The organism is Acidovorax sp. sic0104, assembly GCF_019219095.1.
Taxonomy (GTDB): domain Bacteria; phylum Pseudomonadota; class Gammaproteobacteria; order Burkholderiales; family Burkholderiaceae_C; genus Acidovorax.
Window position 1 is genome coordinate 624168 of record NZ_JAHUWH010000001.1, and the last position, 230686, is coordinate 854853.

The 230686-nt window shown below is 66.1% G+C and carries 192 protein-coding genes, 1 other RNA gene, 1 pseudogene and 1 riboswitch (2 of these 195 only partly in view); of the genes and pseudogenes, 79 read left to right on the forward strand and 115 right to left on the reverse strand.

The genetic code is table 11. The features are described from left to right. Positions 1-436, reverse strand: partial view of a LysR family transcriptional regulator gene (locus KW835_RS02925; protein ID WP_218380765.1) — the 5' portion only. The gene continues 452 nt to the left of window position 1, outside the view; 436 of the gene's 888 nt are visible here — the first part of the coding sequence; the start codon lies at positions 434-436; its stop codon lies beyond the left edge, outside the window. A 121-nt stretch (positions 437-557) separates the two neighbouring features. On the opposite strand from KW835_RS02925, the gene argC reads away from it, so the two are divergent. The 3 genes from argC (at position 558) to KW835_RS02940 (ending at position 2834) form a co-directional block, all read left to right on the forward strand. Next, positions 558-1490, forward strand: coding sequence for an N-acetyl-gamma-glutamyl-phosphate reductase (gene argC / locus KW835_RS02930; protein WP_218380766.1), 933 nt, complete (start codon positions 558-560; stop codon positions 1488-1490). A gap of 221 nt (positions 1491-1711) precedes the next feature. After that, positions 1712-2065: an SMR family transporter gene (locus KW835_RS02935; protein WP_218380767.1), complete on the forward strand. Its 354-nt coding sequence runs from the start codon at positions 1712-1714 to the stop codon at positions 2063-2065. 55 nt (positions 2066-2120) lie between these two features. Then, a complete protein-coding gene (locus tag KW835_RS02940) occupies positions 2121-2834 on the forward strand; it encodes a pentapeptide repeat-containing protein (protein WP_218380768.1) in 714 nt (237 codons plus the stop codon). A 38-nt stretch (positions 2835-2872) separates the two neighbouring features. Here KW835_RS02940 and KW835_RS02945 read toward each other — a convergent pair whose 3' ends face one another. Then, complete coding sequence (locus KW835_RS02945) at positions 2873-3262, reverse strand: RidA family protein (RefSeq protein WP_056173325.1); 390 nt, start codon at positions 3260-3262, stop codon at positions 2873-2875. 117 nt (positions 3263-3379) lie between these two features. On the opposite strand from KW835_RS02945, the gene KW835_RS02950 reads away from it, so the two are divergent. From KW835_RS02950 to ligD, 9 genes are all read left to right on the forward strand, one after another. Further along, on the forward strand, positions 3380-4987 hold the full coding sequence (locus KW835_RS02950; RefSeq protein WP_218380769.1) for an ABC transporter substrate-binding protein: 1608 nt from the start codon (positions 3380-3382) through the stop codon (positions 4985-4987). 299 nt (positions 4988-5286) lie between these two features. Beyond that, on the forward strand, positions 5287-6234 hold the full coding sequence (locus tag KW835_RS02955; protein WP_218380770.1) for an ABC transporter permease: 948 nt from the start codon (positions 5287-5289) through the stop codon (positions 6232-6234). Next, positions 6231-7103 carry an ABC transporter permease gene (locus KW835_RS02960; protein ID WP_218380771.1) on the forward strand — a complete coding sequence of 291 codons (873 nt, stop codon included), beginning with the start codon at positions 6231-6233 and terminating at the stop codon, positions 7101-7103. Before KW835_RS02955 ends, KW835_RS02960 begins: the two co-directional genes overlap by 4 nt. Beyond that, on the forward strand, positions 7100-8143 hold the full coding sequence (locus KW835_RS02965) for an ABC transporter ATP-binding protein (protein ID WP_218380772.1): 1044 nt from the start codon (positions 7100-7102) through the stop codon (positions 8141-8143). Before KW835_RS02960 ends, KW835_RS02965 begins: the two co-directional genes overlap by 4 nt. Then, the gene (locus tag KW835_RS02970; RefSeq protein ID WP_218380773.1) at positions 8140-9165 is read left to right on the forward strand and encodes an ABC transporter ATP-binding protein; all 1026 of its coding nucleotides are present in this window, start codon (positions 8140-8142) and stop codon (positions 9163-9165) included. The genes KW835_RS02965 and KW835_RS02970 overlap by 4 nt, the downstream gene beginning before the upstream one ends. After that, complete coding sequence (locus KW835_RS02975) at positions 9162-10445, forward strand: amino acid deaminase (protein WP_218380774.1); 1284 nt, start codon at positions 9162-9164, stop codon at positions 10443-10445. Before KW835_RS02970 ends, KW835_RS02975 begins: the two co-directional genes overlap by 4 nt. Positions 10446-10447: 2 nt before the next feature. Then, entirely contained in the window at positions 10448-11371 is a 924-nt protein-coding gene (locus tag KW835_RS02980) for a MurR/RpiR family transcriptional regulator (protein ID WP_255593204.1), read from the forward strand. A 1-nt stretch (position 11372) separates the two neighbouring features. After that, the gene (locus KW835_RS02985; RefSeq protein WP_218380775.1) at positions 11373-12830 is read left to right on the forward strand and encodes an amidohydrolase family protein; all 1458 of its coding nucleotides are present in this window, start codon (positions 11373-11375) and stop codon (positions 12828-12830) included. 314 nt (positions 12831-13144) lie between these two features. Next, positions 13145-15652: a DNA ligase D gene (gene ligD, locus KW835_RS02990; protein WP_255593205.1), complete on the forward strand. Its 2508-nt coding sequence runs from the start codon at positions 13145-13147 to the stop codon at positions 15650-15652. A 155-nt stretch (positions 15653-15807) separates the two neighbouring features. On the opposite strand, the gene KW835_RS02995 is transcribed toward ligD, so the two are convergent. From KW835_RS02995 to KW835_RS03015, 5 genes are all read right to left on the reverse strand, one after another. Further along, positions 15808-16101, reverse strand: coding sequence for a DUF4148 domain-containing protein (locus KW835_RS02995; protein WP_218380777.1), 294 nt, complete (start codon positions 16099-16101; stop codon positions 15808-15810). A gap of 225 nt (positions 16102-16326) precedes the next feature. Continuing rightward, the gene (locus KW835_RS03000; RefSeq protein ID WP_218380778.1) at positions 16327-16671 is read right to left on the reverse strand and encodes a non-heme iron oxygenase ferredoxin subunit; all 345 of its coding nucleotides are present in this window, start codon (positions 16669-16671) and stop codon (positions 16327-16329) included. Positions 16672-16682: 11 nt separating this feature from the next. After that, positions 16683-17174: an aromatic-ring-hydroxylating dioxygenase subunit beta gene (locus KW835_RS03005; RefSeq protein WP_218380779.1), complete on the reverse strand. Its 492-nt coding sequence runs from the start codon at positions 17172-17174 to the stop codon at positions 16683-16685. Positions 17175-17178: 4 nt separating this feature from the next. Beyond that, positions 17179-18444, reverse strand: coding sequence for an aromatic ring-hydroxylating dioxygenase subunit alpha (locus KW835_RS03010; RefSeq protein WP_218380780.1), 1266 nt, complete (start codon positions 18442-18444; stop codon positions 17179-17181). A gap of 70 nt (positions 18445-18514) precedes the next feature. Next, positions 18515-19501, reverse strand: a complete 987-nt coding sequence (locus KW835_RS03015; protein WP_218380781.1) for a 2Fe-2S iron-sulfur cluster-binding protein — start codon at positions 19499-19501, stop codon at positions 18515-18517. A 113-nt stretch (positions 19502-19614) separates the two neighbouring features. Between KW835_RS03015 and KW835_RS03020 the strand changes: the two genes are divergently transcribed. Next, positions 19615-20523, forward strand: a complete 909-nt coding sequence (locus tag KW835_RS03020; protein ID WP_218380782.1) for a LysR family transcriptional regulator — start codon at positions 19615-19617, stop codon at positions 20521-20523. A gap of 82 nt (positions 20524-20605) precedes the next feature. On the opposite strand, the gene KW835_RS03025 is transcribed toward KW835_RS03020, so the two are convergent. The 4 genes from KW835_RS03025 to gtdA form a co-directional block, all read right to left on the reverse strand. Beyond that, a complete protein-coding gene (locus KW835_RS03025; protein WP_218380783.1) occupies positions 20606-21931 on the reverse strand; it encodes an MFS transporter in 1326 nt (441 codons plus the stop codon). A gap of 43 nt (positions 21932-21974) precedes the next feature. Next, positions 21975-22625: a maleylacetoacetate isomerase gene (maiA, locus tag KW835_RS03030; protein ID WP_218380784.1), complete on the reverse strand. Its 651-nt coding sequence runs from the start codon at positions 22623-22625 to the stop codon at positions 21975-21977. A gap of 16 nt (positions 22626-22641) precedes the next feature. Then, complete coding sequence (locus tag KW835_RS03035) at positions 22642-23340, reverse strand: fumarylacetoacetate hydrolase family protein (RefSeq protein ID WP_218380785.1); 699 nt, start codon at positions 23338-23340, stop codon at positions 22642-22644. 158 nt (positions 23341-23498) lie between these two features. Further along, a complete protein-coding gene (gene gtdA / locus KW835_RS03040; RefSeq protein ID WP_218380786.1) occupies positions 23499-24557 on the reverse strand; it encodes a gentisate 1,2-dioxygenase in 1059 nt (352 codons plus the stop codon). A gap of 162 nt (positions 24558-24719) precedes the next feature. Between gtdA and KW835_RS03045 the strand changes: the two genes are divergently transcribed. Next, positions 24720-25649 (forward strand): LysR family transcriptional regulator, encoded by a 930-nt coding sequence (locus tag KW835_RS03045; protein ID WP_218380787.1) that lies wholly within the window; start codon positions 24720-24722, stop codon positions 25647-25649. A gap of 145 nt (positions 25650-25794) precedes the next feature. Here KW835_RS03045 and KW835_RS03050 read toward each other — a convergent pair whose 3' ends face one another. The 3 genes from KW835_RS03050 to KW835_RS03060 form a co-directional block, all read right to left on the reverse strand. Next, the gene (locus KW835_RS03050; RefSeq protein WP_218380777.1) at positions 25795-26088 is read right to left on the reverse strand and encodes a DUF4148 domain-containing protein; all 294 of its coding nucleotides are present in this window, start codon (positions 26086-26088) and stop codon (positions 25795-25797) included. 88 nt (positions 26089-26176) lie between these two features. Continuing rightward, the gene (locus KW835_RS03055; protein ID WP_218380788.1) at positions 26177-26464 is read right to left on the reverse strand and encodes a DUF4148 domain-containing protein; all 288 of its coding nucleotides are present in this window, start codon (positions 26462-26464) and stop codon (positions 26177-26179) included. A 479-nt stretch (positions 26465-26943) separates the two neighbouring features. After that, positions 26944-28194: a hypothetical protein gene (locus tag KW835_RS03060; protein ID WP_218380789.1), complete on the reverse strand. Its 1251-nt coding sequence runs from the start codon at positions 28192-28194 to the stop codon at positions 26944-26946. 114 nt (positions 28195-28308) lie between these two features. Here KW835_RS03060 and istB point away from each other — a divergent pair, with 114 nt between their 5' ends. From istB to KW835_RS03090, 5 genes are all read left to right on the forward strand, one after another. After that, positions 28309-29061, forward strand: a complete 753-nt coding sequence (gene istB, locus KW835_RS03065) for an IS21-like element helper ATPase IstB (RefSeq protein ID WP_218380790.1) — start codon at positions 28309-28311, stop codon at positions 29059-29061. Positions 29062-29637: 576 nt separating this feature from the next. Next, a complete protein-coding gene (locus KW835_RS03075) occupies positions 29638-30165 on the forward strand; it encodes an HAD domain-containing protein (protein WP_339385485.1) in 528 nt (175 codons plus the stop codon). A gap of 700 nt (positions 30166-30865) precedes the next feature. Next, entirely contained in the window at positions 30866-32095 is a 1230-nt protein-coding gene (locus KW835_RS03080; RefSeq protein ID WP_218380793.1) for an N-6 DNA methylase, read from the forward strand. Beyond that, positions 32092-33822 (forward strand): hypothetical protein, encoded by a 1731-nt coding sequence (locus KW835_RS03085; protein ID WP_218380794.1) that lies wholly within the window; start codon positions 32092-32094, stop codon positions 33820-33822. The genes KW835_RS03080 and KW835_RS03085 overlap by 4 nt, the downstream gene beginning before the upstream one ends. Before the next feature lie 9 nt (positions 33823-33831). After that, positions 33832-34719 carry a hypothetical protein gene (locus KW835_RS03090; RefSeq protein ID WP_218380795.1) on the forward strand — a complete coding sequence of 296 codons (888 nt, stop codon included), beginning with the start codon at positions 33832-33834 and terminating at the stop codon, positions 34717-34719. A 461-nt stretch (positions 34720-35180) separates the two neighbouring features. Here the strand turns inward: KW835_RS03090 and KW835_RS03095 are convergent, their stop codons facing one another. After that, positions 35181-36563, reverse strand: a complete 1383-nt coding sequence (locus KW835_RS03095; RefSeq protein ID WP_218380796.1) for a hypothetical protein — start codon at positions 36561-36563, stop codon at positions 35181-35183. A 1192-nt stretch (positions 36564-37755) separates the two neighbouring features. Here KW835_RS03095 and KW835_RS03100 point away from each other — a divergent pair. Further along, positions 37756-38046 (forward strand): co-chaperone GroES, encoded by a 291-nt coding sequence (locus KW835_RS03100; RefSeq protein WP_056173280.1) that lies wholly within the window; start codon positions 37756-37758, stop codon positions 38044-38046. Between the two features lie 92 nt (positions 38047-38138). After that, positions 38139-39791: a chaperonin GroEL gene (gene groL / locus KW835_RS03105; protein ID WP_218380797.1), complete on the forward strand. Its 1653-nt coding sequence runs from the start codon at positions 38139-38141 to the stop codon at positions 39789-39791. 736 nt (positions 39792-40527) lie between these two features. Here groL and KW835_RS03110 read toward each other — a convergent pair. The 3 genes from KW835_RS03110 to edd all read right to left on the reverse strand — a co-directional run bounded on the left by KW835_RS03110 (position 40528) and on the right by edd (position 45233). Beyond that, complete coding sequence (locus KW835_RS03110) at positions 40528-42630, reverse strand: TonB-dependent siderophore receptor (RefSeq protein WP_218380798.1); 2103 nt, start codon at positions 42628-42630, stop codon at positions 40528-40530. Positions 42631-42810: 180 nt separating this feature from the next. Beyond that, the gene (eda, locus tag KW835_RS03115; protein ID WP_255593207.1) at positions 42811-43473 is read right to left on the reverse strand and encodes a bifunctional 4-hydroxy-2-oxoglutarate aldolase/2-dehydro-3-deoxy-phosphogluconate aldolase; all 663 of its coding nucleotides are present in this window, start codon (positions 43471-43473) and stop codon (positions 42811-42813) included. Continuing rightward, positions 43464-45233 carry a phosphogluconate dehydratase gene (edd, locus tag KW835_RS03120; RefSeq protein WP_218380799.1) on the reverse strand — a complete coding sequence of 590 codons (1770 nt, stop codon included), beginning with the start codon at positions 45231-45233 and terminating at the stop codon, positions 43464-43466. Before edd ends, eda begins: the two co-directional genes overlap by 10 nt. A gap of 98 nt (positions 45234-45331) precedes the next feature. On the opposite strand from edd, the gene KW835_RS03125 reads away from it, so the two are divergent. Next, positions 45332-46249, forward strand: a complete 918-nt coding sequence (locus tag KW835_RS03125; protein WP_218380800.1) for an SMP-30/gluconolactonase/LRE family protein — start codon at positions 45332-45334, stop codon at positions 46247-46249. Between the two features lie 12 nt (positions 46250-46261). On the opposite strand, the gene KW835_RS03130 is transcribed toward KW835_RS03125, so the two are convergent. Further along, positions 46262-47503: an AGE family epimerase/isomerase gene (locus KW835_RS03130; RefSeq protein WP_218380801.1), complete on the reverse strand. Its 1242-nt coding sequence runs from the start codon at positions 47501-47503 to the stop codon at positions 46262-46264. A gap of 209 nt (positions 47504-47712) precedes the next feature. Beyond that, complete coding sequence (gene pgi / locus KW835_RS03135) at positions 47713-49275, reverse strand: glucose-6-phosphate isomerase (protein ID WP_218380802.1); 1563 nt, start codon at positions 49273-49275, stop codon at positions 47713-47715. 211 nt (positions 49276-49486) lie between these two features. On the opposite strand from pgi, the gene zwf reads away from it, so the two are divergent. From zwf to KW835_RS03150, 3 genes are all read left to right on the forward strand, one after another. Beyond that, positions 49487-50941: a glucose-6-phosphate dehydrogenase gene (zwf, locus tag KW835_RS03140; protein WP_218380803.1), complete on the forward strand. Its 1455-nt coding sequence runs from the start codon at positions 49487-49489 to the stop codon at positions 50939-50941. 75 nt (positions 50942-51016) lie between these two features. Next, complete coding sequence (locus KW835_RS03145) at positions 51017-51481, forward strand: type II toxin-antitoxin system Phd/YefM family antitoxin (RefSeq protein ID WP_218380804.1); 465 nt, start codon at positions 51017-51019, stop codon at positions 51479-51481. Next, positions 51478-52065, forward strand: coding sequence for a DUF6036 family nucleotidyltransferase (locus tag KW835_RS03150; protein ID WP_218380805.1), 588 nt, complete (start codon positions 51478-51480; stop codon positions 52063-52065). The genes KW835_RS03145 and KW835_RS03150 overlap by 4 nt, the downstream gene beginning before the upstream one ends. Positions 52066-52109: 44 nt before the next feature. Here the strand turns inward: KW835_RS03150 and KW835_RS03155 are convergent, their stop codons facing one another. The 7 genes from KW835_RS03155 to KW835_RS03185 all read right to left on the reverse strand — a co-directional run bounded on the left by KW835_RS03155 (position 52110) and on the right by KW835_RS03185 (position 59462). Further along, positions 52110-52511, reverse strand: a complete 402-nt coding sequence (locus KW835_RS03155) for a VOC family protein (RefSeq protein WP_255593263.1) — start codon at positions 52509-52511, stop codon at positions 52110-52112. Between the two features lie 35 nt (positions 52512-52546). After that, complete coding sequence (glk, locus tag KW835_RS03160; RefSeq protein WP_218380807.1) at positions 52547-53524, reverse strand: glucokinase; 978 nt, start codon at positions 53522-53524, stop codon at positions 52547-52549. A gap of 369 nt (positions 53525-53893) precedes the next feature. Continuing rightward, the gene (locus KW835_RS03165) at positions 53894-54961 is read right to left on the reverse strand and encodes an ABC transporter ATP-binding protein (protein WP_218380808.1); all 1068 of its coding nucleotides are present in this window, start codon (positions 54959-54961) and stop codon (positions 53894-53896) included. 17 nt (positions 54962-54978) lie between these two features. Beyond that, positions 54979-55848, reverse strand: a complete 870-nt coding sequence (locus KW835_RS03170) for a carbohydrate ABC transporter permease (protein ID WP_218380809.1) — start codon at positions 55846-55848, stop codon at positions 54979-54981. Then, complete coding sequence (locus KW835_RS03175; protein ID WP_218380810.1) at positions 55838-56719, reverse strand: carbohydrate ABC transporter permease; 882 nt, start codon at positions 56717-56719, stop codon at positions 55838-55840. Before KW835_RS03175 ends, KW835_RS03170 begins: the two co-directional genes overlap by 11 nt. Before the next feature lie 272 nt (positions 56720-56991). After that, entirely contained in the window at positions 56992-58110 is a 1119-nt protein-coding gene (locus KW835_RS03180) for a carbohydrate porin (protein WP_218381048.1), read from the reverse strand. Positions 58111-58211: 101 nt separating this feature from the next. Next, a complete protein-coding gene (locus tag KW835_RS03185) occupies positions 58212-59462 on the reverse strand; it encodes an ABC transporter substrate-binding protein (protein WP_218380811.1) in 1251 nt (416 codons plus the stop codon). Positions 59463-59698: 236 nt separating this feature from the next. Between KW835_RS03185 and KW835_RS03190 the strand changes: the two genes are divergently transcribed. Both KW835_RS03190 and KW835_RS03195 read left to right on the forward strand, forming a co-directional pair. Then, a complete protein-coding gene (locus tag KW835_RS03190; protein WP_218380812.1) occupies positions 59699-60415 on the forward strand; it encodes a response regulator transcription factor in 717 nt (238 codons plus the stop codon). A gap of 117 nt (positions 60416-60532) precedes the next feature. Beyond that, complete coding sequence (locus KW835_RS03195) at positions 60533-61924, forward strand: sensor histidine kinase (protein WP_218380813.1); 1392 nt, start codon at positions 60533-60535, stop codon at positions 61922-61924. A gap of 104 nt (positions 61925-62028) precedes the next feature. Here the strand turns inward: KW835_RS03195 and tal are convergent, their stop codons facing one another. The 4 genes from tal to KW835_RS03215 are packed head-to-tail and all read right to left on the reverse strand — an operon-like array spanning position 62029 to position 67388. Continuing rightward, positions 62029-62976 (reverse strand): transaldolase, encoded by a 948-nt coding sequence (gene tal, locus KW835_RS03200; RefSeq protein WP_218380814.1) that lies wholly within the window; start codon positions 62974-62976, stop codon positions 62029-62031. A gap of 28 nt (positions 62977-63004) precedes the next feature. Next, a complete protein-coding gene (locus KW835_RS03205; RefSeq protein WP_218380815.1) occupies positions 63005-64066 on the reverse strand; it encodes an ABC transporter ATP-binding protein in 1062 nt (353 codons plus the stop codon). Positions 64067-64106: 40 nt separating this feature from the next. Continuing rightward, positions 64107-66347 carry an ABC transporter permease gene (locus KW835_RS03210; RefSeq protein WP_370633575.1) on the reverse strand — a complete coding sequence of 747 codons (2241 nt, stop codon included), beginning with the start codon at positions 66345-66347 and terminating at the stop codon, positions 64107-64109. A gap of 15 nt (positions 66348-66362) precedes the next feature. After that, on the reverse strand, positions 66363-67388 hold the full coding sequence (locus KW835_RS03215; protein WP_218380817.1) for an ABC transporter substrate-binding protein: 1026 nt from the start codon (positions 67386-67388) through the stop codon (positions 66363-66365). A 289-nt stretch (positions 67389-67677) separates the two neighbouring features. Here KW835_RS03215 and KW835_RS03220 point away from each other — a divergent pair, with 289 nt between their 5' ends. After that, entirely contained in the window at positions 67678-68523 is an 846-nt protein-coding gene (locus KW835_RS03220) for a MurR/RpiR family transcriptional regulator (RefSeq protein ID WP_218380818.1), read from the forward strand. A 134-nt stretch (positions 68524-68657) separates the two neighbouring features. Here KW835_RS03220 and KW835_RS03225 read toward each other — a convergent pair whose 3' ends face one another. The 8 genes from KW835_RS03225 to KW835_RS03260 form a co-directional block, all read right to left on the reverse strand. Continuing rightward, positions 68658-69686: an ABC transporter ATP-binding protein gene (locus KW835_RS03225; RefSeq protein WP_218380819.1), complete on the reverse strand. Its 1029-nt coding sequence runs from the start codon at positions 69684-69686 to the stop codon at positions 68658-68660. After that, entirely contained in the window at positions 69683-70678 is a 996-nt protein-coding gene (locus KW835_RS03230; RefSeq protein WP_218380820.1) for an ABC transporter ATP-binding protein, read from the reverse strand. The genes KW835_RS03225 and KW835_RS03230 overlap by 4 nt, the downstream gene beginning before the upstream one ends. Before the next feature lie 29 nt (positions 70679-70707). Beyond that, a complete protein-coding gene (locus KW835_RS03235; protein WP_218380821.1) occupies positions 70708-71619 on the reverse strand; it encodes an ABC transporter permease in 912 nt (303 codons plus the stop codon). 139 nt (positions 71620-71758) lie between these two features. Next, positions 71759-73342: an ABC transporter substrate-binding protein gene (locus tag KW835_RS03240; protein WP_218380822.1), complete on the reverse strand. Its 1584-nt coding sequence runs from the start codon at positions 73340-73342 to the stop codon at positions 71759-71761. Between the two features lie 86 nt (positions 73343-73428). Continuing rightward, the gene (locus KW835_RS03245) at positions 73429-74646 is read right to left on the reverse strand and encodes a M20 aminoacylase family protein (protein ID WP_218380823.1); all 1218 of its coding nucleotides are present in this window, start codon (positions 74644-74646) and stop codon (positions 73429-73431) included. A 195-nt stretch (positions 74647-74841) separates the two neighbouring features. After that, on the reverse strand, positions 74842-75822 hold the full coding sequence (locus KW835_RS03250) for an ABC transporter permease (protein WP_218380824.1): 981 nt from the start codon (positions 75820-75822) through the stop codon (positions 74842-74844). 138 nt (positions 75823-75960) lie between these two features. Next, the gene (locus tag KW835_RS03255; RefSeq protein ID WP_218380825.1) at positions 75961-77541 is read right to left on the reverse strand and encodes an ABC transporter substrate-binding protein; all 1581 of its coding nucleotides are present in this window, start codon (positions 77539-77541) and stop codon (positions 75961-75963) included. A 767-nt stretch (positions 77542-78308) separates the two neighbouring features. After that, complete coding sequence (locus tag KW835_RS03260; protein ID WP_218380826.1) at positions 78309-79355, reverse strand: porin; 1047 nt, start codon at positions 79353-79355, stop codon at positions 78309-78311. Between the two features lie 315 nt (positions 79356-79670). Here KW835_RS03260 and coq7 point away from each other — a divergent pair, with 315 nt between their 5' ends. Continuing rightward, the gene (coq7, locus tag KW835_RS03265; protein WP_218381049.1) at positions 79671-80288 is read left to right on the forward strand and encodes a 2-polyprenyl-3-methyl-6-methoxy-1,4-benzoquinone monooxygenase; all 618 of its coding nucleotides are present in this window, start codon (positions 79671-79673) and stop codon (positions 80286-80288) included. Positions 80289-80374: 86 nt separating this feature from the next. Here the strand turns inward: coq7 and KW835_RS03270 are convergent, their stop codons facing one another. Next, positions 80375-80824: an OsmC family protein gene (locus tag KW835_RS03270; RefSeq protein ID WP_218380827.1), complete on the reverse strand. Its 450-nt coding sequence runs from the start codon at positions 80822-80824 to the stop codon at positions 80375-80377. Between the two features lie 358 nt (positions 80825-81182). Between KW835_RS03270 and ilvA the strand changes: the two genes are divergently transcribed. The 3 genes from ilvA (at position 81183) to KW835_RS03285 (ending at position 84265) form a co-directional block, all read left to right on the forward strand. Continuing rightward, positions 81183-82745, forward strand: coding sequence for a threonine ammonia-lyase, biosynthetic (ilvA, locus tag KW835_RS03275; protein WP_218380828.1), 1563 nt, complete (start codon positions 81183-81185; stop codon positions 82743-82745). A gap of 87 nt (positions 82746-82832) precedes the next feature. Continuing rightward, on the forward strand, positions 82833-83639 hold the full coding sequence (cobS, locus tag KW835_RS03280; RefSeq protein ID WP_218380829.1) for an adenosylcobinamide-GDP ribazoletransferase: 807 nt from the start codon (positions 82833-82835) through the stop codon (positions 83637-83639). Beyond that, a complete protein-coding gene (locus KW835_RS03285; protein WP_218380830.1) occupies positions 83636-84265 on the forward strand; it encodes a histidine phosphatase family protein in 630 nt (209 codons plus the stop codon). The genes cobS and KW835_RS03285 overlap by 4 nt, the downstream gene beginning before the upstream one ends. Before the next feature lie 77 nt (positions 84266-84342). Here KW835_RS03285 and KW835_RS03290 read toward each other — a convergent pair whose 3' ends face one another. Beyond that, the gene (locus KW835_RS03290) at positions 84343-84798 is read right to left on the reverse strand and encodes a general secretion pathway protein C (RefSeq protein WP_218380831.1); all 456 of its coding nucleotides are present in this window, start codon (positions 84796-84798) and stop codon (positions 84343-84345) included. A 71-nt stretch (positions 84799-84869) separates the two neighbouring features. Here KW835_RS03290 and gspG point away from each other — a divergent pair, with 71 nt between their 5' ends. From gspG to KW835_RS03345, 11 genes are all read left to right on the forward strand, one after another. Beyond that, on the forward strand, positions 84870-85298 hold the full coding sequence (gene gspG, locus KW835_RS03295) for a type II secretion system major pseudopilin GspG (protein ID WP_218380832.1): 429 nt from the start codon (positions 84870-84872) through the stop codon (positions 85296-85298). 137 nt (positions 85299-85435) lie between these two features. Next, positions 85436-85870 carry a prepilin-type N-terminal cleavage/methylation domain-containing protein gene (locus KW835_RS03300; RefSeq protein ID WP_218380833.1) on the forward strand — a complete coding sequence of 145 codons (435 nt, stop codon included), beginning with the start codon at positions 85436-85438 and terminating at the stop codon, positions 85868-85870. Continuing rightward, a complete protein-coding gene (gene gspI, locus KW835_RS03305; RefSeq protein ID WP_218380834.1) occupies positions 85867-86259 on the forward strand; it encodes a type II secretion system minor pseudopilin GspI in 393 nt (130 codons plus the stop codon). Before KW835_RS03300 ends, gspI begins: the two co-directional genes overlap by 4 nt. Positions 86260-86510: 251 nt before the next feature. After that, positions 86511-87164, forward strand: coding sequence for a type II secretion system protein J (locus KW835_RS03310; protein ID WP_218380835.1), 654 nt, complete (start codon positions 86511-86513; stop codon positions 87162-87164). Continuing rightward, on the forward strand, positions 87161-88174 hold the full coding sequence (gene gspK, locus KW835_RS03315; protein WP_218380836.1) for a type II secretion system minor pseudopilin GspK: 1014 nt from the start codon (positions 87161-87163) through the stop codon (positions 88172-88174). Before KW835_RS03310 ends, gspK begins: the two co-directional genes overlap by 4 nt. Positions 88175-88236: 62 nt before the next feature. Then, entirely contained in the window at positions 88237-89535 is a 1299-nt protein-coding gene (gene gspL, locus KW835_RS03320; protein ID WP_218380837.1) for a type II secretion system protein GspL, read from the forward strand. Then, entirely contained in the window at positions 89532-90092 is a 561-nt protein-coding gene (gspM, locus tag KW835_RS03325; RefSeq protein WP_218380838.1) for a type II secretion system protein GspM, read from the forward strand. Before gspL ends, gspM begins: the two co-directional genes overlap by 4 nt. Before the next feature lie 45 nt (positions 90093-90137). Continuing rightward, entirely contained in the window at positions 90138-90944 is an 807-nt protein-coding gene (gene gspN, locus KW835_RS03330) for a type II secretion system protein N (protein ID WP_339385487.1), read from the forward strand. 4 nt (positions 90945-90948) lie between these two features. Further along, positions 90949-93549 (forward strand): type II secretion system secretin GspD, encoded by a 2601-nt coding sequence (gene gspD, locus KW835_RS03335; protein WP_218380839.1) that lies wholly within the window; start codon positions 90949-90951, stop codon positions 93547-93549. A 15-nt stretch (positions 93550-93564) separates the two neighbouring features. Further along, entirely contained in the window at positions 93565-94953 is a 1389-nt protein-coding gene (locus tag KW835_RS03340; RefSeq protein WP_218380840.1) for a GspE/PulE family protein, read from the forward strand. A gap of 314 nt (positions 94954-95267) precedes the next feature. Further along, positions 95268-97589: a hypothetical protein gene (locus KW835_RS03345; RefSeq protein WP_255593210.1), complete on the forward strand. Its 2322-nt coding sequence runs from the start codon at positions 95268-95270 to the stop codon at positions 97587-97589. 74 nt (positions 97590-97663) lie between these two features. On the opposite strand, the gene KW835_RS03350 is transcribed toward KW835_RS03345, so the two are convergent. From KW835_RS03350 to KW835_RS03510, 33 genes are all read right to left on the reverse strand, one after another. Beyond that, on the reverse strand, positions 97664-99319 hold the full coding sequence (locus KW835_RS03350; RefSeq protein WP_218380841.1) for a methyl-accepting chemotaxis protein: 1656 nt from the start codon (positions 99317-99319) through the stop codon (positions 97664-97666). 275 nt (positions 99320-99594) lie between these two features. After that, entirely contained in the window at positions 99595-101496 is a 1902-nt protein-coding gene (gene thiC / locus KW835_RS03355; RefSeq protein ID WP_218380842.1) for a phosphomethylpyrimidine synthase ThiC, read from the reverse strand. Between the two features lie 175 nt (positions 101497-101671). After that, a riboswitch (TPP riboswitch) is annotated at positions 101672-101810 on the reverse strand. Between the two features lie 56 nt (positions 101811-101866). After that, positions 101867-102043 carry a hypothetical protein gene (locus KW835_RS03360; RefSeq protein ID WP_218380843.1) on the reverse strand — a complete coding sequence of 59 codons (177 nt, stop codon included), beginning with the start codon at positions 102041-102043 and terminating at the stop codon, positions 101867-101869. 62 nt (positions 102044-102105) lie between these two features. Then, the gene (lpxC, locus tag KW835_RS03365) at positions 102106-103029 is read right to left on the reverse strand and encodes a UDP-3-O-acyl-N-acetylglucosamine deacetylase (protein ID WP_218380844.1); all 924 of its coding nucleotides are present in this window, start codon (positions 103027-103029) and stop codon (positions 102106-102108) included. A gap of 290 nt (positions 103030-103319) precedes the next feature. Then, positions 103320-104561, reverse strand: a complete 1242-nt coding sequence (gene ftsZ / locus KW835_RS03370) for a cell division protein FtsZ (RefSeq protein ID WP_218380845.1) — start codon at positions 104559-104561, stop codon at positions 103320-103322. Between the two features lie 175 nt (positions 104562-104736). Beyond that, positions 104737-105966 carry a cell division protein FtsA gene (ftsA, locus tag KW835_RS03375; RefSeq protein WP_008903721.1) on the reverse strand — a complete coding sequence of 410 codons (1230 nt, stop codon included), beginning with the start codon at positions 105964-105966 and terminating at the stop codon, positions 104737-104739. 95 nt (positions 105967-106061) lie between these two features. Beyond that, the gene (locus tag KW835_RS03380) at positions 106062-106868 is read right to left on the reverse strand and encodes a cell division protein FtsQ/DivIB (protein WP_218380846.1); all 807 of its coding nucleotides are present in this window, start codon (positions 106866-106868) and stop codon (positions 106062-106064) included. After that, positions 106865-107866 (reverse strand): D-alanine--D-alanine ligase, encoded by a 1002-nt coding sequence (locus tag KW835_RS03385; RefSeq protein WP_218380847.1) that lies wholly within the window; start codon positions 107864-107866, stop codon positions 106865-106867. The genes KW835_RS03380 and KW835_RS03385 overlap by 4 nt, the downstream gene beginning before the upstream one ends. Continuing rightward, positions 107863-109296: a UDP-N-acetylmuramate--L-alanine ligase gene (gene murC / locus KW835_RS03390; protein WP_218380848.1), complete on the reverse strand. Its 1434-nt coding sequence runs from the start codon at positions 109294-109296 to the stop codon at positions 107863-107865. Before murC ends, KW835_RS03385 begins: the two co-directional genes overlap by 4 nt. Further along, positions 109293-110360: an undecaprenyldiphospho-muramoylpentapeptide beta-N-acetylglucosaminyltransferase gene (murG, locus tag KW835_RS03395; RefSeq protein ID WP_218380849.1), complete on the reverse strand. Its 1068-nt coding sequence runs from the start codon at positions 110358-110360 to the stop codon at positions 109293-109295. Before murG ends, murC begins: the two co-directional genes overlap by 4 nt. Before the next feature lie 79 nt (positions 110361-110439). After that, complete coding sequence (ftsW, locus tag KW835_RS03400; RefSeq protein WP_218380850.1) at positions 110440-111711, reverse strand: putative lipid II flippase FtsW; 1272 nt, start codon at positions 111709-111711, stop codon at positions 110440-110442. Further along, positions 111708-113642, reverse strand: coding sequence for a UDP-N-acetylmuramoyl-L-alanine--D-glutamate ligase (murD, locus tag KW835_RS03405; protein ID WP_370633568.1), 1935 nt, complete (start codon positions 113640-113642; stop codon positions 111708-111710). The genes ftsW and murD overlap by 4 nt, the downstream gene beginning before the upstream one ends. After that, complete coding sequence (mraY, locus tag KW835_RS03410) at positions 113639-114817, reverse strand: phospho-N-acetylmuramoyl-pentapeptide-transferase (protein WP_218380851.1); 1179 nt, start codon at positions 114815-114817, stop codon at positions 113639-113641. The genes murD and mraY overlap by 4 nt, the downstream gene beginning before the upstream one ends. Before the next feature lie 69 nt (positions 114818-114886). Further along, entirely contained in the window at positions 114887-116359 is a 1473-nt protein-coding gene (gene murF, locus KW835_RS03415) for a UDP-N-acetylmuramoyl-tripeptide--D-alanyl-D-alanine ligase (protein WP_218380852.1), read from the reverse strand. Beyond that, positions 116356-117873, reverse strand: coding sequence for a UDP-N-acetylmuramoyl-L-alanyl-D-glutamate--2,6-diaminopimelate ligase (locus tag KW835_RS03420; RefSeq protein ID WP_218380853.1), 1518 nt, complete (start codon positions 117871-117873; stop codon positions 116356-116358). The genes murF and KW835_RS03420 overlap by 4 nt, the downstream gene beginning before the upstream one ends. Next, on the reverse strand, positions 117870-119615 hold the full coding sequence (locus tag KW835_RS03425; protein WP_218380854.1) for a penicillin-binding protein 2: 1746 nt from the start codon (positions 119613-119615) through the stop codon (positions 117870-117872). Before KW835_RS03425 ends, KW835_RS03420 begins: the two co-directional genes overlap by 4 nt. Further along, the gene (gene ftsL, locus KW835_RS03430) at positions 119612-119935 is read right to left on the reverse strand and encodes a cell division protein FtsL (protein WP_218380855.1); all 324 of its coding nucleotides are present in this window, start codon (positions 119933-119935) and stop codon (positions 119612-119614) included. The genes KW835_RS03425 and ftsL overlap by 4 nt, the downstream gene beginning before the upstream one ends. After that, positions 119932-120861 carry a 16S rRNA (cytosine(1402)-N(4))-methyltransferase RsmH gene (gene rsmH, locus KW835_RS03435; protein ID WP_218380856.1) on the reverse strand — a complete coding sequence of 310 codons (930 nt, stop codon included), beginning with the start codon at positions 120859-120861 and terminating at the stop codon, positions 119932-119934. The genes ftsL and rsmH overlap by 4 nt, the downstream gene beginning before the upstream one ends. 9 nt (positions 120862-120870) lie before the next feature. Continuing rightward, the gene (gene mraZ / locus KW835_RS03440) at positions 120871-121299 is read right to left on the reverse strand and encodes a division/cell wall cluster transcriptional repressor MraZ (protein ID WP_218380857.1); all 429 of its coding nucleotides are present in this window, start codon (positions 121297-121299) and stop codon (positions 120871-120873) included. 264 nt (positions 121300-121563) lie between these two features. Further along, entirely contained in the window at positions 121564-122889 is a 1326-nt protein-coding gene (gene hslU / locus KW835_RS03445; protein ID WP_218380858.1) for an ATP-dependent protease ATPase subunit HslU, read from the reverse strand. 99 nt (positions 122890-122988) lie between these two features. Next, positions 122989-123552 carry an ATP-dependent protease subunit HslV gene (gene hslV / locus KW835_RS03450; protein WP_218380859.1) on the reverse strand — a complete coding sequence of 188 codons (564 nt, stop codon included), beginning with the start codon at positions 123550-123552 and terminating at the stop codon, positions 122989-122991. A 160-nt stretch (positions 123553-123712) separates the two neighbouring features. Beyond that, positions 123713-125461, reverse strand: a complete 1749-nt coding sequence (locus tag KW835_RS03455) for an STAS domain-containing protein (protein ID WP_218380860.1) — start codon at positions 125459-125461, stop codon at positions 123713-123715. 55 nt (positions 125462-125516) lie between these two features. Next, complete coding sequence (gene dksA, locus KW835_RS03460) at positions 125517-126338, reverse strand: RNA polymerase-binding protein DksA (protein WP_218380861.1); 822 nt, start codon at positions 126336-126338, stop codon at positions 125517-125519. A 177-nt stretch (positions 126339-126515) separates the two neighbouring features. After that, positions 126516-127583 (reverse strand): GTP-binding protein, encoded by a 1068-nt coding sequence (locus tag KW835_RS03465; RefSeq protein WP_218380862.1) that lies wholly within the window; start codon positions 127581-127583, stop codon positions 126516-126518. Between the two features lie 134 nt (positions 127584-127717). Then, the gene (locus KW835_RS03470; protein WP_218380863.1) at positions 127718-128953 is read right to left on the reverse strand and encodes a class I SAM-dependent rRNA methyltransferase; all 1236 of its coding nucleotides are present in this window, start codon (positions 128951-128953) and stop codon (positions 127718-127720) included. Between the two features lie 180 nt (positions 128954-129133). Continuing rightward, a complete protein-coding gene (locus KW835_RS03475; RefSeq protein ID WP_218380864.1) occupies positions 129134-130648 on the reverse strand; it encodes a CoA-acylating methylmalonate-semialdehyde dehydrogenase in 1515 nt (504 codons plus the stop codon). A gap of 23 nt (positions 130649-130671) precedes the next feature. Then, positions 130672-131490, reverse strand: coding sequence for a 5-deoxy-glucuronate isomerase (iolB, locus tag KW835_RS03480; protein WP_218380865.1), 819 nt, complete (start codon positions 131488-131490; stop codon positions 130672-130674). An 18-nt stretch (positions 131491-131508) separates the two neighbouring features. Further along, entirely contained in the window at positions 131509-132435 is a 927-nt protein-coding gene (gene iolE, locus KW835_RS03485) for a myo-inosose-2 dehydratase (RefSeq protein ID WP_218380866.1), read from the reverse strand. A gap of 29 nt (positions 132436-132464) precedes the next feature. Beyond that, positions 132465-134336 (reverse strand): 3D-(3,5/4)-trihydroxycyclohexane-1,2-dione acylhydrolase (decyclizing), encoded by a 1872-nt coding sequence (gene iolD / locus KW835_RS03490; RefSeq protein ID WP_218380867.1) that lies wholly within the window; start codon positions 134334-134336, stop codon positions 132465-132467. Between the two features lie 20 nt (positions 134337-134356). Further along, a complete protein-coding gene (gene iolC, locus KW835_RS03495) occupies positions 134357-136309 on the reverse strand; it encodes a 5-dehydro-2-deoxygluconokinase (protein WP_218380868.1) in 1953 nt (650 codons plus the stop codon). Positions 136310-136316: 7 nt separating this feature from the next. Continuing rightward, positions 136317-137102, reverse strand: a complete 786-nt coding sequence (locus KW835_RS03500; RefSeq protein WP_218380869.1) for an ATP-binding cassette domain-containing protein — start codon at positions 137100-137102, stop codon at positions 136317-136319. An 18-nt stretch (positions 137103-137120) separates the two neighbouring features. Beyond that, positions 137121-138263 (reverse strand): ABC transporter permease, encoded by a 1143-nt coding sequence (locus tag KW835_RS03505; RefSeq protein ID WP_218380870.1) that lies wholly within the window; start codon positions 138261-138263, stop codon positions 137121-137123. 87 nt (positions 138264-138350) lie between these two features. Next, positions 138351-139397: a sugar ABC transporter substrate-binding protein gene (locus KW835_RS03510; RefSeq protein ID WP_218380871.1), complete on the reverse strand. Its 1047-nt coding sequence runs from the start codon at positions 139395-139397 to the stop codon at positions 138351-138353. Positions 139398-139606: 209 nt separating this feature from the next. Between KW835_RS03510 and KW835_RS03515 the strand changes: the two genes are divergently transcribed. Genes KW835_RS03515 through KW835_RS03525 form a run of 3 tightly spaced genes read left to right on the forward strand, consistent with a single transcriptional unit; the run spans position 139607 to position 142592 of the window. Further along, a complete protein-coding gene (locus KW835_RS03515; RefSeq protein ID WP_218380872.1) occupies positions 139607-140488 on the forward strand; it encodes a MurR/RpiR family transcriptional regulator in 882 nt (293 codons plus the stop codon). Positions 140489-140500: 12 nt separating this feature from the next. Beyond that, the gene (iolG, locus tag KW835_RS03520; RefSeq protein WP_218380873.1) at positions 140501-141496 is read left to right on the forward strand and encodes an inositol 2-dehydrogenase; all 996 of its coding nucleotides are present in this window, start codon (positions 140501-140503) and stop codon (positions 141494-141496) included. Between the two features lie 7 nt (positions 141497-141503). After that, the gene (locus tag KW835_RS03525; RefSeq protein WP_218380874.1) at positions 141504-142592 is read left to right on the forward strand and encodes a Gfo/Idh/MocA family oxidoreductase; all 1089 of its coding nucleotides are present in this window, start codon (positions 141504-141506) and stop codon (positions 142590-142592) included. A gap of 78 nt (positions 142593-142670) precedes the next feature. Here the strand turns inward: KW835_RS03525 and lepB are convergent, their stop codons facing one another. From lepB to dapF, 4 genes are all read right to left on the reverse strand, one after another. Then, on the reverse strand, positions 142671-143342 hold the full coding sequence (lepB, locus tag KW835_RS03530) for a signal peptidase I (RefSeq protein WP_218380875.1): 672 nt from the start codon (positions 143340-143342) through the stop codon (positions 142671-142673). A gap of 248 nt (positions 143343-143590) precedes the next feature. Beyond that, on the reverse strand, positions 143591-144565 hold the full coding sequence (locus KW835_RS03535; RefSeq protein ID WP_218380876.1) for a tyrosine recombinase XerC: 975 nt from the start codon (positions 144563-144565) through the stop codon (positions 143591-143593). Positions 144566-144732: 167 nt separating this feature from the next. Continuing rightward, positions 144733-145425, reverse strand: coding sequence for a DUF484 family protein (locus KW835_RS03540; RefSeq protein ID WP_218380877.1), 693 nt, complete (start codon positions 145423-145425; stop codon positions 144733-144735). Beyond that, a complete protein-coding gene (dapF, locus tag KW835_RS03545) occupies positions 145422-146303 on the reverse strand; it encodes a diaminopimelate epimerase (RefSeq protein ID WP_218380878.1) in 882 nt (293 codons plus the stop codon). Before dapF ends, KW835_RS03540 begins: the two co-directional genes overlap by 4 nt. Before the next feature lie 162 nt (positions 146304-146465). On the opposite strand from dapF, the gene KW835_RS03550 reads away from it, so the two are divergent. Beyond that, positions 146466-147176, forward strand: coding sequence for a glutathione S-transferase N-terminal domain-containing protein (locus KW835_RS03550; protein WP_218380879.1), 711 nt, complete (start codon positions 146466-146468; stop codon positions 147174-147176). Between the two features lie 31 nt (positions 147177-147207). On the opposite strand, the gene KW835_RS03555 is transcribed toward KW835_RS03550, so the two are convergent. Then, positions 147208-148092: a LysR family transcriptional regulator gene (locus KW835_RS03555; RefSeq protein WP_218380880.1), complete on the reverse strand. Its 885-nt coding sequence runs from the start codon at positions 148090-148092 to the stop codon at positions 147208-147210. A gap of 137 nt (positions 148093-148229) precedes the next feature. Here KW835_RS03555 and KW835_RS03560 point away from each other — a divergent pair, with 137 nt between their 5' ends. The 5 genes from KW835_RS03560 to KW835_RS03580 all read left to right on the forward strand — a co-directional run bounded on the left by KW835_RS03560 (position 148230) and on the right by KW835_RS03580 (position 156711). Then, entirely contained in the window at positions 148230-149432 is a 1203-nt protein-coding gene (locus tag KW835_RS03560) for an MFS transporter (RefSeq protein WP_218380881.1), read from the forward strand. A 1587-nt stretch (positions 149433-151019) separates the two neighbouring features. Continuing rightward, entirely contained in the window at positions 151020-152705 is a 1686-nt protein-coding gene (locus tag KW835_RS03565; RefSeq protein ID WP_218380882.1) for an MBL fold metallo-hydrolase, read from the forward strand. A gap of 209 nt (positions 152706-152914) precedes the next feature. Continuing rightward, positions 152915-153706 (forward strand): rRNA pseudouridine synthase, encoded by a 792-nt coding sequence (locus tag KW835_RS03570; protein WP_218380883.1) that lies wholly within the window; start codon positions 152915-152917, stop codon positions 153704-153706. A gap of 327 nt (positions 153707-154033) precedes the next feature. Continuing rightward, positions 154034-155302, forward strand: a complete 1269-nt coding sequence (locus KW835_RS03575; protein WP_218380884.1) for a YjgN family protein — start codon at positions 154034-154036, stop codon at positions 155300-155302. A gap of 155 nt (positions 155303-155457) precedes the next feature. Beyond that, positions 155458-156711, forward strand: coding sequence for a M48 family metallopeptidase (locus KW835_RS03580; RefSeq protein WP_218380885.1), 1254 nt, complete (start codon positions 155458-155460; stop codon positions 156709-156711). A 152-nt stretch (positions 156712-156863) separates the two neighbouring features. Here KW835_RS03580 and rnpB read toward each other — a convergent pair. Both rnpB and rtcR read right to left on the reverse strand, forming a co-directional pair. After that, positions 156864-157303, reverse strand: an RNA gene (rnpB, locus tag KW835_RS03585) — RNase P RNA component class A. 54 nt (positions 157304-157357) lie between these two features. Then, positions 157358-158989: an RNA repair transcriptional activator RtcR gene (gene rtcR / locus KW835_RS03590; RefSeq protein ID WP_218380886.1), complete on the reverse strand. Its 1632-nt coding sequence runs from the start codon at positions 158987-158989 to the stop codon at positions 157358-157360. 746 nt (positions 158990-159735) lie between these two features. On the opposite strand from rtcR, the gene KW835_RS03595 reads away from it, so the two are divergent. From KW835_RS03595 to KW835_RS03645, 11 genes are all read left to right on the forward strand, one after another. After that, a complete protein-coding gene (locus KW835_RS03595) occupies positions 159736-160881 on the forward strand; it encodes a slipin family protein (protein ID WP_218380887.1) in 1146 nt (381 codons plus the stop codon). Positions 160882-161235: 354 nt separating this feature from the next. Continuing rightward, the gene (locus KW835_RS03600) at positions 161236-161976 is read left to right on the forward strand and encodes a hypothetical protein (RefSeq protein WP_218380888.1); all 741 of its coding nucleotides are present in this window, start codon (positions 161236-161238) and stop codon (positions 161974-161976) included. 22 nt (positions 161977-161998) lie between these two features. Further along, entirely contained in the window at positions 161999-163219 is a 1221-nt protein-coding gene (locus KW835_RS03605) for an RtcB family protein (RefSeq protein ID WP_218380889.1), read from the forward strand. A gap of 224 nt (positions 163220-163443) precedes the next feature. Next, a complete protein-coding gene (locus KW835_RS03610) occupies positions 163444-164283 on the forward strand; it encodes a nucleotidyltransferase domain-containing protein (protein WP_370633569.1) in 840 nt (279 codons plus the stop codon). Then, positions 164271-165338 carry an RNA 3'-terminal phosphate cyclase gene (gene rtcA, locus KW835_RS03615; protein WP_218380891.1) on the forward strand — a complete coding sequence of 356 codons (1068 nt, stop codon included), beginning with the start codon at positions 164271-164273 and terminating at the stop codon, positions 165336-165338. Before KW835_RS03610 ends, rtcA begins: the two co-directional genes overlap by 13 nt. A 252-nt stretch (positions 165339-165590) precedes the next feature. After that, positions 165591-166508, forward strand: a complete 918-nt coding sequence (gene cysK, locus KW835_RS03620) for a cysteine synthase A (RefSeq protein WP_218380892.1) — start codon at positions 165591-165593, stop codon at positions 166506-166508. Between the two features lie 365 nt (positions 166509-166873). After that, a complete protein-coding gene (locus KW835_RS03625) occupies positions 166874-167638 on the forward strand; it encodes an endonuclease/exonuclease/phosphatase family protein (RefSeq protein WP_218380893.1) in 765 nt (254 codons plus the stop codon). Continuing rightward, complete coding sequence (gene clsB / locus KW835_RS03630; protein ID WP_218380894.1) at positions 167635-168921, forward strand: cardiolipin synthase ClsB; 1287 nt, start codon at positions 167635-167637, stop codon at positions 168919-168921. Before KW835_RS03625 ends, clsB begins: the two co-directional genes overlap by 4 nt. Before the next feature lie 37 nt (positions 168922-168958). Then, positions 168959-170008 (forward strand): lysylphosphatidylglycerol synthase domain-containing protein, encoded by a 1050-nt coding sequence (locus KW835_RS03635; protein ID WP_255593214.1) that lies wholly within the window; start codon positions 168959-168961, stop codon positions 170006-170008. A 175-nt stretch (positions 170009-170183) separates the two neighbouring features. Beyond that, positions 170184-171899 carry an NAD(P)/FAD-dependent oxidoreductase gene (locus KW835_RS03640; protein ID WP_218380896.1) on the forward strand — a complete coding sequence of 572 codons (1716 nt, stop codon included), beginning with the start codon at positions 170184-170186 and terminating at the stop codon, positions 171897-171899. Positions 171900-171911: 12 nt separating this feature from the next. Continuing rightward, a complete protein-coding gene (locus tag KW835_RS03645; protein WP_218380897.1) occupies positions 171912-172460 on the forward strand; it encodes a VUT family protein in 549 nt (182 codons plus the stop codon). Between the two features lie 1052 nt (positions 172461-173512). Here KW835_RS03645 and KW835_RS03650 read toward each other — a convergent pair. Continuing rightward, entirely contained in the window at positions 173513-174856 is a 1344-nt protein-coding gene (locus tag KW835_RS03650) for an amidohydrolase (protein ID WP_218380898.1), read from the reverse strand. Positions 174857-174982: 126 nt separating this feature from the next. Between KW835_RS03650 and KW835_RS03655 the strand changes: the two genes are divergently transcribed. Then, positions 174983-176062 (forward strand): GlxA family transcriptional regulator, encoded by a 1080-nt coding sequence (locus tag KW835_RS03655; RefSeq protein ID WP_255593215.1) that lies wholly within the window; start codon positions 174983-174985, stop codon positions 176060-176062. Positions 176063-176087: 25 nt separating this feature from the next. Here KW835_RS03655 and KW835_RS03660 read toward each other — a convergent pair whose 3' ends face one another. The 6 genes from KW835_RS03660 to KW835_RS03685 all read right to left on the reverse strand — a co-directional run bounded on the left by KW835_RS03660 (position 176088) and on the right by KW835_RS03685 (position 183213). Continuing rightward, positions 176088-177656 (reverse strand): methyl-accepting chemotaxis protein, encoded by a 1569-nt coding sequence (locus tag KW835_RS03660; protein WP_218380900.1) that lies wholly within the window; start codon positions 177654-177656, stop codon positions 176088-176090. Between the two features lie 239 nt (positions 177657-177895). Next, positions 177896-178774 carry a protease HtpX gene (gene htpX, locus KW835_RS03665; RefSeq protein WP_218380901.1) on the reverse strand — a complete coding sequence of 293 codons (879 nt, stop codon included), beginning with the start codon at positions 178772-178774 and terminating at the stop codon, positions 177896-177898. Positions 178775-178975: 201 nt separating this feature from the next. Next, entirely contained in the window at positions 178976-179773 is a 798-nt protein-coding gene (locus KW835_RS03670; RefSeq protein WP_339385489.1) for a DUF3025 domain-containing protein, read from the reverse strand. Next, complete coding sequence (gene pyrC / locus KW835_RS03675) at positions 179758-180810, reverse strand: dihydroorotase (RefSeq protein ID WP_218380902.1); 1053 nt, start codon at positions 180808-180810, stop codon at positions 179758-179760. Before pyrC ends, KW835_RS03670 begins: the two co-directional genes overlap by 16 nt. 138 nt (positions 180811-180948) lie before the next feature. Next, complete coding sequence (locus KW835_RS03680; protein ID WP_218380903.1) at positions 180949-181959, reverse strand: tripartite tricarboxylate transporter substrate binding protein; 1011 nt, start codon at positions 181957-181959, stop codon at positions 180949-180951. Positions 181960-182043: 84 nt separating this feature from the next. Next, on the reverse strand, positions 182044-183213 hold the full coding sequence (locus KW835_RS03685; protein ID WP_218380904.1) for a M20 family metallopeptidase: 1170 nt from the start codon (positions 183211-183213) through the stop codon (positions 182044-182046). A gap of 102 nt (positions 183214-183315) precedes the next feature. Here KW835_RS03685 and KW835_RS03690 point away from each other — a divergent pair, with 102 nt between their 5' ends. Beyond that, the gene (locus tag KW835_RS03690; RefSeq protein ID WP_218380905.1) at positions 183316-184239 is read left to right on the forward strand and encodes a MurR/RpiR family transcriptional regulator; all 924 of its coding nucleotides are present in this window, start codon (positions 183316-183318) and stop codon (positions 184237-184239) included. Between the two features lie 150 nt (positions 184240-184389). On the opposite strand, the gene KW835_RS03695 is transcribed toward KW835_RS03690, so the two are convergent. From KW835_RS03695 to KW835_RS03720, 6 genes are all read right to left on the reverse strand, one after another. Then, the gene (locus tag KW835_RS03695; protein WP_218380906.1) at positions 184390-185127 is read right to left on the reverse strand and encodes an amino acid ABC transporter ATP-binding protein; all 738 of its coding nucleotides are present in this window, start codon (positions 185125-185127) and stop codon (positions 184390-184392) included. Positions 185128-185279: 152 nt separating this feature from the next. Further along, the gene (locus KW835_RS03700; protein ID WP_218380907.1) at positions 185280-185948 is read right to left on the reverse strand and encodes an amino acid ABC transporter permease; all 669 of its coding nucleotides are present in this window, start codon (positions 185946-185948) and stop codon (positions 185280-185282) included. 1 nt (position 185949) lies between these two features. Beyond that, entirely contained in the window at positions 185950-186705 is a 756-nt protein-coding gene (locus KW835_RS03705) for an amino acid ABC transporter permease (protein WP_218380908.1), read from the reverse strand. Positions 186706-186812: 107 nt separating this feature from the next. Continuing rightward, positions 186813-187712 carry an amino acid ABC transporter substrate-binding protein gene (locus KW835_RS03710; protein WP_218380909.1) on the reverse strand — a complete coding sequence of 300 codons (900 nt, stop codon included), beginning with the start codon at positions 187710-187712 and terminating at the stop codon, positions 186813-186815. Positions 187713-187830: 118 nt separating this feature from the next. Beyond that, positions 187831-188670: an amino acid ABC transporter substrate-binding protein gene (locus KW835_RS03715; protein WP_370633576.1), complete on the reverse strand. Its 840-nt coding sequence runs from the start codon at positions 188668-188670 to the stop codon at positions 187831-187833. Between the two features lie 235 nt (positions 188671-188905). Then, on the reverse strand, positions 188906-189838 hold the full coding sequence (locus KW835_RS03720; protein ID WP_218380911.1) for a LysR family transcriptional regulator: 933 nt from the start codon (positions 189836-189838) through the stop codon (positions 188906-188908). A 236-nt stretch (positions 189839-190074) separates the two neighbouring features. Here KW835_RS03720 and KW835_RS03725 point away from each other — a divergent pair, with 236 nt between their 5' ends. The 3 genes from KW835_RS03725 to KW835_RS03735 all read left to right on the forward strand — a co-directional run bounded on the left by KW835_RS03725 (position 190075) and on the right by KW835_RS03735 (position 193042). Then, positions 190075-190638, forward strand: a complete 564-nt coding sequence (locus KW835_RS03725; protein WP_218380912.1) for a TRAP transporter small permease — start codon at positions 190075-190077, stop codon at positions 190636-190638. Beyond that, on the forward strand, positions 190635-191933 hold the full coding sequence (locus KW835_RS03730) for a TRAP transporter large permease (RefSeq protein ID WP_218380913.1): 1299 nt from the start codon (positions 190635-190637) through the stop codon (positions 191931-191933). The genes KW835_RS03725 and KW835_RS03730 overlap by 4 nt, the downstream gene beginning before the upstream one ends. A gap of 74 nt (positions 191934-192007) precedes the next feature. After that, complete coding sequence (locus KW835_RS03735; RefSeq protein ID WP_218380914.1) at positions 192008-193042, forward strand: DctP family TRAP transporter solute-binding subunit; 1035 nt, start codon at positions 192008-192010, stop codon at positions 193040-193042. 38 nt (positions 193043-193080) lie between these two features. Here the strand turns inward: KW835_RS03735 and KW835_RS03740 are convergent, their stop codons facing one another. From KW835_RS03740 to KW835_RS03750, 4 genes and pseudogenes are all read right to left on the reverse strand, one after another. Next, a complete protein-coding gene (locus KW835_RS03740) occupies positions 193081-194505 on the reverse strand; it encodes a PIN domain-containing protein (RefSeq protein WP_255593270.1) in 1425 nt (474 codons plus the stop codon). After that, a pseudogene (locus KW835_RS26760) lies at positions 194479-194784 on the reverse strand (nucleotide pyrophosphohydrolase); the annotation flags it as partial. The gene KW835_RS03740 and the pseudogene KW835_RS26760, both read right to left, overlap by 27 nt. Positions 194785-194863: 79 nt before the next feature. Next, positions 194864-195796: a 2-hydroxyacid dehydrogenase gene (locus KW835_RS03745; protein WP_218380916.1), complete on the reverse strand. Its 933-nt coding sequence runs from the start codon at positions 195794-195796 to the stop codon at positions 194864-194866. Positions 195797-195986: 190 nt separating this feature from the next. Beyond that, positions 195987-197819, reverse strand: coding sequence for an ABC transporter ATP-binding protein/permease (locus KW835_RS03750; protein ID WP_218380917.1), 1833 nt, complete (start codon positions 197817-197819; stop codon positions 195987-195989). A 44-nt stretch (positions 197820-197863) separates the two neighbouring features. Here KW835_RS03750 and KW835_RS03755 point away from each other — a divergent pair, with 44 nt between their 5' ends. Then, positions 197864-198298 (forward strand): acyl-CoA thioesterase, encoded by a 435-nt coding sequence (locus KW835_RS03755; protein ID WP_218380918.1) that lies wholly within the window; start codon positions 197864-197866, stop codon positions 198296-198298. Positions 198299-198356: 58 nt separating this feature from the next. Here the strand turns inward: KW835_RS03755 and KW835_RS03760 are convergent, their stop codons facing one another. From KW835_RS03760 to KW835_RS03775, 4 genes are all read right to left on the reverse strand, one after another. Then, on the reverse strand, positions 198357-199325 hold the full coding sequence (locus KW835_RS03760; RefSeq protein WP_218380919.1) for an amidohydrolase family protein: 969 nt from the start codon (positions 199323-199325) through the stop codon (positions 198357-198359). A 205-nt stretch (positions 199326-199530) separates the two neighbouring features. Continuing rightward, complete coding sequence (locus KW835_RS03765) at positions 199531-200100, reverse strand: polymer-forming cytoskeletal protein (protein ID WP_218380920.1); 570 nt, start codon at positions 200098-200100, stop codon at positions 199531-199533. A gap of 194 nt (positions 200101-200294) precedes the next feature. Continuing rightward, entirely contained in the window at positions 200295-200801 is a 507-nt protein-coding gene (locus KW835_RS03770) for a thioesterase family protein (RefSeq protein ID WP_218380921.1), read from the reverse strand. 119 nt (positions 200802-200920) lie between these two features. Then, complete coding sequence (locus KW835_RS03775; RefSeq protein WP_218380922.1) at positions 200921-201718, reverse strand: crotonase/enoyl-CoA hydratase family protein; 798 nt, start codon at positions 201716-201718, stop codon at positions 200921-200923. 219 nt (positions 201719-201937) lie between these two features. Between KW835_RS03775 and KW835_RS03780 the strand changes: the two genes are divergently transcribed. The 7 genes from KW835_RS03780 (at position 201938) to KW835_RS03810 (ending at position 210589) form a co-directional block, all read left to right on the forward strand. Further along, complete coding sequence (locus tag KW835_RS03780) at positions 201938-202813, forward strand: branched-chain amino acid ABC transporter permease (RefSeq protein ID WP_218380923.1); 876 nt, start codon at positions 201938-201940, stop codon at positions 202811-202813. A 4-nt stretch (positions 202814-202817) separates the two neighbouring features. Next, positions 202818-203894, forward strand: coding sequence for a branched-chain amino acid ABC transporter permease (locus tag KW835_RS03785; RefSeq protein ID WP_218380924.1), 1077 nt, complete (start codon positions 202818-202820; stop codon positions 203892-203894). A gap of 157 nt (positions 203895-204051) precedes the next feature. Next, positions 204052-204915: an ABC transporter ATP-binding protein gene (locus KW835_RS03790; protein ID WP_255593218.1), complete on the forward strand. Its 864-nt coding sequence runs from the start codon at positions 204052-204054 to the stop codon at positions 204913-204915. Next, positions 204912-205727, forward strand: a complete 816-nt coding sequence (locus tag KW835_RS03795; protein WP_218380925.1) for an ABC transporter ATP-binding protein — start codon at positions 204912-204914, stop codon at positions 205725-205727. Before KW835_RS03790 ends, KW835_RS03795 begins: the two co-directional genes overlap by 4 nt. Before the next feature lie 6 nt (positions 205728-205733). Beyond that, the gene (locus tag KW835_RS03800) at positions 205734-207590 is read left to right on the forward strand and encodes a long-chain fatty acid--CoA ligase (RefSeq protein ID WP_218380926.1); all 1857 of its coding nucleotides are present in this window, start codon (positions 205734-205736) and stop codon (positions 207588-207590) included. A gap of 358 nt (positions 207591-207948) precedes the next feature. Then, positions 207949-209115: an ABC transporter substrate-binding protein gene (locus KW835_RS03805; RefSeq protein WP_218380927.1), complete on the forward strand. Its 1167-nt coding sequence runs from the start codon at positions 207949-207951 to the stop codon at positions 209113-209115. Positions 209116-209425: 310 nt separating this feature from the next. Then, complete coding sequence (locus KW835_RS03810) at positions 209426-210589, forward strand: acyl-CoA dehydrogenase family protein (RefSeq protein ID WP_218380928.1); 1164 nt, start codon at positions 209426-209428, stop codon at positions 210587-210589. A 183-nt stretch (positions 210590-210772) separates the two neighbouring features. On the opposite strand, the gene KW835_RS03815 is transcribed toward KW835_RS03810, so the two are convergent. Beyond that, positions 210773-211075 carry a hypothetical protein gene (locus KW835_RS03815; RefSeq protein WP_255593219.1) on the reverse strand — a complete coding sequence of 101 codons (303 nt, stop codon included), beginning with the start codon at positions 211073-211075 and terminating at the stop codon, positions 210773-210775. 155 nt (positions 211076-211230) lie between these two features. On the opposite strand from KW835_RS03815, the gene KW835_RS03820 reads away from it, so the two are divergent. From KW835_RS03820 to KW835_RS03830, 3 genes are all read left to right on the forward strand, one after another. Then, positions 211231-212436: an acetyl-CoA C-acetyltransferase gene (locus KW835_RS03820; RefSeq protein WP_218380929.1), complete on the forward strand. Its 1206-nt coding sequence runs from the start codon at positions 211231-211233 to the stop codon at positions 212434-212436. 23 nt (positions 212437-212459) lie between these two features. Further along, positions 212460-214631, forward strand: coding sequence for a 3-hydroxyacyl-CoA dehydrogenase NAD-binding domain-containing protein (locus tag KW835_RS03825; protein WP_218380930.1), 2172 nt, complete (start codon positions 212460-212462; stop codon positions 214629-214631). 97 nt (positions 214632-214728) lie between these two features. Then, positions 214729-215481: a hypothetical protein gene (locus tag KW835_RS03830; protein WP_218380931.1), complete on the forward strand. Its 753-nt coding sequence runs from the start codon at positions 214729-214731 to the stop codon at positions 215479-215481. 153 nt (positions 215482-215634) lie between these two features. On the opposite strand, the gene KW835_RS03835 is transcribed toward KW835_RS03830, so the two are convergent. From KW835_RS03835 to KW835_RS03890, 12 genes are all read right to left on the reverse strand, one after another. After that, a complete protein-coding gene (locus KW835_RS03835) occupies positions 215635-216531 on the reverse strand; it encodes a 3-keto-5-aminohexanoate cleavage protein (protein ID WP_255593220.1) in 897 nt (298 codons plus the stop codon). A gap of 18 nt (positions 216532-216549) precedes the next feature. Next, positions 216550-217722: an acyl-CoA dehydrogenase family protein gene (locus KW835_RS03840; protein ID WP_218380933.1), complete on the reverse strand. Its 1173-nt coding sequence runs from the start codon at positions 217720-217722 to the stop codon at positions 216550-216552. After that, positions 217719-219743, reverse strand: coding sequence for a biotin carboxylase N-terminal domain-containing protein (locus KW835_RS03845; protein WP_218380934.1), 2025 nt, complete (start codon positions 219741-219743; stop codon positions 217719-217721). The genes KW835_RS03840 and KW835_RS03845 overlap by 4 nt, the downstream gene beginning before the upstream one ends. Continuing rightward, a complete protein-coding gene (locus KW835_RS03850) occupies positions 219740-220549 on the reverse strand; it encodes an enoyl-CoA hydratase/isomerase family protein (protein ID WP_218380935.1) in 810 nt (269 codons plus the stop codon). Before KW835_RS03850 ends, KW835_RS03845 begins: the two co-directional genes overlap by 4 nt. Position 220550: 1 nt before the next feature. Continuing rightward, complete coding sequence (locus tag KW835_RS03855) at positions 220551-221729, reverse strand: acyl-CoA dehydrogenase family protein (RefSeq protein ID WP_218380936.1); 1179 nt, start codon at positions 221727-221729, stop codon at positions 220551-220553. 46 nt (positions 221730-221775) lie between these two features. Next, positions 221776-222906: a DNA alkylation repair protein gene (locus KW835_RS03860; RefSeq protein WP_218380937.1), complete on the reverse strand. Its 1131-nt coding sequence runs from the start codon at positions 222904-222906 to the stop codon at positions 221776-221778. A 32-nt stretch (positions 222907-222938) separates the two neighbouring features. Continuing rightward, entirely contained in the window at positions 222939-224552 is a 1614-nt protein-coding gene (locus tag KW835_RS03865) for an acyl-CoA carboxylase subunit beta (RefSeq protein ID WP_218380938.1), read from the reverse strand. Continuing rightward, positions 224549-225478: an SDR family oxidoreductase gene (locus KW835_RS03870; RefSeq protein WP_218380939.1), complete on the reverse strand. Its 930-nt coding sequence runs from the start codon at positions 225476-225478 to the stop codon at positions 224549-224551. Before KW835_RS03870 ends, KW835_RS03865 begins: the two co-directional genes overlap by 4 nt. Before the next feature lie 7 nt (positions 225479-225485). Beyond that, a complete protein-coding gene (locus KW835_RS03875; protein WP_218380940.1) occupies positions 225486-226226 on the reverse strand; it encodes a TetR/AcrR family transcriptional regulator in 741 nt (246 codons plus the stop codon). Between the two features lie 1919 nt (positions 226227-228145). Next, positions 228146-228922 carry an enoyl-CoA hydratase gene (locus KW835_RS03880; RefSeq protein ID WP_218380941.1) on the reverse strand — a complete coding sequence of 259 codons (777 nt, stop codon included), beginning with the start codon at positions 228920-228922 and terminating at the stop codon, positions 228146-228148. Positions 228923-228929: 7 nt separating this feature from the next. Then, positions 228930-229799, reverse strand: coding sequence for an acyl-CoA thioesterase II (locus KW835_RS03885; RefSeq protein ID WP_218380942.1), 870 nt, complete (start codon positions 229797-229799; stop codon positions 228930-228932). Between the two features lie 24 nt (positions 229800-229823). Beyond that, on the reverse strand, positions 229824-230686 hold the 3' portion of the coding sequence (locus KW835_RS03890; protein WP_218380943.1) for an alpha/beta fold hydrolase. 37 nt of this gene lie beyond the right edge of the window; only the last 863 of its 900 coding nucleotides appear in the window; its start codon lies beyond the right edge, outside the window — the gene reads right to left on this strand; the stop codon is at positions 229824-229826.

Genomic DNA, 230686 nt, shown 5'->3' on the forward strand with positions numbered 1-230686 from the left:
CATCCAGCGACCCGCCGGCCAGGCGCGCCATGGTGTCCTGGGTGGTGAGCACGGCCACCTGCACGTCGATGCCGGGGTGGTGCTGCCCCAGCACCTCCAGCGCCTGGGGCAGCAGATGTGCAATGGCACCGGTGGAGGCCCCCAGCCGCACGCGGCCCGCGAGCCCCTGCACCTGGCGCTGCACCACATCGAGCGCCTCGTCCGCATCGGCCAGCAGCCGCCGTGCGCGCTCGATCAGCGCGTCGCCCACGCCCGAGGGGGTGACCTCGCCGCGCTTGCGCACCAGCAGCGGCGCGCCGAACAGCGCCTCCAGGTCGGCGATGTGCAGGCTCACCGTGGGCGCCGCCAGGTGCAGCACCCGCGCGGCTTCGGCAAACGAGCCCAGGTCTGCGATGGTGACCAGCGTGCGCAGCCGGTCGAGGTTGAGTTCGCGCATGACGTTCAGTAAATCTGATGTTGATGTTTGTGAAATTCAACTTTTCAAATTGTAGGGTGCGGCCGAAGATTCGTCATCCGTTCATTTTTTCTTCGGCCATTTAATTCATCAGGAGCACCGCATGAGCGCACCTTTGGTTTTCATCGACGGCGATCAAGGCACCACCGGCCTGCAGATCCACGAACGCCTGCACGGCCGCAGCGACCTGCGCCTGCTCACGCTGCCCGAGGCGGACCGCAAGAACGCTGCGCGCCGCGCAGAAGCGATCAATGCCTGCGACATCGCCGTGCTGTGCCTGCCCGACGGTCCCGCGCGCGAAGCGGCGGCGTCCGTGGTGAACCCCGCCGTGCGCGTGATCGACGCCAGCTCGGCCCACCGCACCGATGCGGACTGGGTCTACGGCTTGCCTGAAATGAGCGCCGCGCAGTCCGCCCGCATCGCCACGGCACACCGCGTGACCAACCCCGGCTGCTACCCCACGGGCGCCATCGCGCTGCTGCTGCCGCTGGTGCAGGCCGGCCTGGTGCCTGCGGACCATCCGCTGGCCATCCATGCCGTGTCGGGCTACTCCGGCGGCGGCCGCGCGCGGGTGGACGAGCACGAAGGTGCGGGTGCATCACAAGCCCCCGCGTTCCAGGTGTACGGCCTGGGGCTGGCCCACAAGCACACGCCCGAGATCGAGAAACACGCGGGCCTCACGCAGCGGCCTTTCTTTCTGCCCGCCTACGGCTCGTTCCGCCAGGGCATCGTGCTGACCATTCCGTTGCTGCTGCGGCAACTGCCCGCGGGCGTGACTGCCGACCGGCTGCACGCCTGCCTGCAGCAGCACTACGACGGCGCGGCGCATGTCGAGGTGGTGTCGCTGCAGGATGCGCAGGCAGCGCAGCACCTGGACCCCCAGGTGCTCAACGGCACCAACCAGTTGCGGCTCTCCGTGTTTGCCAATCCGCTGCACGGCCAGGTGCTGCTGAGCGCGGTGTTCGACAACCTGGGCAAGGGCGCGTCGGGCGCTGCCGTGCAGAACCTGGACCTGATGCTGCAGCACGCCGCCTAGCGGCCATCTGCGCCGGGTGCGCCGGGTGCGCCGGGCGCGCCAGACCACGGGCCACGCTGCGGCGGTGGCAGGGCGCCCCGCACAGCGCCGCGTGCACACAGATCCCAGCCGCTGGCAAGCCGCGCAGCAGAGGCCCCGCACAGATGCAAGGGCTTGGCCCCGCAGTGCGGCTGGCATTCCTAGAATCGGCCGCTTCTTCAGCTTTGCAACGGACCCGCACCATGATCCAGTGGACCGCCACCACCACCAGCTACGCTCTGCTGGGCCTGGCCATCCTGGCCGAGGTGCTGGGCACCAGCGCGCTCAAGGCCTCGGACGGCTTCACGCGGCTGGTGCCCAGCGCGATCACGGCGGTTTGCTACGGCGTGTCGTTCTACCTGCTGTCGCTCACGCTCAAAACGATCCCCATCGGCGTTGCGTACGCCATCTGGTCGGCGGTGGGCATCGTGCTGATATCCACCGTGGGCTGGCTCTACTATGGGCAGCGGCTGGATGCGCCCGCCATTGCCGGCCTGGGCCTCATCGTGGCGGGCGTGGTGGTGGTCAACCTGTTCTCCAAGACGGCCGGGCATTGAGCCGTCACCCAACAGCCAACGCACGCAGCCCTTCGCCTCCACTTGCGTCCCGCACATGATCACCGCATCCATTTGCCCCACCCCCACGGTCCTCGTGCAGGAACAGCAACTCTCCCGATTCAGCCTGCAGGCGATGCTGGAAGACACCCCGGCGCACCGACTGCACTTCGAGCAATGCGATTTCGACGGCGCTGACCTCTCGGGCCTTGCGCTGCAGGGTGCGCAGTTCACGGATTGCAGCCTGGCCGAGGCATCGCTGGTGCGCGCCCAGCTCGGCGACACGCGGTGGCTCGGCTGCAGGGCGCGGCAGGCCAGCTTTCACCTGGCGCAGCTGACGGATGCGCGCTTTCACCGGTGCGACCTGAACAACACGCTCTGGACCAAGGCCGCGCTGGCGTCGGCCTTGTTCGCCGAGGTCAAACTGACCGGCGCGCAGTTCCACGAAGCCCAGACACTGGGCCTGGCGTTCCACGATTCACTGCTGGTGGGCGCGGACCTGCGGGGCATGTCGTTGCGCAAGCAGACCATCGGACAGCTCGACATGTCCGACGCCGATCTGTCGGGCTGCGACTTCCGCGACGCGGTGTTCGAAGGCGGCAGCCTGCGCGATGCCCACCTGAAGAACGCACGGTTCGATGGCGCCGACCTGCGGTCGGTGGACCTGGGCGGCCTGCGGCTGGCCCAGTTGGGGCAGTCCTTCAAGGGCGCGGTCCTCTCCGCCGACCAGGCTGCCATGCTGGTCAGCGAGCTGGGCATCCGCGTGATGTAGCCGGCGCCGCAGGCCGCGCCGGCACGCGCGCGCGGCGCTCAGCCGCGCGGCTTGTAGGCCGTGACGTCGATTTCCACCTTGGCATCGATCATGAGCCGCGACTCCACCGTGGAGCGAGCGGGCCGGTGTTCGCCAAAACACTCCATGTAGACACGGTTGAAGCTGCCGAAGTCGCGCGCATCGGCCAGCCACACGCTCACCTTGGCCACATCGGCCAGCGTGCAGTCGGCCAGTGCCAGTGCCTGCGTGAGGCGCAGGAACACCTGGCGCGTCTGCGCCTCGATACCGCCTGTGATGACCTGGCCCTGGTCATCGGTCGGCACCTGTCCCGACACAAAAACGAAGTCGCCCGCGCGGGTGGCGGGCGAGAGGGGGCGGGCCTGCCGGTCGGAGGCAAGCGGGGACTGACCAAGGGTTTCTACTGGCATTGAAAGTGCTCCTTTGAGTAAAGATATTACATACAAAACGCCCAACAAGCACGAATCGAGCGAATTTCTGGCATCGAAAGTGCTTATCAATGTAATCCTATTACTTAGAGGTGCACGATGCAAACTTCTGGAACCAATGTGGTGCGACTGAAGGATCCCCGGCCGGCAAGCGCGGCTCGGCGGGGGCTGGTGGGCCTGGCCGCGCTGCTGGCACTGTGGGGAGCGGGCCCCGGCGCTGCGTGGGCGCAGCAGGCCGGCGCGCCGGCCAAGGGCGGCGCCGCCAACCTGGCCATGGTCGGTGAACCCCAGGGCCTGGACCCGATGGTGAGCACGGCCGACCTGGTCGGCACCATCATGCAGCACGTGTACGAGCCGCTGTACACCTTCGACGGCAGCTGGAACATCGCGCCCATGCTGGCCGAGGGCATGCCCGCCGTCTCCAAGGACGGCCTCACCTACACCATCGCGCTGCGCAAGGGCGTGAAGTTCCACAACGGCCGCGAGATGACGGCCGAGGATGTGGTGGCCTCGCTGCAGCGCTGGATGGAACTCTCGCCGCGCGGCAAGGCCGTGGGCAAGGAAGTGGCTTCACTGGCCGCCAAGGGCACGCACGGCGTGGAGCTCAAGCTCAAGAACCCCTATGCGCCGCTGCTGGCCCAGCTGGCCCTGCCCAGCGGCATGGCGGCCATCCTGGCCAAGGAAAGCATCGCGCCGCAGCTCAAGGAATTCATTGGCACCGGGCCCTACAAGTTCAAGGAGCGCCGGCCGGACCAGTTCACCGTGCTGGTGCGCTTTGACGACTACGCCGCCCGCAAGGAAGCGCCCAGCGGCTACGCGGGCCGCCGCGAGGCGCTGCTCGATGAGCTGCGCTTCGTGCCCGTGCCCAGCGCCAACACGCGGGTCGAAGGCGCTTTGTCCGGCCAGTTCCACTATGCCGACCTGCTGCCGGTTGAAGCCATCGGCCGCGTGGAAAAGGGCGCGCCGGCCGTGGTGCCCATCGTCACCAAGAACTTCGGCTTTCCGTACATCGTGTTCAACACCAAGGAGGGCATGCTGGCATCGCAGCCCCTGCGCCGCGCGGTGCAGACCGCCGTGGGCACGGGTGAGCTGATGGCCGCAGGCTTTGGCGACAACCGCTTCTTCGTGGTGGAACCCAACTTCTTTCCCAAAGGCACGCCCTACTACTCGGACGCGGGCGCCAAGCTGTACAACGAGCGCAACCCCCAGGCCGCCAAGGACCTGGCGGCCAAGGCGGGCTACAGCAACAGCCAGCCCGTGCGCATCATGGCCAGCCGGCAGTACGAGTTCCACTACAACATGGCGCTGGTGATGTCCGAGCAGCTCAAGAAGGCGGGCTTCAAGACCGACCTGCAGGTGGTGGACTGGGCCACCCTGGTGCAGCGCCGCAACGACGCCAAGCTGTGGGACGTGTACTTCACGCATTCGGGCCTGTTTCCCGAGCCCATGCTGTCGCCACCACAGCTGGGCGACGGCGCGCCGGGCTGGTGGGATTCCGACGCCAAGAAGTCGACCCTGGCCGCGTTCAACCAGGAAACCGACCCTGCCAAGCGCGGCGCGCTGTGGGGCAAGGTGCAGCAGGTGGTGTACGACGAGGTGCCGTTCATCGAGGTGGGCAAGTTCAACGGCCTGTCCGCGCGCTCGGCCAAGCTGTCGGGCTACACACCCGCGATCTGGCCGTTCTTCTGGAACACCTGGATGAAATGACTCCCCCCGAAGCGCCTGCGGCGCCTCCCCCTCTAGGGACCCTCTGCACGAATCGAGCGGAAAGTGGGCGCTGCGGATCGGGAAGGGCTGCAAGGCGCAAAACGCAGCAATAGCCGAAGCTATTGCGAGTATTTGCAACGCGGCAGACCGCCCGAGACCGCAGATGCCCACGGCGCGGTGATTCGTGCAGAGGGTCCCTAGGGGGCGCCACCGGTGGACCGGCAAAGCCGGATCCACTGTGGCACTGGCCTGGGCAGGGGTTGTGGTGCGAACGGGGACCTTTTGAGAGACAAGCAAGCATGCGATTTCTATTGAAGCGGCTGGGGGGTGCAGCCGTGGTGCTGGCGCTGGTGGCGGTGCTGGTGTTCTGCCTCACGCGGCTGGCCTCGGGCGACCCGGTGGCGCTGCTACTGGGCGACCAGGCGACCGCTGCCGACATTGCCCAGGCGCGCGCCCAATACGGGCTGGACAAGCCCCTGCCCACGCAGTTCGTGCTGTGGGTGGGTGAGCTGCTGCAGGGCAACCTGGGGCACTCGCTCTTCCTGCAGCGGCCCGTGGCCCAGGCGCTGCTGGAGCGGGCCGAGCCCACGCTGTTCCTCGCGCTGTTCGCGGTGGGCATCGCGGCGCTGGTGGGCATTCCGTGCGGCATGGCGGCCGCCATCTGGCGCGGCAGCGCGGCCGACCAGGCCGTGAGCGGTGTGGCCATGCTGGGCGCGAGCGTGCCCAGCTTCTGGCTGGGCCTGATCCTCATCCAGCTGTTCGCCGTCAAGCTGGGCTGGTTCCCGGCATCGGGCTACGGCGACCCCAGCGCCACGCTGGGCGAACGGCTATCTCACCTGCTGCTGCCCGCGCTCGTGCTGGGCCTGCTCAACTCGGCGCTGATCATCCGCTTCACCCGCGCGTCCATGCTCGACATCCTGGGCGAAGACTATGTGCGCACCGCACGCGCCAAGGGGCTGGACGAGGGCACCATCATGGTCAAGCACGTGCTGCGCAATGCGCTCGTGCCCATCGTCACCGTGCTGGGCCTGACCATGGCGCTGATGATCGGCGGCACCGTGGTCACCGAGACCGTGTTCAACCTGCCCGGTGTGGGCAACCTGGTGGTGCGGGCGGTGCTGCGGCGCGACTACCCGGTCATCCAGGGCACGCTGCTGGTCATCGCGGCCATCTACGTGTTCATCAACCTCGCCATCGACTTCATCTACACGCTGGTGGACCCGCGCATCCGGCTGGTGGCACCATGAACGGCCACAATCCATCCCCTTCTTCCTGGCAGCGCTTCGCGGCCGTGCTGCGCCGGCTGTTCGCACGCAAGGTGGTGCTGGCCTCGGCCATCGCGCTGGCGCTCGTCGTGGCGGTCGCCACCGTCTACCCCGCAGTGTCGGACGCCGACCCCAATGCGCTGTCCATCAGCGAGAGGCTGCGCGCGCCCTCGGCCACCCACTGGGCGGGCACCGACGAGCTGGGGCGCGACGTGCTGCTGCGCATCGTGCACGGCGCGCGGTACTCGCTGCTCATCGGCTTCGTGACGGCGGCAGGCGCGGTGCTGCTGGGCACGCTGCTGGGCATGTTCGCGGGGTTCTTCCGGCGACTGGATGCACCGCTGATGCGGGTGGTGGACGCCATGATGTCCTTCCCCGACATCCTGCTGGGGATCGCGCTGGTGTCCATCCTGGGGGTATCGCTGTGGAACGTGATGCTTGCCCTGGTCATCGTCTACACGCCGCGCGTGGCCCGCGTGGTGCGCGCCACCACGCTGGTGCTGCGCGAGCTGCTGTTCGTGGACGCGGCGCGCGCCCTGGGCGTGCGCACCCCGAAGATCCTGCTCAAGCACATCCTGCCCAACCTGATGTCGCCCATCCTCGTGCAGGTGACCTTCATCTTCGCCTACGCCATCCTGGCCGAGGCCGGGCTGTCCTTCCTGGGCGTGGGCGTGCCACCCGACATCCCCACCTGGGGCACCATGATCGCCGGCAGCCTCGACTATGCGGACAAGGCGTTCTGGACCATCTTCGCGCCCGGCATCGCCATCGTGCTTACCGCGCTGTCGCTGCAGATGCTGGGCGACGGCGTGCGCGACCTGCTCGACCCCAAACTGAAGAAGACCGTATGAGTGCCGCACCTTTGACCGACCCCGCCGCGGCCCGCCTGGAAGTGCAGGGCCTCTCGACCTCGTTCGCCACCGACGGAGGCCGCATCCAGAGCGTGGCCGACGTGTCCTTCACCATCCACCCCGGCGAGACGCTGGCACTGGTGGGCGAGTCCGGCTCGGGCAAGTCCGTCACCAGCCTGTCGCTGATGGGCCTGCACGCGCGCACTTCGCAGGCCGAGGTCAGCGGCCAAGCCTGGTTCGTGCAACGCGACGGCCGCCGCGTGGACCTGCTGGCCCTGAAAGAGGCCGACAAGCGCGCCCTGCGCGGCAACGAGCTGGCCATGATCTTCCAGGAGCCCATGACCAGCCTGAACCCGGTGCTCACGGTGGGCGAGCAGATCGCCGAGTCCGCCCGCCTGCACCTGAAGATGGACCGCCGCACCGCGCATGCCCACGCCCGGCGCATGCTGGAGCTGGTGGAGATACCGGCCGCCGCCCAGCGCGTGAACGAGTACCCGCACCAGCTCTCGGGCGGCATGCGCCAGCGGGTGATGATCGCACTGGCCATGGCCTGCAACCCCACGCTGCTGATCGCCGATGAACCCACCACCGCGCTCGACGTAACCATCCAGGCTCAGATCCTCGCTCTGATGGGCCGGCTGCAGAAAGAGACCGGCATGAGCATGCTGTTCGTCACCCACAACCTGGGCGTGGTGGCGCAGTACGCCGACGCCGTGGCGGTGATGTATGCCGGCCGCATCGTCGAATCGGCCCGCGTGCACGACCTGTTCGCGCGCCCGGAGCATCCCTACACGCGCGGCCTGCTGGCCTGCCTGCCGGGCGTCGCCCGGCAGCGGGACGGGACTGTGGGCGCCCACGGGCGCCGCAAGCTGGTGGCCATACCGGGCCAGGTGTCGAGCCCGCTGGCCCCGCCCCCGGGCTGTGCCTTTGCACCACGCTGCGCCCGCAAGCTGGCCGCCTGCGACGCGCAGATGCCGCCGCTGGAAGCCACCGGCGCACGCCGCATGGTGCGCTGCATCCACCGCGAGGTGACCGCATGAGCGCCGTGCTGCAACAACCCATGGCATTGCCCACAGGCAGCCTTGCGGAGGCCCCGCTGCTGGAGGTCCAGCACCTGCGCAAGTACTTTGGCAGCGGCGCCCACCCCGTGCGAGCGGTGGACGATGTGAGCTTCACCATCCGCCAGGGCGAAACCCTGGGCCTGGTGGGCGAATCGGGCTCGGGCAAGAGCACCATCGGCCGGCTGCTGACGCGCCTGGTGGACCCGACCGGCGGGCAGATTCTGTACCACGGTGCGGGCGCCGCACAGGACCTGGCAGCGCTGTCACAGGGGCAATACCGCCCGCTGCGCTCCAAGATCCAGATCATTTTTCAAGACCCCTACGCCAGCCTCAACCCGCGCATGCGCATCCGCGAGGTGTTGGCCGAAGCGCTGGACACCCATGGCCTGGCCAAGGGCCGCGCACGCCTGCCGCGCATCCACGAGCTGCTGCAGCAGGTGGGCCTGCGGACCGAGCATGCGGACCGCTTTCCGCACGAATTCTCGGGCGGCCAGCGCCAGCGCATCGGCATCGCCCGCGCCCTGGCTGTGGAGCCGAAGTTCATCGTGGCGGACGAGCCCCTGTCGGCGCTGGACGTGTCCATCCAGGCCCAGGTGGTGAACCTGCTGGGCGAGCTCAAGGAGCAGTTGGGCCTGACCCTGCTGTTCATCTCGCACGACCTCGACGTGGTGGAATACCTGTGCGACCGCGTGGTGGTGCTGTACCTGGGCCGCGTGATGGAGATCGCCCCCACCGAGGCGCTGTACGCCAATCCGCAACACCCCTACACGCGCGCGCTGCTGGCGGCCGCGCCCATCCCCGACCCGGCGCAGCGGCGTAGCATCCCGCTGCTGCAGGGCGACCTGCCCAGCCCCGCCCACCCGCCCTCGGGCTGCGTGTTCCGCACCCGCTGCCCCCTGGCCGAAGAGCGCTGCGCCAGCACCGATATGCTGCTGCGCGAGGTTCAGCCGGGCCATCTGCATGCCTGCTGGAAAACAGCGCACCACCCCACTTCCCCATGACCGACGACTTCATCCTCGACCACCGCAGCAAGAGCTTTCCGCAAACCGCTGCGCCCTGCCGCGCGTCCGACCTGGCCACCAGGGGCTGGAACCTGCTCGCGGACGACCTGTCCTACCCGCTGGCCGTCATCCGGCGCTCTGCGCTGGCCCACAACCTGGCCTGGATGCAGGACTTCGCGGCGCGCAAGGGCGTGGCGCTGGCGCCGCATGGCAAGACCACCATGTCGCCCGAGCTGTTTCGCCAGCAGCTCGCGGCCGGCGCCTGGGGCCTGACGTTCGCCACCATCTACCAGCTCTCGGTGGGTGTGGAGGCCGGCACACGCCGCGCCATCATTGCCAACCAGGTGGTGTGCGATGCCGACCTGGACGGCCTGCAGGCGCTGCTGCAGCGGCATGCGGACCTGCGTGTGTGGTTCCTGGTGGACTCGCTGGCGCAGCTGCGGCTGATCGAGGACTGGGCCGTGCGCCGCCAGGCCGCGGGGCAGGTGGCCCGCCGCTTCGACACGCTGCTGGAGATCGGCATCCCCGGCCAGCGCACCGGCTGCCGGACGCTGGAAGAAGCCCTGGCGCTGGCCCAGGCCATCGCCCATTCACCCGCCGCGCAACTGGGCGGCATCGAGTGCTACGAAGGCGGCGTGGCCCGGTGCGACAGCGAACATGATGCGCGCGAAGTCACTGCACTGGTACGCCGCGTGACCGAGGTGGTGCGCCAATGCGATGCCCACGGCCTGTTTGCCGACCCCGCCGTGCTGCTGACGGCCGGCGGCTCCGCCGTGTTCGACCTGGTGGTGCCGCTGCTGCGAACGCAGGGCCTGTCGCGCCCCGTGGAGGGCGTGCTGCGCTCGGGCTGCTACATCACGCACGACCACGGCAACTACATGCGCTTTCTGCGCCACGTGGAGCAACGCGAAGGCCTGGACGCATCGCTGCGCCCCGCGCTGGAGGTATGGGCCATGGTGCAGTCCGTGCCCGAGCCGGGCCTGGCGCTGCTGACCTGCGGCCGGCGCGACGTGTCCTACGACCTGGAGATGCCCGTGCCCGTGCGCTGGGCACCACGGGGCCAACGCGCTGCGGGCGATGCGCCGCAGGGCTGGGCCATCAGCGCGCTCAACGACCAGCACGCCTACCTGCGCTTCGACCCTGCGGGCAGCGCACCGGCCGTGGGCGACCGCGTGGCGCTGGGCATCTCCCACCCCTGCACCACTTTTGACAAATGGCGCTGGCTGCCCCTGGTCGAGGACGACTGGGCAGTGAGCGGCGCCATCAGCACCCGTTTCTGAGCATGGCCATCACACACACATCCCAAAGCTTGCTGCAGCAGTTGCGCGAGCGCCAGCCCGACCTGCCCGAGGCGCAGCGCAGCGTGGTGCGCGTGGTGCTGGAAGACCCCCGCGCCGCCGTGGTGGCCACGGTGGAGCAACTGGCCCAGCAGGCGGGCGTTTCCATGCCCACCATCGTGCGCACCTGCCGCAGCTTCGGGCATGACTCGGTGCGCGAGTTCATGGTGGCGCTGGCGCAGGACCTGGCCGTGTCCGGCTCGCACCTGCACCGCAGCGTGCTGGCCGACGACAGCGCGCACGACGTGGCCAGCAAGATCGTGCACGCCGCCGTGTCCTCGCTGACCGAGCTGGGCCGCAACCTCGATGCGCAGGTGCTCGACCAAGTGGCCGAACGGCTGGCCGCAGCGCGCCGCATCGACTGCTATTCGGTGGGTGCAGCCTCGACCTTCATGGCCAGCGAGCTGCAAAGCCGCCTGTTCCGCCTGGGCTGCACGGCCAACGCGATCTTCGATGCGCACCAGCAGCTGGTCTCGGCCAGCACGCTCGGGCCCGACGGCGTGGCCTTCGTGATCTCGCATGTGGGCCGCATGCCCTACACGCTGGAGGCCGCGCGCTTTGCCCGCTCGCAAGGCGCCACCGTGGTGGCCCTGACCCAGCCAGGCACCCCGCTGGCCGATGCGGCCGACCTGGTGCTGGCGGTGTCCGTGCCGCAGGATGCGGTGATGCGCGTGGGCACCGAGGCCTACCTTGCCCACTTGGTGGTCATCGAGATCCTGATGGTGCGCCTGGCCCAGAAGCTTGGGCCCGTGGCCGCGCGGGGGTTGCAGCAGTTCAAGCAACTGCTGCACAAGCATGGATTCGACAGCGCGGAGTACGCGGGCGCCCTGGAGGGCGGCGCGCACAAATTGCCCGCGTCGGAGGAGTGAGATGGCGCCTGCAACGCTGCTCCAGAACGGGCTGATCGTGGACGGCACCGGACGTGCCGGCTGGCAGGGCGACCTGCTGATGCGCGGGGACCGCATCGCGGCCGTCACGCCCCCCGGCAAGATCGATCCCGGCACCCTGGTCTCTGAAGGCACGCCACAAGCCATCGACTGCACAGGCCTGGTGATAGCGCCCGGCTTCATCGATGTGCATACCCACGACGACGCGGCCGTGCTGGACGGCCCGGCCATGCTGCCCAAGCTGTCGCAGGGCATCACGACGGTGATCGTGGGTAACTGCGGCATTTCGCTCGCACCCGTGGTGACCGAGGCGCCGTCCGCGCCCCTGTCGTTGCTCGGCCGCCTGCAGTTCCGGCATGCGAGCATGGCCAGCTACGCAGACGCCGTGAACGCGGCCCAGCCCGCAGTGAACGTGGCGGCGCTGATGGGCCACACCGCCCTGCGCATGCGGCACCTTGCGGACCTGCGCCAGGCAGCTTCGCCGGCCGAGCGCGCGGCCATGGCGGCCGACATGCAGGAGGCCATGGACGCCGGTGCGCTGGGACTGTCGTCCGGCATCTTCTACAGCGAGGCCTACGCCGCCGATCAGGACGAACTCGTGGCGGTGGCCAGCGTGGCCGCACGCAACGGCGGGGTTTACGCCACCCACGTGCGCGACGAGCTGGCGGGCATCTTGCCGGCCCTGCAGGAGGCCGCATGGACCGCCCGGCAGTCCGGCCTGCCCCTGGTGATATCGCACCACAAGTGCGCGGGCCCGGCCAATTGGGGCCGCACCCGCGAGACGCTGCCGCTGCTGGAGCAATTGGCCGAGGGCCAGGAGATCGGCATGGACGTGTACCCCTACACCGCGGGCTCCACCGTGCTGCGCGAAGACCTGGTGGACGGCATCATCGACATCCTCATCACCGGCAGCCAGCCGCATCCGGAGATGGCGGGCCGCTACCTGGCCGACATCGCGCGCGAATGGGGCGTGCCACAGCCGCAGGCGGCCGTGCGCCTGAAGCCCGGCGGAGCCTGCTACTTCCAGATGCGCGAGGACGACGTGGAGCGGGTCATCACCCACCCCCTGTCCATGATCGGCTCGGACGGCCTGCCGCACGACGAGCGGCCCCACCCGCGCCTGTGGGGGGCGTTCCCGCGTGTACTGGCATGCTACTGGCGCGAGAAGGGGCTGCTGCAACTCGAGGAAGCCGTGCACAAGATGACCGGCCTGTCGGCCCGGCGCTTTCGGCTGGGGGCGCGCGGAGTGCTGCAGTCGGGCCACCTGGCCGATGTGGTGGTGTTTGACCCTGCGCGGGTGAAGGACGTGGCCACGTTCGAAGACCCCCAGCAGTTCAGCGATGGAATCGAAAGGGTGTGGGTCAACGGCGTGCAAAGCTACACCGCGGCGCAGAGAGCCACCGGCGCACGTGCGGGGCGCTTTGTGCGGCGGGGCGAATAGCCCGGCGCGCTGGCACCGCAGATGCCGTTGCGGCCTGTCTGTGCGTGCACGCCTGTGCGCCCGCAGACCGCAGGCCGACTGGTCCTAGTCCTACCGACACCTCCTGGACGGCATGGCAATGTGAACCTGCCGGTGATCAGGCACCGGTAGATGAAGCGTCTTTGGGCCCGCTCCGTGCGGGCCCCTTTTTGCCTGGGCGCGCGCCGTTCCTGCCGCACCGACGCCGTCTTGTCCTACAGATGGGGCCTGACTCGGGTGTTAATTTTTCTTCATCGACGATCCAGGAGCAGCGGGCACCTTGCCCCGCACTGAGCATGAAGGACTCACTCGCCCAATACAAGAAGAAGCGCAACTTCACGCTGACGCCCGAACCGGCCGACGGCGGGATGCCTGGTGCGCAGGCGCTGCAGTACGTGATCCAGAAGCATTGGGCCAGCCGGCTGCACTACGACCTGCGTTTGGAGATCGACGGCACCATGAAGAGCTGGGCCGTGCCCAAGGGCCCCAGCTACGACCCTGCGGACAAGCGCATGGCGGTGCAGGTGGAAGACCACCCCATCTCCTACAACACTTTTGAAGGGCAGATTCCGCCCAGACAGTACGGCGCAGGCCGCGTGATCATCTGGGACCGCGGCTACTGGGTGCCGGTTGGCGATCCGGCCGATGGTTACCGCAAGGGCAAGCTCAAATTCTCCCTTCACGGTCACAAGCTGCAGGGCCACTGGACGTTGGTGCGCATGCATGGCCGCAGCGATGACAGGCAGCCGCCCTGGCTGCTAATCAAGGAGCGCGACGGGCTGGAGCGGCCAGCCAGCGAATTCAGCGTGGTGGACGAACTGCCCGACAGCGTGGCGGCGGCACCGCCAGTGGCGCCACCCAGCAAACCGGCGCCAGTGCGGGCAGGAGGGGGCCGCACCAAGACACCCACACCTCCGCCCACAAAGGCGCCGAGGGCACCGCTGCCCGCCCAGTTGTCGCCGCAGCTCGCCACGCTCGTGGACAGACCTCCAGCAGACACCGAAGACTGGATCTGGGAGCTGAAATTCGACGGCTACCGTCTGCTGGCCCGCGTGGAACGCGGAAAGGCGCGGCTGTACACCCGCAATGGCCACGACTGGACCGACAGGATGCCGGTCCTGGCCTCGGCCATCGCCGGGCTGCCGATCAGATCCGGCTGGCTCGATGGCGAAGTGATGGTGCAGGATGCGCATGGCATCCCGGACTTCCAGGCGCTGCAGAACGCCTTTGACGGCCAGTCCACCGAATCGCTGGTCTTCTATGTGTTCGATTTGCCGTTTGCCGACGGCCACGACCTGCGCGGCCTGCCACTGCTGGAGCGCCGAGAGCGGCTGCGGCAGATCCTGCAGGGGGGCGGCGACACCTCTCGCGTGCGCTTCAGCGAAGCGTTCGAGGCGGCGCCGGGCGACCTCGTCTCGTCCGCCTGCAAACTCGGTTTCGAAGGCGTGATCGGCAAGCTCAAGCGCGGTACCTATTCCCCGAGACGCAGCGCCGAGTGGATCAAGCTCAAGTGCTCGCACCGGCAGGAATTCGTGATCGGTGGGTACACCGACCCGCAGGGCTCTCGCACAGGCATCGGGTCGCTGCTGCTGGGCGTACACGATGATGCAGGTGCGCTGCGCTACGCGGGCAACGTGGGCACGGGTTTCAGCGAGCGGGTGCTGGGCGAGCTGCACGCCAAGCTCCGGGCGCTTGCCATCCACCAAAACCCTTTCGCCGATCCGCGAAGCCTGGGTAAAAATGTCCACTGGGTAGGGCCCATCCTGCTGGCCGAGGTGTCGTTTGCAGGATGGACGAAGGAAGGCAAGGTGCGCCATGCGGTGTTCCACGGTTTGCGCACCGACAAGCCGCCACAGGCCATCGTGCAGGAAAAGCCCGAATCGCTGGAGGCAACGCGCGCGGACAAGAAGAAGCGGACCGCCACCCCTGTAGCAGGCGCGCTGCGGGTGTCGCACCCGGACCGCGTCATCGACCCGTCCACGGGCCTCACCAAGATCGGGCTCATCCGCTACTACGCCACGGTGGCTCCCTTGCTGATGGAGCATTTGAAGGGGCGGCCCGTGTCCCTCGTGCGCGCGCCCGATGGCGTGGACGGCCCGCATTTCTTCCAGAAGCACCTCGACACGGGCACGATGCCCGGGGTGCGGGCGCTGCCCCAGGCGCTGGATCCAGGCCACCCGCCCTTGCTGGAAGTCGCGAGTGCCGATGGCCTGCTGTCAGCCGCGCAAATGAATGCCGTCGAGTTCCACACCTGGAATGCGCGCAAGGACATGATCGCCCGCCCCGACCGCATCACGTTCGACCTGGACCCGGGCGAGGGCGTGCCGTGGGAGCACATGCAGGAAGCCGCCACGCTGGTGCGGGCGATGCTGACCGAACTGGGGCTGCCCGCGTTTCTCAAGACCAGCGGCGGCAAGGGCCTGCACGTGGTGGTGCCCATCAAGCGCCTGCACGACTGGGGCACGGTGAAGGCTTTCAGCCAGGCGGTGGTGCAGCATCTGGCCGACACCATCGGGCAGCGGTTCGTGGCCAAGAGTGGCCCGAAGAACCGCGTGGGCAAAATCTTCGTGGACTATCTGCGCAACGGCTTTGGCGCCACCACGGCGAGTGCCTGGACGGCGCGTGCCCGTTCGGGCATGGGCGTGTCGGTGCCCGTGGCATGGGACGAGCTGGATGAACTGGCCAGCGGTGCGCACTGGAGCGTGCAGAACATCGGACCACGCCTTCCCGTGGGCAATGGCCCGTGGCAGGGCTATGGCGGTGCTGCGGTGTCCATCTCGGCCGCGATGAAGACGCTGGACTGAGTACCCGCTGGCGCCACCACCAACAAAAAGGGCTCCCAGATGGGAGCCCCGTTTGCTTCGGCGTGTGCGGTATTCAAAAACACTCCCCATGGCAGCAGCGCCCGCGAAAGACCCGCGAATCGCCACCACCATGGGAAGGCCCGCAACCGCGTCAATTACATGGCGCTGATTTCGCCCGAAGGAATCTGGCCGGTGCGCACGGCTTCCGCAGCCTGGGCACGCACGGCAGCGCGGTCGGCGGTGGACTTGTAGGTCACGACGCGCGAACCTGCGGGCTCGATGCTGCGGGTCTGGGCAACGCTCGATGCCTCGGCAGCCACTTCGGCGCGGGTGCGGTTGGTTTCGAACTTCGTGGCGAATTGCGAAGCGTCGGCTTCGTCGGCGTGGGCGCCAAAAGCTGCGAAAGCGGACACGGCGGCGATGGAGAGGAAGCGTGCGGTCTTGTTCATGATGATTTCCTTTGAAGTTAAAAAGCGTCTCAAAAAAGCCGGAGAGAAGACGAACAGGTGAAACCGCTTCTGACCGGGTTCGGTGAGTCGCCTTGCGGGTTCGGCTCATCGATGGGTTGAACTGTACGCCGCGGGTGTTCAAAGAAAAACCACTCAGTCGCGAACTGACTGTTCTGCAAATGGGAACAATGATCCACGCTTTGTGCCGTCCCCCAGTGCCTCAGCTCAGGCGGCGGTACCGTGGATGACCGAAAGCTGCAGGAAAACCTTGCCCTCCTCTATGCGCACGGGGTAGCTGCGCAACGCTTGCGTGAGCGGTGCGCACAGCGCACTGCCATCACGCACATCGAAGCGTCCCTGGTGCAGCGGGCATTCGATCTCATGCCCTTCCAGGAATCCGTCGCACAGCCGCGCATTGCCGTGCGTACAGAGGTTGTCGGTGGCGAACACGTCGCCGCCCACCGTGTACAGCGCCACGTCGCGGCCTCCCACGGTCACGCCGATCACGTCGTCCTCGGGCAGGTCGTCCAGCGCGGCAGCTTCGGTCCAGGGGGAATCGATGGAGGTCATGGACTCTCTCCTCAGATGGGATAGATGATGGAGTTGGGGATCATTTCGCTGTCGTAGATGCATTCCTTGCGGGCAAACCGCAGGCCCTCGGGCGTGCGCACCACCACGTCCAGGTAGCGGCCGACATTGAACACAGTGGACGGCTCCGACAGCTTGGTGCGCAACACCGCGTAGTTCGCCTCGCAGGTCCATCGCCCCTCGCCGTCCGCACGCACGATGGGCGTGCCGATCACATGGCGCTGGTAGTACGGGTCGTGGAACAGCGTCTCACGGATGCCGTAGACGCGATCCTTGAGCATGCCCTGGCTGTCGAACGACAGCGTGGCCAGCGGCAGGCCACGCTCGTGGTTCTCGCGCGGCTGCAGGCGGTAGACGCAGTCCTCGGTAAAGAAGCCCGGCCAGCGGTCCCACTGTGCGGCATCGAGCGCAGCGGCGTACTCGGCATACAGCTGCTGCAGCGCAAAGTAGTCGGTGAATGCGATGGGAGTGTCGTGGGTGTCCATGGCGTCAGTCCTCCTTCTCCATCACACCGCGCCAGTACTCATACATGCCACGGATCAGCGTCTCGGTGACCATGTGGTCGGTATCGCCCACGCCATGTCCCCCCAGCTCCACCAGCGCACGGTGGAAGGGCTTTTGCTCGAAGCCCTGCTGCGAGAACTCGATCACTTCCCCATCGTCGGCCGAGACGAAACCAGCCGGGCCGAACAGGTTGGCCTGGCGCAGTCGGCGCTCGGTCATCTCGGGGCTGTCGTCCTCGAAACCGAAATGCGTCCACACGAAGTCGAAGGCGTCATGGCCCACGGGCTGGATGTGGCGCGTGGAGACGCTGTTGACCTGCTGCTGCAGGATCACGCTTGGGAACAGCGTGGTCATCACCGCCGTGGGGCCACCCCACCAGGGCTCGGGCACGATGTCGAGGAAGCGCGGGTCTTCGAGCTGCATGCCCGCCTTGAAACTGGATACGTTGGACACGTCGGACTGCTTCTTGGCCTCGCCCCGCGTGGAGACCATGGCCGCGTGCCGGTGACGCGCATCCATCTTCAGCTGCGACTTATTGTCGGCCCGCCAGAGGCCGAAGGTCACGAACCAGGTGTGCAGCAGGCCCGGGTGGTAGGGGTCCTTGATGTTCTCCTGCATGAGCTTCCAGTTGCCCGGGATGCGCTGGCGGTTGTAGCCCAGGATCTTGAGCTGGCGGCCGTTGAACAGGCGGTCGAAGTAGCCCAGGATCTCCGGGCCCATGAAGTCTTCCAGCGACTCCACGCCGTGGTCGAACGACGCGAACACGACGCCACCGCGCGCTGCCACCTTCAGGCGGGTCAGGCCGTGATCCTCAAGCTGGAAATCCGCCGGCATGCCGCCGTGAACCTTGCCGTCCTGCTTGACGCCGCGCCGAAAGGGCACGCCCTGCAGCGCGCCGTCCAGCCGGTAATTCCACTGGTGGTAGGGGCAGACGAACTCCTTGCGGTTGCCATGGCGCTCGCGGCAAAAACGCATGCCGCGGTGCGCGCACACGTTCTCCACCACATGCAGTTGCATGTCCTCGCCGCGCACCAGGATCACCGAGCGCTCGCCGATCGCCGTGCGCTTGAAGTCGCCGGGATTCGGCACCTCGGCCTCCAGCCCCACGTAGCACCAGTGGTTGCGGTAGAAGAACCGCTCCAGCTCACGGCGGTACAGCTCTTCGTTGGTGTAGGCCGCGAAAGGCACACGGTGAGTGCCGGGGCTCTCCCAGACAGGGCGCAAGGGAAAGATGGGATGTTGCGTACTCATGGGGTCGTCTCCTTGTGATGGTTGTTCCGTGCGTGGGCGTGGCTCTGCAGCAGGCAGCGGGCGCAGTCGCTCAGGGGGTGCTTGCATAGAACGCGTCCGCGTACAGGTGCTCCGGCGCGATGCCGCGCTGGCGTGCCAGCAGCGAGGCCGCTTCCACCATGGGCGGCGATCCGCACAGATAGGCGCGCCAGCCGTCAAGACGCGGCCAGTCGTGGGCGATGGCATCGGTGACCAGGCCCGTGCGCTGGCCGGGTGCCGCATCGGCAGCAGCCACCACGGCATGCACCTGCATCTGGGGATGCCGCTGCTGCAACTGTGCCAGCCACTGCAGGCCGTACACGTCACGCACGGAGCGCGCGCCGGCATAGACGTGGATGGGGTTGGCCATGCCCGACTCCAGCGCGCCGCGCACGATGGAAAGGATGGGTGCCAGCCCTGTGCCGCCCGCCACGCAAAGCATGGGCCCCTCGTACTTGCGGCGCAGGTACGCCGAGCCCAGCGGGCCGCTCACGCGCACGGTGTCGCCCACGGCCAGCACATGGGCCACATGGCCGGAGACCTGCCCACCCTCGACCACGCGCACATGGAATTCCAGATCGTCGTCATGTGGCAAGCCAGCCATCGAATAGGGTCGCGCAAGGCCCGGGCCGAACTGCAGTTGTGCGTACTGCCCGGGTGAAAAGTCCAGCGCCTTGGCGGGCCGCAGGCACACGCGGCGGATATCGTGCGTGAGTGCTTCGACCGCCGTGACCGTGGCCTTCACGGTGCGCGCGGTGTGCACCACCACCTCGTCGGGCTCGGGGATCTCGATGGTGCAGGACTCGCTCAGCACTGTCTGGCAGGCCATCACGTAGGGCTCCTCACCGCCCGTGGGCCTGCGCAGAGCGGGCCCGGAATCCAGGACATCGCCCGACAGCAGCTTGCAGCGGCAAGTGCCGCAGCGCCCGGCCATGCAGCTGTAGGACACGGGAATCTGGTGCGCGCGCAGCACTTCCAGCAGGTTGGCTCCCGGCGCCACCGGCAGCACGCGGCCCAGCGGCTCGATACGCAGTTCCATCAGGGTTGTCTCGCTCTTGTCGTTGTGATGGCAGCGATCATTCCCGCGATTGCAAAATCAGCCAATAGAATGGCGTGAATACAGTCCATCACCCAGATCAATAAAGGTATTGCGTGGAACTCGAGGACATCGACCTCAACCTTCTGGTGGTGTTCCAGCAGCTGCTGGTCACGCGCAAGGTGTCGCAGGCCGCGGAGAACCTGGGCCTCACGCAGCCGGCGGTGAGCAACGCCCTGGCACGTCTGCGGCGCCTGCTGGGCGACGAGCTCTTCTTGCGCACCGCCCAGGGCATGCAGCCCACGCCCTATGCCGACCAGCTTGCGGAGTCGGTGTCGTACGCGCTGGCCATGATCCATGGCGCGCTCAACCACAAGCTGGGGTTCGACCCCGGCACCAGCCGGCGCGTGTTCAAGGTGGCGATGACGGACATCGGCGAGATCTACTTCCTGCCGCGCCTGCTGGAGCGGCTGGCGCAGGTGGCGCCGGGCGTGCGCCTGACCACGGTGCGCAATACCTCCACCGACCTGAAGGACGCCATGGAAGCCGGCAAGGTGGACCTCGCCGTGGGCCTGCTGCCGCAGCTCAAGGCGGGCTTCTTTCAGCGCAGGTTGTTCCGCCAGCCCTATGTGTGCCTGTTCCGGCAGGGACACCCGCTGCACAAGCGCCGCATCAGCCTGGCCGAATTCTCACGCGCAGAGCACGTGGTGGTGGTCTCGGAAGGCACGGGCCACGGGAAGGTGGATGAGCTGCTGGAGCGCATGGGCGTGGCCCGCGATGTGCGGCTGACGGTGCCGCATTTCGTGGCCATCGGTCACATCCTGCAGGCCACGCAGATGGTGGCCACAGTGCCCGAGAAGATGGCACAGAGCATGTCCGAGCCCTTCGGGCTGGCCTCGGTGCCCCACCCGGCGAAGTTGCCGCAGGTGGCGATCAACCTGTTCTGGCACACGAAGTACCACCGCGACCCGGGCAACCAGTGGCTGCGCGGCCTGCTGGTGGAGATGTTTGCGGAAAGCGATTGACGCGGGGCGGTCAAGAAGAAGACGGTGAACCGGGCCGCCCTCCCCTGCGGCCAGCCGTTGCACCGGCTCGACCCGTTGCGTTTCAGGCGCTGCGGCGCACGCGGCCGAGCAGCACCACGGCCACGGCCGCCAGCACCGCCGGCACGGCAGCGATGAGAATGATGGACGAGGGCGTCCACGCAGCGGCCAGGAGCGCACCGCCCGCGAGCGGGCCGACGATGGCGCCGATGCGACCAACGCCCAGCGCCCAGCCCACGCCCGTGGCGCGGATGTGCGTGGGGTAGATGGAGGCGGCCAGCGCATTGCACCCGATCTGCGCACCCACCACGCCGAAGCCCGCCAGCGCCGCGCCCGCCAGCAGCCCCGTGAGGTTCTGCCCGCTGAAGGCGATGAGACCGATGAACCCGGCCGAGGCGGCATAGGCGGCGCCCAGCACGGCGTAGGCGCTGAACCGGTCGATGAGCCGGCCGAGCGCGAGTGCGCCCACCACGCCGCCCAGGTTGAGCACGGCGGTGGAAAGAATGGCCTTCTCCAGCGGCAGCCCCGCGCTCTTGAGCAGCGTGGGCAGCCAGTTGACGAGGAAGTACATCACCAGCAGGTTCATGAAGAACGCCAGCCACAGCAGCAGCGTGGTGGGCAGGCGGCCGTGCCGGAACAGCTCGAACACCGAGAAGCCGGCCTGTACGCCCGCAGCCTCGCCGCGCAGCCCGGCCATGACCGTGGCGGGGTCTTCGCCCGGGTAGGCACTCTTCACGATGGGCTCGTAGCGCGCGGGCGCTGCGCCGCTGGCGGCGAGGTAGCGCAGCGATTCGGGCAGCAGGGCCGCGAGCACCGGCAGCAGCAAGAGCGGCAGCACGCCGCCGAGCACGAACACCGAATGCCAGTCGAAGTGCGCGATGAGCCAGCTGGAGATCAGCCCGCCCAGCGTGGAGCCCAGCGGAAAGCCGCAGAACATCACCGTGACCAGCGTGGCGCGCAGGCGCTGCGGAGCGTATTCACTGGTCAACGCAATGATGTTGGGCATGGCCGCGCCCAGCCCCACGCCGGTGATGAAGCGATAGGCCAGCAGCTCGTTCATGTTGGTGGCCCAGGCGGTGAGCAGAGCGAACAGGCCGAAGATGAAGGTGGACAGCAGGATGACCTTCTTGCGCCCCCAGCGGTCGGCGGCCGGGCTCAGCAGGAAGGCTCCGGCCATGAGGCCGAACAGGCCCGCCGCGAAGATGGGCCCGAACTCCGAGGCCTTGAGCCCCCAGTCCTCCGCGATGCGGGGCGCCACGTAGGCGATGGACTGGGTGTCGAAGCCGTCGAGCATGGCAACGATGGCGCACAGCAGCGTCACGCGCAGTTGCAGTGGTCCGAAGGCCGCACGTTCTGCCGCCGGGATGCCGGCGGCCAGGGATGGATTCATGTTGTCTCTCTCCGTTGTTGTGGTGAATGGATGGGGGGCAGGCTCAGGGCTGGTAGTCGGGCTGAACCTCCGGGCGTGCTGCGATGAAGGCCGGGTGCTGCTGGGCATGCGCATACACGGCCCTGGTGCGCACATAGGGCGCCAGGTCGCAGCCCGCGCGCTGCGCGTTGCCCACCTGGGGCACGAGGCACACGTCGGCCAGTGTGGGCTGGTCGCCAAAGCACCATGGGCCGCTGCCGGCTTCGCCGCCACGGCCCGCGAGCAGGCGCTCCACGGCGTCGAAGCCCTCGGCAGCCCAGTGCGCGTACCACGCGTCCTTCTGCTCTGCGCTCAAGGCCAGCGGACCTTGCAGGTACTTGAGGATGCGCAGGTTGTTCACCGGGTGCATGTCGCAGGCGATGCCGTGGGCCAGCTCCAGCACGCGCGCTCGCAGGCGCGGCTCCAGCGGTACGAGCCGCGGCTCGGGGTGGCGCTGATCCAGGTAGTCGATGATGGCGAGCGACTGGCTGAGGGTGAAGTCGCCGTCCACCAGCGTGGGCACGGCGCGCGCGGGGTTGAGCTGCGCGTAAGCCGGCGCGCGGTGCTCGCCCACGCGGATGTTCACGCCGTGGTAGTCCACCGGCAGGCCCTTCAGGGCCAGGGCGATGCGCACCCGGTAGGAGGTGGAGCTATTGAAGAAGCTGTAGAGCTGCATGCGGGACTCCGCGGGGTCAGGCCACGTCGACCGCGAGCTCACCCAGGCGCTCCACGCCGACCACCATGCGGTCGCCGCGCACCACGGGGCCCACGCCTTCGGGCGTGCCGGTGTAGATCAGGTCGCCGGGCTCCAGGCGGAAGTAGGTGGACAGGTCGGCGATGGTTTCGGCCACGGACCAGATCAGGTGCGAAACATCGCTGCGCTGGCGGTCGCTGCCGTTCACCGTAAGCCAGAGGCCCGCCTGTGTGAAGTGGCCCACGTCGCTCGCGCGGTGCAGGGGGCCGATGGGCGCGGAAGCGTCGAAGGCCTTGCCGATTTCCCAGGGCCGGCCCATCTGGCGCATTTCCATCTGGCGGTCGCGGCGCGTCATGTCCAGGCCCACGGCATAGCCCCAGGCGTGGTCCAGGGCGTTCTCGCGGGCGATGTCGCTGCCGGCCTTGCCGATGGCGACGACCAGCTCGGCCTCGTAGTGGAAGTTGTCGGTGCGCGAGGGGTACGGCAGCTGCAGCGTCTCTCCGTAGGCCACGGGGATGACGGCGTCGGCCGGCTTGCAGAAGAAGAAAGGTGGCTCGCGGTCGGGGTCAAACCCCATCTCGCGGGCGTGGGCGGCGTAGTTGCGGCCTACGCAGTAGACGCGGCGCACGGCAAAGGCATCCGCAGTGCCCACGACGGGCACGGCAACGGTGGCAGGAGCAGGGAAGACGAAGGCCATGGGTTTGCTTCTTTCTTGAAAACTGTCGGTCTGACAAAGGGGGGATGTGAAGAGCGCGGGCGCCGGCAAGCACGCCCCAGCGGACGAGCACAGGCCGGCGAGCCGGTCTCAGCGCCACCGGAAAAACAATGGAAAGCGGCAGGCGGCTGCCGCAGCACCTAGATCCGCTCTTCGCGCAGCAGGTTGAGCGCGGCCTGTACGGGGCGGTCGGAGTAGCTGAACAGCACGGCGTCCTGCGTGGCGGCCAGTTGAACCGGTGCCCACGAGGGTGCGACGAAGGTGTCGCGTGGGCCGTACTGGAAGGTGCTGTCGCCGATGCGCGCCGTGCCCTGCCCTTCGACCACGCTGAACACCGTGGCATCTGTGTTGCGGTAGGTGCGGCCCGCAAAGCCCGCTGGCAGGAACTGCAGGAAGGTCGCCATGGTGGGCATGGGCCAGCCACCGGTGGCGGGGTTGACGTAGCGCAGCTTGACGCCGTCCCAGGCATCCAGTTCGCCCTGGCGGAATAGGCGATCGAGCGCCTCGCGGCTGCGGTCGTAGGGGTAGCTGAAGATGGGCGAGGTCGGATCCGTACTGCGGTGGCGCACCGGCACCATGTTGTGGCCAAAGGCGGCAAAGCTGTGGCCTTCGTTGCGGCTCACGGGCTGCGTGGCCTCGGGGTAGTTCTCGGCGAAGCCGGCATCCAGGTGGCCGATGAGGGGAATGTCCAGGCCATCGAGCCACACCACGGGCTCGCCCCCCTCGTCTACCGTGGGGTTGCCGTGGTCGTGCCAGGTCCACGACGGCGTGATGATGAAATCGCCCGGGCGCATGGTGGTGCGCTCTCCGTTGACGGCGGTGTACGCGCCTTGGCCTTCGACGATGAAGCGCAGCGCGGACTGCGTGTGGCGGTGGCTGGGCGCGATCTCGCCGGGCAGGATGAGCTGCAGCCCCGCATACAGCGTGGAGGTGATGCTGGCGCGGCCTGGCAGGCCCGGATTCTCCAGGATGAGCACGCGGCGCACGGCCTCTTCGGCGCTGATGACGTCGCCGGCCTGCATCACCAGCGGGCGCACCTCGTCGTACTTCCACAGCGCTGGCACCGCCCGGGGCTGCGGCTCGCGCGGCACGAGGCTGTGCAAGGATTCCCACAGGGGCGCCATGCCATGGCGCGCGATGCGGTCGTAGTAGGCCTGGCGGTCGGGGGCGTTGCGCCCTGTCTGCGATGGGGTGTTCATGTCTTGTCTCCTGTCAGTCAGGCGGCTGTGCAGCAGCGCTGTCAGATGCCGCTCCATCTCGATGTGTGCCGTGATTATTTGGAGGGAGCGATAGTTCGTAAAATCATTTATTCGTCTTATCCATAATCTTTTGGATATACCTGCACCCCGAGGACCGTCACCATGGACTGGACCCACCGCCTGCGGCTGCGCCAGCTGCAGATGCTTTTGAGCCTTGCGCAGACCGGGAACATGAGCCAGTCGGCACAGTCGCTGCACACCGCGCAGCCTGCGCTCTCCAAATGGCTCAAGGAGCTGGAGGAAGACCTGGGGTTCACGCTGTTCGAGCGGCACGCGCGGGGCCTGCGGCCCACACCGCAGGGCGAGGCGCTGATCGCGCACGCGCGGCGCATCGAAGCCCACCTGGACGTGGCCCGCGACGACATGCAGGCGCTGCGCGACGGCGGCAGCGGCATGGTGGTGGTGGGGACTTCGGGCGCGTCGGCATCCGACGTGGTGCCGATGGCCGTGCTGCGCCTGCTGGAATGGTTGCCGCGTGCCCAGGTGCGGCTGGCCGAAAGCACCATGAACGTGCTCATGCGGCAACTGGCCACCGGCGAGCTCGACGTGGTGGTGGGCAGGTCGGCGCCCGAACTGCATGACTCCCACATCCACGCCGAGATGCTGTACATGGAGCCCATCCACCTGGTGGCACGCCCGCAGCACCCCCTGCTGCTGCAGCGCGCCGCACGCGAAGGGCTGCAGTGGCAGGACCTGATGGCCTACCGCTGGCTGGTCTGGCCGCGCGGCACCCCCATACGCAACGCCCTGGAAAACGCGCTGGCCACCGCCGGCCATGCGCTGCCGTCGGGCTGCGTCGAATCGAACTCGGTCACGCTCAACCTCACCTTGCTCGGGCACAGCGACATGATCGGCCTGGCATCGCACCGCGCCGCCCTGCGCTTTTCGCAAATGGGCGTGCTGCGAGTCCTGCCGCTGAGGCTCTCGGGCTTTGGCTCGGTGTCGATGTACTGGCGCGTAAACACCATTGATCGCACGGCCGTGGCACACACGCTGCGCGCGCTGCGCGAGGTGGCGACACACACAGGCTAAAACAGAACGCCCGACAAAAAGGGCTCCCAGATGGGAGCCCCGTTTGCTTCGGCGTGTGCGGTATTCAAAACACTCCCCATGGCAGCAGCGCCCGCGAAAGACCCGCGAATCGCCACCACCATGGGAAGGCCCGCAACCGCGTCAATTACATGGCGCTGATTTCGCCCGAAGGAATCTGGCCGGTGCGCACGGCTTCCGCAGCCTGGGCACGCACGGCGGCGCGGTCGGCGGTGGACTTGTAGGTCACGACGCGCGAACCTGCAGGCTCGATGCTGCGGGTCTGGGCAACGCTCGATGCCTCGGCAGCCACTTCGGCGCGGGTGCGGTTGGTTTCGAACTTCGTGGCGAATTGCGAAGCGTCAGCCTCGTCGGCGTGGGCGCCAAAAGCTGCGAAAGCGGACACAGCGGCGATGGAGAGGAAGCGTGCGGTCTTGTTCATGGTGAAACTCCTGAGCAATTCGATGAATGATGACGATGGTGTACCTAGGTACTTATCAATACGAGGCGCTGAATCGGTCGGATTCAGATCAGCCTTGCTCACCCGAAGGGATCTGGCCGGTGCGCACGGCTTCCGCAGCCTGGGCACGCACGGCAGCGCGGTCGGCGGTGGACTTGTAGGTCACGACGCGCGAACCTGCGGGCTCGATGCTGCGGGTCTGGGCAACGCTCGATGCCTCGGCAGCCACTTCGGCGCGGGTGCGGTTGGTTTCGAACTTCGTGGCGAATTGCGAAGCGTCAGCCTCGTCGGCGTGGGCGCCAAAAGCTGCGAAAGCGGACACGGCGGCGATGGAGAGGAAGCGTGCGGTCTTGTTCATGATGATTTCCTTTGAAGTTAAAAAGCGTCTCAAAAAAGCCGGAGAGAAGACGAACAGGTAACAAGTGCTTCTGACCGGGTTCGGTGAGTCGCCTTGCGGGTTCGGCTCATCGATGGGTTGAACTGTACGCCGCGGGTGTTCAAAGAAAAACCACTCAGTCGCGAACTGACTGTTCCAGTATTTGAAACAATTGTGGCGATTGCGGTCCCAATGCGCCATTGGCTGACACGCAGCATCGTCTGGTGACACTTGCAAGTGCGGAACGGCAATGATTCTTAGAAACTCATCAGCACTAAGTCTTTGATTTATAAGGATTTTCAGAAAAATTCGCCATTGCTGCTTAGGCAGTTGCGTCACTCTACTTTCGTCGGTGAGGATTTAGCGCCGCTTTACTTTAGTGAAATACCCAGCCAAGAGTGTCATGCCCGACCACCCGGCTCACCTCAACTAAGACTCACTGGGTGATTGAAATTTATCGTTCAGCTGCCAAGGTCTTCAGCGCAATCGAAAGCCTCTTGGTCGACAAAACGCCCTAGTCTTCGCAAAAGCGGAAGTAAGTCTCCGTCCGCATACGAGCATCCAGTGCGTTCGGGGTCCGCTTGCTGAGCCTTAGCCGCCATTTCGGGCAAGTGTCCCTGGCCGCTGGCCAGCAATTCAGCCAATTGGGCATATCCGGGGCGCCAAGCACTGGCCTGGGGAAATACCCCTCGAAGGCTGGCAAGTATCTGCATACCGGAATGATCTAGGTCGCCAAAAAAATACACAGGCACTGTCTGCGAGTTCTCTCGACAGTCCCCCGGGAGGTCAAACAACCAAGAGCAGATTGCGGGCAGCATCTCCGTACATGCAGGATCTCGCAAATACAGACGGCAGCCAATGCGTGAACGTAGCCTTCGCGCGCTACCCCTAAAACCTGCCGCATAAACCAACAGACTCCTCGCCCAGGCGGAAGCGCGTGCACCAGCCATGTTCTCAAAAGTGACCAAGTTCTCAATAAACAGCACATCCTTGAAAGCAGGGAAACGTCCATCGCCGCACGCAAGCCCTGGACTGGGCGGCGCCAGCAGCAACTGGATCGGCGCCTCGAAGAATTGGCCTGAAGTCGCACCCAATAGTTTCAGTAGTTCCTCTCGATGGTCCAACACCTTGGAGCGGCCTTGAAAGACGCGCGCTGAGGCCTCACGGAGGGCCATAGTTCGGCCTGACCTGCACAAGTTGGTCAAGGTGGCGAGGCTGCGGGTGGCCTCTTCTACAGGTAGTCCTTCCACAGGGACCAATGGGCTACGGGCCAGGTGGTCCAGCACGGCGGCCGGATCGGCAGGTGCCTCCAGTGGATTCGCCGCCCAGTGTGCGGCCAGGTGCGCGCGCCATTGCTGGCGCCAGCGTTGGGCCTGTGGGGTGTATCCGGCCCACGCCGCCAGGGCGTCGAAATCGCACAGCTCCAGCCGGGGCTTGCGGTCGTTGAAACTGGCAAATGCGCGAGGCGCTTCCAGCAGCAAGGCGACCCAGCCCGTGGCACACAGGTCATCGAGTTGCATGCGCAGCAACTGGATCTGGTCGGCATCCACCGCATCGTGCAAATCTGGCGCAGCTTTGCGGTCCAGCGGCAGGCGCACCGGACCCTGAGCCGTGCTGCGCTCAGCCTTGGCGAGCAACAACCGGGCCAAGCGCAGCAGGAAAGGATGCGGCGAAGGCGGATCGGGCAGCGAGGATGATTCGGGCGTGTCCATGATCAAAGCGAGTGCCTGTGCTCATCCAGGCTCGCGCGGGCAGGCACCACCACTAATGTCACCTGCCGCACAACATGAAAATCTGCGCGGGCCTTCCTACTACGGAGGCAATACATGAGTGGAATTCATCAGACCATCACACGTCTGCGGGAGTTGCGCATGGGAGCCATGGCTGACGCTTTGAGCACTCAGATGGATACGCCATCTTTACAGCAGTTCAGCTTTGAAGACAGGCTCGGCATGCTGGTTGAAAGGGAATGGTCAGAGCGCGAAAACAAAAAGTTGAAGCGGCTGATTAAAGGCGCAGCACTTCCTGAGCCAGCAAACCTCGAAGACCTGGACTCGCGTGCTAGTCGGCAGCTTGATCGCTCCCTCGTTTCATCGCTATCAACTTGTGAGTGGATTAATCGTCGCCAGAACCTCATCATCTTGGGCGCGACGGGAGTCGGAAAAACGTGGCTGGCATGTGCTTTCGGAACCCAGGCCTGCAGGCTCAAGCTCTCCGTGGTGTTTTACCGAGCCTCTGATCTGTACGCAGATATTGGCTCTGCGATGCTCGATGGCTCCTTGCCAAAGTTGAAGGCGGCGCTGATCAAGCCGCAGTTGCTCATCTTGGATGACTTTGGCATCGGCAACCTGAATGCACAAGCTGCTCACGTACTGCTGGACGTTGTAGATAGGCGCATGCGGTCCGGTTCAATCTTGATTACGAGCCAGTACCCGATAGATCAATGGCATGGGCTATTTCCTGATCCGACGATTGCCGACGCGATTCTTGACAGGGTTGTTCATCAAGCCCATCGGCTCCAGCTCAAAGGAGAATCCATGCGGAAGCTGCACGCCGCGAAGCGGATGCAGGCGACCTAATGGTGATCACGGGGTGGTCAGGGTGCTGGTTTGCCAACACGTAAAGTGTTTTCAGCACCTTGACCATGTTTACTCGCTACGTGACCAATTGCAACTGCCAATCTGACCAGCCATCTACAAAGGCCAAAAGCTGGAGCTCAAACGTAGGGACTGCACCGTTATCGCTGCAGGCTAATCTACAGCCATTCCACGGACTACGCCATGGCTCTTGAAGACAACATCAACACTCTCACCGTGATCGTACAGAGAATGGTCAACGAGGCCGGGGACCCAAGCGGTTTTGACGCGCGTTCTTGGCTTGACCACTGGCGTATGGAGGAGGTTCCTGCCTTGGGGAATCGGAGGCCTCTTGATGTGCTCTTTGAGTCCAATGGCCTGGAGGTGGTGAGTAGCTTGCTCCTCCGCGCACAGTCTGGTGCGTTTTCGTAGGCTTTGGCGGTGAGTTGCAAGTTCTTGAGTCAGCTCAGCTATGTCGTCGTCCCCGCAGACCAACTGGCGCCACACAGAATCCCTACGGCAATGCCCTCAGGCCAAAATTCCCCATATCTTCCAGCATCCACTCCGCGCAGTGCGGACATGGTTCTGTACCTGGACCTTGACGGTGTCGTCCACCACGAAAAAGTGCTCTGGCATCCCCGCAAGGGCATATACATGAGTCCGTACGAGGCGGCTGGACATTCTCTTTTCGAATGGGTTCCTATCTTGGAGTCTGTGCTTGAACCCTACCCAACAGTGGCCTTGGTACTGAGTAGCAGTTGGTGCATCCGTCCCGGATACAGCGCAACCCTAAAACGGCTTCCGGCCTCCCTGCGTGCCCGGTTCATTGGTGGGACGTACCACGGACGCGTGCATGGTGTGGACCCTTGGAACGAGTCCATGTTCCGCACCCCCCCCCGAGGCGTGCAAGTTCAGGAAGATACGCTGCGCCGAAAGCCCCGGCAGTGGATAGCTCTCGATGACGACCTGGAAGGTTGGCCTGACTCCTGTCGCCGAAACCTCGTTGCATGCGATGGAACAACTGGCTTGTCAAACCCCGACGTCCAACAGGAACTGAGGGAAAAGTTGCACAGCTGCTTTGTGGCTTTGTCAGCCAAACCCGCTTAGTTTTTAGAAGCAAGCAGTTGGCGCGGTAGCCCTCCCGCGAGAGCCAGTCCCCATTTGCGAGCTGTGGCAAGTCGTTTCGAATTGGCCAAAAGCAGTCTTGCAGCGGGTGCTGCCCTTCGCTTTGCAGAACTCGACGCCCGCAAGCGGTCGTTGAACATCATAGCCAGGCGGATGGCGCAGCCGTCCGCTGGAGCGAATGCTGGAACCGCTGCGTTTTAATGCACACCATCGCCCGATGCCCGGAAGCCATTCCTTAAATCCAGCATAACTCTGACAAATAAGCGGCAGCTTGCCGTGTAAATCGCACGTACACCCTTACTGCCAACGGCAGCTTGACTACCTAGGAGTGCTATTGGAGCGATATCGTTCAATGACTCGCTCGTCCGCCCCCGTATAGCCAGCCGGATGAAAGCACGCGACTTCCCCAGACCAGTGGGGGCCAAGGAGACTGTCGTCAAACGAGGTCACCATGCTTCGGCTACCTCCATTTAAAAGCGGTCGCAGCGCAAACCTACCAGTTGCCCCGGAGAGCGATATTATGAGAGGCAGTGCACATATGTGACGGCTTGCAAGGGGTAGGCTACGAGCCTTCCTTGTAAAAATCTCGTGGCTGGTCGACGGTAGGGCACACTGTACTGCGCCTGAAAAGTAGCTCGAAAACAGGCGCTACAAATAAGCAACCCCAATACAGCAATAGAACATGGCGCTTGCAACTGCATCTCGATACTCCGACCCATACGGGCGGTACTACACACGTGGTGGCGCGGCGGAGGTGCTGGTTTCAGCGATGGGTCGCGCGCCCAAAGGTGTAGTTATCGACCTCGGGGCAGGTGACGGCGCGCTGGTTGGCGAAGCCAGCCGACGTTGGACCGATGTACGCTTCATTACAGTCGACATTGACAAAAACGCTGGCAGCTCGCGGCTCCTTGAACAGGCCAACTCCTCTTTCAGCCATCATGTCGCCGACGCCCTCGATGCGCAGCTCGCACAAAAAATCGGTTTGGACGTTGGCGTGGCTCATTCCGCCCTGTGTAACCCACCATACATCCGACCAAGGTGGCGTAGCCACTTCGGTCAAATTCTTGAGGACGCTCGACTGTCGGGGGTCTTTCCGCACATCAAGTGTGTTCCTGCGGACATCCTTTTCATCGCGCAGAACCTGCGGTTCCTTCGGCCGGGCGGAAAACTGGGGCTGATACTGCCTGACGGCATCATCGCCGGCGAGAAGTGCGGGGCGCTTCGGCATGCTTTGACTACGGAGCATCGGCTTGAGCGAGTCATCGAGCTGCCCCGAAGAATGTTTCACGGCACAGAGGCGAAGGCCTACGTGGTAGTCCTGACCAAGCAGGGTAAGTCGGCCGACGTCATTGCGCTGCAGCGGCTCGAGGCGGACGGGTCACTCACGAGACCTCTGGACCTTCCTGTGGACGAGGCAATCTCGCGCCTAGATTACTCATTCCACTGCGCACCGGCCCAAGACGTGTTTCCACGCCGTGGCCACGTAACGCTTCGTGACCTCGGTGCAACAGTGGCTCGGGGCACCTTCTCGTCAAGTGAGCGGAGCGCATGCGACTTTCCGGTGTTCCACACCACCGACTTCACAGGCACTGGCGTACCGAGAGCGTTCCATCTTTCCAAGGCTCGAGCGGAAACTATTGATGCCCTCTACGCTGAACCGGGCGACATCCTGGTGGCGCGAGTGGGCAGAAATCTTGAGGAGAAGGTGGCGATCGTCGAGCGTGGTCGCGTAGCATTGTCAGACTGCATCTTACGCATCAGAGTAGCTTCAGAGCTGCACGGGGAAGTTCTCAAGTTTTTCAGAAGCCAGGCGGGTCGCCTGGCTTTACAAACAGCGTCGCACGGAGTGGGCGCAAAATTCATCACCCGAGATGCGCTTCTTGATATGGTTATCCCGGGATGCCGCGCATGACAATGCAAGCAACTGCTTCGGCCGACGAGCTCAGCGCCACGCTGCAACAGCGCGCCGACTACATCCCGCTGGAGGACCTGCTGAGTGAGACCGCCAGCACAGGATCTCTGTTTAGCACGATCACCAGCGAGTTGACCAATCGAGCGTTGCGGACAATTGTGGGACCGCGCGGCTGTGGCAAGACCCATATGATGCGAGTCGCTTGGCTGAACTGCCGCGATTCCGCATCCAAGCCATTCGCGGTGTTTTCGTCCTTTCAGCGGTACTTCCGCCTCGAGCCATTGCTCTCGAGCAATGCGGGAGCGACCCAGCTCTTTCACTCATGGGTGCTAGCGCGAATCCTCATTTCCGCGCACGAAAGTGCACAGGCATGGACGCCCGCTATCTCCGGCGCTGACAAGGTATTCGAAGAGCAGGGATACCCACCTGACAAGTTGCATGCACTTGCTGCGCGTCTCGAGCGCAACCAGCCGCTTAATGACGCACTCAATGCGTTCTCAGACTCGTTGTCCATTGACCGCACCAAGGGCGTCATCGACAAGCTGCGGGAAGCCGCTGAACGCAAGTACACGGTGCTGCTGCTCGACGACGCGGCGATGACCCTGACTCCCGACTACCTAGTCGAGTTCCTGGACATCGTGCGCTCGTTGAAATCAGCGACGATTGCTCCGAAGGTTTCCGTGTACCCCGGCACCACCGAGGCAAGTCCACGTTTTCATCAAGGCCAGGATGCAACGGCGATACCGGCTTGGATATCCATCGAGAGCCCTGAGTACGACGCCATCATGGGCGACATTGCTTCCGTCCGCGTGAAAGGCATCGAAGCCATTCCAGACGACGTGACGGCACTCTTGCGGTTCGCGGCTTTCGGTATCCCTCGCGCCTACTTGACCATGCTGGAGGACTATCAGCGAGGTGGTTTCAAGACAGCCCAACAGGGCGTCAACCGGATCATCGTCGAACACCTTACGGCCCGGCTTGCAGAGTTCCGCACCCTGGGGAAGAAGATTCCTAAGCTGGAAATCCTCGTCGCGGCAGGCGAGACCTTTGTGGGCAATGTGGCGAAGGAACTGAAAGATTACAACGTGCAGCTGCTAGCCCGCGGTGAGAAAGGCCTCGCTTACGGCATCCGGGTCGACGAGCTAGTTCCACTTCTTGAGCGGACCCTCAACCTACTAATTGAAGCCGGTCTAATCTATAACGATGGAGACGTAAAGCACGGTGGGAACCGCATCTACAGAAAGTACATCCCGCACACAACCTTGCTGCTGAGCAACGGTACTTTCACTGGCCACAAGGGCTCCCTGAAAGAGAACCTCGACGGAATTCGGAACAAATCTACCAAGCATCCGCTCCGCAAGAGCCTAGATAGCGTGGTCGGCGAGCACTTCGTCGCTGGTCTCAATCTGGCGCTGCCAAAGTGCGCCAACTGTTCAGAGCGCCGGCTTACCGACAATCAGCGTTTCTGCCACAACTGTGCGCACCAGTTAGTCGACGCGTCCACGTTCAACCTGTGCCTTGATACATCAATCGCGGAAGTGCCAGGACTTACTGACTGGCAGCGGAAGCAAATCAAGGACAACCTCCCGTTCTTCAAGACCATCCGTGATTACTTGGCTAAACAGGACCCTGCTGCAGAGCTGCTGACCGTCTCTGGGTTCGGCAAGAGCCGAACCGCTCGCATCGTCGATGTGCTGAACAGCTTCGTTGACGACTATCTGTCGTAAGAGGCGGCAATGAGCAATTACGGAATCATCGTCACCGTACGGCCAACTCGCCAACCCATTGACACGGCGACCCTGTTTGACGCCAGCTATGCAGAAGCCAAGCAGTCACCAGTCGACCAATTCCTTGAAAACTGCCTGGCGCTAAATCGGCAATGGAGTTCGCTTGGTCCGACTGAAGAGGTCGTGCCGGAAGTAAGTCGGCTCATCCTGGTTGGGTATGTGTCTGCGGTTGAGGGCTACATGCGCTCGCTCATTCGCAAGCTTATCCATTGCGACCCGTACGCCCAGGCGCTCTGCGCGACTCAGCAGCTGTCGTATGCAGCCGCGCTCCACCATGAGCTCGATATGCTGCCGGATGCTCTGCTGGAGGAAGTCAGCTTCTCGACACAGAAGGAAATAGAAAAGGCCCTGCCGAAATACGTTGGACTAAAGAGTCTTTCCGCCGGCAGCAAGCGACTCATCGAAGAGTTCGACCAAATTCTGCATGTGCGACACTGCTGCACACATCGTTTTGGCAAGCTTGGCGCGAAAAATGCGACGGCCCTTGGTCTGCAGACTCACAGTTCATTGCTGGAGAAGCCGGTAAGGCTCAGCAAGACTGCCTTGGAAAGCGTGGCCGACTTGACCTTCTCCATGGTCAAGAGCATTAATAACGATGTGTTCACCTTCGTCCTGCACCGAGCGGCCACGGAACGGCTGCCGGACGCGTCGACGCCAGGCCTCGGTTGGAAGTGGAACAAGGCGCAAGACCGGAAGATGTTTGCGCGCTACTACGACATGTTTGCTAGTACGCGTGACGCGCAGCCATCTCCCACACGCGATAGTCTGTACGAGCTGTTCCGAGCTCAGTACCGCAAGGTTGGCACAACCTCTGCTAGACCAGCAGGAGCTGCCTGACTGGCTGCGCGGCACATAGGTGGCGCAAACCGGGCATTGGTGAACGTTCGCAAGTAGCTTGATTCAGGCTTGGACTTGACTCGGGTAGAACCGATGCATGGCAGCCCTCTCCATGCCTGCAGCGCAATGGTCTACTGCAGAGTGCTGATACGTGCCAGTCGAGTGCGCCCAATCTCATAGTCAATTAAACGGATTGGTGGCAAGTCTTCCGGCTCAATGATCAGCCAAGCCCCCTACTACTTGTCGATGGCAGTCCGAACAGCACGCGACCTAGCACGCTTCGGTTCTGCAAGGTAGCTTTGTGGGGATCTAATGTTTGGCAGCGGAGGAGTCGCTCCTAAGCCGAGCAACTCCGATTGGCACTGGGCCCTGGTCCGGTCGGTCAAGTAAATGCGGCGCATGTGGTCACGTTGCAGTGGACTCGGTGGTCAAGTGCATCTGGTTTTCGCACACTCGATTCTCTAAGCCTTGGAAGCTCCAATGCGCTGCCACCATGCGGGCAGGTCATTGCCTAGCGTCGCCGAGTCGCGAAAGGCGAGAAATGGGTCTGGCGGGTCGTCGAGCCGGCTAAAGACGTCGACAGTTTCGTCCGACAGCCAGGAGTGGTCCTCAGACACTCGGGGAACAAAGTAGTGGAGGTAAACGACGGCCGTCTGCGAACCCAGTTCGAAGGTGCTTAACGTCTTCTGATTTCGGAGGCGCCTCAGATCAGAAGCGTCACTGTGAAGCTCGGCATCCATTGCGATATGAACGATGCCCCGCCCGTGGTCGCCAATCTGCCTGTCTGCTTCCGCGAGTTTGCTACGCACATACTTGGCTTTGCGTTCATTCGCAACCGGCGAGACGCAGTTCCATGTCACAACGGATCCAAACTGCAGCCGATCGATGTATCTCGGATCCTCTGGATGTTCTGTGGCCCTTGCGGAGAGGTGATAGTTGTTCTCCGAAACGATGCGGTCTGAGAGCAGCCGCGCCAGCTTTGTCCCGAAGTAGAGGTAGCTGTTGCGCGTGTCGCGATGCACGGCGTCCACGTTTGCATCGCGGATGATGCCGCTACCAAGCTCATCCTTCCACGTATATCCTCCGGGGAGAAGGATTGGGCACGCCAGTGCTCGTTTGAGTCGTTGGAGCAAGTACTCGACATTCACTTCCTGCAGCTCCCTCTCGTAGGTCACATCGATGTCGACCGACAGCTCCTTCTCTTGCAGGAAAGTGTCGAGCGAGAGGAAGATTTCGCGGTGTTTTTTTCGCTCTTCAATCTCGTACTGCCCGCGCTGCAGACGCTTCAGCTCCACGAACAATTCAGGGCCTGATTTTCCAAAGGACACCCGCAGGTCAGGCGTCTTTCCGGGACCCTCTTCAATGAAGGTCACTTCGAAACCTTCTGCTGCGTAGTTGCTGGCCATGACGAGCTCGAACATCGCGGTGTCTGGGAGAACCTGGACGTTACGAAGCATGCGCAGTGCCCGGTCCTGCGCGCCGACAACGCGCTTCAGGTCCGGAAGGTTGGCGCCGAGCTGCTTGAGCCAGGGCGCGACGTGTGAAACGAGCGCAAAGTCATATGAACGACGGTCGTCGAGCAAAGACTTTCCTTGAGCTAGATAGGCGGCAACGATATCGGGCCCGAGGGTGGACCACGACGGGTCTCTGCCGCGGACTGTGTCATCGGCCACCACCTCGCGGTAGCGTCGCTGCGCGGCGCTTAACCGGAAAAAGAAGGCGGCAGCATCACCAGAGCAGGCGGCGAGCCAGTTGAGTGCAGCAGCGATGTCGGTGTCATTCTCGACCCCGCCGCCGATCGGGACGATGTAGCGTGCAATCGGCTTAGTGAAGCGTGCTTGCATTCAATGCCCTCCCAGTGATTTGAGTTGTTTAGCTCGAATGGTCCATCCGAGATCTGGGGAGGCCTCCAGGCTCAGCATTGCGGTAGGTTCGCGTGGCGTGTTGCACCGCCAGGCGAGCAAAGCTCCGCCCGACCAATCCCGCTGGAATCGTGGAGCCGTCAACCAGAAGGTCGTAGCCAGAAGCATAGCGAAGAAGCTGCTTGGAATAGAGCTGGCTCAGAGCCTACAACTCCTCCCGCAGGCGGAGTGTGAGGAAACTCACTCCGGCTTCTCCTTGCACCGCCTCCGCCAGCTTCACAAGATCATGCCCAAAACGCTTTAACTTTGGCTCGTAGCGGGAGAAATCGATATGCAGCAGGTAGGACTTGCCGCAGATCTCGATGGCCTGGCACAGCAAGTTGCGGCACACATAGGGGCGCCGCCTATGGCGTGGAGCTGGGCTCCGGCCTGGTAGAAGTTCAGGCCCTTTCTGAACCATTCCGCCGCGATGAGGTATCGGCCATGGTCCGTCCAGCCTGACCCCTCAATGTGGCTGTCAGTGGGAATCTGAACGCAGCTCATGTGGCCAATGTAGCTGGTCACCTGTCCTCACGCCGTACGTTTCTAGAGTGGGCTGGGCCCGGTCATCCAGACCTCAAACTCGAACGTCTGTGAGCAGCCTAAAGCAGCCCACCTAAACCCCCTTAGCTTTTGCCAGCCAGCGCTTCAACTGAGGCACCTAAAAATATGTACATCGGTGCGCGGCTGTTTAGGGATCACACAAAGGCGCAGATAAAACTAGCACCAAAACTGGCACTCATCCGTCTGCGGCAACCCCGTGACTGCAACCCGCCGGGAGCTGCCATGGAAGCACCTAGGTTTTTATCGATAAAAATAGTGAGCACCCACTTTTAATTTTGACTTCTGCTTTAAACGTTCCAAAGAATGACAGGCTGACGGCATACGCGGCAACTCCGCGCTACCGAGTCACCAAAATCTAAAGTTGAATGGCGGAAAAACGAAAGTAGAGTGGCGTTCCGCAGCAAGCCCTGCAAATGCGCCCCCGTCTTGAAACCGCCACAATTGCCCGTATCATTAGCACTCACCCCAGACGAGTGCTAACACCCGTCTGCCGGGAAATTTCGTGCGCGTCCGGCCTGCCGGGCGCTTTTGAGTCCCTCAGCCTTTTTTCACTGACAACAGGAGCATTGCAATGAACCTTCGCCCTCTGCACGATCGCGTGATCGTCAAGCGTATCGAAAGCGAAACCACGACCGCCTCGGGCATCGTGATCCCTGACAACGCCGCTGAAAAGCCCGATCAAGGTGAAGTGCTGGCCGTAGGCCCCGGCAAGAAGAACGACAAGGGTGAAGTGCTCGCCCTGAACGTGAAGGTCGGCGACCGCGTTCTGTTCGGCAAGTACTCGGGCCAGACCGTCAAGGTCAACGGCGACGAGCTGCTGGTCATGAAGGAAGACGACCTGTTCGCAGTCGTCGAGAAGTAATTCTCCCCTGCTGATTCACTCATTTTTTCATAGCTGCCGACGCTTACTGGATAAGCGCTAGCAGCCAATTTGAACCTAATTAGGAGCTCCAAATGGCAGCAAAAGACGTAGTTTTCGGCGGCGAAGCCCGCGCACGCATGGTTGAAGGCGTGAACATCCTGGCCAACGCGGTCAAGGTGACCCTGGGCCCCAAGGGCCGCAACGTGGTGCTGGAGCGCTCGTTCGGCGCCCCTACCGTGACCAAGGACGGCGTGTCCGTGGCCAAGGAAATCGAACTCAAGGACAAGCTGCAGAACATGGGCGCCCAGCTCGTGAAGGAAGTGGCCTCCAAGACCAGCGACAACGCTGGTGACGGCACCACCACCGCGACCGTGCTGGCCCAGGCCATCGTGCGCGAAGGCTTCAAGTACGTGGCCGCTGGGATCAACCCGATGGACCTCAAGCGCGGTATCGACAAGGCCGTGACGGCCCTGGTCGCCGAGCTGAAGAAGGCTTCCAAGCCCACCACCACCTCCAAGGAAATCGCCCAAGTGGGTTCGATCTCTGCCAACTCCGACGAAACCATCGGCAAGCTGATCGCTGACGCCATGGACAAGGTCGGCAAGGAAGGCGTGATCACCGTGGAAGACGGCAAGTCGCTGGAAAGCGAACTGGACGTCGTGGAAGGCATGCAGTTCGACCGTGGCTACCTGTCGCCCTACTTCATCAACAACCCAGAAAAGCAATCCGCCATTCTGGACAACCCCTTCGTGCTGCTGTTCGACAAGAAGATCAGCAACATCCGCGACCTGCTGCCTACGCTGGAACAGGTCGCCAAGGCTGGCCGTCCCCTGCTGATCATTGCCGAAGAAGTTGACGGCGAAGCCCTGGCTACGCTGGTGGTCAACACGATCCGCGGCATTCTGAAGGTTGTGGCTGTCAAGGCTCCTGGCTTCGGCGACCGCCGCAAGGCCATGCTGGAAGACATCGCCATCCTGACGGGCGGCAAGGTCATCGCTGAAGAAGTGGGCCTGACCCTGGAAAAGGTGACCCTGGCCGACCTGGGCCAGGCCAAGCGCATCGAAGTGGGCAAGGAAAACACCATCATCATCGACGGCTCCGGCGCTGCCGCTGATATCGAAGCCCGCGTCAAGCAAGTGCGCGTGCAGATCGAAGAAGCCACCTCGGACTACGACCGCGAAAAGCTGCAAGAGCGCGTGGCCAAGCTGGCTGGCGGCGTGGCCGTGATCAAGGTCGGCGCTGCCACCGAAGTCGAAATGAAGGAAAAGAAGGCCCGCGTGGAAGACGCACTGCACGCTACCCGTGCAGCTGTGGAAGAAGGCGTCGTGGCTGGTGGTGGCGTGGCTCTGCTGCGCGCCAAGCAAGCTGTCGGTGACTCGGTCAAGGGCGACAACTCCGACCAGGAAGCCGGTATCAAGCTGGTGCTGAAGGCCATCGAAGCCCCCCTGCGCGAAATCGTGAACAACGCTGGTGGCGAAGCCTCCGTCGTGGTAAACGCTGTGCTGGCCGGCAAGGGCAACTACGGTTTCAACGCCTCCAACGACACGTACGGCGACATGCTCGAGCTGGGCATTCTGGACCCCACGAAGGTCACCCGCACGGCCCTGCAAAACGCCGCATCCGTGGCATCGCTGCTGCTGACGACCGAAGCCATGGTGGCCGAGGCTCCGAAGGAAGAAGCCGGTGCTGGCGGCGGCATGCCCGACATGGGCGGCATGGGTGGCATGGGCGGCATGGGCATGTAATTGCCCGCCGACCTCACACGGAGCAGGCCACGTCCCTGCCCCGTGTGTGTCGCACAAAACACCAAAGGCAGCGAATGACTTGCTGCCTGCGAACTTCCAAGCCCCTGTCACAGGGGCTTTTTTTTGTCCAGGTTTTCTCTTCGCCGCTGACCGCTGCACCACCGGGCAACCGGACGGCGCGAGGAGATGCGGCGAACGCGCTGGGGCATGCCGCAGGCGATGGGCTCCTTCAGTACGTCTGCAATCCACCGGATTGACTGCTGTCTTTGTCGGCCCCATGAGAGCTGGCTTTCTCGGTCTGTTCTGGCGGCCCTGGCCTCGCGCTGGTCCGTCGTCTGGCGCAAGTTCTCAACGGGCGCATCTTTGCAAGGACGGACACTGCGCTCGGCGCAAGCTTCGTGCTGGAACTTCCCGAAAAAGGTCCCGAGCAATCCACTGCAGCGGAGTCCACCCCGCTTGTCTCGGCGCGCTGAGGCGTTGGGGATATCGCCGTTAGGAATCTACCGGCGTGACCCTGCCGCCCACGAAGGAGTGCGCTGGCCGGGGGCGAAACGCGCGATGTGTTCCAGCATTGCAGTCGTTCCGAGGCAACCGCCAGCAGCCGCAGTGGCCCGCAAGGCACTCGCGCCAAGAACATCCGCGTGGGGGGTTGCCTCCCCCCAGTTGCTTGCTGTTTTTGACGCAACCTGTCCGGGCCGCGAGGCGTGCTTGCGCGTTCCCGGCTTGGAAAGGCGGATCAGAACCTGTACGTCGCGCTCAGCACCACGTTGCGCCGCGTTGCCCACCAGCAGTCGCCACGCGCCAGGCAGGTGCTCATGTACTTCTTGTCGGCCAGGTTGCTGATGTTCAGGGCATAGCGCCAGTCCTGCGTGTCGTAGGCCAGCATGGCATCGACCACGCCCGCGGCAGGCACCCGGGGCCCCGTGCCATCGCGGAACGATGACAGCCAGCGATAGCCTGCGCCCGCCGAGAAACCACGCATGCCACCCACCGCAAATCGGTACACGCCCCACACAGCCGCCTGGTGGCGCGGCAGGCCTTCCAGCAATGCATCGGCATCGGTGTAGTTGTAGTGTGCCGTCAGGTCGAAAGCCGTGGCCACGCGCGCCTTGTACTCCAGCTCCAGGCCCTTATTGCGTGTCTTGCCGACCTGCAGCGAGTTGTTCGGGTTGGTGGGGTCGGCCACCCTCTGGTTCTTTTCCTTGAGGTCGTACACTGCCGCAGTGAACTGGGTGCCACTGCCTTCGGGCACATACTTCACGCCCACCTCGATCTGCTCGCCCTCCAGCGGCTTGAAGCGCTGGCCGTAGGCGTTGGTGCCGCTCACGGGACTGAAGGACTCGGCGTAGCTGACGTAAGGCGTCCAGCCTCCGGCCAGCTGGTACATCACCCCCAGGCGCTTGGTGGTGTCGCTGGTGCGGTCATCGGCCGCGCCCGCCAGGCTGTTGACGGCGCGATCGTGGCGCAAGCCGGCGATGAAGATCCAGTTACCCCACTTCATCTGGTCCTGAACGTACAGGCCGCTCTGGCGCTGGACATTCTCGGGCCGCGCTGAGAGCGCTGGGTTGACGCGGTTGCCATACACCGGTGCGAACGCATCGATGGGCGTGTTGAACGAGTCGTCCGCCTCGGTCTTGTTCTCGGTCTGGCGGTTCCAGTCCACGCCCAGCAGCAACTGGTGGCGCACGGCGCCGGTCGTGAGGTTGCCCTGCAGGTGCGTGTCCACCGCAGCCATGCGCGTGCGGGTGATGTTCTGGCCGTACAGGCGTCCCACCAGGCGCTGGTTGACGGGGTCTGCCCCAAAGCCGCCGGGGATGGTGAAGAAGTCGGCGTAGTGGTAGCCGCCCCGGTTCTCGTTGCGCGACAGGCGCAGGTTCTGGCGCACCGTCCAGGCATCGTTGAAGCGGTGCTCGAACAGATAGCCGATGGATTCGCGGTCGGTGTCGTAGTAGTCGCCGGGCTCGCCGATGAAGCGGTTGATCGGCAGTTTCCCGTTGGGGTTGGGCAGCAGCGTTCCCGACCAGGGCAGGAACTGCGCGGTGCTGCCGCTGCGGTCCTGCTGCCAGTGGCCCTGCAGGATGAGCGACGTGGCGGCATTGGGACGCCAGGCCAGCGAGGGCGCGATCAGGCGCCGGTCGTTCTGAACGTAGTCGGTCTGCGTGTCGGCGTCGCGCGCCACCGCCACGAAGCGGTACGACCACTCACCATCTTTCGTGATCGGACCGGTCAGGTCGGCCTGCAACTGCTTGCGGTTCCAGCTGCCGAACTGCACGCCCACCTCGCGCTGCGCTTCCTGCAGAGGGCGTTTGCTGACCATGTTGACCACGCCCGCCACCGTGCCCGCACCGAACAGCATGCCGGACGGCCCGCGCAGCACCTCCAGGCGCTCCAGCGTGTAGGGCTCGGCCGCAGCGGTGCTGGTGTACCAGTTGTAGTTCTGGCGCAGGCCGTCCAGGTAGGTGTCCGGCGAGCTGCCGCGCACCCGCACGCTGTCGGAACGGCTGTCCAGGCCGTAGGCATCGCTGCGCACGCCGGCGGCGTACAGCAAGGCTTCCTGGAAGGTCGTGGCGCCCTGGTCCACCATCTGGTCGCGCGTGATCACGGTGACGGACTGCGGGGTCTCCGCCAGCGGCGTGTCGGTCTTGGTGGCCGTCGCCGCGTTGCGTGCGCGGTAGCCCACCACGGGCGCCGTAGCGGATTCCTTTTCGGCATTGGCGTCCACCCGCACTTCGGACAAGGTGGCGGCTGAATTGCTTTGCGCGACGGCCGCTGCGGGAGCCAGGCCAAAAGCCAGCGCGATGCCGACGCTCAGCGCGGTCTTGGGGTAGTGGAGTGCCATGGTATAAAAATGAGACTAAGAATGATTCCTATTTTAGAAATCAAAACCAGTGTCTCGGCACTGTTGTCGTACAAGGACAACACGTCCGGCAAGCCGCTGGCTGCCAGACGCTCTCTTTTTTATAGCTACCCGCGCTTATCCATCAAGCGCTTCAGGGTCTTTTTATCTCTGAAAATCAGCTCATGCAGGTTGGCGCAGCGCCTGCGTCGCCCGGGCCAGCTCGGTGATGCGGGCCCAGTCGCCGGCACGCACGGCATCCGTGGGCGTGAGCCAGGAGCCCCCGACGCAGCGCACGTTGGGCAACGCCAGATAGTTCGCGGCCGTGGCGTTGGTGATGCCGCCCGTGGGGCAGAAACTTACCGCGCCGAAAGGGCTGACCCATGACTTGAGCAGCGGAATGCCGCCCACGGCTTCGGCCGGGAACAGCTTGAGGAACGAGAACCCGTCGGCCAGCGCCGCCATGATCTCGCCCGAAGTGGCCACGCCGGGCAGCAGCGGCAGGTTCAGGCCCTTGCAGGCACTCCCCACGGCTGACGTGTAGCCCGGGCTGACCGCAAACCGCGCACCGGCCTCGCTCGCGCGGCGCGCGTCGTCGGCATTGAGCACGGTGCCAACGCCCACCACGGCCTCGGGCAGGTTGCGGGCGATGGCCTCGATGGCGGGCAGGCCGGCGGCGGTGCGCAGCGTCACTTCCAGCACCTTCACGCCACCGGCAAGCAGCGCTTCGGCCAGGGGCAGCGCGTCTTCCACGCGGTCGATCACGATGACGGGGATGACGGGGCCGTGGCTGGCGATATCAACAGGGTTCATGGGGGTGGATGACGAAGCGGTGATTACAGCCATGTGCAGGCTCCTTGTTCTGCGCCACCGGCATGGCGGCGGAAGTTAGTGAAAAGTTCGCGGCCAAAGCCGGCTTGCGATGGCGCGTTGTATGGCGCCGGGACGCGGGCGGCCCAGGTGGCCTCATCGACCAGCACGTCGAGCGTGCCGGCCACGGCGTCCACGCGCACGATGTCGCCGTCCAGCACCTTGGCCAGCGGGCCGCCAGCCAGCGCCTCGGGCGTCACGTGGATGGCGGCGGGCACCTTGCCCGAAGCGCCGCTCATGCGGCCGTCCGTCACCAATGCCACCTTGAAGCCCTGGTTCTGCAGCACGGCCAGCGGAGGCGTGAGCTTGTGCAGCTCGGGCATGCCGTTGGCCTGCGGGCCCTGAAAGCGCACCACGGCCACCATGTCCTGCTGCACCTCGCCCGCGCTGAAGGCTGCGAGCAACGCCTCTTGCGAGTCGAACACGCGCGCGGGTGCTTCGATGATGTGGCGGTCTTCCGGCACGGCCGAGACCTTGATCACCGCACGGCCCAGGCGCCCCTGCAGCAGGCGCAGGCCGCCTGTGGGCGAGAACGGCTCGCTCACCGGCCGCAGCACCGAGGTGTCGCCCGATACCGCCGGAGCACCCTGCCCTCCTTCGCCAATGCCGCCCGCGTTCACGCTGAGCACGTCGCCGTGCATGAGGCCATTGGCCAGCAGTTCGCGCAGGATCCAGGGCGGACCGCCTGCGGCTTCGAACTGGTTCACATCGGCATCGCCATTGGGGTACACGCGGGCCAGCAGGGGCACCACGGACGACAGCTCGTCAAAGTCGGTCCAGTCGATCAGGATGCCCGCGCTGCGCGCAATGGCCACCCAGTGGATCAAATGGTTGGTCGACCCACCCGTGGCCAGCAGCGCGGCCATGGCGTTGACGATGCAGCGCTCGTCCACCAGGCGCCCGATGGGCGTGAAGCGCTGGCCGCGCTTGCCGATGTCGAGCACCGTGCGCACCGCCTGGCGCGTGAAGGCCTCGCGCTCGCCCGTGCCGGGTGGCGCAAACGCTGCGCCGGGCACATGCAGGCCCATGGCTTCGAGCAGCATCTGGTTGCTGTTGGCCGTGCCGTAGAAGGTGCAGGTGCCGGGGCTGTGGTATGCGGCCGATTCGGCCTTGAGCAGTTCGTCGCGCCCCACCAGGCCCTGCGCATACTGCTCGCGCACCTTGGCCTTGTCCTTGTTCGGCAGGCCCGAACCCATGGGCCCGGCCGGCACGAACACGCAGGGCAGGTGCCCGTAATGCAGCGCGCCGATCAACAGGCCCGGCACGATCTTGTCGCACACGCCCAGCAGCAGCGCCGCGTCGAACACATCGTGGGACAGCGCTACCGCCGTGGCCATGGCAATCGCATCGCGGGAGAACAGCGACAGCTCCATGCCGGGAGTGCCCTGCGTGACGCCGTCGCACATCGCGGGCACGCCGCCTGCCACCTGGGCCGTCGCGCCGTGGCGGGCCGCTTCGTCGCGCAGCAGCGCGGGGTAACTTTGGTACGGCTGGTGGGCCGACAGCATGTCGTTGTAGGCCGTGACGATGCCGATGTTGGGCGCCTTCTCGACGGTCACCTTGAACTTCTCGGCGCCGGGCAGCGCCGCGTACGCGTGGGCCAGGTTGGCGCAGCCCATGCGGTCTTGCGGGGGCTTGCGATTGATCATGGCATCGACACCGGCCAGGTAGGTGGCCCGCGTGTCCGCGCTGCGCTGGATGATGCGAGCCGTCACGCGCGCTACGACTGAATGCATGGGATGCTCCATCGGTGGGAAAGAGGAGGAAAAAGGCCTGTGCGCAGGCCATGTTTTGAGTCCTACAATGTAACTCGATAACCACCTCGCATCAAGCCATGACCCTGCAGCGCCTGCCCCTTCCGCCCTCCGAGCTGGGCGAGTCGCCCTTCTGGAACCCCGAAGAAAAATCCCTTTACTGGTGTGACATTCAGGGACACGCCGTGAATGCATGGAACCCGGCGACCGGCGAGCACAGGCAATGGAAGACCCCAAGCGAGCCCGCGTGCTGCGCGCCAGCGGCGGGTGGAAAAATCGTAATCGGGTTACGGGACGGCTTTTACCGGCTCGACACGACCGATGGTGAACTTTCTCTGCTAGCGCTATTGCCACCCGATCGGCATGACACAGAGCGGCTGCGGTTGAACGACGGCCGGTGCGATGCCGCGGGCCGCTTCTGGGCAGGCTCGATGGTCACCCCGCGCACGGCCCCCGATGCGGCGCTGTGGTGCCTGACGGCCAAGGACGGCCGCTACACCGTGGAGCACATGGCCGGCGACAACTTCACCGCCAACGGCCTGGCCTTCAGCCCCGACAACCGCGTGATGTACTGGTCCAACACGCCGGAGCACCGCATCGACCGGTTCGATTTCGACGTGGCCACTGGCGCCATCACCAACCGCCGGCCTTGGGTGCAGTTCGACCGCAAGGTGGACGGCCAGCCCTACGGCGGTCGTCCGGACGGGGCGGCGGTGGATGTTGAGGGCAACTACTGGGTGGCGATGTACGAAGGGGCCTGTGTGCTGCAACTGTCCCCCGCTGGCGCAATCCTCCAGCGCATCGCCATGCCTGTCCAGTGCCCGACGATGGTGTGTTTGGGGGGCGACGACCTGCGCACGCTGTACATCACCTCGGCAAGGGCCGGGCGGCCGCAGCAGGAGCTGGAGGCCGCCGTCCCGGCCGGCTCGCTGTTCAGCCTGCGCGTCCAGGTGCCAGGCTTGGCAGTCAACGGCTTCCGGGACGGCCACGCTGAGTAGTCACCGCACTCCTTATCGGATGGCCAGTTGCGCATCCAGCGCCAGCAACACGTCATAACACGCCCCCATGTTGTGATAGTCCACCTTGCCCGCGTTGCTCTTCTCGCGCGTGTGATTGCGGTTGGCGCCGTCGAGGATGCGAAACCACGCGCCGTGTTCGTGGTCCACGAAGTGCTCCCAGCAGTAGGCCCAGATGCGGTCGTACCACTGCCAATAGCGGTCATCGCCCGTGCGCACCGCCAGCACCGCAGCCGCTGCCATGCTCTCGGCCTGCACCCAGTGGTACTTGCCGTCGTCGCAGATGCTGCCCTCGGGTGCCATGCCGTAAACGATGCCTCCGTGCGTGGCGTCCCAGCCCTTGGCCAGGGCGTCGTCGAACAGGAATCGTGCGCAGGGCAGGTGCCAGTCGGCGGGGGCCAGGGCGTCCAGTTGCAGCAGCAGCTTGGCCCACTCCGTCTGGTGGCCGACCTGGTAGCCCCAGGGGCGGAAGATGTTGGTGCGGTCGTGGCGGTTGTACTCCCAGTCCACCGACCAGTCGGCCTGGTAGTGCTCCCACACCCAGCCTTCGGCGGCGGGGGCCGACGCGTGGTCCGACAACACGGCCTGGCGCTGGCAGATGCCTTGGGCGAGTTGTTCTGCGCGTTCGATGTAGCGCGTCTCACCCGTCGCGCGAAAAGCCGAGATCATGGCCTCGCAGGCGTGCATGTTGGCGTTCTGGCCGCGGTAGCCGGTGAGCTGCCAGGCAGTGTTCGCCTCGTCAGCATAGAGGCCTTGCGCGGGCTGCCAGAAGTGGCGTTCGGCGGTGTCAAAAGCCTCGGCCAGCCACGCGCGTGCTTCGGGCACACCTGCCTCGAAAGCTCGCGCATAGGCCAGCATCACGAAGGCCATGCCGTAGCAGTGCCGCGTGGCGTCGAGGACCGTGGCACGGCCGCCGTCCCAGTCGATGAGCCAGGCGTAGCCGCCGGTGGCCGCATCGAGAAAAGCCGTGCGCACGAACTGCAGCGCATGGCGCATTCCGTCTTGGTAGCGCGCTTCGCCCGTTGTGCGGTAGAGCATGGCATGCGTCACCACGAAGCGCGTGGCGCTCACCAGGTGGCGGGTGCGCGTGTCGTACACCGTGCCGTCGTCCAGGAAGAAGTGGTACATGCCGCCGCTCGGGTCGGTAGCCACGGGGTCGTAGAACGCCATGGTCTCGCGCAGGTGCTGGCGAAGGAAGTTGGCCGATCGGAAATCCGGCAGGGACGCTGCAGTCATGGTGAAAGTCTCCTGAACCGTTCTGGCTGAACTGGCCCCAGCCTGGCGCGTCGCCTCTGCAAGCTCAGCGTGAACGGATTTTTGATTTTTGTAGATTGAGCTACGGGCTGACTGAGTCGCTGCGCGGGGCTTCGGCAGGCTCAGCCTGAACGGCAAAACGCAGGCGCCCGGCAATCAAACAAACGCAGCTGGCCAGCACCCGCCGCAGGTCACGCACTGCGGCGCAAATGGCCCAGCAGCCCGGCGGTGGACCCGTCCAGCCCCGTCACATCGCCACTGGCCAGACGCGCCTCCAGATCCTTGGCCAGCACCTTGCCCAGTTCCACGCCCCACTGGTCGAAGCTGTTGATACCCCACAGGCTGCCGCTCACGAACACGCGGTGCTCCTGCAGCGCGATCAGGGCGCCCAGCGACGCAGGCGTAAGCGATTCGAGCAGCAGGAAGGTGCTGGGGCGATTGCCCGGAAAGTGTCGGTGCGCGTCTTCGCCGGCCTTGCCCACCATGAGCGCCTGGGCCTGGGCCAGCGCGTTGGCCAGCAGCTTGTCGTGGTGGCCGGGCAGCGGGTGCGTGGGCTCGCGCACGGCGACGATCTCCAGCGGGATCACGTCCGTGCCCTGGTGCAGCATCTGGAAGAACGCGTGCTGGCCGTTGGTGCCGGGCTCGCCCCACAGCACGGGCGATGTGGCATAGGACAGCGCTGTGCCATCCAGAGCCACGCGCTTGCCGTTGCTCTCCATCTCCAGTTGCTGCAGGTAGGCCGGCAGCCGCCCCAGCGCCGCGTGGTAGGGCGCGATGCAGCGGCTGGAAAAGCCATGGAAATTGCGATACCAGACGTCGAGCAGGCCCAGGCGTACGGGCAGGTTCTGCGCCAGCGGCGCGGTGCGGAAATGCTCGTCCATCGCATGCGCACCGGCCAGCAGGTCGCGAAAGCCTGCGGAGCCGATGGCGATGGCGATGGGCAGACCGATGGCGGACCACAGCGAATAGCGCCCCCCGACCCAGTCCCAGAACCCAAACGTGGTGGTGATGCCCAGCGCGCGTGCCGCATCGACGTTGGTCGTGAGCGCCGCGAAGTGGCGCCCCACGTCCTGCCCGCCCTGTGCCGCGAACCAGGCCAGGGCCGAGCGCGCATTGGTCATGGTCTCGGCCGTGGTGAAGGTCTTGGAGGCGATCAGGAACAACGTGTTTTGCGGCCTCAGCGACTGCAGCACCGTGTGCAGTTCGTGGCCGTCCACATTGGAGACGAAATGCAGCCGCTTGCCCTGGGCGCGGAACTGCTCCAGCGCCAGCACCGCCATGTGCGGCCCCAGGTCCGAGCCGCCGATGCCGATGTTCACGATGTCGGTGATGGTGCTGTCGGCCCGCACCGTATCGGCATACGCCAGCATGGCATCGAGCGTGGCATGCACGTCGGACAGGTGGCCGGGGATGCTGCTGTCATCCCCGGGCAGTGCTAGGCCCGCCGGGCGGCGCAGCAGCGTGTGCAGCACGGCGCGGCCTTCGGTGCTGTTGATGGGCTGGCCAGCGAACATGGCATCGCGGTGTTTTGCGAGGCCCGAGGCCTGGGCCATGTCCAGCAGCAGCGCCTCGGTCTCGCGGCTCCACAGGTTCTTGGATAGGTCGGCCAACACATGCGGGGCCTGCTGGCTGAAGTGGCCGAACCGCTGCGCATCGTCGGCGAAGGCACGCCGAAGGTCCAGCTGGCGCCCTTGGGTGGAATAGGCAGCCTGCAACTGAGGCCACTGCGGTGTCTGGTCGCAACGGAGGGACATGGTGGAATTCACGAGGGGTAAAAGAACACGCGGCGAGATAGTAACTTGATTACCTAATTTGTTCGATACCTTTTGGCAGTCGAACTGTCAAAAATCGTTCTACAGCCTTTGCGTCTACACATTTCTATGTAACGAGATTACAATTTCGAGCCTGCACATGGCCCACAACAGGACTGCGTGCACACCACCAACACACTGATACGGAGACCCCATGAGTTTTGACCTCGTCCTGTTTGGCGGAACCGGCGATCTGGCCTGGCGCAAGCTCATGCCGGCGCTTTTCCAGGCATTCCGTCACGGGACCTTGCCCGAGGGGGGCCGCATCATTGCGGTGGCACGCGACGAGCTGAGCGACGAACAATACCGCAGCCTGATCCAGTCCCGCTTTGACAGCGTGGACCTGGCCAAGCGACCCACGCCCGACGAGTTCGAGCGCTTCGGCGCGCTGCTGCACTACCTGCGCATGGATTTGTCGCAAACGCAGGACTATGCGCGCCTGGCCGCCACGCTGCACGAGCGCAATGCCGACACCGTGGTGATGTACGTGGCCACCGCGCCCAGCCTGTTCACCAACGTGTGCGAGCAGATCGCAGCCGTGGGCCTGAATGGCCCCAGCACCCGGGTAGTGCTCGAAAAGCCGCTGGGCCACGACCTCAAATCCAACCAGGCCATCAACGACACGCTGCGCCGCGTGCTCAAGGAAGAGCAGGTCTTTCGCATCGACCACTACCTGGGCAAGCCGTCGGTGCAGAACCTGTTTGCCATGCGCTTCGGCAATGCGCTGTTCGAGCCCCTGTGGCGGCGCGAGCACATCGCCAACATCCAGATCACCATCGCTGAAGAGCTGGGCGTGGAGACGCGCGGCGCTTTCTACGACCAGACCGGCGCGCTGCGCGACATGGTGCAGAACCACGCGCTGCAGCTCTTGTGCGCCATCGGCATGGAGCCGCCCATCAACTCCAGCGCCAACGCCATCCGCGACGAAAAGCTCAAGGTGCTGCAGTCGCTCAAGCCCTGGAGCATGGAGACCATTGGCCAGAATGTGATCCGTGGCCAGTACTCAGCCGGCAAGACGCACGGACACAACGTGCCGGGCTACCTGCAGGAAAAGGGCGTGACCGGCAACAGCACCACCGAGACCTTCGTCGCGCTGCGCACCGAGATCTCCAACTGGCGCTGGGCCGGAGTGCCGTTCTACATCCGCACCGGCAAGCGGCTGGCCGGGCGCGACGCGCACATCGTCGTCAACTTCCGCCCCGTCCCACACCCTATCTTCAAGATGCCTTCGGGCGCGGTGAACCGGCTGGTGATCAACCTACAGCCTAAGGACGGCCTGGAGCTGCACCTGCTGGCACAAGGCGCCGCGCAGCACCAGACCGAGCCCGCGTTGTCCCAGGTGGCACTGAATCTCGACTTCGACCAGCGCTTCGGCACCGAGCGCGTGGGCGCCTACGAGCGCCTGCTGCTGGACGTGATCGCCGGGCGCCTGAACCTCTTCGTTCGCAGCGACGAGCAGGAAGAAGCCTGGCGCTGGGTGGAGCCCATCCTGCAGCACTGGAAGAACGATCCCGCTGGCCCGCGCCCCTACGCGCCGGGCAGCTGGGGGCCCAGCGCCGCGAGCGCGATGATTGCGCGGGATGGGCATTGCTGGAGCGAGGAGATGTGACACCCGTGGGGGCGCCAAAGACCTGACAGGCCATTTTGTCCATTTTTTATAAAATGGACAAAATGGAATGCCAACATGCAGCAAATTTCCGCCACTGAAGCCAAGCAGTCTTTCGGCCATCTCCTTGAGGCTGCCGAGCGTGGCCCCGTGGCCATCGAAAAGCACGGCAAGGTGAAGGCCATCATGGCTGCGCCGGAATATTTTTCTTCGGCCAACAAACGGCAAGCAGCGTTGTCCGAACGCAAGATGGCACGGCTGGCCCAGACCCTGCGCGAGAACGAACGCCTCATCAGGCATCAGAAGCTCGCCGTCCAGTTGGCAACGCTGCCTCCGGCGCAAAGCCGGCAATTGGTCGCACAGGCAATGGCCGTCGTGGAGCAGTGGCGCACGCACCAGCTTTGCAGCAGCGACTACATCGACCGGTGGCAGGCCCTGTTGGAGCTACCCCTGCCCCAGTTGGCCCAGGCCATGGTGTCGGACGCCGATAGCTGGGGGCCTGCGCTGCGCCAGAACTCACCCTGGCCAGGGCTGGCGCCATGAACCTCGACCAGGTGGTGTTGGCACTGCAGCACGCCCGAGAGCTCAGCGGACATTCCGACTACGTTGTCATCGGTAGCCTGTCCGTACTCGGGGTGGAAGATGGGGTTCGCATTCCTGAAGAAATGTCGATGTCCATCGACATCGACTGCTACACCAAGTCGGACCCAGGCCGCATCTTCGACCTGGGGCCCATGCTGGGCGAGGAGTCGCCGTTTCGCATCAAGCACGGCTATTACCTGGACCCGGTCTCACCCACATTGCCAAGCCTGCCCGACGGCTGGGAGGCGCGCATGCTGTGCGTGCACCGTGATGGGCTGCGCATCTGGTTCCTGGATCCCAACGACGCGGCCGTGTCCAAGTACGCCCGCAGCGAGCCCAGAGACCTGCGATGGGCCCGTGCCGGGATCGCCTGTGGCCTGATTTCGTTGCCCGTCGTCAGAAGCCGGCTGCGAAGCACCACGTTCCTGGACGAAGAAGAAGAGCGGGTGGTTCGCAAGCAAGTGGAAGAAGACTCGGAATGGCTCGCGCAGACCACTGCGTCAGCGCGGGCAGAGTTGGCTGCGACCTCATCAAAACCGAAGTGACCTGACCACTGATCGCTCGCCGAGCGCAACGGGCCCGGAGAGGCTCAATCTCTGCGTTCAGCCGGCCCCACCAGCTCGATCGGCAAACCATCTGGATCTGCAATGAACGTGAAGCGCGCACCCGTGAACGGATCGGTGCGCGCCGGCTCCTCCACAACATCATGCAAAGCCAGCACCTTGAGGCTGGCATCAAGATCCGCCACCCGCAGCGCCAGATGGCGCAGGCCGCACGCTTCGGGGTACGACGCGCGGGCTGGCGGGCTGGGGAACGAGAACAGCTCGATCTGCGTGCCATCGGGCAGTTGCAGGTCGAGCTTGTACGACTGCCGCTCTGCGCGGAACACCTCGTTCACGACCGTGAGGCCCAACACCTCGGTATAGAAGCGGCGCGAGCGGGCGTAATCGCTGGCGATGATCGCCACATGGTGGATGCCGTCCAGCTGCAGCGAAGGCAGCCCTGAGGGCGCGCTGGAGCCTTGGGTCACCCTTCGGTGCCCGCAATGTCGAGCGCGCGCGATGCGCCGTACAACGCGGGCGTGGCAGTCGGGTCGATGATCCAGCAGGGGATGTCTGCCAGATACGACTTGAAGCGACCCTTCGCCTCGAACCGCGCGCGGAATGAGGATTGGTCGAACCACTCGCCCAGGCGCGGCACCATGCCACCGCCCAGATAGACACCGCCACGTGCGCCCAGCGTCAGAGCGAGGTTGCCGGCCACGCTGCCCAGGAAGCCGCAGAACAAGTCCAGCGCCTCCAGCGCCAGCGGGTCCTGGGACTGCAGCGCCAGTTCGGTCACCTGCGCGGCGGAGCTGACCTCCTTGCCACCGCGCTGCGCAAGCCGGCGCACCGCGTGGTACAGATCCACCAGGCCAGCGCCACACACGGCGCGTTCGGCGGACACGTGGCCGTAGCGCTCTTGCAGAATAGCCAGCACGTCGAATTCCCGCTGGGTCTGCGCGGCCAGGGTGACGTGGCCGCCCTCGCCCGACAGCGGCACACCCGCGCTGGAACCGGGCGGGAACACCAGGCCCGACACACCGAGCCCTGTGCCCGGCCCGACGAGTGCGATGGCGCTGCCCGGCACTGCAGCGCCGCCGCCTACCTGGCGCAGCAGGTCGGGCGTGAGCAGCGGCAGCGCGAGCGCGAGCGCCGTGAAATCGTTGATAACCACCAGCCGCTTGAAGCCGAAGGCATCGCGCACCGCGCGCTGCGAGAAGCTCCAGCTGTGGTTGGTCATGCGGATGGCGTCGCCCGTCACCGGATTGGCGATGCCGAACGCGGCCTCGTGCGGCGTGGACACGCCGACTTCCTTCAGGTACGCCGCCAGGGCGGCATCGACGGTGGGGAACTGCGCGCAGGGCAGCACGCGGGTGTCGTTGAGCGGACCGGTGGGCGAATCCTGCCAGGCCAGACGGATGTTGGTGCCGCCGATGTCGGCAAGAAGGCGCAGTGGGTACATGGGTTTTGAAGAATATGGTTCAGCTATGAAAAAAGTAGCTGCCTGCGCTTGATGGACAAGCGGTGAAGCCTGTTTTTAACCGAAATCCAGAGCGCGTGAAAGGCCAAAGCCCCGCCCGAAACAACTGAAGCTATTTGGATGCAGACCTGTTCATGCCAACGAACATGCCAGGAACAGGAACGCCCTGCGAACCTGGCAAGTGCGCCCAGGAAGGCCAGGGAGGCCAGGGAGCCCGGTCTGCCACGTCCGTCCACTGAAGGGTTCCCTTCGCTGCGCTGAAAGCACCGGCAGCAAGCCTGCTGATGGGCAGGCTGGTCCCCAGAGTTCTTGGCCTGCCGGCACACGGCGCGGTGTGCCGCCGGCGGGACGTCATCCCACCACGCGCTCTTCGGTCTTTGCGTCGAACCAGTGCGCGTTGGCTGGCGCCACGGACAGGCCCACCTGGTCGCCCGGCTGCACGCGCGTCTGCGCGTCGGTGCGCAGCGTGACATTGCCGGCGGCGGTGTCGACCATCACGTAGGTGTCCGGCCCCGTGGGCTCGACCACGCTCACGCGGCCGCGCCAGGGCGCATCGCCTTGCAGCTGCAGATGCTCGGGCCGCACACCCAGAAGCATGTCGGGCGTGGACGTAGGCGGCGCCAGGGACAGGGACGCGCCCTCGATGCCAAACTGGCCGGCCGCCTGCACGCCGCCGCGCAGCAGGTTCATGGTGGGCGAGCCGATGAAGGTCGCCACGTAGGTGTTGGCAGGGCGGTTGTAGATCTCGTCGGGCGTGCCCAGCTGCTGCACGACGCCGCCCTTCATCACCGCGATGCGCGAGCCCAGCGTCATGGCCTCGACCTGGTCGTGCGTCACGTACACGCTGGTGATGCCGCTGGCCTGGTGCAGGCGCTTGATCTCGGCGCGCATCTCCACACGCAGCTTGGCGTCCAGGTTGGACAGCGGCTCGTCGAACAAGAAGAGCTGCGGCTGGCGCGCCAGCGCCCGGCCCATGGCCACGCGCTGGCGCTGGCCGCCCGACAGCTGGCTCGGCCGGCGGTCCAGCAGGTGGCTGATCTGCAGCATGGCCGCGACTTCGTCGATGCGCTTTTGGCGCTCGGCCTTGGGCATCTTGCGCATCTCCAGCGCAAAGCCGATGTTGTCGGCCACGCTCAGCGTGGGATACAGCGCGTAGCTCTGGAACACCATGGCGATGTCGCGGTCGCGCGGGGGCATGCCCACCACGTTCTTGCCACCGATGCGGATCTCGCCTTCGGTGGGCTCGTCCAGGCCCGCAATGATGTTGAGCAGCGTGGACTTGCCGCAGCCCGAAGGGCCCACGAGGATGAGGAACTCGCCCGGTGCCACGTGGATGTCCACCTTGCGCAGCACCTCCACGCTCTTGTCGCCCTTGCCAAAGCGCTTGTTGATGCCTGCGATGTCGAGTGATGACGCCATGATCTCTGCTTACCTTCTTAACCTTTGACGGCGCCGGCAGTGAGCCCGCGCACAAAAAACTTACCGGCCAGCACATAGATCACCATCGTGGGCAGACCCGCGATGATGGCGGCCGCCATGTCCACGTTGTAGGCCTTCACGCTGGAGCTGGTGTTGGCCAGGTTGTTCAACCCCACCGTCACCGGCTTGGAGTCGGTGCCCGAGAACACCACGCCGAACAGGAAGTCGTTCCAGATGTTGGTGAACTGCCAGATCAGCGTGACCATCACGATGGGCGTGGACAGCGGCAGCACGATGCGCCAGAAGATCTGGAAGAAGCTCGCCCCGTCCATGCGCGCCGCATTCACCAGCTCCTTGGGTATGGCCGCGTAGTAGTTGCGAAAGAACAGCGTGGTGCCCGCCAGCCCCGCCAGGCAATGCACCATCACCAAGCCGGTGATGGAACTGGACAGCCCCAGCCAGCCCAGCACCTGGCTCATGGGCAGCAGTACCACCTGGAAGGGCATGAACACGCCGAACAGCAGCAGGCCGAACAGCGTGTCGCTGCCGCGGAACTTCCACAGGCTGAGCACGTAGCCGTTGAGCGCGCCCCACACGGTCGATATCAACACCGCCGGCACGGCCATCGCCACCGAGTTCATGAAGAACGGGCGCAGTCCGTTGCAGTCCACACCCGTGCATGCGCTGGACCATGCCGTGCCCCAGGCCGACCAGTTCAGCGCGGCGGGCAATGCCAGCAACGAGGTGCTACGGATTTCTTCGGCATCCTTGAAGGACGTGACCAGCATCGCGTACAACGGCAGTAGAAAGAAGGCGGTGGCCAGCGCCAGCACCGCGTAGACCAGCAATCGGCCCACGGAGGGGAACAGGGAGGGCTTAGCGGTCATGGGGCTTGGTCCGCAGTTCGCTGTAGAGATAGGGGATGACCAGGGCCGCCACAGTGGCCAGCATCATGGTGGCGCTGGCAGCGCCCAGGCCGATCTGGCCACGCGAGAACGACATGGTGTACATGAAGGTTGCAGGCACATCGGTGGCAAAGCCCGGCCCGCCGGCCGTGAGCGCCATCACCAGGTCGAAGCTCTTGATCGCAAGGTGCGACAGCACCATGAGGGTGGAGAAGAACACTGGGCGCAGTGCGGGCAGCACGATGCGCCAGTAGATGCGCGGCAATGAGGCGCCGTCCACCTGCGCCGCCTTGATGATGCTGTCGTCGATGCCGCGCAGGCCCGCCAGGAACAGCGCCATGGCAAAACCCGCGCTCTGCCAGATGCCCGCGATCACCACACAATAGATGGCCATGTCGGTATCGACCAGCCAGCCGAATTCGAAGTTCGGAAAGCCCCAGTCACGCACCACCTTCTCGAGGCCCAGCCCCGGATTCAGCAGCCACTTCCAGGCCGTGCCCGTCACCACGAAAGACAGCGCCATGGGATAGAGGTAAATGGTGCGCAGCGCGCCTTCGGCGCGGATCTTCTGGTCCAGCAGGACGGCCAGCACCACTCCGATGGCGAGCGACCCGCCCACATAACCCACGCCGAAGATGCCCAGGTTCTTGAGGGCCACCCACCAGCGGTCCAGCTCCCACAGGCGCTCATATTGCGCCAGGCCCGCCCATTCGTAGTTGGGCAGCATGCGTGAGACGGTCAGGCTCAACACGCCGTTCCACAACATCAGGCCGTAGATGAATGCAAAGCCCAGCACGAAAGCCGGGGTGACGACCAGCTTGGGTAGCCAGGTCTCGAAGGAATTCTTGGTCATCACCCGGCAACCTCCAGGTGGCGACGGCAGTCCGGGGTGGGAAGAAACCCGTGCAGCGGCAAACCATAGGAATCGTGTCTCATGGTGTGCGGAAAAATTTGGGCATGTGCCTGCATAAGAAAAAAAGGGGGGACACGCACGGAGCGCCCCCCAAACTGAACAAAGTAACCTCTGACTAACTCGCTAACTTACTCACTCACCTCACTACCCCACGTCCTAGGCCTGGGGCCAGATGCGGGCGCATCAGGCCCTGGGCCTCGACGTGGAATTGCTTACCACCAGACTTCGTACTGCACGCCCACCAGCGTGCGCGAGGTCTTGCCGCCCGCGCCGAATGTGGCTGCGTTCGCCACGGCAGCGGCCTGGTTCCAGTTGGCCTTGGTCACGTAAAGGCGCAGCTCTGGGCGCGACCAGAAGTCTTCCGACAGCGCCAGGGCACCGGCCAGCGTGACCTTGGACAGGCGCTGGTCAGGACCGGCGCCCTTGCGGGTCGTGGTCGACAACTCGGCCAGCATCTTGAAGTTCTGTGTGAAGGCATACGAGCCACGGCCGCCCAGCGAGAAGTCCTTGGTCTCCACGCCAGTCAGGTCGGCCTTGTTGGTCTGGTAGCCAATCAGGGCCTGGCCGCCGAAGGGGCCGCTCTGCCAGTTGATGGAGTCGGCAATCCGCGTGGAGCGGCGGCCGGCACGGGTGCCGTCGATGGCTTCGAATTCACCATCGATGCGGGCATGGCCGCGCGAGGTCTGCAGGTACAGCGTGTTGCTGATGCTTGGCAGCAGGAATTCCTTTTGCGTGTGCATCAGCGAGACACCGGAACCTGAGCCGCCGCCGACCTGGTTCTTGCCGCCCACCGCCGTCAGCAACACGCGCAGCTTGCCGCCGGGGTTGGTGTTGATCTCGGACAGGTCGGCGTTGATACGGTGCGCCTTCACGTCGTTGGGCAGGTTGCCGTCGAACTTGTCGCCCGAGAAAACGCCCACGCCCAGCTTCATGCCACCGATAGGCACGTCAGTCACGCCGGCGCCGATGTTGTCACCGTAGTTGAGCAGGAAGTAGTCGACGATGTGCACGTCCTGGATACGCAGGCGGCGCTGGCCAGCCCAGAATTTCGCTTCGGGCGAGAACGAGAAACCGCTCATTTCCACGAAAGCCTGCTCGGTGCTGATGTCGCCGCTGCCCCACTTGGCGGGCATGTAGTTGACCTTCCACTTGATTCCGTTGGTCTCGAAGCCCTTGGCGAAGTTGACTTCGATACCGTTGTCGCCCTCGTTGCCCAGACGGTACTTCTGGAGTTCGCCGCCCAGCGTCAGATTGCCCTTGACGCCGTCGGAGTGGTTGAACACCGGGCCGCCCCGGGAGTAACCGTTGAACTCGAAGCCGGCAACATCCATTGCCAGGGCGCTACTCGTCGCGCATGCGGCGGCCAAAGCCACCGCCGTGAGGCGGTTTCTTTTCATCATGATGGGATCCCTCTAGTGGTGGTTTACTTGGGTTACTTGGTCTTGGCGGCAGCCGCGATCTTCTTCACCGCGTCGGCGACGCTCACCTTGTCGTCGTTCCAGAACTGGCTGACGACGTCCTTGATGGCGCCTTCGATAGCGGGTGCGATCGCCATGCCGTGCGCTACGCTGGGCAGCAGGCTGCCGCTCTTGGCGGTATCGACGAAATCCTTGGCGGATGCCTTGGCACAGTCGTCGAACTTGTCCATCTTCTGTCCGGCGCGCACCGGGATGGACCCCTTGTTCAGATTGAACACTTCCTGGAACTCAGGGCTCATGATGGAGCTTGCCAGGTCGCTCTGCGCCTTCTGGGCGGCGGCGTCCTTGAGCTTGAAAAGGATGAAGGAGTCCACATTGAAGGTGTAGGCCGTGGTCGTGCCCGGTGCTGCAGCGCACATGAAGTCCTTGCCAGGCACCTTGTTGGCTGCCAGGAACTCGCCCTTGGCCCAGTCGCCCATCAGTTGGAAGCCGGCCTTGCCCTGGATCAGCATGGCCGTGGCCAGGTTCCAGTCGCGGCCGGGGGCGCCGGCGTCGGTGTACGATTTGATGCGGCGGAAGGTCTCGAGCGACTTCTTCATCGTATCGCTGTTGATGGCCTTGTCGTCGAGCTTGACGAGGGCGTCCTGGTAGAACTTGGCGCCACCGACACCCAGCACGACCGATTCGAACGTGGTGAAGTCCTGCCAGTTCTGGCCGCCATGGGCCACGGGCACCAGGCCTGCGGCCTTGAGCTTGTCTGCCGCGGCAAAGAACTCATCCCAGGTCTTGGGCATGGCGGCCACGCCAGCCTTCTTCAAGGCCTCGGAGCTGCCCCACATCCAGTTGACGCGGTGCACATTGACGGGGGCGGCCACGTAGGCGCCCTTGTACTTCATGACGTCGGCCACGACCTTGGGCAGCAGTTCGTCCCACTTCTCGGCCTTGGCCAGTGCGTCCATGTTGGCCAGCACGCCTTCGGACGCCCACTCCTGGATGGCGGGACCCTTGGTCTGTGCGGCAGACGGCGGGTTGCCCGAGATCACGCGGCTCTTGAGCACGGTCATGGCGCTGTCGCCACCGCCACCGGCCACGGCAAAGTCGCGCCACGTGTGGCCCTTGGCCTGCATGATTTTCTTGAGTTCGGCGACCGACTTGGCCTCGCCACCCGAAGTCCAGTAGTGCAGAACCTCGACCTCCCCTGCGCTGGCGGACACCGCAGCCGCCAGGCCCACCGCCACTGCGGCAATCTTCGTCATCTTCCACATACCCTTGTCTCCTCGATGTTTGAATCCGTTTACGCGCCACATACGGTGACATTCAGCGCAGTCGGTACTTTAATTACAATAATTAATGAGAATATCAGGACTTTCCCGGGTTGTTGGCGCGATGGCAGTCCTGTAGCCCCGTTATCGAATTACGTAATCGCTCCCGGGGATCCAGCAGCCCGACGGCAAAGCCCCGTGACCGCGCGCTGCAGGTCGCTTTGCTATGCTCACGGACCATGCCCACCCTCCTGATCGTTGAAGACGATGCGCTGTTGCTCGATGCCCTCACCGGGCAGCTCAAACAGCTTGAATACGACGTCTGCACTGCGTGCAGTGTGGACCAGGCCAAGGCACTTTTGCAGACACAGGCGGTGGACGGAATAATCCTCGATCTGGGCCTTCCGGGCGCCGACGGCATGGAGCTGCTGACCTGGGTTCGCAGCCAGATCGCTGGCCTGCCCGTGCTGATTCTCACCGCCCGCGACGGCATCGAGGACCGCGTGTCGGGCCTGAATGCAGGGGCGGACGACTACATCACCAAGCCCTTCAACATGCAAGAGCTGCAGGCCCGCCTGCAGGCCATGCTGCGCCGCGCGCGCCAGCCCGCGTTCACACAGCCCAGCAGTGCATCGGGAGGGCCCAGCACCACCATCGGCCCGCTGCTGCTGGACCACGCCAGCCAGACGGCCACGCTCGATGGCACGGCGCTGGAGCTCACGCAGCGCGAATGGCAGTTGCTCGAACTGCTGGTCAACCGCTGCAGCGAAGTCGTCACGCGCGACGATGTGCTGGCCGCCTGGCACGCATGCCCGCCCGAACCCGGTCAATCGTCGCCCCCGCTCGCCTCGAATGCGCTGGAGGTGTACGTGCACCGCCTGCGCAAGAAGCTGGACAGCACGCCGCTGACCATCCGCAACATCCGGGGCCTCGGGTACATGCTCGAGAAGCCATGAAGCGCATCGCCCCGCACCCGCGGCGCTTTGCGCCCTCCCCCCCAAGGGGCGCCGCGCTTGCTGCGGTACGTCCATTGCCAGGCGTACCTGGCTCCCGGCATTCCACGCTCAGCTGACATGCGCCCGATCCACGGCGTCTCCCTGCAGCGCAAGCTGCTCCTGTGGCTGTTGCTGCCTCAACTCGTGCTGTGGCTGTCGGGCGGTTTCCTGGCATGGCGCGTGGCGCTGCAGAACGGCGAAAAGGGCATCGACCAGACACTGACCCAGTCGTTGCGGGCGCTCGCGCGGCAGATCAAGCCCATCGGCGACGGGCTGCTGGTGGACTTCCCGAAGGCTGCGCAGGACATCCTGGAGCAGGACCCGGCCGACCGCATCACCTACATGGTGTCGTCCCCGCCAGGCCGCTTCCTGCTGGGCAACGCGCTGCTGCCCTCGCCTCCGCCCGTGGACGTGCGCGTGGGCGAGCCCTACCTCTACCAGGCCCACGTGGACGACAAGCCGGTGCGCGTGGCCCTGCTCGACCTGGACTACGGCACTCCGCAGACGCGCCAGACGCTGCGCGTGCAGGTGGCGCAGAGCCTGACGGTGCGCGAGCGCATCGCCCAGGAACTCCTCGAGCAAATGCTGCTGCCCATGGGTCTGATGGGCCTGGCGCTGAGCGCGGTGGTCTACGCCGGCGTGCTGCGCGGCCTGCAGCCGCTCAAGCGCCTGGAGGCGCAGATCGAGAAAGCCGGCGCGCGCAAGCACAACACGGCGGACCCGCTACCGCCCATCGAGCTCACATCCGCTCCGCAGGAAGTGCATTCGCTGGCCACCACCATCAATGGCCTGCTGGAGACGGTGGCGCGCGGCCAGCGCAAGGAAAAGCGCTTCCTGAACGATGCGGCCCACCAGCTGCGCACGCCGCTTGCCGGGCTCATCGGCCAGACCGAACTGGCCCTGCACGAGAGCCATGAGGCCGCCGTGCAGGAGCGTCTGCAGAAGGTGCTGGCGGCCGCCCAGCGCAGCGCGCACCTGGTGCACCAGTTGCTGCAGTTGGCGCGCTCCGAATCGATGGTGGCCATGCAGCCCGTGGACATCGCCGCGCTCGCCCGCGAGGTGGCGCGCGAGTGGGCAGCGCGCGCGCTGGCGCAGGGCATGGACCTGGGCTACGAGGGCGACGACTGCCTGACCGTGCAAGGTCACCCGCTGCTGCTGCGCGAGGCGCTGAACAATCTCATCGACAACGCTTTGCACTACGCCGGCACAGGTGCCACAGTCACGGTGCGGGTCAATACCACAGAGGGGCGATGGGCCAGCCTGGTGGTCGAAGACGACGGCCCCGGGGTGCCACCCGCGAGCCTGCCGGACCTTTTCGCACGCTTTTGGCGCGGCTCCGACAAGCCGGGCGGCTGCGGCCTGGGCCTGTCCATCGTGGAGGAGATCGCGCTGCGCCATGGCGGCCAGGCTGTGGCGGAGAACGTGGAGCCGCACGGGTTGCGCGTAGGGCTGCGGTTGCCCGCCGGCTGATCCTCGGCGCGCCGCAGCATGCGCAGGCGCCCCCAAAATACGATGAAAATAGCCGCCAGCGCTTGATAATCAAGCGCTGGCAGCTACATTTTTCATAGCAAAACTCAGGCAGCCTGAATGAGTTTGTCCAGCTTGACCGCATCGGCCGCAAACGCGCGGATGCCTTCGGCCAGCTTTTCGGTGGCCATCGCGTCTTCGTTCAGCGCGAAGCGGAAGCCCGCTTCGTCGTAGCCCGCCGCCGGCAGGTCCAGTGCTTGCGCAGCCTTGGCGTCGAGCGCAGGCTGCAGCGGGGCATCGCTGGCGGCCAGTTGCGCCAGCAGTTCGGGGGCGATGGTCAACAGATCGCAGCCTGCCAGCGCGGTGATCTGGCCGACGTTGCGAAAGCTTGCGCCCATGACCTCGGTGGCAATGCCGAAGCGCTTGTAGTGGTTGTAGATCTGCGTGACCGACTGCACGCCCGGGTCGTTGGCGCCGGCGCGCGCGGCCTCGTCCCAGCTGGCACCGGCCTGCTTCTTGTACCAGTCGTAGATGCGGCCGACGAAAGGCGAGATCAGCTGCACCTTGGCCTGGCCGCAGGCCACGGCCTGGGCGAAGGAGAACAGCAGCGTGAGGTTGGTGTGGATGCCTTTGCGCTCCAGTTGCTCGGCGGCCTTGATGCCCTCCCAGGTGGCGGCGATCTTGATGAGCACGCGGTCGATGTGGATGCCTTCGGCCTGGTACAGCTCGATGATGCGCTCGGCGCGCGTGACGGTGGCGTTGGTGTCGAAGCTCAGGCGGGCGTCCACTTCGGTGGAGACCCGGCCGGGGATGGTGGCCAGGATCTCGCGGCCGAAGCGCACGAGCAGGCGGTCGATGATCTCGTCCATCGCGCGTCCCCGGAACCGGGCCACGGTGTCCTGCAGCAGCGGCGCGTACTCGGGCTTTTGCACGGCCTTCAGGATCAGCGACGGGTTGGTGGTGGCATCCTGGGGCTGGAACTGCGCCAGTTGCTTGAAGTCGCCGGTGTCGGCAACCACGGTAGTGAACTGTTTGAGGGCGTCGAGTTGGTTCATGGCGTCATTATTCCGCATCACAAAGACGTCAGTCGGTACTACCAACCACCGATACCCCGTGCACACCCAGGCCGAGCAGCACATCCTCGCCGGGCGTGAGCACGTCGCTCAGGTCGGACGACACGACGAAGATCGGGCCCAGCTCGGTGGCAAAGGTGTATTCGTGCACGGCGCCCAGGTAGGCCGCCTTCTCCAGCCGTGCAGGCAGGAGACCCGCGCCGTGGCGCTCGATGCGCCATGCCTCGGGCCGCACTGCCACCTTCACGGCGCCTTGCTGCCCCGAGGCCCGCGCGCGGATCGTGAGCGGTCCCAACGAGACCGTACCGTCGGCCTGCGCCGTGGCCGGAAACAGCATGGCCTCGCCCATGAAGCCGGCGACGAATTCGCTGCCGGGTGTTTCGTACAGCGCACGCGGCGAGCCGCGCTGCGCAATGAGGCCCTGGTTCATCACGATGATCTGGTCGCTCACCGCCATGGCCTCGCTCTGGTCGTGCGTGACGTAGGCCACGGTGAGCGACAGGCGCTGCTGCAGCGCCCGTATTTCCTCGCGCATCTCGCGGCGCAGGCGGGCATCCAGGTTGGACAGCGGTTCATCGAACAGCAGCACTTCAGGCTCCAGCACCAGCGCGCGGGCCAAGGCCACCCGCTGCTGCTGTCCGCCCGACAGCTCGCTGGGCAGACGGTCGTCATAGCCCACCAGGCCCACGCCGCGCAGCGCCTCCACCGCCTTGGCACGCGCGACCTCCTCGCGCTGGCCGGACATGCGCAGGCCGTACATCACGTTCTCGGCCACGTTCATGTGCGGGAACAGCGCGTAGCTCTGGAACATCATGCTCACGTTGCGCTGCGCCGGGCCGAGCGTGGTCACCTCCTTGCCTCCGATGAAGATCTCGCCCGAGGTGGGCGACTCCAGCCCCGCAATCATGCGCAAGGTGGTGGTCTTGCCGCAGCCCGACGGGCCCAGGATGGTGGCCAGCGTGCCGCGCGGCACCTCGAAGCTGATGCCCTTGACGGCCAGGCCCGACGATGCGTCGTGGCCGTAGCGCTTGGTGATGTTGCGGAACACGATGCCCGCGGTGTTGTCGTTCATGGCGTCTCTCGAAGGTGTGGGTCGGGTCAAAGCGTTCATCTCAATGCGCGGCGGCGGGGGCCGCCGTGCCTCGGCGGCCCAGCTTGCGCTCCCCCACCAGCAGTTGGATCAGGCCGATGGAGGCCGACATCAGCACGATGAGCACCGTGCAGTACGCCAGCGCCACGCCGTAGTCGCCGTTGCCCACGCGGCCGATGATGTAGGTGGTGGCCAGCTCGTTCTCGGCCGTGACGAGGAAGATCACCGCACTCACGGTGGTGATGGCCCGCACGAAGCTGTACACCAATGCCGCCACCAGCGCCGGCTTGAGCAGCGGCAGCACCACGTGGCGCAGCGTCTGCACGCTGCCGGCACGCAGCATCACCGAGGCCTCGTCGAGCGAACGGTCGAGCTGCTTGAACGCCGCCGTGCCGGCGCGCACGCCCACCGGCAGGTTGCGGAACATGAAGCACAGCACGATGATGAGCGCGGTGCCCGTGAGCTCGAACGGCGGCACGTTGAAGGCCAGGATGTAGCTCACGCCCAGCACCGTGCCGGGGATGGCAAAGGCCAGCAGGGCGGCGAACTCGAAGGCGCCCTGCCCCCGGAATTCGGTGCGCGCCAGCAGCCATGCGATGCCAATGCCCAGCGTGGCCGTGAGCGGCGCCGAGATCGCCGCCAGCTTGAGCGTGGTGAACAGCGAGCTCCAGGCCGTGCCGGCCCAGACGATGCCGAAGTCTCCCCACTCCATGTTGAACGCGGTGCGAAAGTGCGCCAGCGTGATGGTGTAGTCGCGGCCCCAGGTCTGAACGAACCCGCCGGCCAGCGCAAACAGGTACACGATGAGCGTGAACGCCATCCAGGGCAGCGCGATGGAATGCACCACGCGGCGCACGCCGGCGGGCAGCGGCATCGCAATGCCGGCATCGCCCTTGCCCGACACCGTGGTGAAGTTCTGCCTGCCCAGCAGTCCGCGCTGGATGGCGAACACGGTGAGCGCAAAGAAGGTGAGGATCCAGGCCAGCGACGCGGCGCGCCCCTGGTCATACTGCGCCCCCACGATGGCAAAGAAGATCTCGGTGGACAGCACGGAGAACTGCCCGCCCACCACGATGGGGTTGCCGAAGTCGGCCATGCTTTCGATGAAGCCCACCAGGAACGCGTTGGCCAGCCCTGGCTTGAGCAGGGGCAGCGTGACGGTCATGAAGGTCTTGTGGGGGCTGGCGCGCAGGGTCTGCGCGGCCTCTTCCAGGCTGGGGGCCACGCCCTGCACCACGCCGCGCATGATCATGAAGGCAATCGGCGTGAACGCAAACGTCTGCGCCACCCACACGCCGAACCAGCCGTAGAACCAACGGCTGGGCGTGATGCCGAAGGCATATTCCAGGAACTGGTTGAACACGCCCGCGCGGCCGAACAGCAGGATGAGACCCAGGCCCACGACGAACGGCGGCGTGATGATGGGCAGCAGCGCCACGATGTTCAGCGGGCGTGCATAGCGGCGCGAGGCGCGCTCGGCCATCAGTGCCATGAAGGTGCCCAGCAGCGTCGTGCTGGCCGCCGTCATCAAGCCCAGGAAAAGCGTGTTCCACGCCACGCCGCAACGCTGCCCTCCGCTCACGCACGACAGCCCGAAGTTGCGCTCGTGCGCGATGCGCTCCCACAGCACGCCCAGCGAGAACGGGCCGTCTTCCAGGAAGAAAGCCGCCGAAAGCGCCTTGAGCACCGGGAACACGATGAACAGCGCCAGCAGGCTGCCGCAGGCCAGCACGGCCGCCGCGATGAACAGGTCGCCCTTGAAGAACCCGCGCCGCGCGACGCCGAACGCTGTCAGCACCAGCAGAGATGACAGCACCACGAATCCGCCCCAGCCCATGCCGGGCTGGCGCGCCCCCAATTCACCGAAGCTCGCATTCATCCATTCGAACGCCCAGCCACGCCCGCCGATGGCAAAGCCGCTGAGCAACAGCGCCAGCAGCCCGAGCGCGCCGCCCGCTGCCAGCACTGCGCCTTGCTTGCGCCCCGCAGGCATGGCCGCGCCGACGGCCGCAATGGCCAGCCCGGCAAGGCCCAGCCACAGCCAGGGGCGCCCGAGAAGCGCGGCCTGCATGAGCCCGTTGGCCGCCTGCTCGCTGCTGAAGACCTGGCCGATGGCCAGGAGGCCGTTGGCATCCTGCTGCGCATACCAGGGGAAAGCAAGGTAGCCCAGCACGCCGATGGCCAGCCACACCCACAGGGGGCGGTTGACCGAGGCGTGCGTTGCAGAGGATCGAGAAAATGCGCTGTTCGCCGCCGCGGTCACCGACACCACAACTCCTTAGCGGGCCGCGTTCTGCACGTCCTTTTCCCAGCGCGCGATCAGGCGGCGGCGCTCGGCGCTGGCGCCGTACTTGGCGTAGTCGTAATTGATGAGCTTCATCTTGGCCGGGTCGGTCATGCGCGGGTCCTTGGGCACCTGGGTGTTGCTGGGCAGCTGGAACTGCTTGGCCGCCAGGCCGAACTGCTGGCCACCGGGGGTGAGCGCCCATTCGTAGAACTTCTTGGCGGCCTCGGCGTTGGGGCTGTTCTTGACGATGCTCATGGAGCCGACCTCCGCACCGGTGCCCTCGGACGGCGTGACAGACGCCACGGGGAAGCCGTTGACGGCCTCGGTCGTCACGTCGTGCACGAAGCTCACGGAGATGGTGGTCTCGCCGCGCGCGGCAGCCTTGACCGGGGCCGTGCCCGAGCGCGTATAGGTGCTGACGTTGGGGTGCAGTGCCTTCAGGTACTCGAAGGCTTTTTCCTCTCCCATGATCTGCACGAGCGTGGCGATCATGGTGTAGGCCGTGCCGCTGGAGGCGGGGTTGGCCATCTGCACCTCGCCCTTGAACTCAGGCTTGAGCAGGTCGGCCCACGACTGCGGCGGGTTGAGCTTGCGCTTGGCCAGCAGCTCCTTGTTGTAGCCAAAGCCCAGCGGCCCCAGGTACACGCCCACGGTGCGGTACTTGGAGTCCACCGCCTGCTTCTGGGCCCAGGGGTAGAGCTGCGCGAGCTGGGGCGACTTGTACTCGAGCGTGAGGCCCTGTTCCGCCGCCTGCAGGTGCGGGTCGCCCGTGCCGCCGAACCAGATGTCGGTCTTGGGGTTGGCCTTCTCGGCATTGAGCTGCGCCAGCGCCTCGCCCGAGCCCTTGGCCGTCATGTTGACCTTGGTACCCGTGGTCTTGGCATAGACGGTGGACATGAGATTGCACCACTCGGCCTGCACGGAACAGATGATGTTGACCTGGCCCTGGGCCCAGCTGCCGCAGGCTGCGGCGGCAAGGGAGGCACCCGCCAGAAGTTTGAGCAGGGGTTTGCGCATGGAATGCTCCTTGGTATCGGAATTACGGAATGAAAGGATGCTATCGCCCGCACTCCCCCCAGGCCAGGGGGGAAGCCCGCAACCTCCCTGCAAGCATGATGAAAGGCAGGGGCAGCCCTAGCCCCATGGGGTTGGGAACCAAGTTACATTAGGCGAACAAGCGCAGCGCCGCCATCCCCCGTGGCCGGGCTGCCGCCACCGAGTCCGCCCATGCCCGCCCTGCCCTGCCACTCGTCCATGAGCCTTGATCCGTGCGGCCACGCACCTGGCTGACACGCTCGTACTCCCTATGCTCGAACGCATCACTGCCTCCCTGCCTTCTCTGGCCCCTGCCGAACAGCGCGTGGCCCGGCTGGTGCTGACCGATCCCCGCACCTTCGCGCGCCTGCCGGTGCGCGAACTGGCAGAGCGAGCCCATGTGAGCAAGCCCACCGTGGTGCGCTTTTGCCGCAGCATGGGTTATGACGGGCTGGCAGATTTCAAGCTCAAGCTGGCCGGCAGCGTGAGCGAAGGCGTGCCCTTCATCCACCGCAGCGTCGATGCCGACGACAAGACCGGCGACGTGCTGGTGAAGGTGGTGGACAACGCCGTCGCGGCCTTCCTGCAATACCGCAACGCGGCCAGCACTGTCGCGCTGGAGCGTGCGGCCGAGGCCATCGCCGGCACGTGGAAGACCGGCAAGCGCATCGAGTTCTATGGCGTCGGCAATTCGGGCATCGTGGCGCAGGATGCGCAGCACAAGTTCTTCCGCCTGGGCGTGACCTCCATCGCCACGAGCGACGGTCACATGCAGGTCATGAGCGCGACGCTGCTGGGCCCCGGCGACTGCGCGGTGATCATCTCCAACTCGGGCCGCACGCGCGACCTGATGGACGCCGCCGACATCGCGCGCCGCAACGGCGCCACCACCATCGTCATCACCGCCAGCGGCTCCCCGCTGGCCAGCACCTGCCAGATCCACCTGGCGGCCGACCACCCCGAGGGCTACGACCGCTACAGCCCGATGGTGTCGCGCCTCATGCACCTGCTCATCATCGACGTGCTGGCCACCTGCGTGGCCCTGCGCATCGGCAGCCCGCTACAGCCCATCCTGCAGCAGATGAAGGACAACCTGCGGGCCAAGCGGTACGCATGAATTTCAGGGTTTTGAGGCTGTAGCGCTTTCTGCCAAAGCGTTTGCAGCTATTGATTCAATAGCAAACAACAAAACGGCAGGCACCGGATCCCAGTGCCTGCCGCTGCGTGTGATGGCTGCAAGGCAACCAGCCCTCAGATGCGCCCTTCCTCCACCGCATGGCAGGCAATGCGGATGCCGCCGATGTTCAGCAGCTGGGGACGCTCGGAGCGACAACGGTCGTTCACGTGCGGGCAGCGGGGGTTGAACGCGCAACCGGGCGGAGGGTTCAACGGGTTGGGTACCTCGCCCTGCACCGGCGTGCGCGCCTTGCCGGTGTCATGCATCTTGGGGATGGCATCGAGCAGCATGCGCGTATAGGGATGGCGCGGAGTGTCGAACAGCGTGTGCTTGTCGGCCAGCTCCACCAGGCGACCCAGGTACATCACGCCCACCTGGTCGCTCACGTGGCGTACCACGGCCAGGTTGTGGCTGATGAACAGGTACGTGAGCTGCCGCTCGCGCTGCAGGTCCTTCATGATGTTGAGCACCTGCGCCTGCACCGACACGTCGAGCGCCGAAGTGGGTTCGTCGCAGACCAGGAATTCTGGCTCGGTGGCCAGGGCGCGTGCAATCGAGATGCGCTGGCGCTGGCCGCCGGAGAACTGGTGCGGGTACTTGACCATGTCAAGCGGTGACAGGCCCACGGACTTGAGCAGTTCACCCACCCGCTGCTTGAGCTCGGCCTTGTCGGTGATGAGGCCGTGTTCCTTGAGCGGCTCGCCGATGATGTCTTCGACCAGCCAGCGCGGATTCAGGCTCGCATACGGGTCCTGGAAGATCATCTGGATGCGGCGGCGCATGGCGCGTGCATCACCGCCCTTGAAGGCGGCGTGCGCGTCCTGGCCGTCGAAGTCCAGGCCGCCGCGCGTGGGCTCGTACAAACCCACCAGCAGGCGGGCCACGGTGCTCTTGCCGCAGCCGGACTCGCCAACGAGCGCCAGGGTCTTGCCCTTCTCGATCTCGAAGCTCACGCCGTCCACGGCATGCAGCAGCGTGCGCGGCTTGCGCTCGATCACGCGGTTGAGCCAGGGGGCCGAAACATCGAAGGTCTTGGCCAGGTCGTGGGCCTGCACGAGGGCCTTGCTCTTCACAGGTGCGGAGGTGGTGGCTGCGGCGCTCATGCGGTCACCCCGGCTTTCGTGGCGGCGGCGGATGCGCCGTCGTGCAGCCAGCAGGCGGCGCGGGTGGATCCTGCAGGAATGAGTTCGGGACGTTCTGTCATGCAGCGGTCAAAGGTCTGGGGGCAGCGAGGGTTGTAGGCGCAGCCCTTGGGGATGGCATTCAGGCGGGGCATGGCTCCGTCGATCTGGTTCAAGCGCTCGCGGTCCTGCTCCATGTCGGGGATGGAAGCCATCAGCCCGCTGGTGTAGGGGTGCGATGGCTTGTTGATCACATCGTGCACCGGGCCGATCTCGGCGACACGGCCTGCGTACAGCACGGCCACGCGGTCGCAGGTCTCGGCGATCACGCCCATGTCGTGGGTGATCAGCATCACGGCGGCGCCACGCGATTTGCAGATGTTCTTGAGCAACGTGATGATCTGCGCCTGGATGGACACGTCGAGCGCCGTCGTGGGCTCGTCGGCCACGATGAGCTTGGGCTCGGCGGCCAGCGCCAGGGCGATCACCACGCGCTGGCGCATGCCGCCGGAGAACTGGTGCGGATAGTGGTCGATACGCTCTGCTGCAGCCGGAATGCCGGTGTCCTGCAGCAGCCCGATGGCGCGCTGGCGTGCCTCGGCGGGCGTGACCGGCAGGTGGGCCAGGATGGTCTCGGTGAGCTGGCGGCCCACGGTGTACAGGGGGTTCAGCGAGGTCAGCGGGTCCTGAAAGATCGCGCCGATGCGCCGGCCACGGATGTGGCGCATCTCCTCATTGCCGAGGTTGTCGATGCGCTGGCCTTCCAGCAGGATCTGGCCGGAGGCGACGCGGCCCGGTGGCTCCAGCAGGCCGATGATGGCCGCACCGGTGAGCGACTTGCCTGCGCCGGACTCTCCCACCACGCCCAGGATCTCACCGGGCGCGATGGAAAAGGAGATGTCGTCCAGGGCGCGCAGGGTACCGCGGCGGCCCGGAAATTCGACAACGAGGTTTTTGACTTCGAGAAGACTCATGGGATATCGCTTTTCTCTTCTTGTTCTGTTTAGCGCAGACGTGGGTTGAGCGCGTCGCGCAGCCAGTCGCCCAGCAGGTTCACCGACAGGGCGATCAGCACCAGCATGGCGCCGGGGAACACGGTGATCCACCATTCGCCCGAGAACAGGTAGTCATTGCCGATGCGGATCAGCGTGCCCAGCGACGGTGACGTGGGAGGCGCGCCCACACCCAGAAAGGACAGCGTGGCCTCCGTGATGATGGCAGTGGCCACCTGGATGGTGGCCAGAACGAGCACGGGGCCCATGACGTTGGGCAGTACGTGCTTGCGCATGATGCGCAGGGAGGACACGCCCGTGACACGGGCAGCCTGCACGTATTCCTTGTTGCGCTCGACCAGCGTGGAGCCGCGCACCGTGCGCGCGTATTGCACCCAGCCGGTGAGCGAGATGGAGATGATCAGCACGCCGAAGGCCAGCGACTCGTGCGCGTTGGGGAACAGGGCGCGGCCCACGCCGGCGATCAGCAGCGCCACCAAGATGGCGGGGAAGGACAGCATCACATCGCACAGGCGCATGAGCACCGCGTCGATCCAGCCGCCCCGAAAGCCCGCGAGCAGGCCGAAGGCCACGCCCACGACCACGGACAGCACCACCGAAGCGAGGCCCACCACGAGGGAGATGCGCGCGCCGTAGATCAGCGCGGAGAGGATGTCGCGGCCCTGGTCATCGGTGCCCAGGGGGTATTTCATGGAGCCTTCGGCGCTCCAGGCGGGCGGCAGGCGCGCGTCGCTGAGCTCCAGGGTGGCAAGGTCGAAGGGGTTGTGGGGTGCGACCCATCCGGCAAACACCGAACAGAACACGCAGATCAGCGCAATCGCGGCGGCCAGCATCGCCACCGGCGAGGTGCGAAAGCTGTAGCCGACATCGCTGTCAAGCCATCGGGCAAGGGTTGTTTTCATTGTGGGAACCAGTAAACAGGCACCACCGCAGGGCCCGGGTAGCGGCCTCGCGGCGGTGTGGATTGTCAAAAGAAACGGTTGTCGTTCTCTCGATTTCTTTCGCTCTGCATGCGGAGCGTCTTATGGCGTTGCCAGCCGATCACTTGCTGATGCTCATCCACTTGAAGTACATGAAGTTGTCGGCCATCTGAACGAGCTTCACATTCTTGTTGACACCCCAGGCCAGGGCCTGCTGGTGCAGCGGCAGGTGGCCGATGTCGGCGCTGTGCAGGTCGAACGCTTCCTTGATCATGGCATCGCGCTTGGCCTTGTCGGTCTCCACCAGCACCTTCTTGGTCAGCTCGTCGAGCTTGGGGTTGCAGTAGGCGCCCAGGTTGAACTGGCCAGCACCACCCTTGTCGTCCGGACAGATCATGAGTGCATTGAGCGCGTTGTGCGAGTCGTACGTGGTGGGCGTCCAGCCCAGCATGTAAAAGCTCGTGTCGCGGCGCAGCACCTTGGGGAAATAAGTGCCCTTGGTCTCGGCCTGCAGGTTGATCTTGACGTTGATGCGCGACAGGTTGGCGGCCACCGTCTGGCAAATGCGGCCGTCGTTCACGTAGCGGTCGTTCGGGCAGTTCATCGACACTTCGAAGCCGTTGGGGTAGCCCGCTTCCACCATCAGCTTCTTGGCGGCTTCGACGTCATACGGCAGGCGCTTGGTCTCGGGCTGGAAGCCGTTGATACCCGGGCCGACCATCAGAGCGGAAGGGTTCGATGCGCCGCGCATCACGGTCTTCTTGATGCCCTCGATGTCGATGGCCTGGTAGAAGGCCTGGCGCACGCGCTTGTCCTTGAAGGGGTTCTTGCCCTTCACATTGGAGTAGAGCAGCTCGTCGCGGCGCTGGTCCATGCCCAGGAAGATGGTGCGCAGTTCAGGGCCGGTCACGGCACGCGTGTTGGAGCTGCTGTTGACGCGGTCGATGTCCTGCACCGGCACAGGCTCCATCACGTCCACCTCGCCTGACAGCAGGGCTGCCACGCGCGTGGCGTCGTTGGCGATAGGGGTGAAGACCACCTCGCTCACGTTGCCTTCGATCTTGCCCCAGTAAGAGCCGTTGCGCACGAAGACCGAGCGCACGTTGGGCTGGCGCTCGCGCAGGCGGAAGGGCCCCGTGCCGTTGGCGCGGAACGACGCTGCGTTCTCGATGCCCTTGCGGCGGTCCACAGGCATCACGGCCTGGTTGGTCTCGCACCACTTCTTGCTCATGATGAACGAGGTCGTGATCACATCCGGCAGGATGGGCTGGGGTGCGACGGTTTCGATTTCCACGGTGTGGTCGTCGATCTTGCGCACCTGCTTGACGTCACTGTTCGTGGCCTTCATGTCAGAGCCTTCGCCCTTCATGCGGCCAAAGCTGAACACCACGTCATCGGCAGTGAAAGGGGTGCCGTCATGGAATTGCACGCCCTTGCGCAGCTCGAAGCGCCACACGGTGGGCGATGTCTGCTTCCAGGCCGTGGCCAGCGCGGGCGCCAGGCTCAGGTCCTTGTTGCGGCCGACCAGCGGCTCGTACACGTTGCTGGTCACGCTCAGCTGGAGCGATTCGTTGAGCGAGTGCGGGTCCATGGAGAGCGCATCGCCCTGATTGGCGATCCGGATGGTCTGCGCGCTGGCGACCATGCTGCCAGCAGCCATCGCAGCAAACAACGCAGCCAGGGCGGCTTTCTTCTGGATTTTCATGGAGTTCTCCTCGTAGTGAAATGGGATGCGAGAGTGGGGTTACATCCGGGGGGATGGGTTGTGGCGCTGGCGTGGCGGCCCTGCCCTCAGGGCGTGGCCAGCGGCATCGACTGCTCGATGAGACTCGCATGCAATGCGGAGCCCAGCGGCAGGATGTCGTCGTTGAAGTCGTAGCGGCTGTTGTGCAAGGCACTGCCGCTGGCGCCGGTGCCCTGCCCGATGCGCAGGTAGGCGCCGGGCCGCGTCTGCAGCATGAAGGCGAAGTCCTCGGCGCCCATGCTGGGCTCCAGGTCGCGCACGACATGGTCCGCGCCCAGCAGGGACTCAGCCACATCACCCGCGAAGAGCGCTTCGCTCTCGGTGTTGATGGTGGCGGGATAGATGCGTTCGTAGTGCACGGTGGCGGTGGCGCCAAAGCCCAGGGCAATGGCGTTGCACAGCTCCTTGAGGCGCTTTTCCACCATCTCCTGCACGATGGGGTCGAAGGTGCGCACGGTGCCAACGAGCGTGGCGGAGCCGGGCAGCACGCTGAAGGCGCCCAGGTCGCCCGCCTGCGCAGCGCAGATGCTGACCACGGCGCTTTCGATGGGACGCACATTGCGCGAGACGATGCTTTGCGCCGCCGTGATGATGTGCGCGGCCACCACCAACACATCCACCGTCTGGTAGGCATGCGCGCCGTGGCCGCCGCGCCCCGTGATCTCGATGGTGAAGCGGTCAGCCGCGGCCATCATGGGACCGGAGTTGATGCCCACCGTGCCGGGCTTCATCGCCGGCCAGTTGTGCATGGCGTAGATGGACTGCACCGGGAAGCGCTCGAACAGGCCGTCCTCCATCATCACGCGGGCCCCGGCCAAGCCTTCTTCGCCGGGCTGAAACACCAGCACGGCCGTGCCGTCGAAGTTGCGCGTTTCGGCGAGGTAGCGTGCCGCGCCCACCAACATGGCGGTGTGGCCGTCGTGGCCGCAGCCGTGCATCAGGCCGGGCTTGCACGACTTCCAGGAGAAGTCGTTGTGCTCGGTCAAGGGAAGGGCATCCATATCGGCCCGCAGGCCCACCATGCTGCCGCTGGAGATGCTGCGGCCACGGATCACGGCGACGATGCCGGTGCGGCCGATACCGTCATGGATCTCGTCCACGCCGCAGACCTTGAGCGCCTCTTTCACGCGGTTGCCGGTGTAGACCTCCTCGAAGCCCAGCTCTGGGTGCGCATGCAAGTCACGGCGCAGCGCGGTCAGATCCGGGTGGAACTGCGCGATATGCGCAAACGCCCGGCCGCCGGCCTTGTATCTGAGCGGCTGCATGTCAGTTTTCCCGAGGGTTTCGGGCAACCCGCGGCCCCCGAAACTGGCTCGGCCCGGACCAGTGCCCCCGCGCAACAGCCGCCAAGCCGCAAAGGCGGCGCGTTGCTTGCGTGCGCCAGGGGCATCCCCCTCCCACATTGCAGCGCAATGCGAGAGCGGGGAAAGGCGCGAAGCGACTCAGGGGGTGCTTCATCTCTAATGCCCCCCTGCCTTGCTCACGCGCAGGCGCGGGTCCACGGCAAAGTACAGCAGGTCGACCACCAGGTTGATCACCACGAAAATGAGGGCGATCAGGCACAGGTAGGCGGCCATCACGGGGATGTCGGCGAACGTGACGGCCTGAATGAACAACAGGCCCATGCCGGGCCACTGGAACACGGTCTCGGTGATGATGGCAAACGCGATCAGGCCGCCGAGCTGCAGGCCGGTGATGGTCATCACGGGCACCAGCGTGTTCTTGAGCGCATGGCCGAAGTGGATGGCGCGGTTGGACAGGCCACGGGCGCGCGCGAACTTGATGTAGTCGGTGCGCAGCACCTCCAGCATCTCGGCGCGCACCAGCCGCATGATCAGCGTGAGCTGGAATATCGCCAGCGTGATGGCGGGCAGTGTGATGTGGTGCCAGCCCTTGGCCTTGAGCAGGCCCGTGCTCCACCATCCCAGTTGCACCACTTCGCCCCGGCCGAAGCTCGGGAACCAGCCCAGCGTGACCGCGAACACCAGGATCAGCAGAATGCCGATGAGGAAGGTCGGCAACGACACACCCAGCAGCGACAGCGTCATGAACAGCTGGCTGGTGAAGGTGCCGCGCTTGAGCGCCGCGTACACGCCCATGGGCACGCCGAGGGCGAGCGCCATTACGGCAGCCACGAGCGCCAGCTCCAGCGTCGCCGGAAAGCGCTCTGCGATGAGGCGGGAGACCTTGGCGCCCTGGCGCAGGCTCAGGCCGAATTCGCCTTGCGCCGCGTTCACGAGGAAGTGCCAGAACTGCACGAAGAAGGGCTTGTCCAGGCCCAAGGAAGCACGCAGCTCCCGGATCTGTTCAGCGGTGGCATCCTGTCCCAGCAGAAACACCACGGGATCGCCCACATACTGGAACAGCATGAAGGAGATGAAGGCCACCGTGACCATGACAATCACAGCCTGGATCAGGCGGCGCAATATAAAGGCAAGCATCGGGAAGTCGAGTGAGTGTTCGATAGGGACGCCGCAGCCACTTTTGATGGCAGGGGCGCCGGTTGGCAATACGTCGTCAAACTAAACCAAAGAGAGCAAGGGCCTTGGGGCCCTTGCTCTCAGTGTGTCGAGAATAAATCAGTTCACCTTGACCGTACGCATGTCCACGCGGTTATCGGCACGGTGGACGAGCTCCACGTTCTTCTTCATGGCCCATGGGATCACCTGGTCATGCAACGGGAGGTGCGAGACCGTGTCGTTGGACAGTTGCAGCGCCTCGGTCAACATGCGGGTGCGCACGGGTGCATCCGTCTCGGCCTTGATACGGTCGACCAGATAGTCCATGCGCTGGTTGCTGTAGCGGCCCACGTTGTAGTTGCCGTCGCCGCCCTGGCCCACCGACCGCGTGAGCGATTGCAGGCTGTACAGCGCGTCGAACGTTGGCACGCCCCAGCCCAGCATGTAGATGCTGGCTTCGTAGCGCTGGATCATCGGGAAGTAATTCACCAGCGGCAGCGTGCGCAGCTTGGCCTTCACGCCCACGCGCGACCACATGGCGGTCACGGCCTGGCAGATGGCTTCGTCGTTGATGTAGCGGTTGTTCGGGCACGCGAAGTCCACTTCGAAGCCATCGGGGTAGCCGGCTTCAGCCAGCAGCTTCTTGGAAGCTTCGACGCTGTACGGGAAGCGCTTGCCCACGGCTTCGGTGTAGCCCGCTACCTGGGGTGCCACGATGGTGCCCGTGGGCTTGCCCAGACCACGCATGATGTTGCGCGAAATGGTTTCGGCATCGATGGCCTGGTACAGAGCCTTGCGCACGCGCACATCCTTGAGCGGATTCTTGCCCTTGATGTTGGAGCCTGGCAGCTCTTCGCGGAACTGGTCCATACCCAGGAAGATCGTGCGGTTCTCGACGCCGTCGATCACCTTGAGGTCTGGGCTGGCGCGCAGGCGGCCCAGATCCTGCGGTGTGGGGTCCAGCACCATGTCGACTTCACCCGAAATCAACGCAGCGATACGCGTCGCATTGGACTTGATCGGCGTGTAGGTGATTTCGGTCACGTTACCGTCCATCTTGCCCCACCAGTTGGGATTGCGCTTGAACACCATCTTCACGTCCGGCTGCCACGAGTCCAGCGTGTAGGGGCCGGTGCCCATGGCATTGCGGTGGGCGAAGTTTTCGTCCGAGCCCTTGATGTCCTTGGGCTCGACCGACTTGTTCTTTTCAGCCCAGGCCTTGCTCATGATGCGCAGCTCGGTCATCTGGCGCAGCAGCACGGGGTTGGGGGCCGACAGGATCACGTCGAAGGTCTGCGCGTCCACCTTGTTGACCTTGCTGATGCCCTGCACGTAAGGGGTGAAGTTCGAGGTCTTCGCCATCGCGCGCTGGATCGAGTACACCGCGTCGTCGGTGGTCAGGGCCGAACCATCATGGAACTTGACGCCCTGGCGCAGCGTGAAACGCACCTGAGTGGGGCTCACTTCCTTCCACGAGGTGGCCAGGACAGGCTCCACATCAAAAGTCTTGCTGTTGTAGTAAACCAGACTTTCGTACACGTTCGCGTGAATGCCGTTTTGCAGCGCATTGTTCTGGGAATGGATGTCCCAGGTCGCGATTTCTCCCTGACTTGCCCATTTGAATGGCTTGGCTTGCACAACTGGCGTGGCCAGCATGGCTGCAGCTGCGGCCACCGACAAAAGACTGTATTTGAGTTTCATGGAACCCTCTGTATTTAAAAGTTTTACTATGCAGTAAAGGTTGCTCTATAGCCAACGGGAAATCCCTGAATCCCGGGCGTACCGAAGGGCCTATGAGAGCCGCTTGAACTGGCAGCGCATGCAAGGTTGGTGCCAGACGGCAATGATTTGGCAGAACTACGTGCCAAAGATAGAACAACATTCGCCGGTCGCGGCGCAAGAAAATTTGGTTTGACTAGCCTGTCTTGCTCAAGTCCATGTGCACGGAGTTACCTAGGGACCCCTCGCACAAATCATCGCGCCGTTTGCACCCGAGAGCTCGGGCCATCTGCCGCGTTGCACATGCTCGCAATAGCTACGGCTATTACTGGGTTTTGCGCCTTGCAGTCCCTGCCCATCCGCAGCGCACACCTGGCAACTCGGTTCATGCAGAGAATCCCCAGCGGCTTGGTGGCGGGCATGAACATCACTGCGTGTGAATCACGCTCCGGATCGACACCCTGACTGAATATGAATATTGAAAATCAGTCGGACCGCACCTTCGGGCTCGACCTTGCCCCCCAGCAGATGGCGCAAAGACGCGCATGCGCCCTACCCCACGACGGACCAGGCGATTCGGAGATGGCCGATCGCAAGCCCTGATAACCCGTGCAGCCAGCCAAAGACATAGAACCCCTGGGCAGCAGTCTTCCATCGGTACAGGCAATTCAGCAGGCCAAAAAAAAGCCACCCGAAGGTGGCTTTTCTTTTGCTTTGATATCTCAACTGGCCATAAGCCAGTTTTGATATTAGAAGCTGTGACGGATACCGAAGTCGTAACCGTTGGAGTTGTCGCCAGCAGCAGTCACGGAGCCGTTCAGGGACTGAGCGGAACCGTTCTTGTTGCTCACGTGAGCGTACGTAGCGTACAGAGCCGTGCGCTTGGACAGGTTGTGCACGTAGCCCAGAGCGATCTTGTTGGCACGTGGATCTGCACCGACGGTGTCGATCTTGTAGGTGGAGTAAGCCAGACGAACTTCGCCTGCGCCCACTGGCACCAGACCACCGATCAGGAAGCCCTTGCCGTCAGCACCGCCGCTGATCTTGTCTTGGTTGTAGTGAGCCAGGATCTTGGCCACGCCCAGGTCGTATTGACCGCCCAGGTTCCAGGACTTGATGTTGCCGGTCAGGTACTTCGTTTGCGAAGCGGCCAGAGCGACGTTGATGGGGCCGTTAGCGTAACCAACGCGAGCTGCCAGGCCGTTGCCGTCCTTCTTGTTGGCAACATTGCTGTTGTTCTCACCCAGGTAGTACTGAGCTTGGCCGTAGAAACCGCCCAGGTTGCCAGGCAGGAAGTAGCCGATGGCGTTAGAAGCGCGGGTGTTGGTAGGGCCACCCAGGTTGGAGTTCTGGGTTTGGGTCGTGCCCACGCCGTTCGTGCCGAACGGATCGAACACGGTCAGGTTCCAGAATTGGGGGGTGTAGTCACGGCCCAGACGCACTTCACCGAAGCCGCCGTTCAGGCTGACCGTCGAACGACGGTTGAACACCAGGCCGCCGCCGGTGCTGGTAGCTGCTTGGTTGTTGGTGTTGGTAACGCCGCCAGTGCCGTTGTCGTTGTTCAGACCAGCTTCCAGCCAGAAGGAAGCAGACAGACCGCCACCCAGATCTTCAACGCCGCGGAAACCCAGACGGCTGCTGTTGTAGCCGGAGTTCGTCAGTTGCGACTTGTTAGAGACGCTACCGGAACCGTAGGCGTAGGTTGCATCAACCACGCCGAACAGGGTCACGGAAGATTGAGCCATTGCAGCGCCGGAAGCAGCCAGCACAGCCAGGGCAATCAGGGATTTTTTCATTGCGAGTTACTCCAAGGTTAAACATAGGGCGCCGGTACGGGGGGTCTATGGTGAATGCACCTGCACAGTCCCGCCGGTTCCCCGGGCCAACCTCCTGGTGGGGAAGTTGCTCTTATTGCACCAGACCCGGCCCGGTTTCGCAAAGGAATTCACCCACAATCGGCCTGAAAGGGGAAATCCGTTGCAGTGTTGCAACATTTAAGTGCGCACCGGCAAAATGGCTTCTTCACCCTGCGGAGAGCCCTAAAACAAGGGCGCCGACGTGTATCCGTATGCAACTTGTGTTTCCGCGCCCTTGCCATCCTGAAAGCGACCATGGATTCTTTGCTAACTGCCGCTGACAACGCCTTGCGGACACTGTTCGCCACCCCTCGCGCCAGCACGCCCACCCCGGCTCAGGGGATGGCGGAGCCGGACCTTGCGCCCGCGCAAAGGCGGCTGGCCGGAGCGCTGATGCGCGTCAACCACGTGGGAGAGGTCTGCGCACAGGCTCTCTACACAGCCCAGGCGGCGGTGACGCGCGACCCAGACCTGCGCGCGCACCTGCTTGAAGCCGCCCGCGAAGAAACCGATCATCTGGCATGGACCCGCCAGCGCCTGGATGCCCTGGATTCGCGGCCCAGCCTGCTCAACCCCCTATGGTTCGCAGGGGCGTTCGCGCTCGGCCTGGTGGCCGCCAAGGTCAGCGACAGGGCGAGCCTGGGCTTCGTGGCAGAAACCGAAAGACAGGTCGCGGCGCATCTGGCCAGCCATTTGACCCGGCTTCCTGAACAAGACCTTCCGTCACGGGCCGTCGTGGCGCGGATGAAGGAAGACGAGGAGCGCCACGCCGTGCAAGCCCGCGCCTCGGGGGCCATGGAACTGCCCCTGGCGGCCCGCTCCGCCATGAGGGCGGCAGCGAAAGTGATGACCACCACCGCCCATCACATCTGAGCCGCCACAGCCCGCACCGGCCTGGTGCGGTGCCAGAGCACCCCTCAGCCCCCCCGCCACCAGCGGCGCGATGGCTGCGCCCTGAATCAGGCCTCCAGCACCTCGAACCCCGTCGTGATTTCCGCGGTCTTGCCCAGCATGATGCTGGCCGAGCAGTACTTGTCGTGGCTCATCGCGATGGCGCGCTCCACCGCAGCGGCGGGAATGCCTTTGCCCGTTACCGTGAAGTGCATGTGGATCTTGGTGAATACCTTGGGGTCGGTCTGCGCACGTTCGGTAGTCAGCTTGACGCTGCAGCCGCGCACGTCGTGGCGGCCACGCTTGAGGATCAGCACCACGTCGTAGGCCGTGCAGCCGCCTGTGCCGGCCAGCACGGTTTCCATGGGACGGGGTGCCAGGTTCTGGCCGCCGTTGGCCGGGTTGGTGGCATCGGGCGCGCCGTCCATGGTCAGGACGTGGCCACTGCCGGTCTCTGCGACAAAGCCCATGCCCGAGCGGGTTCCTGCGCCGCCGGTCCAGCTGACTGTGCATTCCATTGATGTCTCTCCTTGATGACGTGGTTTTTTTCGCACGGATTGAACCGGCGACCGAAATTTGGTGCAGATTTTGCTGCATCGCAACAAGTCTCGCGGTAAACTTCAGGACATGCGCTGCTTTTTCGGTGATTGCTGAAAAGGCAGACGGCACGGCCCCTGATGCGCGAGCGCGTCACCTGCCAGCCACGCACCGATTGTCTCCTCCATCTCCTCAAAGGATGGATTCAGCCCCAGGCCTCACGGCCCGGGGCTTTTTTTTGGCTGGCCGGACCTGGCGCACAGCCTCAACCCCCCTGAAACACGCAGCCCCTATGATGTGGACCCCGCCGACCGGCGGCGGACCACTGCCTGCCCTGCCATGACGACCCAGCCCCTCACCCCCGCCGACTACCTCAAGAAAATCCTGACTGCCCGCGTGTACGACGTGGCTGTGGAGTCGGCGTTGGAGCCCGCCAACAACCTGAGCCGGCGCCTGGGCAACAAGGTGCTCTTGAAGCGCGAAGACCAGCAACCGGTGTTCAGCTTCAAGCTGCGCGGGGCCTACAACAAGATGGCGCACCTCACGGCCGAGCAGCTTGCGCGTGGCGTGATCTGTGCTTCCGCGGGCAACCACGCCCAGGGCGTGGCGATGAGCGCCCGCAAGCTGGGTGCGCGCGCAGTGGTCGTCATGCCCACCACCACGCCACAGCTCAAGGTCGATGCGGTCCGCACGCTGGGCGGCGATGTGGTGCTGCACGGCGAGAGCTACTCCGACGCCTACGAACACGCGGCCCGCCTGCAACAAGAGCAGGGCCTGACCTTCGTGCACCCCTTCGACGACCCGGATGTGATCGCCGGCCAGGGCACCATTGCGATGGAAATCCTGCGCCAGCTGCAAAGCCTGGGCAGCAACCAGCTCGATGCCGTGTTCGTGGCCATCGGCGGCGGCGGGCTGGTCTCAGGCGTGGCCAACTACATCAAGGCCGTGCGGCCCGAGATCAAGGTGATCGGCGTGCAGATGAACGACTCGGACGCGATGATCCAGTCCGTCAACGCCCACCAGCGCGTCACGCTGCCCGACGTCGGCCTGTTCTCGGACGGCACGGCCGTGAAGCTCGTGGGTGAAGAGACCTTCCGCGTGGCCCAGGGCCTGGTGGACGAGTTCATCACGGTGGACACCGACGCCGTCTGCGCGGCCATCAAGGACATCTTCGTGGACACGCGCAGCATCGTCGAGCCCGCCGGCGCGCTGGCCGTGGCGGCGATCAAGCAGTACGTGGCCGAGCACAAGACCACGGGCGAGACCTACGCCGCCATCCTGTGCGGCGCCAACATGAACTTCGACCGCCTGCGCTTCGTGGCCGAGCGCGCCGAAGTGGGCGAGGAGCGCGAAGCGCTGTTCGCCGTCACCATCCCCGAAGAGCGCGGCAGCTTCCGGCGCTTTTGCGAAGTCGTGGGCGGCCTGCCCGGCGGCCCGCGCAACGTGACCGAATTCATCTACCGCATCAGCGACGAGTCCCGTGCGCATGTGTTTGTGGGCCTGACCACCAACGGCCGGGGCGAGTCGACGGAGATCGCCGGCAACTTCGGCCGCCACGGCTTCGAGGCACTGGACCTCACGCACGACGAACTGGCCAAGGAGCATCTGCGCCATCTGGTGGGAGGCCATTCGGCGCTGGCGCAGGACGAGCGGCTGATGCGCTTCACCTTCCCCGAACGCCCCGGCGCGCTGCTCAAGTTCCTGAGCCTGATGCAGCCCACCTGGAACATCAGCCTGTTCCACTACCGCAACCAGGGCGCCGACTATGGCCGCATCCTCGTGGGCATGCAGGTGCCCGCCGAGGACAAGGCCGCGTTCGACGCGTTCCTGGCCACATTGGGCTACCCGTACGTGGAAGAGACGCTGAACCCGGCCTACCGCCTGTTCCTGCGCTCCAAATGATGCACAAAATAGCCGCTGCCGCTTGATGTACATGCGCTAGCAGCTATACAAACAATAGCAATCGGCTTTCCATCCGCCACGCACGCCATGCAAGCCCTGCGCCACTACCTGCTGGCCGTGCAGTTCTTCACCCGCATTCCGGTCACCGGCCGGCTGGCCGACTGGGTGGGCTTCAGCCCCGCCATGCTGCGCGCCAGCGCGGCGCACTTCCCGGGCATCGGGTGGCTGGCGGCGGCGCTGTCTGTGGCGGTGTTCTCGGCATTGCACTGGGCGCTCGCACCCAGCGCCTGGGCACCAGCCGTGGCGGCTGTGTTCTGCACCATCGCCACCGTGCTGATGACCGGCGGCTTCCATGAAGACGGGCTGGCCGACGTGGCCGACGGCCTGGGTGGCAGTGCCGACCGGGAGCGCGCGCTCGACATCATGAAAGACTCGCGCATCGGGGCCTACGGCGCCATGGCGCTGGTGCTGGCGCTGCTCGCCAAGCTGAGCCTGTTGTCGCTGCTGGGCGCCCACAGTCTGCCGGCCGCCGTGTCGGCCTTGGTGGGCGCGCACGTGCTGTCGCGCCTGTGGCCGCTGTTCATCGTGCGCAGCCTGCCGCATGTGGGCGATACGGCCCGCTCCAAGAGCAAGCCGCTGGCCGACCAGATCTCGGGCGGCGCCCTGGCCGCTGCCATGGCATGGTGCCTGGTGCCGCTGGCGCTGGTGGCATATGCCCAGCCGGCGCTCTATCTGATGGCCTCCGTGGCTGCCAGCGGCCTGGCGGCGGCCTGGATGGCGCGCTGGTTTGCGCGCCGGCTGCAGGGCTTTACCGGCGACTGCCTGGGCGCCACGCAGCAGGTCAGCGAAATAGGCTTTTATCTGGGCGCAGCGCTGGCCCTGCGCTGGATGTGAAAGATCCACAGCCCGGCAGGGCCGCCGCGCCCGCTCCCCGCCTCTGGCTGGTGCGCCACGCACAGCCTCTGGTGGCACCCGGCACCTGCTACGGCGCGCTGGACGTACCTGCCGACGCCGCAGCAACACAAGCCGCGGCAGCACGCCTGGCGGCCGCCCTGCCCGCACACGCGCGGGTGCATCATTCAACGCTACAAAGATGTGAGCTACTGGCGCACAGCCTTCAAGTGCTGCGGCCCGATCTGGCATCAAGACCCGACGCGCGCCTGGTCGAAATGGATTTTGGCGCCTGGGAAGGCCAGCCGTGGGACTCCATTGGCCGTGCGGAGATCGATGCGTGGACCGCCGACTTTGCCGGCTACCGCCCGGGCGGCGGCGACAACCTGGCATCCGTGCTGCAGCGCGTGGGCGCGGCGCTGAACGCCCATTGCAGCCATGCCGCCAGCCTTGCCGCCCATGCCCCATCAACGGGCGGCAGCCTGCCGGATGTGGTGTGGATCACGCACGCCGGGGTGATCCGCTGTGTTGCCTGGCTGCGCGCCTGTGGCAATGAACTGCCGCAGTCGCAAGAATGGCCCGTGGCAGCACCCGGCTGGGGCGAGTGGGAGACTTTGGTTCTGAGCTGAGCTGGCGTGCCCCGGAATGCTCCAGCGGAGTGAAGGGAAGGCACGCCAGGGCGCTTTTACGCGTTATTACACCGGCATCAATTCTTGAGCGGCATGTCCAGCGTGAGCGTGGCAGGGCCGTCCATCGAGCCGCCAAGCTGCGCCTGGCGCGGGCCCAGCGCTTGCAGCACCAACCCCTCATCCACTGCGGCTCCTACCCGGAACGGTTTGGCGGGCTTGCCATCCACCACGATCAGCGCTGCGCCGCCACCGCTCGCGCGGCCCGACAGCACGCCGATCAGCGAGAAGCGGCTGGCCAGCGTGGCCACCGGGGCCGCGGGTGCGGCAGAGGCCACCGCAGGCCCCGCGCCGAGCAGACGGGCCAGAGCTTGCGCGTCGGGAGCCACGGCGACCGGAAGCACGACGGGTGCCGGCGTACCCGCCGCCGGTGCGGACAGGCGCAAGCCCCAGAACACCATGCTGGCGCCTGCCGCGGCCCAGAGCGCGAGGGTCCCCAGGCGCACGCCCCATTTGCTGTGTGAATTGGTCACCATGCGGGGATTATGATTCACGCGATCCGACATCCGAGAGACCGTCAGCAGTGAACACTTCCTTTCCTCTCCTCTTGCGCTCCGCACGCCGCAGCCTGGCCCGGGGCTTCACCCTCATTGAGTTGATGGTGGTGCTCGTCATCATCGGCGTGCTGGCAGCCCTCATCGTTCCCAATGTGCTCGAACGCGCCGACGATGCGAGGGTGACCGCTGCGCGCACGGACATCACCAACATCATGCAGGCCCTCAAGCTGTACCGCCTGGACAACCAGCGCTACCCGACGGCCGAGCAGGGCCTGCAGTCGCTGATCATCAAGCCTTCTGCCGGCCCGGTGCCGAACAACTGGAAGCTCTACCTGGAAAAGCTCCCCAACGACCCCTGGGGCCGCCCCTATCAGTACCTGAACCCCGGCATCAAGGGCGAGATCGACGTGATGTCGTTCGGCGCGGACGGCCAGTCGGGCGGCGAGGGCAAGGACGCAGACATAGGCAGCTGGCAGTAACAAGGTATGCGCCCTCCCACGCCCGTGTGCTGCAACCGTCCTTCCGCCCCAATGGAATCCGGCGCTGCCGCCCGCGCTCTTTGGGGGCGATACAACCGCGCGTGCTGCATGGTGTGCGCTGCCCGTCCCTGAACGCCATGCCCTATCGCGCGCGCGGCTTCACGCTGCTTGAATTGCTGGTGGTCATCAGCATCATCGCCCTGGCCACGGCAGGCGTGGGCATCGCCATGCGCGACAGCGGCCAGACGCTGGTCGAGCGCGAAGCCTCCCGGCTGGCCGCGCTGTTGGAGTCGGCACGCGCCCAGTCGCGCACGGTCGGCATCCCGGTGCTCTGGCGCGCCAATCCGCGCGGATTCCAGTTCGAGGGCCTGCCGCCGAGCGCCCAGTCTGCGCTGCCCCACCAGTGGCTCGACGCAGGCACCGCAGTGCGCGGCCCGGGCCTGCTGGTGCTGGGGCCGGAGCCGCTCATTGGACCCCAGCAGGTGCTGATCACGCACCATGCCTTCCCCGACCGCACGCTGCGCGTCGTCACCGACGGCGTGCGGCCGTTCACCGTCGAGACGGTGCAATGACGGCGCCGACATGCCGGCGCGGCGCATGCGGCGCGCGGCGCCACCGCGGCTTCACGCTGGTCGAGGTGCTGGTGGCGCTGGGCATCGTGGCGATCGCGCTCATGGCAGGCCTGCAGGCCACCACCGCCCTCACACGCAATGCGCTGCGCCAGTCGGACATCGTGCTGGCCCAGTTGTGCGCCGAGAACGAGCTGGTCAAGGCCCGCCTGTCGCGCCAGATGCCCAGCGTGGGCGACAGCACGCTCAGCTGCGAGCAGGCCGGCCGGCAGCTCACCGTGGCCGTGATCGTGCGCCCCACGCCCAATCCGAGCTTTCGGCGCGTGGACGCGCAGGTGCTGGATGGGGAGAACTCCATCCTGCGGGTCTCGACCATCATCGGAAGATACTGATGCCCCCCCTGAGTCGCTTCGCGCCTTCCCCCCGTGGGGGGGACGCACCCGGTGGCCTGGCAGAGCCAGCTCCACGGGTGCGCTGGTCTTGCGCCGCGCCGGTTTTAACGGTCGTGCGCAGCCTCGCGCTGGCTCCATGCCGCCTGTCGTTCCATCCACCCAAACCGTTGGGGCCGAGCTTGACAAAGCCTCGCGCGGCGCTTGGGCACGCTCAACGTGAACGGTTCCTTACTTCCCAACGCAGATCGGCCTTGAGGGCTGCACGCGGCTTCACGCTGGTCGAGCTGTTGCTGGCGATCGCGGTAATGAGCCTGCTGGCCATCCTCAGCTGGCGGGGGCTCGATGGCATGGTGCGGGCGCAGGAGATCACGCGGCAGCGGGCCGACGAGATGCTGGTGCTGCAGTCGTCCCTGGGACAGTGGGGCACCGACCTCGATGCGCTGATGCCGATTGCCAGCACCACGCCACTGGACTGGGATGGCCAGGTTTTGCGCATGACCCGCCGCACCAGCGCAGTGCCCGATGAAGGGGCGCTGGTGGTGGCCTGGACGGTGCGGGGCGCGCAGGGCGCGGGCCAGTGGGTGCGCTGGCAGTCCCCCCCGGTGCGCACGCGTGCACAGTGGCAGGAGGCCTGGGCGTTGGCAGCCCAGTGGGCGCGAAGCCCCGGCGACGCCGAACGGCGCTATGAAATGACGCTGATGCCGTTGATGGACTGGCAGCTGTTCTACTACCGGGGCGGCGCCTGGTCCAACGCGCAATCGAGCAGCGGCACCACGTCCGACGCCACCGCAGCGGCCGTCCCCGACGGTGTGCGGCTGCAGATCACCCTGCCCCCGGGACAGGCGCTGTCCGGGCAACTCACGCGCGACTGGGTCAATCCGCTGCTGGGCGGAGGCAGGACATGACGCCCCGGCCAAACCGGCACTGGCCCGGGGTGCGCCCGCTGCGCCGGTCACGCGGCGCTGCCCTGCTGCTGGCCATGCTCACCGTCACCCTGGTGGCCACGTTCGCTGCATCGGCCATGTGGCAACAGTGGCGGGCCGTCGAGGTCGAGACGGCCGAGCGCGCACGGGTGCAGTCGGCCTGGATTCTCATCGGCTCGCTCGACTTCTCGCGGCTGATCCTGCGCGAAGACGGCCGCTCTGGCGGCGCCGACCATCTGGCCGAGCCCTGGGCCGTTCCCCTGCAGGAAGCGCGCCTTTCCACTTTTCTTGCTGCAGACAAGAACGTGAGCCAGGTGGACGATGCCAGCACCGACACCACCGAGGCATTCCTCTCGGGCCAGATCATCGATGCGCAGTCCCGCCTGAATCTGGCCAACCTGGTGGTCAATGGCAAGGCACAGGACGTCGGCCAGCGACAATTTGCTCGGCTGTTCGAGCGACTGGGCCTGCCGCAACAGGAGCTGGGCGCAATGATCGACGGCATGCGCCTGGCCCAGGCGACGGGCAGCGGCGACAGTGGGGGCGCGCCGCTCATGCCGCCATCCGTCACGCAGCTGGGGTGGCTTGGTCTGTCGAACACCACCGTGGCAGCACTTGCACCCCACGTTTCGTTGCTTCCACCCAACACTCCTGTCAATATCAATACCGCCGGCGTCGACGTGCTCCTGGCGGCCATCGCCGGGCTGGACATGGCCAGTGCACAGAAGATCCTGCAGGTGCGCGAATCGCGCCATTTCCGCACCCTGTCCGAGGTGCGCGAACTGCTGGGTGCCAACATCGACATCCCCGAGAGCACGCTCGCCGTCGCGTCGTCGTACTTCGAGGTGCGCGGCCGGCTGCGGCTGGGCGATGCGGTGGTGGACGAGCGCTCGCTGGTTCGCAAGCAGGGCATCGAGGTCACCACGCTATGGCGCGAGCGCGGTGCGTTCGACCGCGAATTCGGCCCCGAAACGACCCAGCCACCTCGATAGACAGGTTCCCAAAGCCCGCCAGCGTCGAGTCCGCCCCCTAAAATGGCCCGCAAAACCTGTCCATGAGCACCCTCATACTTTTTCTGCCGCCGGCCCGACCGGGCCCCGCCACCGAGTACAGCTACACGCTGACGGCGGACGGCCACTCCGCACTTCGACATGCCGCCGCCCCTGCGGCACTGCTGCCCGAGCCGACGCGCCCTGGCGGCGAGGTAGTGGCCGTGGTGCCGGCGCGTTCGCTCTCCTGGCAGCGCGTGCAGCTGCCTCCCGGCCTGCCGCTGGGCGCGGGCCAGCAGACACCGCGCCTGCGCTCCGTGCTCGAAGGCCTGCTGGAAGACCGCCTGCTCGACGATGCCTCGCAACTGCATTTCGCGCTGCAGCCCGGTGCCCAGGCTGGCGAGCCGCTGTGGGTCGCAGTGTGCGACCGCGCATGGCTGCGTGAAAACCTGCAGGCGCTGGAGGCCGCCGGCCGCCGCGTGGCGCGCGTGGTGCCCGAATTTGCACCCGGCCCCACGGCCAGCGGCCGGCCGGAGCTGTGCGCACTGGGCACACCGGAGGACGCTTGCGTGGTGCTCACTGGCCAGGGGGCCGAACAGGGCGTGGCCGTACTGCCCCTGTCGAACACCGCGATGGTTCTGGCGCGCGCGGGCGGGCCCATCGCCACCCTGCCAGGCGGCGAAGACGACGCCCTGGTGGTGCGCGCCGAGCCTGCGGTTGCAGCCCTGGCCGAGCGCACCCTGGGCCAGCGTGTGGCGCTGCACACTGCCAGCCAGCGCGCACTGGATGCCGCCCGCGGCGACTGGGACCTGGCGCAGTTCGACCTGGCCAGCACCGGCCGCACACGCGCCCTGCGCAAGGCGGGCAGCCTGGCCAGCGCGCTGGTCAACGCGCCCCAATGGCGCGCCGCCCGCTGGGGCGCCGCGCTGCTCGTGGTGGCGCATCTGGCCGGCCTCAATACCTGGGCGTGGCAAGAGCGCCAAGCCCTTGCCGCCAAGCAGGCGGCGGTGCGATCCACGCTGACGCAGACCTTCCCCAAGGTACAGGTGGTGGTCGACGCTCCGGTTCAGATGGAGCGCGAACTGACGCAGTTGCGCCAAGCGGCCGGCAGTGTTTCTGCCCGCGACCTGGAGCCTCTGCTGGCAGCGGCCGGCGCGGCCCTGCCCGCGGGGCGCCAGCCCACGTCCATCGAATACACCCCTGGAGAACTGCGCCTGCGCGGCGTGGCTATGGGGCCTGAAGACGAAACCGCCCTGTCCGCACGCCTGCAGGCTGCAGGCTATTCGGCGCGACTGGACGACGGCAGCCTGCTGCTGCGCGCCGTCGAAGGCGGCCAGCCCACCGGCGCGAAAGGCACACCATGACCACCAAGCCTTCCTCCAGCGCCGCTCTGCGCGCCCGATGGCAGGCCCTGGCCTCGCGCGAGCAGAACCTTGTGCTGGCAGCAGGCGGCCTCGTTGCCTTCGCGCTGCTGTGGTGGGTGGCCGTGGCCCCCGCACTGTCCACCCTGCGCGCAGCGCCAGCGCGCCACGCGGAACTCGACGCCCAATTGCAGCGCATGCAGGGCCTGCGCTCCGAAGCGCTGCAACTGCAGTCCGCCCCGCGCAACACCCGCGGCGATTCGGTTGGAGCGTTGCGCGCGGCCCTGGCCCAGCGCCTTGGCAACACGGCGCAGCTCAATGTCATCGGCGACAGGGCCACCGTCACACTCAAGGGCGCGCCTGCCGACGCGCTGGGGCAATGGCTCGCCCAGGCCCGCAGCAACGCACGCGCTGCCCCGATAGAGGCTCGGCTGGCGCGCAGCGCGGTGGCAGCCCCCGCCCCCAATGCAGCAGCGCCCGTGGTACTGGGCGGGCCTGCCAGGGCCATGCCGCGGTGGGATGGCACGCTGGTGCTGGTTCTGCCGCCCTCGCAGCCCTGATCGCGCCCGCACCGCCTGACACCACTGCACGCACCGCACTACCCCGTGGCCACTTCATCCCGACATCGCAGACCTGCCGCCACACCCCGAACAGCCTGGGGCTGGGCACTGGCTGGCGCGCTCCTGGGCGTGCTGCCGGCCGTGGTGGTGTTCGCGCCCGCGCATTGGCTCGCCCAGCGGGTGAACAACGCCACCGGGGGGCAGGTGCAGCTGCTGCAGGCGCGCGGCACGGTTTGGACCGGCTCGGCGCAACTGGTACTCACCGGCGGCAGCGCCAGCCAGGACCGTGCGGCCCTGCCCGGCCGCCTGGACTGGCGCATCCGCCCCGGCTTCGGCGGCCTGTACCTGCAGGTCCATGCCGACTGCTGCACGCCCAAGCCCCTGCAGTTGCAGGCCAGCGCGGGCTGGTCCGGCGCACGGCTGAACGTGATCGACGGCGAAAGCCAGTGGCCCGCCTCGGTGCTCGCCGGGCTGGGCACTCCCTGGAACACGCTGCAGCCGCAAGGTCAGCTGGTGCTGCAGACACGCGGCCTGGGAGCCCGCTGGAGCGCTGGGCGCATGGTCCTCGCGGGCCAGGCGCAACTGGACGCACGTTCCATGTCCTCGCGGCTGTCCACCTTGCGCCCCATGGGCAGCTACCGGCTTGCCATGCAGGGCGGCGAGGCGCCCACGCTCTCCCTGAGCACGCTGGACGGCCACCTGCAGCTGAGCGGCTCGGGCCAATGGGTGGGCCAACGCCTGCGCTTCACGGGCGAGGCCAGCGCCGCCCCCGAGCGCGAAGCGGCCCTTGCGAATCTTCTGAACATCATTGGACGGCGCAGCGGCGCGCGCTCCATCATCACCGTGGGTTGACCCTATGACTTCCTTGTTTTCACCCCGCTTTGAATTCGCTCTCAAAACGATAGCTGTCAGCGTCCTGCTGGCGTGCGTCAGTGGTCAGATCAACGCGCAGACGGCCATCGACACCCGCACAGGAAGCGTGCGCTCGGGTGAGCCCGTCACGCTGAACTTCGCCAACGCCGAGATCGAGGCCGTGGCCCGCACCATGGCCACCATCACCGGCCGCAATGTGGTGGTGGACCCGCGCGTCAAGGGGCAGTTGAACCTCGTCACCGAGCGTGCCGTGACCCCGGCGGCTGCGTTCCAGCAGTTCCTCGCCGCGCTGCGCCTGCAGGGCTTCACGGTGGTGGAGGCTGCCGGCCTGTACAAGGTGGTGCCCGAGGCCGACGCCAAGCTGCAAAGCGGCAGCGTGAGCGTGGTGCAAGGCAGCTCGGGCAACGCGCCGAGCGGCGGGCAGATCGTCACGCAGATCTTCAAGCTCAACTTCGAGAACGCCGCCAACCTGGTTCCGGTGCTGCGCCCGCTCATCAGCCCGAACAACACCATCAACGTGAACCCTGGCAACAACTCGCTGGTGATCACCGACTACGCAGACAACCTGCAGCGCCTGGCGCGCATCGTGGCCGCGATGGATGTCTCCAACGCCAGCGACGTGGAAGTGATCCCGCTGCGCAATGCCGTCGCGACCGACCTGGCGCCGCTGGTGGCCCGCCTGATCGACGGCGGCAGTGCCGCCGTGGGCGTGCCGGCCGCTGGACAGGGCCAGGCGGACACCTCGTTCAAGACCACGTTGATCGCCGAGCCGCGCAGCAATTCGCTGATCCTGCGCGCCGCCAACCCTGCCCGCGTGGCGCAGGTACGCGCACTGGTGGACCGGCTGGACCAGGCCCCCGTGCCCGGCAGCAGCGCGTCCACCGGCAACATCCACGTGGTTTATCTCAAGAACGCCGACGCCACCAAGCTGGCAACCACCCTGCGCGCTGCCATGGCGGCCATGGGCACGGGCACGACTGCAGGCGCGGTCGGAGCTGGCGGCGTCAGCAGCCCCGCCGCACCGAGCGCCAGCCTGAGCGGCGGCAACAACAGCGGCAGCATGCTGTCCACCGGTACGGGGCTGTCGGCAGGCAACAGCGGGGGGCTGGGCGCGGGCAGCAACACCATGGGCACCAGCAGCACCAACAACAACCAGCCCTCCACGGGCGGCCAGATCCAGGCCGACCCCACCACCAACTCGCTCATCATCACGGCGCCCGAGCCGCTGTACCGCCAGTTGCGCGCGGTGATCGACAAGCTGGACGGGCGGCGCGCGCAGGTGCTGGTGGAAAGCCTGATCGTCGAAGTCTCGGCCAACAAGCTGGCCGAGTTCGGCATCCAGTGGCAGGGCATCCTGGGCAAGCAGGGCGATGGCACCGTGGGTGTGATCGGAACCAACTCCGCGCAGGCCGGGGCCAATATCCTGGGTATCACCGCGGCGCTGGCCTCGGGCAACGCCACCAGCATCGCTTCAGCGGCAGGCACGCTGGGCCAGGGCATGAACGTGGCGCTGGCGCCGCGCATCAACGGCCAGTACTACCTGGGCGCGCTGGCCAATTTCCTGCAGAACAGCGGCGACGCCAACGTGCTCTCCACCCCCAACCTGATGACGCTGGACAACGAAGAGGCGCGCATCATCATCGGCAACAACGTGCCGTTCGTCACGGGCTCCTACGCCAACACCACAGGCAACAACACGGTCAATCCCTTCACCACGGTGGAGCGCAAGGACGTGGGCCTGATGCTCAAGGTACGCCCCCAGATCAGCGAGAACGGCACCGTCAAAATGGCGATCTACCAGGAGGTCTCCAAGATCGACGGCAACACCGTGGGCAACGCCAATGGCCCCAGTACAAGCAAACGATCCATCGAGTCGAACGTGGTGGTGGACGACGGCAGCATCATCGTGATCGGCGGCCTGCTGGAAGACAGCTACCAGCAAGGGCAGGACAAAGTCCCGGTGATGGGCGACCTGCCGGTGGTGGGCAACCTGTTTCGCAGCGAAACGCGCTCGCGCAACAAGACCAACCTGATGGTGTTCCTGCGCCCCATCGTCGTGCGCGACAACGCCACCAGCGATGCGCTCATGATGGACCGCTATGAAGCCATCCGCGCGCTGCAGCAGGTCACGCAGCCCGCCCCCAGCGTGCCGATGCGGTCCGTGTCGGGGGCTCCGGTGCTGCCCCCGCTGCCCGAGCGCCTGACCGCACCCGCACCGGCGCAACCGCCCGTGACCGTGCCGGTGCCCATGCAGCAGCTCACGCCCGCGGCACCCGCCCCCCAGCCGGCTGCGACCACGCCGGTGGGCAGCGCTCCCGCCGACCCCGCCGCAGCGGTACCCGCCGTGTCGCTGTACTACGTCAACGTCGGCGTCTTCGGCGACGACGCGCAGTCGAAAGCATCGATGGCGCGCCTGCGCGACTCCTCGCTGCCGCTGTCGCTGCAGTCGGTGGAAACCAACCGCGGCAAGGCCACCCGAGTGCGCGTGGGCCCGTTCTCCACCGAAGACGCGGCCCAGGCCGCGGCGGCGACCGTGCGCGGCAACCTCGCACTGAACGCCACGGTGGCGGCCCAGCCGCTCTGAGGGGATCTGCAGGCCATGCGACACCCCCTGCCCTACGCCTTTGCCCGCACCGCCCAGTTGCTGCTGGAAGATGACGGCCACCAGCTGGTACTGTGGCACGGCCCCAGCCCCGATGCAGGTGCGCTGTCCGAAGTGCTGCGCAAGCACCCGGTGCACCAGTTGCTGCCCACCGATGCGCCAGGGCTCGCCCAGCGCATCAGCGCTGCGTATTCCCACAGCGAATCGAGCGCGGCCACGGTGGTGAGCGAGGTCGAGTCCGATGCCGATCTCTCGCGCATGATGCAGGAGCTGCCGGCCGTCGAAGACTTGCTGGAATCAGCCGGTGACGCTCCCATCATCCGCATGCTCAATGCCCTGCTCACGCAGGCTGCGCGCGACGGCGCGAGTGACATCCACATCGAGCCATACGAGCGGCACTCCAGCGTGCGCTTTCGCGTGGACGGCACGCTGCGCGAGGTAGTGCAGCCCAACCGCGCGCTGCACGCCGCGCTGATCTCGCGCCTGAAGATCATGGCGGACCTCGACATCTCCGAAAAGCGCCTGCCGCAGGACGGCCGCATCAGCCTGCGCCTGGGCACCCGCGCCATCGACGTGCGCGTGTCCACCCTGCCCAGCGCCCATGGCGAGCGCGCGGTGCTGCGCCTTCTGGACAAGAGCGAAAGCAAGCTCAGCCTGGAAGCGGTGGGGATGCAGGGCGACACCCTGCGCCGCTTCGAGGGCCTGATCTCGCAGCCGCACGGCATCATCCTCGTGACCGGGCCCACGGGCTCGGGCAAGACGACCACGCTGTACGCGGGCCTGGGGCGTCTGGACGCCACGCGCAACAACATCATGACGGTGGAAGACCCCATCGAGTACGAGCTGCCGGGCGTAGGCCAGACACAGGTCAACAGCAAGATCGACCTGAGCTTTGCCAAGGCGTTGCGCGCCATCCTGCGCCAGGACCCGGACATCATCATGATTGGCGAAATCCGCGACTTCGAGACCGCGCAGATCGCCATCCAGGCATCGCTCACCGGCCACCTGGTGCTGGCCACGCTGCACACCAACGACGCCGCCAGCGCGGTGACGCGCCTGACCGACATGGGCGTGGAGCCCTTCCTGCTGTCGTCATCGCTGCTGGGCGTGCTGGCGCAGCGCCTGGTGCGCAAGTACTGCAGCCATTGCCACGGCAGCGGGTGCGAGCACTGCGGCCAGACGGGCTACACCGGCCGCACCGGCGTGTTCGAGCTGCTGGTGACCAACGACGCCATCCGCGCGCAGATCCACAACCAGGCGTCCGAGGCCGACATCCGCGCCGCCGCCATCGCCGACGGCATGGCACTGATGCGTGATGACGGCGAGCGCCTGATCGCGGCTGGCATCACCAGCCGCGAAGAAGTCCTGCGGGTCACGCGCGACTGACAGCCCCACCGCACTCGGAGCGGCGATGGCACGCGGTGCCCACACCGGCACCCACCCTTTGTCACTTCATTTTTGATAGCAACCAGCGCAATATCCATAAGCGCTGGCGACTCAAAATACCCGCAGCATGCGTGCGCGGGAAATGCCATGGCCTTGTCAGTCCTGTCCGACAGGCCCAGTGCCCCGCGGCCGCTGGAAGCCTGCGCCGCAGTCGCGAAGAATGGAAAGCCAGCAATCTCGCAAGCGGCACCGACATGCCGGCTCCGCCGGGTTGTCCGCCCCGCCGCCATTCCTCGCAGACCGTCCCCACCTCCATGCATTCACCACCCACCTCGTCCCACCCATGGCAATTCTTCCGCGCCGGGGGCGTGGACCAGGTGATTGTCCGGTCCGGGCAAGACATCGCCAGGCTGCCCGAGCTCGACCAGAAACTGTGGGTGGCGCTGGCCTGCCCCACGCGTGGCATCGAGTTCGACGAGCGCACACTGGACCTCATCGACACCGACCACGACGGCCGCATCCGCCCGCCTGAGCTGCTGGCCGCCTGCGCCTGGGCCTGTGCGCGACTGCGCAACCCCGACGAGCTGACGCGGCCCGGCGACACCCTGGAGCTATCCGCCATTGATGACGGCACCGAACCCGGCGCCGCGCTCGCCGGCGCTGCGCGCCGCATCCTGGCCATGGCCGGGCAGGCCGATGCCACGGCCATCCCGCTGGCCGCAGTGATGGCGCGCAGCGAGCAACTGAACACCCAGCGCTTCAATGGCGACGGCATCATCACCGTGGACACCGCGCAGGACGACAAGCTCGCCCGCGAAGCCATCGAGCACATCCTCAAGACTCAGGGCAGCATGCCATCCGCGGGCGAGGAGCCGCCGCCGCCAGGCATCGACCGCCCGCGCGCAGAGGCGTTCTTTGCCGATGTGGACAAGATCGCCGCCTGGGCCGCCCAGGCGCGGGACGCTAGCACGGGCCTGGCACTGGGCGAACAAACGCTCCAGGCCACCCAGGCCATGAACGCGGTGGCCCACAAGGTGGAAGACTTCTTCGCGCGTTGCCGCATGGCCGCATACGACCTGCGCGCGGCCACGGCCCTCAACCCCTCGCTCGAGGAATACACCGCCATGGCTGGCCAGGCGCTCGAGCTGTCGTCCAGCGCCATCGCCAACCTGCCACTGGCCCCCGTCACGCCGCAGGGCCTGCTGCCACTGGCCGAGGGCGTGAACCCAGCCTGGGCAGCTGCGCTGCGCACCTTCCGCGACAACGCCGTGGAGCCGCTGCTCGGGAGCGCCCTGGACACCTTGACGCAAGAAGGCTGGCATGCCATCGGTCAGGCTCTGGCACCCTGCCAGCAATGGCTGGCGAGCCGGCCCGCCACTTCGGTGGATACCCTCGGAGACGAACTGCTGCGCAAGCTGCACGCCAGCGACGCGCGGCAGCGGGTGATGGAGCTGATCGCCCGGGACGAGGCCGAGCAGACGCACAACGAGCACACGAAAGACCTTGAGAAGCTGCTGCGCTTCAAGCGCGACCTGCTGGAGCTGCTCAACAACTTCGTGTCGTTTTCAGCCTTCTACCAGCGCAGGGGTGCGATCTTCCAGGCGGGCACCCTGTACCTGGACGCACGCAGCTGCGACCTGACCGTGCAGGTAGCCGACGCCGCGCAGCACGCCAAGCTGGCCGGTCTGGCCAAGACCTACCTGGCCTACTGCCAGTGCACGCGCAAGGGACAGAAGATGGGCATCGTGGCGGCATTCACAGCCGGCGATGTGGACTTCCTTTTCGTGGGCCGCAACGGCGTCTTCTACGACCGCAAGGGACAGGACTGGGATGCCACCATCACCCGCATCGTCGAGAACCCGACGAGCATCGGCCAGGCCTTCCTGTCGCCGTACAAGAAGTTCGTGCGCCTGATCGAAGAGCAGGTGGCCAAGCGCGCTGCGGCGGGCGAGGCGCGTGCGCAGAAGTCGCTGGGGGCCACGGCCAGCTCGCTGGCCAACACGCCGCTCAAGCCGGCGGGTGCGGCCCCGGCGGACACCGTCACGGCAAGCGTGCCCCGCCGTACCGATGTGGGCACGGTGGCCGCCATCGGCGTGGCGCTGGGCAGCATCAGCGCGGTGCTGGTCGGCGTGTTCGCCAAGTTCGTGGACCTGGGCGTGTGGATTCCGCTGGCTCTGGCAGGCATCGTGCTGGCCATTTCGGGGCCGAGCATGCTGATTGCATGGCTCAAGCTGCGCCAGCGCAGCCTGGGGCCGCTGCTGGATGCCAGCGGCTGGGCCATCAACGGGCGCATGCGCATCAACACACGGCTGGGCAGCTCTCTGTCTCAGACGGCCAAGGTGCCTGCCAACGCGCGCCGCACGCTGCAGGACCCGTTTGCGGAGTCGAAGTCACCGCTGTGGTGGAGCGCGGCTGCGCTTGTGCTGGCTGGGGTGGTGCTGGGTGTTTCCGCATGGCGCCTGCAGTGGTTCGAGCGATGGGAGCATGCACCTGCGCGGCCCGCTGCGGCGACCACCACCGTGCCGGCTTCACCCGCCGCCACGACGCCAGCAGCTACCACTGGGACCGTGCCGATGAACCCTGCCACTGCACTGCCGGCCGCCACCAGTGCTGCTGCGGCATCCGCTGCGCGCTGATGCACCCAACCGGTTGCTGGATGAAAAGGCAAAGGCCGGTCTCCCGGCCTTTTTGACACGCCTGCCTGCGGGGTTCAGCGAATCTGCAGCGCTGGGCGGCGTGGCACCTTGGGCACTGCCGGTGCCGTGGCCTCGCCGGGCGCACTGAAAGCGGACGGCGCGCCCGCAGCGCCTTCCTGCAGCCGGAACTGCCGCACGGCGCTGGTCAGGTGCACGGCCTGCTCGCGCAGCGACTCCGACGCCGCGGTGGATTGCTCCACCAGCGCGGCGTTCTGCTGCGTCATCTGGTCGAGCTGCGTGACCGACTGGCTGATCTGGCCGATGTTGTCGCTCTGCTCGGCCGACGAGGCGGTGATCTCCGCAATGATGTCGGACACGCGGCGCACGCTGCTCACGATCTCGGTCATGGTCGCACCGGCCTGGCTCACCAGGCGCGAGCCATCTTCCACGCGCTCCACCGACGAGCCGATCAGGCCCTTGATCTCCTTGGCGGCCTCGGCGCTGCGCTGCGCGAGGCTGCGCACCTCGCTGGCCACCACGGCGAAGCCCCGGCCCTGCTCGCCCGCACGCGCGGCTTCCACCGCCGCGTTGAGCGCAAGGATGTTGGTCTGGAACGCGATGGAGTCGATCACACCGGTGATGTCGGCGATCTTGCGCGAGCTGGTGGTGATCTGGTCCATGGTGGTCACCACCTGCGACACCACGGCGCCGCCGCGCGCGGCTACTTCGGCGGCCGACGACGCGAAGTCGCTGGCCTGGCGCGAAGACTGCGCGCTCTGCTGCACGGTGCTGGTCAGCATCTCCATCGAGGAAGCTGTTTCCTCCAGATTGGCCGCCGTCTGCTCGGTGCGGTGGCTCAGGTCGTGATTGCCGCTGGCGATCTCCGAACTCGCCGTGGAGATGTTGCCGGCCGAATCCTGCACCTGGCGCACCAGGCCCCGCAAGGCGTCCTGCATGCGGCCCATGGACACCACCAGTTGGCCGACCTCGTCCTGGTTCATCACCTGCACATCGCGCGAGAGGTCGCCGCTGGCGATGCGCTCAGCCAGCTCCTGCGCCTGGCCGAGGGATTTGGTGATGGAGCGCACGCTGAAGAACGTGAGCGGAATCAGCACTGCCAGGCCCAGCAGCAGGCCGATGCCGATCAACGCCGACATGGCCTTGGCGCGTGATTCCACGCCCGCACGGGCTTCGTCCATCTGGGTGCGGGCCGAGGTGGCCAGGCTGGAGAACAGCTTGTCCGTGGCCTCCATGTGCACCTTGAGGCGGTCCGCATAGGCGCCGCCGCCGGCACCGTCGAGCTGGGCGCGCTCGATCTGCTCGAAGATGGGGGAGATGCCGGTCTCGTACTGCTTGATCTCGGCCAGCGACTTGTCGATGGACTCGACGAACGCCGCGTCGCCGGACTGCACCTGGCGCACATCGGCCAGGCTCTTGCGCAGGGCAGCCAGGGTCTTGCCCCAGGTTTCGCGCAGCACGGAGACTTCGACCGAATTGTTGAAGTTGATGATGATGTCTTTTTCGGTGCGCCGCAGATCACCCAGCGTGGTGCGCAGCTCGGACATGTCGGTCAGGGTCTGCACCCGCTCCGAGAACAGCACCTGCAGCGTGCCGCGCGTGCGGTCCAGTGCCACATAGCCCATGGCGCCAATGACGACCAGCAAAATCAGGGAAAAGACGGTTCCGAAGTACAGGCGAGTGCGGATCGAGAAGCGGCCCAGAGCGTTCATGGCTCTTCCTTACAATTTTTAACAGACAACCCAGCATAGCAAATTGGGTGCCACACCACCACCCTGCCTTCTGGGCCGGGTGTGGGCGCGACTATATGCTGTGCGGGCCTGTCAAAAGCACAGGGAAAGCCCCGGCTTCGGGGCCGCAGCAGGGAAACCCGGGAGCCAGTAGCCGGGCTTATGGGAATGCCGTCTACGGGAACACCCCTACTGATACGACAACCTGGAAAAAGGGCATCGCGGCCCTTCTCCCATTGCTGCAAACGGCCGCAGGATCAGGCCCTGCCCGACCCGGAAGGCGAGCCCTCGGCCACGATGGGCACGTACAGCTGGCCGCCCTGGCGCTGAAACTCCACAGCCTTGGTCTCCATGCCCCTGGCGAGTGCGTCGGCCTCGGCCATGCCCTTCTGCGCCGCGAAGTCGCGCACTTCCTGTGTGATCTTCATGGAGCAGAACTTCGGGCCACACATCGAGCAGAAATGCGCCACCTTGGCGCTGTCCTTGGGCAGTGTCTCGTCGTGGTACTCCTTGGCCGTATCGGGGTCCAGGCCCAGGTTGAACTGGTCCTGCCAGCGGAAGTCGAAGCGTGCCTGGCTGAGCGCATCGTCGCGCGCTCGCGCCCCCGGGTGGCCCTTGGCCACATCGGCCGCGTGTGCGGCGATCTTGTACGCGATGATCCCTTGCTTCACGTCATCGCGGTCGGGCAGCCCCAGGTGCTCCTTGGGCGTCACATAGCACAGCATGGCCGTGCCCATCCAACCGATCATGGCCGCGCCGATGGCCGATGCGATGTGGTCGTAGCCCGGCGCGATGTCGATGGTCAGCGGGCCCAGGGTGTAGAACGGCGCCTCGTGGCAGGTCTTGAGCTGCTCGGTCATGTTGGCCTGGATCATGTGCATGGGCACGTGGCCGGGGCCTTCGATCATCGTTTGCACGTCGTGCTTCCAGGCCACCTGGGTCAGCTCGCCCAGCGTGTGCAGCTCCGCGAACTGCGCTTCGTCGTTGGCATCCGATGCGCAGCCGGGGCGCAGGCCGTCGCCCAGGCTGAACGACACGTCGTACGCCTTCATGATGTCGCAGATGTCCTCGAAGTGCTCGTACAGAAAGCTCTCGCGGTGGTGCGCCATGCACCACTTGGCCATGATGGAGCCGCCGCGCGAGACGATGCCCGTACGCCGCTGCGCCGTGAGGTGGATGTAGGCCAGGCGCACGCCCGCGTGGATCGTGAAGTAGTCCACGCCCTGCTCCGCCTGCTCGATCAGCGTGTCGCGAAAGATCGCCCAGGTCAGGTCCTCGGCCACGCCGCCCACCTTCTCCAGCGCCTGGTAGATCGGCACGGTGCCGATGGGCACGGGCGAGTTGCGCACGATCCAGTCGCGCGTGGTGTGGATGTTCTTGCCGGTGGACAGGTCCATCACGTTGTCGGCGCCCCAGCGGATCGCCCACACCAGCTTTTCGACCTCTTCCTCGATGCTGGAGGTGACTGCAGAGTTGCCGATGTTGGCGTTGATCTTGACCTTGAAATTGCGGCCGATGGCCATGGGCTCGACCTCGGGGTGGTTGATGTTGGCGGGGATGATGGCGCGACCGCGCGCCACTTCGTCGCGCACGAATTCGGGGGTGATGATCTTCGGGATGCTCGCGCCCATGGGGTTGCCCATCAGGCGCTGCTCGCGGCCCGCGTCCTGCATGTACTGAGCCATCCACTCGCGCTTGCCGTTCTCGCGCAGGGCCACGTACTCCATCTCCGGCGTGACGATGCCTTTCTTCGCATAGTGCATCTGGGTCACGTTCGCGCCGCTCTTGGCGCGCAGCGGCTGGCGCTGCAGCGCGGCTGCCTCCTGGCGCAGCTGGGCCAGGCGCACGGCGTCTTCGCTTTTGCTGCCGTCGTCCATCGCGACGCGCTGTCGGCCGTCGTACAGCTCGGTGTCCCCGCGTGCAGCGATCCAGCCACCGCGCACGCTGGCCAGGCCCTGGCGCACGTCGATGGCGGCGCTGGGGTCGGTGTAGGGGCCGGAGGTGTCGTACACGCTGACCTGCTCGCCGTTGGTGAGCGCGATGTCGCGCACGGGCACGCGCACATCGGGGCGGCTGCCGGTCAGGTAGCTCTTGGTGGAGGCGGGGAAGGGTTCGCGGGTGAGCGCGAGCAGATGGGCGAACTTGTCGGGGGCATTCATGGCGGGCACATTCCTATCGGTGGGATGGATCTGTGCTCCGCAATAGGCCGGCATGGACCACACGCACCCTGGCGGGTGCCCGGGCGCACCGCCAAGGCCTCACAAGGCCTCCGCTGTGCGCACGTTGCGCGCCAACGTGGCCCGGTGGGCGCGGCGTTGGTACGCAGGTGCGGAAAATTCCGACTGCAGCTCTTCTTACGCTGGTACTAACCAGATCAAGTTCGCGGTTCCGGCGGTAAGGTCCGCCGTCTCAGCACGCCCAGCAGCCTGTTCGTCATCGAAACAGGCCCCTACGTGCACCCCGGAGCAGGCGCGAGTATAGGCCACGGCGCGGGCCGGGGTAAACCGCCGCGGTACCGGGCGGGTGCTGTCAGGCCACGCGGTCGATCAGTACCACCGCGAAAAACACCACGGCAGCGATCACCGTCCACTTCAGGATGGCAAGTCCGATGCGCTTGTAGTGGGCCTGGCCTGTGCCCACGTAGAAGCCGAAAGAGACCGCCGCAGCCAGAAGCAGAAAGATGGCAAGCCAGCGAACGATGAGCATAGAGGGGTGTGCCTTTCAGCGGCCGACAGCGGGGCCGGTTGGTGGGCAAGCCAGACCAGCGGTCACCAGGCGCGCGCCGGCTGCGCAAAGCCGCCGGGGGCCAGGCGTTCGTCTTCGAAGGTCACCACTTCCCACGCATCGCGCTGGGCCAGCAACTCGCGCAGCAGCAGGTTGTTCATGCCGTGGCCCGAGCGGAACGCGCTGTACGCCGCCAGCAGCGGCTTGCCGATGAGGTACAGGTCGCCCATGGCATCGAGGATCTTGTGCTTGACGAACTCGTCGTCGTAGCGCAGGCCGTCGCTGTTGAGCACCTTGTAATCGTCCATCACGATGGCGTTGTCCAGGCCGCCGCCCAGCGCGAGGCCGTTGGAGCGCATCATCTCCACATCGCGCGTGAAGCCGAAGGTGCGGGCGCGGGCGATGTCGCGGCTGTAGTTGCCGGCGCCCATGTCGAACTCGACGCGCTGACCCGTCGAATCCACGGCGGGGTGGTCGAAGTCGATCTCGAAGCTGAGCTTGTACCCGTGGTACGGCGCCAGGCGCGCCCATTTGGTGTTGGCGCCTTCGCCCTCGCGCACCTCCACCGGCCGGGTCACGCGAATGAAGCGCTTGGGCGCGTTCTGCAGTTCAACGCCTGCGCTCTGCAGCAGGAAAACGAACGATGCCGAGGAACCGTCGAGGATAGGCACCTCTTCGGCCGTGATGTCCACATACAGATTGTCGATCCCGAGCCCCGCGCAGGCCGACATCAGGTGCTCCACCGTGTGCACCTTGGCACTGCCCACCGCGATGGTGGACGCCAGCCGCGTATCGGTCACGGCCTCGGCGCGGATCGGAATGTCCACCGGCTGGGGCAGATCCACGCGCCGGAACACGATCCCGGTATCGGGCTGCGCGGGCCGCAACGTCAGTTCGACCCGCTGGCCACTGTGCAGCCCCACGCCCACGGCGCGGGTGATCGTCTTGAGGGTACGTTGCTGGAGCATCCGGGGATTTTAGTGGGGCGCCCCCGCAAAAACCACCCGCTGCTGCCTATGACCCTGATAGAAAACGGAGAGTCGAAAACCGGTCGGATGAGCAACCACAGACCCGGTGACAGCGCAGCTGATCGACGGACGAGCGAAGCAGAAAGCGCGGCGGCAACAACCGCCACGACCCAGACCAGAGACACCGCGCAAGGGCCGCCCCGCCGCGCTGGTGTCGTCCTCCTTCCCGAACGGCGCAGCCGTTCGAGAGAAGGGGGAAGCGGCGCAGCCGCTCAGGGGGAAGACCTCTACTAGTCGGCCTGCTTGCGCAGGAACGCCGGGATTTCCAGGTCGTCCATGCCGCCCGAAGACAGCGCGTCCACGCGGGCCGCCGCCTGCGTGCGGTTGGTGCGCCACACGCTGGGCACCGACATGCTGCCGTAGTCGGCCTGGGTGCTGCCGGCATGGCCGCCCTGCACGCCCACGGCCGAGCCCAGGGCACCGGTGCCGGCCAGTGGCATCTGGTAGGCCACGTTGTCCGTGCCGGTGCGCAGGCCGCCCTGCACCACCGAGATGGGCTGGCGGCGCGCGTTGGGGCGCGACAGGCCGGTGGCCACCACGGTCACGCGGATCTCGTCGCCCAGGCTGTCGTCGTAGGCGGCACCGTAGATCACGTGCGCATCGGGCGAGGCGTAGGCATTGATGGTGCTCATGGCCAGGCGCGATTCGGACAGCTTCAGGCTGCCCTTGGCGGCCGTCACCAGCACCAGCACGCCCTTGGCGCCCGACAGGTCGATGCCTTCCAGCAACGGGCAGGCCACGGCCTGCTCGGCAGCGATGCGGGCGCGGTCCGGTCCGCTGGCGGTGGCCGTGCCCATCATGGCCTTGCCGGGCTCGCCCATCACGGTGCGCACGTCTTCGAAGTCGACGTTCACGTGGCCGTACTCGTTGATGATTTCGGCGATACCGCCCACGGCGTTCTTGAGCACGTCGTTGGCATGGGCGAAGGCCTCGTCCTGGGTGATGTCATCGCCCAGCACTTCGAGCAGCTTTTCGTTGAGCACCACGATCAGCGAGTCGACGTTGGCCTCGAGCTCGGCCAGGCCGTTGTCGGCGTTGGTCATGCGGCGCCCGCCTTCCCAGTCGAAGGGCTTGGTGACCACGCCCACGGTGAGAATGCCCATTTCCTTGGCCACGCGAGCGATCACGGGTGCAGCGCCCGTACCGGTGCCGCCGCCCATCCCGGCGGTGATGAACAGCATGTGCGCGCCATCGATGGCCAGGCGAATGTCGTCCACCGCGGCTTCGGCGGCTTCGCGGCCCTTGTCGGGCTTGCTGCCTGCGCCCAGGCCGCTTCCGCCCAGCTGGATGTGGCGGTGGGCCGAGCTGCGGGTCAATGCCTGCGCGTCGGTATTGGCGCAGACAAACTCCACGCCCTGCACGCTGCGGGCAATCATGTGCTCGACGGCATTGCTGCCGCCGCCGCCCACGCCGATCACCTTGATCTGGGTGCCCTGGTTGAATTCTTCGGCTTCGATCATTTCGATGGTCATGTTGGAGCTCCTGTTTCTTTCACTGAATTCGTTTGCAATCTCGTGTGCAACTGCCAATGGGTTGTTCGGTATGTCGTCGTGAACGGCGGGGGCGGTGGTCCGGTACATCGTCGCCATCGCCCGCGCGGTCGTTGGTGGGGGCTACCCCGCGCCAGCCAGAGTGGGAATTTCATGGTCAGAAATTCCCCACGATGAAGTCCTTGAAGCGGCCAAAGGCCGTCTTCATGGAACCGCTTTTCTGTGCCACCTTGAAGCCGCGCAGCCGCGCCAGGCGCGCCTCCTCCAGAAGGCCCATGACGGTAGCAGCTCTGGGCTGTGCCACCATGTCAGACAAGGCGCTGGAATACTTCGGAATGCCGCGGCGCACGGGCTTCAGGAAGATGTCCTCGCCCAGCTCGATCATCCCGGGCATGACCGAGCTTCCGCCCGTGAGCACGATGCCCGACGACAGCACTTCTTCATAGCCGGACTCGCGCACCACCTGCTGCACGAGCGAGAAGATCTCTTCCACGCGCGGCTCGATCACGCCGGCCAGCGCCTGCTTGCTGAGCATGCGGGGGCTGCGGTCGCCAAGGCCCGGCACTTCGACCTGCGCCTCGGGGTCGGCCAGCAACTGCTTGGCGTAGCCGCTCTCGACCTTGATGTCTTCGGCGTCCTTCGTGGGCGTGCGCAGGGCCATGGCGATGTCGCTGGTGATGAGGTCGCCTGCGATCGGGATCACCGCCGTGTGGCGGATCGCGCCGCCGGTGAAGATCGCCACGTCGGTTGTGCCAGCGCCGATGTCGACCACCACCACACCCAGCTCGCGCTCGTCATCCGTCAGCACCGCCTGGCTGCTGGCCAGCGGGTTGAGCATGAGCTGCTCGACCTCCAGGCCGCAGCGGCGCACGCACTTGATGATGTTCTCGGCCGCGCTCTGCGCACCGGTCACGATGTGGATCTTGGCCTCCAGGCGGATGCCGCTCATGCCGATGGGCTCCTTCACATCCTGCCCGTCGATCACGAACTCCTGCGGCTCCACCAGCAGCAGGCGCTGGTCGCTGCTGATGTTGATGGCCTTGGCCGTCTCCACCACGCGCGCCACGTCCGCCGAGGTGACTTCCTTGTCTTTCACGGCCACCATGCCGCTGGAGTTGAGGCCGCGGATATGGCTACCGGTGATGCCGGTGTACACGCGCTGGATCTTGCAGTCGGCCATCAGTTCGGCCTCCTTCAAGGCCTGCTGGATGCTCTGCACGGTGGCGTCGATGTTGACGACCACGCCACGCTTCAAGCCATTGCTCGGAGCCACCCCCAGGCCTGCCAGCTTGAGCTCCCCATTGGGCAGAACCTCGGCCACCACGGCCATGACCTTGGCCGTGCCGATATCCAGCCCCACCACGACATCTTTGTATTCTCTTGCCATATCAGTCTCTGCCCTTCTCTGTTCTGCCCCGCCGCCCCTCGGTCGGCGCCACACCCTGGTCCGCGTACTTCAGCCTTCTGCCTGCATGCATGCCGTCACCTCCTGCGTACGGTGGCCGTGGCGCCCGCGCCATCCGGGACCACGGTGCTCACGCCGCGCAGGCGCAATGCGTACCCGCCCGTGTGGCGCAGATCGGCCGACTCGAGCGCATCCACCCGCCGGCCGTACTGCCCGGCCACCTGCGTGAGCGTGCGCGTGAAGCGCTGCGTGCGCTGCACCACCTCCTGGGCCGTGCCTCCACCCAGCTCGACCACGGCATCGCTGTCGAGCGTCACGCGCCATCCGCCCCGGCCGGTGAGCTCCAGCGTGTCCACTTCCAGCCCCAGGGGCTTGAAGACAGGCGCCAGCAATCCGTGCATCTGCAACACCTCGGGCGAGCTGCCCGCCGGGCCCATCAGTCGGGGCAGGTCCTCCTGCTCCACGTCTCCCACATTGGCCTCGAACACCTCGCCCTGGGTATTGACAAGTGCCGAGCCGCTCTCGGGGCCCCAGTACGCCACCGCGTCATGCTCCTGCAACTGCACGTGCAGGCTGCCGGGGAACACGCGCTGCACTTCGGCCCGGCGCACCCAGGGCACCTGCTCGAACGCCGCGCGCGCCGCGCGCAGATCCACGGTGAAGAAGTTGCCCGCCAGGTGCGGCGCCACGTTGGCCCGCAGGGTGATGGCGTTGTTATGCACCAGGTCACCCTGCACCACGATGCGCGAGACGGCAAAACCCGGGTAGCGCAGCACCCACCACGCACCCGCCGCCAGCACGCCCAGCGCCAGGCCCACGAACAGGGCCGAGGCGGTCCAGTTCATGAGCTTGACGTCCAGGGGCGCCGGCAGCGTGGAGGTCATGGGTTCGCGGCTCCCTGGGCTGCACGCGCAGGCGTGTCCAGCGCCGCGTCTGCCAGGATGCGCAGGCACAGCTCTTCATAGCTGATGCCCGACGCACGCGCGGACATGGGCACCAGCGAGTGCCCGGTCATGCCGGGCGAGGTGTTCATCTCCAGCAGGAAGGGCTTGCGGTCGCGCTCGCGGATCATCAGGTCTGCGCGGCCCCAGCCACGGCAGCCCAGCGTGCGATACGCCTCCAGGACGATGCGCTGGATCTCGCGCTCCTCTGCCTCGGGCAGGCCGCTTGGGCATTGGTACTTCACATCGTCGGTGAAGTACTTGTTCTGGTAGTCGTACGAACCTTCGGGCGCCACGATCCGGATCACTGGCAGCACGACGGCGTCGGCGCCCTGGCCCAGCACCGGGCAGGTCACCTCTTCGCCGTCGATGAATTCTTCGCAGAGCACATCGGGGTCGTAGCGGGCGGACAGCGCCACGGCATCCTGCATGTCGGAGTAGCCGCGCACCTTGGTCACGCCGATCGAAGAGCCCTCGCGCGGAGGCTTGACGATCAGCGGCAGGCCCAGCTCGTCGGGCACCGTGCGCACCACCTCGCGCTGCTGGCGGTCCGGTGCCAGCCACACGTAGCGCGGCGTGGGCAGGCCCTCGGCCGTCCACACGCGCTTGGTCATGACCTTGTCCATGGCAATGGCCGATGCCATCACGCCCGGCCCGGTGTAGGGAATGCCCAGCAGTTCCAGCGCACCCTGCACCGTGCCGTCTTCGCCATGGCGGCCATGCAGCGCAATGAAGCAGCGGGCATAGCCGTCGCGCTTGAGGTCGCTCAGATGGTTCTGCGCGGGGTCGAACGCATGTGCATCCACGCCGCGCGAGCGCAGGGCCTGCAGCACACCGCTGCCGGACATGAGCGAGACCTCGCGCTCGGCGGAGTCGCCCCCCATGAGCACGGCGACCTTGCCCAGTGCCTTCACGTCAATGTTGAGTTCAGAAACAGTCATACCGCGCTCCCCTCCAGCGCCTTCAGCTCACTATTTTGTAGCAGATCGACCACCTTGCCCGGCACGGCCCCGATGGAGCCCGCACCCATGCACATCACCACATCGCCATCGCGCGCGATGTCTGCAATGGTCTGCGGAAGGTCGGCCACGTTGTCGACGAACACCGGCTCCACGCGGCCAGCCACGCGCAAGGCGCGGGCCAGTGAGCGGCCGTCGGCGGCGACCACGGGCGCCTCGCCGGCGGCGTACACCTCGGTGAGCAATACGGCGTCGGCATTGCCGATGACCTTGACGAAGTCCTCGAAGCAGTCGCGCGTGCGGCTGTAGCGGTGCGGCTGGAAGGCCAGTACCAGGCGCCGCCCGGGGAAGGCGCCGCGCGCGGCGGCCAGCGTGGCGGCCATCTCCACGGGGTGGTGCCCATAGTCATCGATCACGGTGAAAGTGCCGCCGTCCTTGGCGGGCAGGTCGCCGTAGCGCTGGAAGCGCCGGCCCACGCCCTTGAAGCCTGCCAGCGCACGCTGTACCGCGTCGTCGGGGATGTTGAGCTCGACTGCCACCGCGATGGCCGACAGCGCATTGAGCACGTTGTGCTCGCCCGCGAGGTTGAGCACCACCTCCATGTCGGGCAGCGTGACGCCGTTGCGCCGCTGCACGGTAAACCGCATCTGGCCTGCCTCGGCTCGCACATCGATCGCGCGCACCTGGGCGTCCTCCGAAAAGCCGTAGCTCGTGATCGGGCAGGTCACGCTCTGCAGGATGTCGCGCACGGCCGGGCTGTCCACGCAGAGCACCGCCGTGCCATAGAACGGCATGCGGTGCAGAAAATCGACGAACGCCCCCTTGAGCCGATTGAAGTCGTGCCCATAGGTTTCCATGTGGTCGGCATCGATATTGGTCACCACGGCCATCACGGGCAGCAGGTTCAGGAACGAGGCGTCCGACTCGTCCGCTTCGACCACGATGTAGTCGCCGCTTCCCAGCTTGGCGTTGGCACCCGCGCTGTTGAGCTTGCCGCCGATGACAAAGGTGGGGTCCAGCCCCGCCTCGGCCAGCACGCTGGTCACCAGGCTGGTGGTGGTCGTCTTGCCGTGCGTTCCAGCGATGGCGATGCCCTGCTTCAAGCGCATCAGCTCGGCCAGCATGAGCGCGCGGGGCACGACCGGGATCTTCTTTTCGCGGGCGGCCAGCACCTCGGGGTTGTCGGGAGTGACGGCCGTGGACGTGACCACGGCATCGGCGCCGTCGATGTGCGCCGCCGCATGGCCCAGGCACGTCTTGATGCCCAGACCCTCCAGGCGGCGCAGCGTGACGCTGTCGGACAGGTCGGAGCCCGAGATGCGGTAGCCCAGGTTGAACAGCACCTCGGCGATACCGCTCATGCCGGCGCCGCCCAGGCCTACGAAATGGATGTGGCGAATGGCGTGCTTCATGGTGTTGCAAGCTCCTCGCAGGCTGTCACCACCTCGCGGGTGGCATTGGTCTTTTGCATGTCTTTCGCTTTGAGCGCTTTCTCCAGCAACGTAGAGCGCTCCATATTCAATAGCATCTGCGACAGGCCTTCCGGCGTCAGGTCGCGCTGCTGGGTGAGCCACCCGCCGCCTGCGTCCACAAGGAAGCGGGCGTTGGTGGTCTGGTGGTCGTCCACCGCCGAGGGGAAGGGCACGAACAGCGCGGCAGCCCCCACGGCGGCGATCTCGGTCACGGTGCTCGCGCCGGCGCGGCAGACGATGATGTCGGCCTCGGCAAACGCGGTGGCGGTGTCGTCGATGAAGGGCGTGCACTCGGCCTCGACCCCCGCTGCCGCATAGTTGGCGCGCAAGGCATCGATCTGGGTCGCGCCGCTCTGGTGCAGCACCACGGGGCGCTTGTCCGCAGGCAGCAACGCAATGGCCTGCGGCACGATCTCGTTGAGCGCACGCGCGCCCAGGCTGCCACCCACCACCAGGAGGCGCAGCGGCCCGCCACGCCCTGCGAAACGCTCTGTCGGCGCGGGCTTGCTGGTGAAGGCGGTGCGCAGCGGGTTGCCCACCCACTGCCCTTTCGGAAAGACATTGGGGAAGGCGGCGAACACACGGTCCGCCACACCGGCCAGCACCTTGTTGGCCATGCCGGCCACGGAGTTCTGCTCGTGCAGCACCAGCGGCTTGCCGGCCAGCACGCCCATCATTCCGCCTGGGAAGGTGATGTAGCCGCCCAGGCCCACCACCACGTCGGGCTTGACGCGGCGTACCACCGCCAGTGCCTGGCCGAACGCGCGCAGGAGACGCAGCGGCAGCAAGGCCAGGGTGACGAGCCCCTTGCCGCGCACGCCCGAGAAGTCGATGAGTTCGAGCGCGAAGCCGTGCGTGGGCACGATGCGCGACTCCATGCTGCCGGGCGCGCCCAGCCAGTGCACGCGCCAGCCGCGCGCGCGCAGCTCTTCGGCCACGGCCAGGCCCGGGAAGATGTGGCCGCCGGTGCCGCCGGCCATGATGAGGGCCGTCTTCTGCGTCATACGCGCCCCCCCCGCATCGAATGCTGCGCATTCGGCAGCGTTGCACGCTGCTGCAGCTTGTTTTGTTGAAACAACCTTCTCATACGCGGCCTCCGCGCATGAGCAGCTTGTTTTCGTAGTCAACGCGCAGCACCACTGCCAGCGCCACCAGATTCATCAGAATCGCCGACCCGCCAAAGCTCATCAGCGGCAGCGTGAGCCCCTTGGTGGGAAGTGCGCCCAGGTTCACGCCCATGTTGATGAAGGCCTGGAAGCCGATCCAGATCGCGACGCCCTGCGCCACAAGCCCTGCGAAAACGCGATCAAGCGCGATGGCCTGGCGGCCGATGTGCATGATGCGGCGCGTCATCCACAGGAACAGCACGATGAGGATGACCACGCCGACCAGGCCGAATTCCTCGCCGATCACGGCCAGCAGGAAGTCGGTGTGGGCTTCGGGCAGCCAGTGCAGCTTCTCGACGCTGCCTCCCAGGCCCACGCCGAAGATCTCGCCACGCCCGATGGCGATCAGCGAATGCGAGAGCTGGTAGCCCTTGCCAAGCGCGTGCTCCTCGCTGAACGGGTCCAAGTAGGCGAACACACGTTCGCGCCGCCAAGGGGAGCTCGCGATCATGACGCCGAAGGCCGACACCAGCACGCCCGCGATCAGGAAGAACATGCGGGCGTTGACACCGCCCAGGAACAGGATGCCCATGGCGATCACGGCCACCACCATGAAGGCGCCCATGTCGGGCTCGGCCAGCAGCAACACGCCCACGATGGCCACGGCGGCGCCCATGGGCAGCACGGCACGGAAGAACCGCTCCTTCACCTCCATCTTGCGCACCATGTAGTCGGCCGCGTAGATGAGGACGGCAAACTTGGCCACCTCGGACGGCTGGAACCCGATGGGCCCGATGGACAGCCAGCGCCGCGCGCCGTTGACCACCTTGCCCACACCGGGAATCAGCACCGCCACCAGCAGCAGCAGCGCGGCCACGAACAGCCAGGGCGCGACGCGTTCCCACAGCGCCATGGGGATCTGGAACGCCAACAGCGCCGCGACAAAGCCCACCACCAGGTACATCACGTGGCGGGTCAGGAAATGGGTGGACGCGTAGTTCGCAAAGCGCGGGTTGTCGGGCATCGCAATGGAGGCCGAATACACCATCACCAACCCCCAGGCGAGCAGTGCCACCACCACCCACAGCAGGGCCTGGTCGAAGCCGAGCACGCTGGCCGGCGTGCTGGTGGCGCGCGGCCTGTAGTCGGTGCCGCCCACACGCACGGGCAGAACCTCGGCCGCCTTGCCTGGCAGGCCACCGAACCAGCCGGTCAGGCGCTGCAGAAGGCTGCTGGCGGGTGCGCTCATGCAGCACCTCCCATCGCATCGTCGGCCAGCGCGCGCACGGTGTCGCAGAAGACCTGCGCCCGGTGCTCGTAGCCACGGAACATGTCGAAGCTCGCGCACGCGGGCGACATCAGCACCGCATCGCCCGCATGCGCGCGCTGCCTGGCCAGTTCCACGGCCAGGGGTAGCGTTTCGGCGTCGACCAGCACCACGCCGCAGTCCTGCAGCGCGGCGCGGATCTGCGGCGCATCGCGCCCGATGAGCACCACGGCGCGTGCGTAACGCGCCACGGGTGCCGCCAGGGGCGAAAAATCCTGCCCCTTGCCGTCTCCGCCGAGAATGACGACGATGCGGCGCTCCGCGCCCAGGCCGGTGAGCGCTGCCACGGTGGCGCCAACGTTCGTACCCTTGCTGTCGTCGAAGTACTCGACCTCGTTGATGATCGCCACGGGCTCCACGCGGTGTGGCTCCCCGCGGTACTCGCGCAGGCCGTACAGCAGCGGCGCGAGCGTGCACCCTGCCGCCGAGGCCAGCGCCAGTGCGGCCAGCGCGTTCACCGCGTTGTGGCGGCCGCGGATACGCAGAGCATCCGCCGGCATGAGGCGCTGGACGTGCAGGTCTTCGACCGTTTCGTTGCGGCCGCGCTTGCGGGTCTCGTCGGCATCCATGGCGCGCACCAGCCAGGGCATGCCGTTCACGGTCTCGATACCAAAGTCGCCCGGGCGCCGGGGCATGTCGGCGCCGAAGGTGATGTGCTCGCGCACCTGGGGCTTTTGCAGTTTGACCTTCACGGGCGCCGGCAGCATCTGCATCACCACAGCGTCGTCGCGGTTCAGGATCATCAGGCCGGTCTGGCCGAAGATGCAGGCCTTGGCGGCGGCATATGCTGCCATGTCGCCGTGCCAGTCCAGGTGGTCCTGCGTGACGTTGAGCACCGTGGCGGCCGTCGGTTCGAAACCGGCGACACCATCAAGCTGGAAGCTCGACAGCTCCAGCACCCACACCTCGGGCAGCGTGGCGGCGTCGATGTGGCCGGCCAGCGTGTCGAGCAGCGTGGGGCCGATGTTGCCGGCCACGGCCACCGTCCGGCCCGAGCGCTCCACGAGCTGGCCCGTGAGCGATGTGACCGTGGTCTTGCCATTGGTGCCGGTGATGGCCAGCACGGCTGGGGCATAGCCATGCGACGCGCGCAGCGTGGCCAGCGCCATGGCGTACAAGGTCAATTCACCGCCGACCACCAACCCGATTGCGCGGGCAGCTACAAAAACAGGAGCAACCGTCTCAGGACTCAGGCCGGGCGAGCGATAGACCGCATGCAAGCCCTGGCCATCCACCAGGGCCGCATCGAAGGCCCCGGCCACGAAACGCACCTGGGGCAGCTCCTGCTGCAGTGCCGCGAGCTGCGGGGGCGCCTCGCGCGTGTCGGCCACCGTCACCGTCGCACCGCAGCGCACGCACCAGCGCGCCATGGCCAGCCCCGAGGCACCCAGCCCGAGGATGAGAATGTTCTGCCCCTGCAGTGGCACCATGCCCTGGCCGGGCGGGCCCAGGGGCTCGGTGGGTTCCTCCGTCTCGTCGGCCGCCGCAGCGGCGTTTTCTTGCTCGACGTCGGCGGGGTCGGGCTCCGGCGTGGCCGGTGCATCCGTCGCCGCGACGTCGGCGAAGATCTGCGCGACAAAGTCGGCAGCGGCCTTGGCGGCGGAGATGGCGGGTGGTTTTTCGGGGTCCCACGCAGAGGTGGCAGCCGCCGTGCCCGAACGTGGTGCTGCAGCGGCAGGTGATGGCTCGGCGGCGGCCGCATCTGCGGGCGCATCCATGGATGCGGCTTCTGCCTGCACCTCGCCCGCCATTGGCGGCGGGACAGGCGCATCCCCGCCCGCCGGCACCTCGGAGGGCTGCTGCGCCGTCGGGGGAACGGTTGGCGCGGGGATGAGGGGATCGTCCGGATTCATCGCAGTTTCAACGTCGACAGGCCGATAAGGCACAGCAGCATGGTGATGATCCAGAAGCGCACGACCACCTGCGTTTCCTTCCAGCCGCTCTTCTCGAAGTGGTGGTGCAGCGGCGCCATCTTGAGCAGGCGCCGGCCTTCACCGTAGCGGCGCTTGGTGTACTTGAACCAGGCCACCTGCAGCATGACGGACAGCGCCTCGACCACGAAGATGCCGCCCATGATGGCCAGCACGATCTCCTGGCGCACGATGATGGCGATGGTGCCCAGGGCACCGCCCAGCGCCAGTGCGCCCACATCGCCCATGAAGACCTGCGCCGGATGCGCGTTGAACCACAGGAACGCCAGGCCCGCGCCTGCCATGGCAGCGCAGAAGATCAGCAACTCGCCCGAGCCGGGGATGTGCGGGAAGAACAGGTACTTGGAGTACACCGAGCTGCCGGTCACGTACGCGAACACGCCCAGGGCCGATCCCACCATCACGACCGGCATGATGGCCAGGCCATCGAGGCCGTCCGTCAGGTTCACCGCGTTGCTGGAGCCCACGATGACGAGGTAGGTCAGGATCACGAAGCCCAGCACGCCGAGCGGGTAGCTCACTTCCTTGAAGAACGGCAGTTGCAGGCCGGCCTTGGGCGGCAGGTCGAGCGAGAAGCCCGACTGCACCCAGCCCACGAACAGCTCCCACACCTTGGCGTTGGAGCTCTCGGAAATGCTGAACACCAGGTACAGCGCGGCCGTGAGGCCGATCACCGACTGCCACAGGTACTTCTCGCGCGAGCGCATACCCTCAGGGTCCTTGTTGACCACCTTGCGCCAGTCGTCCACCCAGCCGATGGCACCAAAGCCCAGCGTGACAATCAGCACGATCCACACGAACCGGTTGGACAGGTCGAACCACAGCAGCGTGGAGATGGCGATCGACAGCAGGATGAGCACGCCGCCCATGGTGGGCGTGCCGCTCTTGGACAGGTGCGACTGCATCGCGTAGCCACGGATGGGCTGGCCGATCTTGAGCGAGGTGAGCACGCGGATCACCTTGGGGCCCGCCACCAGGCCGATGAGCAGCGCCGTCATGGCCGCCATCACCGCCCGGAAGGTGAGGTACTGGAATACGCGGAAGAAGCCGAATTCGGGCGACAGGCCCTGCAGCCATTGCGACAGGATCAGCAGCATGCTGCACCTCCCGCGGACATCGGCGCCAGGCGGGCGCCGGTCGTGGCAGTCAAGAAGACCCGCGCGTTCTCATTGCGTTGCGCCATGGTGTCCCTCCGGTGTCCTGCTCTGCGCTGGTTGTTGTTCTTGTGCCTGCACCTGTGCGGCGGAAGCGATTGCCTCCACCACCTGTTCCATCTTCATGAATCGGGATCCCTTGACCAGCACGCTGCCCACCGTGGGCAGGGCCTGGCGCACTGCATCCTGCAATGCGCCCATATCGTTGAAATGCCGCGCCGCACCGCCCTGGTCTTTGCCGTAGGCCGTGATGGCGTGCACCGACTGGTTCCCCAGCGCGAACAGGCCGGGGATGCGGGCCGAGCGCGCATGCGCACCCGCCTCGGCGTGGAACTGCGGCCCCTGGTCGCCCACCTCGCCCATGTCGCCAAGCACCAGCAATTGCGGGGCGGGCAGTTCGGCCAGCACGTCGATGGCAGCGCGCATGGAATCGGGGTTGGCGTTGTAGGTGTCGTCCACCACGGTGACCTCGCGGCCCGCGATGCGCACGCTGAAGGCGCGCGAGCGGCCCTTGACGGGCGTGAAGCTGGCCAGCCCCTGCACGATGGCGTCGAGGGGCGCGCCGGCACAGAGCGTGCAGGCGGCGGCGGCCAAGGCATTCGTCACGTTGTGGCGCCCGGCGATGCGCAGTTGCGTGGCCACATCGCCCTGCGGCGTGGCGATGGTGACGGACCAGGCGCCCTGCTCCCAGGCCGCGCTGCGACATGCCACATCGCCCCCGTCGCCGAAGGTGACGGTGCGGCGGCCCTGCGCGAGCGAGTGCCACAGGCCGGTGTAGGCATCGCCCGCCGGGAACACCGCCACGCCATCGGCAGGCAGGCTGGCGAAGACCGAGCCGTTCTCGCGCGCCACGGCCTCCACGGTGTGCATGAATTCCAGGTGCTCGCGCTGCGCGTTGTTGACGAGCGCCACCGTGGGCTGCGCCATGGCGGACAGCAGGGCGATCTCGCCCGGGTGGTTCATGCCCATCTCGATCACAGCCGCCGCGTGCGTGGCCCGCAGGCGCAGCAGCATCAAGGGAACGCCGATGTCGTTGTTGAAGTTGCCCTGCGTGGCAAAGGCACGTTCTTCGTTCGGGCCCTGCCAGGCGCGCAGGATGGACGCGATCATCTGCGTCACGGTGGTCTTGCCGTTGCTGCCGGTCACGCCGATCAGCGGCAAGCCGAACTGTGCGCGCCAGCCGGTGGCCAGCGCCCCCATGGCGGCCAGGCTGTTCGGCACCTCGATGCCGGGCAGGCCGGCGGCTTCGAGACCGCCGTGGGCGATGGCCGCGGCAGCCCCACCGGTGCGGGCATCGGCCAGGAATGCGTTGGCATCGAAGCGCTCGCCCTTCAAGGCCACGAACAGGTCGCCCGCCTGCAGCGTGCGGGTGTCGGTGTGCACGCGGGCCAGCGGCGTGGCGCCATCGCCCACCAGCCGCGCCGTGGGGATGCGCGGCAGCACCAGGTCGAACGCCTGCTGCAAAGTCATCGCCGAACTGCTCATGGGCGGGCTCCCCGTGCCTGCAGCGCGCTGTGCGCATGGGCCATGTCAGAGAACGGCACGCGCACGCCCGCCGTTTCCTGTGTGTCTTCATGGCCCTTGCCGGCGATCAGCACCACGTCGGCGGGCGCGGCTTCGGCCAGCGCCATGGCGATGGCGACGGCCCGGTCGGGCTCGGCACGCACGGTGCGGCCGGCAATGGTGCCCTGCAGGATCTGGTGAAGGATGGCTGCCGGATCTTCGCTGCGCGGGTTGTCGCTGGTCACGACCACATGGTCGGCGTGCTGCTGCGCCACTGCGCCCATCAGCGGGCGCTTGGCGGCATCCCGGTCGCCACCGCAGCCGAACACGCACCACAGATGGCCGCCGCGCTCACGCGCCAGCGGGCGCAGGGCCTGCAGCACCTTGTCCAGCGCATCGGGAGTGTGGGCGTAGTCCACCGCCACGAGTGGTTGGCCGGGCGTCTGGATCTGCTCCATGCGGCCCGGCACCGGCGAGAGCTGGGCGCAGGCATACAAAGCATGCTCCAGCGGCACGCCCAGAGCGCGCAGGCCGGCCAGCACCCCGAGCAGGTTGGAGACGTTGTACAGGCCGATCACGCGTGTTTGCAGAACGTGGGCATGCACGCCTTCGGCCACGGTGAAGCGCAGGCCGCCCTCGCCCATGGCGATGTCGCGCGCACACAGGCGGGCGGGGCCGGTGACCGACACGCTCCAAAGGTCCAGCATGCGGTCGGCCAGCGAGGCATGCAGTTCGGCCCCGCGAGGGTCGTCGATGTTGACCACGGCGGACTGCAGGCCCGGCCAGTCGAAGAGCATGCTCTTGGCCTGCCAGTAGGCGGTCATGCCGGGGTGGTAGTCCAGGTGGTCCTGCGTGAAGTTGGTGAACAGCGCCACGCGGATGCGCGTGCCTACCATGCGGTGCTCGGCCAGGCCGATGGACGAGGCCTCGATGGCGCAGGCCGTGCGCCCCGCGTCGGTGAACTGCTGGAACGCGTGCTGCAGCCGCACCGGGTCGGGTGTGGTCATGCCCGTGCTGACCACCGCTGGCGGTACGCCAATGCCCAAAGTGCCCACCATCGCGCATCCGCCGTGCGCAATCAGCTCATTTTTTGATAGCAAATTGAGGGCTTCGGCAATCCACCAGGCGGTGCTGGTCTTTCCATTGGTACCGGTGACGGCCAGCACGTCCAGGCGCTGCGTGGGGTGCTCGAACCAGTCGGCCGCGATCAGGCCGGTGGCGGCCTTCAGGCCGCGCAGGGCGGCAATGGGCAGGCTGTGCAGGCCGTCCAGCGGGAAGGCTTCGACGCCTTCGTGCTCCACCAGGCAGGCCACCGCGCCCCGCGCGAGCGCATCGCCGACGTGCGCGCGGCCATCGGTGGCGGCGCCGGGCCAGGCGATGAAACCGTCGCCCGCGCGGACCAGGCGGCTGTCGGTCTGCAGCGTGCCTGTGACGCGTTCGCGCAGCCAGGCCACGGCGTCGTGCACCGATGCGAGCAGGGGCAGGGTTGCCGTCATAGCGATTCCTCCACGGCGTTGGCCACGATCTGCGGCTTGACGGCCATGTCCGGCTGCACGCCCATCATGCGCAGGGTCTGCTGCACGACTTCGCTGAACACGGGCGCGGCCACGGCACCGCCGTAGAACACGCCGTTGCTGGGCTCGTCGATCATCACGGCCACGATGATGCGCGGCTTGTCGATGGGCGCCATCCCGGTGAACCACGCACGGTACTTGCCCGATGCGTAGTTCTTGCCGACCTGCTTGCGCGCCGTGCCGGACTTGCCGCCGACCGAATAGCCCAGGGTCTGCGCCTTCTGGCCCGTGCCGCCGGGGCCCGCAGCCATCTGCAGCATCTTGCGCACCTGGTCGGCCGTGCGCTCGGAGAACACCGGCACGCCCAGCGCAGGCTCGGAGGTCTTGAACATGGTGGCCGGAATCACGCGGCCGCCGTTGGCAAACACCGTGTACGAACGCGCCATCTGAAACAGGCTGGCCGACAGGCCGTAGCCGTACGACATGGTGGCCTGCTCCACCGGCCGCCAGGTCTTGTAAGGGCGCAAACGGCCGGTCACCACGCCGGGGAAGTGCAGCTGCGGCTTCTGGCCAAAGCCCGCGGCCGAGAAGGTCTCCCACATCTCGCGCGCGGGCATCTGCATGGCGATCTTGGTGGTGCCCACGTTGCTCGACTTCTGGATCACGCCTTCGACCGTGAGCAGGCCGTAGTTGTGCGTGTCCGAGATGGTGGAGCCCGTGATGTTGATGCGGCCGGGGGTGGTGTCCACCGGTGTCTCGGGGCGCACGCGTCCGCTCTCCAGGGCCAGGCCGATGGTGAAGGGCTTCATGGTCGAGCCGGGCTCGAACACGTCGGTGAGCGCGCGGTTGCGCAGTTGCTCGCCCGTGAGGTTCTGCCGCTTGTCTGGCACGTAGCTCGGGTAGTTGGCCAGCGCCAGCACTTCGCCGGTGTGCGCGTCGAGCACCACCACGCTGCCCGCCTTGGCCTTGTGCAGCGCGACCTGGTCGCGCAGCTTCTGGTAGGCGAAGAACTGCACCTTGCTGTCGATGGACAGCTGCATGTCCTTGCCGTCGACCGGCTGGACGGTCTCGCCCACGCCCTCGACCACGCGGCCCAGGCGGTCCTTGATCACACGGCGGGAGCCGGCCTTGCCGGCCAGGTCCTTGTCGAAGGCCAGCTCCATGCCTTCCTGGCCATGGTCTTCCACGTTGGTGAAGCCCACTACGTGCGCCGCAGCTTCACCCTCGGGGTACTGGCGTTTGTATTCCTTGCGCTGGTAGATGCCCTTGATGTCGAGCTTGGCGATCTGCTGGCCCACGTCCCAGTCGAGCTGGCGCTTGATCCAGACGAACGTCTTGTCCTCGTCGGCCAGCTTCTTTTGCAGGTCGGCCAGGGGCATGTCGAGCAGCTTGGCCAGTTGCTTGAGCTTGGCCCGGATCTCGGGCTTGTCCTGCTCGACGTCTTCGGGGATGGCCCAGATGCTGGCCGCCGGCACGCTGGATGCGAGGATGAGGCCGTTGCGGTCCACGATCTTGCCGCGGTTGGCCGGCAGCTCCAGCGTGCGGGCAAACCGCACTTCGCCCTGTCGCTGGAAGAACGCATTGCCGAACACCTGCACATACGCGGCACGCCCGACCAGACCCAGAAAGCCCAGCGCGATCATGGCCACGATGAACTTGCTGCGCCAGACCGGCGTCTTGCTCGCCAGCAGGGGGCTGGCGGTGTAGACCACGCTGCGGCTCATGGCTGCACTCCTTGCGCGGGCGCGGCGCTGGCGGCGGCGGCAGAAGCGCTCACGCCCTGCGGATCCGACACGTACTGCGTGATGGCCGGCGTGGCGGTGCGCATGTTCAGCTGCGCGCGCGCGATCTTTTCAACGCGCAGCGGCGTCGCCTGCGCGCGCTTTTCCACCTGCAGGCGCTGATGCTCGGTGTCCAGGCGGCGCGCTTCCACGGTGGCGCGGTCGAGCTCGGTGAACAGGCGGCGCGACTCGTACTGGGTGTGCACGAGATAGATCGCGCTGGCCAGCACGGCCATCAGCAGCACCAGGTTGAGCCTGGTCATGCTGGCACCTCCGTGCGCTCGGCCACGCGCATGATCGCGCTGCGCGAGCGCGGGTTGGCGGCCACCTCGGCAGCGCTGGGCTTGACGCGGTCCAGCGCCACGAGCTTCATCGCCTGGGGCGCGGCGAACGGCGCGCGGCGGTCGAAGACTTCCTTGGAGTGCTTGGCGATGAACTGCTTGACGATGCGGTCTTCCAGCGAGTGAAAGCTGATCACCACCAGGCGGCCGCCGGGCTGCAGCACCGACAGGCTGGCCTCTAGCGCCTGTTGCAGCTCTTCAAGCTCAGCGTTGATGAAAATCCGTAGAGCCTGAAATGTGCGCGTTGCAGGGTTCTGGCCCGGCTCGCGGGTCTTGACCGCGCCAGCCACGAGATCGGCCAGTTCGGCGGTGGTTGCAAGAGGGCCCCGTTCTTCGCGCCGAGCAACAATCGCCTTTGCAATGGGGCCAGCAAACCGTTCTTCACCGTAGTCACGTATCACCTCCGCAATCTGACCGACTTCGGCCGTGGCCAACCAATCGGCCACGCTCTCGCCGCGCGTGGTGTCCATGCGCATGTCCAGCGGGCCATCGAAACGGAAACTGAAACCCCGCCCGGGGCTGTCGATCTGGGGCGAGCTGACCCCCAGGTCCATGAGCACACCTGCGGCGCTGCCGGCGGGCAGGTCGGCGATGTGGCGAAATCCTTCGTGCCGAATGGAAAAACGCGCATCGGTGATGCGCGTTGCTTCGGCGATGGCTTCCGGGTCCTTGTCAAAGGCGACAAGGCGCCCCTGCTCCCCTAGCCGCAGCAGGATGAGCCGCGAATGCCCCCCGCGCCCGAAGGTGCCGTCGATCCACGTGCCCGAAGGCTGCGCGCCCGCGCCGCCAAGCAGTGCGTCCACGGCTTCGTCGAGCAGGACGGTGGTGTGTTGCAGAGCCTCTGTCACCGTGCGCCTCTAGAAAGAGAAGTCCTTGAAGACATCCGGCATGTCGCCCTGCATGGCCTTGGCCTCCTGCTCGTCGTACGTGGCCTTGTCCCAGAGTTCAAAGTGGTTGCCCATGCCCAGCAGCATGGTGTCCTTGGAGATGCCGGCCGCCTGGCGCAGCTCGGGCGAGATCAGCACGCGGCCGGTGGCGTCCATCTCGACGTCCATCGCGTTGCCCAGAAAGATGCGCTTCCACCACTGGGCGGACATGGGCAGCTCGGCGATGCGCTCGCGAAACTTCTCCCACTCCGGACGGGGGAACACCATCAGGCAGCCGTGGGGGTGCTTGGTGATCGTGAGCTGGCCCGATGCGGTGGCCGCGAGCACGTCACGATGCCGGGTCGGCACGGACAGCCGACCCTTCGCATCGAGACTTAGCGACGAGGCACCTTGGAACACGGACGATTTCCCAACTCGGACTTGTTGATCCTTCAGAGCCCGCATCGGGGCCGGAAGGGCACTTTTCACCACTTAATTGCACTTTTTTGCACTGTAGCAGGAAAAGCACGCCGAACAAGGGGGCGTCCACCAAACTTTTGTAATGAAATCAACGACTTAGAAGCGACTTTGCAGACCAGAAATTGGCAAAAGTCGTTGAAAAAGAAGAACTTACGGCGGGCTATGAAAGTGACCTCTCAAGCCCAGCCGCCCGCCCCCGAGTGGTCACAGGATGTAGCGCGACAGGTCTTCGTCCTGGCTCAACGTCTGCAAGCGGGCATCGACATAGGCGGCGTCGACGGTGATCGTCTGGCCCGACAGGCGGGTCGCCTCGAAGCTGACCTCGTCCAGCAGACGCTCCATCACGGTGGCCAGCCGGCGCGCGCCGATGTTCTCGGTGCGCTCGTTCACCTCGAAAGCGATGTGCGCCAGGCGAGTGATGCCTTCGGACGCGAATTCCAGCGTGACGCCTTCGGTGGCCAGCAGCGCCTGGTACTGCTTGACCAGGGAGGCATGGGTCTGCGTGAGGATGGCCTCGAAGTCCTTGACCGACAGCGACTCCAGCTCCACGCGGATCGGGAAGCGCCCCTGCAGTTCGGGAATCAGGTCGCTGGGCTTTGCGAGATGAAACGCGCCGGACGCGATGAACAGGATATGGTCGGTCTTGATCATCCCGTACTTGGTGGTCACAGTGGTGCCCTCCACCAGCGGCAGCAGGTCGCGCTGCACCCCCTGACGCGATACGTCGGCGCCGCTGGTCTCCTGGCGGGCTGCCACCTTGTCGATCTCGTCGATGAAAACGATGCCGTTCTGCTCCGCATTGGCCACGGCGCGGGTCTTGATCTCTTCCTCGTTGACCAGCTTGCCAGCCTCTTCATCGGTCAGCAGCTTCAGGGCCTCGACGATCTTGAGCTTGCGGGTCTTGCGCCTGTCCTGGCCCATCTGGCTGAACATGCCGCGCAGCTGCTCGGTCATCTCCTCCATGCCCTGCGGGCCCATGATCTCAAGGGCCTGGCGGCTCTCGGCCACGTCGATCTCAATCTCCTTGTCGTTGAGCGAGCCTTCACGCAGCTTCTTGCGGAACACCTGCCGCGCCGTGTTGTCGGCGGCCGGCTCGGAGCCGGCGGCCGTGCGGGCGGGCGGGATCAGCACATCGAGAATGCGCTCTTCGGCTGCTTCCTCGGCGCGGGTACGCACCTTCTTCATCTCGGCCTCGCGCGTCTGCTTGACGGCCATCTCGGCCAGGTCGCGGATGATGGAATCAACGTCCTTGCCCACGTAGCCCACCTCGGTGAACTTGGTGGCTTCGACCTTGATGAAGGGAGCGTCGGCCAGCCTTGCAAGGCGGCGGGCGATCTCGGTCTTGCCCACACCCGTGGGGCCGATCATGAGAATGTTCTTGGGTGTGATCTCCTGGCGCAGGCTGCCTTCGACCTGCTGGCGGCGCCAGCGGTTGCGCAGCGCGATCGCCACGGCGCGCTTGGCGCTGCCCTGGCCCACGATGTGGTTGTCGAGTTCGGAGACGATTTCCTGGGGGGTCATGGAGGACATGCGGGGCCTGCCTTCAAAAAATCAAAGCAAAATCAGCCTCTACCGCTTTGTGGACAAGCGGAAAAAGCTATCAAAAAAATAGCAAATCACCACCCTCGCTCACAGCGTCTCGATGGTGTGGTTCATGTTGGTGTAGATGCACAGCTCGCCCGCGATCTCCAGCGACTTCTTCACGATGTCCTGCGCCGACAGCTCGGTGTGGTTGAGCAGCGCCTTGGCGGCCGAATGCGCATACGCCCCGCCCGAACCGATGGCCACGATGCCTTGCTCTGGTTCCAGCACGTCGCCGTTGCCGGTGATGATGAGCGAGGCGCTGGCATCGGCCACGGCCAGCATGGCTTCGAGGCGGCGCAGCACCCGGTCGGTGCGCCAGTCCTTGGTGAGCTCGATGGCAGCGCGGGTCAGGTGGCCCTGGTGTTTTTCGAGCTTGGCTTCGAAGCGCTCGAACAAGGTGAAGGCATCGGCCGTGGCGCCCGCAAAGCCCGCCAGCACCTTGCCGTGGTAGAGCTTGCGCACCTTGCGCGCGGAGCCCTTGACCACGATGTTGCCCAGGGTGACCTGGCCGTCGCCGCCAATCGCGACCTGGATGCCGTCGGGGGTCTGGCGCCGCACGCTCAGGATGGTGGTGCCGTGGAACACCGGGGTGTTTTGAGATGAATCCATAGCTGCCGCAAATGGGGTCGGCAACGCGGGTTTCAAGCAAGGCGCACCCAGTGAGTCCATTTCGCGAGGGACATGCCACCGCCCTGGCTGGGCGGCTGAACGCCCTGCGTGCCACCGCCCGAGCGGTGCTGCCCCGCGCGTGCGCCGTCTCCTGCGCAGATCAGTTCTTGCGAGGAACGATCCAGGCGTGCTCGTTCACCCCGATCACGTTGAAGAAAATCGCCACCAGGCGCTGCAGGTTGTGGAAGTGCACCACATACCCCTGGCCCTGCTGCTCGGCAGCCCAGTTGAGCACCGAGCCGGCTGCGGCAAAGTCCACACGAATGAGCCTGTCACACGCGATGACGAGCGGCACGCCAGGTTTGAGGAACGCCTGGAATGGCTCCAGCAATGGGCCGGCGTCGCCCTCGATATGGCCACTGAGGCTGGCCAGCGGCCCAGCATCAAGGGGTGCGGGCGCCGACAGGTCGCCACTGCCACTCAGGTCGGACGCCACGAAATCGCCACCCGCTGTCAGCGGTGCGGCACCCGAAGAGCCTCCTTCGTTGTCCGAATATCCGCTGCGTGGCGACACCCACGAGGGTGGAGAGACTTCGTAGGTCACGCAGTAGTCCAGCGCGACCAGTTCGAACTCGTCGGGCTTGCCCATCAGGCGCAGCGCGGCCATGCGAAGGCGCCACCATTCCGGGCTCGTCGCCCGGTCTCCCGACTGGGTCTTGGAGTCCAGCAGGGCGTTGAGTTTTTCCACCCCCGAGAAAACCAGTTGCCCCTCTCGGTCAGCCCAGGCGCTGAACTGGTCGGCCAGCAGCGGCACGGCAGCCTCCTCGATGGTGACCAGGCGCGACCACGACAGCGTCCACGGCGAAGCGGCACGCGCAAGCGAGGCCTGCAGCGCCGCCACGGACGACACCGCCAGCGTGGCGGGGGCGTTCCAGCTGAAATCCTTGCGCGCGGGCAGTCCCGGCGCCGCGCCTGCAGCGGCTGCCGGCGCCATGCCCAGCTGCTCTGGTATGGAGAACCACAGTGGCGCGGAACGGCTGTACTGCGCGGCATAGTCTATGGCCAGGGTCTCGAAGCGGTCGTGCTGTCCGGTAGCGCGGTACAGGTCGAACAGCGTCATCCAGATTTCCTGCTGCTCTGCAGGCGCATCCTGCTGGTGCTGCGCCAGCACATCCAACAGCCCTGCTTCCGCACCGGCGTGGTCGCCATTGGCAAACCGGATGGCGGCTTCTTCGAGATCGGGTTCGTGCACAAATTCCTCCGGTTCGGGTGCCGGTGCCGGCGTGGTCCCGGCCATCGCATCGGGGCTGAAGGACGCCTCCTGGTTGCCCGCATCCGCGCCCATCTGGGCGTCGGTACTGCCAAACCTGCCCACGGCCATGCTGTCGTCGGCAAACAGCGGCTGCACGGCCGGCTTGTGGTCCAGTGCCGCTGGCAGGCTGCCTGGCGCGGTGGGGGCATAGGCCCTCGCATGGGCGGAATCGGATGCGGCATCCCCCGCCTCGGGCATCGTGCCAGGCTGGGTGGGGGCATCGGCGCCCTGCTTGCTCTTCCACCACTGCTGCGACATCTGCGCCTCGATCTCGTCGATCTTCTTGAGCGTGACGGCGCGCTCGTCGGGCGAGGCCATGCTGCTCTGAAAGAACGAGGGCCGCGCGGTAGGGTCTTCCGTGCGGTGGCCTTGCAGCACCTCGCGCTGGCGCAGCTTGCGCAGCTGATCGAACTCGCGGCGCCGCACGAAATCGTTGCGGCGCTTGCGCTCGATCATTTCCTTGAGCATCTGCTTGCTGTACTGGCTCTCCCGATCGTCCTGGATGGAGTCGAGCTCTGTCCAGTTGACCGTGGGATTCTTCACGAACCGAACCACCTTCGATAGCAGGCCGCCGGGGGTGGTTTCTTCCTTGCTCATGGTTCAGCGTACAAAGATTGCGCAGCGGTGATCAGCGTCGGGCCAGGTGGCCAGATCAGTCGCCAAACATCTTCTGCTTGAGCTCGCGGCGCTGCTGCGCCTCCAGCGACAGCGTGGCGGTGGGACGGGCGATCAGCCGGCCCGTGCCGATGGGCTCGCCGGTTTCATCGCAGTAGCCATAGTCGCCTGCGTCGATGCGGGCGATGGACTGCTCGATCTTCTTGAGCAGCTTGCGCTCGCGGTCGCGGGTGCGCAGCTCCAGGGCGTGCTCTTCCTCAATGGTGGCGCGGTCGGCGGGGTCTGGGACCACCACGGTGTCTTCACGCAGATGCTCGGTGGTTTCGCCGGCGCTGTTGTGGATGTCCTGCTTGAGCTGCACGAGCTTCAGGCGGAAAAACGCCATCTGCTTGTCATTCATGTACTCGCTGTCGGGCATGGCCATGACTTCGGCGTCGGTCAACTCGGCGGCGGACTTGGTCTTCCAGTTGTTCGCCAGCTTGGGGTCTTTTTTGGCAGCCGTGAAAGTGGGCTGAGCTTGCGCGGTCGTGGGCATGGTATGTAGATAACTGGCTTTGGCAGCGGTGGACGCCACTGTCTGTGCCATGGATGGTACGGTCAATTGGGCCAGTCGGGAAGAAGGCCGGGTTGTGCGCACGGGTACCTGCGGCGCGGCCTGGGCAGCGGGCGCGGCCACGGGTGCGGCGACTGCGGGGCTGGCCGCCTTGGCAGCAACGGCCTTGGGGGCGGCAGCAGTCTTGGCGGGGGCGGCTTTGGCAGCAGCCTTGGGCGCTGGCGCCGGTGCCGCCGTGCTCTTGACTGCGGCGGCGGGCTTGGTTGCCTTCGTGGCCGCCTTGGGTTTGCTGGTGTCGGCTTTCACTTCCTGGTCTCCTCGCTGTACGGGCGGGCCCGTGGCCACTGTCGCGGCCCGGGACTGGTGGCAAGCCTTGGGTGGTTTTACCGGGGCGCGATTGTATCGACCTGGGCTGACGCAAACGGAAACGTTGCGGATACAACACAAATCGGTCCCAATCCACGCCCCGCACCGGCGAAAGGATCAGGCCAGGCTTTGCTCCAGTCCCTGCAGGAAGATGTCCTTGGGCAAGTCGATGCCGATGAAGACCATCTTGCTCAGCCGGGGCTCGCCCTCGGCCCACTGCGGGCCCAGGTCGCTGCCCATGAGCTGGTGCACACCCTGGAAGATCACCTTTCGCTCGGTGCCCTTCATATTAAGCACACCTTTGTAGCGCAGCATGCGCGGGCCATAAATATTGACGATGGCGCCCAGAAAGTCTTCCAGCTTGGCGGGGTCGAACGGGCGCTCGGACCGGTACACGAAGCTCTTCACATCGTCGTCATGGTGATGGTGGTGCCCGTGCCCATGGTCGTGCTGGTGCGATGGGTGGCTGCAGTGCTCGCCGTGCTCATGGTCATGGTCGTGGTGGTCATGGCCGTGGCCGTCTCCTTCTTCCTTGAGGAAGTCAGGATCGATGTCCAGCTTGGCGTTCAGGTTGAAGCCCCGCAGGTCCAGCACTTCCTTCAAGGGCACTTCGCCGAAATGCACAGCCTTGATGGGTGCACGGGGGTTCATGTGCTTCAGGCGATGGATCAGCGCCTCGGTCTCTTCAGGTGTCACCAGGTCGGTCTTGGACAGGAAGATCTGGTCGGCAAAGCCCACCTGGCGGCGCGCTTCCTGGCGGTCGTTGAGTTGCTGCGGCGCGTGCTTGGCATCCACCAGCGTGATGATGGAGTCGATGAGATAGGTCTCGGCGATTTCCTCGTCCATGAAGAAGGTCTGCGCCACCGGGCCGGGGTCGGCCACGCCGGTGGTCTCGATGACGATGCGGTCGAACTCCAGCAGGTTCTTGCGCTTCTTGGCGGCCAGCAGTTGCAGCGTCTCGCGCAGGTCTTCTCGGATGGTGCAGCAGATGCAGCCGTTGCTCATCTGCACGATCTGCTCCTTGGACTCGGTCACGAGGATGTCGTTGTCGATGTTCTCTTCGCCGAACTCGTTCTCGATCACTGCGATCTTCTGGCCATGGGCCTCGGTGAGCAGGCGCTTGAGCAAGGTGGTCTTGCCCGCGCCCAGGAAGCCGGTGAGGATGGTGACGGGGATCAATGCCATGGTTCTGTCCTTCAGGGGGTAAGCCCATGCGCGGCACCCGGCGTCATGGGCCGGGTGTGCATTGCGCAGGGGGGTTGTTTTCAGTGTACCGACGCTGTCAAGCCCTTGCAGCGCAGCGGTGGCTTTGACGGCGGTCAGCCCTTGCGCATGACGACCAACCCCTTGAGGTACTCGCCTTCCGGAAATTCCAGGGTCATGGGGTGGTCGGGCGCGCCTCCAAGGCGCTCCAGGATGAAGCCGTCCACGCCAGCATCCGCGCCGGCGGACGCCACGATCTTGTGGAACAGATCCGCGCTGATACCGCCGGAGCAGGAGAAGGTGAACAGCACGCCGCCGGGCGAGAGCAGTTGCAGCGCCAGACGGTTGATGTCCTTGTACGCCCGGGCCGCGCGATCGGCGTGGGCCGCAGTGGGCGCAAACTTCGGTGGATCCAGAATGATGGCGTCAAAGCGCCGGCCCTCCTTGAGGAACTGGCGCAGCGAGGCATTCACGTCCGCATCCATGAAGCTTGCGTGATTCAGGTCGAACCCGTTGAGCGCCACATGGGCACGGGCGCGCTCCAGAGCCGGGCCCGAGGAGTCGATGGACGTCACGTGCCCATCGGCCAAGCCGCCGCCCGCGCGCATGCCGGCCAGCGCCGCCACGCTGAAGCCGCCGGTGTAGCAAAAGCAGTTGAGCACGTCCTTGAAGCCCAGACGCTGGGTGTAGTCGGCAAATCGCTTGCGGCTGTCGCGCTGGTCCAGATAAAAGCCTGTCTTGTGCCCTTCGGCGATGTTCAGCGTCAGGCTCCACTGATGTTCGTGGATGGTGAGCTCCAGCGGCGGGCCTTCGCCGTCGCCCGGCGCCCCCGTGGGGCCGCCGCGCAACCAGCCGGTGGCGGGCGGGAGGCCTTCGAGCGCACGCACGCTGGCGTCCGAGCGCTCGTACAGCTTGGCCAGGCCCGTCTCGCGCAGCAGCGCATCGGCGATCACGCCTTTCCAGCGCTCGGTGCCGGCGCTGGTGAACTGCGCCACCAGGGTGTCGCCATAGCGGTCCACGATGAGGCCCGGCAAGCCGTCGGACTCGCCATGCACCAGGCGTACGCCGTCACTTTGCACGTCAAAACGTGCACGAGCGATGATGGAGCGGGCGCAAGCAGCTATGAAAAAAGGAGCATCGATGCGCTGCGCCTCGTCAAAGCTCCACACCCGTGCGCGGATGCGCGAGCTGGGGCTGAACGCAGCCCAGGCCAGGAACTGGCCGTCGTGCGACTCCACACGCACGGTCTCGCCGCTGTCCCCGCCACCCTTGGCGATGGCCGATTCAAAAATCCAGGGATGGCGGCGCTGGAGCGAGCGCTCTTTGCCAGGGCGAAGGCGGAGGGTTTTCATGATGGGGCAATTGTCGCGTGAATGTTGGACGCTCCACACTCCCGACACGGCGTTGCACTGCCTCAGAACCTGATCCAGATCGATGTTTCCAAGGAGCACGGCGGACGCAGCGGCGTGGCCAGGCGTTCACCCCCGTTCGTCCACGTCGATTCTGGGCGGACCTGAAGACAGCACCGGCATCTACTTCGCGGTGGGCATCACGAACTCCGCGCCCTTGTGGATGCTTTCCGGCCAGCGCTGCATGATGGATTTTTGCTTGGTGTAGAAGCGCACGCCTTCCTCGCCATAGGCGTGCAGGTCGCCAAACAAACTCTTCTTCCAGCCGCCAAAGCCGTGCCAGGCCATGGGCACGGGGATGGGCACGTTGATGCCGACCATGCCCACCTGGATGCGGCGGGCGAATTCGCGGGCCACATTGCCATCGCGGGTGAAGCAGGCCACGCCGTTGCCGAATTCGTGGTCGTTGATGCGTTGCACGGCGGTCGCGAAGTCGGGCACACGCATGCAGCCGAGCACCGGGCCGAAGATTTCTTCCTTGTAGATCGTCATCTCGGGAGTGACGTTGTCGAACAGCGTGCCGCCCAGCCAGAAGCCTTTGCCACAGCCGTCGCCCGCCGTGCTGCCGTCAAAGCCACGGCCGTCGGCCAGCAGGGTCGCGCCCTCCCGGATGCCCTGCTTGATGTAGCCGCTGATGCGGGCATGCGCGGCGGCGGTGACGATAGGGCCCATCTCGGCGGCCAGATTGGTGCCGTTCAGGACCTTCAGGGTCTTGGTGCGCTCCAGCAGCTGGGGAACGACCTTGTCGGCCACGTCACCCACCAGCACGGCGACCGAGATGGCCATGCAGCGCTCGCCGGCCGAGCCGTAGCCCGCGCCGATCAGGGCGTCGACCACCTGGTCCACGTCGGCGTCGGGCATGACCACCATGTGGTTCTTCGCGCCGCCCAGGGCCTGCACGCGCTTGCCGTGGCGGGCACCGGTTTCGTAGATGTAGTTGGCAATGGGGGTCGATCCTACGAAAGACACGGCCTTCACATCAGGGTGCACCAGCAGGGCATCCACCGCCTCCTTGTCGCCCTGCACCACGTTGAACACGCCGTCCGGCAGGCCGGCCTGCCTGAGCAGTTCGGCCATGAACAGGCTGGGCGAGGGATCGATCGGGCTGGGCTTGAGCACGAAGGTGTTCCCTGCCGCAATGGCCACGGGGAACATCCACAGGGGCACCATGACGGGAAAGTTGAACGGCGTGATGCCAGCCACCACGCCCAAGGGTTGGCGCAGCGTCCAGTTGTCGATGCCGGTGGACACCTGGTCGGTGAAGTCCCCCTTGAGCAGTTGGGGGATACCGCAGGAAAACTCGACGATGTCGATGCCGCGCGCGACCTCTCCCTGTGCGTCGGTGAACACCTTGCCGTGCTCGGCCGTGATCATGCGGGCCAGCGTGTCCTTGTGCTGGTTCAGCAGTTCCAGGAACTTGAACAGCACGCGGGCGCGGCGTATGGGCGGCGTGTCCGCCCACTGGAGGAAGGCGGCCTGGGCGGATGCCACGGCAGCACTGACGTCAGCAGCGCTCGCCAGGGCCACCGAGCCGGTGACGTGGCCAGTGGCAGGGTTGAAGACCTGCTGGGCGCGCCCGCTGGTCCCAGGCACGGTCTGGCCGTTGATGTAGTGGGCAATGGAAGTGACTTGGGACATGCCGGGACATTCCTTGAAAAGGTTCAGCCACCGGCCGCCGGGGCGAGCATCCATTCGTGGGCGGGGTCGTTCCTGAACACCCAGAGGCGCTGGGGCCCGGCCATGACATTGAGGTAGTAGGAGTCATAGCCATGCGGTGCCACCACGGGGTGGTAGCCCCTGGGCACCATCACCACGTCGTGGTTCTCCACGGCGCAGGCCTCGTCGATGCTGCGGTCATCGGTGTACACGCGCTGAAACGCAAAACCCTGCGGCGGGTTCAGCCGGTGGTAGTAGGTCTCTTCCAGCAGGGTTTCCACCGGCGGCTGTTCCACATCGTGCTTGTGGGGCGGGTAGCTGCTGCTGTGGCTGGCCGGCGTCACCACCTCCACCACCAGCAGGTGGGCGGCCGTGGGGTCGTCGTGCGGCAGGATGTCGCAGACATAGCGCGTGTTGGTGCCCTGGCCGCGCACGCTGCGGCGCATGGCTACAGGGTCGATCACGCGCACCGCGCGTTCCTTGCCGTCGTCCGGCGCGGTGCACAGGCCGACTTCGGCGTTTCGCACTGCGCGCACCGCCACCGTCTTGCCCGCGGGCACGTACACGGCGGCAGGCGATTTCTCGTCAAACACGCTGTCGCGTTCGCCCAGGCTGGCGTAGGTGGTGCCGTCGATGGTGATATCGACAGTGCCCGTGAGCACCACCACGCACAGCTCGCGGGCACCGGTAGCTATTGTTTCGATAGCATCAACTTCCAGGCGCACGGCTCTGAAGCCCACATGCGTCCAGCCCGCGCGCTCTGGGGTGACGTTGACGATCTCGCGGCCGGTGGGGGCGGCTTTGGCTAGAAGGGGGCTGACCATGGCAGTGTCCTTTGCAGATCAGGCCAGGTCTCTGACCAGGCCGCTGAGTGTCTCGAAGCCTTTCTTGGCGTACTGGTAGCTCGGTGCCACGGCGGGGTCCTGCTCGGCCTCCACCACCAGCCAGCCTTCGTAGCCGGCCTCGCGCAGCACTGCCAGCGCGGCGGCGTAGTCGATGCTGCCGTCACCGGGCACGGTGAAGGTGCCGTTGATCACGCCGTTCAGAAAGCTCCAGCCGTCGTTGCGCGCTTGTGCAATCACCGGGGCGCGCACGTCCTTGCAGTGCACATGCACCACGCGCTTGACGTGTTTTCGCAGCAGCGCCACGGGGTCGGCAGCGCCACCAAAGTACGCGTGGCCGGTGTCGAACAGCAGGAACACCTTGGCAGGGTCCGTCAGCTGCATGAGCTTGTCCACATCAGCGGGAGACTCCACATACGCGCCCATGTGGTGGTGGTAGGCCAGCTGGATGCCGTAGGCCTTGAGCAGGTGCTCGCCAAAGGCATTCAGGCGCTCGGCATAGCCTTGCCAGAGCGCTTCGCTGGCGAACTTGGGACGCTTGCCCACCGGCGTGTCGATCTGTCCCTGCACGGTGCCTGCGCATTCGCCGTACACCACCACCTTCACGCCGTTGTACTGCAGTTTTTCCATGTGGGCTCTGCAGCGATCGATCTCCGCTGCCACGGCATCGGCATTGCTCCGGCCAGCGGCCACCTCGGCCAGAAAGCCCGAGTACCAGCCCGACACGCAGGCCAGGCCGAACTCGTCAAGCTTGGCTTTCAGCGCCGGGCCGTCCTTGGGAAACTTGTTGCCCAGCTCGAAGCCTTCGTAGCCGATTTCCTTGCCTTCGCGCAAGGCGGTTTCCAAAGATGTCTCGCCGCCCAGCGAGGGCAGGTCGTCGTTCATCCAGGAGAGCGGGTTGATCCCGATACGGACATTCCAGGTCATGGCACTGCTTCCTTCAGATCCCAAAAGAATCACACACGTTGTTCTTGCTTGCCGGCCACGTAGCGGGCATGGGCGTCCCGCACCTCGCTGCGCTCGGACACCTCGGGAATGGCCACCTCCCACCAGCAGCCGCCTTCGGATGTACGGGTATGGGTGGTGTTGATGACCAGCACCTGGCTGCGCTGGGCCGCGCGGGCCTGGACCATGGCGGCCTTGAGCTCGGCCACGCTGGCCACATGCACGGCATCGGCCCCCAGGCTGCGCGCATGCATGGCAAAGTCGATGCTGCTGGCTTCGCCGCCTTCAGGCACGCAGTCATCCAGCAGGTTGTTGAAGGCCGCGCTGCCAGACGCCGCCTGCAGGCGCTGGATGCAGCCGTAGCCGCGGTTGTCCAGCACCACCACGATGATCTTCTTGCCCAGCATGACCGATGTGGCCAGCTCGGAGTTCATCATCATGTACGAGCCGTCGCCCACCATCACGATGACTTCCTGGTGGGGGCGCGCCATCTTCACGCCCAGGCCGCCGGCAATCTCATAGCCCATGCAGGAGTAGCCGTACTCCATGTGGTAGTTGCCGGGACGGCTGGCACGCCAGAGCTTGTGCAGCTCGGCAGGCAAGGTGCCTGCGGCGCAAATGGCGACGTCATGCACGGCGCTGTCGCCGCCGGCGTCGTTGAGCGAATCGCGCACCGCGCCGATCACTTCGGCGTCGTACGGCAATACGCCGGGTTGCGGCGCGGCCGTGGTCAGCTCGGTCACGCGTGCGTTCCAGCGTGCAGCCTCATCCCGCGCTCGCGTGGTCCAGGCGGGTTCAGCCTTCCAGCCGCCCAGAGCGCTTCCCAGGGACTGCAAGCCCTCCAGGGCGTCGGCCACCAGGGAAGTGCCATTCCACTTGCTGGCGTCAAAGCTCTGCACATTCAGGCTCAGCAGCTTCGCGTTGGCAAAGAGCGCGTGCGAACCCGTGGTGAAGTCCTGCAGGCGGGTGCCTACGGCCAGCACCACATCGGCCTCGCGCGCCAGCACATTGGCGTTGGGCGCGCCGTCCACGCCGATGGCCCCCAGGTTGAGCGGGTGGTCCCAGGGCAGGCTGCTCTTGCCGCCATGCGACTCCACCACCGGCACGCCGTGCTGTTCGGCAAAGGCGCGCAGCGCTTCACCCGCATGGCTGTAGAGAACGCCACCGCCGGCCACGATGAGTGGTTGCCGGGCGGTCTTCAACAGCGCCACCGACCTGCGCAGCTCACGCGCATCGGGCGGCGGGCGGCGGACCTGGATCAGGTCGGGGTGCAGAAAGCTTTCCGGGCAATCAAAGGCATGCGTCTGGATGTCCTGTGGCAGGGCCAGGCACACGGGCCCGCAGTTGGCTGGGTCGGTCATGACCGCGATGGCACGCGGCAGGGCCGTGAGGATCTGCTCGGGCCGCGTGATGCGGTCAAAGAAACGCGTGACCGGGCGGAAGCAGTCATTGGCGCTCAGGTCGCCCTGCTGAAAGCTCTCCACCTGCTGCAGTACCGGGTCTGGCGCGCGTGAGGCAAAGGTGTCGCCCGGCAGCAGGAGCACGGGCAGCCGGTTGACGTGGGCGACGGCAGCCGCGGTGACCAGGTTGGTGGCGCCCGGACCGATGCTGGTGCTGACCGCCAGGATGCGCTGGCGCAGATGGGCTTTGCTGTAGGCAATGGCCGCATGCGCCATGCCCTGTTCGTTGTGGGCGCGATAAGTGGGCAGGGCCTGGCGCTCAGCCCACAGGGCCTCGCCAAAACCGGCCACGTTGCCGTGTCCAAAGATGGTGAAAACGCCGCCGCAGTAGGGCTCTATGCTGCCGTCGTGCATTTCCACACGCAGCGCGGCCAGGTGCTTGACCAGCGCCTGCGAGAGCGTGAGTCGTTGGGTTCTGGTCATGGGTGTCGGAGAGCGAAGGTTCAGGCGGCAGCGCGAAGCGGAGCGCGGCGATTGCGCCAGGCGTCCACCAGCGTCGTGAAATTGCGCGCCACCTCCGCCACAAGGGCTGCGTCGTCAATGGCGCCGCCGAGCCAGCGCAGCGAGGCATCGGCCCACAGGCTGCGCCCCACCATGAAGCCCTTGACGACCGGGTTGGTGGCGTCACGAAAACTGTCCATCAGATGAGCGATCGGCTGGTTCAATCCCAGGATGACGGCGCCGCGGCAGTGAGGGTCGCGCTCGGCGACAAGCGCCTCCAATGCGGCCCAGCCCGCGGCCTGCATGGGCGCCAGCTTCCACCACTCGGGCTTCACGCCCAGGTTGTAGAAACGCTTGACGGCGCGCAGCGCGCCTTCATCGTCGGCGCTCGCCAAGGTCATCGTCTTGGGCAGAATGATTTCGAGCAGCAGCTCATTGCCGCTGGCGCGCGTGGCCTCCCACAGCTCCAGCACCTTCTGCTCCTGCTCCAAGCGCAGCGCGTAGTGGTCGTCGGGGTGGTAGTGCACCAGGCACTTCACCACCTGTTCGCCAGGCCAGTGCGTCAGCGCGCTGCCGATGGATCGGGTGCCGTCGAAACGCAGCGGGCGCGAGCCTGGCAGCTCCACCGGGCGGCCCACCCACCAGCCGCGTCCCGTGGCGCTGGCCAGCGCGTCGGCGCCGTAGCTGCCGCCATCCACCAACACGCCGATGCTGCCCTGCAGCTTCGACTGCCGCTCGACCTGCGCGGCTGCCTGCACCAGCAGCTTCTTGAGTGCCGGAACGCGCGAATCGTGCGCACCGGCCTCCCTGCACAGGTCATAGAACTGGCTGCGGTGGTCAAAGGCCATCACGCACAGCTCCCGCCACTCAGGGCGGGCCGCAGTCACGCGGTGCAGGTGGGCGAGCTGAGCGTCCGCATCCACCCGGGGATTGCGGCTGCCGCCAAACCAGTGGGCCAGCTCGGCGGGCGTGGGCATGGCGTCGGAACATGCGTGGCGCGAGACCACGATGGCACCGCAGGCATTGGCCGTTTGCGTGGCCTCTGCCCAGTCCTTGCCCTGCAACAGGCCGGCCATCAGGCCCGACAGGAACGCGTCGCCCGCGCCCAGCACATTGAGCACTTCCACGCGCTCGCCCTGGAAGGTCGGCGCATCGTCAATGGCGGCGGGAATCGCGCCTTCGATGACAGAGCAGCCTGCGGCGCCCCGCTTGACCACGAGCACCGCCTGGCTGCGCGCCCGCACCGCACGCAGGCTGGCCATCAGGTCGTTGGGTACCCCCCCGGCGATGAAGAACTCTTCTTCCGTGCCCACCAGCAGATCGAACTGCGGCAGCAGCTCTTGCAGCTGCTGCGTCACGGCCGCATCGGGCACATAGCGGTTCTCGCCGGCGCCGCGGCTTGTCAGGCCCCACAGCACGGGGCGGTAGTCGATGTCCAGCACGCGCACGACACCGTGCCTGTGCGCGAATTCCAGGGCGCGTGTGGATGCGGCGCGGGTGCCCGGCGTGGAAAGATGGGTGCCGGTAATGGCGAGCGCGCGGCAACGGGCAATGAAATCCTCATGGATGAGCGCAGCGTCCAGCGCCATATCGGCACAGTTCTCGCGCACAAACAGCAGCGGAAAGGTCTCGCGGTCCTTGATGCCCAGGAGCACCAGTGCCGTGAGGCGGCGGTCGTCCACCTGCACCTGGCTCGTGTCACAGCCATTGGCCTGCAGCGTCTGGATGAGGAAGCGGCCCATCTGCTCGTCGCCCACCCGCGAGACCATGGCACTGCGCAGGCCCAGGCGCGCCACGCCGAAAGCCAGGTTGGCGGAGCTCCCGCCCAGGTACATGGCCATGGTGCGGGCATCCTCCAGCGCACTGCCGAACTGCTGCGCATACAGGTCGACCGCGAGTCGGCCCAGGCAGGCGAGATCGATGTCCCGCCCTTGGGGAAATTTCAGCTGTGTCATGGTGTACTTAAATCGTTACGCCTTCGAGGTCGGCGATGAGCTTGTGCATTTCCTCCCCGCCCGCCATCATGTCCAGCACTTCGTCCTTGCTGATCTCATTTTTCGGGAAGGTACCCAGCGATTTGCCGCGGTTGAGCAATGTGAAGCTGTCCGCGATCGGGTAGGCATGGTTCACGTTGTGCGTGATGAAGATGACTGAAATGCCGCGTGCACGCGCCGTGGCGATGAGCTTGAGCACATTGGCCGACTGCTTGACGCCCAGGGCTGCCGTCGGCTCGTCGAGGATGAGCACCTTGGCGCCGAAATGGATGGCGCGCGCAATCGCCAGGCACTGCTTCTCGCCGCCCGACATGGTGCCCACCATCTGGTTGGCGTCGCGGATGCGGATACCCATGTTGCGCAGCTTGTCGCCCGCCGTCGCTGCGGCCAGCGCGTGGTCCATGACCGGTATGAAGCCCAGCAGCTGCTTGATCGGCTCACGGCCCATGAAGAAGTTGCGCGCGACGCTCATCAGGGGCACGAGTGCCAGGTCCTGGTAGACGGTCCCGATGCCCGCATCCAGCGCCTGCCGGGGGGAGGCGAAGCGCACGGGCTTGCCTTCCAGCAGATATTGGCCCTCGTCAGGCATGTGCACGCCGGCCAGGATTTTGATCAGGGTCGATTTGCCCGCACCGTTGTCGCCCAGCAGGCAATGCACTTCGCCACGGCGCAGACGCAGTGTCACGCCGCCCAGGGCAATCACCGGGCCGAAGAACTTGCTGATGTCTTCGAGCTGAAGGATGTAGTCGCTCATGGTCTGTCTCGCTGGGGGTTAACGGCGGCTTGCTGCGAAGCGAGACCGGATGTAGTTGTTGAACAGCACCGCTATCAGCAACATGAGCCCCAGAAACACGCGGTACCAGTTGTTGTCGATGCTGGTGTAGCCAATGCCGATCTGCACCATCCCGAAGATCAGCGCGCCAAAGGCCGCGCCGATCACCGAGCCATAGCCGCCGGTGAGCAGGCAGCCACCAATGACTGCGGCGATGATGGCTTCAAACTCCTTCTGCAACCCGCGGTCCGCCGCCGCAGATCCGGCATCGGCCACCTGCAGCACTGCAAACACGGTGGAGCAAAGCGCCATGACGACGAACAGGCTGATCTTGACCCGGGCCACGGGAATGCCCACGTTCTTGGCGGCATGGGGGTCGCCACCCACCGCCTGGATCCAGTTGCCCATGCGGGTGCGGGCCAGCACAAACGCACCCACAGCAGTCAGCACCAGCCACCAGATCACCGCCTTGGGAATGCCGGTGGCCAGTGCGGTGCCGTCGTCGCGGGCCGCGATCACGCCCATGCGGGCGAGGCTGTCGAACACCCCGGTCAGGGTGTAGCCGCTGAACAGAAAGGAGATCACCGGGTCCTGGGCGATCAGCTCGCGCAGCACCAGGTCGCCATTGCCGCTGAGAATGGTCTTTCCCGTGAAGAGCACGGACACCGCCAGCGACAGGCCGCGCAGGATGAAGAAGAAGGCCAGCGTCACTATGAACGAGGGCAGGCCCGTGCGCACGACGAGCCAGCCGTTGAGCCACCCGAGGGCCATGGCCGACATGAACGCAAAAACCACCGCCAGCCAGATGGGCCAGCCCCAGTACAGGGCAGGAATGGCCAGCAGCATGCCGGCAAAACCGATCATGGAGCCCACTGAGAGGTCGAACTCTCCGGCGATCATGAGCAGCGCCGCTCCCACGGCCAACACACCCAGGTAGGCCGCCACGGTGCTCCAGTTGATGATGCCTTCGGGGTTGAACATGCCGGAGCCGCCGGCGCTGGACGCGAACATGGCGAAGACCAGCAGGGTGCCGGCCAGTGCACCGAACTCGGGGCGCGCCATGAGCTTGCGCAGCAGGCCGACCTCTCGAACCCTCTCGTCGGCGGGGGCTTTGGAGGCGAATGTGGGGGCGATGGGTGTCATGGGAGTCACGCAGGAATACGGAAGGTGGACGAACTGCCGACGACGCGCAAGAAGCATGCGCGCCCGCACCGTCGCGGCGGCAAGCGACTAGCGGTACTGGCCCGCGTACTTCTCGACCTTGCCGATGTTGTCCTTGGTGACAAAGCCCGGGCCGGATCCGATGTGGCGGGGTCCGTAGGCGGGCGCCAGCCCGTATTCCACGAAGCGCGCCGTGGTCGTGGCATTGCCATTGACGGCCGCAGACACCGCAGCCAGGTCGGCGCCCTTCATGGCTTTCATCGACTTCATGGTGGCCAGGACGGCGACAGGGATGTAGCCCTGCAGGTAGGGTTGCTGGTCGATGCCGAACTTGATCGAGCCATCCTTGATGCCCTTGGAGATGTCGTCCGACAAATCAAAGGTGGCCATCCACATCTTCCCCTTGAGGCCGGCTTTTTCCAGCGCCTTGAGCGTGGGGTGTGCGGAGGTGGGTCCGAGGGTCAGCACCGCGCCGGTGCCGGGGTTCTGGCGCAGGTAGGCAGACACCTTGGCTTCTATGCCCGTGGGGTCGTCACCCGAATCGATGGTGCTCTTCCTGAAGTCGGCGCCGATGGCTTCGGCAAACCCGCGGCAGCGCTCGAACGATGCAGGGTTGGTCGCATAGTGGTTCACGCACAGGAATGACTTCACGCCGTCGGCCTTGGCGCGCAAGCCGGCGCCCTTGCCGGCTTCGTACTCGGGCTGGCCTACGTGCATGACGGCACCGAGCTTTTCGCTCTGCTCGATGGTGCCGGAGTTGATGGTGATGAATGGGATCTTCTTGTCGGCAAGTTTCTTGATGGAGCTGTGCAGCACGTTGTAGTCGGCAATCGTCACCACCACCCCGTCGTAACCCTGGGCAGCGGCCTGCTCGATCAGGCGGCCCATGTCGGCCAGATCACCGTTGGGTGGATTGCGGTAGTCCACCTGCACGCCGTAATCCTCTCCCGCATGCTTGACGGAATTCTTGATGGTGTTCCACCAGGAGTCGGAATCGGGTGCGTGGCTGATCAGCGCGATCTTGGACTGCGCAGCAGCCAGGCCGCCAACCGCCAGAAGCGCGCTGAGCAGCAGGGTTTTTGCCAACGTCTTGCGGGACGACTTCAGGTTCTTCATACGGCCTCCAATATTTTTAAAAGCACTTGTGGAAGGTAAAAACTTCACTGCAAGGCAGCGGACGCAGGGCTTGCCGGCATCTGCGAAGAAGTCTATCTATTCCGACCAAAAATAGAAATTAAATTCTAATAGGTGAAAACCCTGGAAAGAATTTTCTTTCCTTGGCATTCTGACGGCGGATAATTTGTTCTAAAGATGAGCCCACCCGCATGAGTACACCCACCCCCCCCCAAGCCCCCGAGAGCGAGGAAGCCCTGATCGCCGCGATGGCCCGCGAATACCCCGGCCTGAGCCGACAGCTCAAGCAGATCGGCGCCTATGTCGAGCAGCACCGGGGCCAGTTGGGCATCCAGTCGATTCAGCAAGTGGCCGAGCAGTGCGAGGTGCAGCCCTCCGCAGTCGTGCGGTTTGCCAAGCATTTCGGCTTCAGTGGTTTCACGGAGATGCAGAAGCTGTTTCGCGACGGCCTGGCCAAGCAGATCTCTCCCAGCCGGGACTACCAATCGCGCATCCGCGGTGCGATTGAGTCCGGCGCCAATGACCTGAGCAGCGCGGACATCGTCAATGCCGTCATCGGCGGCAGCATTGCCGGCATGCAAGAGTTGCAACGCAGCCTGCAGGAGCCCGCGTTCGACGCGGCGGTGGACCTGCTGTTCCGAGCGGACGCGGTGTGGCTCATGGCATCGCGCCGCTCGTTTGCCATTTCCACCTACCTCACCTACGCGCTGCAGCACACCGAAAAGCGGGTGCAGCAGATCACAGCCATGGGCAGCATGCAGGACGGCCAGTTGCGCGGGCTACGCCACGGCGACGTGATGGTGGCGATTTCCTTCGCGCCCTACGCGCCCGAGACCGAACACATCGTGTCCGAAGCCCATGCACGGGGGGCAAGCATCATCTGCATCACCGACAGCAGCCTGAGCCCGATGGCGCGCTACGCGCACACCTCCATCCTGGTGAACGAAACCAGCGTTTTTGGCTTCCGAGCACTGACCAACACCATGGCGGTGGTGCAAAGCCTGTTCATGGCACTGGCCTACCGGCTGGAGCTGCAGTACCAACCCGCACGCACCCGTTCTTCCCACTCCTGAACTGAAGCCCCCATGAAAAAAGCAGCTCTTTTCGGTGCCGGCCGCATTGGCCGCATCCATGCCGCCAACCTCGCCGCCATGCCAGGCATCGAACTCACTGCGGTGAGCGACCCCATGGCCGCCAACGCCGCAGCCCTGGCGCAGGAGCATGGCGCTCGCGTGGACAGCGTCGAAGCCATCTTTGCCGACCGCTCGATCGACGCGGTGGTCATCGGCAGCCCCACCACCACGCACAGCGACCTCATCACCCGTGCCGCACAAGCCGGCAAGCACATCTTTTGCGAAAAGCCCGTGGACCTGTCGGCCGAACGCGCCAAGGCCTGCGCCGCCGTAGTGGCGCAGGCCGGAGTGGCATGCATGATCGGCTTTCAGCGCCGCTTCGACCCCACCTTCAACGAGGCCAAGAAGCGCCTGGACCGCGGCGACATCGGCAACCCCGAGATGCTGATCATCACCAGCCGCGACCCGGGCGCGCCGCCGGTGGAGTACATCCAGCAGTCCGGCGGCATTTTCCGCGACATGCTGATCCACGACTTTGACGTGTTCCGCTGGATCTTGTGCGGCGATGGCGACCGCGCCGCCTCGCTCAGCGCCACCGGCTCCTGCCTGACCGACCCCGCCATCGGCCAGGCCGGCGACTTTGATTGCACCGCCGTCACCATCAAGACCGCGCTCGGCCGCCTGTGCCAGATCAACACCACGCGCCGCGCCGCCTACGGCTATGACCAGCGCTTTGAGGTGATCGGCTCGGCCGGCATGCTGCAGTGTGGCAACCACCGCCCCAGCGAAGTGACCCAGGCCACGGCCCAGGGCACCTCGCAGGACAACCCCGAAGCCTTCTTCCTGCAGCGCTACGCTGCGGCCTACCGGCTGGAGATCGAGCACTTCTTCACACAGCTGCAAAACGGTGGCAGCTTCCGCACCTCGGTGCAGGACGGCGTGGAAGCGCAAATCCTGGCCGACGCTGCGGCCGAGAGCGCGGCCAGCAACCGCGTCATCACGTTCTGAGGCGCGCATGACTGCTTCTTCCTTGCGAATCGGCATCGTGGGCCTGGGCCGCCTGGGCCAGCGCCACGCGCAAGCCCTGGCCTACAGGACGCGCCACTGCGTGCTGGCCGCGGCCTGCAGCCCCGTGGACACGGAGCGCGACTACGCTTGCGAACAGTTGGGCATCCAGCAGGTCTATTCACGCTACGAGGACCTGCTGGCCAACCCCCACATCGACGCGGTGGTGCTGGTCACCCCCACATCGCTGCACGCAGACCAGGCCATAGCGGCGCTGCAGGCGGGCAAGCATGTATTTGTGGAAAAGCCCCTCGCACTGAACGTGCCCGATTGCGAACGTGTGCTGGCCGAAGCCGCCAGGCACCCGGAGCTCGTGGCCATGGTGGGTTTTGTGCGCCGCTTCGACCCCAGCTACCGTGCAGCCCAGGCCAGCGTCGCGGCGGGCGAGATCGGCCGCCCCTTCCTCGTGCGCTCGCAGACCTGCGATCAGAACGACCCCGATGGTTTCTTCGTGCGCTTTGCGCCCACCTCGGGCGGCATCTTCATGGACTGCAGCGTGCATGACATAGACCTTGCGCGCTGGATGCTGGGGCGCCCCAAGGCCCTGCGGGCCTACGCCACGGGCACCATCGCCCTGCACCCGGGCCTGGCCGAATTCGGCGATGTGGACAACGGACTGGCCATCGTGGATTTCGAGGGCGGCGCCAAGGCCGTGTTCTACGCCTCGCGCACGATGGCCCACGGCCATGAGACCAGCACCGAAATCATTGGCACCGCCGGCAAGCTGCTGGTCGGCGAACACGCGGCCCGCGACCGTGTGGTGCGCAGCGACGCCCACGGCGTGCGCCATGCGGTGCTCAAGGACTTCTACGAGCGTTTTGAGTCCGCCTTTTTGCACGAGATGAACGACTTTGTGGCGGCCTGCCGCGGCGAGCGTGCACTCACGCTCACGCTGGATGACGCCGTGGAGGCCACGCGCATTGGTCTGGCCATTTCCCGCTCGCTGGGCAGCGGCATGCCAGAGCTGATAGCAAATGCCTGCGAACAAGCCAGCGATGGGGCTGCTTGCACATCCGCAGCGCTCCGTGTCCAAGCTTGAGGTCGCTGCCGCAGGCCGGGGAGCACCCCTGCAAGGGAGAGCCCCTGGAGCGTGTAGACCCAGAACCCGTCCAGGATCTCAGAGCGGATGGCCGATGCGCCCGATGCGCGGCGCCCAGTTGTCGAGGATGTCCGCCGATACCAGCACCCGGCGTGCCTGACCTATGAGCAGGTGGCGGGGCACGAAACCGATGAAGCGCGAGTCGGCACTGTTGTCGCGGTTGTCGCCCAGCACCAGGTACTGGCCCTCAGGCACCGTCACCGGCCCGAAGCTGCTGTGCGCCGTGACGCCCTGCAGCCACTGCACGCGGCGCTCATGCCCCTGCAGGCGCTCGGTCCAGCGCGTGGCGCGCACGTCGGCCCCCAACTCTGCCAAGTGCTCGGTCACCGCCTCGGGCGCTTCGTAGCGCGCCGCCTGGCCGTTGAGATACAGCACCTCGTCGCGCATCTCCACCGTATCGCCTGGCAATGCCGCAATCCGCTTGATGAGCCGCGTGCCGTCCAGCGGCGAAGAGAACGTGACCACATCGCCCCGCGCCGGGTCCCCCAGCCGCGCCACGACCACATCGGTCAGCGGCACCTTCAGGTCATAGGCCAGCCGGTTGACGAACACCACATCCCCCTCCAGCAGCGTAGGCCGCATGGACCCCGAAGGAATCGGATTCCAGTCCGCCACCGCCGTGCGAAAGATGCCGAAGCACAGCAGCAACACGATGAACCCACGGTTCGATTTGACCCATTTCAGCAACATGGCAAGACACTCCAAGGCGCCCTACAGCAAGCGCCCCCTGCTCGGATGCACGGCCTCACATCTTGGTTCCATGGCCCCAGACAACGAGCCCCCCAACCCACCGGCATGCCCGATCAGCGCCAGACACCGGTGCCACACCCCCAAGGCCCGCAACGCGCGCCGCCCCCGCGAGTGCACCCGTGGAACCGGCTTTGCCGGGCCAGGGGGTGCGTCCCCCGTCGGGGGAAGCGGCGAAGCCGCTCAGGGGGCTACTTTTTTCTCGCCCGAGGATGCGCCGCGTCATACACCTTGGCCAGGTGCTGAAAATCCAGCCGCGTGTAGACCTGCGTGGTGGTGATGTTCGCGTGCCCCAGCAGTTCCTGCACCGCGCGCAGGTCGCCGCTGCTCTGAAGCAGGTGGCTGGCGAACGAGTGGCGCAGCATGTGCGGGTGCACCGGCGTGGTCAGCCCCGCCTGCTGGCTGCGCTGGCGCAGGCGCAGCCATATCGACTGCGCCGTGAGCCGCGCTCCGCGCTGCCCCACGAACAGCGCGGGGTCCAGCCGCGCCGAGCCTTCGCCGCCAAACGGCGTGGCGCGCAGTGCCAGCCAGGCCTGCAACGCCGCGGTGGCAGCACGGCCCACCGGAACACTGCGGCGCTTGCTGCCCTTGCCGAAAACGTGCGCCTCGCCGGCCTGCAGATCCACCCAGCCACGGCCCAGGCGCTGTGTGTCGGCACTCGGCACGGCGTCCAGACCCGCCAGCTCGCCCACCCGCAGGCCGCAGCCGTACAGCAGCTCGACCATGGCCGCGTCACGCGCCTCCAGCCAGGGGTCGGCGCCGGTGTTGTCGTATTCGGCCAGGCGCACCGCGTCGTCCACCCCCAGCGCCTTGGGCAGGGGCTTGGGCGCCTTGGGTGCACGCACGTCCTGCACAGGGTTGTGGTCGATCAGACCCTGGCGCCCTGCCCAGGTGAAGAATCCGCGCCACCCCGACAGAATGAGGGCAATCCCCCGCCCGCTGCGCCCCGCGCTGTGCATCTGCGCCACGAAACGGCGGATGTGCGCACTCGTCAGCTGCAGCAGCGGCAGATTCACCCCGTGCGCGAACTGCGCCAGCCGCGCGAGGTCCAGCGTGTACAGCGTGAGCGTGCGGTCCGCCAGCCGCTTCTCCACCCGCACATGCTCCAGATAGCGCAGCACCTGCGGGTCAGCGGGCAATGGCAAGGCAGCCGGAGCGTCGGACATGGTGGTAACGCCAAACAGACCGGCAGCGGCCTCGAAGCCCTAAACCACCCGCGCGACGGTCGGAACCGGCGCGCCCCCACGCCAACGCCACCGTGGAACCGGCTTCGCCGGGCCACGGGTGGCGTCCCCCCCCAGGGGGTAATACGCGAAGCGTCTCAGGGGGGAGCTCATTTCAAGCGGATCAGGGCCGCACTGGCCAGCTCGGCCATCCTCGCCAGGAAGTCCGTGCCCATGGTCGCGTCAAAGCGCTGCGCATCGGGCGAGCCCAGCACCAGCAGGCCGAACGCCGGCGTGGCGCTGTCGATGGCCCCCGAGCGCAGCGGCAGCAGCGCCAGCGACTGGGCGGGTTCTCCCGGCTCCAGCGCCAGCCAGCCCGCCGGCTCGAAGCCCAGGTTGGGGCCGCAGAACGGCATGGTGAGCGACGAGGCGAACGCGCGAGCATCCTCGCTCGCGCCCTGAGTGAAGTCGGCATCGATGTACGGTCCGGCCACGTCCCACACGCGCACCGCCGCCTGGGGCACGTCGAACAGCGTGCGCACGCCGTCCACCACGGCCTGGGGCAGGTCGAACGGGTCCTTGACCTCCAGCAGCGCGCTGGTCCACTGGTGCACCTTGTGTGCAATGGCGGCGTTCTCGGTGCTGTTGCGCACCATCTCCATGATGCGCTGCTCCAGGCCCTTGATCTTCTCGCGCAGCATCTCGGCCTGGCGCTCCTGCAGGCTCACGGCGCGTGCGCCGTGCGGGCTGGTGATCTGCACACTGGCCAGCACCTCGGCATGGCGCTCGAAGAAGCCAGGGGTGTTGGTCAGGAACTGGGCGATGTCGTCTTCGGTGATCGGTGGGATGTGGGAGGTCGTCATAGGAGGTTGTCGGGAATGTCGATCTGGCCTTCGAACACCGTGGTGGCCGGGCCGGTCATGAAAACGGAATCGGCCTCCCGGCCGCTCCAGGCGATGGTCAGCAGCCCGCCGCGGGTCTCGACCTGCACTTCGGCGTCCAGCAAACCCAGGCGGATGCCCGAGGCCACGGCCGCGCAGGCACCGGTGCCGCAGGCCAGGGTCTCGCCCACGCCGCGCTCGAACACGCGCAGCCGCACATGGTGGCGGTCCACGATCTGCAGGTAGCCGGCGTTCACGCGCTGGGGAAAGCGCACGTGGTTCTCGATCAGCGGGCCGGTCTGGGCGACGGGGGCGGTGTCCACGTTATCCACCAGTTGCACAGCATGCGGGTTGCCCATGGAGGCCACCGCTACAAAAACAGGAGCTTCCTGCGCTTGCCCATCAAGCGACAGCGGCCATTTTTGCCCCGAACCCTGGCCCACGGGCGTGAGGCCGGCGGGGTCGAACGGCACCTTGGCCGGGTCGAACTCGGGGCGACCCATGTCCACGGTGACCCGGCCGTCGGCCGTGAGGTGGGGGGCGATCACGCCGCTTTTGGTCTGCACGCGGATGGTGTCGCGGCCCGTCAGGCCCTTGTCGTGCACGAAGCGCGCAAAGCAGCGCGCGCCGTTGCCGCACTGCTCCACCTCGCCGCCGTCGGCGTTGTGGATCACGTATTCGAAGTCGATGCCGTCGCCGGGTGATGGCCGCACGGTGAGGATCTGGTCGGCGCCCACGCCGAAGTGGCGGTCGGCCAGAAAGCGGTACTGCGCGGCGGACAGGCCCAGACGGGCCTGTGTCTCGTCGAGCACGACAAAATCGTTGCCCGCGCCCTGCATCTTGGTGAAGCGAATCTGCATCCTCGGGATTATCGTCGCAGGACCGGGCAGGCCGCCAGCGTGCCCGATGCGGCGCGCCGCCTGCCAAACCCCTGGCGTGCGCCGATTCCCGCGCCGGTTTAGGCTTGCGTTTCTCCGGCCTGAAAGGCCACCCCAGCCCCACCGTACGAAGGATCTTCCAGCATGCCCCAGCACGACCTGTCCGCCTTCCCCATCACAGCCAAATGGCCCGCCAAGCAGCCGCAGCGCATCCAGCTGTACTCGCTGCCCACGCCGAATGGCGTGAAGGTATCCATCGCGCTCGAAGAACTGGGCCTGCCCTACGAGCCCCACCTGGTGAGCTTCGAGACCAACGACCAGACCTCGCCCGAATTTCTCTCGCTCAATCCCAACAACAAGATCCCGGCCATCCTCGACCCCAACGGACCGGACGGCAAACCCATCGCCCTCTTCGAATCCGGCGCCATCCTGGTGTACCTGGCCAGCAAGACCGGCCAGCTGATGCCACAGGACATCGCCGGCCGCTACGAGACCCTGCAGTGGGTGATGTGGCAGATGGGAGGCCTCGGTCCCATGTTCGGCCAGCTCGGCTTCTTCCACAAGTTCGCCGGCAAGGACTATGAAGACAAGCGCCCGCGCGACCGCTACGTGGCGGAATCGAAGCGCTTGCTCAAGGTACTGGACGAGCGCCTCAAGGGCCGCCAGTGGGTGATGGGCGACACCTACACCATTGCCGACATCGCCATCCTGCCGTGGGTGCGCAACCTGGTGGGCTTCTACGGCGCGGGCGACCTGGTGGAATTCGGCCAGTTCAAGGAGATCGAGCGCGTGCTGGCAGCGTTCGTGAAGCGCCCGGCAGTGGCCAAGGGCCTGAACATTCCAGCGCGCGGCTGAGCCTGGCCGGCGCAGCGCGGGGGCTGCCGCGTCAGCCCATGCGCTCCTGCAGAAAATCGAGAAAACACGCGATGCGCGCGGCCAGCTGCGTGTTGCGGTAGTACACCGCGTTGATGGGCTGTCGCACCTCCACCGTGTCACGTGCCAGCACCTGCACCAGGCGGCCGCCATCGCGGTCGCCTGCGGTCATGAAGTCCGACAGACACACCAGCCCCACATGCGCGAGCGCCATCTGGCGCAGGGTTTCGCCGCTCGACGCGGTGAGGCTGGGCACGATGGGCCACTGGTCCCCATGCGCGCCCCGCAGCGGCCAGCGGTTGAGCGACTCGGGCTGGTTGAAGCCCAGCAGCGTGTGCCCCGCCAGATCCGTCACGCTCTTGGGCCTGCCTGCGCGCGCCAGGTACTCGGGGCTGGCCAGTACCCGCAGGCGGGTGGTGCACAGGGGGCGCGCGTGCAGGGTCGAGTCCTGCAACTGGCCAATGCGGATCGCCACGTCCGTGCGCTGCTCCAGCAGGTCGATGTAGCCCTCGTCCGTGTTGAGCTCCAGCGTGATCTCCGGGTAGGCGCTGCGAAACGCCGGCACCAGCGGCACGACCGCATGCAGCATGAACGGCGTGGCCGCATTCACGCGCAGCCGCCCCGCGGGCTGCTGGCGGCGCGCGGCCATGTGCTCTTCGGCGTCTTCGATGGACGCGAGGATGGCGCGCGTGCGCTGCAGGAAGGCCTGGCCCTCCTCCGTGAGTTCGGTGCGGCGGGTGGTGCGGCGCAGCAGCGTGGTGTCGAGCTTTTTCTCCAGCCTTGCCAGTGCCCGGCTGATGCCCGAGACCGTCTGGCCCAGCTGGTCGGCGGCGGCGGTGATGGAGCCACCGTCCACGACGGCGACGAAGGCCTGCAGCTCTTCGAGCGTGGTTTTCATGGAATGCACCTCGGTTCAGACAACCCGCCATTATTGATTTGGCAGCAAGTATGTTCTGCCGATCACCGTCTTTTTCTGCAAATCACAAGCACCCACACTCCAGGCATTCACCCATTGCCTACCAGGAGTGTTCCTTTATGCCCATTGCCTTGCTCGCGCTGACGCTCAGCGCATTCGCCATCGGCACGACCGAGTTCGTGATCGTCGGCCTGCTGCCCACCGTGGCAGCCGACTTGGCCATCAGCATCCCCTCGGCGGGCCTGCTGGTCAGTCTGTACGCCCTGGGCGTGGCCATCGGCGCGCCCGTGCTCACCGCCCTCACCGGCCGCGTGCCGCGCAAGGCACTGCTGCTGTCGCTGATGGCGCTGTTCACCGCCGGCAACCTGCTGGCCTGGCAGGCCCCCAGCTACGAGACGCTGGTGGCCGCGCGCATCCTCACTGGCCTGGCGCACGGCGTGTTCTTCTCGATCGGCTCGACCATCGCCACCGGCCTCGTGCCGCGCGAGAAGGCCGCGAGCGCCATTGCCATCATGTTCACGGGTCTCACGGTGGCTCTGGTCACGGGCGTGCCGCTGGGCACCTTCATCGGCCAGCATTTCGGCTGGCGCGAGACCTTCCTGGCCGTGGCGGCGCTGGGCGTGGTGGCCTTCATCGGCAGCGCCTGGTTCGTGCCGCGCGGCATTGCGCACACGCCACCTGCGTCACTGCTGCAACAGGCCCGCGTGCTGGCCGAGCCGCGCCTGCTGCTGGTGTACGCCAAGACGGCGGTCGGCTACGGCGGCACCTTCATCCCCTTCACTTTTCTCGCGCCCATCCTCACGGACATCTCGGGCTTCAGCGCGGGCGCCGTGGGGTGGGTGATGCTGGTGTACGGCGTGTCGGTGGCGGTTGGCAACATCTGGGGCGGCCGCTTGGCCGACCGGCTGGGGCCCATCCCCGCGCTGCGCATCATCTTTGCGCTGCTGGCTGCGGTGTTGTTGTTGCTGCAGTTCACCGCGCCCTACCCCTGGCTGGCTTTGGTCACTGTGCTGTTGTGGGGTGCTGTGGCATTCGGCAATGTGCCCGGCCTGCAGGTCTACGTGGTCAAGCAGGCGGAGCGGTTCACGCCCCAGGCGGTGGATGTGGCTTCGGGGCTGAACATTGCTGCGTTCAATCTGGGGATTGCGGGGGCGGCGTGGGGTGGAGGGTTGATCGTGACGCATCTGGGATTGATGCATACGCCATGGATCGGGGCGGTGGTGGTGTTGGTGTCGCTGGGGTTGACGCACTACAGCGGTGTGCTGGATCGGCGCAGCGGCATTCCAGTGCGCGGCAGCAGTCCGGTTCCGGCGGGCCATTGAGCCCCGCCCGGTGCGCGATGCTGGCTTCAGTCTTTCGGGCTGAGCTTGTCGAAACCGGGGCGCCTTACCCCGCCCGTTCGGGTTGAGCTTGTCGAAACCGGGGCGCCTTACCCCCCGCCCGTTCGGGTTGAGCTTGTCGAAACCGGGGCGCCTTACCCCCCGCCCGTTCGGGTTGAGCTTGTCGAAACCGGGGCGCGCTCGCGGGCTCGCTGAGGGGCAGCATGCCTGGTTCAAGGGCGGAGGCCGGGAGTCGCCCGGCGGCGAGTGTCTTTCTTTTGCTTCGCCAAAAGAAAGGCACCAAAGAAAAGGCGACCCTGCTGTCTGCGACCCCTTCGCTGCGCTGCGGGGCAACCCGGGGTGCTCGGGCGCGGGGTGTGCCGCAGAACTCACTGCGCGCTGCGCGCTCCGTTCAGACAACTGCGGCAAGTCAGAGCACGAAGGCGTGTGTCCTGCGGCACACGCCCACCCCGCCCCCTGCGCGCCCCAGGCGCATCCAGAAGGGATGGGGGAGCCGAACAGCCTCACGGGCCATCGCGTTGCTCGGCCCCATCTCGCGGGCGCAAGCGCCACGCGCTGCGCGGGCGGGCCAAGCGCAGCGATGGCCCGTGCGGCTGTTCGGCTGTTCGGCTGTCCACCCCCTGCTGGCTGCGCCTGCGGCGGGGCGGTTGCGGGGTGAGCATGCGCGCTAGTGCGCGCATGCCTCGTGAACTGACTCGCCGCAGTTGTCTGAACGGAGCGCCCCAGGCGCGCAGTGAGTTCTGCGGCGCACCCCGCAACCGCCCCGACGCAGGTCGCCCCGTAGCGCAGCGAAGGGGTCGCAGACTGGGGGTCGCCCTTTCTTTGGTGACTTTCTTTCGGCGACGCGAAAGAAAGTTACCGCGCCGCCGGGCGCGCACCCCGGCTCCCGCACTCCACACAAGCACACCACCCAATCAGCGAGCCCGCGAGCAGCACCCAGGTTTCGACAAGCTCAACCCAAACGGGCGAGGGGCAAGGCGCCCCAAATTCGACAGGCCCAGCACCGCCTGCGCAGCGCGCGGCGCAAAGCGCCCGCGTCTTGGGGGCCGAGCAACGCAATGGCCCGTGTGGCTGTTTGGATGTTCGGCTGTCCACCCCCTGCTGGCTGCGCCTGCGGCGGGGCGGTTGCGGGGTGAGCATGCGCGCCAGTGCGCGCATGCTTCGTGCACTGACTCGCCGCAGTTGTCTGAACGGAGCGCCCCAGGCGCGCAGTGAGTTCTGCGGCGCACCCCGCAACCGCCCCGACGCAGGTTTGCCCCGTAGCGCAGCGAAGGGGTCGCAGACTGGGGGTCGCCTTTCTTTTGGGTACTTTTCTTTGGCGAAGCAAAGAAGAAGTACCTCGCCCGCCGGGGCGAACTCCCGGCCTCCGCCCTTGAACCAGGCACACCGCCAATCAGCGAGCCCGCAAGCAGCGCCCAGGTTTCGACAAGCTCAACCCAAACGGGCGGGGGGACGCGCCGGGTTTCTGCCAGCTCAACCCGAAACGGGTGATGCAGGAGGACCGTCGATTCGACCAGCCCCGCCAAGCAGGCGCGGACTCCACGCCCCGCCCCCCTCGATAATGGCCCGATGCCCCGTCCCATCCAACAGCTCCACCCCTTCCGCGAACCCGTCGCCACACGCCCCGCCGCCACCGTGCTTTTGCTGCGCGATGCCGCAGCCTCCGGTGGGGCAGGCGGGCTCGAGGTGCTGATGACGCGGCGCTCCGACAAGGCCAGCTTTGCGCCCGGCGCCTACGTGTTCCCCGGTGGTGGCATCGATGCGCTGGATGCGGCCCCGCAAACCCATGCCGCCGCAGACCGCCGCCCCACGCAAAGCGATCTGCACCTGACGCAGGCCATCGCCGCCATCCGCGAGAGCTTCGAGGAGCTGGGCGTGCTCCTGGCGCGGCATGCCGCCGACGGGTGCTGGGCCGGCGCCAGCGACATCGCCGCGCTGGACCGCCACCAGCCCTTCGCTGCGCAGTGCAGCGCGCGTGGCCTGCGGCTGGCGGCCGACAGCGTGTTCCTGCTGGCGCACTGGATCACCGACCGCGACCTGCCGCGCCGCTTCGACGTGCCGTTTCTCGTGGCCCGCATGCCCGAAGGCCAGGAGCCCGTCGCCGACGAGGCCGAGCAGTTCGAGCCCGTGTGGGTGAAACCCGCCGACGCGCTCTCGCGGCACGAGGCGGGACAATTCTTCATGATCTTCCCGACCATCCGCACGCTGCAGCGGCTGGCCCGCTTCGACACCACCCAGGCCGTGTTCGACGCGCTGGCCGACGAACACCCGCTGTGGACCAGTTGCCCGCGCGCCGGCACCCTGGCCGGCAGGGAGGCGCGCTACATGGAAAGCGACATGCCCTACGGCGAGCTGGCCCTGGTGTGCCCCGATGGGCAGATCGTCCACCCGCTCGACTGGCAGACCGCACAGCCCGTGCCGCTGCTGCGCAACGTGCTGCGCCTCACGGCCCCCAACCCCGGCGTGATGACGGGGCCGGGCACCAACAGCTACCTGGTGGGCGAGCCGGCCACGGGGTTCATCGCCATTGACCCCGGTCCGGCGGACCTGGAACACATCGACAGGCTCTGGCGTGCAGCCGGCGGCGACATCCGCATGATCGTGTGCACGCATTCGCACGCCGACCACTCGCCCGGCGCCGCGCCGCTGCAGGCTCTGTGCGTACAGGCTGGCAAGGCCCGGCCGCCCATCCTGGGGCTGCCGTCGGCTCCAACGGCACGTGCCGCCAGTACCTTCACTCCAGACCGTTCGCTACAAAACAATGAGCTGCTCACGCTCGCAGGACAAACGCCGCAGGGCGAAATGACCCATAGCCTGCAAGTCGTTCACACACCCGGCCACGCCGCCAACCACCTGTGCCTGCTGCTGGTGGAAGACGCCCTGCTGTTCAGCGGCGACCACATCCTGAACGGCAGCACCACGGTGGTGGACCCGCCGGATGGCAACATGGCCGACTACCTCGACTCGCTGGACCGGCTGGACGCCATCTGCGCAACGCACGGCGTGGAGTTCATCCTGCCCGCACACGGCTACGTGCTGGGCCAGGCCCGCGGCGCCATCGCCAAGCTCAAGGCCCACCGCCTGGCGCGAGAGGCCAAGGTGCTGGCCGCCATGCAGGCGCTGCCCGGGGGCACCCTGGAAGACTGGGTGCGCCACGCCTACGACGATGTGCCGCCGCGCATGTGGCCGGTGGCCCAGCGATCGCTGCTCGCGCACGTGGAGCGCATACGCGCCCTCCAGCCTGGCAACGACTGACGGCAGGAAAGTACTGGTCAAGATGCGACCGCCCCCTACCCCAACCCGTTCACGCTGAGCCTGTCGAAGCGCCGCGCGGTGCTTCGACAGGCTCGGCACGAACGGATGTGCCTGATCCTTGCCTGCGGATCTGCCCGCACAGATTGCCCTTGAAGAGAATGCCGCCCAATGCTCCGAGCAGCGCGCTCCACGAACCGATCTAGCCCTCCATGACCCAACAAAACCCCGACCCTACCCACATCCGCCTCGCCAAACGCGTGGCCGACCAGCTGAAGTGCTCGCGCAGCACCGCCGAGCAGTTCATCGAAGGCGGCTTCGTGAGCGTGGACGGCCAGACTGTCGAAGCGCCCGGCGCCCGGGTGCGCACCGACCAGGCCGTGGCGGTGGCGCCTGATGCCAGCCTGCTGGAGCTGACGCCGGTCACCCTGTTGCTGCACAAGCCTGCGGGGTTTGAAGCGGGCCTTGGCCACCCTGCACAGGGTGGGGGCACATCCCAGGGAAGCCGCAGCCAGGGCGCCGCATCGGCCACCACGCTGCTGGGCGCCGCGTCGCACCTGCCGGAAGACGCCTCGGGCATCCGAGTGCTGCAGCGCCACTTCCGGCAACTGGAATGCTTCACGCCCTTGCCCACCGAAGCCAGCGGGCTCGTGGTCTACACGCAGGACAAGCGCATCGCTCGAAAGCTGGCCGAAGACATCGAAGTGCTGGAGCAGGAGTGCATCGTCGAAGTCCGGGGCGAGATTGCCCCGAATGGCCTGCAGCGCCTGTGCCATGGCCTTTCATTCAACGGCCGCCCGCTGCCGCCCATCAAGGTGAGCTGGCAGAGCGAGACCAGGCTGCGATTCGCGCTCAAGGGCATACGGCCCGGGCAGATCCCGGCGATGTGCGAGGCCGTGGGTCTGTCGGTGGTGGCGGTCAAGCGCATCCGCATAGGCCGCGTGCCGCTCGCCAAGGTGCCCGAGGGGCAGTGGCGGTATCTCCAGCCCTGGGAGAGGTTCTGACGCCTCCTGAGTCGCCTTCGGCACCATCCCCTGGGGCGGACGCACCCGGCGGCGTGGCAAAGCCAGTTCCACGGGAAGGACTGATGCCCCCGTGAGCGGCTGCGCCGCTTCCCCCCAAGGGGAACGCACCCGGTGGCCTGGCACAGCCAGATCCACGGGTGCGCTGGCCGGGGCGCGCCCTTTGCGAACGGCGTGTAGCGGGCGACCAATGCTATTAAAAATGTAGCTATTAGCGCTTGACTATCAAGCGGTAGAGGCCATTTTTACTTGGATTTCGTTGCCACGCGTCGCTGCTACACTGCCTGCCACTCAGGAGGGAGTGAGTTCATGAACGAAAACAACACCGGCGGCTCGGCAGGACCGATGTCGACCTTCATGCCGCAGAACATCGATGCGCATCCACTCGAATTCACCGGCAGCGGCGGCGAGTATTTCAGGGTGTGGATCGTCAATGTGCTGCTGTCCATCGTCACGCTGGGCATCTACACGCCCTGGGCCCGGCGGCGCACCGCGCAGTACTTCTACAGCCACACGCTGGTGGCGGGCAGCCCGCTCGAATTCACCGCGCAGCAGCGCAAGATGGTGATGGGATTCATCCTGCTGACCTTGATCACCATTGCCTACAACATCGCCGCCAACACCGGGCAGGACACCGCAGTCGCAGTCCTGCTGCTGACCGGTGCGGTGCTCTCCCCGCTGATCTGGGGCAGCGCAATGCGCTTTCGTCTGGGAGCCACGCGCTGGCGCGGCCTGCGCCTGCAGTTCACCGCCACCTGGAAAGAGGTCTACGTCGCCAGTTGGCCCATGTTCGCGCTGGCGCTGGTGTGGTTCGGCGTGTTCTTTGGCCTGCAGATGCTGTCACCCGAGCTCGCCCAGGCCATGGAGGCTGTCGAAGAGGCCGAGGAAGGCGCCAAGCGAGCCCTTCCGAGCTTCACCCCCGCCATGGGCGGCCTGCTGGCATTGGGCCTGGTGCTCACGGTGCTGTGCTTCATCCGCCTGGAATACAACTACAAGAGCCTGCTGGTACTGCACGCGCAGGTTGGCGCCGAGCGTGGCCGCTGGAAGCCTGTGTACATGGACTTCGTGAAGGTCTGGCTCGCCACGGTGGCCGTGTTCATCCTGTGCGTCGTGCTCATTGCCGCGCTGATCGGCGTGCTCGCGGGCAGCTCGATCGCGCTGCTGGCAGCCACCACAGACAAGCTGGGCTTCTGGATGTTCGTCGTGATCGCCGTGGCCATCATCGGGGGCATGCTGCTGCTGTTCCTCGCCTCGGCCCCGGCCCGGGCCTACCGCGAGGCCCGCATGTTCCAGCTGCTGTGGAACAACACCGGCGTGAGCCATGTGGCACGCTTCAAATGCCACTTGAAGAGCGGCCGCTACGTGGGCCTGCGCATCAAGAACATGCTGCTGACCCTGTTCACGCTGGGCCTGTACCGGCCGTTCGCCCGCGTGAGCGAATACCGCATGAAGCTCGAATCCGTCACGCTGCACGTCAAGGGCGGCGTGGAGCAGGTGGCCGGCGCCATGGTGCGCCAGCAGCAGGGCGGCCTGGGCGACGCGCTGGCCGATGCGGCCGGCCTGGACCTTATCGGATAAGGTACTGAGGCGCTACGCGCCTTCCCCCTTCTCTCGCATGGCTGCGCCATTCGGGAAGGGGGACGCCGCCAGCGCGGCGGGGCGGCCCTCGCGCAGCGGCTGCTCGTCCAGATTGCGCCAGTTTCAACGGCCCCACCACGTGACGGACAACTGAGATGAACGACCCCCTACGCGCTGCATCGCCGATTCCTGGCCGCTGGTTCGACGGCCTGAGCAGCAAGGCCCGGCCCGTGATGGTGAGCCTGCGGCCGACGCCGCGAGGTCCGTCACTGGTGCTGCACCCGCTCTCTCAGCCAGGCGCCGAGCCTGTGGTGTTTGCCTGGAAGGACGTGGGTTGGCCCGAGGCCTGGAACGAGCGCAAGCCCCCGCCCCGCGTGGTCGTGGACCTGCGCGACCACGGCAGTGTCGAGATCGACGCCGTGGCCGAATGGCGCGCCGCGCTGGCCGCTGCGGGCGATCGCCCCGGCATCGCCCAGCGCATGCAGACGCGCTGGCCCGTGCTGCTGGGCGTGACGGCTGCTGCCGTCATCGGCCTCACGCTGTTCTACCGCTACGGCACGCCCTGGGCCGCCACGCAGCTCACCCGCTTCGTGCCCATCGGCTGGGAAACCAGCGTGGCCGAGAACGTGCTCAAGCAGATGGACGACGGCACCCTGAAGCCCAGCAAGCTGCCCAAGGAGCGGCAGGATCAGCTCAAGGCCCGCTTCGACACGCTGGTCCGGCAAACGCCCCAGACCTTGCACCGTTATCCGGACTACCGCCCGCCGCTGTCGCTGGAGTTCCGCTATGGCATGGGAGCCAATGCGTTTGCGCTGCCCGGCGGCAAGATCGTGATGACCGACGGCATCGTCAAGGCCGCTGCCGACAAAGGCCTGCCCGACGACGCCCTGGTGGGCGTGCTGGCGCACGAGGTCGGCCACGTGGTGCACCGCCACACCACCCGCATGGTGGTGGAGCAAGGCGTGCTCAACATGGGGATGGGCCTGGCGTTGGGCGACGTGTCGGGCATTGTGTCCACCGGCGCGTCGGTGCTCACCGGCCTGGCCTACAGCCGCAGCCACGAGCGTGAAGCCGACTGCTACGCCATCGCCCTCATGCGCCACACCGCGCTGCCGACGGCCCCCATGGGCAAGCTGCTCCTGGCCATCGCGCACGACGAAGAGGAAGAAGAAAAAAAAGAAAAGGCCCAGAAGCAAAAGGACAAGGAAAAAGACAGCTCCACGCCCGCTGCAGGCCAGGGGACAGATGCCGCAGCACCTGCCAGCGCCCCCGCGCCAGGCTCCAAGGGCAAGACCCGTGCAGAGCTGGAGGCCCACCCCGTGTGGTCGCTGCTCAGCAGCCACCCGGACACCGTGCGCCGGGCCACCGAACTGGAGCAGGGGCACGCACCGCATTGCGGCAAGGACTGAAGACGGCCGCTGGGCATGCACGGGGCTTGGCCATGTCGCATGGGATGGTGCGACGGAGCAGGCGGTGGCATTGGACTTGCGCTGCGAGATCACGCCCCCCGGGCCCTCGGCCGCGCGGACCTGCAAGCCGCAGATGCCTGGGAAATCAAAAAATGTGAAGCACGCCGATAAGCCGGATTCTGTGCACCACGGTTGCCCGCAGTGTGACCGCCATTAATCTGGGCCGGGTGTCGCCACCACGGCTCGGTGCTACCTACCCGCCAGCTCTGCGGAACCACATCAACGCTGGCCTACTTGGTATTGCTGCGCGTAGAGATTGCCCGTTTCACCCGAAGCGGGCGCCGCCCGCTTCGGGTGGCTATGGTCTTTGCGGCTTTCGCCGCAAACCGTCTGGCTCGCGCCAGCCGTACCCGCTTGCGCGGGTGACCGATAGAACACCTTCGGTGGCTTGTGCCTGCTCCGACTCGTCTCTGTTGCTCTGATCCTCACCTCACGGTGGGCAGCCGTTAGCTGCTACGCTGTCCTGTGCAGTCCGGACGTTCCTCCAGTGCCTGGTTTCCCAGATTGCACCAGCGGCGGTCTGGCGTGCTTCACGGGCGGAATTATCTCATTGGTGTGCAGCACCCGGCTGACGCGATCGGGCGTTTCAGCGGTGGGCGCTTGCGCGGCCCCAGTCCAGCCCAAACCTGGCCAGGTACTTGCGCAGCCGGTCTGCATCGTTGACCACGGTGCGCTGCGTGCGCGAGGCCTGGAACAGCAGGCGCCCTGCATCCGACAAAGCGCGCGACTGGCGGCAGACCTGCAGCACGGCCGCCAGTTGCAGCTGGTCGAAAAGGTCCATGGACTCCACCGTCTCATCACCCAGCAAGGCTGCCAGATCGGCGCGCCCCACCGTTCCAGCGGCAGGAGCAAGGCCATGGCGCGCATCGCTCGCGGCCTGCCAAAGCCAGCGCAGGCGGGCGATTTCGGCCTCGACCAAGGGCAGGCCGATGCGGCCGCTGTCGGCCAGGGTGGCCAGGCGCGTGGCGCTGGCCGACAGGTCGCGGAAGTTGCCGCTCCACAGTGCGTCGGGCGACTGCGCAAAGCGCAGGTAGGCGGTGCGCGCCTCGGCCGACAAACGCACCGTGCGGCCCAGCTCGCCACCGGTGCGCGAAAGCAGGTGGTCCAGGTTGGGTTCGATGTCTTCGGGCCGCTCGGCCAGGCCCGGCAGCTGGTAGCTCCAGAGGTTGATGCGGGCGTAAAGGTCTTCGCGAAAGCGCCCGGCGGCCACCTCGGTGCGCAGGTCGCGGTTGGTGCCGGCAATGAGTTCGAAGTCGCTCGCCACCTCGCGGTCGCTGCCCATGGGGTAGAAGCGCTTTTCCTCCACCGCCTTGAGCAGCATGGCCTGCTCGTCCAGGCCCAGCTCGCCAATCTCGTCGAGGAACAAAACCCCTTTGTGCGCCGTGCGCAGCAGGCCCGCGCGGTCGGCCGCCGCGCCGGTGAAGGCGCCTTTCTTGTGGCCGAACAGCGTGGACGCCGCGCCGTCGCCGTGCAGCGTGGCGCAATTCACCTCGACGAAGTCGCCCTCGACCTGGTGGCGCGCCTTCTTGAGCTCGAACATGCGCCGCGCCAGGTGCGACTTGCCCGCGCCCGTGGGCCCGGTGAACAGAATGGGCGCGCGCGATCGCACCGCGACTCGTTCCACCTCCTCGATCAACGCGTTGAAGCGGGCGTTGCGCGTGGCGATGCCGCTCTTGAGGAAGTCCAGCGCGTCGCGCTGCTCGGCGCCGAAGCGCTGCGCGATCACGTCGTAGCGCGACAGGTCCAGGTCTATCAGCGCATAGCTGCCCGGGTTGCCCATCTGCTGGCGCTTCGGGGGCGATGTCTGCGCCAGCACGCCGGGTATGCGGCGCGATTCCACCAGCAGGAACAGGCAGATCTGCGCGACGTGCGTGCCGGTGGTGATATGGGTCCAGTACTCCTCCCGCTCGGTGTCGAAGCGGTAGCCCTGGGTCCAGTCGAAGAGCGTGGCGTAGACCTCGCCGAAGTCCCAGGGGTCGGCGATCTGAAGTGGCACCAGCGACACCGCCGTCTCGGGAGAGGCCGTCTGTATGTCGGTGCGCACCACATGCGCAAGCTCTCGGTGGGGCGGCGTGTAGAGCAGCTCCAGCCGCTCGATCACCACGTCTTCGTGCTGCACCAGCGAGACGGTGGGACGCCACTTCTCCCAGCGGCCTGCACCCTTGCCGGAGTCGAGCTGCGTGCCCAGGAAGCCGATGACAACCTTGTTTTTGCGCATTCACTTTTGCTATTTATTTAGCTGACATTCTAGTCAAATAGAAATCAGAAAAAGCTGCGCCTGACTTAGATAGACAAAAACTCCTTTCAAATCAATTACTTATAAAACGCCAGTCACACCAGAATTCGCCTGGCACGCATCTGGCAATAGAAGAGGCATCCAGTGCAAGCGGTGACCGCTCACAGGCCGGGGTTGGGACCAGCGTCCGCCCCGCCGGTGCAGGGAATCCGGAGCCTTCGGGCCCTGTCGATTCCCTGCATGCCGCACACCGTGACCACTGGAGACGGCATGGCTGCGGTAGCCACTCCGAAAGGAATGTGCCTGGTTCGACTCCAGGTATGCCACCACTGGTAGCTCAGTAGGTAGAGCCCTCCGCAAGGAGTTGTCGCAGGTTCGATTCCTGCCCACGGTCGCAAGACCTTGATTGGAAGTACCGGTCGAAAGACCACCCGCCGAACGCGGGGAGTGGCCCCAGGGCGGTGCGAAGCACCACCGCAAGGCCCGCCCCGTCAGCCGGCGGCGGTTTGCGCCAGCACCCGGCGCAGCCCGCGCCCGCAGCCAGCCTGGCTGCCGACCTTTCGGGGCCGGCCATCAGGCGCACTGCAGGGCCCGCGGCTGCGCCCCCTGGAGCCCCGCCGCCGCTGTAACGGCAACCCGATGACGCAAAGAAGAAACGAAGAGACGAAGACAACGCAAGGCGACGCCGGAGAGCCCGGCCTGCCCGCAACACAACAAGGAGAAGAAAAATGCTGAACAACAAGATCCAACGCATCACCGTCAAGAAGAACGAACGCGCCCTGCTGCTGCGCAACGGCGATTTCGACCGCGTGCTGCAAAGCGGCACGCACTGGCTGTTCGCCGGCCTGGACACGCTGCGCGTGGAGACCTTCGCCCTGGAGCAACCCGCCTTCACGCACGGCCTGGCCGAGTACCTGATGGCACAGCAGCCCGCCGTGGTGGCCGCCGAGTTCGTGCAGGTGAATTTGTCCGAGCGCGAAGTGGGCCTGCGCAGCGAGAACGGCGTGCTGGTCGAAGTCCTGCCGCCCGGCACGCGCCGCCTGTACTGGAAGGGCCTGGTGGACGTCACGGTGCAAGTGGTGAACCTGCACAACGGTGCCGAACTGCCCGCCGAACTGGTGGCCCGCCTGACCCAGACCCAGCTGCGCCAGCGTGCGGTGACGGGCATGAACGGTGTGCTGCAGGTGCAGGTGCCCGAAGGCCAGTGCGCGCTGCTGACGGTGGACGGCAAGGTCGAACGCCTGCTGACCGCCGGTGCCTACGCGTTCTGGAAGTACGGCCGCACCATCGCCGTGGAACTGGTGGACCTGCGCCTGCAAGCCGTCGAGGTATCGGGCCAGGACATCATGACCCGCGACAAGGTGAGCCTGCGCCTGAACCTGTGCGCCACCTACCGCGTGACCGATGTGCTGCGCGCCTTTGCCCAGCTGCAAAAGCCTGCTGACTACCTGTACCGCGAACTGCAGTTTGCGCTGCGCGCCGCCGTGGGTACCCGCACGCTCGACGAACTGCTGGAGAACAAGACCGTGATCGACGAGGTGGTGACCGCGCACATGGCGGCCAAGCTGCAGCCCTACGGCATGCAGCTGGAAAGCGTGGGCGTGAAGGACATCGTGCTGCCCGGCGACATGAAGACCATCCTGACCCAGGTGGTGCAGGCGGAAAAGCAGGCCCAGGCCAACGTGATCCGCCGCCGCGAGGAAACCGCCGCCACGCGGTCGCTGCTCAACACCGCCAAGGTGATGGAGGACAACCCCGTCGCCCTGCGCATGAAGGAGCTGGAGACGCTGGAACGCGTGGCCGAGCGCATCGACAAGATCTCCGTCTTCGGCGGCCTGGACCAGGTGCTGAACGGCCTCGTGAAGATGCGTTGAGCAGGGAATGAAAAGGATACGGGCGCGCTGGCACAGAAGGGAGCGCCACTGCCAAAAATGTTGTTATTGCCGGCAGGTCGGGTAACACCGAGTGCAGCGGGAGAGTCGGTGAACGGGCAAGGTTGAGGATGCAGGATTGGCTGCAGATGACGGGTCTGCCACTGGCGCGCGTTTCCAACCGTTCACTGGGCCACTGGACTAAAGAACCGTGGTCGCGGCAAAGATGCGGGTTCGCTCAGCGCTGCGAAGCGGCGCTGGACGTGGCACAGCCACGGGCCGACGGCCCAGGGCGCAGCCCGAGCAATCCCGTCGCGTCCACCAATGAGCAAGTAGAAGAAGAGACAGAGAACTGCCATGAAGAACAAGAAACTGACAGCAAGAGAAAAACGCCTGCAGCGCGCCCACGGGCCCGCCACGTGCGCATCTGTTGGCCTGGACCCGGCGGTCTACAGCGCGGCCTTGCGCTACCTGTTCGATCGCCCCGTGCCCGACAAGAGCGGGCAGGAGTGGTACTGGTTGGCCGACGAGCCGGAGTTCGACGCCACGCCGCTGCAATGGACCCACATCCAGACCGTGCTGTTCGCCAACGCGGGCGTCGACCTCGCACCCTACAGCGACGAGCAAGTGGGAATGGGCCTGAACCATGTGATGAGCAACAACGCGGGCGACATCCCCCTCATGGTGAACGACCCATCCGTGCCCCTGGCCGACGCGATGCGCATGATGCGGGCCCTGCCCACCTTGTGGAGCGACTGCCTGGGGCCGCGCCTTGACACCGGGCCGAGCCCGATCGGAAGCAGAAACGATCGCCTGTACTTCGTGAGCTACATGTGGTTTGACGTGTGGCCCACGTTCTGGAACGCCAAGGACATCCCCGAATGGCGCGACGCGATGTGGAAGGTGTTCTGCGAGATGCTGGCCATGCCGTACCGGGCCGCCCAGGAATCGGCGTTGCACGGAATCGGCCACGAAGGCGTGCGCCTGAAGCGGCCCAAGGAACTGCAGGCGCACATGGATGCATTCATCCGCCAGGTGAAGAACGACGACGAACTGAAGAACTACGCCCAGGCCGCAGCACGCGGAATGGTTCAATGAACGACAAAGACGAAAGAACGAAATGAGCAACTACGAACAACTCGAAGTACCCAACGGCGTGCCCGTGAAGATGTGGACGAACGGCGTGCCCGTGGAAGAAGACGCCAAGAACCAGCTGCGCAACATTGCCCGCCTGCCCATCGTGTTCAAGCACGTGGCGGTGATGCCCGACGTGCACCTGGGGATCGGTGCCACCATCGGCTCGGTCGTGCCGACGCTCAAAGCCATCATCCCCGCCGCCGTGGGCGTGGACCTGGGTTGCGGAATGATGGCGTGCAAGACCACGCTGACCGCCAGCGACCTGCCCGACAACCTGTCCGGCGTGCGTGCCGCCATCGAGCGCGCCGTGCCGGTAGGGATGACGCCCAAGCACTTCGGCCGCGATAAAGGAAGCTGGGATACCCCGCCTGCCGAAACCGACCGCGCCTGGTCGGCGCTGGTCGACGAGTTCAAGGAAATCTGCGAGGCGCACCCGCGCATCGAGAAGACCAACAACTACAAGCACCTGGGAACGCTCGGAACGGGTAACCACTTCATCGAGATCTGCCTGGACGAACACCAGTCCGTGTGGGTGATGCTGCACTCGGGATCGCGTGGGGTGGGGAACGCCATCGGCACCCACTTCATCGAGCTGGCCAAGAAGGACGCCGAGATGAACCAGCGCAACCTGCCCGACAAGGACCTGGCGTACTTCGAGGAAGGCGCGCAGTACTTTGGCGACTACGTGAAGGCCGTGGGGTGGGCGCAGAAATTCGCCGCAGCCAACCGCGAGGTGATGATGGGCCGCGTGATCGCCGCGCTGCGCAAAGTGATCACCAAGCCGTTCGAGACGCATGTGGAAGCCGTGAACTGCCACCACAACTACGTGCAGCGCGAAACCCACTTCGGGCAGGACGTGTTCGTGACCCGCAAGGGCGCGGTGAGTGCCGAGCAAGGCAAGCTGGGGATCATCCCGGGGAGCATGGGCGCCAAGAGCTTCATCGTGCGCGGAAAAGGCAACCCCGAGAGCTTCAACAGCTGCAGCCACGGCGCGGGCCGCACCATGAGCCGCACCAAGGCCAAGAAGATGTTCACCGTCGAAGACCAGATCAAGGCCACCGAGGGCGTGGAATGCCGCAAGGACGCCGACGTGATCGACGAGATCCCGATGGCGTACAAGAACATCGACGCGGTAATGGCGGCGCAAGAAGACCTGGTGGAGGTGGTGTACACGCTAAAGCAGGTGGTGTGCGTGAAGGGGTGAGGCTCTGCTCAGCTGCACGCAATGCAAGGGCTGGACACCGTTGAGGAATTTATCGCCGATCCACCAACAACCGTTCACGCTGAGCCTGTCGAAGCGCCGCGAGAGGCTTCGACAGGCTCAGCCCGAACGGATATTTGGAGAACTACATTTTTGATAGCTGGTGGCGCTTGCTAAATAAGCGCTCAAGCCCATTTCTTATGCAAAAACAAGAACAACAACCAGAAATGCTCCGTTCCGCCCACCCGGTGGAGCCGCACATGCGCGCGCAAGTCATGCGGGAGCTGCAGCGCATCGAATCCACGCACGACGTGACCATCCTCTTCGCCTGCGAATCCGGCAGCCGCGGCTGGGGTTTTGCATCGCCCGACAGCGACTACGACGTGCGCTTCATCTACGTCAACCGCCTGCCCTGGTACCTGACCGTGGCGCCCGGGCGCGATGTGATCGAAGTGCCCATCAGCGGCGACCTGGACATCAACGGCTGGGACCTGCGCAAGGCATTGGGCCTGATGCGCGAGTCCAACCCCACGCTGCTGGAGTGGCTGCGCTCGCCCATCGTCTACCGCGAAGAAGCGGACACCATGGCGCAGTTCCGCGCGCTGGCCGGGCAGGTGTTCTCCAACGCCAAGGGCTGGCACCACTACGCGTCGATGGCCAAGAAGAACTTCCGCGAGCACCTGCAGGCCGACGAGGTGCGCTACAAGAAGTACCTGTACGTGCTGCGCCCGCTGCTGGCTGCGCGCTGGATACGCGCCCTGCCTGGTGTGCCGCCCATGCGTTTTGCCGAGCTGGCGCAGCACACGCTGGACCCGGTGGCCGACGCTGCGCTGGTCGCGGAGATCAACGCCCTGCTGGAGGTGAAGATGCGCGCCGGCGAGTCCGCCACCAGCCCGCGCTGGCCCGGCATTCACGCGTTCATCGAAGCCGAACTGGCACGTAACGCGGCCGAGCTTGTGCAGCCACTGCCCGTGCCGGGGCATGCCGCGCTGGATGCACTGCTGCATGACACCGTGCTGCGGTATGACGCCCGAGCCTGTGAGGAGGCGTCGACATGTCGGACGTGATCACTCTGCCACTCGCCCTCGACGGCTCCACCGGCGAGGGCGGTGGCCAGATCCTGCGCACCGGCCTGGCGCTGTCCATGGTCACCGGCCGGCCGCTGCACATCACGCGCATCCGCGCGGGGCGGCCCAAGCCTGGGTTGATGCGCCAGCACCTGGCCTGCGTGCAGGCCGCAGTGGCCGTGTGCGGCGGGCAGGCGGACGGCGCAGAGCTGGGTTCGCAAACGCTGCTTTTCGCGCCCGGCGCGGTGCGCTCGGGCGACTACCGCTTTCAGATCGCGACGGCGGGCAGCTGCCTGCTGGTGCTGCAGACTGTGCTGCCCGCGCTGATGCTGGCCGGCAGCGAAAGCCGTGTGCAGCTGTCGGGCGGCACGCACAACCCGATGGCGCCGCCTTTCGACTTTCTGGAACGGTCGTTTGCGCCGCTGGTTCGGCGGCTGGGCTTGGGACTGGACCTGCAACTGCAGCGCCGCGGTTTCTACCCCGCCGGGGGCGGCGAGCTGGTGGCGAACATCACGCCTTCAGTGCAGCCACTGACACCGGTGGATGTGATGGAGCGCGGGGCGCTGCTCAATGCCTACGGTGAGGCGCTGGTGCCGGGCCTGGCGCGCAACATCGCGCACCGCGAGCTGGAGGCCCTGGGCCAGCGCACGGGCTGGACGTTCGAGGCGGGGCAGCTGCGCAACCCGCCCACACGGCAGAACGAAGGGCCGGGCAACGCGCTCATCGCCACGCTGGAGCACGAGCACTTGACCGAGGTGTTCTGCCAGCTGGGCGAGCGCAGCCTGTCGGCCGAGCAGGTGGCCAAGCGGCTGGCGGACGAGGTGCGCACATTCCAGCGCAGCGCGGGCGCTTTAGGCCCGCACCTGGCCGACCAGTGGATGCTGCCGCTGGCGCTGGCCGTGTGGCGCAGCGGGCGGGCCGCGCGCTATACCTGCACCGAGGTGACGCAGCACACGGCCACGAATGCGCAGACGATCGAGCTGGGCCTGCCGGTGCGGGTGGAGATCACACCCGTGGAGCGCGCGATGCAGGTGGAGATCAGCCCGCTGCGCTAGCAGGCGGCGATGGGACGCCCGGGCTATATCCATATCACCGGAGCCGTCGCTGAACTGGTTCAGAATGCGCGTGACGCCGCAATGCCGCGAACAGCAGGCCCCGTCGCGCCAGTCTTGCGAAGTGCCGGGCCCTGCGTCACGCCCAGGCTTCGACAGGCTCAGCCCGAACGGGCGGGGTGGACCGGGCCCTGCGGCGGGCGGTATCGGCATGCCAGTTCCCCTTTCCATTGATTGACCTTCACAGGAGACGCCATGAAAGCTGACAACATTCTGCAAACCATCGGCAACACGCCCCACGTGCGCATCCACCGCATTTTTGGCCCCACGGCCAACGTGTGGGTGAAGTCCGAGCGCAGCAACCCGGGCGGCTCCATCAAGGACCGCATCGCGCTGGCCATGGTGGAAGACGCCGAGAAGTCCGGCGCGCTCCAGCCCGGTGGCACGATCATCGAGCCGACCTCCGGCAACACCGGCATCGGCCTGGCGCTGGTGGCGGCCGTGAAGGGCTACAAGCTCATCCTCGTGATGCCCGACAGCATGAGCATCGAGCGGCGCCGCCTGATGCTGGCCTACGGCGCACAGTTCGACCTGACGCCGCGCGAAAAGGGCATGAAGGGCGCGATCGCCCGCGCGCAGGAGCTGCAGGCGCAGACGCCTGGCGCGTGGATTCCGCAGCAATTCGAGAACCCGGCCAACATCGACGTGCATGTGCGCACCACGGCGCAGGAGATCCTGGCTGACTTCCCCGAGGGCATCGACGTGCTGATCACCGGCGTAGGCACAGGCGGCCACATCACCGGCGTGGCCAAGGTGCTCAAGGCGAAATTTCCGAATCTCAAGGTATTTGCGGTGGAGCCCACGGCCTCGCCCGTGATCTCGGGCGGCCAGCCGGCACCCCACCCCATCCAGGGCATCGGCGCGGGCTTCATCCCCAAGAACCTGGACACCAGCCTGCTCGACGGCGTGATCCAGGTCGATGCCGAGCCGGCGCGTGAATACGCCCGCCGCAGCGCGCGCGAAGAGGGCATGCTGGTGGGCATTTCGTCGGGGGCCACGCTGGCTGCCATTGCGCAGAAGCTGCCCGAGCTGCCCGCAGGCGCGAAGGTGCTGGGTTTCAACTACGACACGGGCGAGCGTTATCTGTCGGTGGAAGGCTTCCTGCCGGTGTAGGCCCCCTGATACCCGTCGCTTTCGAAAACAAAAAAACCGTTCACGCTGAGCCTGTCGAAGCGCCGCGCAAGGCGTCGACAGGCTCAGCCCGAACGGTAGTGAATGATTGAACGCGCCCTCCTGCGGCGCCGCGATCCACGGCGGTCCGGGCGTTCGGGCGGGTCATTGGGGGGCGCTTCCCACCACATACAGCGCGGGCGCCGACGCGGTCCCCGCAAGCCTTTTCGGGCAGCACAGCACATACCAACGGCCAGCCGTCCTACAGGGGCAGCGCGGCGCGGACACAACAATCGTTTGTACCTTTCGGGCCGCCCTGCATGGGACGCGCACCGGGGTGCCACACACAACGATTTGTCTGTCTGCCCATGGCCAACACCGATTCCAAGCCCATTGCGTTCAAGGTCCTGACCGTGAACGTGCACAAGGGTTTCACCACGTTCAACCGCCGGTTCATCCTGCACGAGCTGCGCGAGGCGGTGCGGGACGTGGAGGCCGACCTGGTGTTCCTGCAGGAAGTGCTGGGCACGCACCACAAGCATGCGAGCCGGCTGTCGAACTTTCCGCAGGTGCCGCACTACGAGTTCCTGGCGGACACGATCTGGTCGCAGTACGCCTATGGCCGCAACGCGGTGTACGACAACGGCGACCACGGCAACGCGCTGCTGTCCAAGTTCCCCATCGTCCACTACGAGAACCACGACATCTCCATCGCCGGACCCGAGCGGCGCGGCATGCTGCATTGCATCCTGCAGCCGCCAGGGCACCATCTGCCGGTGCATGCGATCTGCGTGCACCTGGGCCTGCAGGAGTCGCACCGCCAACGCCAGTTGCAGCGGGTGTGCGAGCTGATCGAGTCCTTTCCGAAGGACGAGCCCGTGGTGCTGGCCGGCGACTTCAATGACTGGCGGCACCGTGCCCACGCCATCCTGCACCGGGGTGCGGGCCTGCAGGAGGTGTTCGTGCAGGCCTTCGGGCGCGCGGTGCGGACATTTCCAGCATCGATGCCCCTGCTGGCGCTGGACCGCATCTACGTGCGCAATGCATCGGTGCATTCGCCCCTGACCTTGCCCAAGAAACCGTGGGACAAACTCTCTGACCACGCCCCACTGGCCGCGGAGATCTACCTATGAGCCTGCGACGCCCCACCTTCCGCCCACCGCGTTCGTCCCGCTGGGTGTCCGGCAACCACTTCGAACTGCTGGAGAACGGCGAGGAGTTCTTTCCCCGCGTGTTCGACGCCATCCGTGGCGCGCAGCGCGAAGTGGTGCTGGAGACCTTCATCCTGTTCGAGGACAAGATCGGCCAGGAGCTGCACGGCGCATTGCTGGCCGCTGCCGAACGCGGGGTGGAAGTGCATGTGCTGGTGGACGGCTTCGGCTCGCCCGACCTTTCGGACACCTTTGTCGGCCAGTTGGTGAACGCGGGCGTGCGCTTTCGCATCTTCGACCCGGGCCGGCGCTTCCTGGGCCAGCGGCTGAATCTGCTGCGCCGCATGCACCGCAAGATCGTGGTGGTGGATGGAGAGCTGGGCTTCATCGGGGGCATCAACTACTCGGCCGACCACGTGGCCGACTTCGGGCCCGAGGCCAAGCAGGATTATTCCGTCGCCGCACGCGGTCCCATCGTCGCGCAGATGCACCGCTTTGCGCGCGAGGCGGTGCTGGGCCGTACCCGGGGCCGGCCCCAGCAGCCCCCTGCCGGTGCCACCGATCCAGAGTCGCCCCGCGCCGGCACGGCCGACGCGATCTTCGTCACGCGCGACAACCACCAGCACACCAACGACATCGAGCGGCACTACCGCGTGGCGCTGCGTTCGGCCCGCCACCGCGTGGTGATTGCCAACGCGTACTTCTTCCCGGGGTACCGCTTCATCCGCGAGATGCGGCGTGCCGCCAAGCGCGGCGTGGACGTGCGGCTCATCCTGCAGGGCCAGCCCGACATGGCCATCGTGCGCACGGCGGCCAGCATGCTGTACGACCACCTGATACGCGCCGGCGTGCGCATCTATGAATACTGCGACCGGCCGCTGCACGGCAAGGTGGCGCTGGTGGATGACGAATGGTCGACCGTGGGGTCGAGCAACCTCGACCCGCTGAGCCTGTCGCTCAATCTCGAGGCCAATGTGATCATTCGCGACCGCGCCTTCAACGACCATCTGCACGGCCGCCTGGCGCACCTGATGGACAACAGCTGCAAGCAAATCAAGGCCACGCCGCCCGGGCGCTTCGACGGCCTGCGCTTGCTGCGCAGCTACTTCGTCTTCCACCTGATGCGCTGGTTCCCCACCTGGGCAGGCTGGCTGCCGCGTCATGAGCCCACCATCACCATGGTGCGCACGCCTGCGACGCAAACGCCGAGCGCATCGGACGCACCGGCCAAGGCATCGGGCCGCAACGCGGGCCTGGCGGCCTGAGCGCGGCGGCCCGGACTTCCACCCACCGACGATGCCCATGGCCGCCACCGCACCACACCACCCGGCCCTGGCCGGCCAGCCCGACACCGCCCCGGCAACCTCGGGCTGGCGAAGCATCACGCGGCGGCGCTGGTGGCCCTGGCTCACGCGCGGCCTGGCGCTGGCCTTCTTCGCGGTCGTCGCGTGGCTCATCGTGCGGCAGGCGCGCACGGTGGACTGGCCGGCGGTGTGGCAGGCGCTGCAGGCCCTGCCGGCGGGCGTGCTCCTCATCGCGGGCGCGCTGGCACTGGCCAGCCACGGCACCTACGGCACGTTCGACCTGATCGGCCGCCACTGCACGGGCCACCGCCTCTCGCGCCCTGCCACGCTGGGCATTGCGATGACCAGCTACCCCTTCACCCTGAACCTGGGCTCGCTGATCGGCGGCGTGGGCGTGCGCTACCGGCTGTACGAGCGCCGGGGCGTGGACCCCGGCACCATCGGCCAGGTGGTGGGCACCAGCATCCTCACGAACTGGGTGGGCTACCTGCTGCTGGCGGCCGTGCTGCCCTGGCTGTGGCAGCCGCCCGCGATGGCAGGCTGGGCGGTGGAACCCTGGCAACTGCGGACAGGGGGTGTGCTGGTGGGTTGCCTGCCGGCCGCCTACCTGGTGCTGTGCGCGATGCGTGCAGGCAAGGCGCTCACCCTGCGGGGCCACGAGTTCCCGCTGCCGCGTTGGCCCGTGGCCCTGTGGCAGGTGGCCGTCTCGGCCGCCAACTGGATGCTAATGGCTGCGGCGCTGTGGACGGTGCTGCAGGGCCAGGTGAGCTACCCCGCCGCGCTGGCCACCGTGCAATTGGGCGCGGTGGCCGGGCTCATCCTGCGCGTGCCGGCGGGCCTGGGCGTGCTGGAGGCCGTAGGCGTCGCCCTGCTGGCCAGCGGCGCGGCAGGTGCCCCGGGCCAGGACAAGGTGCTGGCCGCGCTGCTGGCCTACCGGGCGCTGTACTACTTCGTGCCGCTGGTGCTGGCGGCCGCGGCTTTCGGCGTGGCCGAGCTGCGCTGGCGGCGCCACGACGGCGCAGATGTGCCGGATTCAGATCAAAAATAGCCTGCGACGCTTACACAACAAGCGCCATTAGCTATTATTTCAATAGCAAACCACACTCCAGCAGGTGGCCTGCGGGGCCATAGGCAGCACAGCGGCCCCGCAGCCGGCCTCACCCCGGTAAAATCACGGCCCCACGACTTTGCACCCCGCCCGATCGACACGGGCCCGCAAGACCATGATCCGCCTTTCTGAAATCCGGCTGCCCTTCACGGCGGCCGAAGACCCCGATGCGCTGCTGCGCGCCGCCGCGGCCAAGCTCCTGGGCCTGGCCCCGGCCGACATCACCCACCTGCACGTCTTCAAGCGCAGCTTCGACGCGCGCAAGGTCGAGCTGCTGGCGGTCTACATCGTCGACATCACGCTCGCCCGGCCGGAACACGAAGCTGCGCTGCTGGCCCAGTTCGACAGCAACCCCCACATCCAGCCCACGCCCGACATGGCCTGGCACCCCGTCGGCCAGGCGCCTGCCGACCTGCCCCTGCGCCCCGTGGTGGTGGGCTTCGGACCCTGCGGCATCTTCGCCGCGCTGGTGCTGGCGCAGATGGGCTTCAAGCCCATCGTGCTGGAGCGCGGCAAGCCGGTGCGCGAGCGCACCAAGGACACCTGGGGCCTGTGGCGCAAGCGCGAACTGCACGCCGAGAGCAACGTGCAGTTCGGCGAAGGCGGCGCCGGCACCTTCAGTGACGGCAAGCTGTACAGCCAGATCAAGGACCCGCGCCACCTGGGCCGCAAGGTGATGAACGAGTTCGTCAAGGCAGGTGCTCCCGAAGAGATCCTGTACGTGGCCCACCCGCACATCGGCACGTTCAAGCTCGTGAAAGTGGTGGAGAACCTGCGCGAGCAGATCATTGCGCTGGGCGGCGAGATCCGCTTCGAGCAGCGCGTGACGGACGTGGTCGTCGAAGGCTCGGGCGACGCCCGCCACCTGCGCGGCCTGAAGGTGCTGAACCAGGCCACGGGCGAGACCACCGACCTGCGCGCCGACCATGTGGTGATGGCCCTGGGCCACAGCTCGCGCGACACCTTTGCCATGCTGTACGACCGCGGCGTCGCCATGGAGGCCAAGCCGTTTTCCATCGGCTTTCGCATCGAGCACCCGCAGGGCATCATCGACCGCGCTCGCTGGGGCCGCCACGCCGGGCACCCGCTGCTGGGCGCAGCCGACTACAAGCTGGTGCACCACGCGCAGAACGGCCGCGCGGTGTACAGCTTCTGCATGTGCCCCGGCGGCACCGTGGTGGCCGCCACCAGCGAGCCCAACCGCGTGGTCACCAACGGCATGAGCCAGTACTCCCGCAACGAGCGCAACGCCAACGCCGGCATGGTGGTGGGGATCGACCCGCGCGACTACCCCACCGATGCCGCCGCCTTCGACACCCACCTGGGCCGCACCCACGGCATCGAAGCAATGCCGCAAGGGCGTTTTCACCCGCTCGCGGGCATCGTGCTGCAGCGCCAGTTGGAGTCCAACGCCTTCGTGCTCGGCGGGCGCGATTACAGCGCGCCGGGGCAACTGGTGGGCGATTTCATTCAAGGCACGCCATCGAAACACCTGGGCGATGTGGAGCCCTCGTACAAGCCGGGCGTGGCCCTGGGCGACCTGCACGCCGCCCTGCCCGGCTACGCCATCGCCGCGCTGCGCGAGGCACTGCCCGTGTTCGGCCGCAAGATCAAGGGCTTTGACATGCACGACGCGGTGCTGACCGGCGTGGAGACGCGCACGTCGTCGCCGCTCAAGATCGGGCGGGGCGAGAACCTGCAGAGCCTGAACACGGCGGGCCTGTACCCCGCAGGCGAAGGTGCCAGCTATGCAGGGGGCATCCTGTCGGCCGGTGTGGACGGGATCAAGGTGGGCGAGGCCGTTGCGCGCGCCCTGCTGGGCACGTCCTGACGCAGTGGAGGCATGGTGGCAAGTGTGCTGACACGTCCGACCCGCACGCAGTTCGCGGCCTCTGCCTTGGCCATGGCCGCCGTGGTGCTGGCCTCCAACATCCTGGTGCAGTTCCCGCTGAACGACTGGCTCACCTGGGGCGCCATCACCTACCCGATCGCGTTCCTGGTGAGTGAACTGGTCAACCGCGCCCACGGCCCGCAGCACGCGCGCCGCGTGGCCTGGGTGGGCTTTGCGGTAGCGGTGGCTGCTTCGCTGGTGCTCGCGCCTGCGCGCATTGCCATCGCGTCCGGCACGGCGTTTTTGCTGTCGCAATGGCTGGACATCGCCGTGTTCGACCGGCTGCGCCATGGCACCTGGTGGCGCGCGCCGCTGGTGGCCACGCTGTTGGCCGCGGTGCTGGACACGGCAGTGTTCTGGAGCATCGCGTTTGCCGGCAGCAGCGACCCGTGGTTGACCTGGGCGCTGGGGGATCTGGGTGTGAAGCTGGTGCTGGGGGTGGCGCTGCTGATGCCATTCAGGCTGCTGATGGGGAGCAACGTGGCGCGGCGTGCTGCTTGAAGTTTTGGCGCGTCGTCTCTACCCGTACGGGTGAGGTTGAGCCTGTCGAAACCGGGGCGCCTTACCCCGCCCGTTCGGGTTGAGCTTGTCGAAACCGGGGCGCCTCACCCCCGCCCGTTCGGGTTGAGCTTGTCGAAACCGGGGCGCCTCACCCCCGCCCGTTCGGGTTGAGCTTGTCGAAACCTGGGCGCGCTCGCGGGCTCGCTGAGGGGCAGCATGCCTGGTTCAAGTGCGGAGGCCGGGAGTCGCCCGGCGGCGAGTGTCTTTCTTTTGCTTCGCCAAAAGAAAGGCACCAAAGAAAAGGCGACCCTGCTGTCTGCGTCCCCTTCGCTGCGCTGCGGGGCAACCTGGGGTGCTCGGGCGCGGGGTGTGCCGCAGAACTCACTGCGCGCTGCGCGCTCCGTTCAGACAACTGCGGCAAGTCAGAGCACGAAGGCGTGTGTCCTTCGGCACACGCCCACCCCGCCCCCTGCGCGCCCCAGGCGCATCCAGAAGGGATGGAGGGCCAAACAGCCACACGGGCCATCGCGTTGCTCGGCCCCATCTCGCGGGCGCAAGCGCCACGCGCTGCGCGGGCGGGGCCGAGCAACGCGATGGCCCGTGTGGCTGTTTGGATGTTCGGCTGTCCACCCCCTGCTGGCTGCGCCTGCGGCGGGGCGGTTACGGGGTGGCATGCGCGTCGGAGCGCGCATGCTTCGTGAACTGACTCGGCGCAGTTGTCTGAACGGAGCGCCGCAGGCGCGCAGTGAGTTCTGCGGCGCACCCCGCAACCGACACGACGCAGGTCGCCCCGTAGCGCAGCGAAGGGGTCGCAGACTGGGGGTCGCCTTTCTTTTGGGTACTTTTCTTTGGCGAAGCAAAGAAGAAGTACCTCGCCCGCCGGGGCGAACTCCCGGCCTCCGCCCTTGAACCAGGCACACCGCCAATCAGCGAGCCCGCGAGCAGCACCCAGGTTTCGACAAGCTCAACCCAAACGGGCTGGAGTGGAGCGAGGCAGGGGCGGGCGCCAGGCAGCGCAGGTGACACCACAACCAGCGCCAAGCCCCCACGCCCTACTTGCGCTGCAGGAAATCCACCGCCAGCGCAGCCAGCGTGCGCGCCCCCACCGGCAACTGGTCTTCATCGATGTCGAACAACGGCGAGTGGTTGGACGGCGCCTTGCCGAAGTCCGCACCCTTGGGTGGTGCGCCCAGGAAGTAGAAGAAGCCGGGCGCCACTTTCTGGAACTCCGAGAAGTCTTCCGAACCGCTCACCTTGGGGATGATCATCGCCTTGCCGCCAGAGGCGAGCTTGAGAGCCGGCAGCGATGCGGCCGTGAGCTCCGCCGGGTTGGTGGTCACCGGGTAGGCCACGGGCCCGAAGCGCACCTTGGCCTTGGCGCCGCTCGACGCCGCGATCTGCTCGGCCGTGGTGGTGATGCGCTTGAGCGCCTCCTGGCGCATGCCCTCGTCGAAAGTGCGCAGCGTGCCCAGCATCTCGACGTTGTCAGGGATGATGTTGTAACGCGTGCCACCCTGGATCTGCCCGATGGTGATGACCGCGGGCTCCTGGCTGATGTTGAGCTGGCGGCTCACCACCGTCTGCAGGCCCAGCACGACCTGGCTGGCGGCCACGATGGGGTCCACCGCGTTCCAGGGCGACGAACCGTGGCCGCCTCGGCCTTCCACCTGGATGCTGATGTTGTCCGAGCCGGCCATGAGCGGTCCGCTGCGGTAGCCCACCACGCCGGACGGCAGGTTGGCAGTGATGTGCAGGCCGTAGATGGCTTGAACGTCTTTCAACGCGCCCTCTTCCACCATGGCCTTGGCGCCGAAGCTGGGCACCTTGCCATTGGCATCGGGCTCCACAGGTGCGCCTTCCTCGGCGGGCTGGAAGATGAACTTGATGGTGCCGGGCAACTGGGCCTTCATGCCGGCCAGCGCTTCGGCCGCGCCCATGAGCATGGCCACGTGGGCATCGTGCCCGCAGGCGTGCATCACTGGCACTTCCTTGCCCAGATAGGTGGCCTTCACCTTCGAGGCGAACGGCAGGCCCGTGTTCTCGGGCACGGGCAGCGCGTCCATGTCGGCCCGCAGCGCCACCACCTTGCCCGGCAGGCCACCGCGCAGGGTGCCCACGACGCCGGTGCCGCCCACGTTGGTCTGCACCTCCATGCCCAGCTTCTTCAGGTGCTCGGCCACGAGCTTGGCGGTGCGCACTTCCTGGCCCGAGAGTTCGGGGTGGGCATGGATGTCGCGGCGCCAGTTGACCATCTTGGGGGCGACCTTGGCCACGGCCGTGTCGATGGCCTGCAGGCCGGCGGCATCCAGCGCCTGGGCATGGGCCGATGAGACAAAAGTCAACCCGCTGGCAAAGAGGCCAACAGCAAGCGAAACGGCAGAAAATTGTTTTTGCATGGGCAGATCCGTAGGAAATAAACAGCCACGAGGGACTGGGTGGGGAAGCGAAATGCACGTTCATGCTAGAGGCCGCACCAGGCTTCATGACAAGCGAAAATGGCCATCCGCAGAGCCAATATCGCCATGCCACCGTCAACCTTCTCCTTGCCTTCTGCCGCCTCGAAGCTTCCGGTGTTCCGTGTGGACATCCCGCTGTTGCCCGAATCGGCTGTGGGCAGTGCATTGCAGTTCATCGATCTGTTGCGCGCCGCCAACCTGCTGGCCAGCCAGCGCCAGGGCGCGCAGGCTCCACGCCTGGCCTGGCGCCTGCTGGACGCCGAGGGCCGGGCCCTCGCGCCGCTGCCGGGCCCCCTGGCGGCCTACACCGCGCCCGATGACCAGGCCATGGGCACCACCCCCGCCCATGCCGTGCTCATACCCTCGTTCCACGCGCCCGACATTCCGGCGATCCGCGCGGTGGCAGCCCGCCACCGCGCGCTGTCGCGCCAGCTGGGCATCGCCCTCGACGCAGGGCAAAGACTTCTCACCGTGGGAAACGGCGCCTGGCTGGCGGCGCACAGCGGACGCCTGAATGGGCGCCAGGCCTGCCTGCCCTGGTTCTACATGGCGGGGTTTGAGCGGGACTTCCCGGACATCGGCCACAGCCAGGGATTGGACATTTCGGACGAGGAGGGCCCCTGGATCAGCTGTGCGCTGCCCTGCAATGTGAACTTGCTGGCCATTGCCCTGGCACGCCATGCACTGGGCTCGGAGCTGGGGACAGCGTGCGAAACCGTGATGACCCCAGACCACCAGCGCGCCCGCGCCGCGCTGCAGGCCAAGGCGCAGCATTTCCCTGTCACGCGTGACAGTGCACTGGCTCGCGCCATCGCCTGGATGGAAGCGCACCTGGACCAGCCCTACTCCCTGGCCCGGCTGGCCGAGGCTGCGTCGGTGAGCACGCGCACGCTGCTGCGGCACTTTCAGCAGGAGCTGTCGCAGTCACCCCTGGACTACCTGCACGGCCTGCGCTGCGCCCGCGCCCGGGTGATGCTGGAGGTGACGCTCGAGAGCGTGCCCAGCATCGCTGTGGCCTGCGGCTATGCGGACCCGGCGGCTTTTCGGCGCATCTTCGCCCGCTACGCCGGGATGGCACCGGCCGAGTACCGCAAGCGGCATGCGCTGCGCGCCCCGCGCCGCCGCTGGCGGGTTGAAGTGAAGTAGCCTGGCTGTCGTGGGCCCGCACTGATCAGCGCAGCGCGTTGCCCGCCGGCAGTCGGAAAGCCTCCACCAGCTCGGCCAGTTGCTGCGCCTGCGCGCGCAGGCCCTGCGCGGCGGCCGACGATTCCTCCACCAGCGCCGCGTTCTGCTGCGTCATCTGGTCCAGCTGCGAGACGGCCTCGCCCACCTGGCTCAGGCCCGTGGTCTGCTCGCGCGCGGCGGTGCTGATCTCGCCGATGATGGTGGCCACCTGGCGCACCGAATCGACGATCTCGCCCATGGTGCTGCCCGCCGCGTGCACGAGCTTGGAGCCCTCGTCCACCTGGCGCACGCTGTCACTGATCAGCCCCCCGATCTCCTTGGCCGCAGTGGCCGAGCGCTGGGCCAGGCTGCGCACCTCGCCCGCCACAACCGCAAAGCCCCGGCCCTGCTCGCCCGCGCGGGCGGCCTCCACCGCCGCGTTGAGCGCCAGGATGTTGGTCTGGAAGGCGATGCCGTCGATCACGCTGGTGATGTCGGCAATACGGCGCGAGGATTGCGCGATGCCGTCCATGGTGCCCACCACACGGTCCACCGCGTCACGGCCCCGCTGGGCCACATCGCTCGCGCCCGTGGCCAGGCCACTGGCCTGCGCGGCGGCATCGGCGCTGTGGCGCACGGTGGCCAGCAGTTCCTCCATGCTGGCGGCAATTTCTTCAAGGTTGGAGGCCGTGTGCTCGGTGCGCGCCGACAGGTCGCTGTTGCCCGCTGCGATCTCGCTGCTGGCGCCCGCCACCGAGGTGCTGGCCTGGCGCATGCCCACCACCAGCCCCGCCAGACGGGCCTGCATGCCGCCCAGGCGCGCCAGCAGGGCCTGCAGCTCGTCGCGGTTGCCCAGGCCGGGAGCAGGAATGGTCGAGGTGAGGTCGCCTTCGGCAATGCGGTCCGTGACCTCGGACGCATGCGCCAGTGGCTGCAGGATGGAGCGCGAGAGCATCCAGGCGCACGCCAGGCTCAACAACAATCCCACGGCAGAGCCTGCGGCCAGCAGCGTGATGCCCTGGCGTTCGCTGCGGGCCGCAGCGTCGCGGGCCTCGACCACGCGCTGGCGCTGGAACTCCGCCAGCTTGTTCACCGCCGCTGCATAGGCTTCGGCCGCGGGGCGCAGGCGCGAGGCAATGGCGTCGGGGGGCAGGGCCTCGCCATCCTTGCGGCGCTTGACCAGGTCGTCGCGCACGGTGCGAAAACCGTTGCCCGCCTTGTCGATGGCGTCGAACAGGGCCTGGGACTCGGGGTCCGCGGCCAACTCGTCCAGCCGCTTGCGCACTTCGGCGGAGCGGGCCGAGGTGAGCTTGCGGTCAGCGTCGATCCGCGCCGCATACGCGGCGTTGTCGATCTCCAGCAGGGTCTCGGCACGGGCAGAGCTGAGCACCACGATGGCATGCAGCTCGCGCGCCAGCAGAGCACGTTCGGACGATGCGCCGCCCAGGTCGTCGGCGATGTCCTGCAGCCCCGCCAGCCGCCAGATGCCCACGGCCGCCGAGAGCGACATGACAAGACACACAACGCCAAAGGCCAGGGCCAGGCGCACCGCAACACGTGCGTGGGAGATGGACATATAAAAAGGATTCCGAAGGTGAATACGTGGGACGCGGCAGCCAGACTGCCCCCAGGCGCGCCGCCGCGTGCAGGGGCATGCCAGCTTATCGACAAAACGTTACAAGCACTTGAGCCCCGCGTTCGGAGTCGGCCCCGGTCCGCGGCTTTCGCCGTCCATGAAAAAACCGCCACAGGGAGTACACCCTGTGGCGGTTGTGTGGTGCCGGGCGGCGGGGCCGGGCTGCGGCCCCACGGACCTCAGTGCTGCTGCGCGTTCTGCAGCGCGGCGATGCGCTCTTCGATGGGCGGATGGGTCGAGAACAGCTTGCCGATGCCGCCCGCGATGCCCATGGCAGCCACGCTCTTGGGCAGCTCGCCGGGGTGCATGCCGCCCAGTCTGGCCAGGGCGTTGATCATCGGCTGGCGGCGGCCCATGAGCTGGGCGGCACCCGCGTCGGCGCGGAACTCGCGCTGGCGGCTGAACCAGGCCACGATCATCGCGGCCACGAAGCCCAGCACGATGTCGAGCACGATGGTGGTGACGTAATAGCCGATGCCGGGGCCCGAGCTGTTCTCGTCGTTCTTGCGCAAAAAGCTGTCGACCGCGTAGCCGATGACCCGAGACAGGAACACCACGAAGGTATTCATCACGCCCTGGATCAGCGTCATGGTGACCATGTCGCCATTGGCGATGTGGGCCACTTCATGGCCAATGACGGCTTCGACCTCGTCGCGCGTCATGCCCTGCAGCAGGCCGGTGGACACCGCCACCAGCGCCGAGTTCTTGAAGGCCCCCGTGGCGAAAGCGTTCGGGTCGCCTTCGAAGATGCCCACTTCGGGCATGCCGATCTTGGCCTGGTCGGCGAACTTGCGCACCGTCTCGACGATCCAGCGCTCATCGGGCGAGCCCGAGCCGTCGATCACGCGCACGCCAGAAGTCCACTTGGCCATGGGCTTGCTGATGAGCAGCGAGATGATCGCGCCGCCAAAGCCCATGATGAGCGCAAAGCCCAGCAGCGCGCCCAGGTTCAGCCCGTTGGCCGTGAGGTAGCGGTTCACGCCCAGCAGGCTGGCCACCACCCCCAGCACGACAACGACGGCCAGGTTGGTCATCACAAATAACAGGATCCGCTTCATGGAATGAATTCTCCGTGGGGTAAACAACAACGATGGTGTTTGCTGGCTCAGATGGGGGCCGGGGACAACGCTTCAAGCGGCACGCCTTCCGGCATGGCAGGGCCCAGAGCCACCGCACCCGCCGCCCATGGCCGCGATTTCATCGCGCTATGGTAGGTGCAAACCTGCGGCGCGGCCTTATCACACAAGCGCTGACGGGAATTACGGCCGGGGCTGCGGGCGCGCTGGCCGAAAGACCTGGGCGTCGGCATAGAAGCCGGGCGCTTCGTTGGCGGGCCACCAGCCCGGCACGCCCAGCACCGGCAGCGGCACGAACGGCTTGGCGGCCCAGGTGGCGGGCTGCACCGCGTGCGCCAGCCAGCCATCGAGGTCGGCCAGCGCATCGCGCGCTATCAGATCAATAGCTATAGGCACCCGATAGACGTGCGCGACCATGGGTTTTCGTGGTGCAACCAGCTTCTCCATGAGCGCGTGGCCGAACAGCACCAACCGGGCATGGCCCCACAGCGGGCGCAGGTCGACGAACAACCGCTGCCAGTCCCGCGCCGTGAGAGCATCCCACAGCGCATCGGGTGCCTGCAGCAGCGCGCCGTTTTCATCGAACACCGTGAGCGCATCGCGCAGCGGCCCACGCACGGCCTGCACGCCATCGGCGGCGATGGCCTGCGCCTGCAGCTCGTTCAGCCGGCGCTTGGCCTGCGGGAAGTGCAGCCACACCAGGCCGTTGAAGAAGTCGTGCAGGTTGTCGCGGGTGGGCACGCGGCGGGTGTCCCGGATGTACTGCTCGTACGCCATGCCGCCGGGAAGCTCGGACTGGGCGGCGAAAACCACCGGCGCATCCCCAGGCATCGCGGCCTGCAGCGCCTGGCCGACCGGGCTGCCGCCCTGCACCTGGCGAGCCACCGGCAGGCCGCGGCCTCGCCACGGCGCCAGCCAGGGAGCACTCCAGTCGATCGCGCAGGGCAACGTGGTCGTGGGCGGGCTTACACCAGCCGCCACGGCAGCGCTTCACCCGAGCGCAGGGGCTTGAGATTGGCCTCGCCGAAAGCGAAGCTCTCAGGCGGCGTCCAGGATTCGCGGCGCAGGGTGATGGTGCCGGTATTGCGCGGCAGGCTGTAGAAATCGGGGCCGTGGAAGCTGGCAAAGCCCTCGAGCTTGTCCAGCGCGCCGGCGTTGTCGAAGGCCTCGGCGTACATCTCCATCGCGGCATGCGCGGTGTAGCAACCGGCGCAGCCGCTGGCGTGCTCCTTGAGGTGCGCGGGGTGCGGCGCGCTGTCGGTGCCCAGGAAGAACTTGGCGGAGCCGCTGGTCGCGGCCTCCACCAGCGCCACGCGGTGCGTCTCGCGCTTGAGCACGGGCAGGCAGTAGTAGTGCGGGCGCACGCCGCCGACGAAGATCGCGTTGCGGTTGTACAGCAGGTGGTGCGCGGTGATGGTGGCGGCGGTGAAGCGGTCGGATGCCTGCACGTAGTCGGCCGCGTCCTTGGTGGTGATGTGCTCGAAGACGATCTTGAGCTCGGGGAAGTCGCGGCGCAGCGGGATGAGCTGCTGGTCGATGAAGACGGCTTCGCGGTCAAACAGGTCGATGTCGCTGCTGGTGACCTCGCCATGCACCAGCAGCAGCATGCCGGCCTTTTGCATGGCTTCCAGCGTCTTGTAGGTCTTGCGGATGTCGGTCACGCCCGCGTCGCTGTTGGTGGTGGCGCCGGCGGGGTAGAGCTTGCAGGCCATCACGCCCGCGTCCTTGGCGCGCGCGATCTCGTCGGCGGGCAGGTTGTCGGTGAGGTACAGCGTCATCAGCGGCTCGAACTGCACGCCGGCCGGCACGGCGGCCAGGATGCGCTGCTTGTACTCAAGCGCCTGCTGCGCCGTGGTCACGGGCGGGCGCAGGTTGGGCATGATGATCGCGCGGCCGAACTGCGCGGCCGTGTGCGGCACGACGGTCTGCAGCGGCTCGCCGTCGCGCACATGCAGGTGCCAGTCGTCGGGGCGGGTGATGGTGAGGGTTTGAAGGGGGTGGGAAGGTGCGGCGGTCATGGCCTGCATTGTCCCATTGCGCGCCCCACCCCATTGCACGCTATGCATTTGATAGCTGGTGGCGCTTGCCTACGGTGCGGCAGGCGGTCAAAACCCTTCCAACCGCGTATCCCGCACAACAGCCCTGGCGCCGGCAGGTCACTCCGCCGTGATGCCGACCTTGCGCACCACTTCGCCGAACTTCACCAGGCGCTCGGACATCATCTTCTCGAACTGGGCGGGGGTCATTTCCTCGGGCGCGATCACGCCGCGGTCCTTGAGGTTGGCGACCATGGCGGGCGACGTGGCCACCTGCCGCACGGCCTTGTACAGCGTCTGCACGACGGCGTCGGGCGTGCCGCCGGGCGCGGCCAGGCCGGTCCAGGACGTGAGGTTGAGCTCAGGGTAACCCACTTCGGCCAGCGTGGGCACGTCGGGCAGCTGCGGCAGGCGCTGGTCGGACGCCACGGCCAGGGCGCGCACCTTGCCCGCCTGGACGTGGGGCAGCATGATGACCAGGTTGTCCAGGATGAACTGCACCTCGTTGGCCAGCACCGCCGTGATCAGCGGCGTGCCGCCGCGGTACGGGATGTGCGTGGTGAACGCACCGGTCGCGGCCTTGAACATCTCGACGTTGAGCTGGCCCATGCTGCCCACGCCGCCACTGCCGTAGTTGAGCTTGCCGGGATTCTTCTTGGCATAGGCCACGAACTCGGCGAACGTCTTGAACGGCAGGCTGCTGTGCACGACCAGCGCGTTGGGCTGGCGGCCCAGGATGGCGATGTTCTCGAAATCCTTGACCGGGTCGTAGCCCACCTTGGGCTGGGTCAGGGGGTTGGCCAGGTGGCTGCTTTGCGAGGACACGACCAGCGTGTAGCCGTCGGGCTTGGCGCGCGCCACATACTGCGCGCCCACCGAGCCGCCCGCGCCAGCACGGTTTTCCACCACGATGGGCACACCCAGTGCCTTGGACAGCGGCTCCGAATACTGCCGGGCCATGATGTCCACCGACCCGCCGGGCGGGAACGGCACCACGAGCGTGATCGGGCGAGAGGGGTACTTCTCGTCGGCCTGCGCGGCCAACGGAGCGAGGCCGGCCAGGGTTGCCAGGCCCAGCGCGAGGCTGGCGGCAAGAGCGCGGCGGCGGGGGAATTGCGAGGCAAGAGTCATGGGTCTTCTTTCAGGAAACAAGGGACGGGGCGCCCGCACCGGCAGCGGACCGGCCGGACTTGGCGCGGTCAGGCGCACTGAGGATCAGGGGTGGTCGAGAACCGCCAGCGCCACGGCCTGGGCGCGGGGCACGAAGGTCGACAGCTCGCAGTACTCGCGCTCGGTGTGCGGATGACCTCCCACAGGGCCGGTGCCGCACAGCGTGGGCGCGCCCACCGATGCGGTCAGGCCGCTGTCGGCCGCTCCACCCGTGAACTCGCCCTGCACCGCGAAGCCCAGAGTCTCTGCTCCGCGCTGGTACAGCGCCAGCAGCGCATCGGGCGTGGGCTTCATGGGCAGCGTGCGGCGCGATTCGGTGATGCGGCCCTGAGTGCGCGGCACGGACTCCTCCTCGACGATGGCGCGCACCTTGGCCAGCAGCTCGTCAGGGTCGGTGTCGGACGTGAAGCGCAGATCCACCTCAGCCCGCGCATGCGGGGCCACCATGTTGGGCACGATGCCGCCCTGCACCACGCCCACGTTGCAGGTGACGCCGGTGGCGGGGTCGGTCAGCGCATGCAGCGCCAGCGTCTTGCGGGCCAGCGCCTCGATGGCGCTCGCACCGGCTGCGTGGTTGATGCCGGCGTGGGCAGCAACCCCCTCCACCTCGAACATCACCACCATCGAGCCCTTGCGGCTCGTCACCAGATTGCCGCTCACGCGGCCCGGTTCGGCATTGAAAACTGCCTTCACGCCGCGCGCCTTGGCCATGATGCGCTCGCGCGTGACGGGCGAGCCGATCTCCTCGTCGCACGAGAAGAACAGCTGCAGCGGCCCCTTCAGCCCGCCGCAGCGCGCAAAGGCCTCGGCCACGAAGACGTTCATCACCAGGCCCGACTTCATGTCGGCCACGCCGGGGCCGTAGGCACGACCGTCCGCCACGCGGAAGGGGCGGCGCGCCACGGTGCCGGCGGGGTAGACGGTGTCCATGTGGCCCATGAGTACGATGGGCGGGCCGTCGCTGGCGCCCGGCACATCGGCGTGCAGCAGCACACCATAGCCCGGCACGGGCTCGAAACGCACTGCAACGCCAGCGGCCTCCAGCCGCTCGCGCAAGGCAGCGGCCACCGCCGTGACACCGGCCTCGTCACGGCTGCCGCTGTCGATGTCCACCACTTTCTGCAACAGGTCTTGCATGGCTTGGGACTGGCTGGCGAGCCAGTCCAGAATGCGCTGGCGCACCGCCAGGCCGTGGTTTTCAAGGGTATCCTGCATTTGAATCCTCGGGTTGGACCCCGGAATCGGGGCGCGAATCTGGGTCGAAGTGTTGCACGCGACGCTCGTGTTTGCAATACGTATTTCACAAAATAGACATTAATGAAATCATCATTGCAAACACCCCATGGCTTGCTGACCGAGCGTCTGGCGCGGCAGAGCGCGGAGCTGACCGCCAGCGAACGCGCCCTGGCCGAGGCCCTGGGGCGCGACTACCCGCACGCACTGCTGGAGTCCGCCACGGCGCTGGCCGCGCGCAATGGCACCAGCGCGTCGACCGTGGTGCGGCTGTTCGCCAAGCTGGGCTACGCCAGCTATGCCGAGGCCCAGCGCGAGGCGCGCGGCGAGGTGACGGCCCTGCTGCAGACCGCCGGCCAGCGTGCGCCAGTGACCATCGGCACCGACCGCAGCCTGCAGCAATGCGTGGACGATGCGTTGCTACACGACCAGCACAACATCACCGCCACGCGCGACGGCCTGGACATGCGGGCCTTCGAGGCCATCGCGCAGCGCATTGCCGATGCACCGGGGCGCTTGTTCGTGCTGGCACAGATCAACAGCGCCCCGGTGGCAGCCTGGCTGGCCCTGCACCTGAACATGTGTCGCCCGGGCGTGCACGAGCTGGGCGCGGGGGCCGTGGCAGCCACCGACCAGTTGCTGTGGGTGCAGCCGGAAGACACGCTGCTGGCCTTCAGCATCCGCCGCTATGCCAGCGGGCCGGTGAAGGTGGCCCAGCGCTTTCGCGATGCGGGCGCGCAGGTGCTGGCCATCACGGACAGCCCGGCCGCCCCGCTGGCGGCGCTGGCCCGACACCTCGTGCAGGTGCGCACGTCCAACGCATCGCCCTTCGATTCGTATACCGCCGCTTTCTTCGTCTGCAATGCCCTGGTCTCTGCCGTCGCGCAGCTTCGGCACGCCCAGGTGTCCGAGGCGCTCAGGCGCCGCGATACGCTGTGGAAGGACGTGGAGGACCAGCAGCTCATCGCGGTGCAGACGGCTTCCCGCAGGTCCACACGCAAGCAGTAGCGCAGGCTCGAGCACACCCCGGCGTGGCGGCGGCCCGGACGCCTGCACGGCAAAGGGCCGCAGCGGGCACTCCAAAAAACAAGGCGCCCGAAGGCGCCTTGCAAGACTGCACGTGTGGGCACACCAGGAACCCGGCCTGCCGCGCAGAGTTCAGTGCTGCAGGATCTTGTTGAGGAAGTCCTTCGTGCGGGGCTGGCGGGCCTCGGGGTTGTTGAAGAACTCATCCTTGGAGCAATCCTCCAGGATCTTGCCGCCCACGTCCATGAAGATCACGCGATTGCTGACCTTGCGGGCGAAGCCCATTTCGTGGGTCACGCACATCATGGTCATGCCTTCGTTGGCCAGGCCCACCATCACGTCCAGCACTTCGCCGACCATTTCAGGGTCGAGCGCAGACGTGGGTTCGTCGAACAGCATCACGATGGGATCCATCGACAGGGCGCGCGCAATGGCCACGCGCTGCTGCTGGCCGCCCGAGAGCTGGCCGGGGAACTTGTCCTTGTGGGCGATCAGGCCCACGCGTTCAAGCATCTTCAGGCCGCGCTTCTTGGCGTCGTCCGCGCTGCGGCCCAGCACCTTGATCTGCGCGATCGTGAGGTTGTCCGTCACCGACAGGTGGGGGAACAACTCGAAGTGCTGGAACACCATGCCCACGCGACTGCGCAGCTTGGGCAGGTCGGTCCTGGGGTCGTGCAGCTTTACGCCATCGACCGTGATCTCGCCCTTCTGGAAGGGCTCCAGTGCGTTGATGGTCTTGATCAGCGTGGACTTGCCCGAGCCCGAGGGTCCGCACACCACCACCACTTCACCCTTGTTGATGGTGGCCGAGCATTCGTTGAGCACCTGCACGGGGCCATACCACTTGGATACGTTCTTGAGTTCGATCATTTCTTTCTCCAATCTCTTCTCTTGTCACTTTTTCGGGGCGCCGCGCAAATAGACCGATGCGGCCTCTTGCGGGGACGCCGTGGAACTGGCTCTGCCAGGCCACTGGCGTCCTCCCCTTCACGGGGGATGGCGCCGAAGGCGACTCAGGGGTGCTACCGAATAATTGCGATCTTCTGGTGCAGGCGCTTCACTGCCCACGACAGCGCATAGCACATCACGAAGTACAGCACGGCAGCGGCCAGGTACGCCTCGATGGGGCGGCCGAAGTTCTTGCCCGCCACTTCGAAGCCCTTGAGCATGTCGTACGCGCCAATGGCATACACCAGCGACGTGTCCTGGAACAGGATGATGGTCTGCGTGAGCAGAACCGGCAGCATGTTGCGAAACGCCTGCGGCAGCACCACGAGCTTCATGTTCTGTCCATACGTCATGCCCAGCGCCTGGCCGGCATACACCTGGCCGCGCGGGATGGACTGGATGCCGGCGCGCATGATCTCGCTGAAGTACGCAGCCTCGAACGCGATGAAGGTGATGATGGCCGACACCTCGGCGCCGATGGGGCGGCCGATGATCGCGGGCACCAGCAGGAAGAACCACAGGATCACCATCACCAGCGGAATGGAGCGCATGCCGTTGACGTAGATGGTGGCGGGCACATCCAGCCACTTCTTGCCCGACAGGCGCATCAGCGCCAGCAGGGTGCCGAAGAACACGCCGCCCAGGGTGGCGATGACCGTGAGCAGCAGGCTGAAGTACAGCCCCTTGAGCACGAAGTTGGAGATCAGGTCCCAGTTGTAGAAGGAAAAGTCAAGGTTCATCATGTCAGTGCCCCCCGCCGCCGCTGGCAACGACCATGCCCGGAATGCGCACGCGCTTCTCGATGAACGCCATAATCCGGTTGATGGCAAATGCCGAGATGACATAGAGCCCCGTCACCGCCAGATAGACCTCGATACCGCGCGAGGTTTCTTCCTGCGCCTGCATGGCGAACATCGTGAGTTCGGCCACCGACACGGCAAACGCCACCGACGAGTTCTTGAAGATGTTCATCGTCTCGCTAGTCAGCGGCGGGATGATGATGCGAAACGCCATGGGCAGCAGCACATAGCGGTATGTCTGGAAGGTGGTGAAACCCACGGCCATGCCGGCATAGCGCTGGCCGCGCGGCAATGCCTGGATGCCCGAGCGCACCTGCTCTGCGATGCGCGCCGAAGTGAAGAAGCCCAGGGCCAGCACAACGAGCACGAAGCCGGGAACACCCTTCATCACGGGAAAGAGGCTGGGAATGACGTGGTACCAGAGGAAGATCTGGACCAGCAACGGAATATTACGGAACAGCTCGACCCAGGCATTGCCCAGACGAACGATCATGGGCCGGTCCTGCAGCGTGCGCAGCGTGCCGATCAAAGAGCCCAACACAAGCGCCAGCACCAAGGCCAGCAACGAAACGGACACCGTCCAGCCCCAGGCCGACAGCATCCAGTCCAGGTACGTGATGTCGCCGCCCTTGCCGAAGCAGCTTTGCACGACTTCCCTGTCCATGGTGTCCTGGCAGAACACCTGCCAATCCCAACTCATAGGAGCACCCCTTTATTTCTTGGTGAGACGTTGGGCATGCCATGGGCACACCCAACAAAAAAGCCCCTTCAAACCGGTTGGCCGAAGGGGCACAAGCGTCGCGAAGATTACTTCTTGGCGTAGTCTTCCATTGGCTTGTCGTTAGGAGCTGCCCAGGCTGCCTTGGTGGCGTCGGAGATCGGCAGGCCGATCTTGGTGTTGGTCGGGGGCACGGGCTGCATGAACCACTTGTCGTACAGCTTGGCCAGCGAACCATCGGAGATCTGGCGCTTGATGGAATCGTCCACTGCCTTCTTGAAGGCAGCGTCGTCCTTGCGCAGCATGCAGGCGATGGGTTCCACGTTCAGGACTTCGCCGACGATCTTGTAGTCGGCGGGGGCCTTGGACTTGGAGATGTTGGCAGCCAGGATGGAACCGTCCATCACGAAGGCGTCGGCACGGCCGGTTTCCAGCATCAGGAAGCTGTCGGCGTGGTCCTTGCCGAAGACTTCCTTGAAGTCGATGCCGCCAGCGCGCTCATGCTTGCGCAGGGTCTGCACCGAGGTGGTGCCCGTGGTGGTGGCCACGGTCTTGCCAGCCAGGTCCTTGATCGAGGTGATGCCCGAATTGGCCTTGGCAGCGATGCGCACTTCTTCCACGTAGGTGGTCACGGCGAAAGCCACGTCCTTCTGGCGAGCGGCGTTGTTGGTGGTGGAGCCGCACTCCAGGTCCACGGTGCCGTTGGTCACCAGGGGGATGCGGTTTTGCGAGGTGACGGGCTGGTACTTGATGTCCAGCTTGGCCAGGCCCAGCTGCTTCTGGATGTCGTGCAGGACGATTTCACCCATTTCGGTGTGGAAGCCCACGTACTTGCCGTTGCCCAGGGTATAGGAAAGACCCGAAGACTCGCGCACGCCGAGCGTCACACTGCCCGAGGCCTTGATCTTGGCCAGGGTATCCGTGGCTTGCGCGAAAGCGCTGCCTGCAGCGAGGGCGGTCACAGCAACCGCGAGCAAATGCTTCTTCATGAGAATCTCCTTGTATGTGAAGCGAAAGGACAGAGGGGAATTTTAGGGCTCGTCACCAGCCGGGGTCACCGGCGGGCCAAGCATCCCAAAAAGGGGGTACGCGACCAGGGATTGTTAGTCAGAACGGAACCTGGTCGGTAGGGTATTTCCAGAAGTCCCGCAGCAAATAGCTGACGGGGAGGTTCAGCACCGTGTTGGTGGGAGGGATGGGCTTGTTGAACCACTTGTCATAGATGGGGTAGATGTCGCGGCTGGTGATGAGCCGCCGCATCTCCTCGTCCACCAGCTTCTTGAACTCGGGGTCGTTCTTGGGCAGCATGATGGCCAGCGGCTCGGTGGTCATGAACCGGCCCACGACCTTGAGCGCCTTGGGGTCTGGACGCCCGGCCGCCAGGCCGTACAGCAGCACGTCGTCCATCACGAAGGCATCGGCCTCGCCCTTTTCCACCATCTCGACCGCCTTGGCGTGGTCGGGCGCCTCCACGATGGTGATACCCATCAGGCGCTCGCGGTTGGCCTGGTCGGCGGCTTTGAGAGGCGTGGTGCCCTTGGTGGACACCAGCTTCTTGCCGTTGAGGTCTTCCACCTTGTCGATGGGGCTCGCGGACTTGACCAGCAAGCGCGCGCCGGTAATGAAATGGGGGATGGTGAAGGCGACCTTCTGGCGCCGCTCGGCGTTGTTGGTGGTGGAGCCGCACTCCATGTCCGCCTTGCCCTGCTCGATCATCGTGATCCGGTTGGCCGGCGTGACGGCCACGAACTCGATTTCCATGTCCTTCTTGCCGGTCTTCTTGCGCACCACATCGGCCAGGCGCAGGCACAGGTCCACCGCATAGCCCACCGGCTTGCCAGACTGGGAATCCACGTACGAAAACGGCACGGACGACTCGCGGTGGGCAATCACCAGCTTGCCGCCGGCACTGACACGCTCCAGCACGGTGGCGGCCTGCACGGGCATGGCCAGCGCAGCGCACAGGGCGGCAAGGCCTGCTGCGAATCCCGATGGCTGTACTTTCATGCGACGTCCTGTGGTGTGAATGAATCGGTTTTGCAATGTTCGTGCCAAGCACCCTGAGCAACCCACGCTGCAGCGGCCGATTCAGCGATGGCGCGAACTGTACGTGTCGTTACCATGAAACTCCAATGCCGTTTGCGGGCGCAACTATGCAAAGTGTTTATATCCGTATTTACCCTTAGCATGACCCTGCCTGGGCCTGCAGGTAAGTCCACAGCGCCTGGGCCGTGCCCTTCGGGGCTTCCTTGCCGGCAGGCTTTTCGCGGTAGGCCCGCACATCCATCGTCATCTGCAGGCCATCGGCATCGGGGGGTGCTGCGCTTACCAGGCGGCGCGAACGCAGTTCCTTCTTGACGGCGCTGTGCGGCAGAAAGGCCACGCCATGGCCTTCGAGCGCCATGGCCTTCAGGCCCTCGGCCATGTCGGTTTCATACACCCGCTCCAGGTGAATGGGAGTGCCCGACTCCTTGAGGATGAGCTCCGTCACGCGCCCCAGGTAGGCGCCAGGCGCGTAGCCCAGGTAAGGCAACGGCTGGCCCGTGCGCCCGGGCAGGCGGTGCAGCGGCTGGCCGTCCGCATCAGCCTTGCTATAGGGCGAGAGCACCTCCTGCCCCAGACTCACCATCTCGTAGCGGTCGGCATCGAGCTGGAATGGCTGCGAGGGGTGGTGATAGGCGATCAGCAGGTCGCAGCCGCCCTCGACCAGGCGCATCACCGCATCGTGCACATTGAGCGCGATGAGCCGGCTCTTGAAAGGGCCGAACTTGTCGTGCAGGCTGGACACCCAGGCCGGAAAGAAGGTGAAGGCCAGCGTGTGCGGCACCGCGAACTCGATCATGTCCTTGCCGGCGCTGGTGTGTGCGCGCAGCATGGCGCGCGTGTTCTGCAGCGACTGCAGCATCTCCAGGGCCTGGTCATACAGGGTCTTGCCGGCGGGCGTGAGGCGCGTGGGGTAGGAACTGCGGTCCACCAGATCGGTGCCCGCCCAGGCTTCCAGGGCCTGGATGCGCCGCGAGAACGCGGGTTGGGTCACATGCCGCAACTGGGCGGACCGGCTGAAGCTGCGCGTTTCCGCAAGACTTACGAAATCTTCAAGCCACTTGGTTTCCATCGGTGCATTATCGGCGTGGGGCCCGGCGAGCGCCGGGCGGGGACATGAGGGTTTACACAGTGGTTACCAGCCGCACCAATGGTGTGCACACTTAGCAACATATTCCATAATACCCAGCAGCGCCCACCGCGCTTTTGCGCTCAGGGCATGTCCCTAGCCCCTGGTGCACAACACTGCCGGGCAGAGCATTCGACCAGCATTCGCATGCATGTTTGTTCTTCTCCATCCCTGCTCCCATGTCCTCCTCTTCTCCCCCGGGGGCCCCGGCCTCCGACGCGGCGCCTGCTGCCGCGAGCCCTGAGTCCGAGCCGCGCTCACTGCGGCTTGAAGACTGGCTCACCGTCATCGTGATGGCGGCACTGGCGCTCATCACCTTCGCCAACGTGCTGGTGCGCTACTTCACCAACTCATCCTTCGCCTGGACGGAAGAAATCTCCGTCTTCCTGATGATCGTGCTGGCCCTGGTGGCAGGCTCCGCCGCCGTGGCGCGCGACCAGCACATCCGCATCGAATACTTCGCCGAGGGCGGCTCGGCCCTGCGCAGCAAGCGCCTGGCACAGCTGGGCGCGATCACCGTGGCCGTGCTGTTTGCGCTCATTGCCGTGCTGAGCGTGCGCGTGGTGTGGGACGACTACCGCTTCGGCGAGACCTCTCCGGGCATCGGCGTGCCGCAGTGGTGGTACTCCATCTGGCTGCCGGTGTTCTCCACGCTGATCGCGGCACGGGCAGTGGGCTTGCTGGTGCGACGCACACGCGTGGTACCCGAAGGCACCCCCACGGCCAAGGACGCTCAGCCATGATCGCCACGTTGCTCTTCGTGGCCTTCCTGGGCCTCATGTTCGTGGGCGTGCCCATCGGCGCGGCACTCGGCCTGGCGGGCGCCGCAGCGATTGCGCTGGCGAATGCCGACAGCCAGTGGTTCGGCCTGCTGGCCGTGCCGCAGAACTTCTACGCGGGCCTGGGCAAGTACCCGCTGCTGGCCATCCCGATGTTCGTGCTGGTCGGCTCCATCTTCGACCGCTCGGGCGTGGCCCTGCGCCTCGTGAACTTCGCCGTGGCCATCGTCGGGCGCGGCCCGGGCATGCTGCCGCTGGTGGCCATTGCCGTGGCCATGTTTCTCGGCGGCATCTCGGGCTCGGGCCCGGCCAACGCCGCCGCCGTGGGCGGCGTGATGATCGCGGCCATGTCGCGCGCTGGCTACCCGCCCTCGTTCTCGGCCAGCGTGGTGGGCGCGGCAGCGGCCACTGACATCCTGATCCCGCCGTCCGTGGCGTTCATCATCTACTCCGTGCTGGTGCCGGGTGCCTCGGTGCCGGCGCTGTTCGCCGCTGGAATGATCCCTGGCGTGCTGGCAGGTATCGCGCTGATCGTGCCGGCCGTGTGGATGGCCCGCAAACACAAGATGGGCGCGCTGGAGGCGGAGATGCCCCGCCCGCCGTTCTGGAAGAGCCTGCGCGAGGCCACCTGGGGCCTGGCCGCGCCTGTGCTGATCCTGGGCGGCATGCGCGCCGGCTGGTTCACGCCCACCGAGGCCGCCGTGGTGGCTGTGTTCTACGGCCTGTTCGTGGGCATGGTGATCCACCGCACGATCAAGGTGCGCGACCTGTTCCCCATCCTGCGCGAGTCGGGCGAGCTGTCGGCGGTGATCCTCATCGTGGTGTCGCTGGCAGGGATCTTTGCGTATTCGCTGTCCACCCTGGGCGTGATCGACCCGGTGGCCAAGGCCATCGTGAACTCGGGCCTGGGCGAATACGGCGTGCTGGCCCTGCTCATCGTGCTGCTGATCACCGTGGGCATGTTCCTCGACGGCATCTCGATCTTTTTGATCTTCGTGCCGCTGCTGCTGCCCATCATGCAGCACTACAACTGGGACCCCGTCTGGTTCGGCGTGATCCTGACCCTGAAGGTGGCCCTGGGCCAGTTCACCCCGCCGCTGGCCGTGAACCTCATGGTGTCGTGCCGCATCGCGGGCGTGCGCATGGAATCGACCGTGCGCTGGGTGGGCTGGATGCTCGTCGCCATGTTCCTCGTGATGGTGCTCGTGATCGCCTTCCCGCAGCTGGCGCTGTGGCTGCCTGCCAAGCTGGGCTACTGATGGACGTACCGACGCATTGACCGACGCTTTGATTGACGCATTGACCCACCGATTTCTACAAGGAGACTGAAAACATGAAACTGCGCACCTTCCTGACCTCCGCCTTGGCCGCCGCTGCGGCACTGGCCTTCACGGCCCCCGCCGCCATCGCGCAGACCGCGTACAAGAGCGAGTACCGCATGTCCCTGGTGCTGGGCACCGCCTTCCCCTGGGGCAAGGGCGGCGAGCTGTGGGCCAACAAGGTCCGCGAGCGCACCAACGGCCGCATCAACATCAAGCTGTACCCCGGCGTGTCGCTGATCCAGGGCGACCAGACGCGCGAATTCAGTGCGCTGCGCCAGGGTGTGATCGACATGGCCGTGGGCTCCACCATCAACTGGTCGCCCCAGGTCAAGCAACTGAACCTGTTCTCGCTACCCTTCCTGTTCCCCGACTACGCGGCGGTGGACGCGGTGACGCAGGGCGACGTGGGCAAGCAGATCTTCGCGACGCTGGACAAGGCCGGCGTGGTGCCGCTCGCCTGGGGCGAGAACGGCTACCGCGAAATCTCCAACTCCAAGAAGGCCATCAAGACGCCCGAGGACTTGAAGGGCCTGAAGATCCGCGTGGTGGGCTCGCCCCTGTTCCTGGACACCTTCACCGCGCTGGGCGCCAACCCCACGCAAATGAGCTGGGCCGACGCACAGCCCGCGTTCGCCAGCGGCGCCGTGGACGGCCAGGAGAACCCCATTGCCGTCTACATGGCCGCCAAGCTGCACACCGTGGCCCAGAAGCACGTGACGATGTGGGGCTACGTGAACGACCCGCTGATCTTCGTGGTCAACAAGGACATCTGGGCGTCCTGGACGCCCGCCGACCGTGAGATCGTGAAGCAGGCCGCCATCGACGCCGGCAAGGAAGAGATCGCCATCGCACGCAAGGGCATGGTCGAGGCCGACAAGCCGCTGCTCAAGGACATCGCCGCCAACGGCGTGACCGTGACGCAGCTCTCCGCCGCCGAGCGCGCCGCCTTCGTGAAGGTCACGCGCCCGGTGTACGACAAGTGGAAGGGCCAGATCGGCGCCGACCTGGTGACGTCGGCCGAGAAGGCGATCGCGGCACGCAAGTAATATTTGCTATCAAATGAGGAGCTTCCAGCGCTTGTACATCAATCGCTGGAAGCTTTTTTTCCTTGTAGTTTGGGATAAATGAGACCGCTACCGCCCAGCGAAGGCGCCACTTCTTTGCGAGCCTCCAACAATGTGCAGACCAACTGCGCCATGGCTTTGGGGTCGGCGGCCCTGGTTGCATGCGTCTCGATGAACTTGAGCAGACCCGTTCTACGCGTGGGCCTGTTCTTAGGCATCTTCTTCAGGCTGGCGAGCACTGCCTGGGCAATCTGCGCTGCCTTGGGCTGGGGAGCCACCTTGTCAGGGGTTGTCTTTGTCGGCGTAGCCATCTTTTGGGCTGGGGCTACGTGCTTCTTTGGCGCTGCGGGACCGGCCGGGTAACTCACCCCATTTCCTTTGAGCACGACGTGCTTGAGCGCCTGCAACTGCGCCAGAGCACCGGCAACCCGGGGCGATACCGCGCCTATTTCTCCTAGAAAGACCTGGAGCAACGCCAACAAGGCGTCCTTGCGCACAGGCCGCTGCACCAATGGCATGGTTTGCAGCAATTCCGCAAGCCGTTGCACGTCTTGGCGAGTAGCTTTGGAACTCGAGGTGGAGCTGGAGTTTCTAGCTAGCGCGAGCCCCTTGGTGGTTGACTTGCTTCGCATCGGCGATGGTGGAGTAGCTTGCTCAACAGGCGCGGCCAGGGCGGCCTTCTTAGCCGTTGCAGCCACTTTAGGCAATGCTGGCTGAGGTGGAACGGGCAAGACGAACTGTTGCGCCAGCAGGTCGCCCCGATCAACGAGTAGCTTCCAGGCGCTCCGGGCAAGCCCGTCTTTGTCCTTAACGTCCTGCGCAATGAAAAGCCGGAAGTAAGCCAACACCGCATCCTGTTCCCGAGGACGCTTAGCGAGGGGAATGAAACGCAGATTCGAGCCTGCGTTTTCAGCGAGTTGTTGCACAAGGGCCGCCTCAATTGCACTGGATGCAGGCTGTACATCAGCAGGCACCGGGTCTAGCGCCGGAATTTCGGGCGGCATCGCACTGGGTTTTGACTTGGCCACGCGCGGTAACTTGCGGACCTCGCATCGCCATGCATCAAAGCCCAACTCGCGGGCATGCTCCAGCATGGGGTCGTAGCCTGTGTCGTTCGACACTACAACGAACCGTTCCTGCGGCTGGCGGGCAGAGATGTAGCCTATGTAATAGCTCAGTTGAAAATCCAGTGCGTTCTTTTTAGTCACGTCTGGTCGGGGAATCAGAGTGACCCTGCTGGGACCATATGCCTGCAAGTGGCTTGAGGCGTCTACTTTCTGCCTGGGTCCGTGGAACAGCCAGACGTCGGTTCCCTGAGGCACCAGCTCTCTCAGCTCTTCCCCGGACGGTTGCACGTTTTCCCAGTCGATGAGCAGATGCCCCTTCGGTCCGGGCGCGGCCTTCTCTGGGTGTTTGGCCGGGTATTTTTCCGCGTTCTTGCGCATCTTCCGCTCCACCGCATCTTCCACATCCACGCCCGTGCAATCGGCCAGTTGCAGCAGATACAACAGCACATCGGCGATCTCGTCGCCCACGCGTTCCTTGTCCGCCGCATTGCGCGTGAGCGTGTTCGACTGCTCCGTGGTCAGCCACTGGAACAGCTCCAGCAATTCCGCCGCCTCCACCATCAGCGCCATTGCCAGGTTCTTGGGCGAGTGGAAAGATCGCCAATCTCGCGCGGCCGCGAAGTCTCGCAGGCGCGCTTGCAGGGCTTTCAAATCCATGACTATCCCTTCATCACTCCGATTTTGATAGCTACTAGCACCTAGAAAGGAAACGTTAGAGGCTATTTAGATGCAAAAATCAGATCGGCGACACCGGCACCTCGCCCGCGAGGTGTCGGCGCGCGTTCTCCAGGAAGCGGTCCACAGACGCCTGCACCGCCTCGGGCGACCAGCCGGCCACGTGGGGGGTGAGCACCACGGTGTCCAGGTCGATCAGTTCAGCCGGCGGCGCAGGCTCGCTCTCGTACACGTCCAGGCCCGCGCCCGCGATGGTGCCGTCGCGCAGGGCCTGGGCGAGCGCAGCGGTGTCGATCACGCTGCCGCGCGCGATGTTGACGACGTGGCCGCCAGGCCCCAGGGCCTGCAGCACCTGCGCGTTGACCAGGTGCTGCGTGCCGGCGCCTCCAGGCGTGGCCACGACCAGAAAGTCTGCCCATTCGGCCAGCGCCGCCACGTCGGCAAAGTAGCGGTAGGGCACATCGGCACGCGCACTGCGGTTGTGATAGCCCACCTCCATCTCGAAGCCCAGCGCCCGCTGCGCGATCTTCTTGCCGATGGTGCCCAGGCCGATGATGCCCAGGCGCTTGTGCGACACGTTGGGCGGCAGCGGCAGCGCCGTTCGCCACACGCCCTGGCGCGTGAGGCCGTCGAGCCTGGGAATGCCGCGCACCGTGGCGATCAGCAGGCCGAAGGCGTGGTCAGCCACGCAGTCGTCATTCGTGCCGGCACCATTGGCCACCACGATGCCGCGCGCCTTGGCATGCGCCACCGCGATGTTCTCGTAGCCCGCACCCAGCGCGCAGATGAGCGACAACGCGGGCAGGGCATCGATCTGCGCGGCGCTCAGTCCCGTGGCACCGATGGTCAACACCACGGTGACACGCGTCCCGTGCTCTGTCATGGCGGCAGCCGCCTGAGCCGCATCCGGCGCGTAGATCACCTCGAACGACCGCGCCATCTGGGCGCGGTGCTCTTCGGACAGGAACATGAGGGCAAGCAGGACAGGTTTCATGGGAGCAGATGGAACAGATGGAACCAAAAAACAAGAATCAATGGCTTGAACAGAACAAGGGGCACGCAGCACCAGCATCGGCCAGCCCCCCACAGCGCATGCAACGAGCCCAGCCCCGCCAGCGCCACCGTGGAACCGGCTTTGCCGGGCCACCGGTGGCGCCCCCCTCAGGGGGATGGCGCGCAGCGCCTCAGGGGGAACTCTCATTCTGCAGCGCCCACATGCTCGCATACCGCCCGCGCTGCGCCAGCAGTTGTGCATGCGTGCCGCGCTCAAGGATGCGGCCCGCCTCCATCACCAGGATCTCGTGCGCATCGACCACCGTGGACAGGCGGTGCGCGATCACCAGCGTGGTCTTGTTCTGCGCCACGCCCTGCAGTTCGGCCTGGATGGCGCGCTCGTTGGCCGAGTCCAGCGCCGAGGTGGCCTCGTCGAAGATGAGGATGGGCGGGTCTTTCAGCAGCGTGCGCGCGATGGCCACGCGCTGCTTCTCGCCGCCCGACAGCTTGAGCCCGCGCTCGCCCACCATGGTGGCGTAACCCAGCGGCGTGCTGGCGATGAAGTCGTGGATGCGCGCGGCGCGGGCCGCGGACTCGATCTCGGCCTGGCTGGCGCCCGGCCGGCCATAGGCGATGTTGTAGGCGACCGTGTCGTTGAAGAGCACCGTGTCCTGGGGCACGATGCCAATCGCCTGGCGCACGCTGGCTTGCGTCACGCTGCGGATCTCCTGGCCCGCGATGGTGATGCGGCCCTGCTGGATGTCGTAGAAGCGAAACAGCAGGCGCGCCAGCGTGGACTTGCCCGAGCCCGAGGGCCCCACCACCGCCACGGTCTTGCCGGCCGGGATCTCGAAGCTCACGCCATGCAGGATGGTGCGGCCAGCCTGGGGGTCGTAGGCGAACTGCACATCCTCGAAGCGCACGGTGGGCTCTGCAAGCCCCGCCAGTGGCAGGGCCCCCGGCGCGTCGGCCACTTCGCGCTCGCGGTCTAGCAGTCGGAACATCTTGTCCAGGTCGGTCAGGTTCTGCTTGATCTCGCGGTAGATCACCCCCAGGAAGTTGAGCGGGATGTACAGCTGGATCATGTAGGCATTGACCATGACGAGGTCGCCCAGCGTCATGCTGCCCGCCGCCACGCCCTGCGTGGCGCGCCACAGCATCGCGACCAGGGCCGTGGCGATGATGAGCTGCTGCCCGGTGTTGAGCAGCGACAGCGTGAACTGCGCCTTGATGCGCGACTGGCGATAGCGGTCCAGGCTGTCGTCGTAGCGCCGGGCCTCGAAAGCCTCGTTGTTGAAGTACTTGACCGTCTCGTAGTTCAGCAGCGAATCCACGGCCTTGGTGTGCGCGGCCGAATCGAGCTCGTTGGCCTCGCGCCGGTATTTGGTACGCCATTCGGTGACGGTGACGGTGAAGACGATGTAGCAGGCCAGCGCCAGCACCGTGATCCAGGCGAACCACGCATCGAACTTCACGGCCAGGATGGTGAGCACCAGCGCCACCTCGATCAGCGTGGGCACGATGCTGTAGAGCGAGTACGAGATCAGCGACTCGATGCCCTTCACGCCGCGCTCGATGTCGCGCGTCATGCCGCCGGTCTGTCGCTCCAGGTGAAAGCGCAGGCTCAGCGCGTGCAGATGCTCGAACGTGGCCAGCGCGATGCTGCGCGTGGCGCCTTGCGTGGCGCGCGAGAACACCAGCTCGCGCAATTCGGTGAACAGCGACGTCGACAGGCGCAGCAGCCCGTACGCCACCAGCAGCCCCACGGGCACCACCAGCACCGCCGTGGGGTCGCCAGGCTTGATGCTCATCGCATCGACCAGGTTCTTGAGCAAGAGCGGCACGCTCACATTGGCAACCTTGGCCCCGACCATGAACAGCAGGGCCGCGAGCACGCGCCACTTGTACTGCCAAAGATAGGGAAACAGGCGCGAGAGCGTGGACCAGTCGGACTGCGCGGAAGCTGCTGCGGCGGTGCCTGGGTGAGTGGGAAGGGGGGAGGTGGCTTCGCCGGTGCGGCGCATGGGGGACAATTCCGGTTGTTTTTTATCTACCCGGGATTTTGCCCATGTCTGTCATCTTCAGCCCACCACCCGCCGCATTGCCCACAGACAAGGAACTGGTGCTCAAGGTCATCCCCATGCCCGCAGACTGCAACGCCAACGGTGACATCTTCGGCGGCTGGGTGATGGCGCAGGTGGACCTGGCCGGCTCCGTGCTGCCCGCGCGCTACGTGCAGGGCCGGATGGCCACGGTGGCTGTCAATGAATTCATCTTCAAGCAGCCCGTGCGGGTGGGCGACATCCTCTCGTTCTGCTCTGCGATCACGCGCGTGGGCAATACGTCGATCACGGTGGAGGTGGAGGTGTACGCCGAGCGCTTTGCCGACCAGGGGCGCTACGTGAAGGTGACGGAGGCGCGCCTGACGTACGTGGCCATCGACGAGCAAGGACGCCCCCGGCCCGTGCCCAAGCTCGCGCAGCCGGCCGCCGACGCTGCCTAGGGCCGGCTCGCCCCCTTTGTGCACCGGGCCGTCCCCAGCACCCGGCCCGCCCCATCGCTCAGGGGCTGATCCCCACCAGCTTGAACAACGTGCCCCGCGCCACCTGCTCGCGCGCGGACGGCGGCAACTGGGCCAGGAAACTCTGCACGCTCGCGTACTTCATGGCGTCGCTCGATGCCGAGCGGTGGCTGGCATCGGTGCCCACCAAGAAGCGGTCCGGCATGTCCTCGATGAGCTGCAGCCATTCAGGCCAGGCACGCGTCCCGTCGCGCAGGATGGTGTAGTCCGGCGAGCGGGGATGGTGCGGCCAGGTGCGCGCACTGAGTTCGTAATAGAGATTCGGGTGCTGCTCCAGCATGCGCCGCGCCAGGAACAACGGCGTGTACCCGCCGTGCGCCCAGATCACCGGCACATCCGCGAATCGCTGCAGCAACTGCGACAGCTCGGCCATGCGCGTGCTTTCCACGTGCACCATCACCGGCACCTTGTGTTTGCGGGCCAGCGTGAGGATGCCGGTCATCATCGGCCCGTTCACCGCGAAGTCGGTTTCCGCGAACCCGCCGGACGGGAAATGCGCCACCGAGATTTCGCCGATGCCCTTGTAGAGGCCGGTGGCCAGCATCGCATCCAGCTGCTTCAGGAGTTCATCTCCGTGCGGCTGCTCCCACTGCGGGCGATAGGCCGTGCGCTCGGGCGATATCGACGCAAACGGGATCAGCACACCGGGGTGTTGGCGCGCGGCCTCGGCCACGGACTCGTTGCTGCTGCGGCCACCCCAGAACACCACGGCGTGGCTGGCGCCCCAGCGCTGCATCAGCTCCAGCTGCATCGGCAGGCTGTTGAGGTGCACGTGGGCGTCCACGAACGGGACCAGGGTGCTTGCCGCGGGCGGCACGGGCGCGATGGGCTGCGCGGCATCGCGCTGCACGGGCTGGCGCATGCGCCGAGGCGGCTCGGACGGCTCGGTCTGCGCCCACGCACTGGCACAAGCTAGCACCAGGCACGCGGCGAGAAGTGTTCGTGGCATGGAAAAAAGGGGCGCAGAACGCGCCGTGTAGAACGACGCAGAAATTCTACAAACCGATGCCCACCCACCACGGGCCGGCACACTGGCCACCGATGCCGGCCCGTGACGCAATTCACGGAACCGGCAGGACACGATGGCCGTGGGTCACAACCCGGCGAGCCGCCTGCCCCTCGAAGGTGAAGGCGGCGAATCTGCAGCAGGCCGATCAGGCCGCCATGGCGGTGGGCTCGGCCCGCAGCGGTGCCGATGCAGAGCGCTGTGCGCTCGACGCGCCATTGGCAAACCCTGCTTCGATCTCGCCCGCCAACTGGCCGCCCTCTTCCACCACGAGCTTGCCGTAGCGGATCTTGCCGTTGACCTTGCCCGAGCTGTAGATCACGAGCTTCTGGCGCACGGTGAGCGTGCCATTGAACTCGCCGTGGATCTCGGCGATATCGATCTCTGCTGAGCCCCGGAAGGCGCCGTTCTCGGAGATCTGGATCACGCGGGAATCCATCGTCGCTTCGACCGTGCCTTCAACCACCAGCGTGTCGCAATCGGTGATCTCGACACCCTTGAGCTTGATGTTGGGGCCGACAGTGAGCTTGCTGCCCGTGGTGTCGCTGGAGGACTTGGCCGCAGCGCCCGACAGGGACTGCGCATTGACTGCGCTGGAGGCTGCCGTGCCGGTCAGCCCGGCAGCGGTGGTCGGGTTGGGTGTGGAAGTGGTGGCGCTGTGGCGGGGTTGGAACGACTCGGGTTCACGCTTGCCAAAGAAGGGGTTTTGCACGGCCATCAGATCTCCTTGAAAAGAAGTCATCGTAGGGACCGCGTGTAGGGAAAGATGCCTTCGTTACGCAAGAACCGTAACCAAACGGTTCTCTCGTTGCATGCACTTGCAAGCCTTGCGGGATCACACATCCGGACGCTGTGCAGGCCCGCAGCCGCGCACCGGTGCAAGCGGGGCGAGTTGCGCGCGCGCTCGCCCGCCTACGACACGATGTACGCCGCCGCTCCGGCCGACATGATCTGCCCGTCCGGCCCCAGGAACTCCATGCGCGTGCTGGCCACGCGCGAGCCCAGGCGCAGCACGTTGGCGCGCAGCTCGAAATGGCTGCCGATGCCCGGGCGCAGGTAGTCGATGCGCAGGTCGATGGTGCCCAGCTTGGCGAAGCGGTGCAGGCGCTGGTCCGGCGGCTCGTCCAGGTGCTTGGCACCGATGGCCGCCATCACGGCCAGGCCGCCCATGGCGTCAAGCCCCGCGCTGATCACGCCACCGTGAATGCGGTTGTATGCGTAGTGCCCCACCAGATCGGGCTTCATGTCGATGCGGCCCGTCACGCCATCGGGCCGCAGGCTGGTGATCTTCAGGCCCAGCACCTGGTTGAACACGATCTTCTCTTCGAAGATGGCCTTGAGCCCGGCGATGAACTCGGGCTCGAATTCGCGCTGCTCATACGCAGGCGCGGCGGGACTGTGGGAAATGGACTTGCTCATGCGTCTCCTGGGCGGCTTTTGGTGTTGCGGGCTTTCAGCCTGCCAGGCTACCTGCGCCGAAATGCTACCAATTTTATAGCTGCCAGCGCTTTATCCGCAAGCGGTAGCAAGCATTTTTATCAAAACTTTCCGTGACGACCCTGCCCCTGGGTGAATCGGGCGGCGCCGCGCAGGGCCTCGGACAGGCATGTGCGCCCGCCAGCCCATTCACGCAGCAAGGCCTCCTGCAGCCCCAGGCCTTCGGCTGCCAGCGCACTCGATCGGTCTGCGCGCAGCGTGGCTTGCGGGAACGCGGCAATCTCGCGCGCCAGCGCCATGGCGGCCTGCAGCGCCTGGCCGCCGGGCACCACGCGGTTGCACAGCCCAATGCGCAGCGCTTCGGCGGCCTCTACCTTGCGCCCCGTGAGGATCAGGTCCAGCGCATGCGACAGGCCCACGAGGCGCGGCAGCCGCACCGTGCCTCCGTCGATCAGCGGCACGCCGAAGCGCCGGCAGAACACACCGAAGTACGCGTCTTCTTCCATCACCCGCAGATCGCACCACAGTGCCAGCTCCATGCCGCCGGCCACGGCCGCACCGCTGATGGCGGCGATCACCGGCTTGGACAGGAGCAGGCGGCTGGGGCCCATGGGCCCGGGCGGCTCCACGGCGGCGGCGGTGAAGTCAAGGGACTGCGCCAGCGCCTCGGGCGACACTCCATCGGCCAGCATGCGCGCACCTGACTGCAGGTCCCAACCTGCGCAGAAGTGCCCGCCCGCGCCGTTGAACACCGCCACGTCGGCCGCATCGTCATGCTCGAACGCGACGAAAGCCGCGTGCAGTGCCTGCGCGGTAGCGGCGTCCACGGCGTTGCGTACATCGGGGCGGTGCAATGTCACCAGCGTGACACGGTCTTGCGTCTGAACCTCTACGGACATGCAGTTCTCCTGTGGCCCGGCGCTGCGGCACCCCGACGTTATTCCTATTGCGCAGGGTGCGGTGCTGCGTCAATATCCGCCGCGACCTGCAGCGCACTGGAGCCTGGCTCCTGCCAGCACCGCACCATCAGGGTTAGCCCCGAGTGCAGTGCGCCCCATGCGCAGGCAGCATTATTTATGCAAAGCAATCGCTTTGTAAAAATATTCTGGAGACCCAGGGTGCAATTTGTCCAACTGTTGGTCAGCGGCGTTTCGCAGGGATGCATCTACGGGCTGATCGCGTTGGGCTTCGTGCTCATCTACAAGGCCACGGAGACCGTGAGCTTCGCGCAGGGCGAACTCATGATGCTGGGCGCCTTCTGCGGCCTGGCGCTCATGACGGTGCTGGGCTTTCCCTTCTGGGTGGCGGTGCTGGCGAGCATCGCGGCCATGGGGCTGTTCGGCACGGTGCTCGAACGCGCGGTGATCCGCCCCATACTCGGCCAGCCTGCGTTCTCCATCGTCATGCTGACCATCGGCATAGGCTACGTGCTGCGCGGCCTGGTGACCATGATCCCCAACATCGGCACCGAGACGCACACCCTGCCCGTTCCGTACAAGGACATGTCCTTTCGCCTGGGCGCGCTGGTGCTCAACGCCGAGCAGCTGGTGGTGATCGGCGCCACCGCCGTGCTGTGCGTGGTGCTGTTCGCGATGTTCCGCTACAGCAAGCTCGGTATCGCCATGCAGGCCTCGTCGCAGAACCAGCTGGCCGCCTACTACATGGGCATTCCGGTGCAGCGGCTCAACGGCCTGGCTTGGGGCCTGGCCGCCGCCGTGGCGGCGGTGGCAGGCCTGCTGCTGGCGCCCATTACCTTCGTGCATGCCAACATGGGGCTGATCGGCCTCAAGGCCTTCCCGGCCGCTGTGGTGGGCGGCTTTGGCAGCCTGCCCGGCGCCATCGTGGGGGGTCTGGTCATCGGCATCGTCGAGTCGCTATCGGGCTTCTATCTGCCCGACGGCTTCAAGGACACGGCGGCGTACATCGTGGTGCTGATCATGCTGATGGTCAAACCCAACGGTCTCTTTGGCGAAAAGCTGCGCAAGAAGGTGTGACCGCATGAGATTCATCTTCAAGACCAGCTACGAACAAGACCTGCGCCTGGCCAAACATGGCGGCCATGTGTTCTGGTACAGCCTGTTGTGCCTGGCGCTCATCGCAGCGCCCTGGGTCGCGCCCGAATACTGGCTGGCGCAGCTCACTTTCGTGCTGATCTACGCCATCGTGGGCCTGGGTCTCATGCTGCTGGCGGGCTTCACCGGGCTGTTCTCGTTGGGGCACGCGGCCTTTCTGGGGGTTGGGGCGTACACGCAGGCGGTGCTCACGGGCATGGGCTGGCCGTTTGCGCTGTCGCTGGCCTGCGCGGCGGGGCTGTCGGCCGCCGTGGGCGTGGTGGTGGGTCTGCCGGCGCTGCGCGTCAAGGGCATCTACCTGGGCATGGCCACGCTGTCGTTCGGATTCATCGTCGAGGAAGTGTTTGCACGCTGGGAGTCGGTGACGGGCGGCAACTCCGGCAAGCACCTGGTGCCGCCGCAGATGTTCGGGTACTCGTTCGAGTCCACCGAGTCGTTCTACTTCCTGTGCTTGGGTGTTGCTGTGGTCAGCACGCTGGCCATCCTGAACCTGCTGCGCTCGCCCACGGGGCGGGCCTTCGTGGCGATCCGCGACTCGGAGATATCGGCGCAGAGCATGGGCATTCACCTGGCGCGCTACAAGACCCTTTCGTTCTCGCTCTCGGCGGCGCTGGCCGGCGTGGGCGGCGCGCTGTATGCGCACAAGCTGCAGTTCATCTCGCCGGACCAGTTCAACATCCTGCAGTCCATCGACCTGCTGCTCATGATCGTGATCGGCGGCCTGGGCTCGGTGCACGGCGCCTTCCTGGGCGCCATCTTCCTGATCTCCATGCCCCAGCTGATCTCGCTCTCCAAGGACTGGCTGCCCGCCGCCATCGGCCAGGCGCCGGGACTGCAGGCCGTGGTGTACGGCGCGGTGCTGATCGCCTTCGTGCTGTTCGAGCCCATGGGCCTCTACGGCCGTTGGCTCAAGGTGCGCACCTGGCTGCAGATGTTCCCGTTCTACCGCAAGGGGATGTTCAAGCGACAAAAAACGTTCCAGAAGTCGGACAGGCTGAAATGAAACACCCCCTGAGTCGCTTCGCGCCTTCCCCCTCTCTCGCATTGCTGCGCAATGCGGGAGGGGGACGCCCCCGGTGCGGCGGGGCGGCCCTTGCACGGAGGCACTGGCTTGGGCCGAGCGCGGTGAACGCCTGTGCATCAGTGAAATGGATGGCTGAATGACCAACGCTGCTTTGCCCATGAACGGCAGGGACATTCTGCTCAGTGCCCAGAACCTCAGCGTGCGCTTCGGCGGCGTGCTGGCGGTCAACAACGTGAGCTTCGACGTACGGCGTGGCGAGGTGTTCACCCTCATCGGCCCCAACGGTGCGGGCAAGACCACGGTGTTCAACCTCATCAGCCGCATCTACACGCCCACCACCGGCACCATCGCCTACGCCGGCCCGGGGGGCGCCATGCTGCCGCTGACCGACCAGCCGCCCCACAAGGTGGCAGGCCTGGGGATAGCGCGCACCTTCCAGAACATCGAGCTCTTCGAGCACGCGAGCGTGCTGCACAACCTGCTGATCGGCCGCCACACGCAGCAGCACAGCAGCCTGTGGGCCGAGATGTTCTTCACCCGCAAGGTCCGCGAAGGCGAGATTCTGGCGCGCGAAAAGGCCGAGCAGGTCATCGACTTCCTGGACCTGCAGCACTACCGCGACACCATGGTGGCCGGCCTGCCGTACGGCGTGCGCAAGGTGGTCGAGCTGGCCCGCGCCCTGTGCACCGAGCCCCAGCTGCTGCTGCTCGACGAGCCTTCGTCGGGCCTGAACGTGGAAGAAACCGACGACATGGCCTTCTGGATCCAGGACATCCAGCACGAACTGGGCATCACGGTGCTGATGGTGGAGCACGACATGTCGCTGGTCTCCAAGGTGTCCGACCGCGTGCTGGCCATGAACCAGGGCGAGGTGGTCGCCATGGGCACGCCGCGCGAGGTGCAGTCGCACCCCGGCGTCATCGAGGCCTACCTGGGCACCATCGACGATGTGAGCAACCTGCGCCGCCCGGCAGGGTCCAGCCAGGGAGTGCGGGCATGAGCGCCGTGCTGACCGCCACCGCCGCGCCTCCCGCAACGGCCGACCAGCCCCTGCTGCGCCTGCAGAACGTGGAAAGCGCCTACGGCCCCATCAAGGCCATCCGGGGCGTGAGCCTGCAGGTGCGGCGCGGCGAGATCGCGGCCGTGCTGGGCAGCAACGGCGCGGGCAAGACCACCATCCTCAAGACCATCAGCGGCATCATCGATCCGCGCAAGGGCTCCATCGAATTCCAGGGCCAGGACATCACCGCCCGCGACCCGGCCGCCATCGTGCGCAAGGGCCTGATGCACGTGCCCGAAGGGCGCGAGGTGTTCCCCCTGCTGTCGGTGCGCGACAACCTGCTGATGGGCGCCTACACCCGCGGCGATGGCGACGCGGTGGCGCGCGACATCGAGACGGTGTTCGGCTACTTCCCCATCCTGCGCGAGCGCGCCGGCCAGGACGCTGGCCTGCTCTCGGGCGGCCAGCAGCAGATGCTGGCCATCTCACGCGCTCTCATGGCTGCACCGGAATTGATCCTGCTGGACGAGCCCAGCCTGGGCCTCTCCCCGAAGCTCACCAAGGAGATCTTCGAGATCGTGGTGCGCATCAACCGAGAGCGCGGCACCACCATCCTGCTGGTGGAGCAGAACGCCAACATGGCGCTCAACGCATCGGACTACGGCTACGTGCTGGAGAACGGCCGCATCGTGATGGAAGACAGCTGCGAGCGCCTGCGCGAGAAGGACGACATCAAGGAGTTCTATCTGGGCATGAAGGACGAAGGCGTGCGTGGTGAGCGGCGGTGGAAAAAGAAAAAGACCTGGAGATGAGCTCACATGTCTAACCTCTGGGACCTCGATCACATCCAGCCCGCCGGCACCGACGTGCTGGCCGGCAGCACCATCTCCGCCATGTTCTGGAACGCCGTGGCTCTGCGCGGCTCCAACGTGTGGATGCGGCAAAAGGAGCTGGGCATCTGGAAGAGCTGGACCTGGGACCAGACCGCCGAGGCCGTGCGCGACATCGCGGGCGGACTCATGGCCCTGGGCTTTGCGCGCGGAGACTGCGCGTCCATCCTGTCCAGCACCAACATCGAATGGGTGCTGGCCGACCTGGCCGTGCTCAGCTGCGGCGGCGTGGCCAACGGCATCTACCCCACCGATGCGGCCGCGCAGGTGCACTACCTGAGCGAGGATTCCGCCACCACGGTGTTGTTCGTCGAGGACGACGAGCAGCTCGACAAGGCACTGGAGGTGCGCGCCAGCCTGCCGCTGCTGCGCAAGATCGTCGTGTTCGACATGGAAGGCCTGCGCGGTTTGCAGGACCCTGGCGTCATCAGCCTGGCCGCACTGCGCGAGCTGGGCCGCGACTGGAACCAGCAGAACCCCGACGCACTCATGCGCCGCGTGCAGTCGTGCCAGCCCGAAGACGTGGCCATCCTCGTCTACACCTCGGGCACCACCGGCAAGCCCAAGGGCGCCATGCACACGCACGCCGCGCTGACCTACACCGTGCGCGGCTACAACACGCTGATTTCGCGCACCGAGGACGACGAGGCCATGTGCTTCCTGCCCCTGTGCCACATTGCCGAGCGCATGGGCGGCGAGTACTTTTCGCTCTACACCGGCTCGCGCCTGAACTTCGTCGAGAACCCCGACACCGTGCCCGAGAATGTGCGCGAGATCGCGCCCACCGTGTTCACCGCCGTGCCGCGAGTGTGGGAGAAGTTCTACTCGGGCGTGATGATCGCGCTCAAGGAATCGACGCGGCTGCAGCAGGCGGCCTACGCCTGGTCCATCGGCGTGGGCACGCGCATTGCCGACAAGGTGCTGGCGGGCGAGGACGTGGGCAGTGGGCTCAAGCTGCAGTTTCACATCGCCCGCCTCCTCGCACTCAACAACGTGCGCAAGCTCATCGGCATCCACCGCGCGCGTTTTCTCGTCACGGGCGCTGCGCCCATATCGCCCGAGCTGGTGAAGTGGTACCTGGCGCTGGGCGTGCCGATGCTGGAGGTCTGGGGCATGACCGAGACCTGCGGCGCCGCCACCGGCGTGCCGGCCAGCCGGATCAAGCCCGGCTCCATCGGCCCTGCGGCCGCCTACAACGAAGTGCGCATCGACCCCGCCACCGGCGAGATCCTGGTGCGCGGCCCCAACGTCTTCAAGGGCTACCTCAACCTGCCAGAGAAGACGGCGGAGACCATCGACGCCGATGGCTGGCTGCACACGGGCGACGTGGGCAACATCGATGCCGACGGCTACCTGCGCATCACCGACCGCATGAAGGACATCATCATCACGGCCGGCGGCAAGAACATCACGCCCAGCGAGCTGGAGAACGAGCTCAAGTTCAGCCCCTACGTGACGGACGCGGTCGTCATCGGCGACAAGCTGCCGTATCTGACGGTGATCATCATGATCGACCAGGAGAACGTCGAGAAGTTCGCGCAGGACAACGACGTGCCGTTTTCCAACTACGCCAGCCTGACACGCGCGCGCGAGGTGCAGGACCTGATCCAGGCCGAGATCGACCGCGTGAACACACAGTTCGCCCGCGTGGAGCAGATCAAGAGGTTCTTTCTGCTTGACACCCAGCTCACGGCGGAAGACGAAGAACTCACGCCGACCATGAAGCTCAAGCGCAAGCTGGTGCAGCAGAAGTACGCGGCGCAGATCGAGGCGATGTACCGGTAGGGGCGGCCTTCGACAGGCTCAGGCTGAAAGGGTGGGGGTTGCGGGTTGGTGCATTGAGCCCGAAGACCGTGCAATCCCCCCACCGTTCGGGCTGAGCTTGTCGAAGCCTGGGCCCATTGCGCAGCGGGCCCCCGGCCTCCGGGCCTTCGACAAGCTCAGGCGGAACGGGACATGTGGGAGGCATCGGGAATGCGGCGGTGCGCTTGCGAGCACACCCCCGACCGTTCGGGCTGAGCCTGTCGAAGCCAGGGCGCATCGCCACCCAGGCCCGCTCCAGATAGGGAAAGTGCTGGTGCCCCACCCCGGGCATCGTTCTATAACGAGCGATCGTGTTCGATCCAACCGAAGGAGACGTGCCATGAGACTTCATTCCATCGCAGCCCTCGCTGCCATGGCCCTGGCCACCGGCGGCGCGCATGCGCAGGCCAGTCAGGGCGTGAGCAAGGACACCATCACGCTGGGCTCCATCCAGGACCTGTCCGGCCCGCTGGCGGGCTTCGGCAAACAGGTGCGCCTGGGGATGATGCTGCGCGTGGACGAAGCCAACGAACAGGGCGGCGTGAACGGACGAAAGCTCGACCTCAAGGTCGAAGACTCCGGCTACGACCCCAAGAAGGCCGTGCTGGCAGCGCAGAAGCTCGTGAACCAGGACAAGATCTTCATGATGATCGCGCACATCGGCACGGCGCAGAACCTGGCGGCCATGCCCGTGCAGTTCAGCAAGAACGTGATCAACTTCTTCCCAGTGACGGCCGCGCGCGAGATGTACGAGCCCTTCCACAAGCTCAAGTACTCCTTCGCCGCCACCTACTACGACCAGATCCGCCTGGCCGCGCCCAAGCTCATCAAGGAAAAGGGCGCCAAGAAGGTCTGCACCATCTACCAGGACGATGAGTTCGGGCTGGAGGTGATGCGCGGCGGTGAGGCGGCGCTCAAGTCCATCGGCATGGAGTTCGCCGAGAAGACCTCGTACAAGCGCGGCGCCACCGACTTCTCCTCGCAGGTCGCCAAGATGAAGTCGTCGGAATGCGACTTCGTGATCCTGGGCACCATCATCCGCGAGACCATCGGCACCATCGGCGAGGCGCGCAAGACCGGCTTCAACCCGACCTTCCTGGGCTCGAGCGCCGCGTACACCGACCTCATCCACAAGCTGGGCGGCAAGCCCATGGACGGCCTGTACGCCACCATGACGGTGCAGCACCCCTACCTCGACGAAGCCAGCCAGCCCATCCGCTTCTGGGCCAACAAGTACAAGACCAAGTTCAACGAGGACCCGACGGTGTTCTCGGTCTACGGCTACGGCGCGGTGGACGCCTTCATCAAGGCCGCGCAAAAGGCCGGAACCAACCTGAGCACCGACAGCTTCATCAAGGCCATGGACACCATGGTGATCCCGCCCGACATGTTCGGCAGCGCCGAGGCATCGTACGGCCCGCAAAAGCGCCTGGGCAGCGACCTCTCGCGCCTGTCGCAGATCACCGACGGCAAGTGGAAGGTGGTGTCGGACTATGTGAAGCCCTGAGCCGCCAGGACCTGCAAACTTCCATTCACAGCTGCTCCACCCCCATCCGTTCGGGCTGAGCTTGTCGAAGCCAAGGCACTCCCGCTAACGCCAAGCCACAACCCGTTCACGCTGAGCCTGTCGAAGCGCCGAGCAAGGCTTCGACAAGCTCAGCCCGAACGGGTTGTGGTCAAGCCGAGCACGACTCGCAAGCCGCCTCCGGGCGGCTTTTGCATTGGTGAACGCACCGGGGGGGATGCGCTCCGGCCCGGTCGGTGGCAGAATTAATTTAACCAAGCAGTAACTTTGCATAAATAGGATCATCGCCACCATGATCGAACGCACCCTCTTCCAGCCCGACCACCAGGCGTTTGCCGACAGCTTCCGCCGCTTCATCGACAAGGAGGTCCTTCCCCACCATGCCGAATGGGAAGACCAGGGCTACGTGGCCCGCGAGGTGTGGAGCCAGGCGGGCGCCAACGGTTTCCTGTGCATGAGCCTGCCGGAGGAATACGGCGGTGCCGGAGCCGACAAGCTCTACTCCGTGGCGCAGATGGAAGAGCTGGCGCGCGCGGGCACAACGGGCATCGGCTTTGGCCTGCACAGCGAGATCGTGGCACCGTACATCCTGCACTACGGCACCGAAGAGCAAAAGCGCCGTTACCTGCCGCAGATGGCCAGTGGCGCGATGGTGGGCGCCATCGCCATGAGCGAGCCCGCCGCCGGCAGCGACCTGCAGGGCATCAAGACCACCGCCATCCGGAGCGCCGACGGATCGCACTATGTGCTCAACGGCAGCAAGACCTTCATCACCAACGGCTGGCACGCCGACCTGGTGATCGTTGTCGCCAAGACCGACCCCGCCGCTGGAGCCAAAGGCACCAGCCTGTTCCTGGTGGAACGCGGCATGCCCGGCTTTGAGAAGGGCCAGCGCCTCAAGAAAATGGGCATGAAGGCGCAAGACACCTCCGAGCTGTTCTTCACGGACGTGAAGGTGCCGGCGGCCAACCTGCTGGGCGGCCCCGCCATGGAAGGGCGCGGCTTCATCTGCCTGATGGAGCAGCTGCCCTGGGAGCGCCTGCAAATCGCCATCACCGCCGTGGCGTCCGCCCAGGCTGCCATCGACTGGACGGTGGACTACGTGAAAGAGCGCAAGGTTTTCGGCCAGAGCGTGGCCTCTTTCCAGAACACGCGCCACACTCTGGCCGAATTGCAGACCCAGGTGCAGGTGGCCCGCGTGTTCGTCGACAAATGCTGCGAGCTGATCGCGCGTGACGAGCTCGACACCCAGACCGCCAGCATGGCCAAATACTGGACCACCGACCTGCAGTGCAAGGTGATGGACGAATGCGTACAGCTCTTTGGCGGCTACGGCTACATGTGGGAATACCCCATCACCCGGGCCTATGCCGATGCACGCGTGCAGCGGATCTACGGCGGCACCAACGAGATCATGAAGGAAGTGATCGCGCGCGGCATGGGCCTGGGCAAATGACACAACACGCAAGACAAACGTGAACCAGCCCCGCCCAAACCGTGGCTCCCCCGGCCTCGTATTCAGTCATCCCCTACCGTTCAGGCTGAGCTTGTCGAAGCCCCGCGCGGCGCTTCAACAGGCTCAGCGTGATCGGCTTTTTTGGTTCGAAGCCAGATGGGGATCCGTGCGCATCGAACGCCCTCACAGATACCAGGCGGCGCGGGCTTCCTCGGGGCTCAGCGGCGCACCGGGGCGGCGGTCGGTGACGCTCAACCAGGAACGCACGCCCTGGCTGCCACTGAGCGCGCGCATCAGCAGCAGCCCCGCCCCGATGCCCCGGATGGCCGCCGCGCTGCGCGACGGCGCCATGAATGCTGCCACCGCCAGCGCGCTGGAGGCGGCCAGCACCACATGGTGTTCCAGTGCGAACCCGTCGCGCGTGTCGTCGTACTCGATGGCGCCGCGAACCAAACGCTGCACGGCAGAGGATGTATTTGTCTTCATAGCCAGAAATTTAGATAGCGACTGCAGAAAGATAGTGCAAAAACGAGTGCGCCCACGTCAGAAAGTGTGCCGTCGTGGCGCGAGCCACCTGTGCCAACACCAGGGTCCCAGCACCGGCCCTGCCTTGTTTTGAAGACCACCGGAGACCCATCATCATGACCGAAGCCTATGTATTCGATGCGCTGCGCACCCCGCGCGGCAAGGGAAAGAAGGACGGAACCCTGCACGAGGTCAAGCCCATCGACCTGCTCACGGGCCTGCTCACCGAGTTGCAGGCGCGCCACCGCTTCGACACGGCGGCGGTGGACGATGTGGTCATGGGCATCGTCTCGCCCGTGGGCGAGCAAGGCTCGGTTTTACCGAAGGTGGCCGCGCTCAAGGCCGGGTGGGACTTTCGCTGTGCGGGCGTGCAGGTCAACCGCTTTTGCGCATCCGGTCTCGAAGCCGTCAACCTGGCCGCGCAAAAGGTGAGGAGCGGCTGGGAGGACCTGGTCGTGGCAGGCGGCGTGGAAAGCATGAGCCGCGTGCCCATCGGCTCCGACGGCGGCGCCTGGGCGCAAGACCCCGCCACCAATTCGGAAACGCTGTTCGTGCCCCAGGGTATCGGTGCCGACCTGATCGCCACGCTGGACGGCTACAGCCGCGCCGATGTGGACGCCTTCGCGCTCGAATCCCAGCGCCGCGCCACCGCTGCGCGCGCGGCGGGCTACTTCAAGAAGTCTGTCGTACCGGTGCGCGACTTCATCGGCCAGACCATCCTGGCCGAGGACGAGTTCATCAAGCCCAAGACAACCCTCGAAGGCCTGGGCGCGCTCAAGCCCTCGTTCGAGCAACTGGGCGGCATGGGCTTTGACGCCGTGGCGCTGCATCGCTACCCGCAGGTGGAGCGCATCCACCACGTGCACCACGCGGGCAACTCGTCGGGCATCGTGGACGGCGCCGCCGCCGTGCTGATCGGCAACGAGGCCGCCGCCAAGGCCCACGGCCTGACGCCCCGCGCACGCATCGTGGCCACGGCGCTCAGCGGCGCCGACCCCACCATCATGCTCACCGGCCCCGTGCCGGCCGCCAAAAAGGCGCTGGCCCGTGCCGGCATGGCCATCGACCAGATCGACTTGTTCGAAGTGAACGAGGCCTTCGCCGCCGTGCCCATGCGCTTCATGCGCGAGCTGGGCGTGCCCCACGATAAGGTCAACGTGAACGGCGGCGCCATCGCCATGGGCCACCCGCTGGGGGCGACGGGCGCCATGATCCTCGGCACCCTGATTGACGAGCTGCACCGCCGGGGCCAGCGCTATGGCCTGGCCACGCTGTGCGTGGGCGGCGGCATGGGCATTGCCACCATCGTCGAGCGAATCTGATTGACTGGGAAGGAGACAACGACATGCAAACCATCCGCTACGAACTCATCCCCGCCCAGGGCACCGAAGGCCAGGTCGCCGTCATCACGTTTGACGAAGCCAACTCCCCCGTCAACACCATGTGCCGCCAGTGGCAGCAAGAGCTGGGCGAGGTCACCGCCCAGGTGGTGGCAGACCGGGAGCGCCTGGGCGCCGCGCTCAAAGGCATCGTGCTCGCATCCGCCAAGACCAGCTTCTTTGCGGGCGCCGACCTCAAGGCCACCATGCGCCTCACGCCCGCCGATGCGCCCAGCGCGTTTGGTGAGATCGAGCGCATGAAAGCGCACTTCCGCACGCTCGAAACCCTGGGCATCCCCGTGGTGGCCTGTCTGAATGGCGCCGCACTGGGCGGCGGCTGGGAAGTCGCCCTGGTGGCCCACTACCGCATCGCCGTGGCCGACCCCAAGATCCAGTTCGGCTTGCCCGAAGTCACCCTGGGCCTGATGCCCGGCGCCACCGGCGTGACCAAGATGACGCGCCTGCTGGGCCTGATGGGCGCACAGCCCTACGTGCTGGAAGGCAAGCTCTTCAACCCCGCCGAGGCGCTGGATCTGCAGCTGGTGCACGAGCTGGTCGCCACGCGCGAACAGTTGCTGCCCGCAGCCCTCTCCCACATCGCCACCCACCCGCACGCCGTGCAGCCGTGGGACGACAAGAACTACAAAATGCCCGGCGGCACACCCGCCAACCCCAAGATTGCTGGCGCCCTCACCGTGGCGCCCGCCATGCTCAAGAAGACCACGCGTGGCCGCTACCCCGCGCCCGAGGCCGCGCTGGCCGCCATGGTCGAAGGGGCGATGGTGGACTACGACACCGCCCTGCGCATCGAAAGCCGCTACCTCGCCCGCCTGATGACCGGCCCCGTGGCGCGCAACATGATCAACACGTTCTTCTTCGACATGAACGCGATCAAGAGCGGTAAGTCGCGCCCCGGCTCGGCCCCACGCTACAAGCCACAAAAGGTCGGCATCCTGGGCGCCGGCATGATGGGCGCGGGTATCGCCTGGGCCCAAGCCAGCAAAGGCATCGCCACCGTGCTCAAGGACGTGAGCGCGGAAAAGGCCGAGTCCGGCAAGGCCTACAGCACCAAGCTCACCCAGGCCCGCGTGGACAAGGGCCGCATGACGCCCGAGGCGCAGCAGGCGCTGCTCTCTCGCATCACGCCCACCGCCAGCGCGGCCGACCTGGCGGGCTGCGACCTCATCATCGAAGCCGTGTTCGAAAGCCGCGACCTCAAGGCCCAGGTCACGCAGGAGGCCGAGCCGCAACTGGCACCTGGCGGTTTCTTTGCCAGCAACACCTCCACCCTGCCCATCAGTGGCCTGGCCACGGCCAGCAGCCGGCCCGAGAAGTTTGTCGGCATCCACTTCTTCAGCCCCGTGGACAAGATGAAGCTGGTGGAGATCATCCGGGGCAAGCAGACCGATGACGAAACCGTGGCACGCGCGTTCGACTACGTGCAGGCCCTGGGCAAGGTGCCCATCGTGGTCAACGACGCGCGCGGCTTCTACACCAGCCGCACCTTCGGCACCTTTGTGATGGAAGGCGCCGCCATGCTGGGCGAAGGCATCCCCGCCGCTGCGATTGAAAACGCCGCCATGCAGGCCGGCCTGCCCGTGGGCCCGCTGGCCGTGCTGGATGAAACCGCGCTGACCCTGAGCGTGCACGTGCTGGACCAGACCCGCGCCGACTACGCGGCCGAAGGCAAAACCTACACCGCCACACCCGGCGAGCTGCTGGTGGAGCGTATGGTCAAGGAACTGAAGCGCCCCGGTCGCGCCGGTGGCGGCGGCTTTTACGACTACCCCGCAGGCGCCAAGAAGCACCTGTGGCCGGAGCTGAAAACGCTGTTCGAAAAGCCTGGCGTGGAATGGAGCGTGCAGGAGATCCAGGACCGTTTGCTCTACCGCCAGGCCGTCGAGACCGCGCGCTGCCTGGCCGAGGGCGTGTTGACCAGTGTGCATGACGCGAACATCGGGTCGATTTTTGGGATTGGGTTTCCGGCGTGGACGGGGGGGGCGATGCAGTTTATTTATGGGATGGGTGTTGAGGCGTTCTTGCAGCAGGCGGATGAACTACTGGCGAAACATGGGGAGGGATTCAAAGTCAACTCGCCCATGCTTGAAGTACTGCGTCAGCATCAACCAAACTACTAGCAACTGTCGGCATGGGCAGGCGAGAAGAAATAGACAGCGAACATGGCCGCAAAAGCGCTTACAACTGCAGCTGTTCAAACTGAATCATCAAACCGATATGCGAAGACCTGCAGGAAGAGAAACGTGGCATCGATTGCTCGAATGGGATCGTGGGCAAACCGACTCCGAACGGCTAGTCGCGCGAATTTTGGCCACAGAAGGATATGAAGCAATCGATCCATCGCACCCACTTGGAGGACGTGATGGTGGAAAAGACATCATTTGCAAACGCGACGGCGAATCTTGGGTCGTTGGGATCTACTTCCCGAGGGGCAAGAAGGACTTCTCGGAAATCTATGAGAAGTTTAAAAGTGACTTCGCAAAAACTGAGGCATCCGGTTCTGCTGGGTTCGCGTTCTTCACCAATCAGGAACTGACACTATCTGAACGAGCAAAGCTGGAGGATAAAGCGGCGAATCGTTGGGTGGACATTTACCACCTTGAACGGATTGCCTCCTGCCTGGATTCGCCGAATGGCTATGGCTTGAGACTCGAATTCCTTCAGATTGAGATGACAAGGGAAGAGCAAGTTAGCTTCATAAATAGTCGTGATCAGTTACTCAGCGAGATTCATGCTGCAGTCCTCCGAAAACCTGAGGCAAAGACCGGAACGAGCATCAAGACCGTCCACGTGCAGCAAACCGATTTTCTGGGCGCGCTGTCGTCAATCAGCGGGACAAAGCTTGTCGAATGCAAAAAATGCGAAGAAATTTTTCGCGCGACAAGGAATCTCTTTGCAGGGTTCGCGGACCCAGACTCCCTTGCTGTTGTGACTTGTCCAAGTTGTGGCCACACACAACGTTTCAAATGATGCGAGATAAGGCCATTTACCGACCCGGTTCGTACACGACGAGGAGATTCAAACCACCAGGATGACGAGCGCACTGTTTTATCTCTTGCAAATTGATCATCGGGCGATCAATTTGCAAGGATGGAGATTCAGTGACCGAGCGTCCCGCATTAGTTACGCCACGTCAGCAGCCTTCAACCCCAACATCCCCCGCGCCTCCTGCGGCGACGCCACCTCCCGCCCCGCATTCCTTGCATACCGTGTCAACTGCTCAATCAACGGCCCGTTCGAATCCGCCTTGGTCCCATCCGGCAGATAGAACGTGTCCTCCAGCCCCGTGCGCAGGTGCCCACCCAGCTCGGCCACGCGCTGGTGCACGGGCCAGATCTCGCTGCGGCCGATGACGGTGGCTTGCCAGGGGGCGTCCTTGATCTTGAGCTTGAGCAAAATGGGCAGCAGGTCCGGGTCCGCAGGCATGCCGGACTCAACGCCCATCACAAAGTTGTATTCGGGCAGGCGCTCGGTGTACATGCCGGTCTGCACATACATCTCCACGCAGCGCACGATGCCCACGTCAAAGCATTCAAACTCGGGCAGCGTGCCGGTCTCCAGCATCACGTCGATAAAGTCCTTGACCTTGGCGGGCTGGTTGTCGAACAGCATGGGCGGCCAGGCCCAGGTGCCGTTGCTGCGCACCTTCAGGTAGTTGAGCGAGCCGGCGTTGCATGCGGCCATCTCGGGGCGGGTGGCGCGCAGGCAGTCGAGCGGGCCTTGGTAATTGGGGCCGACCACGCCGGTGGTCTGGTTGATGATCAAACCCGGGCAGGCCTCGCGCATGGCTTGCACGCAGTCGCGCGCCACCTGCGGGTCCCAGCTGGGCAGGTGGCCTTTGCCGGGCTCCTGGTTGCGAAAGTGCACGTGGACCACGGCGGCGCCTGCGTCGTAGGCGCGGCGGGCTTCTTTGGCCAGTTGCTCGGGCGTGACGGGCACGTGGTGCTGGCCGGGGTCCGTCAGCACGCCGGTGATGGAGCAGGTGATGATGGCTTTGTTGCTGTGGTCGGTGCTGTGCATGGGGCCTGTCTCCTTCATTCAAATGCCGAGCTGTTTCGCAGCAAGGTCTTTCATGATTTCTTCCGCACCGCCGCCGATCATCATGACCTTGACCTCGCGGTAGATGCGCTCGCTGACGGCGCCGCGCATGAAGCCCATGCCGCCCAGGATCTGCACGGCCTGGTCGGCACAGAACTGCATGGTTTGGGTGGCGTGGTTCTTCAACATGCACACCTGCGCGACCCAATCGGGGCCGGTGCGCCCCGCGTCGGCCTGCGCGGCCACGGACTCGCACCACGCGGCGGTGGACTGGATGCGCATCTGCATGTCCACCAGCTTGTGGCGGATGACCTGGTGCTCCACCAGCGCGGCGCCAAAGGTCTTGCGCTGGCGGGCCCAGGCCAGGGCCTCGTCGTAGCAGGCCTCGGCAAAGCCCAGGGCCGATGCGGCCAGGCCAAAGCGCTCACCGTTGAAGTTGGCCATGATGATGCGAAAGCCCGCGCCCTCTTCGCCAAGCAGGTAGCGGGCGGGCACGCGCACGTTGTCAAAGCGCAGATGGGCGGTGTCGGAGCACAGCCAGCCCATCTTGTCGAGCTTGCTGCGCGACAGGCCTGCACTGTGGCCGGGGATGAGCAGCATGGAGATGCCGCCAGAGCCCTTGCTGCCGGCATCACCGGTGCGGACGGCCACGGTAATCCAGTCCGCGCGCATGCCGGAAGTGATGAACACCTTTTCGCCGTTGACGATGTAGTCATCACCCTCGCGCCGCGCTGTGGTCTTGAGTTGGGCCACGTCGGACCCGCCACCGGGTTCGGTGATCGCCAGTGCGGCAATCTGCTCGCCCGCCAGCACCGGTGGAATGACCTCGGCACGCACAGCATCGCTGCCATGCGCCAGCACGGGCGGCAAACCGATGTTGTGCGACAGCAGGCTGGCCAGCACACCGCCGCTGGCACCGTGGCGACTGAGCGCGCGCCACAGCGGCAGGCGCAAGGCGTAGCTGGCAGGCGTGCCGCCGTACTGCTCTGGGTAGCCCAGGCCCAGCAGGCCCAGGTCGGCCGCGCGGCGGTACAGGCTGCGGGGGAATTCACCGGCAGCGTCCCACGCGTCCACATGCGGGGCGATCTCGGTGCGGGCAAAGCGGGTGACGGTGTCGGTGAGGGCGGTGCGGTCTTCGTCGCTCACAGGGGCGGCATCGGATGAGGCGGTCATGCGGGCGCTCCTTGCGTGGCAGGTGCAAAGCGGGCCAGCACCTGGCCGGGCGACACCTGCTGGCCGGGGGCCACCAGCAGCTCGGCCACGGTGGCGGCTGCGGGGCTGGACAGGCTGTGTTCGAGCTTCATGGATTCGATGACTACCACCGTGTCGCCCGCCGCCAGCGCCTCGCCTACAGCCACGGGCAGCGCGACGACCTTGCCGTTGAAGGGCGCGCGCAGCTCGGTGGCGCCACCAGCGGCGCCCGCGCGGGCTGCCGGCTCCCACGATGCGTCCTCCACCCAGCCATCCACACCGCCCGACTGCCAGTGCCAGCGCAACGGTCCCACAGCCGCGTAATGCACGCCATGCTGGGACAGTTGCAGCGTGAAGTCGGTGGGCTCAGCCCCGCTCTGCTCTACCTGCAGCCGCCCACCGCCCAGCTCGCGCACGGCTACGGCATGTACCTGGCCCTGGTGGCGCAGGCGCATCGGGCGGGCGAGCGCACAGGGCAATTCAGACGACATTTTTGAAGCAAAAATGGCCTCTACCGCGCAGTGAATAAGCGCTTTCAGCTCCTTTTTTAATAGTGAATCCTGCACATCTGCGGCGTGTTCAGCCAAGAACGGCACCAGCGCCTGCCCACTGGCAAACACCGGGTGCTGCAAGCAGGCAGCCAAAAACGCGCGGTTGGTCGGCAGGCCCAGCACGCGGGTGCCGTGCAGCGCACGCACCAGCACGGCAATGGCCTCGGCCCGGGTAGGCGCGTGCACGATGAGCTTGCCCAGCATGGCGTCGTAGTGAGGCGTGACCTCTGCCCCCTCTTCCAGCGCGTGGTCAAAGCGCAGTGCCCCCGGCGCGGCCCGCTCAAAGGCGGTAGCCGGTGGCGCGCTGAACTGCAGCACACGGCCGGTGTGGGGGCGAAAGTGTGCGTCTTCGGCACACAAGCGCACCTCGATGGCGTGGCCTTGCAGTTGCACCTGGTCTTGCGCGAGCGGCAGCGGCTCGCCCCGCGCCATGCGGATTTGCCACTCCACCAGGTCCAGCCCCGTGAGCGCTTCGGTCACCGGGTGCTCCACCTGCAGGCGGGTGTTCATCTCCATCAAGAAGAATTGGGCCCCCACGCTCCCCGCTTCGCGTGGTTCGCTGCCCCCCGAGGGGGCCTTCGCGCCTTGGGGCGGCCCGGCGGCGCTCAAGTCACTGCCGTCGAGCAAGAACTCCACGGTTCCGGCACCCACATAGCCAGCGGCCTGGGCCAGCGCCACGGCGCAGGCGCCCATGCGTTCGCGCAGTGCGGCGTCCACGGCGGGGCTGGGGGATTCTTCGATGATCTTCTGGTGGCGGCGCTGCACCGAGCAATCACGCTCGCCCAGGTGGATGCATGCGCCGTGCGCGTCGGCAAAGATCTGCACCTCCACATGGCGCGGCTGCAGCAGTGCGCGTTCGATGAGCAGGTCGCCACAGCCAAAACCCGCCAGCGCCTCCGATCGCGCACTGGCCAGGGCAGCAGGCAACTGCGCCAGGTCGGTGACCAGGCGCATGCCGCGCCCTCCCCCACCCGCCACGGCCTTGACCATGAGGGGCGTGCCGATGCGGGCTACCTCCGCGGCAAAACGTTCGTCGCTCTGGTCGTCGCCCGAATAACCGGGCAGGCAGGGCACGCCATGCGCCTGGGCCAGCGCCTTGGCCCCAGCCTTGCTGCCCAGCGCGCGGATGGCAGCGGGCGGGGGGCCGATCCAGGTCAGGCCCGCATCGACCACGGCCTGGGCGAAGTCGGCGTTCTCGCTGAGGAAGCCATAGCCGGGGTGCACGGCATCTGCGCCGGTGGCACGGGCGGCGGCCAGCAGTTTGTCGGTGCGCAGGTAGGTGTCGGCGCTGGAGGCACCGCCCAAGGCCACGGCCTGAGTGGCTTCGCGTACGTGCAGAGCGTTGGCATCGGGGTCGGAATAGACCGCGACCGTTTCGATGCCCATGCGGCGGGCGGTGTGGATGATGCGGCGGGCGATCTCTGATCGGTTCGCTACAAGGATCTTTTTCATAGCTTCGCGCTCCACGGCGGTGCCTTGCGCGCGGCAAATGCCGCCAGCCCTTGCGGCGCCTCAGGCCCACGCAGCGCTTGCGCAAAAGCCAGGGCCGCGTCGTCCAGCAGCGCGGGCAACGGCGTTTCGGGCTGAGCCAGCAACAAACGTTTGGTGGCTGCCACAGCCTGCGGCGCTGCGGCAGCGTGGCGTGCAATGGCTGCCTGCAAAGCGGCATTCATGTCACCCTCCACCAGGTCATCGACCAGGCCCAAGTGCTGGGCGGTAGCGGCATCCCAGCGCACGCCTGTCAACAAACACCCCCGCGCTGCCGCTGGGCCCAGGCGCCGCACCACAAACGGTGCAATCTGCGCAGGCACGATGCCCAGCGTGACCTCAGGCGTGGCGAATTGCGCGCTGGTGTGGGCCAGCACGTGGTCGGCACAGCACACCAGACCAAAGCCACCGCCCATCGCGGCGCCCTCCACCGCCACGATGAACCACTGCGGCAGCGCACACAGGGCCTGCAGCAGCGTGCCAAAGCGGCGGTTCAGCGGCACCAACGGGTCAACCTCGCCCGCAGACAGGGGTTGGCCGATGGTCTTGGCAAAGCCGCCCAGGCTGCCGCCCGCGCAGAAGTGCCCGCCCGCACCGCGCAGCACCACGCCGCGCAGGCTGGCATCGGCCGCAGCGCGCTCGCACGCGGCCAGCAACCCGTCCACCATCGCTTCCGACAGCGCATTGCGGCTGGCAGGGTCGTTGAGCGTCCAGGTTTCCACGCTGCCGCTGGCCAGCGGCGCGCGTTCGATCAGCAGCGAATCCGCCATGTCAGTGCACGGGCCGCTTGGCAATGCCCATGAGCTTGGCGAGGATGCCCAGCATCACTTCGTCCGCACCGCCGCCGATGGACGCCAGCCGCCCGTCGCGGTACATGCGCGAGACCTTGTTCTCCAGCGTGAAGCCCATGCCGCCCCAGAACTGCAGGCAGGTGTCGGGCACCTCGCGGTTCAGGCGGCCGGCCTTCAGCTTGGCCATGCTGGCCAGCTCCAGCACGTCCTGCCCGTTCACATACAGGTCGCAAGCGCGGTAGGTGAGTGCGCGCAGCGCTTCCACCTCGGTCTTGAGCTCGGCCAGCTTGAACTGCACCCACTGCTGGTCGGCCAGCGTGCTGCCAAACAGTTTGCGCTCCTGCGCATAGTCGATGGTCCACTGGATGCAGTGGTTCAGCGATTCGAGCGTGCTGGCGGCGCACCACAGGCGCTCTTCCTGGAACTGCTGCATCTGGTAGATGAAGCCCTGGCCTTCGGCACCGATGCGGTAACGCTGCGGCACGCGCACCTCGTCAAAATAGATCAGGCCCGTGTCGCTGCTGTGCATGCCGATCTTGCGGATCTTTCGCGCCACCTCGACGCCCTTCGTCAGCTTCCCGCCCGGGCCATCGCGCAGGGGCACCATCACCAGGCTTTTGTTCTTGTGCACGGGGCCTTCGCCCGTGTTCACCAGCATGCACATCCAGTCGGCCTGCAGGCTGTTGGTGATCCACATCTTCTGGCCGGTGATCACGTAGTCGTCACCATCCTTGCGCGCCACGCTTTTGATGCCCGACACATCGCTGCCCGCCGCTGGCTCGCTCACGCCGATGCAGCCCACCATGTCGCCCGCGATGGCCGGCGCCAGAAACTGGCGCTTGAGTTCTTCGCTGCCATAGCGCGCCAGGGCCGGGGTGCACATGTCGGTCTGCACGCCGATGGCCATGGGCACGCCGCCGCAGTGGATGTGGCCCAACGTTTCAGCCATGGCCAGGCTGTACGAGTAGTCCAGCCCCGCGCCGCCGTATTCCTCGGGCTTGCACAGGCCCAGCAGACCCAGGTTGCCCATCTTCTTGAAGACCTCGTGCGCGGGAAAGATCTCGGCCGCCTCCCACTCGTCCACATGGGGGTTGATCTCTTCGTCGATGAAGCGCTTCAAGGTCTTCTGGATCTCGCGGTGTTCGTGCGTGAACTGCATGGTGTCTGTCTCCTGCCGTTGTGTTTGTGTCGCCTGCAAACCTCGATCACGAAAGCTGAAAGTGCCCGAGCGGCTGCGGGCGCCCGTTGAGCACCAGCTCTACCTGGTGCGCGCCGGGGTAGTGGGTGCGCGTGGTCATCTGCTGCAGCGACAGCGTCTTGCCCACCGCTACGGTGGCGCCGGGCGGTATGTCCAGCGTCTGCAGCTTGAACACCTTGGGCGCCGCGCCGCCATGGGCCTTGACGTAGTGCACCTTGAGGTCGGCCAGCACGCGCTGGGGCTGGGGTGTGGGGTTGTGCAGTTCGACCTCGATGCGCACCTTGTCGCCGATGCGGGCGCGGGCTGGCAGCACGCGGGCGGCCCGCACGTCCAGCGCCACGGCATGGCCCACGCCCAGGGCGTCGAGTGCGCCAGCGTCGCCACGTTTGATGAGAAAGCGCAGGCCATGGCGCACCAGGGCTTCGCGCGGGGCGGGTGCGCCCTGCAGCCAGGTGCGGGCAGTGACCACGGCCAGGTCGGGGTGGTCCTTGGCGATGTCGCCCAGGTGGTTGGCCACCGAGCGGCGCACGTAGGACGACGGATCATCCTTGAGCGCATCGAGCAGTGGCAGGGCCAGCTGCGGGTCATTCTGGAACGCGGGCAGGCGCGGCGCCCAGGGCAGGCGGGGCCGCGTGCCTTCGCTCACCAGGCGGCGCACGTGCGCGTTGCCGTCTTGCGCCCAGTCGCGCAGCCGCGCGAGCGTCGCCTGCTGGTGGTGCAGCAGATAGGGGCGGATGCAGAACTCGGAGGTAAAGCGCTGCGTGAGTGCGTGCTGCGCGGCCATGGCCGCGTCGAAATGCGGCAGGCCGTGTGTGCCGATGTAGATGCTGTGCGGCAGGTACAAAAAGGCGCTGTAAGGGCGGTCACCCGCATCGGGCTCACCGGCGGCATCGATGCCCATCGGCGGGTCCATCGAATCGACCAGCACGCCCAGAGCGCGCGGCACTTCCTGCGGCAGGTGTGCCTGCAGGGCCTGGGCAATGCGCTGGCCGCGTGCCATCAGCTCCAGCGATTCGTAGCCGGGCTCTACCTGCTGCAGAAACGCGGTGGTGTCGAACTTGCGCCACGCACGGCGCACCATGGCCGCGATGCGCGGTGGTACGGTGTCGTTGAGCAGGTATTTGAGAGGTTCGGCCATGGTGTGTGTCTGTGTGCTTGCGCCCTCGTCGCCTACATCCGTGCCACGCCAAAGCTCAGGGGCCGCAGCGTGCGGGCCTGTGCCTCGGCGCAGGTATCCAGGCAAAAGGCCAGCACGGCGCGCGTGTCGCGCGGGTCGATCACGCCGTCGTCCAGCAACAGGCCGCTGGTGTAGAACGCATCGGCCTGGGCCTCGAACATGGCGACGATCTTGTCGAACTGGGCTTGCGATTCGGCGGGGTCGGGCGTGATGCCTTTGCGCGCCAGCGCCGCCTCGGTCACGATCTGCATCGTGCGCGCCGCCTGCTCACCGCCCATCACGGCCGTCTTGGCGCCCGGCCAGCTGAACAGGAAGCGCGGCGCATAGCCCCGCCCGCACATGCCGTAGTTGCCAGCGCCGAAGCTGGCGCCGCACTGGATGGTGATCTGCGGCACGGTGGCGTTGGTCACGGCCTGGATCATCTTGCTGCCGTGCTTGATCATGCCGCCCTGCTCGCTGTCCTTGCCGACCATGTAGCCCGTGGTGTTCTGCAGGTAGATGATGGGGTGGCCCAGTTGGCACATCCACTGGATGAAGTGCGTGGCCTTGTTGGCGCCCGCCACGTCGATGGGGCCGTTGTTGCTGATGAAGCCCACGGCATGGCCACCGATGCGGCCCTGCGCACAGAGCGTGGCCATGCCGTAGCGGGCCTTGAACTCGAGCAGCTCAGACCCATCCACCAGCCGCGCCATCACCTCGCGCATGTCCACGGGCTGTCGCAGGTCTGCGGACATCAGGGCCAGCAGGTCGTCAGCCGGCAGTGTAGGCGCAGGTGCAGGATCGCGCGGCACCGCGGCCCAGCCGGTCTGCGCGATCACGTCGCGTGCCATGCCGATGGCCTCGCGGTCGTCCAGCGCCAGGTATTCGCCCAGGCCCGAGACGGCGGTGTGCATCTCGGCGCCGCCCAGTTCTTCTTCGGTCGCGACCTCGCCCGTGGCGGCCTTGAGCAACGGCGGCCCGGCCAGAAAAGCACGCGAGCGTCCCTGCACCATGATGACCACGTCCGACAGCCCGGGCATGTAGGCGCCGCCTGCCGTGCCCGAACCGTGCTGCACGGTGATGACCGGAATCCCTGCCGCCGACAGCCGCGCGAGGTTGCGGAACAAGGTGCCCCCGTGCACGAAGCCTTCGACCCGGTAGCGCATGAGGTTGGCGCCCGCACTCTCGACCAGGTGCACGAAGGGCAGGCGCTCGCGCAGGGCGATCTCCTGCACGCGGAGTATCTTTTCCAGCCCCATGGGCTGGATGGCCCCCGCCTCGATGCCGGAGTCGCTGGCCACCACCATGCAGCGCACACCGCTGACAAACCCGATACCGGCGATCATCCCGCCGCCGGGCACGGACTTATCGGGGTCCTTCACATCCTGCAGGTAGCCCGCCAGGGTGCACAGCGGCAGCCAGGGCGCGCCCGCGTCCAGCAGCAGTGCGACGCGCTGGCGCGGCAGCAGCTGGCCGCGCTTGTCGAACTGGGGCAGCGAGCGGGCCGATGCGGCCGCAGCGCGGTCTTCCAGAGCGCGCAGGGCATCTAGGCGCGCAGCCAGGGCAGCTCGGCGCTTTTGCGCATCGGGGGCGCCGGGGAGAAAGCGCGAAGCGAAGGCGGCGGTCATTCCTCGGACTCCTTGGATGCACCTCTCTGCGGAGCTGCGGACGCGGCAAACACACGCGGCACCTGAGCGCGGTGAAAGCCCGCGTAGGGTTTCACCGCAGCGCGCTGCTGCGTGGCGGCATCGGGCACGCGCAGCGGCCAGCCCAGGCGCACCTGCGGCCGCGCGCCGTCCACGCGCAGCGTGCTGCCGCTGATGAAGCTGGCGGCTGGGCTGAGCAAGAAGACGATGGCCGCCGACACCTCGGCCTCGTTGCCGAAGCGGCCCAGCGGCACGGTCTGGGGCATGGCGCGCAGCGTGTGCGCGGCGGCGGGCGGGTAGTTGTCCATGCCGCTCGATGCGATGTATCCCGGCGCCACGGCGTTCACGCGCACACCGCTGCAGGCCCATTCGAGCGCGGCGGTTTCGGTGAAGCTGACCATGCCCGCACGGGCCGCGCCGCTGTGGCCCATGCCCGGCATGGAGCCCCACATGTCGGCCACGATGTTGACTACTGAGCCGCCGTTCGACGCCATCCACTGCCGGTAGCACTCGCGCGCAACCAGGAAGCCGCCTGTGAGGTTGGTGTGCAGCACCGCCTCCCAGCCCTTGGCACTGATGGATTCGAGCGGCGACATGAACTGACCGCCTGCGTTGTTCACCAGGCCATCGATGCGCCCGTGCGCGGCCAGCACCTGCTGCACCAGCACCACCACCGCGTCTTCGGAGCGGATGTCGCAGGCGTGCCAGGACGCTGAGCCGCCATCCGCTGCGATCTCATCGGCAACGGCCTGCAGCTTCTCCTGCTTGCGGCCGACCAGCACTGCGTGCGCGCCCAGGCGCCCCAGCTCGTGCGCCGTACACCGGCCTATGCCCGAGCCGCCGCCCGTGACGATGACGACCTGGGCATCGAGCAGGCCAGGGGCAAAGATGGACTGATAGCGGTGCATGGCGGCGTCAAACGTTCTTGGTGTGGATGAACAGTGCCAGAGCGTCGTCGGTCAACGCGTTCAGCGACTTGCCTTTTTTGGGTGCGAACCACTGCACGGCCCAGTTGAGCGCTCCGAAGATGAAGAGCCGCGCGACGGCAGGGTCGGCCTGCAGCGCCTTCTGGGTTGCCAACGCCTGCAGCGTGGGCATCCAGGCAGCCTCGTAGGTGTCCTTCACGCGCGCGATGCTCTTGCGCTGCGAGGGCGTGAGCGAGCGCCACTCGTACAGCATCACCGGAATGAACCCGCTGCGCGGCCCGAGCAACACCTCGAAATGATGGCGGATGAGCACCCGCAAACATTCGTGCGCAGTGGCCGCCGGCCGGCTTTGCGCCAGCGTGTCCAGGGCCTGCTGCTGGCTTTGCACGGCGGCAGCCATGCCTTCGTTCATGACGGCAAAGAGCAGCGCGCTCTTGCTTTCGAAGTGGTAGAAGGGCGAGCCGCTGTGCATGCCCACGGCGGCAGCGATGTCGCGCGTGCTGGTGGCTGCAAAGCCTTGGGTCAGGAACAGTTTTGCGGCGGCGTCCATGAGCTTGCGACGGCGGTTGCCGTCGTCCAGCTCTTCAGCGGTCTTGCGGGGGCGGCCGCGGGGGCGGCGGGGTTGCTCGCCGGCGGCGAGGGGTGGCGAGGTTGCAGCCTTGCGCTGGCGGGCTGGCGGGGGGGCCAGAGAAGGAGCGGATGTGCGGGTACGCTGGGCGGGGGATTCCATGCCTGGCACGATAGCAAAACGTCTTATTTTTAGCAAGCAAGTGCTTTGTAAAAATAATCTTTGATCGCGATGGGCAGCCTGGGTACGTGCTTCGCGCATCCGTTCGCGTTGAGCTTGTCGAAACCGGGGCGCCTTACCCCCGCCCGTTCGGGCTGAGCTTGTCGAAACCGGGGCGCGCTCGCGGGCTCGCTGATGCGCAGCATGCCTGGTTCAAGGGCGGAGGCCGGGAGTCGCCCGGCGGCGAGTGTCTTTCTTTTGCTTCGCCAAAAGAAAGGCACCAAAGAAAAGGCGACCCTGCTGTCTGCGTCCCCTTCGCTGCGCTGCGGGGCGACCTGGGGTGCTCGGGCGCGGGGTGTGCCGCAGAACTCACTGCGCGCTGCGCGCTCCGTTCAGACAACTGCGGCAAGTCAGAGCACGAAGGCGTGTGTCCTGCGGCACACGCCCACCCCGCCCCCTGCGCGCCCCAGGCGCATCCAGAAGGGATGGGGGGCCAAACAGCCACACGGGCCATCGCGTTGCTCGGCCCCGCCCGCGCAGCGCGTGGCGCTTGCGCCCGCGAGATGGGGCCGAGCAACGCGATGGCCCGTAGGGCTGTTTGGATGTTCGGCTGTCCACCCCCTGCTGGCTGCGCCTGCGGCGGGGCGGTTGCGGGGTGAGCATGCGCGTCGGAGCGCGCATGCTTCGTGTACTGACTCGCCGCAGTTGTCTGAGCGGAGCGCCGCAGGCGCGCAGTGAGTTCTGCGGCGCACCCCGCAACCGCCCCGACGCAGGTTTGCCCCGTAGCGCAGCGAAGGGGTCGCAGGCTGGGGGTCGCCTTTCTTTTGGGTACTTTTCTTTGGCGAAGCAAAGAAGAAGTACCTCGCCCGCCGGGGCGAACTCCCGGCTCCCGCCCTTGAACCAGGCACACCGCCAATCAGCGAGCCCGCGAGCAGCACCCAGGTTTCGACAAGCTCAACCCGACCGGGCGGGAGGCAAGACGCCTCAACTTCGACAGGCCCAGCACCGCCTGCGCAGCGCGCGGTGCAAAGCGCCCGCGTCTTGGGAGCCGAGCAACGCGATGGCCCGTGTGGCTGTTTGGATGTTCGGCTGTCCACCCCCTGCTGGCTGCGCCTGCGGCGGGGCGGTTGCGGGGTGAGCATGCGCGCTAGTGCGCGCATGCTTCGTGCACTGACTCGCCGCAGTTGTCTGAACGGAGCGCGGTAGCGCGCAGTGAGTTCTGCGGCGCACCCCGCAACCGCCCCGACGCAGGTTGCCCCGCAGCGCAGCGAAGGGGTCGCAGACTGGGGGTCGCCCTTTCTTTGGTGACTTTCTTTCGGCGACGCGAAAGAAAGTTACCGCGCCGCCGAGCGCGCACCCCGGCTCCCGCACTCCACACAAGCACACCACCCAATCAGCGAGCCCGCGAGCAGCACCCAGGTTTCGACAAGCTCAACCCAAACGGGCGGGAAGCAAGGCGCCTCAACTTCGACAGGCCCAGCACCGCCTGCGCAGCCCGTGGCGCAAAGCGCCCGCGAGATGGGGCCGAGCGCAGCAATGGCCCGTGCGGCTGTTCGGCTGTCCACCCCCTGTTGGCTGCGCCTGCGGCGGGGTCGCAGACTGGGGGTCGCCTTTCTTTTGGGTACTTTTCTTTGGCGAAGCAAAGAAGAAGTACCTCGCCCGCCGGGGCGAACTCCCGGCTCCCGCCCTCCACACAAGCACACCGCCAATCAGCGAGCCCGCAAGCAGCGCCCCGGTTTCGACAAGCTCAACCCGAACGATTGGAGGTCACACACCCCAACTTCGACAGGTTCAGCCAAAACGGCAAGGCGTTGCAATACGCAAAGGCTTCGACGATCTCAGCCACGGAAAGTCAAAAGCAAGCGGCCCTCAGGCCCCGACAGACTCCATCAAACAGAATGGCCGTTCCGAAAATCACCCCTTCAGACTGCACTGAAATCAGGCTTGCGCTTCTCCATGAATGCCGAGAAAGCCTCCCGCGCCGCCGGCTCACGCAACATGCGCCCAAAGCTCTCGCCCTCTTGCGCCATCACCTCCAACACCTTCTCCGTCTGTCCACCCTTCATCAATCGCTTCGTCTCGATCAACGAAGACAAGGGCTTGGCCGCCAGCTTGCGCGCCTGGGCCTGCGCCACGCCATTGCACTCGGTGGGCGGCACCACGCGGTTCACCAGCCCCACTTCCAACGCAGCCTCGGCCATGAAAGGCTCGCCCAGCAGCAGCGCTTCGGCCGCACGGTGATACCCCAGCATCTGCGGCACCAGCAGGCTCGATGCGGCCTCTGGGCACAGGCCCAGGTTGACGAACGGCATGGAGAACGCCGCGTTGTCGCCCGCGTAGACCAGGTCGCAATGGAACAGCATGGTCGTGCCGATGCCCACGGCCGGGCCGCAGACCGAGGCGATCACGGGCTTGGGGAAGGTGGCAATGCCGCGCAGAAAACGGAACACAGGCGAGTCCTGCGTGGCCGGGGGCTGCTGCAGAAAGTCGCCGATGTCATTGCCCGCGCTGAAGATCGCCACGTCGCCCTGGAACACCACCACGCGCACGCTGGCGTCGGCCTTGGCGGCGTCCAGCGCGTCCGCCATGGCGGCGTACATGTCGCGCGTGATGGAGTTCTTCTTGTCCACGCGGTTGAAGGTGATGGTGGTCACACCGGATTCGGTGTGGGCGAGGATGTCGGGGGTCGCTGTGCTCATGGTGCTCTTATTCCTTGTAGTAAACGATCTGGTGGCTGGTGGCCAGCATGGTGCCAGCCTCATTCCACAGCTGCACGGTCTGGTCGAAGAAACCGTTGCGAAACTCCTGCCCGCGCGCCTGGCCGAGCAGGAAGCCGGTGCCGGTGGCCTGCAGCTGTTCGGCCGTGGCATGAAAGTACACGGTGATGGACACAGTACCCGCAGGCACCTGGCGCGCACGGCGCAGCCATACGCGGGGGAAGAACACATCGGCCAGCGCGGCCAGTGCGCAGAAGTCGAGGGCACGCGGGGGCGCATCGCGCATCCACAACTGGGTCAGGCTGTGGTCCCCACTGCCGTCCCAGGTGCGCGGGATGAAGCCAGCGATGGGGCGCATCTCATAGCGGTTGAGCCATTCGACCGCACCGGGGGGCGCCACGATGGCCTTGTGCTGCGCGGGCGGGGGCACCTCGGGCATGGGCACGTCGCCCACGCTCCAGGTTTCGCGGCGCACGGCAGTAACGGCCGTTGCCGTGGTGGTGACCACGGGGGCGCCATTGGCGCCGGCCTGCAGGATGGACAACGTCCAGTGCTGGGTGGATCGGTTGGTGCGCACGGGCGTGGCTTGCACGGTGAATGGCCCTTCGGCCAGCGCGCCCGCATAGTTCACGGTGAGCGACAGTGGGTCACCCAGGCGGTCGGGGTGCTGCATCACGGCCTGCAGCAGCGTGGCGGCCGTGATGCCACCGAACGGACCGACCATGTTCCAGTAGCCCGCGTGGGTGGTGCCTTCGTACTGCCCCACGCCAGCGGGCGCAGATGTGGAGGCAGCCGCAGGGGCCAGCGCCAGCGCTTCGTCCAGCGGATGGGAGGAAGAGGATGAAGAGGAGGTGGTCATAGATTGGATGATGCGAGTGTGCCGTCAATGGGCGGCTCCGGCGGTCGTACCGGTGACTGCGGGCACAACGCCAGCACGTCCCAAGGCGGCCAGGGCCTCTGCGGCGCGCGGCCACAGGCTCTGGCGGAACTGGTCTCGAAAGAAACCGAAGTGCCCGATGCGCCGCACCTTCACATCGGCCGGCGTGATGCTCTCCACACGGCGTTCGGTGTTGGCGTACAGGTTGACAAGGTTGTGCGTGCCGCGAAGGGTCATCAGCTCGTCGTCGGCCATCGACAGCGCGAGCACCGGAAAGCGCACCGCACCGTAACTGCGCGCCACCGCTGGCCCCTCGGCACCGACGCTGTATGCGGGATGAAGGCACCAGCGCCGCCACTGCAGGATCACCCCTGCCGGCAGGTCACCCACCTTCTTGAGCGTGCGGCCTGGAAAGTACCCGCACAGCCGCGTGGCCAATGGCACCAGCACCCACCAGAAATACGGAACGATGCGCTTGAGCTGCGGCGCGTTGTCGCGCCAGTAGCCACTGCCGGACGCCACACTGAGCAGGCCCGCCACCTGCTCGGGCTTCTTGAGCAGCCCCGGCAGCTGCGCGCCCAGGCTGTGCCCCAGCAGGTACAGCGGCTGCGATGGCGATGCAGCCTTGGCGGCGGAGATCACGGCCTCGTAGTCCTCGGCCCAATCGAACAAATCCGCCTTCACATCGCGCATCGCGCCCTGCAACGAATCGCCGTGCCCCCGGTAGTCGAAGGTGGTCACCCGAAACCCCTGCTGCGACAACCACAGCGCAAAGCCTTCGTAGAACGACTGCCGCACCCCCATCGCCCCGCCGATCACGACACTGGCGCGCTGAGTGCCCTCGGGTTCGTAGACTCGCAGCGCCAAAG

Coding starts and splice junctions, on each gene's coding strand:
- argC (WP_218380766.1), top strand. CDS start 558: ATGAGCGCACCTTTGGTTTTCATCGACGGCGATCAAGGCACCACCGGC.
- KW835_RS02935 (WP_218380767.1), top strand. CDS start 1,712: ATGATCCAGTGGACCGCCACCACCACCAGCTACGCTCTGCTGGGCCTG.
- KW835_RS02940 (WP_218380768.1), top strand. CDS start 2,121: ATGATCACCGCATCCATTTGCCCCACCCCCACGGTCCTCGTGCAGGAA.
- KW835_RS02945 (WP_056173325.1), bottom strand. CDS start 3,262: ATGCCAGTAGAAACCCTTGGTCAGTCCCCGCTTGCCTCCGACCGGCAG.
- KW835_RS02950 (WP_218380769.1), top strand. CDS start 3,380: ATGCAAACTTCTGGAACCAATGTGGTGCGACTGAAGGATCCCCGGCCG.
- KW835_RS02955 (WP_218380770.1), top strand. CDS start 5,287: ATGCGATTTCTATTGAAGCGGCTGGGGGGTGCAGCCGTGGTGCTGGCG.
- KW835_RS02960 (WP_218380771.1), top strand. CDS start 6,231: ATGAACGGCCACAATCCATCCCCTTCTTCCTGGCAGCGCTTCGCGGCC.
- KW835_RS02965 (WP_218380772.1), top strand. CDS start 7,100: ATGAGTGCCGCACCTTTGACCGACCCCGCCGCGGCCCGCCTGGAAGTG.
- KW835_RS02970 (WP_218380773.1), top strand. CDS start 8,140: ATGAGCGCCGTGCTGCAACAACCCATGGCATTGCCCACAGGCAGCCTT.
- KW835_RS02975 (WP_218380774.1), top strand. CDS start 9,162: ATGACCGACGACTTCATCCTCGACCACCGCAGCAAGAGCTTTCCGCAA.
- KW835_RS02980 (WP_255593204.1), top strand. CDS start 10,448: ATGGCCATCACACACACATCCCAAAGCTTGCTGCAGCAGTTGCGCGAG.
- KW835_RS02985 (WP_218380775.1), top strand. CDS start 11,373: ATGGCGCCTGCAACGCTGCTCCAGAACGGGCTGATCGTGGACGGCACC.
- ligD (WP_255593205.1), top strand. CDS start 13,145: ATGAAGGACTCACTCGCCCAATACAAGAAGAAGCGCAACTTCACGCTG.
- KW835_RS02995 (WP_218380777.1), bottom strand. CDS start 16,101: ATGAACAAGACCGCACGCTTCCTCTCCATCGCCGCCGTGTCCGCTTTC.
- KW835_RS03000 (WP_218380778.1), bottom strand. CDS start 16,671: ATGACCTCCATCGATTCCCCCTGGACCGAAGCTGCCGCGCTGGACGAC.
- KW835_RS03005 (WP_218380779.1), bottom strand. CDS start 17,174: ATGGACACCCACGACACTCCCATCGCATTCACCGACTACTTTGCGCTG.
- KW835_RS03010 (WP_218380780.1), bottom strand. CDS start 18,444: ATGAGTACGCAACATCCCATCTTTCCCTTGCGCCCTGTCTGGGAGAGC.
- KW835_RS03015 (WP_218380781.1), bottom strand. CDS start 19,501: ATGGAACTGCGTATCGAGCCGCTGGGCCGCGTGCTGCCGGTGGCGCCG.
- KW835_RS03025 (WP_218380783.1), bottom strand. CDS start 21,931: ATGAATCCATCCCTGGCCGCCGGCATCCCGGCGGCAGAACGTGCGGCC.
- maiA (WP_218380784.1), bottom strand. CDS start 22,625: ATGCAGCTCTACAGCTTCTTCAATAGCTCCACCTCCTACCGGGTGCGC.
- KW835_RS03035 (WP_218380785.1), bottom strand. CDS start 23,340: ATGGCCTTCGTCTTCCCTGCTCCTGCCACCGTTGCCGTGCCCGTCGTG.
- gtdA (WP_218380786.1), bottom strand. CDS start 24,557: ATGAACACCCCATCGCAGACAGGGCGCAACGCCCCCGACCGCCAGGCC.
- KW835_RS03045 (WP_218380787.1), top strand. CDS start 24,720: ATGGACTGGACCCACCGCCTGCGGCTGCGCCAGCTGCAGATGCTTTTG.
- KW835_RS03050 (WP_218380777.1), bottom strand. CDS start 26,088: ATGAACAAGACCGCACGCTTCCTCTCCATCGCCGCTGTGTCCGCTTTC.
- KW835_RS03055 (WP_218380788.1), bottom strand. CDS start 26,464: ATGAACAAGACCGCACGCTTCCTCTCCATCGCCGCCGTGTCCGCTTTC.
- KW835_RS03060 (WP_218380789.1), bottom strand. CDS start 28,194: ATGGACACGCCCGAATCATCCTCGCTGCCCGATCCGCCTTCGCCGCAT.
- istB (WP_218380790.1), top strand. CDS start 28,309: ATGAGTGGAATTCATCAGACCATCACACGTCTGCGGGAGTTGCGCATG.
- KW835_RS03075 (WP_339385485.1), top strand. CDS start 29,638: ATGGTTCTGTACCTGGACCTTGACGGTGTCGTCCACCACGAAAAAGTG.
- KW835_RS03080 (WP_218380793.1), top strand. CDS start 30,866: ATGGCGCTTGCAACTGCATCTCGATACTCCGACCCATACGGGCGGTAC.
- KW835_RS03085 (WP_218380794.1), top strand. CDS start 32,092: ATGACAATGCAAGCAACTGCTTCGGCCGACGAGCTCAGCGCCACGCTG.
- KW835_RS03090 (WP_218380795.1), top strand. CDS start 33,832: ATGAGCAATTACGGAATCATCGTCACCGTACGGCCAACTCGCCAACCC.
- KW835_RS03095 (WP_218380796.1), bottom strand. CDS start 36,563: ATGCAAGCACGCTTCACTAAGCCGATTGCACGCTACATCGTCCCGATC.
- KW835_RS03100 (WP_056173280.1), top strand. CDS start 37,756: ATGAACCTTCGCCCTCTGCACGATCGCGTGATCGTCAAGCGTATCGAA.
- groL (WP_218380797.1), top strand. CDS start 38,139: ATGGCAGCAAAAGACGTAGTTTTCGGCGGCGAAGCCCGCGCACGCATG.
- KW835_RS03110 (WP_218380798.1), bottom strand. CDS start 42,630: ATGGCACTCCACTACCCCAAGACCGCGCTGAGCGTCGGCATCGCGCTG.
- eda (WP_255593207.1), bottom strand. CDS start 43,473: ATGGCTGTAATCACCGCTTCGTCATCCACCCCCATGAACCCTGTTGAT.
- edd (WP_218380799.1), bottom strand. CDS start 45,233: ATGCATTCAGTCGTAGCGCGCGTGACGGCTCGCATCATCCAGCGCAGC.
- KW835_RS03125 (WP_218380800.1), top strand. CDS start 45,332: ATGACCCTGCAGCGCCTGCCCCTTCCGCCCTCCGAGCTGGGCGAGTCG.
- KW835_RS03130 (WP_218380801.1), bottom strand. CDS start 47,503: ATGACTGCAGCGTCCCTGCCGGATTTCCGATCGGCCAACTTCCTTCGC.
- pgi (WP_218380802.1), bottom strand. CDS start 49,275: ATGTCCCTCCGTTGCGACCAGACACCGCAGTGGCCTCAGTTGCAGGCT.
- zwf (WP_218380803.1), top strand. CDS start 49,487: ATGAGTTTTGACCTCGTCCTGTTTGGCGGAACCGGCGATCTGGCCTGG.
- KW835_RS03145 (WP_218380804.1), top strand. CDS start 51,017: ATGCAGCAAATTTCCGCCACTGAAGCCAAGCAGTCTTTCGGCCATCTC.
- KW835_RS03150 (WP_218380805.1), top strand. CDS start 51,478: ATGAACCTCGACCAGGTGGTGTTGGCACTGCAGCACGCCCGAGAGCTC.
- glk (WP_218380807.1), bottom strand. CDS start 53,524: ATGTACCCACTGCGCCTTCTTGCCGACATCGGCGGCACCAACATCCGT.
- KW835_RS03165 (WP_218380808.1), bottom strand. CDS start 54,961: ATGGCGTCATCACTCGACATCGCAGGCATCAACAAGCGCTTTGGCAAG.
- KW835_RS03170 (WP_218380809.1), bottom strand. CDS start 55,848: ATGACCGCTAAGCCCTCCCTGTTCCCCTCCGTGGGCCGATTGCTGGTC.
- KW835_RS03175 (WP_218380810.1), bottom strand. CDS start 56,719: ATGACCAAGAATTCCTTCGAGACCTGGCTACCCAAGCTGGTCGTCACC.
- KW835_RS03180 (WP_218381048.1), bottom strand. CDS start 58,110: ATGGATGTTGCCGGCTTCGAGTTCAACGGTTACTCCCGGGGCGGCCCG.
- KW835_RS03185 (WP_218380811.1), bottom strand. CDS start 59,462: ATGTGGAAGATGACGAAGATTGCCGCAGTGGCGGTGGGCCTGGCGGCT.
- KW835_RS03190 (WP_218380812.1), top strand. CDS start 59,699: ATGCCCACCCTCCTGATCGTTGAAGACGATGCGCTGTTGCTCGATGCC.
- KW835_RS03195 (WP_218380813.1), top strand. CDS start 60,533: ATGCGCCCGATCCACGGCGTCTCCCTGCAGCGCAAGCTGCTCCTGTGG.
- tal (WP_218380814.1), bottom strand. CDS start 62,976: ATGAACCAACTCGACGCCCTCAAACAGTTCACTACCGTGGTTGCCGAC.
- KW835_RS03205 (WP_218380815.1), bottom strand. CDS start 64,066: ATGAACGACAACACCGCGGGCATCGTGTTCCGCAACATCACCAAGCGC.
- KW835_RS03215 (WP_218380817.1), bottom strand. CDS start 67,388: ATGCGCAAACCCCTGCTCAAACTTCTGGCGGGTGCCTCCCTTGCCGCC.
- KW835_RS03220 (WP_218380818.1), top strand. CDS start 67,678: ATGCTCGAACGCATCACTGCCTCCCTGCCTTCTCTGGCCCCTGCCGAA.
- KW835_RS03225 (WP_218380819.1), bottom strand. CDS start 69,686: ATGAGCGCCGCAGCCACCACCTCCGCACCTGTGAAGAGCAAGGCCCTC.
- KW835_RS03230 (WP_218380820.1), bottom strand. CDS start 70,678: ATGAGTCTTCTCGAAGTCAAAAACCTCGTTGTCGAATTTCCGGGCCGC.
- KW835_RS03235 (WP_218380821.1), bottom strand. CDS start 71,619: ATGAAAACAACCCTTGCCCGATGGCTTGACAGCGATGTCGGCTACAGC.
- KW835_RS03240 (WP_218380822.1), bottom strand. CDS start 73,342: ATGAAAATCCAGAAGAAAGCCGCCCTGGCTGCGTTGTTTGCTGCGATG.
- KW835_RS03245 (WP_218380823.1), bottom strand. CDS start 74,646: ATGCAGCCGCTCAGATACAAGGCCGGCGGCCGGGCGTTTGCGCATATC.
- KW835_RS03250 (WP_218380824.1), bottom strand. CDS start 75,822: ATGCTTGCCTTTATATTGCGCCGCCTGATCCAGGCTGTGATTGTCATG.
- KW835_RS03255 (WP_218380825.1), bottom strand. CDS start 77,541: ATGAAACTCAAATACAGTCTTTTGTCGGTGGCCGCAGCTGCAGCCATG.
- KW835_RS03260 (WP_218380826.1), bottom strand. CDS start 79,355: ATGAAAAAATCCCTGATTGCCCTGGCTGTGCTGGCTGCTTCCGGCGCT.
- coq7 (WP_218381049.1), top strand. CDS start 79,671: ATGGATTCTTTGCTAACTGCCGCTGACAACGCCTTGCGGACACTGTTC.
- KW835_RS03270 (WP_218380827.1), bottom strand. CDS start 80,824: ATGGAATGCACAGTCAGCTGGACCGGCGGCGCAGGAACCCGCTCGGGC.
- ilvA (WP_218380828.1), top strand. CDS start 81,183: ATGACGACCCAGCCCCTCACCCCCGCCGACTACCTCAAGAAAATCCTG.
- cobS (WP_218380829.1), top strand. CDS start 82,833: ATGCAAGCCCTGCGCCACTACCTGCTGGCCGTGCAGTTCTTCACCCGC.
- KW835_RS03290 (WP_218380831.1), bottom strand. CDS start 84,798: ATGGTGACCAATTCACACAGCAAATGGGGCGTGCGCCTGGGGACCCTC.
- KW835_RS03300 (WP_218380833.1), top strand. CDS start 85,436: ATGCCCTATCGCGCGCGCGGCTTCACGCTGCTTGAATTGCTGGTGGTC.
- gspI (WP_218380834.1), top strand. CDS start 85,867: ATGACGGCGCCGACATGCCGGCGCGGCGCATGCGGCGCGCGGCGCCAC.
- gspK (WP_218380836.1), top strand. CDS start 87,161: ATGACGCCCCGGCCAAACCGGCACTGGCCCGGGGTGCGCCCGCTGCGC.
- gspL (WP_218380837.1), top strand. CDS start 88,237: ATGAGCACCCTCATACTTTTTCTGCCGCCGGCCCGACCGGGCCCCGCC.
- gspM (WP_218380838.1), top strand. CDS start 89,532: ATGACCACCAAGCCTTCCTCCAGCGCCGCTCTGCGCGCCCGATGGCAG.
- gspD (WP_218380839.1), top strand. CDS start 90,949: ATGACTTCCTTGTTTTCACCCCGCTTTGAATTCGCTCTCAAAACGATA.
- KW835_RS03340 (WP_218380840.1), top strand. CDS start 93,565: ATGCGACACCCCCTGCCCTACGCCTTTGCCCGCACCGCCCAGTTGCTG.
- KW835_RS03345 (WP_255593210.1), top strand. CDS start 95,268: ATGCATTCACCACCCACCTCGTCCCACCCATGGCAATTCTTCCGCGCC.
- KW835_RS03350 (WP_218380841.1), bottom strand. CDS start 99,319: ATGAACGCTCTGGGCCGCTTCTCGATCCGCACTCGCCTGTACTTCGGA.
- thiC (WP_218380842.1), bottom strand. CDS start 101,496: ATGAATGCCCCCGACAAGTTCGCCCATCTGCTCGCGCTCACCCGCGAA.
- KW835_RS03360 (WP_218380843.1), bottom strand. CDS start 102,043: ATGCTCATCGTTCGCTGGCTTGCCATCTTTCTGCTTCTGGCTGCGGCG.
- lpxC (WP_218380844.1), bottom strand. CDS start 103,029: ATGCTCCAGCAACGTACCCTCAAGACGATCACCCGCGCCGTGGGCGTG.
- ftsZ (WP_218380845.1), bottom strand. CDS start 104,561: ATGACCATCGAAATGATCGAAGCCGAAGAATTCAACCAGGGCACCCAG.
- ftsA (WP_008903721.1), bottom strand. CDS start 105,966: ATGGCAAGAGAATACAAAGATGTCGTGGTGGGGCTGGATATCGGCACG.
- KW835_RS03380 (WP_218380846.1), bottom strand. CDS start 106,868: ATGACCTCCACGCTGCCGGCGCCCCTGGACGTCAAGCTCATGAACTGG.
- KW835_RS03385 (WP_218380847.1), bottom strand. CDS start 107,866: ATGACTGTTTCTGAACTCAACATTGACGTGAAGGCACTGGGCAAGGTC.
- murC (WP_218380848.1), bottom strand. CDS start 109,296: ATGAAGCACGCCATTCGCCACATCCATTTCGTAGGCCTGGGCGGCGCC.
- murG (WP_218380849.1), bottom strand. CDS start 110,360: ATGACGCAGAAGACGGCCCTCATCATGGCCGGCGGCACCGGCGGCCAC.
- ftsW (WP_218380850.1), bottom strand. CDS start 111,711: ATGAGCGCACCCGCCAGCAGCCTTCTGCAGCGCCTGACCGGCTGGTTC.
- murD (WP_370633568.1), bottom strand. CDS start 113,642: ATGAATCCGGACGATCCCCTCATCCCCGCGCCAACCGTTCCCCCGACG.
- mraY (WP_218380851.1), bottom strand. CDS start 114,817: ATGCTGCTGATCCTGTCGCAATGGCTGCAGGGCCTGTCGCCCGAATTC.
- murF (WP_218380852.1), bottom strand. CDS start 116,359: ATGAGCAGTTCGGCGATGACTTTGCAGCAGGCGTTCGACCTGGTGCTG.
- KW835_RS03420 (WP_218380853.1), bottom strand. CDS start 117,873: ATGACGGCAACCCTGCCCCTGCTCGCATCGGTGCACGACGCCGTGGCC.
- KW835_RS03425 (WP_218380854.1), bottom strand. CDS start 119,615: ATGAGCCGCAGCGTGGTCTACACCGCCAGCCCCCTGCTGGCGAGCAAG.
- ftsL (WP_218380855.1), bottom strand. CDS start 119,935: ATGACCAGGCTCAACCTGGTGCTGCTGATGGCCGTGCTGGCCAGCGCG.
- hslU (WP_218380858.1), bottom strand. CDS start 122,889: ATGTCCTCCATGACCCCCCAGGAAATCGTCTCCGAACTCGACAACCAC.
- hslV (WP_218380859.1), bottom strand. CDS start 123,552: ATGGATTCATCTCAAAACACCCCGGTGTTCCACGGCACCACCATCCTG.
- KW835_RS03455 (WP_218380860.1), bottom strand. CDS start 125,461: ATGAGCAAGGAAGAAACCACCCCCGGCGGCCTGCTATCGAAGGTGGTT.
- KW835_RS03465 (WP_218380862.1), bottom strand. CDS start 127,583: ATGGCATTGATCCCCGTCACCATCCTCACCGGCTTCCTGGGCGCGGGC.
- KW835_RS03470 (WP_218380863.1), bottom strand. CDS start 128,953: ATGAAAACCCTCCGCCTTCGCCCTGGCAAAGAGCGCTCGCTCCAGCGC.
- KW835_RS03475 (WP_218380864.1), bottom strand. CDS start 130,648: ATGTCCCAAGTCACTTCCATTGCCCACTACATCAACGGCCAGACCGTG.
- iolB (WP_218380865.1), bottom strand. CDS start 131,490: ATGGTCAGCCCCCTTCTAGCCAAAGCCGCCCCCACCGGCCGCGAGATC.
- iolE (WP_218380866.1), bottom strand. CDS start 132,435: ATGACCTGGAATGTCCGTATCGGGATCAACCCGCTCTCCTGGATGAAC.
- iolD (WP_218380867.1), bottom strand. CDS start 134,336: ATGACCAGAACCCAACGACTCACGCTCTCGCAGGCGCTGGTCAAGCAC.
- iolC (WP_218380868.1), bottom strand. CDS start 136,309: ATGACACAGCTGAAATTTCCCCAAGGGCGGGACATCGATCTCGCCTGC.
- KW835_RS03500 (WP_218380869.1), bottom strand. CDS start 137,102: ATGAGCGACTACATCCTTCAGCTCGAAGACATCAGCAAGTTCTTCGGC.
- KW835_RS03505 (WP_218380870.1), bottom strand. CDS start 138,263: ATGACACCCATCGCCCCCACATTCGCCTCCAAAGCCCCCGCCGACGAG.
- KW835_RS03510 (WP_218380871.1), bottom strand. CDS start 139,397: ATGAAGAACCTGAAGTCGTCCCGCAAGACGTTGGCAAAAACCCTGCTG.
- KW835_RS03515 (WP_218380872.1), top strand. CDS start 139,607: ATGAGTACACCCACCCCCCCCCAAGCCCCCGAGAGCGAGGAAGCCCTG.
- iolG (WP_218380873.1), top strand. CDS start 140,501: ATGAAAAAAGCAGCTCTTTTCGGTGCCGGCCGCATTGGCCGCATCCAT.
- KW835_RS03525 (WP_218380874.1), top strand. CDS start 141,504: ATGACTGCTTCTTCCTTGCGAATCGGCATCGTGGGCCTGGGCCGCCTG.
- lepB (WP_218380875.1), bottom strand. CDS start 143,342: ATGTTGCTGAAATGGGTCAAATCGAACCGTGGGTTCATCGTGTTGCTG.
- KW835_RS03535 (WP_218380876.1), bottom strand. CDS start 144,565: ATGTCCGACGCTCCGGCTGCCTTGCCATTGCCCGCTGACCCGCAGGTG.
- KW835_RS03540 (WP_218380877.1), bottom strand. CDS start 145,425: ATGACGACCTCCCACATCCCACCGATCACCGAAGACGACATCGCCCAG.
- dapF (WP_218380878.1), bottom strand. CDS start 146,303: ATGCAGATTCGCTTCACCAAGATGCAGGGCGCGGGCAACGATTTTGTC.
- KW835_RS03550 (WP_218380879.1), top strand. CDS start 146,466: ATGCCCCAGCACGACCTGTCCGCCTTCCCCATCACAGCCAAATGGCCC.
- KW835_RS03555 (WP_218380880.1), bottom strand. CDS start 148,092: ATGAAAACCACGCTCGAAGAGCTGCAGGCCTTCGTCGCCGTCGTGGAC.
- KW835_RS03560 (WP_218380881.1), top strand. CDS start 148,230: ATGCCCATTGCCTTGCTCGCGCTGACGCTCAGCGCATTCGCCATCGGC.
- KW835_RS03565 (WP_218380882.1), top strand. CDS start 151,020: ATGCCCCGTCCCATCCAACAGCTCCACCCCTTCCGCGAACCCGTCGCC.
- KW835_RS03570 (WP_218380883.1), top strand. CDS start 152,915: ATGACCCAACAAAACCCCGACCCTACCCACATCCGCCTCGCCAAACGC.
- KW835_RS03575 (WP_218380884.1), top strand. CDS start 154,034: ATGAACGAAAACAACACCGGCGGCTCGGCAGGACCGATGTCGACCTTC.
- KW835_RS03580 (WP_218380885.1), top strand. CDS start 155,458: ATGAACGACCCCCTACGCGCTGCATCGCCGATTCCTGGCCGCTGGTTC.
- rtcR (WP_218380886.1), bottom strand. CDS start 158,989: ATGCGCAAAAACAAGGTTGTCATCGGCTTCCTGGGCACGCAGCTCGAC.
- KW835_RS03595 (WP_218380887.1), top strand. CDS start 159,736: ATGCTGAACAACAAGATCCAACGCATCACCGTCAAGAAGAACGAACGC.
- KW835_RS03600 (WP_218380888.1), top strand. CDS start 161,236: ATGAAGAACAAGAAACTGACAGCAAGAGAAAAACGCCTGCAGCGCGCC.
- KW835_RS03605 (WP_218380889.1), top strand. CDS start 161,999: ATGAGCAACTACGAACAACTCGAAGTACCCAACGGCGTGCCCGTGAAG.
- KW835_RS03610 (WP_370633569.1), top strand. CDS start 163,444: ATGCTCCGTTCCGCCCACCCGGTGGAGCCGCACATGCGCGCGCAAGTC.
- rtcA (WP_218380891.1), top strand. CDS start 164,271: ATGTCGGACGTGATCACTCTGCCACTCGCCCTCGACGGCTCCACCGGC.
- cysK (WP_218380892.1), top strand. CDS start 165,591: ATGAAAGCTGACAACATTCTGCAAACCATCGGCAACACGCCCCACGTG.
- KW835_RS03625 (WP_218380893.1), top strand. CDS start 166,874: ATGGCCAACACCGATTCCAAGCCCATTGCGTTCAAGGTCCTGACCGTG.
- clsB (WP_218380894.1), top strand. CDS start 167,635: ATGAGCCTGCGACGCCCCACCTTCCGCCCACCGCGTTCGTCCCGCTGG.
- KW835_RS03635 (WP_255593214.1), top strand. CDS start 168,959: ATGGCCGCCACCGCACCACACCACCCGGCCCTGGCCGGCCAGCCCGAC.
- KW835_RS03640 (WP_218380896.1), top strand. CDS start 170,184: ATGATCCGCCTTTCTGAAATCCGGCTGCCCTTCACGGCGGCCGAAGAC.
- KW835_RS03645 (WP_218380897.1), top strand. CDS start 171,912: ATGGTGGCAAGTGTGCTGACACGTCCGACCCGCACGCAGTTCGCGGCC.
- KW835_RS03650 (WP_218380898.1), bottom strand. CDS start 174,856: ATGCAAAAACAATTTTCTGCCGTTTCGCTTGCTGTTGGCCTCTTTGCC.
- KW835_RS03655 (WP_255593215.1), top strand. CDS start 174,983: ATGCCACCGTCAACCTTCTCCTTGCCTTCTGCCGCCTCGAAGCTTCCG.
- KW835_RS03660 (WP_218380900.1), bottom strand. CDS start 177,656: ATGTCCATCTCCCACGCACGTGTTGCGGTGCGCCTGGCCCTGGCCTTT.
- htpX (WP_218380901.1), bottom strand. CDS start 178,774: ATGAAGCGGATCCTGTTATTTGTGATGACCAACCTGGCCGTCGTTGTC.
- pyrC (WP_218380902.1), bottom strand. CDS start 180,810: ATGACCGCCGCACCTTCCCACCCCCTTCAAACCCTCACCATCACCCGC.
- KW835_RS03680 (WP_218380903.1), bottom strand. CDS start 181,959: ATGACTCTTGCCTCGCAATTCCCCCGCCGCCGCGCTCTTGCCGCCAGC.
- KW835_RS03685 (WP_218380904.1), bottom strand. CDS start 183,213: ATGCAGGATACCCTTGAAAACCACGGCCTGGCGGTGCGCCAGCGCATT.
- KW835_RS03690 (WP_218380905.1), top strand. CDS start 183,316: ATGAAATCATCATTGCAAACACCCCATGGCTTGCTGACCGAGCGTCTG.
- KW835_RS03695 (WP_218380906.1), bottom strand. CDS start 185,127: ATGATCGAACTCAAGAACGTATCCAAGTGGTATGGCCCCGTGCAGGTG.
- KW835_RS03700 (WP_218380907.1), bottom strand. CDS start 185,948: ATGATGAACCTTGACTTTTCCTTCTACAACTGGGACCTGATCTCCAAC.
- KW835_RS03705 (WP_218380908.1), bottom strand. CDS start 186,705: ATGAGTTGGGATTGGCAGGTGTTCTGCCAGGACACCATGGACAGGGAA.
- KW835_RS03710 (WP_218380909.1), bottom strand. CDS start 187,712: ATGAAGAAGCATTTGCTCGCGGTTGCTGTGACCGCCCTCGCTGCAGGC.
- KW835_RS03715 (WP_370633576.1), bottom strand. CDS start 188,670: ATGCCCGTGCAGGCCGCCACCGTGCTGGAGCGTGTCAGTGCCGGCGGC.
- KW835_RS03720 (WP_218380911.1), bottom strand. CDS start 189,838: ATGGAAACCAAGTGGCTTGAAGATTTCGTAAGTCTTGCGGAAACGCGC.
- KW835_RS03725 (WP_218380912.1), top strand. CDS start 190,075: ATGTCCTCCTCTTCTCCCCCGGGGGCCCCGGCCTCCGACGCGGCGCCT.
- KW835_RS03730 (WP_218380913.1), top strand. CDS start 190,635: ATGATCGCCACGTTGCTCTTCGTGGCCTTCCTGGGCCTCATGTTCGTG.
- KW835_RS03735 (WP_218380914.1), top strand. CDS start 192,008: ATGAAACTGCGCACCTTCCTGACCTCCGCCTTGGCCGCCGCTGCGGCA.
- KW835_RS03740 (WP_255593270.1), bottom strand. CDS start 194,505: ATGCGCAAGAACGCGGAAAAATACCCGGCCAAACACCCAGAGAAGGCC.
- KW835_RS03745 (WP_218380916.1), bottom strand. CDS start 195,796: ATGAAACCTGTCCTGCTTGCCCTCATGTTCCTGTCCGAAGAGCACCGC.
- KW835_RS03750 (WP_218380917.1), bottom strand. CDS start 197,819: ATGCGCCGCACCGGCGAAGCCACCTCCCCCCTTCCCACTCACCCAGGC.
- KW835_RS03755 (WP_218380918.1), top strand. CDS start 197,864: ATGTCTGTCATCTTCAGCCCACCACCCGCCGCATTGCCCACAGACAAG.
- KW835_RS03760 (WP_218380919.1), bottom strand. CDS start 199,325: ATGCCACGAACACTTCTCGCCGCGTGCCTGGTGCTAGCTTGTGCCAGT.
- KW835_RS03765 (WP_218380920.1), bottom strand. CDS start 200,100: ATGGCCGTGCAAAACCCCTTCTTTGGCAAGCGTGAACCCGAGTCGTTC.
- KW835_RS03770 (WP_218380921.1), bottom strand. CDS start 200,801: ATGAGCAAGTCCATTTCCCACAGTCCCGCCGCGCCTGCGTATGAGCAG.
- KW835_RS03775 (WP_218380922.1), bottom strand. CDS start 201,718: ATGTCCGTAGAGGTTCAGACGCAAGACCGTGTCACGCTGGTGACATTG.
- KW835_RS03785 (WP_218380924.1), top strand. CDS start 202,818: ATGAGATTCATCTTCAAGACCAGCTACGAACAAGACCTGCGCCTGGCC.
- KW835_RS03790 (WP_255593218.1), top strand. CDS start 204,052: ATGACCAACGCTGCTTTGCCCATGAACGGCAGGGACATTCTGCTCAGT.
- KW835_RS03795 (WP_218380925.1), top strand. CDS start 204,912: ATGAGCGCCGTGCTGACCGCCACCGCCGCGCCTCCCGCAACGGCCGAC.
- KW835_RS03800 (WP_218380926.1), top strand. CDS start 205,734: ATGTCTAACCTCTGGGACCTCGATCACATCCAGCCCGCCGGCACCGAC.
- KW835_RS03805 (WP_218380927.1), top strand. CDS start 207,949: ATGAGACTTCATTCCATCGCAGCCCTCGCTGCCATGGCCCTGGCCACC.
- KW835_RS03810 (WP_218380928.1), top strand. CDS start 209,426: ATGATCGAACGCACCCTCTTCCAGCCCGACCACCAGGCGTTTGCCGAC.
- KW835_RS03815 (WP_255593219.1), bottom strand. CDS start 211,075: ATGAAGACAAATACATCCTCTGCCGTGCAGCGTTTGGTTCGCGGCGCC.
- KW835_RS03820 (WP_218380929.1), top strand. CDS start 211,231: ATGACCGAAGCCTATGTATTCGATGCGCTGCGCACCCCGCGCGGCAAG.
- KW835_RS03825 (WP_218380930.1), top strand. CDS start 212,460: ATGCAAACCATCCGCTACGAACTCATCCCCGCCCAGGGCACCGAAGGC.
- KW835_RS03830 (WP_218380931.1), top strand. CDS start 214,729: ATGCGAAGACCTGCAGGAAGAGAAACGTGGCATCGATTGCTCGAATGG.
- KW835_RS03835 (WP_255593220.1), bottom strand. CDS start 216,531: ATGCACAGCACCGACCACAGCAACAAAGCCATCATCACCTGCTCCATC.
- KW835_RS03840 (WP_218380933.1), bottom strand. CDS start 217,722: ATGACCGCCTCATCCGATGCCGCCCCTGTGAGCGACGAAGACCGCACC.
- KW835_RS03845 (WP_218380934.1), bottom strand. CDS start 219,743: ATGAAAAAGATCCTTGTAGCGAACCGATCAGAGATCGCCCGCCGCATC.
- KW835_RS03850 (WP_218380935.1), bottom strand. CDS start 220,549: ATGGCGGATTCGCTGCTGATCGAACGCGCGCCGCTGGCCAGCGGCAGC.
- KW835_RS03855 (WP_218380936.1), bottom strand. CDS start 221,729: ATGCAGTTCACGCACGAACACCGCGAGATCCAGAAGACCTTGAAGCGC.
- KW835_RS03860 (WP_218380937.1), bottom strand. CDS start 222,906: ATGGCCGAACCTCTCAAATACCTGCTCAACGACACCGTACCACCGCGC.
- KW835_RS03865 (WP_218380938.1), bottom strand. CDS start 224,552: ATGACCGCCGCCTTCGCTTCGCGCTTTCTCCCCGGCGCCCCCGATGCG.
- KW835_RS03870 (WP_218380939.1), bottom strand. CDS start 225,478: ATGCACCGCTATCAGTCCATCTTTGCCCCTGGCCTGCTCGATGCCCAG.
- KW835_RS03875 (WP_218380940.1), bottom strand. CDS start 226,226: ATGGAATCCCCCGCCCAGCGTACCCGCACATCCGCTCCTTCTCTGGCC.
- KW835_RS03880 (WP_218380941.1), bottom strand. CDS start 228,922: ATGAGCACAGCGACCCCCGACATCCTCGCCCACACCGAATCCGGTGTG.
- KW835_RS03885 (WP_218380942.1), bottom strand. CDS start 229,799: ATGACCACCTCCTCTTCATCCTCTTCCTCCCATCCGCTGGACGAAGCG.